195 protein-coding genes, 5 pseudogenes and 2 riboswitches (2 of these 202 running past the window's edge) are annotated in these 230686 nt (G+C 46.7%); of the genes and pseudogenes, 146 read left to right on the top strand and 54 right to left on the bottom strand.

Features of this window, described 5'->3' with window-relative positions:
• The 9 genes from QFZ81_RS33780 to QFZ81_RS33740 all read left to right on the top strand — a co-directional run.
• On the top strand, positions 1-1273 hold the 3' portion of the coding sequence (locus QFZ81_RS33780; protein WP_307606232.1) for an aspartate aminotransferase family protein. 14 nt of this gene lie to the left of the window's left edge; 1273 of the gene's 1287 nt are visible here — the last part of the coding sequence; its start codon lies beyond the left edge, outside the window; the stop codon is at positions 1271-1273.
• Between the two features lie 22 nt (positions 1274-1295).
• A complete protein-coding gene (locus tag QFZ81_RS33775; protein WP_307606230.1) occupies positions 1296-2729 on the top strand; it encodes an NAD-dependent succinate-semialdehyde dehydrogenase in 1434 nt (477 codons plus the stop codon).
• Between the two features lie 96 nt (positions 2730-2825).
• Entirely contained in the window at positions 2826-4175 is a 1350-nt protein-coding gene (locus tag QFZ81_RS33770) for an FAD-binding oxidoreductase (RefSeq protein ID WP_307607116.1), read from the top strand.
• 4 nt (positions 4176-4179) lie between these two features.
• Positions 4180-5454: a (Fe-S)-binding protein gene (locus QFZ81_RS33765; RefSeq protein ID WP_307606228.1), complete on the top strand. Its 1275-nt coding sequence runs from the start codon at positions 4180-4182 to the stop codon at positions 5452-5454.
• Positions 5455-5512: 58 nt separating this feature from the next.
• Positions 5513-6754 carry a Glu/Leu/Phe/Val family dehydrogenase gene (locus QFZ81_RS33760; RefSeq protein ID WP_373462724.1) on the top strand — a complete coding sequence of 414 codons (1242 nt, stop codon included), beginning with the start codon at positions 5513-5515 and terminating at the stop codon, positions 6752-6754.
• A gap of 19 nt (positions 6755-6773) precedes the next feature.
• On the top strand, positions 6774-8054 hold the full coding sequence (locus QFZ81_RS33755; RefSeq protein WP_307437089.1) for an NAD(P)-dependent malic enzyme: 1281 nt from the start codon (positions 6774-6776) through the stop codon (positions 8052-8054).
• A 211-nt stretch (positions 8055-8265) separates the two neighbouring features.
• Entirely contained in the window at positions 8266-9105 is an 840-nt protein-coding gene (locus tag QFZ81_RS33750; RefSeq protein ID WP_307437094.1) for a transporter substrate-binding domain-containing protein, read from the top strand.
• An 11-nt stretch (positions 9106-9116) separates the two neighbouring features.
• Positions 9117-9773: an amino acid ABC transporter permease gene (locus tag QFZ81_RS33745; protein WP_307437097.1), complete on the top strand. Its 657-nt coding sequence runs from the start codon at positions 9117-9119 to the stop codon at positions 9771-9773.
• 21 nt (positions 9774-9794) lie between these two features.
• Positions 9795-10517, top strand: a complete 723-nt coding sequence (locus QFZ81_RS33740) for an amino acid ABC transporter ATP-binding protein (protein WP_307449267.1) — start codon at positions 9795-9797, stop codon at positions 10515-10517.
• A 95-nt stretch (positions 10518-10612) separates the two neighbouring features.
• Here QFZ81_RS33740 and QFZ81_RS33735 read toward each other — a convergent pair whose 3' ends face one another.
• From QFZ81_RS33735 to QFZ81_RS33725, 3 genes and pseudogenes are all read right to left on the bottom strand, one after another.
• Positions 10613-11812 (bottom strand): MFS transporter, encoded by a 1200-nt coding sequence (locus QFZ81_RS33735; RefSeq protein ID WP_307606226.1) that lies wholly within the window; start codon positions 11810-11812, stop codon positions 10613-10615.
• Between the two features lie 247 nt (positions 11813-12059).
• Positions 12060-13088, bottom strand: coding sequence for an NADH:flavin oxidoreductase/NADH oxidase (locus tag QFZ81_RS33730; protein ID WP_307606225.1), 1029 nt, complete (start codon positions 13086-13088; stop codon positions 12060-12062).
• Positions 13089-13134: 46 nt separating this feature from the next.
• Positions 13135-13317 (bottom strand): annotated as a pseudogene (locus QFZ81_RS33725) (short chain dehydrogenase); the annotation flags it as partial.
• Between the two features lie 192 nt (positions 13318-13509).
• On the opposite strand from QFZ81_RS33725, the gene QFZ81_RS33720 reads away from it, so the two are divergent.
• Both QFZ81_RS33720 and QFZ81_RS33715 read left to right on the top strand, forming a co-directional pair.
• Positions 13510-14217: a DUF421 domain-containing protein gene (locus QFZ81_RS33720; protein ID WP_307437105.1), complete on the top strand. Its 708-nt coding sequence runs from the start codon at positions 13510-13512 to the stop codon at positions 14215-14217.
• A 116-nt stretch (positions 14218-14333) separates the two neighbouring features.
• On the top strand, positions 14334-15704 hold the full coding sequence (locus QFZ81_RS33715; RefSeq protein ID WP_307606223.1) for a sodium-dependent transporter: 1371 nt from the start codon (positions 14334-14336) through the stop codon (positions 15702-15704).
• 130 nt (positions 15705-15834) lie between these two features.
• On the opposite strand, the pseudogene QFZ81_RS33710 reads toward QFZ81_RS33715, so the two are convergent.
• A pseudogene (locus QFZ81_RS33710) lies at positions 15835-16008 on the bottom strand (small acid-soluble spore protein H); the annotation flags it as partial.
• Positions 16009-16115: 107 nt separating this feature from the next.
• Positions 16116-16535, bottom strand: a complete 420-nt coding sequence (locus QFZ81_RS33705) for a hypothetical protein (RefSeq protein WP_307437108.1) — start codon at positions 16533-16535, stop codon at positions 16116-16118.
• Positions 16536-16780: 245 nt separating this feature from the next.
• Here QFZ81_RS33705 and rlmN point away from each other — a divergent pair, with 245 nt between their 5' ends.
• From rlmN to QFZ81_RS33680, 5 genes are all read left to right on the top strand, one after another.
• Entirely contained in the window at positions 16781-17878 is a 1098-nt protein-coding gene (gene rlmN, locus QFZ81_RS33700; protein ID WP_307606221.1) for a dual-specificity RNA methyltransferase RlmN, read from the top strand.
• Positions 17879-17997: 119 nt separating this feature from the next.
• The gene (locus tag QFZ81_RS33695; RefSeq protein ID WP_307607139.1) at positions 17998-18219 is read left to right on the top strand and encodes a hypothetical protein; all 222 of its coding nucleotides are present in this window, start codon (positions 17998-18000) and stop codon (positions 18217-18219) included.
• The gene (locus QFZ81_RS33690; protein WP_307607114.1) at positions 18138-18572 is read left to right on the top strand and encodes a uracil-DNA glycosylase family protein; all 435 of its coding nucleotides are present in this window, start codon (positions 18138-18140) and stop codon (positions 18570-18572) included. Before QFZ81_RS33695 ends, QFZ81_RS33690 begins: the two co-directional genes overlap by 82 nt.
• Positions 18573-19175, top strand: a complete 603-nt coding sequence (locus tag QFZ81_RS33685; RefSeq protein ID WP_307437119.1) for a DNA-3-methyladenine glycosylase — start codon at positions 18573-18575, stop codon at positions 19173-19175.
• 136 nt (positions 19176-19311) lie between these two features.
• Positions 19312-20019 (top strand): dioxygenase family protein, encoded by a 708-nt coding sequence (locus tag QFZ81_RS33680; protein ID WP_307606219.1) that lies wholly within the window; start codon positions 19312-19314, stop codon positions 20017-20019.
• A gap of 177 nt (positions 20020-20196) precedes the next feature.
• On the opposite strand, the gene QFZ81_RS33675 is transcribed toward QFZ81_RS33680, so the two are convergent.
• Positions 20197-20703 (bottom strand): hypothetical protein, encoded by a 507-nt coding sequence (locus QFZ81_RS33675; RefSeq protein ID WP_307607112.1) that lies wholly within the window; start codon positions 20701-20703, stop codon positions 20197-20199.
• 124 nt (positions 20704-20827) lie between these two features.
• On the opposite strand from QFZ81_RS33675, the gene QFZ81_RS33670 reads away from it, so the two are divergent.
• Positions 20828-21154: a hypothetical protein gene (locus QFZ81_RS33670; protein ID WP_373463746.1), complete on the top strand. Its 327-nt coding sequence runs from the start codon at positions 20828-20830 to the stop codon at positions 21152-21154.
• A 43-nt stretch (positions 21155-21197) separates the two neighbouring features.
• Here the strand turns inward: QFZ81_RS33670 and thrC are convergent, their stop codons facing one another.
• Both thrC and QFZ81_RS33660 read right to left on the bottom strand, forming a co-directional pair.
• Positions 21198-22586 carry a threonine synthase gene (thrC, locus tag QFZ81_RS33665; RefSeq protein ID WP_307606217.1) on the bottom strand — a complete coding sequence of 463 codons (1389 nt, stop codon included), beginning with the start codon at positions 22584-22586 and terminating at the stop codon, positions 21198-21200.
• Positions 22587-22844: 258 nt separating this feature from the next.
• Positions 22845-24530 carry a hypothetical protein gene (locus QFZ81_RS33660; protein ID WP_307606215.1) on the bottom strand — a complete coding sequence of 562 codons (1686 nt, stop codon included), beginning with the start codon at positions 24528-24530 and terminating at the stop codon, positions 22845-22847.
• 291 nt (positions 24531-24821) lie between these two features.
• On the opposite strand from QFZ81_RS33660, the gene QFZ81_RS33655 reads away from it, so the two are divergent.
• From QFZ81_RS33655 to QFZ81_RS33620, 8 genes are all read left to right on the top strand, one after another.
• Entirely contained in the window at positions 24822-26552 is a 1731-nt protein-coding gene (locus QFZ81_RS33655) for an ABC transporter ATP-binding protein (RefSeq protein ID WP_307607110.1), read from the top strand.
• A gap of 26 nt (positions 26553-26578) precedes the next feature.
• Positions 26579-28327 (top strand): ABC transporter ATP-binding protein, encoded by a 1749-nt coding sequence (locus QFZ81_RS33650; RefSeq protein WP_307606213.1) that lies wholly within the window; start codon positions 26579-26581, stop codon positions 28325-28327.
• Positions 28328-28626: 299 nt separating this feature from the next.
• A complete protein-coding gene (locus QFZ81_RS33645) occupies positions 28627-29070 on the top strand; it encodes a MarR family winged helix-turn-helix transcriptional regulator (protein ID WP_307437131.1) in 444 nt (147 codons plus the stop codon).
• Between the two features lie 85 nt (positions 29071-29155).
• Positions 29156-29557, top strand: a complete 402-nt coding sequence (locus QFZ81_RS33640; protein ID WP_307437134.1) for a DoxX family protein — start codon at positions 29156-29158, stop codon at positions 29555-29557.
• Between the two features lie 64 nt (positions 29558-29621).
• Positions 29622-30575 carry a ring-cleaving dioxygenase gene (locus QFZ81_RS33635; RefSeq protein WP_307606211.1) on the top strand — a complete coding sequence of 318 codons (954 nt, stop codon included), beginning with the start codon at positions 29622-29624 and terminating at the stop codon, positions 30573-30575.
• A complete protein-coding gene (locus QFZ81_RS33630) occupies positions 30572-31180 on the top strand; it encodes an alpha/beta hydrolase (protein WP_307606208.1) in 609 nt (202 codons plus the stop codon). The genes QFZ81_RS33635 and QFZ81_RS33630 overlap by 4 nt, the downstream gene beginning before the upstream one ends.
• Before the next feature lie 31 nt (positions 31181-31211).
• Entirely contained in the window at positions 31212-31823 is a 612-nt protein-coding gene (locus QFZ81_RS33625) for a flavin reductase family protein (RefSeq protein WP_307437142.1), read from the top strand.
• A 183-nt stretch (positions 31824-32006) separates the two neighbouring features.
• Entirely contained in the window at positions 32007-33086 is a 1080-nt protein-coding gene (locus tag QFZ81_RS33620; protein ID WP_307606207.1) for an FtsW/RodA/SpoVE family cell cycle protein, read from the top strand.
• Positions 33087-33219: 133 nt separating this feature from the next.
• On the opposite strand, the pseudogene QFZ81_RS33615 reads toward QFZ81_RS33620, so the two are convergent.
• Together QFZ81_RS33615 and QFZ81_RS33610 are read right to left on the bottom strand one after the other, a co-directional pair.
• Positions 33220-33393, bottom strand: a pseudogene (locus tag QFZ81_RS33615) (MFS transporter); the annotation flags it as partial.
• A gap of 76 nt (positions 33394-33469) precedes the next feature.
• Positions 33470-34465, bottom strand: a complete 996-nt coding sequence (locus tag QFZ81_RS33610; RefSeq protein ID WP_307606206.1) for an LLM class flavin-dependent oxidoreductase — start codon at positions 34463-34465, stop codon at positions 33470-33472.
• A 497-nt stretch (positions 34466-34962) separates the two neighbouring features.
• Here QFZ81_RS33610 and desA point away from each other — a divergent pair, with 497 nt between their 5' ends.
• From desA to QFZ81_RS33510, 20 genes and pseudogenes are all read left to right on the top strand, one after another.
• Positions 34963-35997: a Delta(5) desaturase DesA gene (desA, locus tag QFZ81_RS33605; protein ID WP_307437152.1), complete on the top strand. Its 1035-nt coding sequence runs from the start codon at positions 34963-34965 to the stop codon at positions 35995-35997.
• A gap of 141 nt (positions 35998-36138) precedes the next feature.
• Entirely contained in the window at positions 36139-36765 is a 627-nt protein-coding gene (locus QFZ81_RS33600) for a TetR/AcrR family transcriptional regulator (RefSeq protein WP_307606205.1), read from the top strand.
• Between the two features lie 68 nt (positions 36766-36833).
• Positions 36834-39944, top strand: coding sequence for an MMPL family transporter (locus tag QFZ81_RS33595; protein WP_307606204.1), 3111 nt, complete (start codon positions 36834-36836; stop codon positions 39942-39944).
• 258 nt (positions 39945-40202) lie between these two features.
• Positions 40203-41165, top strand: coding sequence for an ABC transporter permease (locus QFZ81_RS33590; RefSeq protein ID WP_307606203.1), 963 nt, complete (start codon positions 40203-40205; stop codon positions 41163-41165).
• An 18-nt stretch (positions 41166-41183) separates the two neighbouring features.
• The gene (locus tag QFZ81_RS33585) at positions 41184-42065 is read left to right on the top strand and encodes a carbohydrate ABC transporter permease (RefSeq protein ID WP_307606202.1); all 882 of its coding nucleotides are present in this window, start codon (positions 41184-41186) and stop codon (positions 42063-42065) included.
• 153 nt (positions 42066-42218) lie between these two features.
• Positions 42219-43802 (top strand): extracellular solute-binding protein, encoded by a 1584-nt coding sequence (locus QFZ81_RS33580; RefSeq protein ID WP_307606200.1) that lies wholly within the window; start codon positions 42219-42221, stop codon positions 43800-43802.
• Positions 43803-43892: 90 nt separating this feature from the next.
• Positions 43893-44933: a response regulator transcription factor gene (locus tag QFZ81_RS33575; protein ID WP_307606198.1), complete on the top strand. Its 1041-nt coding sequence runs from the start codon at positions 43893-43895 to the stop codon at positions 44931-44933.
• Positions 44930-46774, top strand: a complete 1845-nt coding sequence (locus tag QFZ81_RS33570; protein WP_307437172.1) for a cache domain-containing sensor histidine kinase — start codon at positions 44930-44932, stop codon at positions 46772-46774. The genes QFZ81_RS33575 and QFZ81_RS33570 overlap by 4 nt, the downstream gene beginning before the upstream one ends.
• Positions 46775-47126: 352 nt before the next feature.
• Positions 47127-47894: an SDR family NAD(P)-dependent oxidoreductase gene (locus QFZ81_RS33565; RefSeq protein ID WP_307606196.1), complete on the top strand. Its 768-nt coding sequence runs from the start codon at positions 47127-47129 to the stop codon at positions 47892-47894.
• Positions 47891-50041 carry a heparinase II/III domain-containing protein gene (locus QFZ81_RS33560; RefSeq protein ID WP_307606194.1) on the top strand — a complete coding sequence of 717 codons (2151 nt, stop codon included), beginning with the start codon at positions 47891-47893 and terminating at the stop codon, positions 50039-50041. The genes QFZ81_RS33565 and QFZ81_RS33560 overlap by 4 nt, the downstream gene beginning before the upstream one ends.
• A gap of 40 nt (positions 50042-50081) precedes the next feature.
• A pseudogene (locus QFZ81_RS33555) lies at positions 50082-52387 on the top strand (DUF4962 domain-containing protein).
• A gap of 251 nt (positions 52388-52638) precedes the next feature.
• Positions 52639-53991 carry an extracellular solute-binding protein gene (locus tag QFZ81_RS33550; protein ID WP_307606192.1) on the top strand — a complete coding sequence of 451 codons (1353 nt, stop codon included), beginning with the start codon at positions 52639-52641 and terminating at the stop codon, positions 53989-53991.
• 94 nt (positions 53992-54085) lie between these two features.
• Positions 54086-54976, top strand: a complete 891-nt coding sequence (locus tag QFZ81_RS33545; protein WP_171687942.1) for a carbohydrate ABC transporter permease — start codon at positions 54086-54088, stop codon at positions 54974-54976.
• A gap of 17 nt (positions 54977-54993) precedes the next feature.
• Positions 54994-55875 (top strand): carbohydrate ABC transporter permease, encoded by an 882-nt coding sequence (locus QFZ81_RS33540; RefSeq protein ID WP_307606189.1) that lies wholly within the window; start codon positions 54994-54996, stop codon positions 55873-55875.
• A gap of 84 nt (positions 55876-55959) precedes the next feature.
• Complete coding sequence (locus tag QFZ81_RS33535) at positions 55960-57807, top strand: sensor histidine kinase (protein ID WP_373462565.1); 1848 nt, start codon at positions 55960-55962, stop codon at positions 57805-57807.
• 3 nt (positions 57808-57810) lie between these two features.
• Positions 57811-59007, top strand: a complete 1197-nt coding sequence (locus QFZ81_RS33530; RefSeq protein ID WP_307606187.1) for a response regulator — start codon at positions 57811-57813, stop codon at positions 59005-59007.
• A 158-nt stretch (positions 59008-59165) separates the two neighbouring features.
• Positions 59166-59714 (top strand): C40 family peptidase, encoded by a 549-nt coding sequence (locus QFZ81_RS33525; RefSeq protein ID WP_307606185.1) that lies wholly within the window; start codon positions 59166-59168, stop codon positions 59712-59714.
• A 339-nt stretch (positions 59715-60053) separates the two neighbouring features.
• Complete coding sequence (locus QFZ81_RS33520) at positions 60054-60455, top strand: pyrophosphohydrolase domain-containing protein (RefSeq protein WP_307437197.1); 402 nt, start codon at positions 60054-60056, stop codon at positions 60453-60455.
• 13 nt (positions 60456-60468) lie between these two features.
• Positions 60469-60681 (top strand): helix-turn-helix domain-containing protein, encoded by a 213-nt coding sequence (locus QFZ81_RS33515; RefSeq protein ID WP_029196808.1) that lies wholly within the window; start codon positions 60469-60471, stop codon positions 60679-60681.
• 175 nt (positions 60682-60856) lie between these two features.
• Positions 60857-61057 carry a cold-shock protein gene (locus QFZ81_RS33510; RefSeq protein WP_028555213.1) on the top strand — a complete coding sequence of 67 codons (201 nt, stop codon included), beginning with the start codon at positions 60857-60859 and terminating at the stop codon, positions 61055-61057.
• Between the two features lie 135 nt (positions 61058-61192).
• On the opposite strand, the gene QFZ81_RS33505 is transcribed toward QFZ81_RS33510, so the two are convergent.
• The 6 genes from QFZ81_RS33505 to QFZ81_RS33480 all read right to left on the bottom strand — a co-directional run bounded on the left by QFZ81_RS33505 (position 61193) and on the right by QFZ81_RS33480 (position 68898).
• On the bottom strand, positions 61193-62473 hold the full coding sequence (locus QFZ81_RS33505) for an ABC transporter substrate-binding protein (protein ID WP_307606183.1): 1281 nt from the start codon (positions 62471-62473) through the stop codon (positions 61193-61195).
• A gap of 171 nt (positions 62474-62644) precedes the next feature.
• On the bottom strand, positions 62645-64261 hold the full coding sequence (locus tag QFZ81_RS33500; protein ID WP_307437218.1) for a response regulator transcription factor: 1617 nt from the start codon (positions 64259-64261) through the stop codon (positions 62645-62647).
• On the bottom strand, positions 64239-65999 hold the full coding sequence (locus tag QFZ81_RS33495; protein ID WP_307606181.1) for a sensor histidine kinase: 1761 nt from the start codon (positions 65997-65999) through the stop codon (positions 64239-64241). Before QFZ81_RS33495 ends, QFZ81_RS33500 begins: the two co-directional genes overlap by 23 nt.
• Before the next feature lie 79 nt (positions 66000-66078).
• Positions 66079-66930: a carbohydrate ABC transporter permease gene (locus QFZ81_RS33490; protein WP_307606179.1), complete on the bottom strand. Its 852-nt coding sequence runs from the start codon at positions 66928-66930 to the stop codon at positions 66079-66081.
• A complete protein-coding gene (locus tag QFZ81_RS33485) occupies positions 66927-67889 on the bottom strand; it encodes a carbohydrate ABC transporter permease (RefSeq protein ID WP_307606177.1) in 963 nt (320 codons plus the stop codon). The genes QFZ81_RS33490 and QFZ81_RS33485 overlap by 4 nt, the downstream gene beginning before the upstream one ends.
• Positions 67890-68112: 223 nt before the next feature.
• Entirely contained in the window at positions 68113-68898 is a 786-nt protein-coding gene (locus tag QFZ81_RS33480) for a putative protein N(5)-glutamine methyltransferase (protein ID WP_307607108.1), read from the bottom strand.
• 276 nt (positions 68899-69174) lie between these two features.
• On the opposite strand from QFZ81_RS33480, the gene QFZ81_RS33475 reads away from it, so the two are divergent.
• The 9 genes from QFZ81_RS33475 to QFZ81_RS33435 all read left to right on the top strand — a co-directional run bounded on the left by QFZ81_RS33475 (position 69175) and on the right by QFZ81_RS33435 (position 78354).
• The gene (locus tag QFZ81_RS33475) at positions 69175-69552 is read left to right on the top strand and encodes a lysylphosphatidylglycerol synthase domain-containing protein (RefSeq protein ID WP_307606175.1); all 378 of its coding nucleotides are present in this window, start codon (positions 69175-69177) and stop codon (positions 69550-69552) included.
• Positions 69494-70141: a lysylphosphatidylglycerol synthase domain-containing protein gene (locus QFZ81_RS33470; RefSeq protein WP_307606173.1), complete on the top strand. Its 648-nt coding sequence runs from the start codon at positions 69494-69496 to the stop codon at positions 70139-70141. The genes QFZ81_RS33475 and QFZ81_RS33470 overlap by 59 nt, the downstream gene beginning before the upstream one ends.
• Positions 70142-70146: 5 nt before the next feature.
• Positions 70147-71607, top strand: a complete 1461-nt coding sequence (locus tag QFZ81_RS33465) for an alkaline phosphatase family protein (protein WP_307606171.1) — start codon at positions 70147-70149, stop codon at positions 71605-71607.
• Entirely contained in the window at positions 71600-72346 is a 747-nt protein-coding gene (locus tag QFZ81_RS33460) for a glycosyltransferase family 2 protein (protein WP_307606169.1), read from the top strand. Before QFZ81_RS33465 ends, QFZ81_RS33460 begins: the two co-directional genes overlap by 8 nt.
• Entirely contained in the window at positions 72343-73869 is a 1527-nt protein-coding gene (locus tag QFZ81_RS33455) for a nucleoporin-interacting protein (RefSeq protein ID WP_307437234.1), read from the top strand. The genes QFZ81_RS33460 and QFZ81_RS33455 overlap by 4 nt, the downstream gene beginning before the upstream one ends.
• A gap of 111 nt (positions 73870-73980) precedes the next feature.
• Positions 73981-74997: a hypothetical protein gene (locus tag QFZ81_RS33450; protein WP_307606167.1), complete on the top strand. Its 1017-nt coding sequence runs from the start codon at positions 73981-73983 to the stop codon at positions 74995-74997.
• Between the two features lie 43 nt (positions 74998-75040).
• The gene (locus QFZ81_RS33445; protein ID WP_307606165.1) at positions 75041-76522 is read left to right on the top strand and encodes a copper amine oxidase N-terminal domain-containing protein; all 1482 of its coding nucleotides are present in this window, start codon (positions 75041-75043) and stop codon (positions 76520-76522) included.
• 88 nt (positions 76523-76610) lie between these two features.
• On the top strand, positions 76611-77534 hold the full coding sequence (locus tag QFZ81_RS33440) for an FTR1 family iron permease (protein WP_307606163.1): 924 nt from the start codon (positions 76611-76613) through the stop codon (positions 77532-77534).
• A 49-nt stretch (positions 77535-77583) separates the two neighbouring features.
• On the top strand, positions 77584-78354 hold the full coding sequence (locus QFZ81_RS33435) for a Rossmann-fold NAD(P)-binding domain-containing protein (RefSeq protein ID WP_307606161.1): 771 nt from the start codon (positions 77584-77586) through the stop codon (positions 78352-78354).
• A 280-nt stretch (positions 78355-78634) separates the two neighbouring features.
• On the opposite strand, the gene QFZ81_RS33430 is transcribed toward QFZ81_RS33435, so the two are convergent.
• Positions 78635-79969 carry a 5'-deoxyadenosine deaminase gene (locus QFZ81_RS33430; RefSeq protein ID WP_307606159.1) on the bottom strand — a complete coding sequence of 445 codons (1335 nt, stop codon included), beginning with the start codon at positions 79967-79969 and terminating at the stop codon, positions 78635-78637.
• Positions 79970-80041: 72 nt separating this feature from the next.
• Positions 80042-80141: riboswitch (purine riboswitch) on the bottom strand.
• A gap of 100 nt (positions 80142-80241) precedes the next feature.
• A complete protein-coding gene (locus QFZ81_RS33425; protein ID WP_307606157.1) occupies positions 80242-82350 on the bottom strand; it encodes a multicopper oxidase family protein in 2109 nt (702 codons plus the stop codon).
• Between the two features lie 341 nt (positions 82351-82691).
• Between QFZ81_RS33425 and QFZ81_RS33420 the strand changes: the two genes are divergently transcribed.
• The 10 genes from QFZ81_RS33420 (at position 82692) to QFZ81_RS33375 (ending at position 96967) form a co-directional block, all read left to right on the top strand.
• Complete coding sequence (locus QFZ81_RS33420; RefSeq protein WP_029199448.1) at positions 82692-82892, top strand: cold-shock protein; 201 nt, start codon at positions 82692-82694, stop codon at positions 82890-82892.
• 149 nt (positions 82893-83041) lie between these two features.
• Positions 83042-83269 carry a cold-shock protein gene (locus QFZ81_RS33415; RefSeq protein WP_029199449.1) on the top strand — a complete coding sequence of 76 codons (228 nt, stop codon included), beginning with the start codon at positions 83042-83044 and terminating at the stop codon, positions 83267-83269.
• A 106-nt stretch (positions 83270-83375) separates the two neighbouring features.
• The gene (locus tag QFZ81_RS33410; protein WP_307606155.1) at positions 83376-84782 is read left to right on the top strand and encodes a M23 family metallopeptidase; all 1407 of its coding nucleotides are present in this window, start codon (positions 83376-83378) and stop codon (positions 84780-84782) included.
• 261 nt (positions 84783-85043) lie between these two features.
• The gene (locus tag QFZ81_RS33405) at positions 85044-87203 is read left to right on the top strand and encodes a heparinase II/III domain-containing protein (protein WP_307606152.1); all 2160 of its coding nucleotides are present in this window, start codon (positions 85044-85046) and stop codon (positions 87201-87203) included.
• A gap of 122 nt (positions 87204-87325) precedes the next feature.
• Complete coding sequence (locus QFZ81_RS33400; RefSeq protein ID WP_307606150.1) at positions 87326-90238, top strand: polysaccharide lyase family 8 super-sandwich domain-containing protein; 2913 nt, start codon at positions 87326-87328, stop codon at positions 90236-90238.
• A 105-nt stretch (positions 90239-90343) separates the two neighbouring features.
• Positions 90344-91741: an ABC transporter substrate-binding protein gene (locus QFZ81_RS33395; protein WP_307606148.1), complete on the top strand. Its 1398-nt coding sequence runs from the start codon at positions 90344-90346 to the stop codon at positions 91739-91741.
• A gap of 31 nt (positions 91742-91772) precedes the next feature.
• Entirely contained in the window at positions 91773-92669 is an 897-nt protein-coding gene (locus QFZ81_RS33390; RefSeq protein ID WP_307437275.1) for a carbohydrate ABC transporter permease, read from the top strand.
• A gap of 23 nt (positions 92670-92692) precedes the next feature.
• The gene (locus QFZ81_RS33385) at positions 92693-93523 is read left to right on the top strand and encodes a carbohydrate ABC transporter permease (protein ID WP_307437278.1); all 831 of its coding nucleotides are present in this window, start codon (positions 92693-92695) and stop codon (positions 93521-93523) included.
• 104 nt (positions 93524-93627) lie between these two features.
• Positions 93628-95322: a cache domain-containing sensor histidine kinase gene (locus tag QFZ81_RS33380; protein WP_307606146.1), complete on the top strand. Its 1695-nt coding sequence runs from the start codon at positions 93628-93630 to the stop codon at positions 95320-95322.
• Positions 95323-95341: 19 nt separating this feature from the next.
• Positions 95342-96967 (top strand): response regulator, encoded by a 1626-nt coding sequence (locus QFZ81_RS33375; RefSeq protein WP_307606144.1) that lies wholly within the window; start codon positions 95342-95344, stop codon positions 96965-96967.
• Between the two features lie 96 nt (positions 96968-97063).
• Here QFZ81_RS33375 and QFZ81_RS33370 read toward each other — a convergent pair whose 3' ends face one another.
• Complete coding sequence (locus tag QFZ81_RS33370) at positions 97064-98098, bottom strand: potassium channel family protein (RefSeq protein ID WP_307606142.1); 1035 nt, start codon at positions 98096-98098, stop codon at positions 97064-97066.
• Between the two features lie 146 nt (positions 98099-98244).
• Between QFZ81_RS33370 and QFZ81_RS33365 the strand changes: the two genes are divergently transcribed.
• Positions 98245-100602: an ATP-dependent DNA helicase gene (locus tag QFZ81_RS33365; RefSeq protein ID WP_307606140.1), complete on the top strand. Its 2358-nt coding sequence runs from the start codon at positions 98245-98247 to the stop codon at positions 100600-100602.
• Between the two features lie 341 nt (positions 100603-100943).
• Positions 100944-101318, top strand: a complete 375-nt coding sequence (locus QFZ81_RS33360; protein WP_307437293.1) for a VOC family protein — start codon at positions 100944-100946, stop codon at positions 101316-101318.
• Positions 101319-101333: 15 nt separating this feature from the next.
• Here QFZ81_RS33360 and QFZ81_RS33355 read toward each other — a convergent pair whose 3' ends face one another.
• From QFZ81_RS33355 to QFZ81_RS33340, 4 genes are all read right to left on the bottom strand, one after another.
• A complete protein-coding gene (locus QFZ81_RS33355; protein WP_307437296.1) occupies positions 101334-101696 on the bottom strand; it encodes a hypothetical protein in 363 nt (120 codons plus the stop codon).
• Positions 101680-101991 (bottom strand): hypothetical protein, encoded by a 312-nt coding sequence (locus QFZ81_RS33350; protein ID WP_307437301.1) that lies wholly within the window; start codon positions 101989-101991, stop codon positions 101680-101682. Before QFZ81_RS33350 ends, QFZ81_RS33355 begins: the two co-directional genes overlap by 17 nt.
• A gap of 97 nt (positions 101992-102088) precedes the next feature.
• The gene (locus QFZ81_RS33345) at positions 102089-102472 is read right to left on the bottom strand and encodes a VOC family protein (RefSeq protein WP_307437305.1); all 384 of its coding nucleotides are present in this window, start codon (positions 102470-102472) and stop codon (positions 102089-102091) included.
• Positions 102473-102606: 134 nt separating this feature from the next.
• Positions 102607-103770: an iron-containing alcohol dehydrogenase gene (locus QFZ81_RS33340; RefSeq protein WP_307437310.1), complete on the bottom strand. Its 1164-nt coding sequence runs from the start codon at positions 103768-103770 to the stop codon at positions 102607-102609.
• 383 nt (positions 103771-104153) lie between these two features.
• On the opposite strand from QFZ81_RS33340, the gene QFZ81_RS33335 reads away from it, so the two are divergent.
• The 5 genes from QFZ81_RS33335 to QFZ81_RS33315 all read left to right on the top strand — a co-directional run bounded on the left by QFZ81_RS33335 (position 104154) and on the right by QFZ81_RS33315 (position 108628).
• Positions 104154-104336 carry a diguanylate cyclase domain-containing protein gene (locus QFZ81_RS33335; RefSeq protein WP_307449278.1) on the top strand — a complete coding sequence of 61 codons (183 nt, stop codon included), beginning with the start codon at positions 104154-104156 and terminating at the stop codon, positions 104334-104336.
• A gap of 56 nt (positions 104337-104392) precedes the next feature.
• Positions 104393-104788: a VOC family protein gene (locus tag QFZ81_RS33330; RefSeq protein ID WP_307606138.1), complete on the top strand. Its 396-nt coding sequence runs from the start codon at positions 104393-104395 to the stop codon at positions 104786-104788.
• 7 nt (positions 104789-104795) lie between these two features.
• A complete protein-coding gene (locus tag QFZ81_RS33325; protein ID WP_307437315.1) occupies positions 104796-105665 on the top strand; it encodes a MerR family transcriptional regulator in 870 nt (289 codons plus the stop codon).
• 79 nt (positions 105666-105744) lie between these two features.
• The gene (locus QFZ81_RS33320; RefSeq protein WP_307606136.1) at positions 105745-106677 is read left to right on the top strand and encodes an NAD-dependent epimerase/dehydratase family protein; all 933 of its coding nucleotides are present in this window, start codon (positions 105745-105747) and stop codon (positions 106675-106677) included.
• Positions 106678-106810: 133 nt separating this feature from the next.
• A complete protein-coding gene (locus QFZ81_RS33315) occupies positions 106811-108628 on the top strand; it encodes an ABC transporter ATP-binding protein (RefSeq protein WP_307606134.1) in 1818 nt (605 codons plus the stop codon).
• 185 nt (positions 108629-108813) lie between these two features.
• Here the strand turns inward: QFZ81_RS33315 and QFZ81_RS33310 are convergent, their stop codons facing one another.
• Complete coding sequence (locus tag QFZ81_RS33310) at positions 108814-109404, bottom strand: FMN-binding negative transcriptional regulator (protein ID WP_307606132.1); 591 nt, start codon at positions 109402-109404, stop codon at positions 108814-108816.
• A 158-nt stretch (positions 109405-109562) separates the two neighbouring features.
• On the opposite strand from QFZ81_RS33310, the gene QFZ81_RS33305 reads away from it, so the two are divergent.
• The 16 genes from QFZ81_RS33305 (at position 109563) to QFZ81_RS33230 (ending at position 129548) form a co-directional block, all read left to right on the top strand.
• Positions 109563-110549, top strand: a complete 987-nt coding sequence (locus QFZ81_RS33305; protein ID WP_307437323.1) for a Gfo/Idh/MocA family protein — start codon at positions 109563-109565, stop codon at positions 110547-110549.
• Positions 110550-110748: 199 nt separating this feature from the next.
• Positions 110749-111804 carry an ABC transporter substrate-binding protein gene (locus QFZ81_RS33300; protein WP_373462566.1) on the top strand — a complete coding sequence of 352 codons (1056 nt, stop codon included), beginning with the start codon at positions 110749-110751 and terminating at the stop codon, positions 111802-111804.
• A 70-nt stretch (positions 111805-111874) separates the two neighbouring features.
• On the top strand, positions 111875-112789 hold the full coding sequence (locus QFZ81_RS33295) for an ABC transporter permease (protein WP_307437326.1): 915 nt from the start codon (positions 111875-111877) through the stop codon (positions 112787-112789).
• On the top strand, positions 112789-113583 hold the full coding sequence (locus QFZ81_RS33290) for an ABC transporter ATP-binding protein (RefSeq protein WP_307606130.1): 795 nt from the start codon (positions 112789-112791) through the stop codon (positions 113581-113583). The genes QFZ81_RS33295 and QFZ81_RS33290 overlap by 1 nt, the downstream gene beginning before the upstream one ends.
• An 807-nt stretch (positions 113584-114390) precedes the next feature.
• Entirely contained in the window at positions 114391-115515 is a 1125-nt protein-coding gene (locus QFZ81_RS33285) for a hypothetical protein (RefSeq protein WP_307606128.1), read from the top strand.
• Positions 115516-115532: 17 nt separating this feature from the next.
• Positions 115533-117020, top strand: coding sequence for a glycan biosynthesis hexose transferase WsfD (gene wsfD, locus QFZ81_RS33280; RefSeq protein ID WP_307606126.1), 1488 nt, complete (start codon positions 115533-115535; stop codon positions 117018-117020).
• Between the two features lie 12 nt (positions 117021-117032).
• Positions 117033-118595: a hypothetical protein gene (locus tag QFZ81_RS33275; protein WP_307606124.1), complete on the top strand. Its 1563-nt coding sequence runs from the start codon at positions 117033-117035 to the stop codon at positions 118593-118595.
• Complete coding sequence (locus QFZ81_RS33270; RefSeq protein ID WP_307606122.1) at positions 118592-119842, top strand: glycosyltransferase family 2 protein; 1251 nt, start codon at positions 118592-118594, stop codon at positions 119840-119842. The genes QFZ81_RS33275 and QFZ81_RS33270 overlap by 4 nt, the downstream gene beginning before the upstream one ends.
• A gap of 16 nt (positions 119843-119858) precedes the next feature.
• Positions 119859-121952: a cellulose biosynthesis cyclic di-GMP-binding regulatory protein BcsB gene (locus tag QFZ81_RS33265; RefSeq protein ID WP_307606120.1), complete on the top strand. Its 2094-nt coding sequence runs from the start codon at positions 119859-119861 to the stop codon at positions 121950-121952.
• Positions 121949-122803, top strand: coding sequence for a diguanylate cyclase domain-containing protein (locus QFZ81_RS33260; RefSeq protein ID WP_307606119.1), 855 nt, complete (start codon positions 121949-121951; stop codon positions 122801-122803). The genes QFZ81_RS33265 and QFZ81_RS33260 overlap by 4 nt, the downstream gene beginning before the upstream one ends.
• Before the next feature lie 481 nt (positions 122804-123284).
• Positions 123285-124289, top strand: a complete 1005-nt coding sequence (locus tag QFZ81_RS33255; RefSeq protein WP_307606118.1) for an asparaginase — start codon at positions 123285-123287, stop codon at positions 124287-124289.
• Positions 124290-124379: 90 nt separating this feature from the next.
• Entirely contained in the window at positions 124380-125729 is a 1350-nt protein-coding gene (locus QFZ81_RS33250) for an ABC transporter substrate-binding protein (RefSeq protein WP_307606117.1), read from the top strand.
• Positions 125730-125808: 79 nt separating this feature from the next.
• Positions 125809-126702, top strand: a complete 894-nt coding sequence (locus tag QFZ81_RS33245) for a carbohydrate ABC transporter permease (protein ID WP_307606115.1) — start codon at positions 125809-125811, stop codon at positions 126700-126702.
• Complete coding sequence (locus tag QFZ81_RS33240) at positions 126702-127541, top strand: carbohydrate ABC transporter permease (RefSeq protein ID WP_307606113.1); 840 nt, start codon at positions 126702-126704, stop codon at positions 127539-127541. Before QFZ81_RS33245 ends, QFZ81_RS33240 begins: the two co-directional genes overlap by 1 nt.
• Before the next feature lie 68 nt (positions 127542-127609).
• On the top strand, positions 127610-128311 hold the full coding sequence (locus QFZ81_RS33235) for a copper homeostasis protein CutC (protein WP_307606111.1): 702 nt from the start codon (positions 127610-127612) through the stop codon (positions 128309-128311).
• 70 nt (positions 128312-128381) lie between these two features.
• Positions 128382-129548: an ROK family transcriptional regulator gene (locus tag QFZ81_RS33230; protein WP_307606110.1), complete on the top strand. Its 1167-nt coding sequence runs from the start codon at positions 128382-128384 to the stop codon at positions 129546-129548.
• A gap of 83 nt (positions 129549-129631) precedes the next feature.
• Here the strand turns inward: QFZ81_RS33230 and QFZ81_RS33225 are convergent, their stop codons facing one another.
• Positions 129632-130075 (bottom strand): PepSY-associated TM helix domain-containing protein, encoded by a 444-nt coding sequence (locus tag QFZ81_RS33225; RefSeq protein ID WP_483874673.1) that lies wholly within the window; start codon positions 130073-130075, stop codon positions 129632-129634.
• 185 nt (positions 130076-130260) lie between these two features.
• Complete coding sequence (locus tag QFZ81_RS33220; RefSeq protein WP_307606108.1) at positions 130261-131745, bottom strand: DHA2 family efflux MFS transporter permease subunit; 1485 nt, start codon at positions 131743-131745, stop codon at positions 130261-130263.
• A gap of 118 nt (positions 131746-131863) precedes the next feature.
• Here QFZ81_RS33220 and QFZ81_RS33215 point away from each other — a divergent pair, with 118 nt between their 5' ends.
• Together QFZ81_RS33215 and QFZ81_RS33210 are read left to right on the top strand one after the other, a co-directional pair.
• On the top strand, positions 131864-132403 hold the full coding sequence (locus QFZ81_RS33215; RefSeq protein ID WP_307437373.1) for a PadR family transcriptional regulator: 540 nt from the start codon (positions 131864-131866) through the stop codon (positions 132401-132403).
• A gap of 100 nt (positions 132404-132503) precedes the next feature.
• Positions 132504-133142, top strand: coding sequence for a DUF2306 domain-containing protein (locus tag QFZ81_RS33210; RefSeq protein ID WP_307437376.1), 639 nt, complete (start codon positions 132504-132506; stop codon positions 133140-133142).
• On the opposite strand, the gene QFZ81_RS33205 is transcribed toward QFZ81_RS33210, so the two are convergent.
• From QFZ81_RS33205 to QFZ81_RS33195, 3 genes are read right to left on the bottom strand one after another with little or no spacing between them, the layout of a single operon-like run.
• The gene (locus QFZ81_RS33205; RefSeq protein WP_307606106.1) at positions 133096-133545 is read right to left on the bottom strand and encodes a dihydrofolate reductase; all 450 of its coding nucleotides are present in this window, start codon (positions 133543-133545) and stop codon (positions 133096-133098) included. The genes QFZ81_RS33210 and QFZ81_RS33205 overlap by 47 nt on opposite strands.
• Before the next feature lie 39 nt (positions 133546-133584).
• The gene (locus QFZ81_RS33200; RefSeq protein ID WP_307606103.1) at positions 133585-134112 is read right to left on the bottom strand and encodes a DEAD/DEAH box helicase family protein; all 528 of its coding nucleotides are present in this window, start codon (positions 134110-134112) and stop codon (positions 133585-133587) included.
• A 21-nt stretch (positions 134113-134133) separates the two neighbouring features.
• A complete protein-coding gene (locus QFZ81_RS33195) occupies positions 134134-134619 on the bottom strand; it encodes a hypothetical protein (protein WP_307606101.1) in 486 nt (161 codons plus the stop codon).
• Between the two features lie 163 nt (positions 134620-134782).
• On the opposite strand from QFZ81_RS33195, the gene QFZ81_RS33190 reads away from it, so the two are divergent.
• From QFZ81_RS33190 to QFZ81_RS33180, 3 genes are all read left to right on the top strand, one after another.
• On the top strand, positions 134783-136375 hold the full coding sequence (locus QFZ81_RS33190) for an MDR family MFS transporter (protein WP_307606099.1): 1593 nt from the start codon (positions 134783-134785) through the stop codon (positions 136373-136375).
• A 67-nt stretch (positions 136376-136442) separates the two neighbouring features.
• Positions 136443-137120, top strand: a complete 678-nt coding sequence (locus tag QFZ81_RS33185) for a response regulator transcription factor (RefSeq protein ID WP_307606097.1) — start codon at positions 136443-136445, stop codon at positions 137118-137120.
• Entirely contained in the window at positions 137117-138202 is a 1086-nt protein-coding gene (locus QFZ81_RS33180; protein WP_307606095.1) for a sensor histidine kinase, read from the top strand. Before QFZ81_RS33185 ends, QFZ81_RS33180 begins: the two co-directional genes overlap by 4 nt.
• Before the next feature lie 823 nt (positions 138203-139025).
• Here the strand turns inward: QFZ81_RS33180 and QFZ81_RS33175 are convergent.
• From QFZ81_RS33175 to QFZ81_RS33160, 4 genes are all read right to left on the bottom strand, one after another.
• The gene (locus QFZ81_RS33175; RefSeq protein ID WP_307606093.1) at positions 139026-139412 is read right to left on the bottom strand and encodes an MmcQ/YjbR family DNA-binding protein; all 387 of its coding nucleotides are present in this window, start codon (positions 139410-139412) and stop codon (positions 139026-139028) included.
• Between the two features lie 21 nt (positions 139413-139433).
• Positions 139434-139817: a DUF2500 domain-containing protein gene (locus QFZ81_RS33170; RefSeq protein ID WP_307437404.1), complete on the bottom strand. Its 384-nt coding sequence runs from the start codon at positions 139815-139817 to the stop codon at positions 139434-139436.
• 37 nt (positions 139818-139854) lie between these two features.
• Positions 139855-140292 (bottom strand): GNAT family N-acetyltransferase, encoded by a 438-nt coding sequence (locus QFZ81_RS33165; protein ID WP_307606091.1) that lies wholly within the window; start codon positions 140290-140292, stop codon positions 139855-139857.
• A gap of 193 nt (positions 140293-140485) precedes the next feature.
• Entirely contained in the window at positions 140486-141562 is a 1077-nt protein-coding gene (locus QFZ81_RS33160; protein ID WP_307606089.1) for a M42 family metallopeptidase, read from the bottom strand.
• Between the two features lie 157 nt (positions 141563-141719).
• Here QFZ81_RS33160 and QFZ81_RS33155 point away from each other — a divergent pair, with 157 nt between their 5' ends.
• Together QFZ81_RS33155 and QFZ81_RS33150 are read left to right on the top strand one after the other, a co-directional pair.
• A complete protein-coding gene (locus tag QFZ81_RS33155; protein WP_307606087.1) occupies positions 141720-142445 on the top strand; it encodes an MBL fold metallo-hydrolase in 726 nt (241 codons plus the stop codon).
• A gap of 21 nt (positions 142446-142466) precedes the next feature.
• On the top strand, positions 142467-143036 hold the full coding sequence (locus QFZ81_RS33150; protein WP_307606085.1) for a TetR/AcrR family transcriptional regulator: 570 nt from the start codon (positions 142467-142469) through the stop codon (positions 143034-143036).
• Positions 143037-143401: 365 nt separating this feature from the next.
• Here the strand turns inward: QFZ81_RS33150 and QFZ81_RS33145 are convergent, their stop codons facing one another.
• The gene (locus QFZ81_RS33145; RefSeq protein ID WP_307437418.1) at positions 143402-144121 is read right to left on the bottom strand and encodes a DNA-3-methyladenine glycosylase family protein; all 720 of its coding nucleotides are present in this window, start codon (positions 144119-144121) and stop codon (positions 143402-143404) included.
• A 166-nt stretch (positions 144122-144287) separates the two neighbouring features.
• Here QFZ81_RS33145 and QFZ81_RS33140 point away from each other — a divergent pair, with 166 nt between their 5' ends.
• From QFZ81_RS33140 to QFZ81_RS33120, 5 genes are all read left to right on the top strand, one after another.
• Positions 144288-146297, top strand: a complete 2010-nt coding sequence (locus tag QFZ81_RS33140; RefSeq protein WP_307606084.1) for a GTP-binding protein — start codon at positions 144288-144290, stop codon at positions 146295-146297.
• A 232-nt stretch (positions 146298-146529) separates the two neighbouring features.
• The gene (locus QFZ81_RS33135) at positions 146530-147087 is read left to right on the top strand and encodes a glycerol-3-phosphate responsive antiterminator (protein WP_307437424.1); all 558 of its coding nucleotides are present in this window, start codon (positions 146530-146532) and stop codon (positions 147085-147087) included.
• Between the two features lie 24 nt (positions 147088-147111).
• Positions 147112-148623 carry a glycerol kinase GlpK gene (gene glpK / locus QFZ81_RS33130; protein ID WP_307606082.1) on the top strand — a complete coding sequence of 504 codons (1512 nt, stop codon included), beginning with the start codon at positions 147112-147114 and terminating at the stop codon, positions 148621-148623.
• Positions 148624-148756: 133 nt separating this feature from the next.
• Positions 148757-150502, top strand: a complete 1746-nt coding sequence (locus QFZ81_RS33125; RefSeq protein ID WP_373463743.1) for a glycerol-3-phosphate dehydrogenase/oxidase — start codon at positions 148757-148759, stop codon at positions 150500-150502.
• Between the two features lie 696 nt (positions 150503-151198).
• Positions 151199-151786, top strand: a complete 588-nt coding sequence (locus QFZ81_RS33120; RefSeq protein WP_307606080.1) for a TVP38/TMEM64 family protein — start codon at positions 151199-151201, stop codon at positions 151784-151786.
• Here QFZ81_RS33120 and QFZ81_RS33115 read toward each other — a convergent pair whose 3' ends face one another.
• Positions 151787-152713, bottom strand: coding sequence for a LysR family transcriptional regulator (locus QFZ81_RS33115; protein ID WP_307606078.1), 927 nt, complete (start codon positions 152711-152713; stop codon positions 151787-151789).
• Between the two features lie 64 nt (positions 152714-152777).
• On the opposite strand from QFZ81_RS33115, the gene aroA reads away from it, so the two are divergent.
• A complete protein-coding gene (gene aroA / locus QFZ81_RS33110) occupies positions 152778-154133 on the top strand; it encodes a 3-phosphoshikimate 1-carboxyvinyltransferase (protein WP_307606076.1) in 1356 nt (451 codons plus the stop codon).
• Here aroA and QFZ81_RS33105 read toward each other — a convergent pair.
• From QFZ81_RS33105 to QFZ81_RS33090, 4 genes are all read right to left on the bottom strand, one after another.
• The gene (locus QFZ81_RS33105) at positions 154130-155182 is read right to left on the bottom strand and encodes an ATP-binding protein (protein ID WP_373463799.1); all 1053 of its coding nucleotides are present in this window, start codon (positions 155180-155182) and stop codon (positions 154130-154132) included. The genes aroA and QFZ81_RS33105 overlap by 4 nt on opposite strands.
• Before the next feature lie 347 nt (positions 155183-155529).
• Positions 155530-156264 (bottom strand): DUF421 domain-containing protein, encoded by a 735-nt coding sequence (locus QFZ81_RS33100; protein WP_307606072.1) that lies wholly within the window; start codon positions 156262-156264, stop codon positions 155530-155532.
• Positions 156265-156676: 412 nt separating this feature from the next.
• Positions 156677-157177, bottom strand: coding sequence for a DinB family protein (locus tag QFZ81_RS33095; protein ID WP_307606070.1), 501 nt, complete (start codon positions 157175-157177; stop codon positions 156677-156679).
• 112 nt (positions 157178-157289) lie between these two features.
• Entirely contained in the window at positions 157290-158234 is a 945-nt protein-coding gene (locus QFZ81_RS33090) for a helix-turn-helix transcriptional regulator (protein ID WP_307606068.1), read from the bottom strand.
• Positions 158235-158374: 140 nt separating this feature from the next.
• Here QFZ81_RS33090 and QFZ81_RS33085 point away from each other — a divergent pair, with 140 nt between their 5' ends.
• Positions 158375-159190: a hypothetical protein gene (locus QFZ81_RS33085; RefSeq protein WP_307606066.1), complete on the top strand. Its 816-nt coding sequence runs from the start codon at positions 158375-158377 to the stop codon at positions 159188-159190.
• Between the two features lie 72 nt (positions 159191-159262).
• Here QFZ81_RS33085 and QFZ81_RS33080 read toward each other — a convergent pair whose 3' ends face one another.
• Positions 159263-160492: an aminopeptidase gene (locus tag QFZ81_RS33080; protein ID WP_307606064.1), complete on the bottom strand. Its 1230-nt coding sequence runs from the start codon at positions 160490-160492 to the stop codon at positions 159263-159265.
• A gap of 84 nt (positions 160493-160576) precedes the next feature.
• On the opposite strand from QFZ81_RS33080, the gene QFZ81_RS33075 reads away from it, so the two are divergent.
• From QFZ81_RS33075 to QFZ81_RS33055, 5 genes are all read left to right on the top strand, one after another.
• Entirely contained in the window at positions 160577-162241 is a 1665-nt protein-coding gene (locus QFZ81_RS33075) for a glutamine--tRNA ligase/YqeY domain fusion protein (protein WP_307606062.1), read from the top strand.
• Positions 162242-162417: 176 nt separating this feature from the next.
• Positions 162418-163122 carry a response regulator transcription factor gene (locus QFZ81_RS33070; RefSeq protein ID WP_307606060.1) on the top strand — a complete coding sequence of 235 codons (705 nt, stop codon included), beginning with the start codon at positions 162418-162420 and terminating at the stop codon, positions 163120-163122.
• On the top strand, positions 163116-164516 hold the full coding sequence (locus tag QFZ81_RS33065) for a sensor histidine kinase (protein WP_307606058.1): 1401 nt from the start codon (positions 163116-163118) through the stop codon (positions 164514-164516). The genes QFZ81_RS33070 and QFZ81_RS33065 overlap by 7 nt, the downstream gene beginning before the upstream one ends.
• A gap of 79 nt (positions 164517-164595) precedes the next feature.
• Positions 164596-165339, top strand: a complete 744-nt coding sequence (locus QFZ81_RS33060) for a hypothetical protein (RefSeq protein WP_307606055.1) — start codon at positions 164596-164598, stop codon at positions 165337-165339.
• A 659-nt stretch (positions 165340-165998) separates the two neighbouring features.
• Complete coding sequence (locus tag QFZ81_RS33055; RefSeq protein ID WP_307606052.1) at positions 165999-166565, top strand: DM13 domain-containing protein; 567 nt, start codon at positions 165999-166001, stop codon at positions 166563-166565.
• 58 nt (positions 166566-166623) lie between these two features.
• Here QFZ81_RS33055 and QFZ81_RS33050 read toward each other — a convergent pair whose 3' ends face one another.
• A complete protein-coding gene (locus QFZ81_RS33050) occupies positions 166624-167802 on the bottom strand; it encodes a winged helix DNA-binding domain-containing protein (RefSeq protein ID WP_307606050.1) in 1179 nt (392 codons plus the stop codon).
• A 172-nt stretch (positions 167803-167974) separates the two neighbouring features.
• Here QFZ81_RS33050 and QFZ81_RS33045 point away from each other — a divergent pair, with 172 nt between their 5' ends.
• The 9 genes from QFZ81_RS33045 to QFZ81_RS33005 all read left to right on the top strand — a co-directional run bounded on the left by QFZ81_RS33045 (position 167975) and on the right by QFZ81_RS33005 (position 178176).
• Entirely contained in the window at positions 167975-168808 is an 834-nt protein-coding gene (locus tag QFZ81_RS33045; protein ID WP_307607104.1) for a DUF72 domain-containing protein, read from the top strand.
• Between the two features lie 619 nt (positions 168809-169427).
• Positions 169428-170438, top strand: coding sequence for an ABC transporter substrate-binding protein (locus QFZ81_RS33040; RefSeq protein ID WP_307606048.1), 1011 nt, complete (start codon positions 169428-169430; stop codon positions 170436-170438).
• 148 nt (positions 170439-170586) lie between these two features.
• A complete protein-coding gene (locus QFZ81_RS33035) occupies positions 170587-170946 on the top strand; it encodes a Na-translocating system protein MpsC family protein (protein WP_307437480.1) in 360 nt (119 codons plus the stop codon).
• Between the two features lie 411 nt (positions 170947-171357).
• Complete coding sequence (locus tag QFZ81_RS33030) at positions 171358-171498, top strand: hypothetical protein (RefSeq protein WP_307437482.1); 141 nt, start codon at positions 171358-171360, stop codon at positions 171496-171498.
• A gap of 163 nt (positions 171499-171661) precedes the next feature.
• Positions 171662-174016, top strand: coding sequence for an FdhF/YdeP family oxidoreductase (locus QFZ81_RS33025; RefSeq protein ID WP_307606045.1), 2355 nt, complete (start codon positions 171662-171664; stop codon positions 174014-174016).
• A gap of 5 nt (positions 174017-174021) precedes the next feature.
• Positions 174022-174870: a formate dehydrogenase accessory sulfurtransferase FdhD gene (fdhD, locus tag QFZ81_RS33020; protein ID WP_307606043.1), complete on the top strand. Its 849-nt coding sequence runs from the start codon at positions 174022-174024 to the stop codon at positions 174868-174870.
• 95 nt (positions 174871-174965) lie between these two features.
• Positions 174966-177476, top strand: a complete 2511-nt coding sequence (locus QFZ81_RS33015) for a trypsin-like peptidase domain-containing protein (protein ID WP_307606041.1) — start codon at positions 174966-174968, stop codon at positions 177474-177476.
• A 99-nt stretch (positions 177477-177575) separates the two neighbouring features.
• Complete coding sequence (locus QFZ81_RS33010) at positions 177576-177740, top strand: hypothetical protein (protein ID WP_307437493.1); 165 nt, start codon at positions 177576-177578, stop codon at positions 177738-177740.
• 181 nt (positions 177741-177921) lie between these two features.
• Positions 177922-178176: a hypothetical protein gene (locus QFZ81_RS33005; RefSeq protein ID WP_307437496.1), complete on the top strand. Its 255-nt coding sequence runs from the start codon at positions 177922-177924 to the stop codon at positions 178174-178176.
• Between the two features lie 63 nt (positions 178177-178239).
• On the opposite strand, the gene QFZ81_RS33000 is transcribed toward QFZ81_RS33005, so the two are convergent.
• Positions 178240-179010 carry a pirin family protein gene (locus QFZ81_RS33000; protein WP_307437499.1) on the bottom strand — a complete coding sequence of 257 codons (771 nt, stop codon included), beginning with the start codon at positions 179008-179010 and terminating at the stop codon, positions 178240-178242.
• 164 nt (positions 179011-179174) lie between these two features.
• Between QFZ81_RS33000 and QFZ81_RS32995 the strand changes: the two genes are divergently transcribed.
• The 3 genes from QFZ81_RS32995 (at position 179175) to QFZ81_RS32985 (ending at position 181091) form a co-directional block, all read left to right on the top strand.
• Positions 179175-179591, top strand: coding sequence for a BlaI/MecI/CopY family transcriptional regulator (locus tag QFZ81_RS32995; RefSeq protein WP_307606039.1), 417 nt, complete (start codon positions 179175-179177; stop codon positions 179589-179591).
• A gap of 2 nt (positions 179592-179593) precedes the next feature.
• Complete coding sequence (locus tag QFZ81_RS32990) at positions 179594-180433, top strand: M56 family metallopeptidase (protein WP_307606037.1); 840 nt, start codon at positions 179594-179596, stop codon at positions 180431-180433.
• A gap of 169 nt (positions 180434-180602) precedes the next feature.
• Entirely contained in the window at positions 180603-181091 is a 489-nt protein-coding gene (locus tag QFZ81_RS32985) for a DUF2231 domain-containing protein (protein ID WP_307606035.1), read from the top strand.
• Between the two features lie 66 nt (positions 181092-181157).
• On the opposite strand, the gene QFZ81_RS32980 is transcribed toward QFZ81_RS32985, so the two are convergent.
• Complete coding sequence (locus QFZ81_RS32980) at positions 181158-181334, bottom strand: hypothetical protein (RefSeq protein WP_307437509.1); 177 nt, start codon at positions 181332-181334, stop codon at positions 181158-181160.
• Between the two features lie 557 nt (positions 181335-181891).
• Here QFZ81_RS32980 and QFZ81_RS32975 point away from each other — a divergent pair.
• From QFZ81_RS32975 to QFZ81_RS32965, 3 genes are all read left to right on the top strand, one after another.
• Positions 181892-183637: an ABC transporter ATP-binding protein gene (locus QFZ81_RS32975; protein WP_307606032.1), complete on the top strand. Its 1746-nt coding sequence runs from the start codon at positions 181892-181894 to the stop codon at positions 183635-183637.
• 34 nt (positions 183638-183671) lie between these two features.
• Positions 183672-185726: an ABC transporter ATP-binding protein gene (locus tag QFZ81_RS32970; protein ID WP_307607102.1), complete on the top strand. Its 2055-nt coding sequence runs from the start codon at positions 183672-183674 to the stop codon at positions 185724-185726.
• Positions 185727-186022: 296 nt separating this feature from the next.
• Entirely contained in the window at positions 186023-186337 is a 315-nt protein-coding gene (locus QFZ81_RS32965) for a hypothetical protein (protein ID WP_307606030.1), read from the top strand.
• Positions 186338-186422: 85 nt separating this feature from the next.
• Here QFZ81_RS32965 and QFZ81_RS32960 read toward each other — a convergent pair whose 3' ends face one another.
• Together QFZ81_RS32960 and QFZ81_RS32955 are read right to left on the bottom strand one after the other, a co-directional pair.
• Complete coding sequence (locus QFZ81_RS32960; RefSeq protein ID WP_307606028.1) at positions 186423-188831, bottom strand: S-layer homology domain-containing protein; 2409 nt, start codon at positions 188829-188831, stop codon at positions 186423-186425.
• Positions 188832-189055: 224 nt separating this feature from the next.
• Positions 189056-189679, bottom strand: coding sequence for an NAD(P)-dependent oxidoreductase (locus tag QFZ81_RS32955; RefSeq protein ID WP_307437517.1), 624 nt, complete (start codon positions 189677-189679; stop codon positions 189056-189058).
• Between the two features lie 78 nt (positions 189680-189757).
• Between QFZ81_RS32955 and QFZ81_RS32950 the strand changes: the two genes are divergently transcribed.
• The 11 genes and pseudogenes from QFZ81_RS32950 (at position 189758) to QFZ81_RS32900 (ending at position 204379) form a co-directional block, all read left to right on the top strand.
• Positions 189758-190333 (top strand): chymotrypsin family serine protease, encoded by a 576-nt coding sequence (locus QFZ81_RS32950; RefSeq protein ID WP_307437520.1) that lies wholly within the window; start codon positions 189758-189760, stop codon positions 190331-190333.
• A gap of 170 nt (positions 190334-190503) precedes the next feature.
• Positions 190504-191218, top strand: a pseudogene (rluF, locus tag QFZ81_RS32945) (23S rRNA pseudouridine(2604) synthase RluF).
• Between the two features lie 263 nt (positions 191219-191481).
• Positions 191482-193842, top strand: a complete 2361-nt coding sequence (locus tag QFZ81_RS32940; RefSeq protein WP_307437528.1) for an S-layer homology domain-containing protein — start codon at positions 191482-191484, stop codon at positions 193840-193842.
• 324 nt (positions 193843-194166) lie between these two features.
• Positions 194167-195423 (top strand): threonine ammonia-lyase IlvA, encoded by a 1257-nt coding sequence (gene ilvA, locus QFZ81_RS32935; protein WP_307437531.1) that lies wholly within the window; start codon positions 194167-194169, stop codon positions 195421-195423.
• A gap of 61 nt (positions 195424-195484) precedes the next feature.
• Positions 195485-195572, top strand: a riboswitch (cyclic di-GMP riboswitch).
• 86 nt (positions 195573-195658) lie between these two features.
• Entirely contained in the window at positions 195659-197197 is a 1539-nt protein-coding gene (locus QFZ81_RS32930; RefSeq protein WP_307437533.1) for a putative bifunctional diguanylate cyclase/phosphodiesterase, read from the top strand.
• Positions 197198-197455: 258 nt separating this feature from the next.
• Positions 197456-198529: a BMP family lipoprotein gene (locus QFZ81_RS32925; protein WP_307437535.1), complete on the top strand. Its 1074-nt coding sequence runs from the start codon at positions 197456-197458 to the stop codon at positions 198527-198529.
• Positions 198530-198658: 129 nt separating this feature from the next.
• Entirely contained in the window at positions 198659-200200 is a 1542-nt protein-coding gene (locus tag QFZ81_RS32920; protein WP_307606025.1) for an ABC transporter ATP-binding protein, read from the top strand.
• Complete coding sequence (locus QFZ81_RS32915; RefSeq protein WP_307437540.1) at positions 200193-201272, top strand: ABC transporter permease; 1080 nt, start codon at positions 200193-200195, stop codon at positions 201270-201272. The genes QFZ81_RS32920 and QFZ81_RS32915 overlap by 8 nt, the downstream gene beginning before the upstream one ends.
• A 1-nt stretch (position 201273) precedes the next feature.
• Complete coding sequence (locus QFZ81_RS32910; RefSeq protein WP_171649599.1) at positions 201274-202257, top strand: ABC transporter permease; 984 nt, start codon at positions 201274-201276, stop codon at positions 202255-202257.
• Positions 202258-202544: 287 nt separating this feature from the next.
• A complete protein-coding gene (locus tag QFZ81_RS32905; RefSeq protein WP_307606023.1) occupies positions 202545-203708 on the top strand; it encodes a methyl-accepting chemotaxis protein in 1164 nt (387 codons plus the stop codon).
• 38 nt (positions 203709-203746) lie between these two features.
• Positions 203747-204379 (top strand): methyl-accepting chemotaxis protein, encoded by a 633-nt coding sequence (locus QFZ81_RS32900; RefSeq protein ID WP_307606021.1) that lies wholly within the window; start codon positions 203747-203749, stop codon positions 204377-204379.
• 55 nt (positions 204380-204434) lie between these two features.
• Here the strand turns inward: QFZ81_RS32900 and QFZ81_RS32895 are convergent, their stop codons facing one another.
• Entirely contained in the window at positions 204435-205199 is a 765-nt protein-coding gene (locus tag QFZ81_RS32895; protein WP_307437551.1) for an SDR family oxidoreductase, read from the bottom strand.
• A gap of 15 nt (positions 205200-205214) precedes the next feature.
• Between QFZ81_RS32895 and QFZ81_RS37555 the strand changes: the two genes are divergently transcribed.
• The gene (locus QFZ81_RS37555) at positions 205215-205460 is read left to right on the top strand and encodes a 2OG-Fe(II) oxygenase (protein ID WP_373463742.1); all 246 of its coding nucleotides are present in this window, start codon (positions 205215-205217) and stop codon (positions 205458-205460) included.
• Between the two features lie 2 nt (positions 205461-205462).
• On the opposite strand, the gene QFZ81_RS32890 is transcribed toward QFZ81_RS37555, so the two are convergent.
• Positions 205463-206320 (bottom strand): AraC family transcriptional regulator, encoded by an 858-nt coding sequence (locus QFZ81_RS32890; protein ID WP_307606019.1) that lies wholly within the window; start codon positions 206318-206320, stop codon positions 205463-205465.
• A 233-nt stretch (positions 206321-206553) separates the two neighbouring features.
• Here QFZ81_RS32890 and QFZ81_RS32885 point away from each other — a divergent pair, with 233 nt between their 5' ends.
• From QFZ81_RS32885 to QFZ81_RS32865, 5 genes are all read left to right on the top strand, one after another.
• Positions 206554-207735, top strand: a complete 1182-nt coding sequence (locus tag QFZ81_RS32885) for a galactokinase (RefSeq protein WP_307437556.1) — start codon at positions 206554-206556, stop codon at positions 207733-207735.
• A gap of 1 nt (position 207736) precedes the next feature.
• Positions 207737-208723 carry a UDP-glucose 4-epimerase GalE gene (gene galE, locus QFZ81_RS32880; RefSeq protein WP_060648625.1) on the top strand — a complete coding sequence of 329 codons (987 nt, stop codon included), beginning with the start codon at positions 207737-207739 and terminating at the stop codon, positions 208721-208723.
• Between the two features lie 65 nt (positions 208724-208788).
• Complete coding sequence (locus tag QFZ81_RS32875; protein WP_307606015.1) at positions 208789-210366, top strand: UDP-glucose--hexose-1-phosphate uridylyltransferase; 1578 nt, start codon at positions 208789-208791, stop codon at positions 210364-210366.
• A gap of 647 nt (positions 210367-211013) precedes the next feature.
• Complete coding sequence (locus QFZ81_RS32870) at positions 211014-212003, top strand: acrylyl-CoA reductase family protein (RefSeq protein WP_307437568.1); 990 nt, start codon at positions 211014-211016, stop codon at positions 212001-212003.
• Positions 212004-212026: 23 nt separating this feature from the next.
• Positions 212027-212266: a DUF6713 family protein gene (locus QFZ81_RS32865; protein ID WP_307437572.1), complete on the top strand. Its 240-nt coding sequence runs from the start codon at positions 212027-212029 to the stop codon at positions 212264-212266.
• Positions 212267-212316: 50 nt separating this feature from the next.
• On the opposite strand, the gene QFZ81_RS32860 is transcribed toward QFZ81_RS32865, so the two are convergent.
• On the bottom strand, positions 212317-212766 hold the full coding sequence (locus QFZ81_RS32860) for an SRPBCC domain-containing protein (RefSeq protein ID WP_171649611.1): 450 nt from the start codon (positions 212764-212766) through the stop codon (positions 212317-212319).
• Positions 212767-212855: 89 nt separating this feature from the next.
• On the opposite strand from QFZ81_RS32860, the gene QFZ81_RS32855 reads away from it, so the two are divergent.
• Together QFZ81_RS32855 and QFZ81_RS32850 are read left to right on the top strand one after the other, a co-directional pair.
• Positions 212856-213659, top strand: a complete 804-nt coding sequence (locus QFZ81_RS32855; RefSeq protein ID WP_307437576.1) for a helix-turn-helix domain-containing protein — start codon at positions 212856-212858, stop codon at positions 213657-213659.
• 211 nt (positions 213660-213870) lie between these two features.
• Positions 213871-214761, top strand: a complete 891-nt coding sequence (locus QFZ81_RS32850) for a GNAT family N-acetyltransferase (protein WP_307437579.1) — start codon at positions 213871-213873, stop codon at positions 214759-214761.
• An 85-nt stretch (positions 214762-214846) separates the two neighbouring features.
• Here QFZ81_RS32850 and pyrH read toward each other — a convergent pair whose 3' ends face one another.
• The 3 genes from pyrH to QFZ81_RS32835 all read right to left on the bottom strand — a co-directional run bounded on the left by pyrH (position 214847) and on the right by QFZ81_RS32835 (position 220143).
• Positions 214847-215581, bottom strand: a complete 735-nt coding sequence (pyrH, locus tag QFZ81_RS32845) for a UMP kinase (protein ID WP_307437582.1) — start codon at positions 215579-215581, stop codon at positions 214847-214849.
• Positions 215582-215758: 177 nt separating this feature from the next.
• A complete protein-coding gene (locus tag QFZ81_RS32840) occupies positions 215759-217084 on the bottom strand; it encodes an MFS transporter (protein ID WP_373463740.1) in 1326 nt (441 codons plus the stop codon).
• 176 nt (positions 217085-217260) lie between these two features.
• Positions 217261-220143: an ATP-binding protein gene (locus tag QFZ81_RS32835; protein WP_307606013.1), complete on the bottom strand. Its 2883-nt coding sequence runs from the start codon at positions 220141-220143 to the stop codon at positions 217261-217263.
• 205 nt (positions 220144-220348) lie between these two features.
• Here QFZ81_RS32835 and QFZ81_RS32830 point away from each other — a divergent pair, with 205 nt between their 5' ends.
• Positions 220349-221536, top strand: coding sequence for an EAL domain-containing protein (locus QFZ81_RS32830; protein WP_307437588.1), 1188 nt, complete (start codon positions 220349-220351; stop codon positions 221534-221536).
• A 357-nt stretch (positions 221537-221893) separates the two neighbouring features.
• Here the strand turns inward: QFZ81_RS32830 and QFZ81_RS32825 are convergent, their stop codons facing one another.
• A complete protein-coding gene (locus tag QFZ81_RS32825; protein ID WP_307437592.1) occupies positions 221894-224767 on the bottom strand; it encodes a DEAD/DEAH box helicase in 2874 nt (957 codons plus the stop codon).
• Complete coding sequence (locus QFZ81_RS32820) at positions 224755-226353, bottom strand: SWIM zinc finger family protein (RefSeq protein ID WP_307606011.1); 1599 nt, start codon at positions 226351-226353, stop codon at positions 224755-224757. Before QFZ81_RS32820 ends, QFZ81_RS32825 begins: the two co-directional genes overlap by 13 nt.
• A gap of 213 nt (positions 226354-226566) precedes the next feature.
• Here QFZ81_RS32820 and QFZ81_RS32815 point away from each other — a divergent pair, with 213 nt between their 5' ends.
• From QFZ81_RS32815 to QFZ81_RS32805, 3 genes are read left to right on the top strand one after another with little or no spacing between them, the layout of a single operon-like run.
• Positions 226567-226860, top strand: coding sequence for a hypothetical protein (locus QFZ81_RS32815; protein ID WP_307437597.1), 294 nt, complete (start codon positions 226567-226569; stop codon positions 226858-226860).
• Between the two features lie 39 nt (positions 226861-226899).
• Complete coding sequence (gene recQ / locus QFZ81_RS32810; protein WP_307437600.1) at positions 226900-228708, top strand: DNA helicase RecQ; 1809 nt, start codon at positions 226900-226902, stop codon at positions 228706-228708.
• A gap of 20 nt (positions 228709-228728) precedes the next feature.
• The gene (locus tag QFZ81_RS32805) at positions 228729-229040 is read left to right on the top strand and encodes a 4a-hydroxytetrahydrobiopterin dehydratase (protein WP_307437601.1); all 312 of its coding nucleotides are present in this window, start codon (positions 228729-228731) and stop codon (positions 229038-229040) included.
• Here QFZ81_RS32805 and QFZ81_RS32800 read toward each other — a convergent pair.
• On the bottom strand, positions 229029-229415 hold the full coding sequence (locus QFZ81_RS32800) for a GNAT family N-acetyltransferase (RefSeq protein ID WP_307606009.1): 387 nt from the start codon (positions 229413-229415) through the stop codon (positions 229029-229031). The genes QFZ81_RS32805 and QFZ81_RS32800 overlap by 12 nt on opposite strands.
• A 165-nt stretch (positions 229416-229580) precedes the next feature.
• On the opposite strand from QFZ81_RS32800, the gene QFZ81_RS32795 reads away from it, so the two are divergent.
• Together QFZ81_RS32795 and QFZ81_RS32790 are read left to right on the top strand one after the other, a co-directional pair.
• Positions 229581-230240, top strand: coding sequence for a hypothetical protein (locus QFZ81_RS32795; RefSeq protein WP_307437607.1), 660 nt, complete (start codon positions 229581-229583; stop codon positions 230238-230240).
• 81 nt (positions 230241-230321) lie between these two features.
• Positions 230322-230686, top strand: partial view of a GNAT family N-acetyltransferase gene (locus tag QFZ81_RS32790; protein WP_307437610.1) — the 5' portion only. 109 nt of this gene lie beyond the right edge of the window; 365 of the gene's 474 nt are visible here — the first part of the coding sequence; the start codon lies at positions 230322-230324; its stop codon lies off the right edge, out of view.

Here is a 230686-nt window from a genome sequence, read left to right as displayed (position 1 = left end):
TCAGAAAACGTTATTTGAACGAGCTGCAGAAGTATTGCCGCCAGCTGCGCTGCGCGCTACAAAATTAGGTGTGATTAAAGGGCAAGGTTCCTATGTGACAACCGAAGACGGCAAGCAATATTTGGACTTTGCAAGCGGTGTGGCTGTAACCAATGTAGGACATAACCACCCGTATGTAGTGGAAAAAGCGAAAGCCCAGATGGAGGAACTAATCCACGGCGGTCATAATGTGGTCTACTACCCAGCCTATGTCGAATTAGCGGAGAAATTGAATGAGTTAAATGGCGGAGGAAATAAAGTCTATTTCTCTAACAGCGGCGCGGAAGTCAATGAAGGAGCCATTAAGCTAGCGAAAAAGGTAACGAAAAGATCAAGCATTATTTCTTTTAAGCGCAGCTTCCATGGCCGTACGATTGCCACAACAACATTAACCGCATCGAACTCGCTTTACCGCAAGGATTATGAAGGTCTGCTGCCGAGCGTGTATTTTGCAGAATATCCTTACGCTTTCCGTACGGGATTGAAAGAGGAAGCTGAAACGAAGCGTTGTCTGGATCAATTGGATGAAGTTTTCCGTTTCTTGATTGCTCCGGATCAAGTAGCAGCCATCATTATGGAACCGATTCAAGGCGAAGGCGGGTACATCGTTCCTCCGAAAGCTTTCTTGAAATCGATTCGCGAAATTTGTGATCAACATGGCATCCTGCTTATCTATGATGAAATTCAAACCGCATTCGGACGTACAGGTAAAATGTTTGCATGGCAGAATTTTGATGTGAAACCGGATATTCTGACGCTGGCCAAAGGCATTGCTAATGGCTTTCCGCTAAGTGCTTTAGTGGCGCGAGCCGAATTGATGGATCAGTGGGCTCCTGGCACTCATGGCGGTACGTATGGCGGCAATCCGATTGCGTGTGCGGCCTCATTAGCCGTAATCGAACTGTTAGAAGGCGGCCTGCTTGATAACGCTGTAGCTATGGGCCAGTACTTTATGGACCAATTAAAGGGACTTACGTCAAGCTTTGCGGCAATTAAAGACATCCGTGGTTTGGGTGTCATGATTGGCATGGAGCTTATGACGAAGGACGGCCAGCCTGATGCTCAGTCTGTTACGATGCTGAAAGATAAGGCGCTCGAAAAAGGACTTATTCTCTTAACCTGCGGCACCGAAAGGAACGTCATTCGCTTTATGCCGTCGACGGCCGTTTCCAAAGCGGAAATCGATCAAGCCATGGCGATTATCAGAGAGGCTCTAACGGAAATATTCGGCTAATCTAGATCAAGGGGGATTTCATATGCTTTATATAAACGGACAATGGTGCGACGCACATTCGAATCAAACATTTGAGGTAAAAAATCCAGCGACCGGCGATATCGTAGCCTCCGTAGCCAAAGGGGACGCCGTTGATGCGGAAGCGGCGATAACAGCAGCACAAGCTGCGCTCCAATCATGGGGGAAGAAGACGGCGAAAGAGCGTTATGCCTATATGAAGAAGGCAGCGGATATTCTTCGCTCCCGAACCGATGAAATCGCGGAACTGGTCACACGTGAGATGGGTAAACCCGTAGCTGAAGCGAAGGGAGAGCTCGGGCTGGCCATTGATTATTTGGATTGGTACGCCGAAGAAGGCAAACGAATCTATGGAGATACGATTCCTGCGTCTGCAACTAATAAAAGAATTATCGTCATTCGACAGCCGATTGGTGTTGTTGGGGCCATTACACCTTGGAATTTCCCGCTGGCTATGATTACGCGTAAAGTTGCTCCTGCTATCGCAGCGGGCTGTACGATTGTGCTCAAAGCGGCATCCGCTACACCATTATCGGCGATTGAAATCTTCAAGGCATTTGATGAGGCTGGGTTGCCGCCCGGTGTTGTAAATCTTGTGAATGGTTCTGCTTCAGCGGTTGTGGGGGCGATGATGAAAAGCCCAGTCGTTCGCAAAATTACATTTACTGGTTCGACAGAAGTAGGCAAGGAGCTGGTCCGACAATCAGCGGATACGATGAAAAAGGTATCTATGGAGCTAGGCGGGAATGCACCGTTTCTGGTCTTCGAAGATGCCGATTTGGAGAAAGCCGCGGAGGGCGCGATCGCAAGTAAATTCCGCAATGCCGGCCAAACCTGTGTGTGTACGAACCGCATTTATGTTCAGAAATCGGTCGCAAAGAAATTCGCCGAGATTATCGCAGAGAAAATGAAATTGTTGGTCGTCGGCAATGGGTTAGATGCGGGAGTAAACATCGGTCCCCTTATCGATAACCAGGCCATTGAGAAAGTAGAAGATCAAATTGCCGATGCTATGAGCAAAGGAGCAACATTGATCAGTGGTGGAAGCAGGCTTATGGAAGGCGAACTTGCCAAAGGGACCTTTTTCCAACCGACGGTGCTTCTGCATACCACACAGGAAATGAAAATTTCCAGAGAAGAAACATTTGGACCTGTGGCTCCGATTTTCGAATTTGAGACAGAGGAAGAAGTGATCCAGAAAGCCAATGATACGGAATTCGGCTTAGCTTCCTACGTATTTACCCAAAACCTATCCCGTATGTTCCGTGTTGCGGAAGCTTTGGAATACGGCATTGTCGGGATCAATGATCCCCTGCCAACCGTTGCTCAAGCGCCATTCGGCGGTGTGAAAGAATCCGGGGTTGGCCGCGAAGGCGGGAAATACGGCATCGAAGATTATTTGGATTATAAGTTCCTCTCGATTCAGCTTGAAATCTAAGTGCAGCAAGGGGTGAATAAAGTGGGCTACAGAAAAGTGGATGCGGCAATCGTACTTGAAATCCGCGAGATCATCCCAGAGCCAAAACGTATCTTCATGGATAAACAAGACTTGGCCAGCTATTCCTTCGACGCTTCATTCGGTATTCATTTTCCCGAAATTGTGATTCAACCTGTATCTACAGATGAAGTGGCTCGCATTGTTAAACTGGCCTATCAACATACAATTCCTATTTGTCCGAGGGGCCAGGCTACTTCGTTATCTGGAGGACCGCTCGCTGTTGAAGGCGGAATTGTACTGGATATGACCAAAATGAATCAGGTGCTGGACATTATGCCTGATGATCTCATTGCCATTGTGTCTCCTGGTATCATCACGGGTGACATTCATCGCGCAGCAGATAAATACGGATTGATGTATCCCCCTGACCCAAGCAGCTCGGCGATTTCTACGATAGGTGGAAATTTGGCGGAAAATGCGGGCGGTCCAAGAGGGTTGAAATATGGAGTAACCAAAGATTATGTGCTCGGTTTGGAAGTGGTCACGCCTCAAGGAGAAGTGATTCGAACAGGCAGTCGAACCGTCAAGAATGTGACCGGCTATGATCTAACCAAGCTAATCGTTGGGGCGGAAGGAACCTTAGGCATCATCACACAGGCGATTCTGCAGCTGATTCCAAAACCGCGTGCTACCGGAACGTTAATGGCGATTTTTGATGATATTGTTACGTCGGGCAAAGCCATTTCACAAATATTAACGTCAGGTATTCTGCCTGCAAAAATGGAAATTATGGACCAAGCCTGCATTCAGGCTGTAGAGTCCTATCAACCCAACGGCTTGCCCATCGATGCGGAAGCGATTCTTCTCATCGAGATCGATGGTCATCCCCGCGCGGTTGAAGAAGAATTGGTTGAAGTTGCCGCCATTTTCGAGAAAATCGGTGCGCGGAAAGTCATTATAGCCAAGACGCAAGAGGAAAGCGACAGTCTGTGGAAAGCCCGGAAAATGGTATCCCCTGCGATCACAAGGGTGAAACCGACCAAAATATCCGAGGATGCAACCGTCCCCCGCAGTAAAATTCCGGATATGTTTGCAAGGCTGAAAGAGATTCGCGATAAGTACAACGTCAATCTTGTTGTGTTCGGGCATGCCGGAGACGGCAACCTTCACCCGAATATTATTGCAGATAAAAGGGACCAAGAGGAAATGAAGCGGGTGGAAATGGCGGTTGCGGAAATTTTCGAAACGGCTATTGCTTTAGGCGGTACACTTTCGGGTGAGCACGGCATTGGTACTATGAAATCGCCTTTCATGGAAATGGAACTAGGTGTAGTCGGACTAGACATGATGAAACGGATTAAAGAGAGCTGGGACCCCAAGAACATTATGAATCCAGGCAAAATATTTCCTAAACCAGGTCAAAAGCTCGTACTGACAGAGGGATGAAGAGATGACAAAACTTCCTTACGATGAAACCATTCAATGTGTGCAGTGCGGCTACTGCTTACCTGCTTGTCCAACCTATGTGTCGATGGGCAAAGAAACCCATTCCCCCCGCGGAAGAATTAATTTAGTAAAAATGGCGGCTGAAGGGCGCATCGCCGTCATGGATATGCAAGAATCGATCGACTTGTGTCTGGGCTGCCGGGCTTGTGAGACAGCATGTCCTTCGGGCGTTGAGTATGGCAAGATTCTAGAAGGAGCCAGAGAGGTTCTGCACGAGCAGAAAGCCCAAAGTGCACCTGTTAAATGGACACAAGATGCATTATTCAATAAATTAATGCCCAATTCTAAACGATTAAACCAAGTGTCGAATGTGCTGTGGTTATATCAATCCTCTGGCTTGCAAAAAATAGTCCGTAAGGGGAAGCTAAGCAGAATTTTGCCGGGCAATTTATCTGCGTTTGAAGAGATATTGCCTACAATCACATCACCGAAAGCCCGCCGTCAGCGGCCGGATGTGTTTAAGCCGAGTGAAGGGGTTCCAACCAAATGGAAGGTTGCCTTCTTCACCGGTTGTATCATGGATGCGATGTTTGAGAAAATTAATCGACTTTCAATGGAATTGTTAGCGGCAGCAGGCTGTGAGGTCTATGTGATTAAGGAGCAAACCTGCTGTGGCGCGCTGCATGCCCATACTGGAAGAATGGATGAGGCCCGTAATCTGGCGAAGCAGAATATTATGGCTTTTGAATCACTGGATGTAGACTTTATTGTTAACAATGCCGGCGGATGTGGTGCTGCGTTGGTGGAGTATGACCATCTCCTTAAGGGTGATCCGGAATGGGAGGAGCGGGCCGCCGCTTTTGCCAAGAAGAATCGGGATATTAGCCAGCTCTTGGCCCAATGCGAACTCCCTTTCAAACATCCCATCGAAGCGGTCATCACCTATCAGCGGTCATGCCATATGACCAATGTGCAGAAAGTTGTGTCTGAACCTCTAGCGTTGATCAAAAGCGTTCCTGGTGCTGCCTACAAGGAAATGGAAAATCCTCATATGTGCTGCGGCTCTGCAGGCATATACAATATGGTGAACTATGAGGAGTCAATGGAAATTCTAGATGCCAAAATGATCGACTCCAAGAAAACGCAGGCGACTATTATTGTTACGACAAATCCTGGATGCCTCCTGCAAATGCAATTAGGAATTAGGCGAGAAGGATTATCCGGCACCGTTCGGGCCGTTCATGTCGTAGAGCTTTTAGCAGAATCCATGGGGTTATGAGGAGAGATACAAGATGGGGTTAACGACGACTGAAGCCATTACAGAGAAACAGCCGCTCATGGAAAATACAAATGTCTTGGAAAGAACACAAGAGGTGATTCGTGTTGCACTCGAGAAAATGGGGTGCAGCGAAGCCTTTTATGAATTGTTAAAGGAGCCGCTTCGGTTGTTAACGGTTCGTATTCCAGTAAAAATGGATGATGGTTCTGTTCGAATTTTTACGGGTTATCGAGCGCAGCATAATGATGCTGTTGGACCTACCAAGGGAGGCATTCGATTTCATCCTAGTGTAACTGCCGAAGAAGTGAAAGCGCTTTCTATGTGGATGACGATCAAATGCGGCATTGCCGATCTCCCTTATGGCGGTGGGAAAGGCGGCATTCAATGCGACCCGCGTTCCTTGTCGTTCCCAGAACTGGAGCGTTTAAGCCGAGGGTATGTGCGGGCTATTAGCCAAATTGTAGGGCCAACTAAAGATATCCCAGCTCCTGATGTCTATACCAATGCGCAAATTATGGCGTGGATGATGGATGAGTACAGCCGCATTCGGGAGTTTGACGCCCCGGGCTTCATTACCGGCAAGCCAATCGTCTTGGGCGGATCTGCTGGAAGAGAATCGTCGACAGCCATGGGTGTTACGATTTTGATTAGAGAAGCGGCTCAAGTTGCAGGCATTCAGTTAGAGGGTGCGCGGGTCATTATTCAGGGATTTGGCAATGCTGGCAGCTTCCTTGCTCAATTTCTGCATGATGCCGGAGCCCGAATTGTCGGGATTTCCGATGCCAATGGCGCCTTATACGATGCGGATGGATTAGATGTCCAATACCTCATAGACAGGCGCGACTCCTTTGGATCTGTGACCAATTTATTTTCAAATACAATCACGAATCAAGAACTGCTGATCAAAGATTGCGATATCCTCGTGCCAGCGGCGATCGAAAATCAAATCACAGAGGAAAATGCGCCGCATATCAAGGCGAAGATTGTTGTGGAGGCAGCGAATGGGCCTACAACCATGAAAGCAACGGAAATATTAACGGAAAGAGGCATCCTGCTCGTTCCAGATGTGCTCGCCAGCTCAGGCGGCGTGATCGTCTCTTATTTTGAATGGGTGCAAAACAATCAGGGTTACTACTGGCCAGAAGCAGAAGTGAACGAAAAGTTGACACATATCATGATTAAATCCTTCCATAGCGTCTATCAAACTTCTGTCCAGAAAAAGATAGATATGAGATTAGCAGCGTACATTGTCGGACTAAAGCGAGTCGTGGAAGCAACCAAATGGCGAGGGTGGATTTGAATAAAAGGGGGATTTGCCTGTGTCCAATATAGGAGAAGCTCTGATTATGCATAAGAAGTACCAAGGCAAGCTGGAGATGATTTCTAAGGTTCCTATATCGACATCCAAAGATTTAAGTCTTGCTTACTCTCCTGGCGTTGCCGAACCCTGCATGGAAATCTTCAAGGATGCAGACAAAGTTTACGATTATACGATAAAAGGAAATCTAGTCGCCGTTGTTACGAATGGGACGGCAGTTTTAGGTTTAGGCAATATTGGACCTAGTGCGGCAATGCCGGTAATGGAAGGGAAAGCCATTCTGTTTAAATCATTCGCCGGGGTAGATGCCTTTCCGATTTGCTTGGACTCGCTAGATGTGGAACAGATCATTACAACCGTTAAGCTGCTGGCACCTACCTTTGGAGGCATTAATCTTGAAGATATTGCTGCGCCGCAGTGTTTCGAAATTGAAGAGCGACTTGTCAAAGAGTGCGACATTCCTGTCTTTCATGATGATCAACACGGTACAGCAATCGTTACGGCTGCTGGATTAATTAACGCCCTGAAATTGGTTCATAAATCGATGGACCAAATTCGTATCGTTGTGAGTGGAGCGGGAGCTGCTGGGATTGCGATCGTAAAGCTTTTAGACCAAATGGGTGCGAAAAATATGATTCTCTGCGATACCAAGGGAATTATTTATGAAGGACGACTTGAAGGGATGAATCCCATGAAAGAAGTCGTTGCACGGATCACTAACAAGGCGCTAGAAAGAGGTGATTTGGCTGCTGCATTAAGAGGGGCAGATGTATTTATTGGGGTATCAGCAGCTGGGACAGTTACTCAGGAGATGATTAAAACTATGAAAAGCGATCCAATTATCTTCGCCATGGCAAATCCAGACCCTGAAATTATGCCTGCGGATGCAAAAGCTGCTGGTGCTAAGGTCGTAGGGACAGGTCGCTCTGATTACCCCAATCAAATCAACAATGTGCTGGCTTTCCCGGGGATATTCCGTGGGGCTTTGGACGTTCGGGCGAGAGAAATTAATGACGCTATGAAATTGGCTGCGGTATACGCTATTGCGAATTTGATTCCGGAAAATAAGCTGCATGAGAACTATGTGGTCCCTCATCCATTTGATCCCAGGGTTACTCCCCATGTTGCCATGGCTGTCGCCAAAGCGGCGATCACAACAGGCAGCGCAAGAGTATTCATCGATCCGAAGAAAGTGAAAGAAAGAACCGAGAAGCTTACCCGTAAACAGCATGCCGTGGCCTCGTATTATTCTTGGTATTTGGATACGGTGCCCAATGAATAGGTTGTTGAAATATGATAACATCATGTGAGATATTATAACGATGAAGAGCTGGAGTATGACCTTTTATCTCGGTATGTCATTAAAGTTTACAATGGTTACGATTGGATTTTTTAATTAGTTGGGCTTTTAGATACATGTTATGCTGTAGTAAGTGAAGTGAGTGTAAGATATTCTTACACGATTAAGCATAAACAAGGGGAGTGGGCATTTTATGAAAAAGATGACTCTATCAATGATCGTATTAATCACCGCAATTTCTTTAACGGCATGTGGTAAATCAACAGCACCTACGAATGCAACGTCAACAACGGCTACAACAGTTGCAACAAGCAAACCAAGCGAAATTCCTTCAGTGAGCGATGAACTAGCCAAGATCAAGAAAGCGGGGGTCATCAATGTTGGTATTGAAGGAGCCTATCCGCCATTTAACAGTTACGATAATGATAAAAAACTCGTAGGATTTGACGTTGATTTGACCAATGAATTTGCTAAAAGACTTGGTGTAAAGGTGAACTTTGTTGTAACTCCTTGGGACAGCATCATCGCAGGACTGCTTGCTAAGAAATTCGATATCCTTTTGTCGAGTATGGGAATTACGGAAGAACGGAAACAGAAAGTGGATTTCTCTAACCCGTATTATACGACTTATTCTGCATTATTTGTGCCGACGAACTCCGCTATAACAGATCCTAAACAGATGACTGGTAAAAAGATCGGTGCATTACTGGGCTCCAAATTTGCAGACGATGCTAAAGAATTAGGCGGAATCGTAAGCACATATAAAAATGACACACTTGCCCATCAGGATATGTCCCTGGGTCGTCTAGACGGCGTAATCACAGATAAAATCGTGGGTGCGGTTACTGCCAAAGCAAACAATTATCCAGAGAAAAGAATCGACAAGCCTCTGACTACCTACAAAATTGGTATTGCCGTAAATAAAGGCGAGCCCGCTCTTTTGAATGAAATTAATACCGTCTTAAAATCGATCATGGATGATGGCACCTACACCAAAATCAGCACAAAGTGGTTTAACGAAGACATTCGATAAAAGGTGGTTGTATGCTTAATTTCTCAGCGGTAGAGCAAGTATTTCCTTTTTTGTTGAAAGCAACCTTGGTTACCTTAGAACTTTCTATACTTTCGATAATGATTGGGTTAATTCTAGGCTTATTCGCTGCTTTGATGAAAATTTCCAATTCCAAGACCCTTCAATGGATAGCATCTTTTTATATCTGGATCATCCGAGGGACTCCCTTGATTGCGCAGTTACTACTCATTTACTTTGGACTACCGCAGCTCGGCATTCAGATCGGAGCCTTTGAATCTGCCGTCCTTGGTTTAGGAATTAATGCTGGAGCCTTTATTGCTGAGATTTTTAGGGGTGGCATTCTTTCTATCCCAAAGGGGCAAACGGAGGCTGCTGCATCGTTAGGAATGAATTACTTTAAGACGCTTTGGCGAATCATATTGCCGCAAGCGTTCCGGGTGAGTGTTCCTGCATTAGGAAATCAAGCGATTTCGATGTTAAAAGACACTTCACTAGCCTCCGTCATTACGGTTTCTGAATTAATGATGACGTCGCAACAATTTGCGGCTGGTAATTTTGCCTTTATCGAATTTTACATTGCTGCTTCTGCCATTTATTTGGCTCTAACGACCCTTGTGTACGCCGTTTTAAGGAACGTAGAGCACAGGCTATCCGCAAGCGATCAATAAGAGGTGAATACATTGGAATCGATCATTCGCATTGATAATCTTTGTAAAAGTTTTGCTGAATTAAACGTGCTGAAAGGGATTAATCTAACCGTCAACAAAGGTGAAGTGGTCGCTTTAATCGGTTCAAGCGGATCCGGTAAAAGCACATTGCTGCGATGCCTCAATAAACTGGAGTCCAAAACTTCAGGGGAGATCGTCATTAATGGAACGATGTTAGATGATTCAGTTAAGCACATTCATCAAATTCGCAAGGAAGTTGGCATGGTGTTTCAGCAGTTTAACTTGTTTCCGCACATGACCGTTCTCGGTAATATTATGGAAGCACTCGTGCACGTACTTAAAAAAAGCAAAGAAGAGGCAAGGAAAACGGCGCTTGAGCTTTTGCAGAAAGTCGGTTTGTCTGATAAAAAAGATGTCTACCCGAAGAAGCTTTCGGGCGGTCAACAACAGCGTGTTGCTATTGCCCGAGCACTAGCGATGAATCCTAAGATTATGCTGTTCGATGAACCAACCTCAGCGCTTGATCCCGAATTAGTCGGTGAAGTTCTGCAAGTTATCAAACAGCTTGCCAGAGAAGGAATGACGATGCTTATTGTGACGCATGAAATGGCCTTTGCTCGTGAAGTAGCAGATCGTGTGATTTATATGCACAATGGAGTCATTGAGGAACAAGGAGATCCCAAAGTGATCTTCCATCAGCCTACTAGCGAACGATTGAAAGCATTCTTACGCATCGTGCATTAAAAAGAATTACATGAACAGAGTGAATAAAGACCCCAATTAGCTTGTACTCAGGCTGATTGGGTCTTTATGTTTTCCTAGCGATTTGTTTGCTGTGATTACACGTTAGCGGGCTTGCGTTCTGCTAGATAGCATGCAAATCCTAAGATCAGCGCCAGTCCTACGAGTACGGCTCCGACCCAAGGAAGGGCTGTTATGGCCAGATGGGTAATGACCCATCCTCCAATGAAAGCGCCAGCTGCATTTCCTAGATTACCGGCGGAATGGCTAGAGGTAGAGGCAAGTGCTGGCGCCGCCTGTGCTAGGCTCATAATTCGTACCTGCAGCCCAGGGAACACAGCGAAGGAAGCAGCTCCCCACAGAAATATAGTCAATACGGCAGCGGTTGGACTATAAATAGTAAAGGTGAAGAGGGTAAGAAGGACACATATCGAAAGGTAAAGTCCCAGAATGGAAGGCATCAGCTTCCAGTCCGCAAGCTTCCCGCCAACGATATTGCCGATGGTTACTCCACAGCCGAAGAGGACTAGAATCCAAGTTACACTATGTTCAGCAAAACCGGTGACTTGTACAAGCAGTGGCGTAATATAAGTAAATACGGCGAATAGGCCGGCGTTGCCTAGTGCTCCGATCAGCAGGTATAGAAGGAGCTTGGGCTTGGCGAGAGCGCTAATCTGCTTAACGATACTCGCTGGTTTGTCATGCCGAATTTGCGGTATGAAGATAAGAATGCCGATTAATGCAATGATTCCCATGATCGCAATCGCGCCAAATGAGGATCGCCACCCCATGTGTTGACCGATAAATGTCCCCAGAGGAACACCGATAATATTCGCAATGGTTAGACCGGCCATCATAATGGATACGGCCCCGGCACGCTTGTCCGGGCGTACAAGATTGGAGGCGATAACAGCTCCGACGCCAAAGAATGTCCCGTGTGTCAATGCGGTTATCATACGGGCTCCCATCAGAATGGCATAGCTTGGAGCGAAAAGTGAGATTCCGTTACCTAGAATAAATAAAACCATTAGCAGACATAACAGTTTCTTTTGCGGGATTCGGTGGGTGAGAACCGTCAGGATTGGCGCACCGATAGCTACCCCGAGGGCATACATCGTAATGAGTTGTCCTGCGGATGAGATGCTGACATGCAAATCATTAGCGACATTAGGAAGAAGACCCATGATGACAAATTCAGTCATTCCAATGGCAAAGGCGCCAACTGTAAGAGAAAGTATAGAGATGGGGAACGGTTCTTTGGTTACTTGTTCCTTGGTAATACGGTGAGATAACTCCATGATGTCAATGGCAACCTTTCTGTTGTGTGTACTCTGGCTCCAATTGTAAACAAGTCGTGCCGATCAATAAGACCATTTCATATTATTTAGTTTTCTAAGCTTATAATCAAGACATGTCTTTTAAAAAATAGGTAAAGAGGTGCGGTTTTTTGTAAGTGTCAAGGTTTAGTGGCAACCAGCTCAAGAATACCAGAAGCAAACGGAAATGATCCACCCTTAGATAACTAGGGAGGATCATTTTTCCATATTAGTAAGCTCGAATATATTGTTTTGGAATATTGTTTGTTTCATTGCGAAGCGTAATAGCTGCATGCGTAGCCCAATACGGATCACGCAGCATGCCCCGGGCAATCGCTACGAAGTCTGCGTCTTCACTGCCGATAACGGATTCAGCAAGCGCTGGATCTTCGAGCATACCTACTGCAATGACGGGTACACTCAGTGCCTGACGGATTTTACGTGCGAACGGAACCTGGTAGCCTGGGTAATTGCCGGGTTTTCTCTCTCCGGCTGGTCCTTCTCCGCCTGAACTCACATGAAAAGCATCTACACCTGCAGCTTGGTAGGCTTTGGACAGCTCGATGGCATGATCAATATCATATCCACCATCGGCATACTCCACTGCGGAGATACGGAAGATGAGCGGCATGTCAGCAGGCATTTCTTTTTTGACGGCTTGAATGACTTCTACGCCGAAACGGGCAAGGTCTTGACCATAAATATCATCTCGTTTATTGGTTAGAGGCGATTGGAACTGATGAATCAAATAGCCGTGGGCTCCGTGCAGCTCGATCGTATCCACACCAGCTTGTACAGCACGGCGGGCTGCATGACCGAATTTTTGAACCACGTCTTGAACCTCTTCGGTTGTAAGGGCGCGCGGCATTTTGTAAGCTGAACCAGGAAACTTAATCGCAGATGGGGCAATGGGGACTGCCGCGTCTTCTGCTTTGCGTCCAGCATGTGCGATCTGAATCCCGATTTTGCCATTATGCGCGTGTACACCGTCGATAATTTTGGCGAAGGCCGGAATGTGCTCGTCTGACCATATGCCTAGGTCCAAATCGGTAATGCGGCCATCGGGATCAACATCCGTCATTTCCATGATAATGAGGCCTGTACCGCCAATAGCGCGGCTAAGATAGTGAACGTAGTGCCATTCATTCGGCTTCCCGTCTTTGGCTGTAACCGAATATTGACACATTGGCGCCATGACGATGCGATTATTTATGTGCAAACCTTTCAAATCATACGAAGCAAACAATTTCTGAGTCATTCTAGTAACCTCCAATGATATATTTATACGCCTGTCTAATTGGTGATTATTGTGGGTTCGTTGTCCAAATTCCAGCGGTTTTCAAGAAAACGCGTGGTGGCAATTTCAGTGCAGCCAGGATGAGCTCCTCTTCATCTTCCGCTTGCATCATGCGATCCTCATCGCCTATGGGAAGACCAGCGTTCACAGCTAGCTCCGTATTCACGGTCGACGGTGTGAGCGCGGTCATCAACTGACAATTACTCCATTTATTATTAATGGTATTGCAACTAAAAGCAAGTACCTACTTTTAAGTACTATAGTATCAAAAAGTATACTAAGAGAGTCGTTTTAGCATGGGAAATGGTTCCATCGCGCAGAGGCTTTTTGGTTTTTTCTTTTCCGTTTAGGAGATAATGACAGGGGAGGAGGGGACATAAGTATGCATGCCTACATGGATATTCTAATTCGAACCGTTCTATCTATTTTAGTTCTTCTGTTGATAGCCAAAATGCTTGGTAAACAGACGATTTCCAATATGACGTTTCATGATTTTGTAACCGGTATAACATTAGGAGCTATTGCTGCTAACTTGGCATTCAATGAAACAATAAAGCTTTCGTATTTGATATTATCGCTCATTGTCATAACCGTAACGTCCTATTTGCTATCCGTCATTGCATTAAAGAGCCGCAAAATGAGAAATTGGATATCTGGTTCTCCAACCGTACTTATTGAAGGTGGGAAAATTCTTGAAGATAATATGAGAAAGGTAAGATATACATTGGATTCCTTGGACCAAGCCTTGAGGGAAAAAGGGGTTTTTGACATAGAGGAAGTGGACTATGCCGTTCTTGAAGATAACGGAGTGGTATCGGTATTAAAAAAAGACGAGTACAAATATGTAACTAAAAAGGATATGAAGCTTCTTCCAAACGCCCAAGTTTTTCCCATAGAATTAATTATGGATGGAAAAATGATGGAGAAAAACCTAGAGAATAACGGACTGACTAAGGAATGGTTGGAACTTGAGTTGAAACGCAAGGGGAAAAAGTTATCGGACGTGTTCTATGCGGCAAGAGGTACGAAACAACAGCTTGTCTTTGATTTTTATGAAGATGGTATCCATCAAACGATTGATAAAGAATAGAGGCACAACTCGCATTTCTGCAATTGGGAACTTTGTGAAATTTTACAAGGTGACGCGAGAAGGATTTTCCAGTAACATTATTTCATCTAAATAACGTTAGGAGATATTCATTCATCATGAGTAACGATCAGACATCAAGACAAACAGCAAGCAAGAAAACAGGAACGGTTGAACGATTTACGTCTACTGGTTTTATTTTGGCTGCGATCGGCAGCTCGGTAGGGCTCGGCAACATGTGGAAGTTTCCCTACATTACGGGTAAACATGGCGGTGCCGCCTTTTTCCTGTTGTTCATTATTTGTTTAATAATTGTAGGCTTACCTATTTTGCTTGCAGAGATGACGATTGGCCGCGGCGGCAGAGGGAATGCATCGGTATCCTTCTTTAATCTAACGGGCAAAAAATACTGGGGAGCATTCGGGTTATTATCAATTCTAACCGCTTTCATGATTATGTCCTACTACGCGGTAGTCGCGGGATGGACGCTCCATTATACGGTAGAATCGTTTACTGGCCTCTTGTTTCAAGAGGGCTCCGACTATAAAGAGAAGTTCCTATCATTCGCTTCGGGCTACTGGCCTATCTTCTGGCAGGCTGTTGTTATGTTGGTTACAGGGTGGGTTATTGCCAAGGGGGTTTCTGGTGGTATCGAGAAATTCAACAAAATTTTGATTCCTGGTTTTCTCATCATCCTACTCATTCTTATGTTCCGTTCGCTTACGCTTCCAGGGGCAGCAGCGGGGGTATCCTTCTTCTTGAAACCTGACTTCTCCAAGCTGGATGCGGAGTCTGCGCTAGTTGCTTTAGGACATGCGTTCTTTTCCTTATCGCTAGGGATGGGCTGTATGTTAACCTATGGGTCTTATGTGGAAAAAAGACAATCACTGGGTACGGCGACGCTCGCCATTGGTTTTGGTGATTTAGTATATGCTTTCATCGCGGGTCTAGTCATTTTCCCTACGGTGTTCTCTTACGGGCTTCAGCCTGGTGAAGGCGTAGGTTTGGCGTTCATGGCGCTGCCTGCAGCGTTCTCGCAAATGCCATTTGGTTTCTTCTTTGGTGGTCTATTCTTCTTGCTTCTAGCCATTGCGGCGTTGACTTCAGCAATTTCCATCTTAGAAGTTCCAGTCGCTTATGCCATGCACAAATGGCAGTGGAGCCGCAAAAAATCTGCAGTTATCTTATCCATACTTTGCTTCTTGGTAGGTGTTCCTTCAGGGCTTTCTGTTGGAGGCGTGCTAGGGGATTTCCATCCTGGGGGTAAAAGCATTTTTGATTGGATGGACTTCATTACTTCCTATGTACTGATGCCATTCGGTGGGTTAGTGGTTACCTTGTTTACTGGCTACGCGTGGAAAAAGGCTGGAGAAGAAGCGGGTTTGAAGGGTTTTTGGTATAAAGCTTGGATGTTCTTGCTGCGTGTGGTAGCTCCCATACTCATCGTTTGTGTATTCTTGCATTCGGTAGGTTTAATTAAATTTTCATAGACCTTTACAAATATCATTAGTAAAGAGGATACCACGTGGGTATCCTCTTTCTTTTTCCTACTTCTTTTCAATCATTCGGAGGCAGCGGGCATATCATTTTAACATCTTCCATCTCCAGCATTTGAGAACGCTCGACTAGACTGTTCAAAGGGACACTTTGCTCATTTTCCGGTTGATCCAAAGGATAAATTCTGGCGGTTTCATTCTTTTCGTCGACATTTTGAATGTAGATTGGCGTCCCATTATAAGTGACATCAACCATGACAGGTGAAACAGCAATCTCTTGAGCGCGTTGATTGTTCATTGTTTGTCCTCCTTCACGTACTAGTTACATTATTTGTATATGTGAAAGGATGTATTCATAAAAGGCACCCCCAGCTATTTGGAGGTGCCTTATATTTTATTTGATTCTCATACTAAGATGATAGCTCTAGCTACCCAGCTGAATTTATTCAGTTGAGCAGATGAGCCGTTACCAACGGTAATAAATGAACCGGTAAACGTGATCCCGCGGTTGATTGTAGACCTTTGAATATAGCCTTCATAAAGCTGGTTGTTTATTCCTGGGATGCTGCCACCCGGCACAAATCTTAGGAAAGTAATTTTACCAGAAGGAACGTCATACCACCCTCGAATGGTATTCCCGAATACCGTTCCTGTCACAAAGCCATTACGAGCGATAATAGTATTTAGCAGTCCTCTAAATCCATTTGCTTCGATAGACCATGTTGCTTGGATGATGGGGATCTGCTTAGGACGAATACGGCGTTTTTTAAGCAGGACCGCTTGTTTTTTAAAATAAACAGGGAGTTTCTGCGTTTTGGATGCCATGTTTTCTCACTTCCTTTTATCCTATTCTACGTAAAAGTGGTGGGAACTGTATGGATTAATAGATTAGGAGAATAGCGTATTTTTCGAAAAAGGATGGTAAAATAAGAGGTAGATAAAGGAACAGGTATGCCTTCTCACTCCCCTTGTGTTCATGAAGGATTTTTGGCACAATAATAAACAGATGGTACGCTTCGGCTGCTTAGTAGAATAGGACTGTATGTGAAAGTCTTGAAAAGAGGATAACGATGAATAAACAATCCATCTATGGATTAACGTTGGATCAATTGATTGCATGGCTTGAGGAAAATGGACACAAAAAATCGCGGGCATTACAAGTCTGGGATTGGCTATATCGGAAGCGGGTAACCGACTTCTCAGAGATGACGGATGTAAAGCAGGATTGTATTCAGAGTTTGGAAGAGCATTTCGTCATTCAGACATTGACTGAACATACGAGGCAAGAATCAGCGGACGGCACGATGAAGTTCCTTTTCAAGCTGCAGGATGGTAATTTGATCGAAACCGTGTTGATGAGACACAAATTTGGGTTATCCGTATGTGTAACAACGCAGGTCGGCTGTAACATTGGGTGCAGCTTCTGTGCGAGCGGGCTTTTGGCCAAAAGTCGTGATCTATCCAGCGCTGAAGTCGTGGAACAAATTATGAAGGTTCAGTTTCATTTGGACAAAGCGGCCAAAGGTGAACGTGTCAGCCACATTGTTGTGATGGGGATTGGCGAGCCATTTGATAATTTTGAAAATATGGTTGATTTCATCCGCGTTGTGAAAGATCAAAAAGGCCTAGACATTGCCGCTAGACATATTACAGTATCAACTAGTGGTCTTGCTAATAAAATTATCGAATTCGCGGACTCGGATCTGAAGGTAAATCTGGCGATTTCTCTGCATGCCCCGACGAATGAGCTTCGTACCCGGATCATGAAAATAAACAAAGCGATTCCGATTGAGAAATTAATGAAGGCGATCGAGTACTATTTGGAGAAAACGAACCGGAGAATTACATTGGAGTACATTCTACTGAAGGATGTTAACGACGGTAGAGAGCATGCGCTGCAATTAGCAGAGCTCATCCAGCATATTCGCCATCTTGCCAATGTGAACTTAATTCCTTACAATCCAGTGGATGAGCATAGTCAATATCAACGGAGCGAGCGGGAATCCGTACGGGCTTTCTATGATACGTTGAAAAAGCAGGGAATTAGCTGCAGTGTTCGTCTTGAGCATGGAACGGATATTGATGCCGCGTGTGGACAATTAAGAAGTAAACAGATCAAACAAACCACAGGGGATAACTTGGGTCAGGATAGTTTGGTTGTAGGATAATAAAGAAGTCGGGACCCCATCAGATACTGATCGGGTCTTTTTTTCGTAAAGAATAGCAGCTTTGATATAAAGGGAAAAATGACTTAAGACCCATCTGAGATAGGTATAGGAGGCGTAGAATGTCAGATTTCAAAGCCGTTATTTTAGAAGAGGAAACTGCACCTTCTCATGCCATCGCATGCCAGCAATGTGAGCTTTCCAAGCAGCGTCATCGTGTGATTTGGGGGGAAGTAATCCCGAAGCTCCGATTTTCATTATTATGGATAACCCGGGTGCCCGTGAAGACAAGGAGGGACAAGCTTTCGTATGCGGTACAAGGGAAACTTTACAGATGGGGATGAGGGAAGCGGGGCTGGATTTGGGTTTGGTTTATGTAAGTTATTTATTGAAGTGCCGCCCGATTCGAGCTTATAACAAGCCCGTAGCCAAAGAGGCATGCTCTTCCCATTTAAAGCTTCAACTTGAAGAGAAGAAACCCAGTTTGTTGTTTGGACTAGGAAATGTTGTTGTGGATTCTATGTTTCCGGATGTTGGTGCCGATGTAAAAAGCTATAGGGGTAGGTGGCACACATTCCAAGGGTTACCTATTGCTTTCTCTTATCATCCACTCGCTGTACGCCGGAGACCCGTCCTTATGAAATATTTCGTCCAGGATGTTGAGCTTATTACTCAAAGGATCAAGGGAATGACTTAAATGGAGATGAATGTTCTGTCTTCCCAACCCGTAGCTGCTGCGTTTTTTGGGCAACCCACACTGCTCTTGGCTCGTTCACTGCTCGGCAAACTGCTTGTGAAAGAAACCGAATTAGGCATAGCCGCAGGCTGGATTGTAGAAACAGAGGCCTATATAGGGCCGGGAGATCGCGCCGCACATAGCTTTGGCAATCGCAGGACACCAAGAACGGAAGTGATGTTTGGCCCTCCAGGCTATGTTTATACCTATGTGATGCATACCCATTGTCTGGTGAACATTGTTAGCGGGGAGCTCGGCCATCCAGAGGCTGTCTTAATTCGAGCTGTGGAGCCATGTACAGGAATTGATCTCATGTTTGATCGCCGCGGCCAAGATAAAAAGCTAAAGGAACTCACCAACGGTCCCGGCAAACTAACGAAAGCCCTTGGCATTGTAAAAGAGGATTATGGAAGGCCTTTCTTTGAGCGTCCTCTCTTCATTGCCGAAGGAAAAACAGTAGAATCCGTTGCGGCTGGACCGAGAATCGGCATCGACAATAGTGGGGAGGCCAGAGAATATCCGTGGCGATTCTGGGTCGAAGGGAATCCTTTTGTTTCAAAATAGCTACAGAACCGTATTTTCGCCTATTCGTCGCCTAATTTCAGTAAACTTTAAGCCAATTTTCGGCTAAATTTCAGGGAATTTCCCCCAGTTCCATGCTATTCTATTCGTACAAGAGATTGAAATGGGGGGACGACATATGGAAGAGAAGCAAAATGAGTCGAAATCTTCGAGTATGAAAATAACGCGTCGCCGGTTCTTGGTATCCAGTGCTCTAATGGTCACCAGTGCGGCGTTAGCTGCCTGCGGAATCAATTTGGGCGGCGGAGCAACGACTGGCGGAGCAACGATTCAGCCTGAGGGTAATCAAGCGAAGGAAACAGCGAGCGAATCACCGAAAGCTGCGAATCTGGAGCCAACACCTGCGTGTGGTTCACCAGAGGAGATGACGCCAGCTGTTACCGAAGGTCCGTATTTTACGCCTAACTCGCCGGAGAAAAGTTCTCTGCTAGAGCAAGGGATGAAAGGATCGAAGCTTACGCTTGTAGGCTACGTGATATCCACGACATGTAAGCCGGTTGCGCATGCATTATTGGACTTCTGGCAGGCAGATGCCGACGGTCAATATGATAACAAAGGCTTCACCCTTCGGGGGCATCAATATACGGACGATAAAGGCAAGTTTACGTTGGAAACGATTGTGCCGGGCTTGTACCCAGGGCGAACGCGCCATATTCATGTGAAGGTGCAGGCGCCGAATGGTCAGGTGCTGACGAGTCAGCTTTTCTTCCCGAATGAAGCGGGCAATGCGAAGGATGGCATCTACAACAAGGCACTGCTGATGGATATTAAAAACAACGCGGATGGCAGCCAGTCGGGCGCCTATCAATTTGTTGTAAAGGTATAAATAAAGAGGAGCCCATGAGAAATTCATGAGGCTCCTTTTCGTTTTAAACATGTAATTCTATTCCCCGCTTAAGTTGTACAACTTACAACAATTCCTTTAGTTTTTTCTCATTAAGCTGTAATTGTTGTATTTTCTGCAACAATCGCGGGGATAACGCGGATTTAGCCTGCGATAGAGTTACATTGATTTCCGATTACGCGTAATCATCATTAATCCGCCTGCTATGATGAGAACGATAGCAATGATCGGTTGGTTATGGAAAAATTTGCTGAAAATGGAGCCTATGGAGAAAATGGCGAAGAACAAAAGGGACATGACGGTTAGAATGTTAATCGGGATGAGCAACCATTTATTTCGTCCTCCGAACCAGTACAGTTCGAATAAACCAACAGCAACTGCCAACATAAATCCAGGCCACATAAGGTGCCAGATATCGAACAGCATGGAGATTTGGAAAATGACACCAGCCGTTAAAACAATCCCTCCTGGGACAAGCAAGCCAACACCCCGCCGCTGCAGGATGAAGAAGTATAACCAGTGGAAAAACACTCCCACGGGTATGACAAACAAAGTTGGCCAGAAATACTCGAAAATGGTACCGGTATTGAACGTACTATCACCTTTTAGAAACATAAAAATACCTAAGATAATCAATATAGGGCCCAGAAAGGCGCTGCGATTCATATTCAACATGCTCACTCCTAAACGTTATTATCAATTCGCAATTACTTTAAGGATATCATGACAAGGTGGAAGTGTCTTCCTACTAAGGGGGAGGATGGGTATCGGTCGGAGGACTGATTTTTTTATGAATGAAAATAGTCCAGCCAAAGGCGGTAATGCGCCTGATTTCGAGAAGTATAATAAGGAATGGTATCGTAATGCCGACGATATCGCCGCATTTCTCAGCAAGGCAAACCCGAATTGGCCCATGAAAACGCTGCAAGATCTGTTATATGGGCACTTGCAATTGCTCACAAACAATGTGTCAGCTAGGCTTAAAAAAGATTGGGATCCGATATTGCTGCATTCGATCAAGGCTAGGAGCATATTATTATGCTGGCCGATTTTCTTTCAGATGGGATCATTAAACAATTCCCTAAACAGTTTAAGTAACAGGGATAAACGAGTGTAAAAAAAACCTCGAAGACAGTCGTCTTCGAGGCTTCTTCACATCCTTAGAAAAACTTAACAAGTTGATCCTTAATCACGTCGTTCGTACCGCCAACAACCGTCTGGAACTGCGGCTTGTCGAACAATGCTTGAATTTGCTGCGGATAAGTCTGCTCAATGCTGCGCAAACGGATCGACTCATCGAATTTAGCCGGATGAGCTGTTGAAAGGGCAACCGTCACTTCGCCGTCTACAGCAAGCTTGTCAGCAGCAGCTACCCCGCAAGCTGTGTGCGGATCGAGCAGATACGCGTATTTCTTATAGTACTCGCTGATAGTATCCAGGCACTCTTCATTCTGAACGCCATATGCAGCGAAGTCAGCTTGCACAACCTGCAGCTTGTCGGCTGGAATAATAACGCGGCCATCAGCTTTGAATTGATCCATGATAGCCGAGACAGCTTGCGCGTCTTCGCCATAGAGGTAGAACAAGTAGCGTTCGAAGTTGCTAGCCACTTGAATATCCATGGAAGGACTGTGCGTTCCGCGGAACGCACCTGGTTGGTAAACGCCGTCCTGTACGAAACGCTCAAGAATATTGTTTTCGTTCGTTGCGAGAATGAGCTTATGGATAGGAAGGCCCATTTTCTGTGCCAAGTAGCCAGCGAAGATATCGCCGAAGTTACCTGTCGGCACGCTGAAGTTGACCTTCTCAGCCTGATTATTGTTTGCTAATTGGAAGTAAGCATAGAAGTAATATACCGTTTGTGCCAAAATGCGGGCAATGTTGATTGAGTTAATCGCGCGCAAATGGTAGCGGTGCTTGAACTCAACATCAGCGAACAATTCCTTGATAATGCGCTGGCAGTCGTCGAAAGTGCCTTCAACGGAAAGATTCAGCACGTTCGCGTCATCAACGGTGGTCATTTGCAGTTCTTGAACCTTGCTGACTTTCCCGTGGGGGTGAAGGATACAAATCCGGATGCCTTCTTTACCGCGCACACCTTCAATGGCCGAAGCCCCAGTATCCCCAGAAGTGGCTCCAAGAATATGGATAATCGAATTCGTTTTGCGAGAAACGTACGAGTAAAGATTGCCCAAGAATTGCAGAGCAATGTCTTTGAAAGCAAAAGTAGGTCCGTGGAACAACTCCAGCACATACGTACCGTCGTTCAGACGTTTGACAGGTGTCACAGCGTCATCCCGGAAGGTTGCATAGCTGTCGTCAACCAGCTGCTTCAGCTCATTGCGCGGGATTTCGTTATTCACATATAGCGAGAAGATTTCAAGAGCCAACTCCGAGTAGGAGAGCTTTTGCCACTTCTGTAACGTATCTGCTGATAATTGTGGGATATGCTTAGGAACAAGTAAACCGCCGTCGTCTGCCAATCCCATCAAGATGGCATCGATGAAGCCGATGGGTTCTACTTTTCCGCGAGTGCTAATGTATTCCATATGAGTCCCCTTACGATTGAATTTTCAGTTATTGTATCAAAAAACAGACCATTTGGACAGTGTGGATACTTTACAAATAAGCAAAAAAACCCTCCAACAGTGGAAGGTTTCTTAGATTTTTTAATAGTAATAACTTATTCTTGTTTATCGCCTACAACGATTTTCCATACATTACCGATAGGAGGAAGGCTTTTCGTCAATGCTGGTCCATAAATCCGATGACATTCGCGCCTTTAACAAGAGTGGCTTTCTCCACTCTTAATCGTTAATACTCAGCAGTTGACTGACACCTGATGCATAATCGGTTTTGAATGCGGCAGCGTCATTCTCGCTGACACTTCCAGCAGTCACAAAGGCATTCATATTCTCGTTCGCTTGAGCTAACAATTTATAGAGCAAGGAATCGGAATCGGTTTGTGCCGCTTGTGCCAAACTCTGACCTTGTGCTACACGCTTCGTCAGATCAGCAGCCTCGATATTCGAAACGGTAGCGACATCATTAATAATACGGTCCAAGCGTTCTACCAAGTAGCTTTTCGCATCAACCGGGACCTTGTAGCCTCGTGTACCGATGGCGTCATTCAGCAATGCATAAGCATCTTGTTTCGTCGCATTTTTATCATTGGCATTCAACCAGCCATTTTGAACGGCTTTGCTCAAATAGTTATCAACTCTGGATTGTAGAACCCCAAGAAGCTCGCCGTCTGCAAGGTTTGTTGCCTCTACCAGCGTTTTTCCTGAACCTAATGCGGCTTCCAGGTCACCTACAGGAGAACCGATGTACCCGGCGCTATCGCTGATGATGGAGCGTATACTTTCAGCAGCGATTCCTTTGTTGCTGCTGCCGACAATGCTCTGTCCGTATCCATTTTGTGTGATAGCGTCGCCTAGTTGTTTGGCAGCACTTTGCTCGAGCTGGCTCGCCAATTTAGCGGAGATATTACCAGCTTGCCATTCGGTTTCAAATCCTTGGTTTATGTTGCTCGTTAATTGGGAGAGCAAGTCGTCATAGGCCAGACCCGACGCTGAAACCAAATTTTGTCCTGAGCTCAAAGCGTCGATCACATCGCTATAATCTTTATTTGCGAAGATAGCTGTTGCTTGAATGGTCCAATCCATTTTATCGGCGAGAACAGATTGGCCGTATTTCTCCATCCAGCCCGTTGTTGCTATATCGTAGCCGTTCTCCCTGACAATCTGTCCCACAGCCGCAGCTCCGATTTGCTCGGCTTTATCGAGAAGGTCGGCTTGGAGCCCACCGGTTGTTACAGCCGCCTGCAAGTCACTATTCAGCAAGGCTGTCAAGGAATCCGTCAATGTACCAGCGTCAATCCCTGCAGCTTCGGCTAAGCTTTGTCCATTACGAAGGGCAGCCCTTAGCCCAGAGGAGTTAGTTTCTGTTGCAATTCCTGCTGTATCCGAGATGATGTTTTGCAGGCGATTATGTATAATAGCAGATCCATTGTTATGTATGGACGTCGTAAAGGCCGTTTTTTTCCAACTACCGGAAACGAGATCGTTAATTTGAGAAGTGGCAAGCTGTTGAAGTTGTGTTGATTCTTTCTGCGTGAGTTCGCCTGATTTAACCTGATAGGCAAGATCTTGTAAGAAGAAATCGGTGAGCCTTGCAACCAAATCTGATTGTCCCAGCCCGGAAGCGGCTACTAGGCTTTGATTATTTGCAATTGCGTTAAGCACATCACTACTATCTGTATCTGCAGCGGCGGCGGTATACTGGTCTAGCTTGCTCAGCCATCTGTTCAATACCAAGGTAGGATAATCTACAGGTATTGATGCAGCATCGTCTGAAGTTGCTGCCTCTTGAGTCTGACTGTCAGGCGTAAGAGCATCACTCGCGTACGCTGAATGTACCGGTAATACAAGGCCGCTAGTCGAGGTGGCTAATACAGCTACCCCCATTAATACAACGAAATGTTTTTTCATAAAAATACGCCATCCTTCCGATATGAATTTTCCAATTTTTTCTTCTGGTTTCTACAATTTGAAGTATAGAATTCCCACCTGAAACTGAAATGAAGGAACCCTGAAAACCAGCTTATTTTCCGCTGAAATATTTCTGAGTAAATGCTGAGGAATGGCTGAATGTGAAATCGACCCTAAACGAGCGGGAAATTTCATTTTAATTTATTTTGGCGTAGACTTGATCATGGGTAAACTATAGAATCAATATGTGCAGACTATAAATGGAAAGGGGTGGAATTCTTGTCTTTTGTAATGAAATTGCGGTGGTTTTTCAAAGAAAGATGGAAATACTACGTTCTTGCTATCAGCTTAATGATTTGTGTGAATTTATTGGCGACAATTCCGCCTAAAATGATAGGGAATACAATCGATCAGATTGGCAGCGGGAGTTTAACGGCATCTAGCCTAAGTCAGACGGTCCTTCTGCTTGTAGGCTTGTCTCTCCTATTATATGTAATTACTTATGTTTGGATCACGACCCTATTCGGCAATTCGGCACTCGTTGAGAAAGTGCTCAGAGGGCGTTTACTGGCTCATCTGACGAAAATGACACCGGCGTTCTTCCAACGCAACAGTACGGGTCAGTTAATGGCATTAGCCACTAATGACGTGCTCGCTATTGGCCAGACTGCTGGTTACGGCGTTATGACACTCGTTCACACGTTGGTCGGGGCCTCTGTCGTCATTATTACGATGATCTCTCTAATTAGCTTCAAATTAATGATTGCGGCGCTGATTCCTCTGCCTTTTCTAGCCTTAGTGATTAGTAAGCTGGGTCAAAAAGTGAGAGTTCGCTTCCTTGCTGCACAGGCCTCTTTTGGCCAAATGAATGACCACGCACTCGAGTCCATCTCTGGTATTCGTGTGATTCGTTCTTATGTTCAGGAAGATCATGATCTAGTCGCCTTCGATAAGGTTACGTCAGAAGTGATGAATAAAAATAGACGCGTGTCTATGTTGAATGCGCTTTTTCAGCCGCTTACATCGTTGATTGTCGGTCTAAGTTATTCGATAGGCATAGGATATGGCTCTTATATGGTCTTTCATAATGAGATCACGCTGGGTCAGTTGATTTCATTTAATATTTACCTAGGTATGCTGATCTGGCCGATGATTTCTTTCGGCGAGTTCATTAATGTCCTGCAGCGCGGAAGTGCCTCGGCTGACCGTCTGGATACAGCGCTGACGCAGAAAGCGGATATTGTGGATGTCGATGCACCGATTGCGGTGAGTGTGCCGGAACGTATCGAGATGAAGGAGCTAACCTTTACGTATCCGACTGCAAACCATCCAAGCCTCGTAAACGTTTCTTTTCAATTAGAAAGAGGTCAGACGCTAGGGATTGTAGGCCGGACGGGTAGTGGCAAAAGCACGCTGCTGAAGCAGCTGCTGCGGCAATTCCCGATCGAACCAGGTAAGCTGCTAATTGCAGGCGTACCGATTGAGAGAATCACCTTGGATCAGGTGAAACGTTGGGTTGCCTACGTTCCACAGGAGCATCTGCTGCTGTCGAAATCCATTCGCGACAATGTCGCGCTGGGTAAGCACGATGCTTCGCCGGAAGAGATTGCGCGGGCCATTGAGATGGCCTCTTTTACCCAAGATATCGAACAAATGCCGGAAGGCCTAGCGACAATTGTCGGCGAAAATGGCGTGATGCTGTCTGGTGGACAGAAGCAGCGTTTGGCAATTGCTAGAGCCCTTCTGATCGACTCGGAAATCCTGCTGCTCGATGACTCGTTATCCGCCGTCGATGCGCGGACGGAAAGCCGCATCCTCCAGCATATCCGCAAGGAACGAGCGGGCAGAACGACATTGATTAGCACGCACCGACTCTCGGCTGTAAGCCACGCGAATTGGATCCTCGTCCTGGATGAGGGGCGAATCGTCGAAGAAGGCACTCACGAAGAGTTAATGCTATTCGGCGGCTGGTACCGTGAGCAGTGGGAGCGACAACAAATGGAAGCGAGTTTGGAAGAATGACAAACATAAGAAGGGAGGAAGACAAGATGCAGAAACCGTCCACGGCGAGAAGGCTGATTTCGTATGCGCTCGTCTATAAGTTCAGGATAATCGGCGCGTTGCTCATTCTATGCTGCGCAGTAGCTGCCGAGCTGGGCGGACCTTATATAACCAAAACCATTATCGATCAGCATTTGTCTACAGATACACGTACGATGGCGCCTGTACTTAAGCTGCTTGGTCTATACATGGGTTTGCTACTCATAGCAAGCGTTTGTAATTTCTCGCAAGCCTATTTGCTCCAATCTACGGCTCTGCAGATTATTAAAAACATGCGGATGGACTTAATGCAGCACATTCAGCGCATTTCGCTGCGCTATTTCGATAACACGCCGATCGGGCAGGTTGTATCTCGAGTTGCAAACGATACGGAAGCGGTCCGCGACTTATTTATGAGCTTTATGGCAACGTTCGTCGTAAGCATGATGCAGCTAACGGGCATCTTCGTAGCTTTATTCATTCTGGATTGGCATCTCGCTCTTTTTTGCTTAGTGCTGCCGCCTATCTTTGCGTTAATTATGGTCGTTCACTTAAAATATTCTAAAATTTTCATCACCATTATGCGTGCCCGGCTAAGTGATATGAACGCGATGATTAATGAATCGATCGTGGTTATGCCAATTATTCAAGCTTTTCGCCGGGAGAAAGTGACGCTTGAGGAATTCGAAGTACTGAACAAGGATCGCTATGTGAATCAACTTAAGCAGTTCCGCATTTTTTCATTATCCTCTCGTAATATTGTGGGGACCATCGGCAGCTTGGTGACGGCTATGGTCATTTGGTATTTTGGCCGGGAATCGCTGACAACTGCCATTTCTTTCGGGGTGTTTTATGCTTTCATCGATTATCTAGGGCGGATCTTTCAACCGATTATCGGGATCTTCGATCAGCTGACGAATGCGCAAAGAGCCTTTGTATCCGCGGATAAGGTGTTCACCATCCTAGACATGGAAGGTCAAGAGGTGGAGAAGACGGATAAGGTCAGCCGCCCGGAAGGCGTCGTAAAGTTCGAGGACGTGACCTTTGCGTATAAAGCAGGGGAAAACGTACTGAAGCATATTTCGTTCGAAGCTCGCAAAGGGGAAACCGTAGCCTTGGTCGGACATACAGGCTCCGGGAAAAGCTCCATCATGAACCTGCTGCTCGGTTTCTATGAACCGGATGAGGGCAGCATCACGATTGATGGACGGGACATCCGGAAGATCTCCAAGCAAGCGCTGCGCAAGCATATGGGCATTGTTTTGCAGGATCCGTTCTTGTTCGCCGGAGATATCAAATTCAATGTGAGCCTCTATAATGAGGAGATTTCGCTTGAACGCGTGAAAAATGCGCTAAGTGATGTAGGCGCGGCCTCCTTCATCGAGCAGCTGCCTAACGGTTATGATGAGCAGGTCGTGGAGCGGGGAAGCACCTTGTCCTCCGGCCAAAGACAACTCATTTCGTTCGCGCGAGCGTTGGCCTTCGACCCGTCGATTCTCATCTTGGATGAAGCGACAGCCAGCATCGACAGTGAGACGGAAGGGCTGATCCAGCGAGCGTTGAAGGTGGTTAGCGAAGGGCGCACAACCTTGGTCATCGCGCACAGGCTGTCGACGATCCGTGATGCGGATCAGATTCTCGTGCTGCACCGCGGCGAGATTGCTGAGCGTGGGAACCATGAGACGCTGATGGCGCTGGGCGGCCGATACGCGAAGATGTATCAGCTGCAGAAGGGCGAGTCGGCTGTTGTGGGCTGACCTAAACGTACAAAGCTTGCCTATAACTGAAGCTTAGGGCGTGTTTCAAAAGGATAAGTCTTTCCCGATAGGGAATGGCTTATCCTTTTGCCATTTTGCCGAGATCAGGTCATATTGTTTAAGATGATGCAATTTAGCGTATTATAAGCAGCATGATAAAGGGGGAAACATTATTTTAAAAATAGTCATTGACATCTATCTCAAATTGAGGTATCTTTAAATCAAGATATTACAAATTAAGATTTTGCAGCGCACCACAGATCACCACAGCAAAAAGATAAAAGAAATGAGGTGAACCAATGAGTGAACAGAGAAATGATTCATTAGACCTCTATATTGCACTCTCCAGAGCAAGCGAATGGGTCAACGCCCATGGGGACCGCGATATTCGTAATCATGGATTGAATCGAACGGAATTCGGTGTTCTCGAGCTGCTTTATCATAAAGGCGCGCAGCCGATTCAACAGATTGGCGGAAAGGTGCTTATGAGCAGCGGGAACATCACCTATGTTGTAGATAAGCTGGAGAAGAAAGAGTTCGTAAAGCGAAAGACATCAACCGAAGACCGCAGGCTCATTTTTGCGGAAATTACGGAAAAAGGGAAGCAATTTATTGAAGAGGTATTTCCCAAGCATACCAAGGTCATTGAGAAAGCGGTGGCTGGACTTACAGCGGAAGAGAAGAAGATAGCTAGTCAATTGTTGAAGAAGCTCGGTAAGTTTGCTCAGGATGGTTTCAAGTAGTTTGCCCTCCCATAAGAGGTGTTAACTACTTAACCTTTTAACTAATATCTTAAAATAGAGATTCTTAAATTGGAGGAGAATGAATATGAGTATCGCATTAGGATTATTAATCATTCGTTTGGTTGTTGGATTAAGCTTTATGGCGCATGGGGCACAGAAGTTATTTGGTTGGTTCGGCGGCTATGGTCCGAAAGGAACGGGCGGCTGGATGGAATCCATCGGTATAAAACCCGGTGTTGCTATGGCGGTTATGGCAGGACTCATGGAGTTCGTAGGTGGTGCGTTATTTGCCGCTGGATTAGGTACAGTCATTGCTTCATTGCTCATCGTCATGACAATGGTCGTTGCGATTGTCAAAGTACACGCTAAGAGCGGCTATTGGGCTACTGCAGGCGGCTATGAATACAACTTGCTGCTGATTGCTATTGCGGTAGGTGTGGCATTAACTGGTGCAGGAGCTTACTCCGTTGACGCTTTATTCAATTAATAATCTTGGATACTTTTAAATCAGGTCTGGACATAATTAAACTAAACTAAAGGAGTTGGATTCAATGACACAACAACAAACAGCAGGTATTCACCATATAACAGCTTTCGTACAAAATGCACAGGAAACGGTAGATTTTTATGCAGGGGTTCTAGGCCTTCGGATGATCAAAAAGACGATTAACTTTGACGCACCTGAAGTGTATCATCTGTACTTTGGTAATGAAATGGGAAGTCCGGGGACAATCATCACTTTCTTCCCATGGGCGCACTCTCGCAAAGGACGTATCGGTGGCGGTCAAGTTGGTATCACAACGTATGCTGTGCCTACAGGCAGTCTGCTATTCTGGGAAGAGCGTCTAGCCCAATTTGATATTTCTTTTGAAAAAACACAAAGATTTACAGAGACATACCTTCAATTCGAGGATCGGGATGGTCTGAAACTTGAAATCGTAGAGCGCGAGCAAGGAGCCCTTAGTCAGTGGTCATTTGGCGGCATTCCAACGGATAAAGCGATCAAAGGCTTCGGCGGCGCTGTTCTCTACAGCACGGCACCTGACAAAACTTCGCAGTTACTAGAACAGGTGATGGGGCTGCAGAAAGTAGGGCAAGAGGGAGCCTACGCTCGGTTCAAATCCTTCGGAGATTTGGGGAACATCGTCGATATTAATGTAACCCCGATGGCCTATGGAGCTGGTGGAGCGGGTACCGTCCATCATATTGCATGGCGTGCCAAAGATGATGCAGAGCATGCGCTATGGAGAAGCCGTGTTCAAACGAATGGGTTCCAACCTACACCGGTCGTGGATCGTCAATATTTTAACGCGATCTACTTCCGTGAAGAAGGCGGCATACTCTTTGAGATTGCAACAGATCCTCCGGGCTTTGCACGTGATGAACAGCCTGAGGCGCTAGGTGAGAAACTGATGCTGCCAGAATGGTTCGAGGAGAGCCGTGAACAAATCGAGCGTAATCTTCCGCCGATTCAAGTACGTGTATTGGAGGCGAAAAAACAATGAAGCATATCTATCAAAAGGGAACGGATGTAACGGCTCCGGTACTCGTGCTCTTTCATGGCACGGGAGGCACCGAACGTGATTTGCTGCCGCTAGCTCAGGCGATTTCACCGACATCGTCGGTGCTAAGCGTTAGAGGTAATGTGCTTGAGAATGGTATGCCGCGGTTTTTTAGACGGCTGGCTGAGGGAATCTTCGATGAGGAGGATCTCATCTTCCGTACTAAGGAATTGTACGATTTCCTCGATCAAGCTGCCGTGGAACACGGCTTTGATCGTCAGAATCTCGTAGCCATCGGCTACTCCAACGGCGCAAACATCGCCGGAAGCCTTTTATTCCACTATCCAGATGCACTGCGAGGAGCGATCCTCCATCATCCGATGGTGCCGCTGCGAGGCATTCAACTGCCGGATCTCTCGGGTATTCCTGTCTTTATTGGAGCGGGTCAGAACGATCCGATCTGCTCGCCGCAGGAGACAGAGGAATTACAGAAGCTGTTAAATGAAGCTGGATCAACTGTCGCTGTTCACTGGGAACAGGCAGGGCATCAACTGACTCGTTCGGAGGTAGAAGCGGCAGCGACTTGGTTCAAGACGAATTTAGCATGAGGCCGAGTCTAGTAAAGGTGGGAGATGCTTAGTGAGATCCATTGATCCCTCAAGTCAAAGTGAGCGGGAAAACTATAAGCTATTGATAGGCAGCATCATTCCTAGGCCGATCGCATTTGTTACATCCCTATCTTCAGAGGGTGTGCTCAACGCAGCACCGTATAGTTACTTTACAATTGTGACGGCGAATCCTCCAATGGTCGCTATCTCCGTGCAGAGGAAGCAGGGTGTTCGCAAAGATACTTCGCGAAACGCCATCGATACTGGAGCATTCGTCGTTCATATCTCTGACGAATCGTACATCGACCAGATTAATCAAACCGCTGCTGCGTTAGCGCCGGATGAAAGCGAAGTTGCTTTAGCCGGACTTACACCCGTCGCGAGTGACAAGATTGCTGTACCAGGTATTGCTGAAGCGAGCATACGTATGGAATGTGTTCTGGAGCAAGTTATAACGCTTGGTGGAACAGAAGATGCTCCTTCAGCTGATTTATTAATCGGGAGAGTCGTACAGTTTCATATCGCTGAATCCTTATATGAGAACGGTCATATTGACCCGAATGGACTTAAGCCAGTTAGTCGGCTGGCCGGCAACTCGTATGCGAAATTGGGAGAACAATTTGCGATGGATCGTCCCGTTTGAATCAATAAATAGGAAAGCCCTTGTGTCCAATAATGGATGACGGGGGCTTTTTCTATTTTTCTATCTACAAAGATGGAACTATTTGTAAAACCATTGCGTCTACTCTATGTATCTTTCGTTACCTCATATAGAAATAGGTGATTTGTTATTGAAAGTATTTTCAAGGGAACGCAAATAGCCTTCATGTTGAAGCGGATAATTAAAGGTCTGGATGCCATTATTTTGTTGCTGCTGCTCATTTTTATGATTATCAGCATTTTCTGCATCTACAGCGCGACACGAACAGTTCCAGACTTTTCGCAATCGTATATTAAAATGATGTATTTTTACGGGTTGGGGTTTGTAGTCTTATTTACGATGCTGTTTGTTAACTATAAACTCTTATTGCGGTTTTCGCCGCTGTACTATTTCATTGGGCTGGTACTGCTAGTCTTATTATTTTTTAAAGGAGATACACTCAACAATGCTCAGGGATGGTTCACTCTTCCTGGTGGGATCAGCTTTCAGCCGGCAGAGCTTTGTAAGCTCATTTTAATCCTGTTTTTATCGTATTTCCTGTCCAAAAAAGAAGTTGAGACCCTTAGCTTGTTCAAGGAAATACTGCCGATGGGCGTTATTACATTAGTTCCTTTTCTCTTGGTTCTTATGCAGCCGGATCTCGGTAATTCTATCGGATATCTTGTCATTTTCATTGTCGTCTGTTGGTTCGGCCATATTAACTACAAGCATGCTTTGATCGGCCTAGTCATTATCATAATCGTAAGCGGAAGCTCCCTTTACAGCTATGTAAAATATCATGAAGAAGTAAAGCAATTCATGGCGTCTAAACATAAAGCGTATTGGTTGGATAGGGTTGACGCCGTCCTTTTGCCAGACCAAGCATCTGAGAAAGCAACCTATCACATGAAACAATCGGTCAAAGCAATCGGATCAGGATCCTTAGAAGGAGATGGCTACCTCCATGGAACCTCAGTTCAAAGCGGTCAAGTCCCGTATACCTATTCAGATTCCATATTCGTTGTAGTGGGAGAAGAATTTGGATTTATAGGATCTTCTGCGTTACTCATACTTTACTTTCTTCTTATTTATCGAATGATCACTATCGCGCTGAACATCCGCAGCCAAACAGGCATATACATCATTGGCGGTATTACGGCTATGTTTCTGTTTCAAGTTTTCGAAAATATTGGGATGCTGATCGGTATCATGCCGATTACGGGGATCACCTTTCCTTTATCAGCTATGGAGGCACCTCTTTATTGATCAACATGATATCTATTGGTTTTGTTCTAAGTATAAAAATCTATGATGATATAGATGTAGAAGATATGAGCATTCATTGATAAGCCATATCAAATAAGGCGAGTCATAATAAAGAGGACACTCCCACGCAGAAGGTGACCCCAAAACCGAACAAGACAAGAATCCATGCCACTTTATGCTCTGAGAAGCCAGTCACTTCTTCCAAGAGAGGAGTTATGTAAGTAAAAACGGTGAACAAGCTTCCGCTTCCCAGAGCGCCCATTAGCAGCATCAGCAGAAGCCTCGGCTGGGTCAACGCACGGAACTGATCGGGAACCGCCCTTTGGTGGCATGGCCCCCAATCGTTGCTTGCTGCTGACTCATAATAATGAATTCCAACCTCTCTAGATCTCTTTGACAACCTCAGCCACAATTTCATAGGACCTCAAGCGAGCCTTGTGATCATAAATTTGGCCGGCGATGATCCATTCATCAGCTGCAGTTTGCTCCTGGAGTTTAGCAAGCTTCTCGCGGACGGTGTCTTTACTTCCTACGATGGAGAAGCTTAAGGCCTTATGAACGTAAGCTTTCTCTTGAGGACTCCATAGGGACTCCATGCTGTCCACGGGTGGGCTCAGCATGCCAGGACGGCCGCGCACGATGTTCAGAAATTGCTGGTGCTGCGAAGTCGCCAAATGCTGAGCTTCCTCATCGGTTTCGGCAGCAATAATGTTAACGCCGACCATCGCGTACGGCTTCTCAAGCGCGCCCGACGGGCGGAACTGACGGCGATACAGATCAAGAGCCGCCAGCAAATAATCCGGAGCGAAGTGGCTGGCGAAAGCGAAAGGAAGCCCCAGCTGACCAGCCAACTGGGCGCTGAAGTCACTCGATCCGAGCAGCCAGATCGGGATGTCTAGCCCTTCGCCCGGCACGGCGCGCACGCCCGGTACACCAGTACCCAGCGCCGGGTCGAGATAGCCGCGGAGCTCACTCAGCTGCTCCGGGAAGTCTTGACCGTCGCTGCCTAAGCCGCGGCGGAGCGCTCTTGCCGCAGCCTGATCGGAGCCAGGCGCGCGCCCTAAACCAAGATCGATGCGCCCCGGGAACATCGATTCCAGCGTTCCAAACTGCTCGGCGATGACGAGCGGTGCGTGGTTAGGCAGCATAATGCCGCCGGAGCCTACGCGAATCTTCTCCGTAGCCATAGCGACATACCCGATGACGAGTGATGTGGCGGAGCTGGCAATACCCGGCATGTTATGATGTTCGGCGAGCCAATATCTATGATAGCCCCACTTTTCAACGTGTCTGGCTAGATCAACGGAACGGTGAAATGAATCTCTTGGCGTACCGCCAGCAATAACGGGAGCCAAGTCTAAAACGGATATAGGTATCATTGAATAGTCCTCCATTTTTTATATATACTACTATACCAGTATTAAGTAAGGCGCGCATAAATGGGTCAAGCTAGTAGTAGATACCTCCTGCGACCAGAAATCAATGTTCATTATTTGTTCACTTAGACTTACCTATTTGTCTACAGAAATTTCCTTATAAAATAATCATAATTATTACATATATGGAAACAATTATTTAAGAAATATTTGCAGAAAAAGGCATATGAAAATCCGTATGAGATACCTCTTTTTATGGGAAAATAAGGGTTAGGTTGCCATTCGCAGGATGATTTTTGGGCTGTGTAGAATAGTAAAAATATAGCCTAATGCACATATGACTTATATTGCATTTTACAAAAAGCGTTCTGGAACTTATGATGAGAGGGCATTGTAACATTTCTTCTCTTATAATGGAAACTTAATTGAATTCCCAACGTACTACATCAGGTGGCATAAATCAGTCCGGTATGAAACGGAGAGAAGGAGCTTTAATTAGAATGAGTCAACAAAACAAAGGTGGGTGGCGGTCTGACATCGCGCCTTACGAAAGACCACATATCAAGCACAGTGTGTGGCAAATCATCAATACATTAGGACCCTTTTTTATGCTTTGGTATTTCGCCTTCCTAAGTCTTTCGGTTTCTATCTGGCTTACGTTCGTGTTAGACATTATTGCAGCAGGATTCCTGATTCGAATCTTTATTATTTTCCATGATTGCTGCCACAAATCTTTTTTCAAAAATAAATTCGCGAATGAAATTGTTGGTACATTAACAGGCATTTTGACGTTTGTCCCTTATCATCAGTGGCGTCATACCCACTCCGTCCATCATGCATCCAGCGGTAATTTGGATCGTAGAGGTGTCGGCGATATATGGACACTAACGGTTGACGAATATATGGCATCTTCTCCGCTTAGAAGACTCTATTATCGGGTTTACAGAAATCCGATTGTGATGTTTATTGTCGGACCCATTTTCATCTTTTTGATTGATTACCGTTTTAACCGTAAACGCGCAGGAATGAAAGAACGCATCAATACGTACATCACGAACTTGGGTATTATTGGAAGTATTGTACTGCTTTGCTGGGGTATGGGTTGGCAATCATTCCTCCTAGTCCAAGGTCCGATGTTTTTAATTTCAGGTATGGCTGGGATATGGCTTTTCTACGTTCAACACAATTATGAAGACTCGTACTATGAGAATGACGGAGAATGGGATTATATGAAGGCGGCTATGCATGGAAGCTCTTTCTACAAATTGCCTAGAATTCTGCACTGGATCACAGGTAATATCGGCTTTCACCATATTCATCATCTGAGCCCGCGAGTTCCTAATTACTATTTGGAAAAGGTTCATAACAAGAACGCTGAGCTTCGCAAAGTGCAGACGATTACACTGAAGACAAGCTTGGAATCCCTTAAGTTCCGTATTTGGAACGAGGAAACGAAGAAATTCATACAGTTCAAAGATCTCAAGCCTTTCAAGTCGAAAAGAATAATCGAGACGCTCAAAACGAAGGCGGAGTAACGCTTAAATAAGAGCCGATGGCCTCAAGTAGCATGCTGCTTAGGTTGTCGGCTTTTTCTCTTCGATTTTATACTTGCAAAAAAGGAAGTACGCACGTTATAATCATTCCATTACGACAAAAAGTGAACGGGTGTTTATTATATGCAGGTTTTAAAAGATGACGTAAAAAAGAGTATCCGCCAAGCGGCATTGTCCGAATTCAAGAAACATGGTTATATGAAAGCTTCTATACGGCATATTGCAGATGCTGCGGGTATTACACCAGGCAACATTTATCGATATTTTAAAAACAAAGAAGACCTATTCTATGAGCTGATTCAACCCGTCTATGAGCAGCTTGCTGCTTACACCCTTGAGATCAAGAATGAGGTTGATTTCAAATTGTGCAAGGAAACTGCTGATCATCTCGTTATTTTGCGTAAAATTGATGCGACGATTTTGCAGCTTTTCAAGCAATCAAGTGTTGAGCTGACCATCCTCCTAAATCTGAGTGAAGGCTCACGCTACGAAACTGTGAAAGAGGAACTCATTAATTTGGTGTACCAAATTTTGGAGAACGTGTTCGCCACCACGAAAGAAACGCCGGCCCCGCTCGAAGTAAATGAGCAGCAATCTGCACGGATGCTAGCTGTTACGCTTATTGAAGGAATGAGCCTTATTCTGCGCGATTATGAGGATGGCGATACGATTAAAGTGCTGGTTGATGAGCTGTTGTACCTGTATTCTGCGGGTATTTCAGAAAAAATAAAGCTTCAAGGTCTGTGCTAAAATTTTTTTGACTCAAAAATGAACGATTGTTTACTAACGTTTTGTAAATCGGAGGAGGAATTAGAGAGATGAAACAAATTATTAAATGGCGCTGGACGATTGTCGCCTTGTGGCTGGTAGCCACCGTAGTTCTCACGGTTTTTCAACCCGATGTGAATGCTATTTTAGGACTCAGGGGCCAAGATCCGCTGCCAAAGGACAGTCCGTCCAAGGTCGCTACATCCATTTTGAATAAAATGAATGGGTTTGAGGGAACTAGCGATATCATCGTGTTCCACAACCCGAATAAACTGTCTGATGCTGACATGAAGCAGATCGAGTCAGGTATTGCGAGTATGAAGAACCATCAAGCGGAGCTTGGGTTTGATCAATTGCTTGATCCGTTCTCACTGCCTGACGCGAAGTCTTCGCTTATTTCGGAGGATCAGACTACGTTAATGGCGAATTTTAGTTTGGATAAAAGAGGACGTCATGTCGATGAGATTCAGCAGGAGTTTGAGGCTGTTTTGAAAGAAGTGAACGTGGATTACTACCTCTCAGGTGAGGACTTCATTCAGAACGATTACATCAAAGCATCCGAATCGGGTGTGGCAAAAAGTGCGGCGTTAACGGTTATCTTCATCCTAGCGGTGCTAGTCATTATGTTCCGTTCCGTTGTTATTCCGATTGTCTCGCTGCTTGCTGTGGGTATTTCCTACTTGTGCTCCATGGGGATTGCCGCGCAGCTTATTGATAAGTTTGAGTTTCCAGTGACAAGTGTCACGGAGATGCTGTTAATTTTGATTCTTTTCGGCATTGGAACTGACTATAACATCCTACTGTTCAATCGGTTTAAAGAAGAGTTATCCCACGGTCTGTCCGTGGATGAAGCGATTATTGTGACGTATAAAACGGCTGGGAAAACGATTTTTTATAGTATTTTGACTGTGTTTATTGCTTTCGCGAGCTTGACCTTCTCGGATTTTGGTATTTATAAATCAGGCAATGTGGTGGCTATTGGTACCGCGGTGCTCTTGCTTGAAATTATGACGGTGACTCCTTTCCTCATGAAAGTACTAGGAAATAAGCTGTATTGGCCTTCCAAGGGTGCAACTGGGCATAAGGAAAGTAAATTTTGGGCGAGCTTGACGGCTATTGCGGTGAAAAGACCAGTGATCACAACGCTGCTTATACTGATTTTGATGATTCCGATTGCCCTTTCCAACCATCAGAAATTGTCTTTTGACCAGTTGAAAGAGTTAGGGAATGATCATGAATCCACCAAAGGATTCAGCCTTGTAGCGGATCATTTTAGCCGAGGCCAAGCGCTCCCGACCATGGTCGTGATAGAGAATGAGAAAGCACTTGGTAATAATGACGGATTAGCCGCAATTGATAAGCTAACGGACAAATTGAAGAGTGTTCCGGGCGTGGATAAGGTATCCAGTGTTACACAGCCGCAGTCGAAGCCGATTGATAACTTCTATATTTCGACCCAAACGTCGACCGTCGCAGAAGGAATTACCGCTTCGCAGAAAGGCGTAAATCAAATACAAGATGGTTTGCAATTGATGCAGAGCAAATTGGTCAGTCCAGATTTATCCGGCACTGATCAGTTAGTGGCCGGAACGGGCAAAGTCCAGGATGGCTACAGCCAGATTACTGTTGCGCTGGGGCAAGTATCGAAGGGGATTGCGCAGGGTGCTGACGGCGCTGGGGAGCTAACTGCGGGCATTGCGAGTCTAAAGGATGGCATGATGCAAGTCGATGCTAATACGTCGAAGTTTAGCAGTGGACTTACGCAGCTGCAGCAGGGTTACAGTGCTTTATCTGACGGTTATCGTCAGATTGAAGGGAAGCTTCCTGGCATTCAGCAGGGGCTGACTGGGATGAATGGGCTTATTGGTGGGCTAGGCGAAAAGTACAGCCAGTTGAAGGCAGATGCCGATTACACGAAGCTGAAGCAAACGGGTGAGGGCTTGGAAACAGGACTCGCCCAGCTGAACGGCGGGCTGAAGGAGCTTGGCGTGAATGCCGCCAAGTTGAATGGCTCTTTCGCTGAGGCTGCTGCGGGACTTACGCAGATTAACGGTGCGCAGGTGCAGCTTGCTGCGGGATTGGCTTCTCTGCAGAGCGGCTCGGAGGCGCTCGCGAAAGGGCTGAAGCAAGGCAGCGCGGGCAGTCAAGAGATTGCCACGAACATGGCGAAGCTGAATGACGCGCTGGGCAGCGTCAAGGACGGGCAGCAGAAGCTGAACGAGGGCTTGTCGGGCTTGGCTGGCGGCATGAGCCAGCTGAAGGAAGGCCTCGGTCAAAGCGGTAACGGACTGGGCGATGTGTCCGAAGGGCTCGGCAAAACGAGCCAGTTCCTGACGCAGCTGAACAGTTCGAAGACGTTCTTTATACCGAAAGAAGCACTAACGAGCGCGGATTTCGGCAAATCGCTGGACAGCTTCATGTCCAAAGATCGCAAGAGTACGAAACTCATCGTCATTCTGAAGGATGACCCATACTCGTCAGCGGCTATGGACACCATTGAGGGGATTAACGCCGAGTTAGCGTCTAGTTTGAAAGGCACGGTGCTGGAGAAAGCGAAAGTCGGCGCCGCGGGACCAAGTTCCACGACCTATGACACGAACAAAGCACAGCTGAAATCGTTCAACAGCACAGCGATCATCGTGATTATTGGTGTATTTATTGTCCTGTTGTTCGTAATTCGCTCCTTCTGGCCAGCAGTCTATATCATCGTCTCCTTAGTGATCTCGTACTATGTAGCCATGACCGCTACCAATATCGTTACAGATAAAATCATCGGTGCAGACGGTGTTTCATCTTTCGTACCGTTCTTCTCCTTCATCATCATCATCGCAGTCGGTGTCGACTACAGCATCTTCTTGATGATGCGATATAAAGAACTAGGCGAGTTATCGCCGTCTAAGGCGATTGTTCAAGCCGCTAAGCACATCGGCGGCGTGGTGATCTCCGCTATGGTGATCCTCGGCGGTACCTTCGCGACGTTGGTTCCATCAGGTCTAGTTTTGCTGATTGAGCTAGCCGTTGCCGTGATCGTTGGGCTCGTCGTGCTTTGCTTTATTTTGCTGCCGATGCTGCTGCCGGCTTTGCTCGCTATACCTGAGGCACTGCGGATGAAGCCCAAGTCAGAAGCTAGGCAAGTGTCCACTGAGAGTAGAACCGCTTGAGGATGAAGTGAATGGATTGATTGGGCGCCTCCCACATTTGTGGGTGGCGCTTTTTGTTGTGTTGTGAATGTGATGATATTGAGCAGCAGCCCGACGGTAACGATGAAAACACACTTACGAGCAGGAAAATTCACATCGCCGCACTTCCCCCACCTAAAAAAAACACAAGTGAGTGAAAAGACAATCCATTGTTGCAAGCGCTTTAGCAGGGTACGATGTAGGTATAACATCAGCGAAGAATAGTGAGGGGGGCCAAGAATGGCGGTCAACGCACAAACGGTAAAAAAGATGAATCAGCGCTCGCAGGTACGTAAAGGTAGATCCTTTCTGCGAACGTTCTGGAAGTATAAGGCGCTATATTTGATATCGCTGCCGGGGATTTTGTATTTTATTGTTTTCAAGTATGTGCCCTTGTTAGGTTCAGTCATTGCTTTTCAAGATTACAACATTTTTGATGGCTTCACGGGGAGTGAATGGGTTGGGTTTGAACACTTCACTCGGATGTTTGCCCATTATGACTTCCTCAAGATTTTGAAGAATACGATTCTGATCGGCGTTTACGATTTGGTACTGGCTTTTCCAGCGCCAATCATACTCGCCTTACTGCTTAATGAGCTGCGCGTTGTCGTGTACAAGCGGTTACTTCAAACCGTTGTTTACATGCCTCACTTCTTGTCGTGGGTTATTGTGAGCGGGATTGCGATTGGTATTCTTTCTCCTTCAACGGGGGCTTTGAACCATTTCATCACTTGGCTAGGTTTCGAGCCGATTTATTTCATGGGTGAAGAGTCATGGATTCGTACAGTGCTCATTTCTTCGGGTATTTGGCGGGATTCCGGCTACGGCACGATCATTTATTTGGCCGCATTGGCAGGAATTAACCCGGATCTGTATGAAGCTTCTGAGGTGGACGGCGCGAACCGCTGGAGACAAACCATTTCAATTACGCTCCCGTCACTTCTACCAACCATTATGATTTTGTTCCTCCTTCATATCGGTAAATTCTTGGACTTTGGCTTCGAACGTGTTTATGTGTTCCTGAACCCGCTTAATAAAGAAAATGGCGAAATTCTAGACACGTATATCTACACTGCGGGGTTGTTAGGTCAGCAATTTAGCTACACGACCGCGATAGGACTTTTCAAAGCACTAGTTGGCGTGATTTTTATAGTTACTGGCAATATTTTAAGCAAAAAAACAACGGGTGAAGGCTTGTACTAAGACGGAGGTGAACGCTTTATGAATCGCAAGCCGACAGCCGGCTGGCAAGTTTTTAACATCTTTAATGTGCTATTTCTGACTCTTCTATCGCTGGCGATGCTCCTGCCGTTCTTAAACGTGCTGGCCCAATCGTTCAGTTCTTCGGAAGCCATTGTGAATGGGAAGGTATTATTTCTGCCTGTTCAATTTACTTCGATCAACTATCAATATGTGTTTAGCGATGCGGCGATCTGGCGTTCCTTCGGAGTGACTGTGTATATTACAGTAGTGGGTACCCTGATCAATCTGATCGCCACGGCATCACTAGCGTATCCGGTGTCTCGACCAGAGTATACTGGCCGTAACGTTGTCGTTATTATGGTTCTCATTACAATGGTTTTCACAGCTCCTCTGATTCCTAACTTTATTTTGATGAAAAATTTACATCTGACGAATTCGCTCTGGGCCTTAATGCTTCCAGGTGCTATCAGCGCCTTCAACTTTTTCGTCATGCGGTCGTTCTTTTTGCAAATTCCGAGTGAGCTGATTGATTCCGGACGTATCGACGGCTGCTCCGAGCTCAGAATGATCTGGAATATCGTGCTTCCTTTGTCCAAGCCGGTGATGGCCTCTCTGGGGATCTTCTATGCAGTGGGTCACTGGAATACGTACCAAAGCGCACTGTACTATATTAACAAGCCTTCCTTATGGCCGCTTCAGGTAAAGCTTCGTCAGTTGATTGTATCTGAGGATATCAGTATTGATCCGAACGCTTCCCAATTCAGCGGACTTGCTCATATGGATCCAGAAGGCATCAAGATGGCGACCATTATTATTGCGACAATCCCAATTATTCTTATTTATCCGTTCTTGCAGCGTCATTTCGTCAAAGGAATGATGGTGGGTTCTGTAAAATCTTAAGGAAATAGTGCTGCATGAAATCAACAATTTCTACAGCATTCTAAAAAAAAGACAAATCGAACTAAAGACATTCCATATCGGTAATTTGTAAACGCTTTTACAATGAAGGTGTGAAAGCGTTCATATCTTAGTGAAATGAAAAGAGGGGTAGAAATGAAAAAATGGATTCCCATCACAATGGCAGCCGTAATGATGGCCAGTTTGCTGGTTGCTTGCTCTTCTAAAACCGCTGAACAACCGGCGTCTAGCGCGGCGGCTGGCACGTCAAGCACAAAGCCTGCTGAAAAAACGAAGTTCTCCATCTCCTTGCGTACACTCGCATTCGGACATGTAGAGAAGTCGCCTGATATTAATCAAGACAAATGGGTGAAAAAGTTAGAAGAGATGACGAACTCCGATATGAATATCGTACTTGTTCCTCACAAAGAATATGAGCAAAAAATGATTCAGATGTTTGCAACCAATGACATTCCTGACGTTGTACAGGGCAGTGGTGGTGTGAACGGTAAAGAAATGGCAGGTTCCGTGAAGGCTGGCGTGTTCACACCGCTTGATGAATTGCTGAAGAAGTATGGACCGAATCTGCTCAAAAAAGTGCCGAAAGACGCTTGGGATAACGTAACTTACCAAGGTAAAATTTTCGCCATTCCGGAATACTTGTCCAACCCGTCCCGTCGCTCTACCTTCGTTCGTAAAGATTTGCTTGATAAAGCAGGCCTAGGGGTTCCTAAAACAGTTGACGAGTACATGGCCGTACTTCGCAAGTTCAAAGAGATGGGCGTTGAGAACCCGTACATGGGTCGTGAAAACTTCAAGTATTCAGACTCCTTCTTCGGAGCATACGATGTGTTCCCTTACCTATCCATGTTCGAGAAGCAAGGCGATCAAGTTCTGCCTAAGTTCTTCGATACAGAGAATATGACGAAAGCGCTGCAAACATACAAAACGATGTTTGATGAAGGCTTAATCAACAAAGAGTTCGCAACGATCAACGCTACAGTGTTCAAAAACACCATTCTTGCGGGTAAAGCAGGGATGTGGTCCATGAACGCGAATGAATTGCTGCAATGGGAAACACAGCTGAAAACAACTGTGCCAACGGGCGATATCGAGATCATCGCATCCCCGGCAGGACCAGATGGCAAAGGCGGCCACTACTTGTATGGACCTGCGCCGCGTGCTTACTTCATTAATAAAAATGCTAAAAATGCTGCGCAAATTATCCAGTTCTTCGATTGGATGATGTCGGATGAGGCAGAGAAATACTTTACTTTCGGTATTGAAGGTGACACATACAAAACGGTGGATGGCAAAATCGACTACAAAGCCCCAACGGATACAGCGGGTGTAGACGAGGAGCGTTACCGTCAATCCTTCTTGTGGCTTGTCCAAGATACGACTTATAATAAAGGGACACTTAGCTTGACCGAAGAAGGTAAGAAATTAATGAATGTCTATGATACAACGTTAAAAAATGAAGGACGCGACGGTATCAGCTTCGAGCCACGTCTTGAATCTTTAATGAAAAATCCTGACATTTCACCGCTTTCCGACCAAGCACCTCCAGTCATTCTCCAGCACATGGTGAAAATGGTGTACGGCAAAGAGCCGATCTCCGATTGGCCGAAAGTATTGGAAGAGTGGAAATCCAAAGGCGGTAACGAAGTAATCAAGGAAGCAACAGAGAAATTCAATAGTAAAGATTCCGGTACGACAGTGTCGATGCCGCGTAAATAAAGCTCATCTGCTGAGCATGCCCGCCTCCTCACGTGCCCACCAGCCCGTGGGGAGCGTGCATTTCATAAGGGTTTGAAAGGAGCATTCCTCATGTACCGCATACTCATTGTCGATGACGAACCGATGATACGTAAAGGATTACAGAAACTCGTTGAACAATCGGAGCTCCCCATCGAAAGCCTGCGAACGGCTGAGAATGGCGTTGTCGCGCTGCAGCGGATTCAAGAGGAACGACCTGACTTCCTGTTCACCGATATACGGATGCCTAAGATGGATGGGCTGGAGCTATGTGCTCGTGTTGCAGAAATGGATGCGGACATACAAGTTGTGGTCATATCCGGCTATGGTGATTTCGAATATGCGCAGAAATGCGTGTCTTATGGGGTGAAAGAGTACTTACTGAAGCCCGTTAATATTAAGGGATTTCAGCATGTTTTAGATAAGCTAATTCGTAATCAAAGTAAAGTAAGCTCCGAATCCTTCGTTGCTGTAACGAAGTTGGAACAGTGGGCAGGCCATATGGAGCAAGCCGTGTGGATGCTGCAGCAGACGGAATTAAACGGCGTCTTAGAGGAAATTCAGGCGGAGCTGAAGGCCAATAAGCTCAAGCTCAACCGGGTTAGCGATATTTTGCAAGAGATCCACACCCTTCTGCACCAAAGATTAAATGTAAGGGATGTATATTTCATGCAGGGTGAGCTCGATTTAACCGGCGCTGTAAGCGAGGAGGAAGCGTGGCTTCGTTTCACGACTGCGATCAGTGGGTATCTGGAAGAGCTTCGAATCAAACGCAAAGGCAAGCTTAAGGACCCTGTTGAGGAAGCCAAGAACTATATAGAGACGCATCTTGCTGAGGAAGTATCCTTAGAAGAGGTGGCTGACTTTATCGGGCTTAATCCTTCTTATTTCAGTCAACTGTTTAAGCAAAGTACGGCGGAAACGTTCGTGCAGTACCGCACACGCAGACGCATGGAAAAGGCGAAGAAGCTGCTTCAACAGCCGCAGTGGCGAATTACCGATATCTCGGGTGAGGTCGGTTACGCCGATCATCCCCATTTTACAAAAACATTTAAGAAATACGAAGGCTGCCTTCCTTCTGAATATCGGCAACAAATGGGTATCCGTTCATGAAAAGAAAGACGCTGTCAGGTCAAATTTATACGTACTTTCTCATTGTGATCGTGCTGTCCCTTTTGTCCGTAGGCGCTGTATCCTATTGGCAATCATCGCGGGCTTTAGACGACCAAGTGAAGCAGTATATGGAGCAAATGGTCGATAGTGCGAACTATCAGACGGATAGTTATTTGCAGGCTTACGAGCTGCTTAGTAATGCCTTTTCGTCCAACTCTGATGTCAGGAATTTTATGGAAATTAAGCCTGATGACGCGTATGAATATTATGTGTATTCGGATAAAATTAAGAAATTTTCGGAATCTTCCGTTCAAACCGTTGTCACCTTGTACAAACAGTTGAACATGATTTATGTCGTCGGTAAGCATGGGCGTTCCTTCATTTATGAGAATCAGAATCTACTGAACCTCGATCCCGTGCTCGTACAAGAACAATTCGATAATCTGATGAAAATTGCGGGTGACGGCAAAATTGCGCTGCTAAATATGAGCATACGTCCTGTTGATCAAGGCTCTGTCGTGACAATGGCTCGTAAAGTAAGAGGACCTTCCTATGGTGATGAGAATCGCGGGGTTGTCGCTATTGAGATCAAGCTAGATGAATTGGCAAAAACTTGGGATCGTGTGAGTTTGGGGAAAAAGGGCTTTTTCTTCATTGTGGACGATGCCGGTAATTACATTTATCCTCGTTCGATGAGCGAGCGGAAGCCTCAAGATGAACTGTCATCACTCGTTTTGGCGAGTGGCAATCAGACATTCCTTCATAAATACAACGGAGAAGAACGTATGTTTGTATCAAGGAAATCCGGATACTCAGATTGGAACCTTGTCGCATCGATGCCAGTTGAGGAGCTGCGCCGACCAGCCAATACGATTCGAACGACGACCATCATCGTTGGTTTGGTTACACTGGCTATTGCGTTATGGTTGGCTTATCGTTTTGGTCGCTCGATTATTGCCCCCATTCGAGGGCTGAAAGACAGCATGCGGGAAACCGAAAAAGGAAACTGGCAATACATCGACGAGATTGGCCGAACAGACGAGATCGGTGGACTTATTCATAGCTACAATTTGATGGTAACGCGTCTTTCCGATATGATCGAACGGGTGTATGAGGCCGAGCTGGAGCAGCAGAAGAACCAGCTTGAGCTAGGTGAGACGAAGCTTGAAAGGCAGCGGGCAGAATTTCAGTCTTTGCAGCTGCAGATCAATCCGCATTTTTTATATAACACGTTGGAAACGATCAATTGTTATGCAATAGTTCAGGATTCCGGTGAAATTACAGAGATGGTAGAAGCGATGGCTTTCATGCTCCGATACTCGGTGCAGACAAATTTAGAAGAAATTACAGTAGCGAATGAACTGAATCATGTACGCAACTATATGATTGTTTTGCAGCACCGGACGGGAAAAGAGTTTGAAATTGATGTCGCGATCCCGCCGGGATTGCTATTGGAAAAGATGGTTCGGTTGACTTTGCAGCCGCTCATCGAAAATATTTTTCAGCATGCATTCCCGGATGGTGTGGAACCGCATCATTTCATACGCATCGATGCCCGCAAAGAAGGCGGATTGTTCCAAGTGTCCACCCTGGACAATGGCACAGGCATCAAGCCGGAGAGGCTCGCCGAGCTGCGCACGAAGCTGGAGGAAAACCGCTTGGCAGAGCCGGAAGAGACAGGCGAATCACAAGGTGGCGGCATTGGACTAATGAACGTCCATAGACGGATTCAGATGGTGTTCGGCGAGGCCTACGGGCTGTCCATAGACAGTGAGTGGGGACGAGGGACCTGTTTGACGATGACAATGCCGGAGACGGTGAGGCCTCGGTTGCGTGGGTGAGCTCGAGCGGAACTCAGGGACAGCCATTGGACTCCAGTGTCAAGTGGAGAATAGCAGTCTCTAAAGGCTCTTATCTGAGCAATATTAGCTGAAGAGTGGAAAATAGAAGCTGCTAGAGACTCTTATCTCTCTGTAATTTCGTGAAATTACTTGTTAACGAACGAATAGCAGTCTCTAAAGACTCTTATCTGAGCAATAGTGGCTGAAGAGTGGAGAATAGAAGCCGCTAGAGACCCTTATTCCTCTTTAGATTCGCTAAATTGCCTAATTCACAGTAAGTTTTGCAAAGATAGCTAGTTTTAATTAGGAACATGGAGAAACGGTAAACCACACATACATGGGAGGAATTTATATGAACATCGATTTGACGGGGAAAATTGCACTGGTGACAGGATCTAATGCGGGAATTGGACGCGCAATTGCACTAGCTTTGGCTAGCAATGGGGCGAAGGTTGGTGTGAACTGCTTGAATAACGTTGCACAAGGTCAGGAAGTTGTAGCAGCCATTCAAGCGGCAGGCGGCGAGGCCGTATTGATACAGGCGGATGTTACGAATTTGGAGCAAATCGACAGACTCGTGAGTGTTGTTGAGCAAGCTTTGGGTGGGACGATTGATATTCTCGTGAACAATGCAGGCCATCTCGTTCAACGTGTGGCGAATTCTGAAATGTTTGAAGAGATGTACAACCGTATTATGGATGTAAATTTAAAGAGTGCCGTATTCATGTCCAAAAGAGTGCTTGCCGGCATGAAAGCGAAGGGCTACGGCCGTATCGTGAATATGACATCGGTTGCTGCGCATAACGGCGGCGGACCTGGTTCCAGCATATATGCAGCTAGTAAAGCAGCTCTACAAACGTTCTCCAAGGGATTAGCCAAGGAAGTGGCGGCAAGTGGAATTACCGTCAACAACGTCTCTCCTGGCTTTATCGGCAATACGATGTTCCACGCGACATTTACGACGGACACAGCACGCCAAGCAACTGTGAATGGCATTCCGCTGCAGCGTGAAGGAACACCGGATGATGTAGCAGGCGCCGTGCTTTACCTTGTTTCCGAACTAGCTGCCTACGTAACGGGTGAAACAATCGAAATCAACGGCGGGATGATGATGCGATGAGTACCGCGCTAAGGCTAGGCGAAAAGCTGGGAAAACTGACTTGGGCAGGCCGTACAGCACACATATTAAAAGAGGAAATTGATAGGCTGCAGCAAGCGGGCAGCCTTTCCATTCCTAAGGAACCTGGGGGTTGGTGGCACCAGTATGTCTGTCCACACCATCATACCGAACTGACGTTCGATGCGATGCAGGTGGATGCGTCCGAATTTCTATGCCCGCACGGCTGCAAAATCGAGGGAGAAGCTTACCGAGGCGCTTGGCTCGTGTTCAAGCACCAGTCCCTTGCGCGGGTGGCTTTGCAGTCAGCGGCCGTTTATGCAGCGCTGGGCGAAAAGTCGTACGCGCAGATTAGTAAAAGGCTGCTCGTAGAGTATGCAGAGCAGTTCCCGCTTTACCCCGTGCATCCGGAAGCTCAGAGCTGGATGCTGAAGGGGCGTGCTTTTCACCAGGCGCTCACCGAGGCGATCTGGTCCACGACCTTGATTCGCGCTTACTTGTTATTGCGCGATGAAGGGGTTGTTTTCGAGGCGAAGGAGCAGGCGGCGATTGACGCCTTCCTGGGTTTACTCGCGGGGAGTATGGAAGAATACCGGCACATCCTGATTCATGAGCGGAACAATGCGGAGAACAATTACACCGCTTGGCTGAACGCGTCATTATCTTGTGTATACGCCGCTCGCGGAGAACAAGCGGCGCTGGAAGCGCTCATTGAAGGCCAAGGTGGCTTCAAGCATCACTTATCGATCGGCGTGAAGGCCGATCAGCTGGAGTTCGAGGGAAGCACGTACTATCACGTATTCGTGCTTCGGGCGTACTTAATCTCTGCAGAGATGGCGCAGCGATTCGGTATTGATCTCTACGCCACGATAGGCGCAGAAGGCCAATCGATGCGAGGCATGCTCGAGGCGCTGGCCGATTTGGCCGATGACCAGGGCGCTCTGCCCGCCCTGCATGACGGGCCGCTGGCGCGGGACCCTTACGCCCGCGAGATCGCCGAGATCGCTGAGCAGGGGCTCGCGATCTACGGCATCGCCGGGCTCGCGCCGGTCCTGCGCGAAGCGTACCGGCAGCTAGGTGCTGCCGGCGGCGAGCAGCTTGAGGCGCTGCTCTATGGCGCTGGCGAGGCCGTTGACCGCGCGCCTGACCTAGAGCCGCGTGGGTCGAGGCTCTGGCCGGACGCCGGCTTCGTCATTGGCCGCGCAGCCGGGAACCCGCTGTCGTTCCTCGCCGATTTCGGCGAGCACGGCGGGTCCCACGGCCATTATGACAAGCTGCATCTGACGTTGATGCACACGGACCAAACCCTGACACCTGATTTCGGGATGGTGCCTTACGGCTCGCCCATGCGGAAATCGTGGTTTGCCGAAACCGCCAGCCACAACACCGTGTCGCTGGATGGCCGATCCCAAGCGCCGCATGAAGGGCGCTGTGTCCGCTATGAGGCCAACGAATCGACCGTGTACGCTTGGCTTCAGTCAACAGAAGCCTACGAAGGTTGCACGTTGAATCGCCATTTGCTGCTTACTGGCGAGTGGCTGCTCGATTGGTTTCAAGTCGAGCTCGCAGGCGAAGAGCCGAAAAGCATCGAGTGGTGGATGCATCCTGCTGCTCAAACGCATTCGGAGCAGTCGCACAGCTGCGATGAAGTTTACAAACTTCTCATTGAACAGAAGGATGCTGCTTCCGATGCCGCCACTGCCTCTGTGCAAGATCTGCCGATCATCGGTCAGTTCTTGCCTGGCGATTCCGTCGACGCAAGCGGTTCAGCTCAATTACACGTATCCTATGCCCTAGGCTCTGATCCTAAACAGCACGTTTCTAACGCCCTGGCCTCTGATCCAAAGTTGCACGCTTCTAACGCTTGCTGCTCCGCCGCGACCGTGTTCCACACGGCGCTTGTTCAGCCGGGCGATGAGATCCTCGCTGTACGGACACCGGGCGATTCCGTTGATCCGAGTCAGTCGCTTACAGCGATGCTTCACCGTCGCAATGATCGTAAGGCTGACTTTATTCATGTGTATCGTGCTGGCAGCCGTGCTAAACTCACTCGCATTTCCGCACAGGAAATTGCCATTTCAGTCCCGGGACAAACGAACAGCTCAAAACACATTCAATTAACAGCTGATAAAGGCTTGCTTTTAATATAAGACTATTTTCAATAGAGAACCCACCGGGAGGAGAATGGATATGACTTCATTGTCGCCATTATACGAACCGCAGAGCGGCGTTTTAACTGTACAATACGAACCGAATGAGCAGACCGTACTGCTGGAAAACCCACCTCGTTTCACGTGGATTCCCGCACAATTGGAGCATGATCGCTATGTACTGCAAATCTCGCATTCTGAGGCCTTCTCTCAGGCTGACACACAAACGATTAAGCCGATTCCGTATAACTTATATACACCGGATGATGCGCTAACCCCAGGTACCTATTTCTGGCGGTACGCACTTCTCCAGGTAGATGGTTCCCAAACCGTCTGGAGCCTCGTTCGACGCTTCGAGGTGCCAGCCGATTTACCGGAGACGCCACTGCCTAGCAGAGAACGCCGATATGCGGAAGCGTCTTCCCAGCACCCTAGATTGTGGCTGCAATCTTCTGAGCTTGATGACTTCCGCAGTAGGCTATAGCAACAGATCCGGCTTATTGCGGGTTTGATATCTTTTACGAGAAATCCGTTAAACCTTGGATCGAGCGTGAGCTGATTGCAGAGCCGCTGCCATATCCGGGCAATAAGCGCGTAGCTAAGCTATGGCGACAAATGTACATGGATACCCAAGAAGCGCTCTATGCGGTTCGTCATCTCGTGATGGCGGGTACGATTCTGAATGACGAAACGCTGCTTGATCGCGCGAAAACGTGGCTGCTCCATCTGTGCAGCTGGGACGTGAACGGTACAACAAGCCGTGACTATAACGACGAAGCCTCCTTCCGTATGGCTGGAGCTATCGCCTGGGGCTATGACTGGCTTTATGCTCGGTTAACAGAGGATGAGCGGAAGCAGGTGCGGCAAGTTCTGCTCGCCCGTACACGTCAAATCGCCCAGCATGTTATTGAGCATTCCAAGATCCATCATGTGCCGTTCGACAGTCATGCGGTGCGCTCGCTATCCAGTGTATTGGTCCCGTGCTGCATCGCGCTCCTGAATGAGGAGCCGGAAGTTCGCGAATGGCTCGATTATACCCTCGAATACTATGCGTGCTTATATTCGCCTTGGGGCGGACCGGATGGAGGTTGGGCGGAAGGTCCGATGTATTGGACGACCGGGATGTCTTTTGTTACGGAAGCGATGAATTTGCTTAAGAAATATACAGGCATTAACTTTTATAAAAGGCCATTTTTCACGAAAACAGGCGATTTCCCGCTATACGCATTCAGTCCGGATACCCTTCGCGCAAGCTTCGGCGACCAATCGACCCTTGGTGATCAAGTTAGCTTGAAAACTGGCTTTAACATCCGTCAGTTCGCCGGTGTGACCGGTAATGGTCTGTACCAGTGGTATTTTGAGCGGGTACGTGAGACGGATACCGATTCAGAAATGAAATTTTACAACTATGGTTGGTGGGATTTCCGTTTCGACGAAATGGTCTACCGTCATGATTATCCGCAAGTGGAAGCTATCGCTCCAACCGACGCGAATATCGAGCCGGTCAAATGGTTCCGCGATATCGGCTGGGTGGCATTTCACTCGCAAATGGCCGATCCTGAGCGCCATATCATGCTGCTGACGAAGAGCAGCAAATACGGCTCTGTCAGTCATAGTCATGGCGACCAGAATGGCTTCCTGCTGCATGCTTACGGGGAACCGCTTGCCATTGAAAGCGGTTATTACGTAGCATTCAGCAGTACAATGCACATGAACTGGCGCAGACAGACGCGTTCGACGAACAATATTTTGATTGACGGTTTGGGTCAATATGCCGAGAAGAACAAAGTGCTGAACATGGCAGCTAATGGGTTCGTTGAAGTTGCCGAGCAGCGCAAAGGCTACGGGTATTCCCGTAGTAACGCAACCGCAGCATATAAAGAGTACGTTCCTTATTTGGAGCGCTACGTTCGCGAGATCTACTTCTTTGGCACGTACGTTGTTGTCGTCGATCACATCGACTTGTCGCAGGCAGGCTCTGTTGACTGGCTGTTCCAAACGCTGTATGAAATGAAGCTGAACGGGCAGACTTTCAAAGTCCAAGGCCGCAAGGCAGATATGGATGGGCGTTTCGTCTATTGTTCATCCGGTGAGCTGGAGCTGACGCAGCATCAAGGCTTTACGGATGTGGATCCAGCTGAAATCGAGGGATTGCCGCTGCACTGGCATCTGAAGGCAACGACCAAGCCGTCGCGCAGTCACCGCATTGCAACACTCCTTGTGCCGATCAAGCACGGCGAGCCGAAATATGTGTCCTATTTCATGGATGATCAAGGCTTCGACACGCATATTTATTTCACAGAAGACGGTGTAACACAAAGAGTTGAGGTTCCGAAGGCTTACTAGTTTTTAATAGCTGCACTCATATTAATATTTAAAGATCGATCTCTTATTCGCTGAAATAGCGAGAGAGGTTGATCTTTTTTGCCGTATAGGAAGCTATTTTTTTATATAGAAAACTGATTGTTATTGCATCCATTCCCAACATAAACCTATAAAAATCAAACATCATACCTATAGTTCCCACATTGTAAGGGTTACCATTTTCGAGCGATAATAAGGACATCAAGAACAACAACAAACGAGGGGGATTCACATTGGTAACTAAATATAAAGCACTAAGCGTCGTTGCAGCTAGCTTTCTAGCTATCAGCTTAACAGCTTGCGGTGCAGGTGGAAGCACGAACGGCAGCACAACAGATACGAAAACAAGCGAGGCACCGACTGCGACAGCACAAGCTAAAAAGCAGGAGAACATTACGATCACGTTCCAAAATATATATCCGGATCCAACAGATCCAAAGAACGGCATGTTGAAGAAAATCGTTAACGATTACCAAACGAAAAATCCGAACATCAAGATCGAGCTTGACTCCCTGAACACAGATCAACAAAAGCTGAAGCTTAAAACACAAGCCGCTTCCAAAGAGGTTCCCGACATCACGATCGTGAATCCGGCAGCGCAAATGAAACCTTTCGTCGATGCTGGCCTGTTCGCGCCACTGAACGACATGGTTGACCAAAACGGATTAAAAGGGACGTTCCAAGAAGGTATTCTGAACTGGTACACGTTCAATAACAACATCTACGCACTGCCTGACGGTAATAACATTGCAGTCGTTTATTACAATAAAGATCTATTCAAGCAAGCAGGCGTTGAAGTACCGAAGACTTTCGAAGAGATGGTTGCAGCGGTAAAAACACTCAAAGGCAAAGGCATTCAGCCAATGGCGATCGGTGAAAAAGATTCCTGGACAGGTTCCTTCTTGTTCATGAACGTACTGCTTCGCACAAATGGCGGTCCTGGCTTCCTACAATCTGTCATTGATGGCAAAAAGACGTTCGCTGATCCAGCATTCACAGAAGCAGTAAGCAGCTTCCAAGACCTAGTTCAAGCTGGCGCATTCCAAGAGGGCGCAACATCTTTTGACTACAACGCAGGTGAAAACTTGTTCAAAACCGGCAAAGCCGCTATGTACTTCATGGGCAGCTGGGCAACGGGCGGAATCGAAACATCTTCCGTTAATGGTAAAGTTGGCGTGTTCAAATTCCCAACGGTTAAAGGTAAAGGGAACCCAGACGAGTTCATGCTTGCTCCAGGAAGCGCGTTCGCCGTATCTGCAAACAGCAAACATTTGAAAGAAACCAAAGATTTCTTGAACTACTTCATGCTGAACTTCCCTAAAGAAGCTTTCGCAGTAAAAGGTGCTGTAGGTATCGCACAAAAAGTAGATGGCGACTTTAAAGCCGCTGGTTACTCCGATATGGCAATGGAAGTGCTTGGCTTGTTCAAACAAGTAAAAGGCGGCGATCTTGCGTTCGATAATACGATGAACCCAGGAACAGCGCAAGGACACTTAACAAGCATCCAAAACCTTTTTGTACAGAAGAAAGATCCTGCTGAAGTGGGCAAAGAACACCAAACCGCTTACGAAACGAATAAAAAATAAGATGAATTAGCAGCCGAATCGGAATTTATCTTGAGCGCCGCAATGGGCTGAAGGTAAATTCCGATTGGTATATGCCAGGAAGGAGGCGAGCCAAGTGAATGTGTTAAGAGTCTCCAAGTGGACAATTGCCATGTTTGTATTACCGTGTTTGCTGATCTATGTTAGTCTCGTTTTCGTCCCGATTCTCGTGTCTCTTTACAGTGGACTGCTGGATTGGAACGGAATTGGCGAGTCGACATTCGTTGGTCTCAAAAATTTTCAAACCCTGCTATTCGCAGACCCTGTTTTCTGGCCGTCTGTTCGCCGTACATTGATGTTTGCTGTATTTTCCATGGCCGAAATTCCAGTCGCTTTAGGTGTAGCTATTCTCCTGAACCGATTTATCAAAAAACCGAATTTTCTCGTTTCGAGTTACTTTTTACCTGTTATTTTATCCGTCGTCATCATCGGTCAATTGTGGAAAACTATTTATAACCCCGCCGCGATGGGGGGCATGCTCAATCAAGTGCTCGATATGTTGAATTTACATGGTTGGACGAGATCGTGGCTGACAGATCCTAAAATTGCGATGTATTCTCTCTATTTTGTAGCCCTATGGCAATACTTGGGTTACCATACGCTGATCCAGTTTACCGGTATTCAGAACATCCCTGCTGATATTTATGAGGCAGCCAGGATTGACGGAGCCGAGGGGCTTAAAGCCGACTGGCACATTACTTTCCCTATGAATATTCCGATTTTTAAAATATCGATCGTCCTCGCCTTTATCGGCTCGCTGCAAGCGTTCGACATGGTCATGGTCATGACCGCAGGGGGACCGGCACACGCGACAGACGTGATCTCCACGCATATGTACAACATGTCTTTCCTTTCCATGAAATATGGGTACGGAAGCGCGATTGCGGCTTTCTTGGTCGGCATGTGTTTGATCGCAACGGTTATCATTAATGCGGTTTTCAACCGACTAGAGAGAAGATTTTCGTGAAGGAGGGGAGTGTTACCATGCAGACCGCACGGGAAATAGCTTCGGCTAAGCCTGCAACCATTCGGAGACGCAAACGCCTCTCTATCGTCAAAATCATCGTGATCGCTTTTCTTTCCCTACTCGTGGTTACACAAGTATATCCGCTGCTTTGGCTGGCGATTTACTCATTAAAAAGCAATGAAGAAATCCTGTCGGGTCAATTTTTCGCTCTCCCTCATACGCTGCAATGGAAGAATTTCACGGATGCGATTAAAGCGGGACACTATTTTCAATATCTGAAAAACAGCCTATTCGTCACTTCGGTTACGATGGTGAGCGTCCTGCTGCTCAGTTCCCTTACCTCGTTCGCAATCGCCCGATTCCGTTGGAAATACGGTCAGGTCGTGATGGTCATCTTCCTTATCGGAATGATGGTACCGCTGCAGGCAACGTTATTGCCGCTCATGATTATTTTCAAAAATTTACACGCACTGAACACGCATATTTCGATCATTCTTCCTTATATAGCGTTTCAGACGCCGATTACAGTCTTTATCCTTAGTGGATTTATGAAATCCATTCCGAGTGAGATTGAGGAATCCGCAGTTATGGATGGCGCAGGGGTTTTCCGGATTTTCCGCAGTATTATTTTACCGATTTCCATTCCTCCAATGATGACAGTCTGTATTTTAACTTTTATTAGCATTTGGAACGAATACATTCTCGCGGCGACTTTCATCTCGTCCGAGCGGCTGAAGACGCTGCCTTTTGGGGTGAACAGCTTCGTCAGTCAATATTCGGTTAATTACGGAGCAATCGGTGCCTTCTTAGTACTGGGCGCATTGCCGGTCATTCTCATCTATTTCTTGTTAGCAGATAAAATTACAAAAGGTATGGTAGCGGGAGCGGTGAAGGGTTAATTTCACCCCTCTCTTTTTGCTGTTTCTTGGGATGCCTATGATAAAATAGGAAGTAGCTTATAACGAAAGGGGACCGACAACGAAGTGACACGAGGCCTACACTCCATTCATAACCGGCTATTTCTGCTATTTATCTCCTGTATGTTAGTTCTCGTTCTCCTGGGAAGCGTGCTCTATTATAAAAAAACAACGCAAATTATCCATAGTAAAATTAGTGATTTGGCGGAGAAAAATATTTCTCAAACGGTAGGTTTATTTGATTTGCTGCTGCAAGGTTATGATAGTATCACGAAATCACTGAACAGCAATTTTGAGATGCTGAGATTAATCCAAGATCGCGACACCAATAAGGATGAAGCTGTTAGCATTATTAATGAGCGCACGATTACCAATATCTTAGGGGCTATCTATTACTCGCGCGATGATATTGTCGGAATTCATGTGATTACGAATGCCGGCAAAAACTATAACTACGAACGAGGATTCCATAGTGTTATGGACACGAACTATCCATCCTCGGAGTGGTACCGGAAGCTGCAGGATTCATCGGGAGAAATGGTATGGCTTGGGCTTTTCCAAGGCTCTGTCATCAATCAGTTTCAGAAGGATCCGTTATTCATATTCGGGCGCAAACTGTACGATTTAACCGACCACCGGGTGATAGGCGTTATGCTCATAGAAACGAATCCGCAGCCGATTCTTGCCGCTCTTTCGAACGTCACCATCAGCCCGAACAGCCAGGTGTACATTGTTGACCGGGAAGATCGAATGATTGCTTCTACCGCGGAAGAGAAAGTCATTCCGCCTTCTTTCAGCGGGCTTCCGCGTCCTCAAACGAATGAGATCATCGTTGATGATCGAACGGATCATCTCCTCGTCGCCGCGAAAGCGAAGATGTCCGATTGGACCGTGCTTGGTTTGACTCCAAAAGAGGATATCAACGCCGAGGTTGTGAGGACTAGAGAGTATTTATACCTCGTTATTATTGCACTGGTCATTCTATCGACGGTCCTGGCAAGCATTATTTCCCGCAACATCGCTTCACCGCTCAAGCTGCTGATTCGCGAGATGAAGCAAGTAGAGATGGGGAATTTTAAAGGCTCGGTGACGGTAAAGTCATTTGAGGAAATTAATTCGTTGGTTTCATCATTTAACCGAATGGTGAACCGGATGGATGAGCTTATCGAGCGCATTACACTCTCTTCCATGAGTGAGAAGAATGCGGAGCTGCAGGCGCTTCAATCGCAGGTTAACCCTCATTTCCTTTATAACACCTTGGATATGATTTATTGGATGCTGGATGAACGGGAGAACGATCGATTGGGCAAGGTTATCTTAGCCCTGTCCCATATGTTCCGCTACAGCAGCGACTGGCAGGAAGCGTCTAAGACGACGCTGCGGCAGGAGCTGGATCAAATGCGGCATTACATCACGATTATTGAAAGCCGTTTGGAAGGTAGAGTTAGTACAGACATACAAATTGATCCAGATGTTCTGGATGTCATCCTACCGAAAATGACTTTACAGCCGATCATCGAGAACGCCGTTAAATATGGGCTGGAACCTCTCCGTGAGCCGGGAATTCTCCGTGTATTTACGGAAGTCCATGATCAAGAGCTTCATATCATTATTAAGGATAATGGAGTAGGTATCCAGGAGAGCATCCTAGAGGAGATGCAGGAGCTGCTGCGTTCGGATACAACGGATGCAGGTGGCGTGGTGGCTTCGATGAAAATGGAGCAGCACATAGCGCCAAGCTCCATCCAAGCGGCAAGTATTTCTGCGAAAACAAGGCGGGGCATTGGACTCACCAATGTTCACCGCCGCATAACGTTAATGTTCGGAGATGCCTACGGGCTCCGTATTCATAGTAAACAAGGGGAAGGAACAACGGTCATCATCGTGATGCCGCTTCCTCGGAAAGGAGTGTAAAACATGGACATTCTCATCGTAGATGATGAAACAGTCATACGCGAGGGCATTCAGCGGACGTTGCAGAACCGTTTCCCCGAGCATCGGATTCATCTGGCTGCGAATGCTGAGCAAGCCGTCACGCTGCTGCGGAGCCATCCGATTCACATCGTTCTCACGGACATTCTGATGCCGGGCATGAACGGCCTAGAGCTTATGAATATGTCTCGTAGCCGGCACCCCCATGTGAAATGGGTTGTCATTTCGGCTTATTCGGAGTTTGCCTACGCGCAGGAGGCAGTGCGGCTAGGGGCTAAGGACTATTTGCTAAAGCCGATCGGCAAAGAGGTTTTGATTGAAATGATCAGCAAGCTAAGCGAAGAAATTACGCGTGAAACGGAGCTGATCGAAGAGGCTGAGCTGCTGAAGGCCAACCGCAAATACTTGCAGGAAGCCGTCTTCCAGCGCTGGGTGCAGGGTTTGGACACGGGTCGCATCGACATGGGACCCTTCATGGAGCAGCACCCTTATTTTCATCTCATCATGGTTAAAATGGAGACCGATAAGCCAGTCTTCCTCGAAAATTTCATTATCGAGAACGTCCTGCTCGAGCTTATCGAGCGCTACGGCAAGGGCTTCGTGACGGTGCATGACAGCAAAAGCCTGCTAGGACTAGTCACGCTGCCGGAAGGTGGCAGCCTGACCCTGCTGATTGATGAGCTGCGCAGTCATCTTGTGAAGTACCTGAAGGTGCCCTTCCAGATGATGAGCTCCGAGCTGATCGACTGCTTCCAGGCGGTGCCGGCAGAGGTACAGCGTATGAGGCAAGCGTCTACGACGCAGGTCTACGAGCACCATGCCAGCGGCAGCGATCGCTCCATAGAAGTTGCCCTGCAATATATCCGCACACACTACCATGCCGATCTATCGCTAGAGAAGGTCGCTTCGATCGTTTATCTAAACTCTGTCTACTTCAGTCAGCTTTTTAAGCAGAAGACGGGTCAAGGCTTCAAGGAGTACGTTATTCACCTGCGTTTGGAGCAGGCGAAGCAGCTGCTGTTGAATCCCAAGCTCAAGCTCGCTGACGTTGCCGAACGTATTGGCTACCACGACATGCGCCACTTCTCGCAAGTTTTCCGCAAAAAGTACGGCGTAACCCCGTCGGAATATCGCCAGGAAAACGCAGGTGATAAACCGGATAAGTATGTGTCAAGGGAATAATTCTTATTAAATTCTCATGGAATTCTAAGAAATAGCAATAAAGCTAGACGGTTAGCGGCTTTCTCTTTTTTGTGGTAAATATTAGGCGGATAATCTTGTGCTATGGTTGTAGCACAGGTCATACCTAATATTCACGATCAAGAAGGAGGAAATCAATCATGATTTTCATAGATAAGAACCGCCTTAGTAAATCGTTAGTAGGGATAAGCCTTAGTCTTTCCTTGTTGACCGCGGGAGGCGTACTTTGGAGCCCGCAAGCTGCCCATGCTGCTATTGAAACAAGCAGCTCTATAGATGCGCTTGACGCTACAAGCACAGCGATAAGTGCGACGCGAGCAGATAGCATTGTCCGTACAGCCAAGTCCTATGTCGGCAAAGTGAGATATCGTTTCGGTGTCCGCGATATCCAACATTTAAAATTAGACTGTTCCGCGTTCACACAGCTCGTTTTCAAAAAAAATGGCATCACGATCCCTTGGGGATCGAGCGCACAAGCAAAAGTAGGAACTCCCGTTAAGTATAAATCGCAATTAAGAAAAGGCGATCTCGTTCTATTTAGCGTGAGCAAACCAGGCCGAATAAATCACGTTGGCATTTATTTAGGGAATGGTAAATTCATTAGCAACACGACAAGCTCCGGTGTAGTTATAAGTGATTTAAACAAGGGATATTGGAAAGATAGATTCATAAAAGGTCGTCGTTTATAAAAATGGACAAGCTGCTATAGCGCGAAAACAGCGCTTACTTGAGCGCTCCCGCAGGAATCTGCGCTTAAGCCACGCTTAAAGCGGCAAAACTAGCCGCCCACCCCCGCGTCGCAGTCCAATAAGCTCTAAAATCGAGCTTATTGGAACACTCCCGTGGAGATAAGTCGCGAAATCCGCGCTTAAGCCTCAATCCACCCCTCAAGCCCTCACTCGATCTCCTTTCATGGTGAAGCACTTATCACCATCGAGAGGGAATCGAGTTAGGGCTTTTTGTTGACCGAGGGCACTTTTAAATGGTATATAAAAGAAAACCGTTTGCAAGGGAGCAGAAGAAACGAAATGACCTTAAAAAAAGCATTTGAAGATGTTAAAAAGTTTCATGAAACGTTTGAGCATCCAGTAGGCACATCCCCACAGCGCCTTTCCGAAAGCCGCAAAGCGGCTCGTCTAGCTTGGATGGAAGAGGAACTCCAGGAGTTTAAAGAAGCAGCCACACTGGAAGACGAAGTGGATGCGATGATTGATGAGTTATATTTTGTCCTTGGTACATTGGTTGAAATGGGCGTGGAGCCTGGACCGATCTTTGACATTGTTCAGCATGCAAATATGTCTAAGGTATGGCCTGATGGTCAAGTTCATAAAAATGAGACCGGCAAGACCATCAAGCCCCCCCATTGGCAGGACCCATTCGACAAAATTAAAGCTGAAATTCACAGACAGCAAGGCAACCAAAATGGCTGAGGAGGGCGCAACAGTGGCATTTCACACGAAATTAAAAGAGCTCAGACAGCAGCAGAATCTAACTCTCCGTAAGCTCGGAGAGAAGGCAGGAATCAGCTATTCCATCCTTAATTCTATCGAAAATGGTCGAATCGAGCCGTCGAAAGATGTCGCATTAGCACTAGCCATTGCCTTGAAAATAGAGGACAGGGAAGAGTTCTTATCTTTAGCAAGAAATCCCTTCTAGGGACAATTGCATTACACGATATTGTGTGGTAAAGTAATGTTAAGTCTTAAAGATTCACCCTGAATTGCGTATTGCAAAGGGTTATCATTAAGTTAATGAAACCTTTTCCAATGTGTAATTTTTTTGTTCGAAACAAGAAAAAAGACATGTTAATAAAACTTTGGAGGTATTACCCATGGCAGTAGGAACAGTAAAATGGTTTAACGCAGAAAAAGGATTTGGCTTTATCGAAGTTGAAGGCGGCAACGATGTATTCGTACATTTCTCCGCAATCACTGGCGAAGGTTTCAAATCTTTGGACGAAGGCCAACGCGTTGAGTTCAACGTAGTTCAAGGCAACCGCGGACCACAAGCTGAGAACGTTGTAAAACTGTAAGCTTAGCTTGCACAAATAGCATTCTCGAAGAACGGCCTCTTAACATTACGTTGAGGGTCGTTCTTTTTTGCGTCCAGTTCTAAAGGCAGCCACACAAAAATAAAGAGCCTCTTGGAGGCTCCTCATTCATGTAAATTATTGATAATCTTTTGCCTTTTTCACAAGCTCGTCATAAGCAGCTTCCGGCGTTATTTTGCCGAACATCACTTTTTCACCGATACTCTTATAATCTTTAGCTGTATAATTACTCCAGCCTTTAGCTCCAGCATTGAAAGGCTGAGCGTCAGGAGCAACAGTTTTAATGAGTTCAATTTGTAATTTATCTGCGGCAGTTAACTTAGGTGTTAAGTAATCGAGCATTTTTTTGGAAACAGGAACACCTCTTGTTGTCGTTAGAACGTCCGCGGCTTCGCTATCATTCACAAACCAGTCGATGAATTTCTTGGATTCTTCGGCATACTTGGAATCAGCACTTATGGACCAGAACATGGAAGGCTTCAGAAATCCGCTGGATTGTGTCCCTTTAGGCTGAGCAATGAGTGAGTAAGCACCAGGCTTAACACCCTCATAACCAGGGAATAGAGCGGCGAAAGTGCGTTTCATCAATACGCTGTCATTGTTCATTAAATCAAGCTTTGCGTCAGATTCTTTGTCTGTGCTGGCGATTTCTGCAGGAGGAATAACCCCTGCTGTTCGCAGCTCAGCATATTTCTTAACAAAGGTTAGCCACGTATCTTTATCGAAGTTGAATTTGCCGTCCTCGGTTATCGGGTAGCCTTTGCCTTGGCTAATTTGATAAGAAGAATACATGGTATAATCGGATGTCGCATCCATCAACACATATTTGTCTTTATCAAGCTTAGCTTTCGCATCTTTACCAAATTGGAAGTATTCATCCCATGTCCAACCGTTTTTGGGAGGTGTAATCCCTAGTTTATCAACGGCATTCTTATTGTAGATCATACCAGTTGCATTATTGCCTAGCGCGATGGCATAAAGCTTATCTTTAAATTTCCCTGAATCCACGAGCGATTTGTCGATATCTTCGGTACGAATGCCTTTGGATAAGTCAGCCAGCTGGTTTCTGCCTGCATACTCGGCTAGCCATGCCGGATCCATTTGGATAATGTCAGGGGCATTTTTGGCTGCAGCTTGAGTAGCCAGCTTATCCGCGTAGCCATCAAACCCAGAAAATTCTGGCTCAAAGGTCACGTTCGGACGTTTCTTTGTATACGCATCTAGTGCTTTTAATGTAGCGTCGTGCCTTGCCTGTGAACCCCACCATACAATACGAAGCTTAACGGGCTGGGAGGTTGTAGCCGCGGGTGCTGCCGTTGCAGCAGGGCTGCTACCTGTAGTACTTGGTGTATTTCCGGAACCACATGCACTTAGGGACAGCGCTATCATGGCAGTCATCGAGAGCATGCTCCATTTTCTCATCTGCACGTTCATTGAAAATCCCCTTTCACTACCTCATTATCTTTACAAGTTAATTATAGGACAACTGAAAAGAAGAAAAAGGAGAGTAATGAACACACTTCTTTCACTATTGATCACAATATGGCGATGAATAGGTATCATTCCCGATTATAACCCGCTTTTACTTACTTCACTCGGGCTAATACCATTATATTTTTTGAAAATAGAGCTAAAATAAGGGACGTTTTTATAGCCAACTTTTTCGGATATCTCATATATCAAATATTTGCCTTCGGCCAGAAGGGCTTGTGCCTTCTTCATCCGTACTTGTATGACGTAGTTCGTGAAGGTTTCACCGGTCGCTTTCTTGAATATTTGATTCAAATAATTGCGAGACAAGTAAAGCTGCTTCGACATATCTTCCAAGTTGATCTCTTCGGAATAGTGATCGTGTGCATACTGAATCATGAAATCAACCGCTTCTTTATGTTTGGAATTCTCGTTCCAATGGCGGCTGGTTGCAATGATATGAATTTTACCCTGCAGCCATTGCTGCAATTGCTCTGGTGTTTGGATTTGAATAATTTCCGGCTGCAGCTTCATTTCTGGAAACAGTTCATCAAGCACAATACCTACGCTGTATAAGGAATAAGCAAATATGGTCCAAAGCTCTGTACATAAATACTGCAAGTAAGCCGGGGTTATGGTTGACATGGTTTGCAGCCGGTTGATGTAAGCTTCCACAATCTGTGCAGCCGTTTCTTCTTTGGAATACACAATCGCTTCCGCAAGCTCTTGATAAAACTTAATAGGACGAATAGCAAGTTCTTTCTCTGATGGAATCGTAGATGGATGTTCTCGTGCAAGCGGCGGGATAATGGTCATCTGCAATAAATCTAGAAAAGCTTCCTCGGTGGAATCCGATATTTCCTGCCATGATTCCTTCATCTGGCCTAACCCTATACGGATCGTTAGCCGCAGGTACGTAAGGACACAGTCCGTAATTCGCTCACCAATCAATTGAATCCTACGCATCGCGTCATCTGACACACTCGAACGCTCAACATGAAACATAATCGCGGCATGATGGCTGTGAAGCTCAATGAAGTCGGACTCAGGCCAATCTTCGGCCAAAATTTCTCTAATAATATTAGCTAATGCAAAACGAAACAAATTCCAATCGATTAGCGATAGGTTAGCCGTACGAACAGTGCTCATCAGCTCTATACCCATCACGAGGTGGTTTCTGTGCAGCCAGTAGGCTTGTTCAGATAGCTGAATGCTTTCCGCGGCAATCGTTTCATTAAAGGTGCCGGTAATGACCGACTTCAACCATTCTTGCTGCACAAAGGGCTCATACATCATCAGCCTTCTTTTGACTTCTTCTTGCTCTATTTTTTTCAGTTCTTTCGTTTCCAGTTCTTTAACGACTTTGGCTAGCACAGCCCCCAGCTCTTCAATGGTTACGGGCTTGGACAAATAGTCACTCACCTGCAGCCGCAAAGCCTGCCGTGCATACTGGAAATCGGCATAACCGCTAAGGATAATCAGTTCACCGGGAAAGTTAGTTTCTCGGAGCTTTTCAATCATTTCCAGGCCGTTCATCACAGGCATGTAAATATCGGTAATCACGATATCAGGCTGAGTTTGTCGAACCATCTCTAGACCTTCGGCGCCATCACTGGCTTCACCCACTAATTCTGCGTCAATGGACTCCCAGGGAATCGCCTTCTTCATACCTTCCAACACTTGAAAGTCGTCATCAATAATGAGTATTTTCCACATGATACTTCTCCTCGACTTCTTCTTTATTTTGGATTTGCGGCAATAGAATGGTGACTTCGGTGCCCGTGCCTTCCGTACTTGTAATATGGACCCCATAAGGAGGCCCAAAATAAGCCTCAATTCGTTCTTTCACATTTCGCAATCCGTAACCGCCTGTTTTCCTTGCCTTAGGTTGATCCCAATCGGCTCGCAGCCCAACACCATCATCCCAAACTTGAAATTGGATATCTTGTTGAAGCAGCTGCACACTTACTCGGATTTCTCCTTTTTTTCGCCCGTGAAACCCGTGGATGATCGCATTTTCGATAAAAGGCTGCAAGGTTAGCCTTGGTACATAGAGTTCTTTGGCTGTTTCATCGACAGAGATGGTGAATGCCAAGCGATCGCCCCAACGAATTTGCTGAATTTGCAAATAACATTCGACATGGGTCATCTCGTCCGCGATCGGAATCAATGTCTCACCATTGGATAGGCCGATGCGAAACATTTTACCCATTAAGGAAAGGATCTTACTGATTTTAGTTTGACCGGAATCAATAGCTAACCAGTTTAATTGATCCAATGTGTTGTACAGAAAATGGGGATTAATCATGGCTTGCAGCGCCTTAATTTCAGCTTCGCGTTGGCGCTTGTGCTGAGCTTTCAATGAGGTTAAAAGTTCCTCAATTCGTTCCATTTGTTTACGATAGCCGTTAAATAAATTTCCAAACTCATTGGTGTAGTCCGTAGGCAAGTCCGAAACAAAACCTCGATCGGGAAGCTTACTCATAAAAGCAACCAAAAGTCGAATTGGATTGGTGAATTGTCTGGATATAAAGAAAGTGAAAAAGGAAGCGATAAAAATGGCGGATAAGCCAACGGTTAAGAGAATTAGTGCTAATCGAATACTGCCATGGACAATGCTCTTCCACGGTGTCACCTCAACCAATGTCCAATTCGAAGGGGATTTACTCCAAACGAGTAAGGATTCATTTTGTTGTTTGGCTGTTAAATGAACACTTCCGGACTTCTCCTGGATCAACCTAATCTTCTCCAGCTCACTCTCTTGTATGTTGGGATCGCCAATGGCAGCAATCGTTCTGCCGCCAGCATCAACTAATAGTCTGCTTCTTCCCTCCGTTTCACCTCGAATCAAATTCTGGATCTCAGATGATTTCACATTGAGCAAAAGCAAGCCATAATAGATACCAGAGTTATTGTAAAGCTTTCTTGCAAAGCTAGTAACAGATAACGAGCCTTTATTCGTCTGAATGGTTCGTTCTTTTATCCAGGCAAAATCATTATTTTGGATGTCCGAGTACCATTCCTCGTCCTTCACCCTTTTTAAGTCATAAACGCGAACTGGCCCCTGAGCATCTGTCACAAACGGGCGCTCGATATATAATGAAATGGATTGCACCATTGTCGTGCTGTACGTAATGCTGGCAAGAAGCTTACCCAAATCTTCTTTACGTTTGTTTCGTTCAAATAAGTCACTCTCCAACGGATCATACCCAATGATATCGATATTTCTATAGGCTGCGAGAGACATTTGCTCAATAGAGTTCAACTGAGTGACCAAGCGCTTATTCAACTCATTTAACAGATCCTGCTGATAATTAGCCGTATTGTCAGCTAACTCGCGTGAAGTTAGACTGTAGCTGATCCAGGAGGAAATGAGCAGCAGCACGGCAATGAATGCGGCGAAGCTTCCAAAGAACAGGCGACCGATTCGAACGCGCTTGAATAAGTTAAACACAGCAGCTCCTCCTCATTTACGTCCAAAAAAGTGGAAAAAAGGCTGCAGGTAGCGCAACCTTTTTCATTATTATATTATTCTATCCTTTCACTGCACCTGAAGCAATGCCATCGACGAAATGGCGCTGCGCCATAAAAAAGAGAATCAGTGAAGGAATAATAGAAACGAGCGACATGGCAAGTAATTGTCCCCACGGAAGCGCAGATTGGCTGTCAACGAACAGCTTCAAGGCTAGACCGACTGTGTATTTGCTCACAGAATTGATATACAGCAAGTGTCCGAAGAAATCATCCCAATTCCAAAGAAAACAATAAATGGCGACCGTTACGAGTGCGGGTTTCGTTAAGGGCAGCACAATTCGTAAGTAAATGCCGAACCAGCTGCAGCCGTCCATTTTGGCCGATTCATCCAGCTCCCGCGGAATTCCGCGAATAAACTGCACCAACAGGAAGATAAAGAAGGGTCCTCCGATACCGCCAGCTAGGGCATGTGGAACATAGAAAGGCAGATACGTATTGACCCAACCCCAAGTATTAAACATGATGTACTGGGGAACCAGTGTCACTTGACTTGGCAGCATCAGGGTGACCATCAGAATGGAAAACCAGAAATTTTTCAGCGGAAAATCCAATCGAGCGAAACCAAAAGCCACCAAGCTGCAGGAAATGATAGATGTTATAAGTACTCCAGCAATCAGTTCAAATGTATTCAGATAAAAATGTGTAAAGGTAAACTTAGGAATGGCTACCCACCCTTGGCTGAAGTTACTCCATAACCACTCTGTAGGAAAGAAGCTGGGCGAGCTCATCTCCGCGTTCGATTTAAAGGCTGCTCCAACCCACCATAACATGGGATATATCATGACTAGACTAAACAGTGCTAATAAGAAATGCGTTCGGAAAGTCCGTGCTCCAATCAGATGGTTTCTCATTTTCTTCTCCCTCCTTCGGTTTCATAGAATACCCAGTAACGGGATGAGGCGAAAATTAAAGCCGTTACGATCGCAATCACCACAAGGAGTATCCATGCCAGAGCGGAAGCATAACCCATCTCATATCTAGAAAAAGCGCGATCATACAGGTATAAAGCGTACATATACGTGGAGTTAATAGGTCCGCCTTTCGTAATAATGAAGGCTTGGGTAAACATTTGAAAGGAACCGATTGTCTGCAGAACGAGATTAAACAATAGTACAGGCGATAGCATAGGTAGAGTAATACTAACAAACTGTCTGACTTTAGATGCACCATCTACGGAAGAGGCCTCGTATAACTCGGCAGGTATTTGTTTTAATCCGGCTAGGAAAATAACCATCGAAGAACCAAACTGCCAAGCAACCAGAATAATTAAGGTACCTAATGCCGTATTGGGATTGCTAATCCAACTGATTCCCTCAATACCGAAATAACTTAAAAATCGATTGATAAAACCGTTAATACCGAAAATATTTTGCCAGAGAATAGCTACAGCAATGCTGCTCCCTATTAGTGAAGGCAAATAGATGAATGTTCGATAAACAGAAATCCCTTTTATTTTCTTGTTGAGTACCATAGCAACCATTAAGGCGCTGAAGAGTTTGATTGGCACGGATAAAACGACGAAAAGAATCGTTATTTTCAATGATTGACGAAACATCTCATCGTCTGCAAAAATACGCTCATAGTTTCTCAGACCAATCCACTCTGGCGCATCTAACAACGTATATTTAGTAAATGAGTAATACATCGATTGAACCATCGGCCATAAGGTTAACAGGAGAAATCCAAGTAACCACGGGGAAATAAATAGATACCCAGCTATGGGTGATTCCCAGCGCCCTTTCAGGGTGAATGCTGTTGTCTTTTTGCGAGAGGAAAGCTTTTGGTGAGCAATGCTAGCTTCAGGCTTCATCCGGATAAACCGCCTTTCATTTCAATAACACCTTTATGTTTAGTATAAAAGGTATTGCTCACCCGAAAAATGAGAGTAATGAACACAATTCATTCACAATCGAACAAATTGTTCTGAGAAAATAAAATTGTAGATTGACGGTGTTGATTTTTTAGACAATATGTTTCTAATAAACAAAAACCCAGTCAAAACACTAAAATAAAGTGTTTGACTGGGTTCACCTCTAGTTTGCGGACAGGCCGGGCCTGGCTCCTATTACGACTGTGGCGTCAAGTTCGTCTAATCTGGCAACCTGCGGGATCAGCCCGTTGCTAGCGAAAATTTTGGCTGTCTGCGTCGCCTGCCGCTGGCTAGTCTCGACCAGAAGATGGCCACCCGGTGCCAGCCAGATTGGCGCCGCAGCCGCCACCCGGCGCTGGACGTCAAGCCCATCTGCACCCCCGTCGAGCGCCACCAGCGATTCGTGAATCCGGGCCTCAGGAGGCAGCAGCCTGATCGCCTCGGTGGGGACGTAAGGTGCGTTAGCGACCAAGATGTCGACGCGGCCTCGCAGTATTGCGGGCAGAGGTTCGTAGAGGTCGCCTTCATATACGTGACCACAGGCGGTAGTGACGTTGCGGCGGGCACACCGAACTGCGGCAGGGTCGATGTCGGTGGCGTACAACTCGATCCGTTCTAAGGCGGCAGCCAGTGCTGTGCCTACCGCGCCCGAGCCGCAGCACAGGTCGACCACTACGGCTCCTGACTGTGCGAGAGCTGCGGCCTGGCGAACGAGAAATTCTGTGCGGTGGCGAGGTACGAAGACTCCTGGATCCACTGCTATCTTTAGACCGCAAAATTCTGCCCATCCGATTACATGTTCGAGAGGCAAACCGGCGACTCGACGATCCACCATGGTGATGAGATCGTCCGACGTCCGAGCTGCTGAGATGAGTAACCGGGCCTCATCTTCGGCGAAAACACAACCAGCGGCTCGAAGCCTGCTGACATAGATTGTTTCATTTATAATTTATCTTCACTCTCTTTCGAATAAATCCATCATGTCTCATAATGAACATGATAACAAAACATATAAGGACAATGCGGATAAAGAATCGCTATAGTCATTCTGTCCGGTAGTTAGTAGTCTTGCTGTTGGCAATTCTTTGCATCCCCTACTGGAAATGGTTGGGGTTAATTCAATTAGGTTGACGTAGCCCCCTAAACCGCCTATACTGACCATGATTCTCATTCTCACATTAATTTAGTTTGAGGTACCCTTAACTAAAAGAAGGTCACAACAAATATGCCAACAAAGAAACAAATTGTTCGTTTCATGGCGATGCTTCTGATCGTTTGTTCTATTTTTTTAACATGGCAATGGTTTGATTCGAAGGAATGGCTCAGTGACGTAGAGCTTCTTTTCCATCAACCCCAATGGTTGGTCTTCATGTTCGTCGTATACCTGCTCTCCTTCCTTCTAAAGGCCGCGGCTTGGCGAATTTATACAGGATCTGAGGTTCGATTCAGCATTTATTTTCATGCCATTAGCTATAGCTTGCTCGTCAATCATCTACTTCCGGTAAAAGCGGGAGATGGCGTTCGTGCTGGCTTATATATGAAGCATGGGGGAAAATCGTGGGAAGAAGCGTTCCCATTCCGTTGCGGTCATGCGATTGCTTGATATGCTCGTGCTTGCCGGAATCGGGGGAATTGGCATCATTCGGTTAGGTTTGCCCTCTTCATGGATCTGGGTGACGGTGTTGGCTGGGGGAACGGTGATTCTCGCAACAGCGCATTACCTGCCTGTGATTCGCAAAATTCCGTTCATAGCGAAGCATTCGGCTTATTTTCATCTTAAAATGCTCTCTAGAAAAGGGGCCATCATTATAGGCTTGATTGCGATAAGTTGGATTCTAGAAGCTGGTGTTATCTTTGCTGTAGCTCGCATGATCGGCTTGCAGCTAGGGACAATCTCACTCGTTTGGGCGAATAGTATGACGATTGCTGGACAAATTTTTCATATTACCCCAGGTGGGATAGGTACTTATGAGAGTACAATGAGCGGGTCCCTTGTCTTGCTGGGTGTGAATGGTAAGGATGCTTATAGAGCGGCGCTTGTGTCGCATACATTTAAATTTCTATTTGCTTATACGCTTAGGGGTGTATTCACTTGTGCGAATACCCTTACGTTGGCGCGAGATGAAAACCTGGATTGGGCGGCTTACGAGTCACAAAAAACCATCATTGAATGGCAACGCACGGAAGGATGATTAATATGAAAAAAGCTTCATCGTTTGAAATAGTCGCAGCTCGCTGCTGGAATTTGCTCAATGAAGGGAAACCGTTTACCCCGATTTTCGTTGTGGGTGTTTTTCTGCTCTATCATATCGGCGTATGGTCCGATCCTAACTTTTGGAGTGCCGCTGGTTTGGGGCTGCTCGTGACCCTCCCTCTTTTTGTGCTTTATTATTGCTTTGATTTTCCGCTTTTTTTGCGAAATTATTTATGGATGCCGTTAATTGCTGCGCTGCTGATTTGGGAACGGTCTGATTTCTCGCTGTATTTGCTAGCGCTCGGGTTGTTCTACTTCTTTACGGTGTATTTCTGGGGCACTTTTTACTATCATCTACGAATTGGGACGACTTGGTGGAATTTCACACGGTTCTGGAAGCTTGTTCTGAAAAATAGTGACTCAACTAGTGGCAATGCGCAGGAGCAGATGCCTAAGTTCTTGCTGCTGCTTTTCGTATGGAATCATTATTACCGTCAGTTTGAGGCAGGCGTTTCCGCTGATGTGGGTATAGGGCTTCTATTTGCGGGCGGGTTGCTGATATACAGCTTCATTCTCCACCGTTATTTGTTTGACTGGAAACCAGCCGAAATCCCTACGTACACACGCGATTCAAGCGATGTACAAGCGGGCGGACAAGCGCTGAACAAGAAGGTCATTGTGATTGTCGTGGACGGGATGCGCAAAGAGCGCTTTGAAGAAGCCGACGCGCCATTTATGAAGAAACTGAGAGCAGAAGGCACGGAGTATGCTCAAATGGAAACCGTGTATCCTGCGCGTACCGTGGTATGTTTCTCTTCGATGTTCACGGGTACTTACCCGCGCGAGCACGGTATTCGCTCCAATATGGTTTGGAGGTTGGGTATTCGGGTTGAAAGTATTTTTGATTCGCTCCGTAAGGTTGGGAAAAAAGGACGTCTGCTTGGCATAGCGCACTTAATCGACTCCATGGGAGACGATGTTGAGAGTGTGACCGCTGTGATGCATAACGATGTCGCAGATCGTAATATTATCGAACGGGCGAAGAAGATCATGGCCGAACAAAACCCTGATTTACTCGTTGCTCAATTGATTGGTGTTGACCAAACGGGTCACAGCCGAGGCGTTTTATATGACGATTATACGCAAAAAATCGCAGAAGCCGATAAATTAATTGAAGAATTCGTTGGCTGGCTTGAAGAGCGCGGCATGATGGAGAATACGACACTCATCATTTGTGCCGATCACGGACAAGCTGATGGTATTGGCGGGCATGGCCATTTGGACGAAGGTGAGCGCTATGTTCCTTTCTTCCTGCATGGACCAACCATTGAGGCTGGCCATCGCATTGATGAAAAACATTCCCTCGTATCCATGGCTCCGACCTTAGCTTATCTACTAGGAGCTCCATTCCCGAGCCATAGTCGCGGACCCGTCCTAACGGAGGCTATCAAGCATCATGACTAAGAAGAAAATCATCGTTTTTATGCCTGCGCATAACGAAGAAGAGAATATTAGCGGGGTTATTGCCCGCGTTCCGAGAGATTTCCACCCTCATTATGAGGTGGAGGTGCTGGTGATTGACGACGGGTCCAAGGACCGCACGGTCGCCGTCTCTGAGGAAGCGGGAGCCGACCATATTGTGTCGTTCCCGCACAATAAAGGACTCGGTGCTGCCGTTCGTGAAGGGCTGAAGCAATGCTGCCAGCTAGGTGCCGACATTGGCATCATGATTGATGCGGATAATGAGTATCCGCCGGAGCAAATTCCCGATGTCCTTGCGCCCATCATCGCCGGACGCGCGGATTACACCTTTGGCTCACGCTTCAAAGGGCAAATTCAAGGCATGAAGCTGCATCGCCGTTTAGGCAACTATACCTTCACACTGCTGCAGGCGATTCTGCTGCGCAGATGGATTTATGACGGCCAATCCGGGATGCGCGGATTTTCTCGCGGCGCAATGGAGAATGCCGTTATTGTCCACGATTATAACTATGCCCAGGTGCTCACGTTGAATCTGGTTCGCCAAGGATATCGCTTGGAGGAGATTCCGATCACCTATCAAGTGCGTACGAAGGGTCAATCCTTCATTAAATTCAGACAATATGTAACCTCCGTTCTTCCGGCGATCTATAAAGAAATGAGACGCCCTGTCTCCAAGCGCAATGTGAATCCACAGACGAATCGAGATGATGCGGGCGTATGAGACTTAATGCAATATGGTTGGCGCTGTTCGCAGCTGCGGTTATTGCTGGAGTAACGTGCCTGAGTATTGTCTACGCCAGCCCCTTTGCGCGAACGTGGGACGAGGTCGATTTCACTTTGGCTCTACATAGGTATGATCTACTCGCTATGCAGCCTCATTTTCCGGGTTATCCTTATTTTATTCTAGGTGGATGGTTTATTAACCAGTGGATGAATAACCCCGTCAAAGCTTTATCTGTCTTCAATACCCTAGCAGCTCTAAGCTCCGCGCTTCCGATGTTTTTACTGGCAAACCGTCTGACGGGCAGCGGCATGAAAAGTCTTTTACTGCCTGCGCTCGTACTAAGCAGCCCCTACATTTGGCTCATGTCCTCACGTCCCATGTCGGAGTGTGCGGGTATGGCCTTATTGTGGTGGTTTCTTTGGAGTATCCGCTTTGCGATGGATCGTCCTGGTTCACTGCTTCGCCATGGTCTGGTGCTGCTGATGTTCGGCTTTCTTATGGGTACACGCCTATCCTTCTTTCCATACGGTCTAGCGCTAGTGCCGCTCTGGCACGGAATTTGGCAGTACGGTGCGAGAGGTTGGCGGAGATGGTTGAGACTGGGGTGCTCGGCCTTAACTGCGCTGTGGTTTCAACTGCTTTGGATAGCTGGGTTGGTGCTTTCCGAAGGAACCCTAGCTGGCTTCTGGAAGCTGTCTGTTGCTTTCGTTGAAGGACACTTCTCCGAATGGGGCGGCGGTGTTATCTCTACCCCGATACCGCTTGGTGAACGAATTTACCAGCTCATTGGACACAATTTACTAGGATCAGCCCTATTGGGCGGTTCCGTTTTCATTGGCTTATGGCTTGTCATTATTGTCGTTGCAGCGTTTATTGGTCGGAGATTTGTGTCTGTTAGTGTGCAAGGCAATGAGAATCGACGATATATCTTCTGGCTCGTTGGCTGTGCCGTTTTGTACACCCTATGGGCTCTTTTTGGTCAAAATATTGAGAAACCGCGTCATATCGCTCCTGTCGTTGCTCCGATTTTGCTTCTTATGTTTGCTTTTATCATTCGAACGGCAGAGGGATTAAGGACATCCACGCATAGGACGCGTCTATTGAGAATAGCGCCAACGAGCCTGTACGCTCTCCTCATTAGCCTCATAACCATTCAAGTCGTCTACGGGGCTCAGCTTCAGAAACGGCAGGCCGTGGAAGAGCCAGCGGTTTATCAGCTTCATGACTATGTAAGCAGCCTGCAGGGGCCTCTCCTGCTGTTTACATGGGAAGAAACGAGAGTCTTGCAGTACTTGCAGGCCGACTACGATCATCAGCGCATCTATACGTACGAGTACTTTCAAGCGGTGGCTGGGGCGAATTCCGAGCGGCGAGTGCTCCTCACCGATCATGTCGTTCAAGGCTTTGCGCAGCAAGGCAAATCGGTGAAGGAGCATGTTAAGCAGCTTGCTGAGTTTAAGTCGGACGCTCTATTTGATCCGGCATATGCTCACGTCATTTTATATGAGTGGGTGCGTTAAGATGGGGTCCCTCTTTTCAGCTGAGTAAAAAAATGGTTGACACATATATGGACAATGATTATCATTATCAATGACAACGAGGTTCCAAACAATCATAACAGGGGTGAAGATATGAAACGATGGCTACTAGCCGGTATGACTTTTGTTCTAGCGGCATTGATTATCCTGCCGTCCTCCGCGCTGGCCTATTCGTATGGTGACGCCAATACAGAAGATGTCGCTGAAACATTTAAACTGGTGCAATCCAGTATTGGAGATGGGGCGAACGATTGGAACGCTGCGGAAGGCGCCTATAAGGAGAGAAGAGCAGAACTCGTATCGCACTTCGGCGAAGGAATAGGTGCCACGCTTGATGCTAATTTCCAGGCCAAAGATAGTAAATTAGTCATTGCTAATTTCAAAGCTGTCCTCGTAATGAACTTGGATCGTCGATTCACCTATGCTACTAAAGGCATTGATGATTATGCAGAGTCTAAACTCTTGCTAGCCAAAGCTAAGGCGACTTTTGACACATTAGAGCCTTATGTGGGAGCGGGTACGAGTGAAATTAATAAAGCTTTCCAAGCCGCGCTTGAAGCGCTAGGGAATCCTGGATTGTTCGGTGTAGGGAAGAAGGATGTACAGCCAGAGGTATTTAAGGAAAAGGTCAACTTTATCTACGGTAAAGTGAAACCGTTGTTCCCTTATACGGCTTACGTGAAACCTGCTGCTCCAAGTGAGTCTACCCCCGTTCCCAAGCCGCAGGCAACAACTGCGCCGGTTAAGAACGAGGCAGTGGTCAAGACAGAACAACCAGTATCACCGGTTAAAGATGCTAAACCGACAGAATCAAAGGCACCGGATGCCGCTGCTGCAGTGGAGACGAAGTCGTCTGAGCCTTCTGCGACGGCTAGTGCTAGTCCAGCGCCAACCACGGATGCGGCTCAGCCTACAGCGACTGTAGAAGCGCCCGTTAAAGCAGCGGGTTCAGATGTTAAACAAGCTGATTCGGCAAAAGAAGCGTCCGCACATGCACCTATGGAGCGTTCCGATAAAACGAATCCTTTCATCAGCATAGCTGTTATCGGAGGGGTCATTGTTCTACTGGGTGGGGGCGTATGGTTCGCGCGTAAAAGAAAGTGGATTTAATAGTTAATATAAAAATATAAGATGAATAGAGGAGAAACTTATTATGCGTAAATTTTTAGCTGTTGCTTTAAGTGTTTCACTAGCTTTATCCAGCGTGGTTACGGTTACTTCCGTTGCTTTTGCAGAAAGTAAATTCCAAATCACAGAAGATCAAACGATCGCATCAAAACTTCAATCTTTTACGGATATTAAAGCACTTTTTACAGACAAAACGGTACTTGCTGATGTTCAGAAATTATATGTAGATAAATTCCAAACGGATGTAAAACGTCTTGATGTGAACATCAAAGCAGATGATCCTAAAATCGATGCGAACATCACTCTTGTGTTGGACAGCGCGATTAAAGGCGATTTGCAAGTTGGCCAAGCGAAACAAGCTATAGACAAAGGCTTGCAATGGTATTTCTTCTTCGCACTTCGCGATCTGATGAGCAACCAAGTACGTCCAGCTATGACCAAAGGTGATGTTGCCGGAGCAAAAGCTGCCTTCGATAAAGCGGTTCAAATCTATGAAGGCGCGCTGCAACCAAACGTAGTGAAACGCGATGCCAAATATAGCTTGAATATGGAATCATTGTTGAAAACAACGATTGAACTTATCCAAAAAGATATTAAAGAGAATAACTTGAATGAATTCAATGTTCACCGTCAATTCTTAGACAAAACGTTGATCAAAAACTACACACTCGCTACTTTTACATACGCAGAAAGCATTGCTACTAAGGCTCCTGCTGATCAACCTGCAGCGATTACAGAAGGTTACTTCCTCTACATGCCGGTATACACATACCTCAGAGGCGGCAGTATCGCAGATGCTAACTTCGTGAGAGATGCGTTCGCATCCGGCGATGCAAGCAAAATCAAAAAAGATGAAATCCAAAATGCGTTACACCGCACAATGATCGGTAAAGTATCCGAATATGTGAAGCAAGCATTTACGAAGCTTGAAGCTGGGGACCTGCAAGGTGCTCGCGGATATGCGGCAGAAGGCAACATGTTCCTTGCTAGCCAAGAAGTTTTCTTAGGTAAAGAGAAGTATGCGGCTGCTCTTGAAGTGGCAACGAAATTCTCCTCTGCTGTAGATGCATCTGATCTTGCAAATGCACAAGAGTATGGTTTCCAAGTTCTAGAGTTCCTGGTTGGCAAAGATGGTTCCAGTTTGAAAATTGGCAGCAAGGATTATCAAGTGGATGGAGCTGCTTTCACAGCTGAGAATGCCCCTTTCATTAACGTAGAAAGCAATCGCACATTGGTGCCGGTTCGTGTTATTGCACAAGCGATTCAAGCTCAAGTTGAATGGGTAGATGCAACGAAAACAGTTGTCATTACAAAAGATGGTAAGAAAACAGAAATTACATTAGGATCCGATCAAGTGGTAGAGAATGGTAAAGTGAATGACAAAGTCAAATTGGATCAACCCGTTATTATCGAAAACGGAAGCTCATTCATTCCATTGCGTGCTGTAGCTGAGTTATTCGGTAAACGTGTATTCTACCAAAATGGTGAAATTATCATTCTTCGTTAATCATTTCGTTCATAGCGAAGACACTTGTGCCCATAGGTGCAAGTGTCTTTCAGTATGGAGGAGCAAGGAAGAGAACAGGAGGCAGATTATGGATTTGCAGGCATTTCTCATTACGTTTCGTGAGGCGCTTGAGGCCATTCTCATTGTTGGTGTAATCGTTACGTATTTAACTCGTATTGATGCCGTACACTGGCATAAATGGGTATGGGTTGGTGTTTTTTTGGCTTTGATCGTTAGTTACGGCTTGGCTCTGGCTTTCCAGGTTTTATTGACCGGATTTGCCAGTATGGGCAGTCAAAACTACATGAAAATCGGTATCATGCTCGTCTCTTCCGGGCTGCTGACACATATGATCATGTTTATGGGCAAACAAAATAGCGAATTGCAAGGGAGGGTTCAAAGCAAGGTTGCACATATTCTAACCATTGGCGGCGCCATTAATATGGTCGTCCACTCGTTCTTAGTCGTTGTGCGCGAAGGCGTGGAGACGGTTTTCTTCTTTGCCGCAATTACGGGAGGAAACATACAGAAAGCACTCGAAAGCTGGGGAGCATTGGGTGGACTCATTCTGGCTGTTGTAATTGGCCTGCTTTTTTTCAAAGGGACGAAGAAAATTCGGTTAGGTACGTTTTTCCGCATTACAAGCGTATTTCTCATGATGATTTCTGCGGGTCTGTTCGTGCAAGCAATTGGAATCATGCAGGATTTGGGTATTATTGGAAGTTTATATCGGACAGCGGGACACCAAATCGGTGAAATATATAATATAACGGGATTTATGCCGGAGCATCCAATTGATGGTGTGCAATATCTTCGTGACATGGGTAAAGAGCCGCTTATTAACGGCCAAGTCGGCATTTTCTTTAAAGCTTTTCTAGGCTATACGCAGAATCCTTCACTGGAGGAATTCGTCGGTTACTGGGGATACTACTTCTTGGTATTCATCTTGCTTGCCGTTCAGAAGAAGCGTCATGAACAGGAGCAGGTAGAAGAAGAGAAAGTGGCTGCGTGATAGCTGCAGTAGGAATTTCGAACGGCTAAGCATAAGGAGTGAGGACTGAATGACGATGAACATAGGAATTGTTGGATACGGTCATGTTGGGAAGGCAATACACGCTTTGTTTCCAAACGCTGCGGTTTATGATGCACCTATGCAGGTGGGCAGTCAAGCGGAGGTAAACAAAAGCGATGTCGTCTTCGTCTGTGTCCCGACTCCCTCACTCCCGAGCGGCAAATGTGATACGTCTATTGTTGAAGAAGTGATTACGTGGCTGACAGCTAAAGTCATTGTGATTCGCTCGACTGTTCCCGTAGGGTTCACCGACGCTATGAAGGAACGAACGGGGAAAAGAATCGTGTTCCAGCCGGAATACTATGGAGAAACCGTGGATCACCCCTTTTCGGATTTGAGTCATCGGACTTGGCTTACATTTGGGGGCGAATCTGAGGATGTTAGCCTTGTGATCCGCGCCTATCAGCAAGTGTACAACGCAGAAGTGAGAATCCGACGGACGGATGCCCGCACAGCCGAAATGGCGAAGTATATGGAGAATTGCTTCCTTGCGCTTAAAGTGTCGTTTTGCAATGAGTTTTATGATATTGCCGGAGCACACGGGATTGATTACAATGAACTTCGGGAAGTTTGGCTCGAGGACCCGAGAATCGGCCGCAGCCATACCTTCGTGTATGAGGATAGTCGCGGGTACGGCGGGAAATGCTTGCCGAAGGATGTTCATGCGTTGATTAGCATGGCGGATGAGAAAGAAGTTAATGCCGATTTAATGAAGTCTGTTCAACGGAAAAATAGCGACCTTCGCGCTTCATTCGAGTGATCCTATAGTAAAGCCTCCATGTCCACGGATCGCTCGTGGGTTTGGAGGCTTTTTGGTCATATGCCGTCTTGAACCACTGTAATGGTGCTCGTATTTCCGGCATAGATGCGGTTCGCTTCCTTCGGAAACCCCGACGAAAAAGTGGTTCGTGAGAGGATTGACGATCTCTCCCCCCACTAGTTGGAATTAGCTGATTATGCTGCAAAAGGCGAAGCAAAATAGCCCGCAGCCCAGCTAGCATTATGCTAGTTGGATTGCAGGCTTGTATGATAGCCGCCGCTTAGCGCAGGTTGGCGCGCTTGAGCAGCCGCTGGATGGAGCGGTTCGCTTCGGGCAGGACGATGTCCTTGTCGATCGTCCGCATGATACGGTTTTCCATGACGATACGACCGTTAATGATCGTCGTTTCTACGTCAGCTCGCGTCGCTGAGTAAACGATGCGAGAGATCGGATCCACGTCGAAGGACGGATACGTGTGGAAATTGTTGAGATCGAGAATGGCGAGGTCGGCCTTCTTGCCGACCTCGAGGCTGCCGATCTCCTTCTCCATGCCGACAGCGCGGGCTCCCCCGATGGTCGCCATGCGGAAGACCGTCTGCGCATTCATGGCCGTCGGCCCGTGTATCGGCTTCTGGATAAGCGCAGCCAAACGCATCTCGTTAAACATATCGAGATTATTATTGCACGGCGCGCCATCTGCTCCTAGGCTGACGGAGATATCGAGCTTCAGCATGTCGGGCGTCTCGGCAATGCCTGAAGCAAGCTTCAGGTTAGAGCCGGGACAATGGCTCACATGCACGCCCCGCTCATGGATGATGCGCTTCTCTTCCTCATCAAGCCAAATGCAGTGCGCCAGAATAAGCCGCTCATTCGCCAAACCGAGATGATCGAGATAGACGACATTGCGCATGCCAGTCTCGGCCTGCACAATTTCGATCTCGCCGAGATTCTCAGATGCGTGCGTGTGCACTTTCACTTGGTACTGCTCCGATAGGCTGCGGACCTCACGCAGCAGTTCTTCTGTACACGATATGACGAATCGTGGAGAGAACGCGTACTGGATGCGGCCATCGTCGTGTCCGTTCCATTTCTCCAATAAATCGACACTTTGCTGGAGCGATTCGGAGGTCTTCTCTTGCAAAGCAAAAGGAACCTCGTCCCCTTTGTCCATCATCACCTTGCCGGATAAAGCGCGCATGCCGCTCTCTGCAATAGCTTGAAAAGCAAAGTCGGTGTGATGCACCGTCTCCATATCGACGATCGTCGTTGTACCGCTTTGAATCAGTTCGCCGATCCCAAGCATGGCGGAATAATAGATCGATTCCTCGTCATGCGAGGCTTCAAGCGGCCATATCCGCTTTTTCAACCAATCCATTAATTCCAGATCGTCTCCCTTACCGCGGAATAGGGTTTGGCATAAATGAATATGGGTTTGAATGAAACCTGGAATGATCGTACGGTGCTTGGCGTCAATCACCTTATCTACTTGTGCGGGATTCAAATCCGGTCCAATTGCTGTAATTCGGTCATTTTCAATGAAAATATCCCCTGTAATCATATCTCCATTGCGGTTCATAGTCACAATTTGCGCATCTTTAATTAGAATGGTTGTCATCGTTAAAAACCTCCTAGTCCTAGTATTGTATGAAGCAATGGACACAAAAAAACTAGCCATGAAAAATATGCCAAACATGCGCACATTTTTCGTAGCTAGAAATTTACGGTTTCTAAGTAGAGACCCTTAATCCAATTATTAAGGTTATACGAAATGGATAGTATTCAGTTCTCGCTTGCTTTCCTCTAGCGTAAACCGATACAGGTCATTTTGTCAACAGTCTATGTTACCTATCCTAACATCCCCTCCCTCTTTTATGAAAACGGAGTCAATCATTCTGGATGATTAATCGTACTGCTTCCTACCGAGAATGGCGTCGTTACGCCTTCATACATAAGATGCATCGTCATTCCTGCTGCGGCATGTACGAGGTTATGGCAATGATCCATCCATAGTCCAGGATTATTTGCAACGAAAGCCACTTCATAAGTTTCTCCTGGCAGTACAGCCAGCGTATCGGACCACCAAGGGCTGCCCGTGGAAGGCTTGCCATTACGAGATAGCACCAGCACATGATGACCGTGTAAGTGCATCGGGTGGTCGACGTTTCCGCGGTTAACGATAGTTGTTTTGACCAGATCGCCTTCTTTCACCATTAGCATTGGTGTATTCGGGAATACTTCGCCATTCAATGTATAAAGGAAATCTAGATTACGATTATAGAACCCGAGTTTATTATCCAAGATCAAGGTGAAATTTCTGTCAAAACGGCTATTTGCATCAAAGGGTGTCGCAGTCGGGTCCCCATATTGAAGAGGATCGAAAGCGACCGTTTGAGGAAGCTCTGGAATTTCTCCCTTCCCATCCGGCGACATCAAGATGCCGCTGCTGCGGTTACCGCCAACATTCAGGTACACAGGACGCTCTGGCATGATGAACGTGATGTCATTCCGACCACCTGTAGCCACAACCAAATGCGTATTGGTCAATACACCTGGCTTATTCAGTTCCGTTCCATCAATCGCGGCCACCTCAAAATGAGTGCCGACAAGGGTATATTTTTGCTGCACCCAATCGTCCGTGTTAATAAGTCTCATGCGGACAGGCGTCCCTGGAGCAATTGTCATGCGTTCTAACTGATCTGACGCGCCAATGGCGAATGTATTGCCTTTCCAACGATGTGTCATGACCGTGATGTCCTTCACTTGCTGCAGGGTTTCCACCTTCGGTTCAACGATTAACGCTCCGAAAAGCCCCATGCTAACTGCTTCTTGTGAATCTTGATGGGAGTGATACCAGAAAGTGCCCACTTGCTCCGCACGGAAGCGATATGTGTAGGTTTCGCCCGCCATAACGGCATTTTGCGTGGCTCCAGCAACGCCATCCTCGGCATTTGGTACATCCAAACCATGCCAATGAGCAGTAACACCATGTTCGATATCCTCATTGATCAAAGTGACCTCGATTAGCTCTCCCTTTTTCATACGCAGTTCCGGTCCTGGAATTTGCCCATTGTACGTCCAAGCATCCACGGTTTTGCCAGAGCTAAGTGTGACCGTCTTTTTTTGAGCTGTAAGTGTAAAATGGCGATCCGGCGTCCCTTCGCGCGGACCTGTAAGGTCAGCAACAGACACCATTTTGGCAGAGGAGCCGTTCATTCCCTCAATCCCGTGATTATGCGGACTCCTATTCGCCGTTACTGCCTGACCGCCATAATCGTGTGTTCCGCTCGCCATATCGATTTCCGCTGGTAATTGACTGTTGTTCATCGCCAACGTAAACAGATAATAGACAGATCCAGCCACAACAGCCATAACACCTACCAACGTTAAGGCGCGTTTCCAAAAGGTAGGAATGGCGTAAATTTCCATTTTACTTACCTGTTTGAAGCGAATCTGATGTCTCCACCAAAGTCCAACCGTTGCGAGTACAAAGGCAGCCAGAGGTATGGAAATTTCCAACCACCGAAATGGAACCGGAGGCACGAGTGAGAAATATAAAGCGGTTAACGCGCCTAGAGCCGTCATTTGAAAAGGAATAATGAGACCAGGGCTAGCAGCTCTATGGTAAATAGTTGGCTCTATTGCTGCACCAGGCTCGGCTAAGCTTTGCTTCGTTAAGGAACGCAATTTGATCAGTTTAGGAACTGATACGAACCATATGGTCAAAATAGGCAGAACTACCAGGGGCGCTTGAATAAACACGCGGTCTTGCCAGAAGACCGGAACCATGGATTGCTGCATCCAGACAATAGCTCCAATGATAGCAGCAGCAGGAATAGCCGGAAACCATGACCAGAAAAGCAGCTTGCTTGCTTTGCGGTGCATCCGTTCCAGACTCTGGTTATATAGTAATCGGGATGCTTTGACACTCCCTATCCAGGTGAAAATGACGAATAATAAACAAACAAACAGTATGATTTGAACACTTATGCTGTACACAATGAAAACCCTCCTAAGAATCGATAACTTCAGTATAGTTCCCTTGCTTAAAACGGCACACGGTCCAGAGGCTAAGTGAATACCTAGACTTAAGTAGGGGTTAAAAATACATCCGCTGCCATCCGCCCATTTTATGAGGAAAGCGGTTACTTTGTAATAAATTAACTGGAAATAGTTTGCGTTTTCAAGATAGGTATGGTATGATAAATCCAATCGACAAAAAGAACCTGAATTCACATATTGTAAAGGGTTTTCATTTTTGTTAGTGAACCTTTTGCAATGTGTGAATTTTTTCTCTTTGAAGAATAAAAACATGTTAATAATTTTTGGAGGTATTTCTCATGGCTACTGGTACAGTAAAATGGTTTAACGCAGAAAAAGGTTTCGGTTTCATCGAAGTTGAAGGCGGCAACGATGTATTCGTTCACTTCTCCGCAATCCAAGGCGACGGTTTCAAAACTTTGGACGAAGGCCAACACGTTGAGTTCAGCGTTGTTCAAGGCAACCGCGGACCACAAGCAGAAAACGTTGTAAAACTGTAATATAATTAAAAAGACTGCCTTTACTTGTGTAATGGCAGTCTTTTTCAATTTAGCTTATGAGGGCGAAGAACGTTTTGCAAATAGCAAAACGCTACGTCAATGCTTACCAAGCTAGTTTTACTAACGTAAAACTCTAAGGAGGTTTATCCATGTATTCCAGAAAAAAGTCGCTTGAAGAGATGCCTCTAGAAAATGTGACGGTATGGTCTTGTGAAAAAGAAGGCTGTAAAGGCTGGATGCGAGATAATTTTGCATTCGATCACGTGCCGACTTGTCATTTATGTCAGTCCACTATGGTTCGAAGTGTCAAGTTACTTCCTTTAGTTAATAACACGAATACGGATCAGAAAGCGCTCAAAAAGGGCGTGCAAATTTAATATAACGAAACCCGGAGGCATGGATGTCTTCGGGTTTTTTGTGTTCCCATGTAAGAAGTAAGCATAGAAGAAATAACTCACTTGTAAGCAGGGGAGGAAAATGTCAATGAAATCAAGAAAACGTCGTCAATGGCCGCTCTTGGCCGGCGCCTGCCTACTTGCCGCATGTGTGGTGATTTTAGTTGATAAATCGCCATTCGGCGCACCATTCTCTTGGAAAGACAATACGCCTGCTGTTGTAGTAGCAACACCGCTGCCAACGCCACCACCGCGAGAGGCTGTGGACTTCCGCATGCTTGACTTTGATCGCGGCTGGGTGAAATATGCAGATGGAATCGCGAGAACAGAGGATGGTGGGGCGCAGTGGCGAGAAACGTCAGGAACAGACATCATCGCCGAGGAAGCCGGTGGCGCTTTGCTAACAGGCGGACCGTTAACGGAACTGCTTAGCCTAGAAGCAAGTTCAGGCTCGGCCGGTCAGGACAGCCCAAAGCCGCTTACGGTCACAGTGGGCAATGCCTCTTTACAAGTGAAGCAATCGCAGTTCCTGACACCTCGCATCGGATGGGTGCTTCTCGCCAGTACGAAGGATAGTAAGAACCCACTGCTCATCACGGCGGATGGTGGACAGACCTGGGTGGACGGTATGACGGCAGAGGTCAAAGAGGCCATTCAGAAAGAGAAAAATCATTTGCAGCAATTGAAGATGGAATCGGCGCTCTACGGAACCAAGGATGATGCCAAAGCGGTCATCGGTTCGAAATGGAAGCTCGTTCCGGATAGCGCAGCTCCAGGGGATGTGGTGCTGGTGCGTCATAATGAACCTGGGAGTATCACTTGGTTAAATAAAACGTATACCCTTCAGCCTTTTGGAACGGGATATTTTACATATTTGCCGATTACGATGAGTGCAAAGCCGGGGAAATATCCGATCGGTGATCAGACACTAACCATTCAACCGAAGAAGTTCGAAACGCAGTATCTGAAGGTAACGGCTCAGATGGAAAGCATGAAGCAGGACACGGGGCGCATTGCAGCCGACCAGAAGAAGATCGACCTAACGCGAAGTAAATCCGAGCCGGAGTTTCTGTTCAGCGGGCCGTTCGTGCAGCCCGTCGAGGGGATTTTGACGACACCGTATGGGTACACCCGTTATGTGAACGGGAAATACGACAGCTCTCATCTAGCCATTGATCTGGCCGCGAAGGAAGGCACCCCGATCAAAGCTACGAACGACGGGGTAGTCGCGCTGGCGGAAACCCTGTATTTGACTGGCAATGCCATCTATATCGATCATGGGATGGGGCTTTTCTCGCAGTATGCCCATCTCTCGGAGCTGCGCGTGAAAACGGGTGATCGGGTCAAACAGGGCGATATCATTGGGCTTGTCGGCACGACCGGTTTCTCTACCGGGCCGCATTTGCACTTTACCTTTTGGGCGCACAATGTGCAGGTCAATCCGAACTTATTTTTTAATACGACACCGTTTCGCTGGGTTCAGCCGAAGGGGTAAATAGAAATAGGACACCGACTCTTAATATTAATAGAGAGTGTGGTGTCTTTTTTTGAAAGCTTAATCCAGCCCGTTGACAAGCTGCCTGATTAAGTTTATTTGTTGTGTTTACAAAATAGTTTATCCCTTACATATTTTATAATCAAATAGCCGCCCTTAATCGTTGTTATGACGCATTGCAGCTTTTTAATTGTTCAACTATTGTTAATTAAATGTGGAGTAGAAAATGATGAAACCGATCGTTTTATTAAGGGGGAACACATGAATACTACAAGAATGGACAGAGGCAAGCGTAACGCCAAACAACCTCAATTTCAGGCAGCTATGGCTAAAATGAGAAGGGACGCTGAAGAAGCGCTCTCTATCAGCTATAACATTACCGCGAATGAATGCGGTGACTGGGGTCATTACTACCATTGTCATCACGATGGAACGAGGCTTCAATTCGACTGGAAACTACCAAAGCAGCATCGTTGTCCTATTTGTGGGACAGTCTGGACAGGGGAACCATTTGATGCTGCATGGCAATCACATGTGCATGTACAGATCGGTCATGGTATCTATAGCCTTGGAATAATGTACGGAATAGACCCGCAAATAAGGTATGCCGAGAAAGCCAAATCGTTTTTGCTTGCTTATGCCGACCATTATTGTGGATACAAGCCACATGGTGACATCCCCTATAACGGACCAGGGAAGCTTTTCGCACAGACATTAGATGAGTCGCATTGGATTCTTGATCTAGTCGTCGGGTACGGCCTGCTGAGAGTGGTAATGGATCCTGAAGAAGATGAGCGTATTCGGGAAGGGCTGCTTCGGCCATGCGCGAACTTTCTAATCACCCACAAAGAGCAGCAAATCCACAATCATGCCTCTCTGATAACATCGGCTATTTGTTCGTTGGGGGTGATGCTGCAAGATGAGGATTTGCTGCGAAGCGGACTGGATGGCGAGTATGGGCTTATAGATCAAATCAATCGCGGCGCGCTGGGCGACGGTCTCTGGTATGAAGGGAATTTCAATTATCACTTCTATGCTTTTGAGTCGATATTGACGTACTGCTTCCTTGCTGAGGGTACGCAGTGGGATTTACGAAACCATCCAACATTAGTGAAAATGTTCGACTTCCCGCTCGCTTTCATTTTACCGAATGGCTCATTTCCGATGATGAACGATGCCTCTTCGCAGGGCACTATTAAGAGCTACGCGCGTTTTTATGAAATTGCACTAGATTGGCAAGATAAGCCCGAGTACCGAGCCTTACTGAAGACAGCCTACGGAATGACAGAAGCCGCATCCGTGCAAGTAATCGACTTTGAGCCGGGACTGCGAGATTCGGTCTATGCGATTTTGTATGGTCAAGATTTGACGGAACCGTCATCCTTTTTTGATTTTGTATCCATGCTTAGACAAAGCAGCTCTGCACCAGACAGCGGTCTGACGAAGCTGGTAAGAAAAGACGGCTTGCATGCGGTTGTCAAACACAGCAAGTTCGGCGGGGAACACGATCACATGGACCGTTTGGGCATATCGCTGGCTTACGGGAGTATTCCGCTCATGATCGACCCAGGTACGGTCGCTTACGGGGTTCCGGCTCACTATGCCTGGTTTAAGCATACGTATTCTCATAATACGGTGTGCATCGACGGTAAAGACCAGCCCCCGCAAGACGCGCGCATCATCCGATTTGAGGAGACAGCATGGGGAGTATGGGTGGAAACGGCTGTTGATTGGAAAGAGGACAGCTACACGATGAAAGACAAGATCATCCTCCCGCTAGAAATGTGCCCATGGGACGAAGAAGCCTACAGAGGTGCAGAGATTCGGCGTATCAACGTACTTACGGAACAGTATTTGCTCGATATTGTGAGGGTGACCGTACCTTCCGAACGTGAACTGGAACTGTTAGGTCACATCAGCGGGGAGATGCTTCATAACGATTCGCATTACTGGCAGCCGACTGATGAGCGTTTTAGCATACTCTCGCAAGATTTGTTCAAGGATAAGCAACACACAGTGATGCAATCGCCGCAATCATTTCGCTACAAGATGCGAAAGGGGGAACTTGAGCATTGGTGCTGGTGTTCACACCAAGTAGACCTATATACGGCCCGGACACCGGACAATCCGCCCCATCAACAGCGTCAATCCGTTATCCAAAAAGTGCGTACCGAGGGAACGGCTTTATTCGTACAAGCATTTATGTACAAGCAGGAAACGGTTGGCTCACGAGTTGCTTTAATAGAAGAAACAAGAGCGCTGGAGGTCATCGTGGACCAAAGTATTCAACATACCGACCCTGACCAGTCTGGTGCTAACCTTCATATTAAATTGGAATTTAACGGGAAAATTGATACGTATTTGCTCAGATGGTTACAATCTGGGGCCATATTGGATAAAGCTGGGGAAGAAATTCCCTGATAGTTGAATTCCCTCACCTTCAAAATCGTTTTCCCCCCTATTTTATTCATGAGAAACTGTATACGTTATTTGTGAGAAGCGGTTATTTGACCGCTATCCTACTCATGAATGGGGGAAAATGAATGAAACGCATGATCACGTCAGGTTTTCGCATGTTTCTCATCGCCTTATTGTTGTTTGGATTCACTTCATCATTATTTGCAGGACGGGTAGCGGCTGCTGACGAATACGACGTGTTGAGGCTCAAATGGAAGTCATATCTGCTCGGAGGTGACTATATTGCTTCCGATCCCGATATTTCCGTTATCTTGCAAACCCTTACATCGACTGCACAAGGATACTGGGACACAATGGACAAATCGGCTTCTCGCACTTATTTATGGAGTGACTTGAGCGATAGCATCGCTGGAACGGATTTGAATAAATCGAGTTTTATGGCAATTACTTATTCCCGTTTAGACGCCATGGCCAAAGCTTACTCGATGAACGGATCTTCCCTTTATCAGGAGACCACTCTTTTATCGGACATTATCGGCGGTCTCGACTGGATGTATGCCAATACATACAATGAGAACAAAACAAAATACGGGAACTGGTTTGATTGGGAAATCAATGTTCCCCTCACGCTTAATAATAGTACGATTCTGCTGTACGATAGCTTAACCTCCACGCAAAAAAACAATTACATGAACGCGATCAATAAATTCGCTCCTTCTGCGACGATAACGAACGGTACTACAGCAACAGGCGCGAACCGAGTGTGGAAAGCAACTGCCGTAGGCATTCGTGGCATCATCGTCAAAGATAGTGCAAGTATCGCTTCATCTCGCGACGCTTTGACCAACGTATTTGCAAATGTAACAAGCGGTGACGGATTCTACGATGACGGCTCGTTCATTCAACATACTTCCCATCCGTACACGGGAGGGTACGGCAAATCGCTGCTGCAGACGATTGTGCCTTTTGTTTATCTACTTAGCGGCTCATCTTGGGCTATCACAACACCAGACTCCCAAAACTTGTATAAATGGGTCTATGATTCCTTTGAGCCGCTCATGTATAAAGGGGCAATGATGGATATGTCCCGCAGCAGGGAGGCATCCCGGCGTACAGCACAGGATCATATGGTTGGCATGGAAGTCATGAAACCGATCATTCAGCTTGCTCAGTTTGCCCCGCTTTCTGATGCGAATAAACTTAAAAGTATGGTTAAGTACTGGATCCAATCGGATACTTATTATAACTTCTTTGCCAACGCTTCTATCTACCATGTAACACTTGCCAAACAGATCGTTAATGATTCGAGCGTTACAGCTCGGGGCGAACTTGTCATGAATAAACCCTTCCCCAGCATGGATCGCGCTGTTCATCTGCGTCCTGGGTTCGGTTTCGCGCTTAGTATGTCGTCAAGCCGAATTTACAATTACGAGTCGATCAATAATGAAAATCTCAAAGGCTGGTACACAAGCGACGGTATGACTTATCTCTACAATAATGATTTGGGTCATTATAGTGATGAATATTGGGCGCTAGTCAATAAATATCGTCTACCGGGTACAACGGTCGATACACAAACCAGAGCAAATTCATCCGGACAAAGCTACAAGAGCAGCAAAAATTGGGTCGGAGGCACACAAGTGGCTAATAAGTATGGTGTTGCCGGCATGGAGTTGGATGCTTGGAGCAGCACGTTGAACGGCAAAAAGTCGTGGTTTATGTTTGACGATGAGATTGTCGCATTAGGTGCCGGTATTACGAGTACTGACAACAGGATGATTGAAACAACCATTGAGAATCGAAAAATAAATACAGCAGGCGACAATATGCTGACGGTCAACGGCGTGGCGAAACCTGCATTCTCCGGTTGGTCCGAAACGCTGAACGGCGTAAACTGGCTGCATATGGCCGGTAACGTGCCTGAATCCGATATCGGTTATTATTTCCCGACAGCATCAACGATCAAGGGGTTGCGCGAAGCGAGAACGGGCGCATGGAGCGATGTGAATATGTATGCCAAAACGATTGATTCCACCGTATTGACCAGGAATTTTCTGACTCTGTGGCAGGAACATGGGACGAATCCATCGAATGCGAGCTATGCGTACGTCATGCTCCCAAACAAAACAAGCGCCCAAGTCAGCGGCTATGCGGCGAATCCCGGCATCGCGATTCTGGAGAATTCTCCAGACGCGCAAGCGGTCAAAGATACGACAAGCCAAGCAGTTGGCGCCAACTTCTGGACGGACACGCTTAAGACGATTCAAGTTAACGGGTCACCGTTCTTGACAAGCAATAAGAAGGCTTCTGTAATGACGCTTGAAACGGCGAGCGATATCGAGGTTGGCGTTTCCGATCCGACACAAGCCAATACAGATACGATTCAACTGGAAATCAATCGAAGCGCCTCTGGCGAATTGATAGCTGATTCTGGTGTTACGGTGACACAGCTTAGCCCGACGATTAAGCTGACCGTCAATACAAATGGTTCCAAGGGAAGAACCTTTAAAGTCAAATTCAGTCTGGGAGCCGTCACTCAAACGCTCCTCTCACCAAATGCTGACGCTTATGTTAGGGATGGAAGCTATGCAGACACGAATTATGGAACAGTGCAGTCTTTGGTAACGAAGAAAAGTACTGCCGGCTATAACAGATACAGCTATCTTCGTTTTGATCTGTCATCTGTTTCAGGGGCGGTGAGCAGCGCCAAAATAAGGCTGATCCCCGTTGGAGTCGGCTCCGCGAGTACGACAAATCAGGCTGAGCTTGTCAGCGACGACACATGGATCGAGTCGTCTATCACATGGAACAACAAGCCGATTGGCAGCACATTGATTCGTTCGTGGTCTTCCATGGTTGTCGACACACCGGTCGACATCGATGTGACGGCACAGGTTCAAAGCGCCCTCGCTGGCTCTAAAATGATTTCCATTCGGGTAAATTCACCTACGGATGTTGGCAGTACTGGCGATATAACCTATGGTGCTCGGGAGAATGCAACAGAAACCAAACGTCCTGTTCTCGTCATTACACAATAGTTGAAATACACCACCGAACAAGTTGCTTTCCCTCGCTCTCACCTGGCGAAATGTACGATATGATAGACGCAGCAGACAAGTTAAATAGAGGGGATGAATGAAACGATGAACAAAGCAATAAAAAAACCGTTAACTGTTTTAGCAGGGATTACGTTAGCCATCAGCATCGCAGGATGCGGTACTGCGGATAGCGGCCAATCGGCCTCAAGATCAACTCCTTCCGGGAGCGCTGCGCCGCAAGCCAAGAAAGAAAAGACAAAGCTGACTTACTGGACCTTCCAACGACATGACGCCGATTACATCAAGCAGAAAATCCAGGCGTTCAACGAGACGAATAAGGACAACATTGAAGTGGAAATGACGATGATGGCGGAGAATTATCCGCAATCGCTGGATCTGGCCTTTACAAGCGATCAGGCTCCTGATGTATTCGCAACGCCGGGTAAACAGATAGAGCTCTATGCCAAAGGTTACTTTGAACCGTTTAACAAATACCTAACAGACGATATGAAGAAAAAATTCGGAAGCTACGTGTTCGAGGGCAACAACCAATTCGATAACAACATCATTTCACTTCCTAACGTAGGCACCACGATTCGACTCATTTATAACGTCGATATGTTTGACAAAGCGGGCCTCAAGCCACCAAAGTCGCTCGATGAAATGGTTGTCGCAGCAAAGAAAATTACTGAAGTGGGCAAGGCTGACGGTATTTATGGCTGGTCGCTTCCTTATAAGAGCCCGGCAAGCGCTTTGGACCGTTCTGTAGCGAAAATGGCTGAAATGAACGGATTCCACAGAACTGGATTTGACTTCAAAGCAGGTAAATATGATTTCGCAGGCTGGAAGCCTATTATCGAATCGTTACGTCAAATGAAAGCAAATGGCAGTGTCCTGCCGGGTTCCGAGGCGCTGGACATGGATCCGATGCGCGCGCAGTTTGCGGAAGGCAAGATTGGGATGTATATCTCTTACTCGGTTGAACCGGGAGTATATAAAAATCAGTTCCCGCCCAAAATTCGCTGGGACGCCGCTTTAGTGCCAACGATTGACGGTGGGGAGCCTAAAGGCGCGATTGATCCTGGTGCAGGTACTTGGCTGTCCCTGAGCAGTAAGTCAAAGCACAAAGAAGAGGCATGGAAGTTCATTTCCTACATGTATCAGGATGAGATTCTTCGCGGGTACCACGAGCAAGGTTTTGGTTTAACGGTGCTTCCTCATGTATTGCAAGGAGCCAAAGAGCCTAGCATTCCAGGCATCAAAAATTTCCTTTTGACTAAAAATGATGCTGCTTGGCCTGTAGCACCGCAAGGCGTTACACCTGAAGGGAAAACATGGCACGAAGAGTTTACGAAGTACATTTTGAGTGGCGGCGATTTGGATAAGACGATCAAAGACGTAACAGCTCGTTATAATGCCGCTTTAGATAAAGCGGTGAGCAGCGGCAGCGTGAAAGTGAAGGCTGATCCGAATTTTGATCCAAAGGCGCTGCAGAAAAAATAAGGCTTGAATAAATACGCTTCTGGAGGCTGCCATGATTCGAAAATGGAAGAACCACGCGGAAGCCTATCTGTTCGTCTCTCCGAGTGTAATCTTAACGATTACACTCGGTATTTATCCGATCTTATGGGCTTTGCGCTACATGTTTTATGATTATAAAGGCTACGGTGTTGCGAAGTTCGTAGGTTTTTATAACTTCAAGCGGATTTTTCGTGACGACGTTCTATGGGATGCAATTTGGAATACGTTCACTTTTGCCGCCGGCAAAATGATCATTACGATACCCGTCGCTTTGATATTGGCCGTCATCTTGAACGGTAAGCTTAAGGGGCGCAACTTGCTGCGTGGCATTTACTTCATGCCCACCATTTTTAGCACAGCAGTGATGGCGGTTGTATTTTATATTATCTTCAACACCTACAACGGTTTATTAAATCAAATATTGAAAATGATTGGGTTACCGACTGTGGAGTGGTTGGGCACGGAGTACGCTTTACTAACCTGCATCCTGATTGCAGCGTGGGGCGGTATCGGTAACTATATGTTATTATTTTTGGCTGGACTGCAAGGCATACCCAAGGATGTTTACGAAAGTGCTGAGATGGATGGAGCTGGGGGTATAAGGCGTTTCTGGTCGATCACCATTCCGATGCTGGGTCCCGTACTGAATATCATCATGATGCTCGCTATTATGAGTGCGCTCGACAGCTATGAGGCGATCATGGTATTGACCGGCGGAGGACCGGCGGGGACTACGGAAGTCATGCACTTATATTTGTACAAATTATTATTCCCTGTTTCTACAGGTGAAACGATGTCTCAAGATATCGGTTACGGAGCGGCGGTGGCCATGTTCCTGGCTTTGATTGTAGGCGTCATAACAGGAATCTACTTATACTTATCAAGAAAACTTAATGATGTTCATTCCTGAGGAATGCGAAAGGAGGGTAATTTATGCCGCGCATATCGGGCAGAATCATCACATGGATATTTCTACTTGCGGTTGCTGCGCTTCTGCTGCTTCCCATTGTGCTCGCCATGCTCGGTTCCTTTAAGACGAATCAGGAGCTAAATGCTGGCACGTCCATACTGCCAAGTATTTGGCAGTTTGAGAACTACATGTACACATGGAAAGAAGCCAAATTCTCCAGATACGTGTGGAACAGCTTGATTTATAGCATTAGTGCGACGATTACGACAATCATCGTTTGTGCCTTGGCCTCCTACGCCGTCGCTCGTAAAGACTTTCCCGGCAAAAAGCTGCTTCTGGGGGTATATTCCGCCATGATGTTTATTCACATGGGCGTAATTACCTTAAAGCCTGCTTATCAAATCATGGTCATGCTCGGTTTGCATAAATCAATTTTTGGATTAATTATTATGATGACCGGAGCGGGTGGAACAACCTTCTTTATTCTATATGCGTTTATTAAAGGGATATCCAAAGATTTGGACGAGGCAGCCATGATCGATGGCGCTGGATCATTCTATATCTTTTCACGAATCATTTTACCGCTTTGCACGCCAGCGATAGGTGTCGTTGCTCTATTCGCGTTCAGGGGAGCGTGGAACAATTACATCATGCCCCTCGTCTTCACTATGTCGCAGCCGAATCTGCAGCCCATTACGGTCGGTCTGGCTAACATTCGCTATGGCTATGGAGGGGCTGTGCAAAGTCACCTCATGCTAACGGGAGCTTGCATTTCCATGGTTCCAATGCTGCTGATCTACTTGCTTGCGAACAAGTCCTTCGTGCAGATGAATGTCGGAGCACTAAAGGGTTGAGGGGTGAGTCTTTGACGTGTTAAGATCAGGGGTATGAACCTAAAGTGAGGCTGGGGATTGACGTGGACTTGATGTACAGATTGTCCTTTCGCCAGAGGATTTGGATGGCGTTCATACTTGTTGTATCCTTGGCGATCTTAGCTACAGGGTTGCTTGCTTATCGGATCGCCGCAGGTGTAGCTGAACAAAATGCATACCGTCTTAGTCAGGATACACTTAACAAGACTTCGCAAGCATTGGATGAAAAGCTGAACAAAATCAAGACGTCCATTTTCTCTATGATGATGAACACGGATTACAGAAGAGCTGTCGGACTGGAACCCACTTCGGATTTTCAAAATTATTATACGCACCTATCCGCTTTGCAATCGGTGTTCATTCAGCTGAAATTGATTGAACCTTTAATTAATTCCATTCTCATTGCAACGCCAGATGGCCAATACTATGAAACTTCGAAAATCGGACTTCCGCGGCAATCCTTTTATTCTACGACACTTTATACCAAGGCCAAATCTGCATCAGACAGGCATCTTGAGTTCTGGATAGCGGGACATGTAGATCTGTTCTATAACGAGAAAAATGATATGGTCTCCTTTTTGACGGAAGGGGCTATGAATGAAGCTTCAAGTGGCAAGTATGTGCTTGCGAATGTGAAAGTAGAGGAACTTAAAAAATACATTAACCAATATTTAGACTGGAACGAAGGGCGTTTCATGCTGCTTTCCCGCGAGGGAGAGATGATTTTCCCTTCGGACATCGGTCTATTTCCAGATTTCAACCAGAATAGTGCTGTTCAGCATGCCCTGCAAAACGATGAAGGCTACTTCGATTATCAGGCCGATGGAAAAGACTATTTCGTCAACTATAGGAGGCTGGGGTCGGCCAAAGAATGGGTCATGTTCAGTGTACTCCCCAAATCGAGTCTGTTGCAGCAGATGGGTAATATCAAGTGGGCAATGATTGCGATTATTCTCATCTGTCTCCTGGTCTCCATCCTGTTTGCGCGACTGTTAACCCGATTGCTGCTTCTGCCGCTGAATCGTCTCCAAACCGTAATGAAAAAAGTGGAGCTTAACCAATTGAATGTCCGATTCGAAAGCGTATTTCAAGATGAAATCACGCAGGTGGGGTATCGCTTTAACCGAATGTTAGATGAAATCAACCGTTTATTCCATGAGGTCAAGGAGGCGGAAACGGAGAAGCGGAAGGCAGAACTGAAAGCGATGCAAGCGCAGATCGATCCGCATTTTCTGTACAATACCTTGAACACGATTTATTGGAAAAGTCAGCTTCAAGAGCATGAACATGTGCAAAATATGGTGCTTTCACTCTCTCGTTTGTTTCAACTCGGCCTGAATAAAGGTCGTGAACTCACTACCCTTGAGAACGAAATTGTCCATGTGACGCAGTATTTGAACATTCAAAAGCAATGCTACACATCCTTGTTTGACTTTCAGGTTGATGTGCAGAGGGATGTGGATATCAAACAACATATTTTGAAAATTTTGCTGCAACCGCTTGTAGAGAACTCGATCCTGCACGGATTTAAAAATAAACAAAAAGGTGGATTCATTCACATACGTATCGTACAGAATGGGAAGCTGCTTGTTCTGGAGGTCGAGGATAATGGGGAAGGATTCTCCACCATAGAGGAACCCGGGAAGGAACTGAATGGATACGCGCTGTACAATGTTCAGAAGCGTCTAAATCTCGAGTATGGCAATGATGCCGAATTGCATCTAGCAAGCGAACCTGGTTTATTTACCAAAGCGACCATAACGATTCCATCTTATCCATGAAGAAAAGGGTGGGAAGAGTATGAAGAATAACGACTGGAAAATGTGTGTTATCGACGACATTGTGGCTGTGATTGAGGGGATTTCCAAGAGTGTGCGGTGGAGTGAGCATGGCATTCATGTGGTCGGTACAGCGACGAACGGTGAAGATGGGCTTCGATTGATCGAAGAGATGTCGCCAGATATCATCATTACCGATATTCGAATGCCAAGAATTGACGGCATGGCCTTAACGGAGCGAGTCAAGGCGAAATATCCAAGCTGCAAAATCATCTTCATAACGGGATTCACAGATTTTGAATACGCCCAGCAGGCACTTAAACTGGGGGCATTCGATTTTATAGCAAAACCGTTCTCGCTGGCTGAGATCGTGGAGGCTGTTCTTAAGGCGAAGCTAGTACTCGAAGAAGAGCGAAGTGAAGCTCGTAAACGCTGGCAGCTGGAGCAGAGGGTTAAGACAAGCATACCGATGTTGCAGCAAGAGTTTTTGCAACTGCTGCTGCACCATCGCGGTGAGGAAGAGAATATACTTAAGCGCTGGGAGTTTCTGGAAATACCGCTTGCCAAAGAGAACTTGACTGTCATGGTCCTGGAAATTGATAACTTTGAGGAGCAATGCCTTCACATTCCGGTTCAAGAAGCGGAATTACTGCGATTTGCTTTGCAAAATATCGTTGAAGAAACAGTATCTGCCTATACGTCTTGTATCGTTTTCAGAGAGACGATGGAGCGGTTTGTCGCTGTATTTAATGAAAAAGAGGGAAATAGCAGCATGGTGATCGCGGAAAAATGCTGCCAGCACATTGCGATGTATACGCGATTTACGGTATCCATCGGTCTCGGCTTAGCTATTCCGCGCATCAACGAGCTCGCTAGTTCGTACGATCAAGCTGTTGCCGCTTTATCGTACCATTTTTACACCGGAGGCAATGGTGTGTTTGGTTATCAGGAAGTGACAACGACTGATATCAGACGTATTTATTACTCCGTTGATATGGAGAAAGAGCTTCAATATAGCATACGCAGCAGCAATTCGGAGAAAGCTGCCGCGATCATAACGCATATTTTCGCTGAATTTATGAGTACGGAAGAAATGCCCGAACCTGAATATGTCATTAGTATGTATTATGAGCTCGCCTACATGATGATCCGTGTTTTGTTGGAAATCGTTTCACAAGAAGATGCAATAAGTATTCTACAGAGTGTTCGTGACCGGAGTATGCTGGGGTCAGTCTCTATGGGTAAATTGAAAGGGAAGCTGCAGCAGCTATGTCAGCTGTGCTGCGAGTTGATTGAACGGTCGCGGGCCAGTGAAGCCTCATCCATCATCGAGGAGTCTGTACACTATATCCGCAGCCATCTTCATGAGGATCTATCGGTGCAAAGCAGCGCGAGGCTTGTTCATCTCAGCGGAAGCTATTTTGCCAACCTGTTCAAAAAAACGATAGGTATGCCCTTTATGCAGTTTGTCACGCAAGAGCGGATGGAACTGGCGAAAAACAGGCTGCTTGCCGGTCATCAAGTTCAGGAAATCGCCTATGCAACTGGTTATGGGGATAGGCGTTATTTCAGCGAGGTGTTCAAGAAGCATATCGGCATGACACCTTCAGAATTTAGGACGAAGTATATGTCTGGGGATTCGATATGATAAATTTCAAATAACACAACCTAATATGTCCCCACCTCTACAAGTGGGAATAATTAACTTCGGACAAAGGAGGGCAGTAGCCCTCCTTTGTCCGTTTTATGTGTTTGAAGAGATACGCTGATATGTATCGATATCACAGATGACGAACAGCCGCGCATCTCCAGGAATGAGCTGATCCAGCTTGCGGTTGATGTTCAATTGATCGCCGTCGGAGATTAGTGTCGCACCTTCTTGGAGCAGCTGCTCGAAAGCGTCACGGTAGGTGCTCCACGATTTTCTTTTGCCAAGAACATGAAGATTATCACCCGATTGTCTGGTTAAAAGCTGTGAAACAATACGGGAAGAGCCTGGTGAAAAGGCAGAGCGAACGGCAAGCTGTGAGATCGTCTCGGATCCAAGAATGAACTCGTTCACGTTGACGTGCAGGAAGTTTTGCATGTTTTCGCTGTTTTTGATTTCCACAATGGAGTGCACGTTGCGGTAATTCCGCTCAATGGTCGTGGCAACGAGCAGTGTTTTGCCGTCGACAAAGGAGGGATCGCGAAGCATCGCTTGATCTTCCGTTGTTTCATTGGCAAAGATGAACACAGAACGCGCTTTTTTCATATTAGCTTTTTCCAACGTTTCAACGAGGGTAGGACTTCCTTGGATATAATGAACGCGGTCATGAACGATAGGTGTTTTCTCCAGTGTATCAATGAGGACGATCTCCGTTTCCGAGTCCGTGTTCAGAATTTCTTGAATCGCCAACTCGGCGTTTTTGCTCCAGTCTACGATCACAAAATGCTGTTCGCCTTGATATCTCAATTTGCCCTCTTCCTTTCGCTGTCTGTATACGAATAATGAGTCGATAACTTTACCGATGGTGACGGAGATTAGACCTATTCCGAAGATGTAGAGAAACATGCCGAGGAATTTGCCGGCCACGGTTTTCGGAAAATAATCCCCATAGCCGGTTGTCGTAACGGTCGTCATGACCCACCATAAGCCATTGAAGAGGCTGCCAAATGTTTCTTTTTCCAATAGGTAAGCACTCACGGAAGATAGGATGATAAACGTGATGGCTACGACGAAAATAAACTTGTTATTCATCCGCAGAAGTTTGAGAAAGAACTTACTGAAATAGTACATGTAGCGCCCTTTCTTGAGTCTAAATGGTAAAATAATTGATTTAAATTGATTGTAACATACTTCCATTTATAGTGAGAAAAGTAGCTATTTAGTACTGGTGCATGCTACAATAAAGAACAAATGTTCTAGGACGGAGAAAAATAGAGATGACCCCTAACGTCAACATTTCCGTGCGCTCCCTTGTGGAATATATGTATCGCAGCGGCAGTATTGAGTCAGGTTTTAGGACGAGCCGTGCGCTGACGGAAGGGACCAAGGCGCATCAAAAACTACAGAAGCAATACGGCGAGTCGGACCAGCATGAGGTTTATGTTTCGGCTGAGATCTCCTATGAGGATCTTTTATTTGTCATTGATGGGCGCTGTGACGGGCTTCTGATGGATGCGGATGGCGAGATGGTTACCGTGGACGAAATCAAATCAACCTCCTCCGATATTGGGCAGATCGAGGAGGATTCCTATCCGGTTCACTGGGCACAAGCGAAATGCTATGCCTATATGGTGGCCAAGGATCGAGGGCTAAGCCGTATGCGAATTCAACTCACGTATGTGCAGGTTGATACGGAAGAGACTCGGCGATTTGTTGTGGAAGTGTCATCGGACGAGCTTGAGCAGTTCATGTTTGACGTAGTGGAGCGGTATTATCCATATGCACAGGCGAGAAATGCGCATGAACAGCGCAGGAATCAGAGCATCAAGGAGCTGTCTTTTCCGTTCCCGAATTATCGTGAAGGACAGCGTAAGCTGGCCGGTGCGGTGTACAAAACGATAAACGAAGGGCGCAAGCTGTTCGCCAAGGCACCAACAGGTATCGGTAAGACCATGTCGACCCTATTTCCATCGGTCAAAGCGATTGGTGAGGGACTGCTGCAGCGGATCTTTTATTTGACGGCGAGAACAACTACCCGTACCGCAGCGGAAGAAGCTTATTCGCTTCTGCAGGCTGGGGGACTTCAATTGCAAGTAGTCACGATTACGGCGAAGGAGAAAGTGTGTTTTAAGGAGGAAGTGCGGTGCTCGAAGGAGCATTGTGAGTTCGCCGACGGCTATTATGACCGGATTAATGAAGCCGTACTCGATCTCTTGAAACAAGAGACCATTATGACGCGTTCAGTTATAGAATCGTATGCGCGCAAGCATCGGGTGTGTCCTTTTGAATTTTCACTCGATGTCGCCTATGCAGCAGATGCTGTCATTTGTGATTATAATTATATTTTCGACCCTCGTGTGAATCTGAAAAGGCTCTTCGAGGAACAGAAGCGGCAAACCTCGCTCCTTGTAGATGAGGCTCATAATTTAGTGGATCGTGCGCGCGAGATGTATTCCAGCGTTTTAAATAAATCGGATTTCCTTACGCTGCAGCGCGAGTTCAAGGGCGTTCGAGCTGAGCTGCATGATGCGGCCAAGGCTATTAATCAGTACTTTATTGCGATGCGAAAGCAGATCGGGGATCGCCAGATGCAGGTGGAGCCGGAGCTGCCGGAGCTGTTAATCGGGCTGCTGGACGTGTTTATTGCAGCAGCGGAAAAAGAGTTGGCCGGGGCAGGCGCCACAACGCCCACACCCCCTACAGCCCCGCTGCTGCTGGAGGCTTACTTCGGCGCACAAAATTTTGTGCGCATTGCGAAGCTGTACGATGAACGGTATGTGACGTTCATGGCATGTGACAGAAACGAGGTCAGCGTGAAGCTATTCTGCCTCGATCCCTCCCACTTGCTTCGACAGATGGGCAAGGGGTATCGGTCGCATGTGTACTTCTCGGCGACCCTTTCGCCGCTGTCCTACTTCATGGACATACTAGGGGCTGGGGAGGACGACTATTCCGTGACGGTGCCGTCCCCTTTTTCCAAAGAGAAGCTGGATGTCTTCGTTCAGCCTCTATCAACTCGCTACCAGGATCGCGAGCGCAGTCGTGAGCCGATTGCCCGCTCGCTGTATGAACGGATGGCGAAGCGTTCGGGTAATTATTTGGTGTTTTTCCCTTCGTATGCCTATATGAGCAGCGTATATGAGGCTTTCACTGACCTCGTAGGTGAGCAGGAGGTCCTGCATTCAGAGCAACCGGAAAGGAAGCTCCGAGTTCTCGTACAACAGACGAAAATGTCGGAGGAGGAGCGGGAGAACTTTCTGGCGGAGTTTCAAGCGGGAACGGAGAAGACACTTATAGGCTTTGCTGTGATGGGCGGTATTTTCTCGGAGGGCATTGATCTAGTAGGAGACCGACTAACAGGCGTGGCTGTCGTCGGAGTCGGTTTGCCGCAGCTAGGACCGGAACGAAATCTTATCAAGACGTACATGGACAGTACCGGCAAAAACGGCTACGAGTATGCCTATGTGTTCCCAGGCATGAACAAAGTGCAGCAGGCCGGCGGGCGCTTGATCCGCTCTGAAACGGATCGCGGCGTTCTACTGTTGATCGACGACCGCTATCTGCAGCCGCTATATCAACGTCTACTGCCAGAAGAGTGGCGCGATTACACAGTGCTGCAGGCTCAGCGTCAGTAGTGTATGTCATGTTTAGCACTGTAACTTTTAAAGCGAGGCACCAAAAAAAGGCGAAGAACCCTAGAGGGATTTTCGCCTTTCGTTGCAACAGGAAGTAAATCACTGAAATTGGAAAATCAATGCCCTTCCATTGGATAATTCCAATGAAATTACAATTTCCACAGCATGAATAGAAAATCTATTGGATATTTCCAATGAAAATGAGATATCTGACATAACTATAAACTTTTACACTCATTCATGCACAAATAAACGGTGGAATTTATAGGTAGTTATTGATAAAATTAAAGTTAAAATGAAACCACGTTTCACCACGTGGAATTTATCTTGGAGGGTTATGTATGAACTTTTCATTTTATGGGATTGACCATATTCAATTAGCGGCTCCTGAAGGCCGTGAAGATGAGGCGAGAAATTTTTTCGCAAAATTACTAGGCTGGACAGAAATCCCGAAACCTGAAAACTTAAGAAAACGCGGCGGTGTTTGGTTTCAATGCGGTATTCATCAGGTTCACATCGGGGTTCAAAAGGATTTTGTTCCTGCTACAAAAGCTCATCCAGCATTTCAGGTAAGCCAATTAGACGAGTTGCAGAGATATTTGGTGAATCTTAACATACAAACCATTCCAGATGATGCAAGAGACGACGAGGGAGTAAAACGATTCTATTTGAATGACCCATTCGGCAATCGCCTTGAATTTATTGAATGGCTTTAACAAGAATACGCAGCTTTAATGCTCATATTCCTGTTTCCATTTTTGGATAGCTAAAATGAATTCATTTCGATGGTTGCCTGGAAAATGGTCTAAGGCCGTATAATTTGGGGCCTCGGATGTCATTATTTTAGAAGCAGGGACCACACGCAGAATTTCTACGACATCGTTAGTTATCCTAAAAACTATTCGGATACCAGCTTCTTTTAGGGTAATTTCTTTGCAACATGCGCATTTAGGATCGGAATAATGGCTGAGCTCTTCGCCAACTTCATTCGCTCGGTAACTCAATTCATCGATTGCTTGATTGACTTCATCTAATACGGAAATATCCAACTGCCAATACTCCTGAGCTGCTCCTGCATCAAAACGAATAGCCAATCGCTCCTTCGTGTGGTTCTTTGCGGATTTCTTTCCAAATCAAAATAGAGGCTGGGTCTTGCGTGATTCGATCTATTCGTTCATTCAGTATTCGCTCTTCCTCTTGTTGTTCTAGCTGAGTCAGTCGTTCAAACATTTGCTCAAAGTAAGGGTATCCAACCAATACGGTGTCGACGATACCGTTATCTGTTATGAATTGTGGTAGATCCTTCGCCTTCTTACGCAGCTCGCCAAATTTCTTGGAAGCCGTGGTGGAACTGACCAATTGATCGGCTGTAAAAGTAAGTTTTGTCATGGATATAGTATGATCCTCGTCGCTTTAAGTATTCAGAAGCTGATGGAGGCGAAAATAAAGAAGAAGTGCAGCACAATGTACGACACTTCCTCAACTGTTATTTACAAACCATAAGCAGGTTACCGTCCGGATCCCGAAAAGCGAACCATTGTTCATTTTGGATTTCCGTAACAAGCTCCACCTCGTTATTTTTCATAAATTCATAAGAAGCTTGAATATTCTCGGTTTGAAACATAAAAGCAGGTGTTTGATAAGTTGGAGGGCCGCCAGGCTCGTTGCCGCCCCACATGGGCATTTGATCAAGCACAAGGGAAGTTCCATCCATAGGAAGAGCGTAGAGGTGTCCGAACAAGATATCCCCGTCAGGAGCTACACCAAGTAACTTACAGTACCAATCACGTGCATTCTCAATATTCCGAACGGGAATAAAGACGTTGCTAATTCGATTCTTAATCGGACTTGACGCACGAACTTCGCTCATATCAACTCAACCTCCATTAAAGGGATATTTTCCCTTTAAGTATTTCATAAGAAATCCTGTCTGTAAATAATTTGCAGCTTTTATCCTAGAAAGAAAAAAAGTGAACTGACAATAATGTCAGCTCACTCCTATTTTCATAATGACATCCGATAAATGTTCACAACATCTTCGCGAGTCAGCTTCTTAAAGTTGCCAAAATCCCCGTAAACCATGGCTTTATCGGCCATGAGCTCAATTGTCGAGTCGTCGATGTCGTAATCGGATAGTCGGCTTGGCGCGCCAATGGAGGCGAAGAATTCACGAAGAGCCGCGATGCCTTCCTCCGCAACTTGGCGATCCGATTTGTCAATCGCATCAATATCAAAGACGTTCTGTGCGAACTGTTTGAACCGTGCCACGTTTGCATCGAGTGTGTAGGTCATCCAGTTCGGAAAGAGGATTGCTAGGCCGCCTCCGTGCGGAATATCGTGAACGGCTGAAACGGCATGCTCGAGATTATGGGTCGCCCAATCGCCGCGAACGCCCATGCTTAGGACTCCGTTAAGCGCCATTGTACCGCTATATAGAATCGTTGCACGTTCTTCCAGATCATCAAGATCTCGCAGCAAGCGGGGAGCCGTATCGATCACTGTGCGAAGGATTGTTTCACAGAAGCCATCCTGCAATGGTGTGTTAGACGTATGATGGAAGTACTGTTCAAACACGTGAGACATGATATCAACCATGCCATATACGGTCTGATTTTCAGGCAAGGAAGTCGAGTGGGCTGGATCTAGAATCGAAAATTTAGGGAATGAGAACGGACTGCCCCAACCGAGTTTCTCTTTCGTCTCCCAGTTCGTAATAACAGAACCAGAGTTCATTTCTGAGCCCGTTGCTGCGATTGTGAGGACAGTTCCCAAGGGCAGCGCACCCGTTGCAGAAGCCTTCCGTGTAACGATATCCCAGAAGTCACCCGTGTACTTCGCTCCTACAGCAATAGCTTTGGCGCAGTCGATGACGCTGCCACCGCCGACAGCAAGAATGAGATCAATGTTCTGGTTGCGGCACATTTCCACACCCCGATGAACAGTTGTTAGTCTCGGGTTAGGCTCTACACCGCTCAGTTCGAAGATATTTGCATCCAAGCCTTTCAGCAGATGAACAACGTTCGTATAAATGCCATTCTGCTTAATGCTCCCGCCGCCATAGACGAGCAGCACGTTCTTGCCATATTTAGGTACCTCAGCTGTTAATTTCTCCAGTTGTCCCTGACCGAAATGCAGTGTGGTTGGATTATGAAATGTAAAATTATTCATCGAATTACCTCCTCAGTGAGTCTGTCTGTAGGTAGAATGTTCTTACCCTTTCATTGTATAGAAGAAACAGTGAAAAACAAAATTTGGCCTCTGCTAAGGAATGACGACAGCCCCGGCCTTGGTTTCCTGGCGCGTGAAAGGCCGATCTCCCAACCAGTAGATAGTCCCATCCTGCGTAACAAAATGATGAAAAAAGTAAGCTCTTCCTTCAATCGGGAAATGATAATAAGATGAGTAATAGACGGCGCTCAGCAAGAAAAGTTGTATATTAATTGAACGAGGCAGGACTTCCCATTATTTCCATATAATTTAAATGTGAACAAACCCATATCAGGGAAGTGATGCAGCGTGCTTGTGACTAGAATTATCAATTCTGAGAAAAGCTGCGCGCGCTTGAGTTCGGTACTGACGAGGATAAGTTCCATATTACCATGAGCTTCGGAGCAACGGTTCGTGACAAGGAGCAAAAGGTGACAGAGCTAGTGGCTGCAGCAGATGCGCTTTTGTATGAAGCGAAGGAGCAAGGTAGAGACCGCTTAGTGTGGGGATCTTATTCACTTCCCTAGGCAAGAGATGGTATGATCGGTCTGTATCAACTATTACTAATTAGGAGGGAAGCAGCATGGCAACGTTAACTCCATACATTTACAGCAGTGATGCAAGAAAACAAGCTGACTTTTACGTGAGGGCACTAGGCGGGGAATTGGTTAGCCTGCGTACTTTCGCGGATATGCCGGATGCGGATGAATCAATTAAAAATCGCGTTATGCATCTAGAGCTGCAGGCCCTTGGCCTTCGCTTTTTCATGGCTGATTCAGGTAAAGATACGGTGGATAGAGGCCAAGGACTGGATTTGACGCTGGAATTTAAGAGCGAAGAAGAAGCGCGCCATATATTTGATGGACTATCCGAGGGTGGCGTTGTGAAAATGCCTTTCGAACGCATGTTCTGGGGGACGATGTTCGGTCGTCTGGAGGATCCTTTCGGTGTGATCTGGCAGATAGCAACTGAATCGTAATCATCTTATGAAAACTATGCCAAATAGGCAGGGATATACCGTTGGACAAACGGCGAAAATATGCCAGACCTCGATCCAGACCCTCCATTTCTATGACAAAATTGGGCTTGTAAAGCCGCATCGTGTGGATGGGCAGAATGGTTATCGGTACTACGCCAGTCAAGATATTCTAGCGATTAAAATCGTTCAGGATCTGCAGGGTATGCAGTTCACATTAGAGCAGATCGGTCAGATTCTCAAAAGCAAAAACATAGACGGTATCCCAGAACTGATGCGTGGGAAAAAGGCGGAAGCGGAAGAAACGATCCGCACACTGGAGACTGTCGTCGGCACGATTGACCAAAGGCTGCGGCATTTGGACGCCCAGCGGCAGCTTCGCAACGAATTCGAGCATACGCAAGTCGTGGTAGAATTGAAGACATATCCGGATCGCTTCGTCGCTTTCGAACGCAAACGTGACGAGTGCGGAATGGAGGCTTCAGTTATGCGTTTCATGGCGCTGATGGACCGGATCAAAGAGAACGGATTGACGATGGATGGACACATTATGACCATCTACCATGAAGATCTACTGACGTTTGACAGGGGAGACTCCGATATTGAGATCTGTGTGCCTCTGCTGCCAAGTAAGCCCGAACCTGCCTTTACCCGGTGGCTGCCAGGCGGGGATTACATATCCGCGGTATACGCTGGTTTTCCTAATGAAGATACGTGCAAATCGCTGTTCCAGCGTTTAAGGGATTGGATGAGCTTGAACGGCTATGTAGAAAATGGTCCTGTGCTGGAGCGGTATTTGATTGATTTTACCCATATGATGAATACAGATGACTTTATTGTTGATCTTCAAATTCCTGTGAAAAGCGTATTGACCCTATAGCTGCTATAGGGTTTATTGTTATTTTCATAAGAAGAAGCCAGCCAGTCAATCTGGCGAAAACCATTTGGGAGGATGCAGCATGGAAGTCATATTGGGAGCGGGTCCGCTGGGCAGGGCCGTCATGAAAGAGCTTTTGAGAAGAGGGAAGAAAGTCAGAATGGTTAACTCCTCGGGCAAGGCAAATGTGCCTGATGGTGTTGAGGTAATGCAAGCAGATCTGATGAGTGAAAGCGGTGCTCTAACTGCGTTAAAAGGGGCAAAGAACGTATTTCAATGCGCTCAGCCGCCTTATCATAAGTGGGATGGGTTGTTTCAGAAACTGATGAGCAATATTACGAAAGCAGCTGCCCATCATAAGGCGAACCTAATCATGGGGGATAACCTCTATATGTACGGTGAAGTTATAGGGTCGATCGATGAAGGGCTAGCCTATAAGGCTTCCACGCGTAAAGGCAAAGTAAGGGCTGAAGTTGCTCGCGATCTGTTGGATTTACACCAAAAAGGGACAGTGAGAGTTACTATCGGCAGAGGGGCTGATTTCTTTGGGCCTCAGGTAGGAAACTCGTACGTTGGCGCGCGTTTTTTCACACCAGTGGCGGCTGGGAAGTCGATTTCATTGCTTGGGAATCCAGATGCGCCGCATACATTTACGTATATAGACGACTTCGGTCGAGCCCTCGTGACCTTAAGTGAGCATGAGGATGCCTTCGGTCAGGTATGGCACGTCCCCAATGCAGAGACCGTAAGCGCTCGGCGATTCGCGGAACTAGCCTATGAGGTTGCAGGGCACTCTCCGCGCATTGGCACAATGGGCCGTGGGATGCTCCGTCTGGGAGGTCTATTCATACCGGCGGCCAAGGAGGTTATCGAGATGCTGTATCAATTTGAGCAGCCTTTCGTCGTGGATAGCAGGAAGTTTGTACAGCGTTTTGGCGGAGAGGCGGGACCTACGCCACTGCGGACTGCGCTTACCGAGACAGTGGCGTACTATCGCGAGAGTTTAAAGAAATAGGAGGCTGCTTCTCCGCCTGAGGGCCGATGGGATCTTGTTTACATTCCGTTTAAAATAGAAGTGTATGATACCTAAGTAAGGGATCATACCAGAGAAACGGATGAACATCCAATCGGTAAAGGAGTAGAGATAGATGGCAGCTACAAGGAAAGAAGAGCCTAAGGTTAAGAGCAACTGGCGCGGATTCGCTCGTTTGCTCGCACAAGCTAACCCGCCAAAGCTCGTATTAAGCATAGCATTAGGGTTAAGTATTATTTCAACATTGGTGGGATTGGTGATCCCGCTGTTTACGAAGAATGTCGTTGATAGCTTCTCGATTAGTTCCCTGAATTGGGCACAGATTGGCGGTATGGCAATCGCTTTTGTTGCATCGGCAGTAGCTTCCGGGATTTCGGTGTACTTACTGAACTTTGCGGGACAGCGCGTTGTGGCAGGCATTCGGGATCGTTTGTGGAAGAAGCTGCTCGTGCTGCCGGTTAGATACTATGATAACCATCAGACGGGAGATACGATTTCTCGAATGACAAATGATACAGCTGTCATTAAGGGACTCATTGCCGAGCATATGGCGGGTTTCGTCACGGGGATCATCTCGATCATTGGATCTATTGTGGTGCTCCTGTTTATGGATTGGAAAATGACGCTCATCATGTTCAGTGTATTCCCGATAGCCTTCGTCATTCTTTTTCCGCTGGGGCGGCAAATGTTTAAAATATCCAAGGGCATGCAAGCCGAGACTGCTGGCTTCACCTCCGTGCTGAATCGAGTGCTATCGGAAATGCGCTTAGTGAAGGCAGCCAATGCCGAGCCTGTTGAGTATAAAGAAGGGGCTGCAGGGATTCAAAGGCTTTTCAAATTCGGGCTTAAAGAGGGTCGGATTCAAGCATTAATGGCGCCGCTGGTCACCTTTGTCATGCTAATGCTGTTTGTCGTGCTTTTCGGGTATGGCGGCATGCAGGTTGCCTCTGGAGCTATTTCGGCTGGTCAGCTCGTTGCATTCATGCTGTATTTGTTCCAAATTGTTGCGCCGATTACGCAAATTACGCAGTTTTTCAATCAGGTACAGAAGGCGATGGGGGCGACCGATACGATCCTCAAGGTACTCGATTACGAAGAAGAGAATCCGCATGCCGGAGTACCTGTCACGAATGCCTCGCAGTCGATTCACTTCGATCAGGTATCTTTCAGCTATAAAGAAGGGGACTCTGTTCTGAAAAATGTCAGCTTCACTATGGAAGCGGGCAAGGTAACGGCGATTGTAGGACCGAGCGGCAGCGGGAAGACGACGATGTTCTCTCTTTTGGAAAGATTTTATACGCCGCAAAAAGGTTCAGTCGCGTTGGGGGCTGACCGAATTGATCAATTCTCGCTCATCTCATGGAGGAGTCAGATTGGCTATGTATCGCAGGAGAGTCCGCTGATTGCAGGTACGATTCGAGACAATATCTGTTACGGCCTGCAGCATGAAGTGACGCTGGAGGAGCTGAAGCGGGCTTCACGGATGGCGTATGCCGATGACTTTATCGAGGAACTGCCGCAGAAGTACGAGACCGAGGTCGGTGAACGTGGCATCAAGCTGTCAGGTGGACAACGGCAGCGGATCGCCATTGCGCGAGCCCTGCTGCGGGATCCGAAGATACTGATGCTGGACGAAGCGACATCGAGTCTGGACAGTAAATCGGAGGTCGTTGTGCAGCAAGCGCTGCAAAATTTGATGCAGGGACGTACAACACTAGTGATTGCGCATCGCTTATCGACGGTGGTAGATGCCGACCAAATTATCTTTCTGGACAAAGGCGTCGTGACGGGCAGTGGTACACACCAACAATTGCTGGAGTCCCATGAGATGTACCGCGAGTTTGCTACGCAGCAGCTGCAGCTGCAGCTGCAAGAGCAGACGTCTTCAGATCATACGCAGTTGGAAACAGTGTCTACTGAGGTTCATTCCTAGGATGGGATGACTCATAGTAAGTGAAAAGCGTTTCAAACCCTGAACTTGGGGGTTTGAAACGTTTTTTTTAATGCTTGAATAGTTGAGGAGACAGTACTTATGTACGCTTTTTGCCACTTGGAGCTGTTGGGTGAAGTTGTTGAGTTGTTGAGTTGCAGGATCACGACACGTTGTTGGGTTGGGCTCTATTTATGTGACTGCGATTTACTGGTTCGCGAAAGGGCAGCCATTGCAGCTTTGTGAGTGTAGATGAGCCACAGCCTTGCTAATGTTGTATAGGCAATTTTACGTTCATCTTCACCAGTCATTGTTTCTAACCGTTTTATAACAAGCTCTTGCCGTTCCGCTGGATGGTTTTGACTCAATTTTGCCTTACCTTCGATGCGAGTAATTTTGATTCTAAATCCTTGGATACCTTTACTCAAACCTGCAATGTAATTAGCGTCTACTTGATCTAATTGATAGGAACTGCCCGGTTCTTCATACTTCAAAACCAAATCAGTTAACGAGTTCATCACTTTTTGTACATCGTCTACAAGCTCAACCTGGCCATAAACATGAACAGCCACATAATTCCAAGTGAGAACTGTAGTGGGTGTCTCATACCAAGAGGGAGAGATATAGCAATGCGGACCCTGAAAAATCGCTAAGACTTCCTGCTTTTCGATATCCTTCCATTGCGGATTAGGGCGTGCAAAATGTCCAATTAAGTATTCTCGATTCTTATCCAATGATAAGGGAAGGTGAGTTGCGAATGGACCGCCAATTATAGCCATTCAGGTGACATAGAAGAAGTGCCAGTTCATAATAAATGGATTAGATCAATGATGTTGTCTGCTGCATTTATAAGAAAAGGTCAAAGGAGGAGACGAACTCGTGTCGAATATGTATGATAAAATCTTGTGTTACTGTGACCTGTTGGGAGGTTTGATAAATGGATAAGGTACGATGGGGGATTATTGGTTGTGGGGATGTGACTGAGGTCAAGAGCGGGCCTGCCTTACAGAAGGCGGAGGGTTCAGAGCTTGTCGCTGTGATGCGAAGAAATGGAGCGCTAGCTGAAGATTATGCCAAAAGGCACGGAGTTGCTGCATGGTACGATGATGCTAAAGCGCTGGTCAATGATCCGAATGTCAATGCGATCTATGTTGCGACACCTCCAGGTTTTCATCGGGAATATGCCCTGCTAGCCGCACAGGCGGGGAAGCCTGTCTATGTGGAAAAGCCGATGGCGAGGAATCATGCGGAATGTTTGGAAATGATAGCTGCTTGCGAAGAAGCAAAGGTACCTTTATTCGTGGCCTACTATCGCAGAGGCTTGCCGAAATTTGTTGAGATCAAAAGATTGCTTGACAGCGGTATCATTGGTGAGGTCCGATTTGTGCAGACGACTTTTCTCCAAACCATGAGGGAAGATGATGGACAGGAGCAGCCGTGGCGGATACGGCCGGAGCTTTCCGGAGGCGGTTTGTTCGTTGATTTGGCGAGTCATACGCTGGATGTTCTTGATTATTTACTTGGCCCAATCGGTGAAGTGAAAGGTTTTGCCAGAAATCAGTTGGGGCAGTATCAAGTTGAAGATATCGTAACAACGACCTATGCATTTGAGTCAGGTGTTATGGGTGCTGGGATTTGGAGTTTCAATGCATTCAAGCGCAGCGACGTAACTGAAATTACTGGGAGTCTTGGTAAAATTGCCTTTTCAACGTTTAGTGATGATATTCGCTTGGAGATGGCAGATGGTCAGGTCGAGGAGTATGCCATTCCGTATCCGGCTCATGTGCAACAGCCTCTTATTCAATCCGTGGTTGACGAGCTGCGGGGTATTGGTAAAAGCCCTAGTACTGGTCGGACTGCGGCGCGAACAAATCGGGTGATGGATGAATTGCTTCGTGACTTTTATCTTCAACAGCAGTCCTGAGCAATCTTCTCCAAATGTTTACAGAAACATATAAATGCGGATAAAACAATTGACGGAAACCCAAGAGCCCTTTAAACTATGGTTAATTAATATGGAGTCTTGGGTATTTCATATCCTCAAACTTTGTCCCGCAAAAGCGTTAAAGTGGTGAGTGAGCAATGAGTCCAAGCGATAAATGGGAACTTAGAGAGGGGTAATTATGTTGAAAAAGAAAGCACTCGTATCATTTGCATTAACAGCAGCTCTTATGGTCGTAGCAGGTTGTGGGCAGAAGGCAGCTCCGGCTCCAGCAGCAAGTGCTGCGGCTTCAGCAACTCCGGCAGCAACGGCAGCCGCGCAAAAGTCTTATAAAGTAGCGATTTCACAAATTGTAGAACATCCTTCTCTGGATGCAACACGTCAAGGTTTCCTAGCGGCACTTAAAGAGGGTGGTATCGTAGAAGGTACCAACTTGAAAGTCGATTTCAACAATGCGCAAGGCGATCAACCGAATAACTTATCCATTGCTCAAAAAATTGCTTCCGCTGACTACGATTTGGTGCTTGGTATCGCAACACCATCCGCACAAGCTCTTGTACAGCAAGTGAAGAAATCGCCAATTCTTTTCGCAGCTGTTACAGACCCGCTTGCAGCCAAAATTGTTAGCAATGTGGACAAGCCGGGCGGTAATGTTTCCGGAGCTTCGGACACGAACCCAATGGCTGTTGCACAATTAATGGATTTCGTAGCTGCGAACATGCCTAAAGTGAAAACAGTTGGTCTTGTTATTAACGAAGGGGAGCCTAACGCTGTTATCATGGCCAAAAATGCAGAGCAATCCTTAACGAAACATGGTATTAAGCTCATTAAAGCGCCTGTTACCAATACGTCTGAGGTAAAACAAGCTGCGCAATCCCTTGTTGGCCGCGCGGATGCTTTCTTGATTACCCTTGATAACACGGTTGTTAGCGGCGTGGATGGTATCATTCAAATCGCGAATGACAAACACATTCCGTTCTTCTCCAGTGACCGCGATACTGTGGAAAAAGGTGCTTTTGCAACAGTTGGCTTCAAATATTATGATCATGGCTACCAAGTTGGCCAAATGGCTGTCGACATTCTCAAGAATGGTAAAAAACCAGCAGACATGAAAGTAACTGTTCCTGAAAAAATGGATCTGATCTTAAACCTGAAGGCAGCAAAAGCTCAAGGCATTGATGTAACAGACGCTATGAAAAATGCAGTAAAAGATAAAGAGAAAAACATCATTCAGTAAGGTTTAAGACACAAAAGGGGTGAACGTCGCTTTCGTTCACCCCTTTTTTTCAAAGTAGGAGGTTATTCACATGATGGATTCAATGAATGGTGCCGTCGAGCTAGGTCTTCTCTATGCGCTGATGGCGCTTGGTGTTTATATCACGTTTCGCATTCTCGATTTCCCCGATCTAACGGTGGACGGGAGCTTTACAACAGGCGGTGCTGTTGCAGCAATCATGATTGCTCATGGCTATTCGCCGCTGCTAGCTTGTTTGGCTGCTTTTGCCGGCGGGCTTGTGGCTGGAGCTTGTACAGGACTGCTCCATACGAAGGGTAAAATTAATGGGCTTTTATCAGGAATTCTCATGATGATTGCCTTGTACTCTATCAATATGCGCATTATGGGCAAACCTAACATCTCGCTTCTTGGGGTGGATACGTTGTTCACCTCGATGTCGCCGATTGCCGTTGTGCTCATTATTGTCATCGTGTTCAAATTACTGCTGGATGCGTTCCTGCATACCGATTTGGGACTTGCTCTGCGAGCAACGGGTGACAATGCGCGAATGATCCGCAGCTTCGGCGCAAACACGGACAATACCACGATTCTAGGCGTTAGCTTATCAAACGGATTGGTAGCACTATCCGGAGCTCTCATCGCGCAGCAGTCGGGCTTTGCCGACATCTCGATGGGGATCGGGATGATCGTCATTGGACTGGCTTCCGTTATTATTGGGGAAGCGATTTTTGGCGCTCGGACGGTTTTTCAAGCGACACTGGCTGCTGTACTCGGTTCCATCGTGTACCGTATTGTTGTCGCATTGGCACTGCGAGTCGAATGGCTAAAAGCATCAGACTTGAAGTTAATTACCGCGATTATTGTTATTATCGCGCTCGTTCTTCCTTCCGTTCAGCGAGCCATTAAGCAAAAAGCAACAGCGAAACGGCGATCGGCTGAACTCATTGCCCTTGCTGTGAAAATGAACAAGGGAGGTGATCGTTAATGCTTCAGCTCTCGAATGTTTCTAAGCTATTTAACCCCGGTTCAGCGGATGAGAAAATCGCGCTAATCGGTATTAACTTGAACCTGAAGCCCGGTGACTTCGTCACGGTCATTGGCAGTAACGGCGCCGGTAAATCGACGCTGATGAACATCATCTCCGGCGTCATGACGCCGGATGCCGGCGAAGTGCGCATAGGTGGCGAGGTGATCCACCACCTGCCGGAATACGAGCGCAGCCGCTGGATCGGCCGCGTCTTTCAAGACCCCATGGCGGGGACCGCTCCTCGAATGACCATCGAGGAGAATCTCGCCATGGCGTATGCCCGCGGCAAGAAGCGCGGGCTGAGCTTCGGCGTCACCGCGCGCAAGCGCGCGCTGTTCCTGGAACAGCTGCAGCGCCTCGGCATCGGCCTGGAGGGCCGTCTGCGCGCGAAGGTGGGCCTGCTCTCCGGCGGAGAGCGCCAAGCCCTCAGCTTGCTGATGGCGACGTTCACCAAGCCGCAGATTCTGCTGCTTGATGAGCACACCGCCGCGCTGGATCCTTCGCGCGCGGAGCTCATCACACGATTGACCGAGGACATCGTGCGCGAAATGAAGCTGACCACTTTGATGGTCACGCACAACATGGAGCAGGCGATTCGTCTCGGCAACCGCCTGATCATGATGGACAAGGGCCGCATCATCCTTGATGTGAGCGAGGAACGGAAGAAGGACCTCACCGTGGAGCAGCTGCTCGGTGAGTTCGAGCACATCAGCGGCAACAAGCTGTCGGATGACCGCGTGGTGCTGGGTTAAAGAGAGAAAGCCTTCGGCGAAAGGGATGGATTCCCTGGGCCGAAGGCTTTTTTTGTTATATAGGAAATTATAATTTTTATATTTTTGCCTGCGCGTGAACCTCTGAGAAAGACTTCGAAACCAAGCCCCGCCAAGTATTTCACGTAGAGAGTTATTGGGCATCGTTATATGGTATGACGTGGGAATATTACTACTCAAGGAAGAGGGGCAGGGGAAAACATATCAGATGCGTACCTATTGCTACCAAGAGTTGAATAAATAACACCACAAGGCTGCCGAGGAACTGATCGGCAGCCTTGTAATGTAATTTGGAGGATAATGCGAAAACAAAGGTGAATAATTGAGCTTAAGGACTCGATAAGATACAGAATAAAGTGGAACGGACACCAGAGTCCTTATTTACTGCTTTCCTTCTGTTTCTCGTTCCTTTCGGACACAGCGGACCTTATTTCATAATTTTCCATGCTTTTGGACTCCGTTCCAGGCTAATAAGGGATTCTGGGTCGGATAGAAATTCATTCGACCCTAAAATTCACATATAACGACTTCTGTGTCCGTTCGGGTGAAGCTTTCCTGGGATGAATGTTGAATCATATGCTTGTGCCTTCCAGCAGCTAACATTAATTGCCTTCGGATTGAAGGAGCAGTCTGTGATAAACTACAACTAAATGTCTAGCCTTTGAACAAGGTTCCCAATTAACTTCAACATTCGATTCCCCTGTAAAAATATTATATAATATTGAAAAACACTTCATTCGACACTATTCGACTTTTCTGCTGTTTACTGTTTGGTAAGGGAGCTTAAGTATGATTAAAAGACGTAACTTACTATGTAGCAGTGTTGCATTGTTCTTTGTTCTCACAGCTTGTCAAGCGGACGGTTCGACCGCAAAGGAACAGGACACTCAGAACGTCAAGCACTCCTATGGCGAGCAGCTTCAAGTTAAGGAAAATCGAGATATTTTGTATCAATTTATAACTAGAAAGCTATCAGGCAGCTATGGGATATATACGAATTTGCAAGAAACGGATCAGACAGGTGAAGGAGCTTCAGGTCACGAAGTGTTGAGTGAGTCTGCAGGTCTCATGATGAGGTATTATGCATTAACCGGGCAGAAAGAACAATTTGATGAACAGTGGCTGCGTGTGAAGCAGAACTTGGATATGACAACAGGATTTAGTTATCGCTATAGTCCAAAGTTGCAGAAAAAATTTACGCTAAATGCTTCTGTGGATGATCTGCGAATCATTCGGGCTCTGGCTGAAGCTTCAGATGCCTTCCATACGGATGCATATATACCGGAGCTGAAATCCTACAGTAATCGTTTATACCAGTATAATATCGCAGATAATCATTTGTATGATTTCTACGATGAAACTTACAAAATGAGGAATACGTTCATTACCTTATGCTACATAGATACTACATCTTTAAAGCTCCTTTCGATATCGGAAAAAAAGAAAGATTCCCTAGTAACGGCTATGCTTCAGATCGCACAAGGGGGGTACCTTTCTGACGAATTTCCTTTTTACCAAACGCGATATGATTACAAAGCGCAGCTCTATCAATCCGATAACATAAATACAGTGGAGTCTTTATTGACGATTTTGAATTTGGCTGAGGTTAGGCAGCATCAGAACGCTAGTATTCGTTATATAAAGGAACAGGTCAAAGCAGGCACTTTGTTCGGTCAATATACGATGGAAGGAAAGCCATTAAACGATGTGAGGTCTACGGCGATCTATGCTATCGCGGCCATAATTGGTTACGTGATTGGAGACCAAGAGTTATACGAAGACAGTATCCGCAAGATGAATGAGTTTCAGATTCTGGATAAACAAAGCCCATTACATGGTGGATTCGGAGATATTAAAGCTCGGCAAGCTTACTCGTTCGATAATCTGATGGCTTTGCTGGCGTTTATTAATTAACTAGGAAGGGGTATGTGATGATCAGTAACGTTTTGCGAATGATACTGCGTTATGTGTCACCTGCCGCTTTCGCCGCTGCTGGAGTGTTACTGATTACCGTTGCCGCTCTTTTTGTACCTCCATATATAGGTATGGCCGATAACGGCGATTTTTTTAGAATTCTCTACAGCAACGGCCTTTATTTCAACGATCCGAATTATAACAGTCAATATCTTGGTTATTTCGTGAAAAATTACGGAATCTATCAATATTTTAACGAGAATGGCGCAACTTTATTCTCCTCCCAGTCTTTGTTTATTAAAGCCTCCATGTTCATAAATCTAATATTTCATGATTCTCAGTTATTTGATATACGATATCAAGCCTGGTTATACCTAGTATTGTATACAATCGCTGTTTATTTACTAGTTGAGGCCCTCACTTGGAAAATGTCGAAAAAGCCAGGTTACATTGTTGCGACCATTGCTATTTTTATTTTAGGTGATACCGGTTATACAGCTTACTTCAATTCTTTTTATAGTGAAAGCATCGTACTAATTATGATGGTATTCATGATCGCCTCCGGTCTGTTACTGTATCGGAAAAGATACAGCAATGATTACCTTATGTTGTCTGCATTTATTCTAAGTTCTATCTTCTTAACGACTAGCAAGCAGCAAAATGCGCCGGTAGGGATCATAACCGCAGTTTTAGGCTTTTTTCTCATCTATATCCGTAATAAAAGAACCTATCGGATAGTCACCTTTATTTCTTTAATTGGAATGCTTGGCGTGGGTATCGGCACTTACGTGCTTATTCCGAAAGAGTTTGTCAATATTAACAAATACCATGCGATGACACGAGGCGTACTCATGAATTCGGTGAATCCGGAGAAGTCTCTGGAAGCCTTCGGTATTGAAAAGCAGTACGCGGTTCTGAATGGTAGTTTGTATTACAATCCATACGCTTCTTTAGATGTTGATTCAAAGCTCCTGCAAGACAATTTTTATAGTAAGTACGGATTTGGCTCCATATTGACTTATTATATTTCCCATCCCGATCAAGCGGGCAAAATGCTCAATCTGGCCGCTCGTGACGGATTCACCATACGGCCTAAAGCCTTGGGGAATTACGAAAAATCGACGGGAAAACCCTTTGGTGCCCAGACGGTCTTTTTTTCAGGGTACAGTTTGCTGAAAGATGCCCTAACGCCAAAAACATTTGGATTCGTCATTCTTTGGATTTTGATTATCGTGGGGTTATACATGCCATCCTTTGTTTCGGCTATACGGGCTAGGCAATGGAGGTCGTCCTTAAGACTGCCGTTGATCGTGATGATGATCCTATTGGGGCTAACGGCTATTTTCGTTTCCATCATCGGCGCAGGTGATGCGGATCTTTCCAAGCATAAATTTTTATTTACATTGAGTTTTGATTTGGTGTCGTTGTTGACTATTGGTGATCTATTGGCAAAACGGCTGTGGACAAATGAATCAGTTGGAGAACATGCGACAGATGAAAAATAAGGAGGGGATGGGATGCTGAATCAGCGAAACATTCTGATAGGGCTCCTACTAATCTATATGCTTGCAGTGCTGCCTTTTCCGCATGTAACTAAGGCCAGCACTACGGAGTCTGCCGCGGTGCTTCTCATTTACGACAGCGCAGCGCTCGGCACCCCAAAAGAAGGAAATATAGAAGCTCTTCAGCGAATTCTGGCTTCCTTGGGAGCTCATGTAACGCTTATGACCTATGACCGATATGAAACGGGTATGTTGAGTCATTTCAGAAAGGTCATTTCTGTTCGCAACGCAGATGATTTGTTTCAACTCCCCGATAGCTACGATAGGGATTTGGCTAGATACGATGGGGATTATTTGCATATTGGGAACCAGATACCTGAGAACGTTTGGAAGGTTTTGAAGTTGGAGGAGAAGAGAGTTGATCAAGATACCGTAAGCCAGGCGATCGGACAACTATCTCAAAGTTCCATTACGGTAAGCGGCATCTCATATATAACAAAATTCAACGGTAAACCGTATGGCAGTTTGACGTCAGAGAAAATGAAGGCAAGATTACCATATGGCGTTTCTAACGGGAAGTTTGCTTACATCCCTTATATGGCAAAAGGGAATTTGAACGAACTGGCCGCTGCTTATTTGCTGAAAGACTGGTTATCAGTGAAAAAGAATAGTCATTATTATTTATTGTTGGACAAGATCTATCCATTCTCGGATTTAGAGCTGCTGAATGAGATGGCTGATCGTTTATATGACGCAGGCATCCCCTTTATTGCTAGTGTACAGCCAGTGCTCAGCAATCTTGAATATCCCGCCGTGCAGCGTTACCTGGAGACGTTAAAGCATGTGCAATCACGAAATGGAAGCATTATTGTGCAGACTCCTGTTGTCACTTCTACGATAAGTCAGGACATCAGGGTTTTGAAGACGGAAATGAGTTCATTTATCGATGCTTTGGCTGGATATGGGATTGTTCCACTCGGAGTCGGGGCTGAAATGTATTGGACTTATGATCAGCATTATGCAACCAATGGCATGACTTATTTTGATTCAAGCGTCATTTTCCCGAACGAACAGGTTATGTACCGTTCACAGACCGATACGTCAAGACCGTTCGTGTCGTCGCTTTATACCATCAAAGAGGAGGAATTGAATCAATATGTTGCACCTGGACAAGTCCTGGAGCCACTCCCGATGGATACTGCACTAGTGTATTCGTTCCCAGAAGACAGCAAGAAGTTGGAAGCTGTGCTAAGCGCTGTGATAGCCGACTGGAAGACGTACTCCGATTATAAGAATGAGTTGCATACAGTTCGGACAGAAGTGAATGAAATGGGGTCGCGTGCCGGTCATCTTCAAATTAATGGGCAAACGATTTTGTTAAACAATAACATGCAGGATATTAGTTCAGAGCACGCTTATATGCAAGAAAGCAAGAAAAGTTTAACAGCCTTATTTTCAGTACAAAATAATGTATTCATTATTCTTATCTTATCTACGCTTCTCATCTTTATGGCCTTCTTGATAATTGGGTACCGTCTGTACAAGCGAAAATACACACATTCGGGGAGACAATTATGACAATTGCAGATATGCTCATGTTGATCTCGGTCATTTGTATCTGGTCTCTTCTCCTTATAAACGTCGCTTTAATCGTGGCCGGATACTTGTACTACATTCAGATCGAGAACAAGCCAATTCCATCCCTGAAGGGCGAGACTCCTTTCGTCACGATCATCGTACCAGCTCACAATGAAGGGAAAGTGATAACCCAGACCGTCGAAGCCTTGCTCGCTTTGGAGTATCCGCATGATCGATATGAAATTATTGTCATCAACGACAATTCATCAGACAACAGCAGCAGGTTGCTGGGTAAACTTCAACAGAAGCACCCGGGAAGAAATTTGACGATCATCAATACGGACGCAGTGACGGGAGGAAAAGGGAAGTCGAATGCTTTGAACTTAGGTTTTGATAAGAGCCGTGGGGAACTTATAGCGATATATGACGCGGATAACACGCCGGAGAAGAAAGCACTGCTCTACTTGGTTTCGGAGATTACGAATGATTCTAAGCTCGGTGCGGTGGTTGGGAAATTTCGTACGCGTAATCGGGATACCAACCTGCTGACTCGATTTATCAATGTTGAAACGTTATCCTTTCAATGGATGGCACAGGCTGGCCGATGGAAGTTGTTTAAGCTTTGTACGATTCCCGGTACGAATTTTATCATGCGGCGTGAGATCATCGAGCGCATCGGGGGCTGGGATGTGAAGGCGATAGCGGAGGATACCGAAATCAGCTTTCGCATTTATATGATGGGGTACCAAATTAAGTTCCAGCCGAAGGCCGTAACATGGGAGCAGGAGCCCCAGACCGTCAAGGTATGGTTCAAGCAGCGGACGAGGTGGGCAAAGGGAAATATTTATGTTATTGTCAAAAATATTCCGTTGTTGTTTGATCGTTCGGCGCGAATTATTCGTTTCGATATTTTATACTTTCTCTCCATTTACTTTTTGCTGCTGACCTCACTACTCATGTCCGATTTACTTCTTGTTCTTCATGCTCTGGGATATGTGACAACGACAATCGCCGGATTCAGTTCTTTTTTATGGGTACTGGCCATTACTTTGTTCGTGGTGGGGACTTTCATTACCCTAGTCACGGAAAAAGGAGAAATGAGGCTATCTAATATATGGATTATTCTGCTTATGTATGTGTCCTATTGTCAAATGTGGATGGTTGTCGCTGCTTACGGCATGTACACATACTTGAAGGATTTGGTTTTTAAGAGAGAAGCAAAATGGTACAAAACCGAAAGGTTCTAGAGCAGGAGTGATCACCATGAAGAAAAGAAAGCTATGGTTGCCAGCTATGTTTATGATGGTCATGCTGCAAGTATTTTCCCCTACTTCAGCTTTGGCAGAAGATGCTATAACGGCTGTGACAAAGCAATATCAAACGAATTTCACGGATACTTCGTTGTCAGGCGGCAATACATATATGCAGCAGTTTTTTCAAGTTGAAAGCTATTGGAATGTTACGAGCATTGACGTTCATCTCGACTATAAAGTCTCGCAGCTCACCCAAAATGAGCGCTCCAGCGTGACGCTGATGATGAATGGAACACCATTTCATTCCTTTCGTCCATTAGCTCAGGAGCCGGGGGGGCAGCAGATGACTGCTCATGTTCCCGCCGAACTGATTGTGAAGGGCGTAAATACATTAAATGTTCAAGGCCACTTGGAAACGACTACTCCTGTCGTGGATAATGCGTGTCTACCAACAGACACAAGGGACAATTGGCTGCAAATTGCCAAAACCTCGCGAATCTCTGTTAATTATATAAATAAACCGATCCAAAGTAGCATCCGTGATTTTAATCAACACTTTATCGGCCTGGGTACGGTAAAAGATGGACAAAATGCGATAGCGATTCCAAAGGAAAACAATTCCGCCGTACTGGAGGCAGCGACCTACGCCTTGTCTGGGTTTGCCAAGGCAAATCCTGTCTCGGACAAGCCTATACCCTTAGTAGAGTATAGTGCTGATAATCTGAAGGATAAACAGGCGGTTGTATTGATTTCTCTGCTCGAGGATCTTCCTGAAGAAATTAAGCCTCTTGTGCAGGTGAACAATCTTGAGAATAAAGCGTTGATTCAGTTGATCAATCTAGCGGATCGCCTGACATTGGTCATTACTTCCAAGGATGCTGGATTATTGGTCAAAGCGGGACGTTTAGCAGCGAATCAGGCGTTATTAAGCCAAATCGACGCTGTTCGTAAAGAAGTAGACAGCACCACTGAAGTGGAAACGCCACCGATGAACGTGAGCCGCAATATGACTTTAACGGAAACGGGCGATAAGCTTGTAGGGGACCGACACCGGGAAAAAGCTTATTTTATCTCTCTTCCAGGTAACCGTTCAATCTCGGATGCCAGCAAGCTGAGCATTAAATACCGTTATGCGAGAAATCTAGATTTTGACCGGTCCATGGTTACAGTATCGATCAATGATACACCGATCGGCAGCAAAAAGCTTTCTACCGAGTTGGCCGATAGCGATCAAATCGATTTGACCATTCCCAAAACGCTAAACGTCAGCGGCAACTTTACAGTTAAAGTTGCATTCGATTTGGAGCTCAAAAATGCGGGATGTATTGAAAATCAAGAGCAAATGCCCTGGGCATTCATCGAGAAAGACTCGAAGTTGCAGCTCAATACCAAAGACAGAGCAGATCTACTGTTTAACAATTATCCATATCCATTCCTGCGGGACGGAAGCTACAATAAAGTGGCTGTTGTTCTCCCCAAAGAAAAAGACCCTTACATTTATCAAACCCTGACAAACTTGTTTAATTTATTAGGACGTTACGCACAGACGAATACAGGCGAGGTTCTTTTTTATCAAGACAATGTTAGTGCACAGAAATTGAAAGGGCGGGAAATTATCGCGATCGGCAGCTATCAAGACAATCAGGTGATTCGAGACAATAATGACAAGTTGTATTTTCGTTATGATAAGAGCGGCCGTGGCTTTGTATCCAATGAGAAAATGAGCATTGATACGAACTATGGCACACGTATCGGTACCCTGCAATTAATCGATTCGCCCTATGAAAACGGATTAGGTCTCTTAGCCGTAACTGGCAGCGGATCAAAGTATGCGTATCTTGCTTCCAAACTGATCGGTTCAGAAGGGACATTATGGAAAGTTTTTGGAGACGGAACCGTAACAGATATAGACGGAAACATCCGAGCCTTCCGTTTCAAAAAAGAAACGACATCCGAGCCGTCCAATGTACTGACCGATGTTCTTGAGCGCAAAGATGTTCTTGGTTTTATGGCCGCTGCGCTGCTTGTCGGATTATTGGTTCTCCTGTCTCTCATACTGATGATTCGTAAATACAGCAGCAAGAAACGGAGGAACCGTCGATGAATCACTTTCGGAGCAGTATGATATCGGACGGCGCATTCCTGCTGCTGATCCTTGCCTGTTTCATTAGCATCGTATTCACGGCTGGCAATCCGAACCTGTATATTCAGAACATTATCTTTTTGAATGTCGCATTTTTGATTGCTGTGATTACGTACTTTACTACTGTGACTACAGGGCTGATTTTGAATGTTTTATTCATATTCGGCTATGGAACGTTTACACTGTATCAAACCGTTGTGGTGGGTGGACTTATTGGAACACAGAACTATTTTTGGCTCATCATGACCCCGTTGTTTACCTTGGCGACTTGGCTGCTAACGCTGGGAAACAAGCAGTTGCAACAGGAGAATGAGAAGTTGCTAAAGGCTAACGAATCACTGGCGACTGTCGATGCCAGGACTAGCTTAAAGAACACATTGTCCTTTCAAAGCGATGCTGCAGTTTTCATGGCTTTATCGGTTCGGTACAAGATTCCCTTAACACTATTGGTAATCAATGTGAAGTATTGGGATGAAATCCGCCGCATGATCGGGGAGGAGCAGTTAATGGAAGCCATCCATGATCTGTCCAAAATGAATCAAATCAGCATTCGTACGAATGACTCGCTCTATCTGCTCAACAAAGAAAATCCGATGTGGGGTATGCTTTTGTTCACAGATCTCCCTGGCGCGATGATTGTAATGGAACGTTTAAGGAATCAGGTGGATGAACGAAATCGGAACGAATTCGCTGGGAAATATCGGGTTGAGTTAATCCTGAAAATGGGTGTCTGCGAGTATAATTCGGAGCTGATCGCGAATCCTCTGGAATTCATCGCACAGGCAAAGAAGCAGCTTGAGTTTGATGTGTAGTCCTATGTGGTTGTCGCATGGGACCGAATTTATGCACCGGAAGGAAACGAAGTCGACGGATTACCCGTCGGCGTTTTTTTTTTTTTTTTTTTTTTTTTTTTTTTTTTTTTTTTCGAAACACGCACAAAAACGTATAGATTTAGCTAGGTCCAACGCTAGTCTAACAACGGAGTTAACTTAGTTAACATGAGTTGATTTTATAATTGTCTCTTATTCTGTTAAACTTCACTACGAAAGCGCTACCTGTTAGTTTACTTAACAAAAAAGCAAAAAGTGTTTGACAACAGATAGGTGAGTTGTTAATATTTAATTATTAACATCACTGGAATAAATAAAAGATAAATCCCCTATTATAAGTCGATATTATCTGTAAATATTATTATTCCATTGTTTTATTTCGACATTTAATAACATCTGTGGAATAACTAGCCTCGCAATAACATTAGACCATGAAATTAAACGCAAAAGAGGGGAAGACGAAATGGATAAAACATTAGTTGAAGAGTATCGTGGAGGTGTGTTGGAATGCGTGCATAGCGGGCATATTTGTGGAGTCTCTATCTCGGGTGCTGTTAAGTACGCAGTTGGGGATGTAGATTCATTAACATATTTAAGGTCATCCGGAAAACCATTTCAAGCTATTCCTGTCATTAGGCATGGCGCGGATAGAAAGTTTGGGCTTTCTGATAAAGAAACGGCTATTATGATCGGGTCCCATCGTGCGGAGACCTTCCATGTTGAAGCATTGGAATCCATGCTTACCAAAATTGGGGTGGGAGAGGAAGCGCTTGTATGTCACCCCACTTACCCCTTGAGCGTACCTGCTTCAGAAGCCATGCTTAGAGCGCAGAAGCCTAAACGTTCAATTTATCATAATTGTTCTGGAAAGCATCTTGGCATTCTTGCTTTGTGCAAAATCATGGGATATCCGACCGAAGGCTACTTTGAACCAGATCATCCTGCTCAAATCGAGATCGTAGACACGCTCGCTTACTTATCTGAATGTCCTAGAGAACAAATCCACATAGGTACAGATGGTTGCGGTTTTCCGGTGTTCGCTATTCCACTTAAGCATTTAGCGACTGCCTTCATGAAGCTGGCCTGTCCAGAGATGATTGAAGATCTTGAGATTCGATCCGCTGTCATCCGAATAACCACTCTTATGAACGAGCATTATGAGATGATTGCCGGTTCAGATCGAATTTGCTCAAGCCTACTTATGGATCCCAATATTGTCGCTAAGGGCGGAGCTAAAGGCGTGTACTGCTTTGGATTGAAAAAAGAAAAGCTAGGTTTCGCGCTTAAAGTAATGGATGGTTCTGAGGATGAATGGCCCATCATTACAGCGTCCATCCTTGAACAGATTGGTTATAGTAACCAAGAGACAATCGATCGTATGTATCAACTCACGCCGACTGACATTACTAACGATAATCAGAAAATTATAGGAACGAACAAAGCGGTTTTTACCTTAGAAATCATATAGAAACCCAGGCTTAGTTACTAAATTATGTTGAGGAAACTAACTTCAGCAAGATTTTATAACATAGATCAAATTACAGGAGGGGTTATAAAAATGAAGAAAAAAGCTACGATTCTAGCCTTATGTACCAGTCTTGTACTTACTTTTGCATTAGCAGGCTGCTCAACGAATGGCGGGCAGAATGAAGCGGCAAAAGCCACCGGAGCCGCAGGAGCCAAAGAAGCCACAGGCAAGAAAGCGAAGATCTCGTATCTCGATCCGCTTCCAAGCCCTGAAAGAACAGCGCTTATGCAGGGGCTTTTGAAGCAATTTCAAGAGAAAAACCCGAATATCGAAGTTGAATATACGTCTGTTCCTTGGGATGATGCGAATAAGAAATGGATGACCATGGGTGCAGCTGGCATTCTTCCCGACGTATTGAGTATTGATGATACTTCCTTAGTAGCCATGGCTTCAGCTGGTTATATCGAGAACCTGCAGCCCTTTTATGACAAATGGGATCAATTAAATAATTTGACGGAAGCAACCAAACAAGCGAGAAACAAATTCAAAGGGAATGTCTATGCGATTCCAGATGGATTCCTGCTGCAGGGCTTATTTATCAGAAGCGATTGGTTTAAAGAACTGAATATGCCCGAGACGATCGCGACATGGGATGATTACTTTAATCTAGCGCAAAAATTCACGGATTCTGCGAAAAACAGATACGGGATTTCCTTTAGGGGAGGAGCTAACGGCGTTATTCGAGCCATGGAATATGTGATGGCCGCGGTCCACTCTGATAGTTGGTTTGATAAGGATGGCAAATCAATTTTGTATAAACCTGAAGGCGCTGCGGCCTTTAAGAAATTTTATGATGTTTACTTAAACGGGAATGCTCCTAAAGAGTCTGTCAATTGGGGCTTCAACGAAATGGTTCAAGGATTCTTAAACGGTCAAACTGCTATTTTAAATCAAACGCCTGAAGTCATTATTACAGCTCAGAAAAATATGAAAGAAGGCACATGGAATGTAGTTCCAATGCCAAAAGCAGATGACGGAAAACGGTATATTTTCTGGGGTTACACAGCCGCTTACGCCATGTCTTCCAAATCACAAAATAAAGAGGCTTCTTGGAAGTTGATCGAATTCTTAAGCTCTCCTGAGAATAACTTAGCGTACAGCATTAAAAATTCTACGATTCCAATTTACAAAGAAAACCTGAAAGATCCGTTCTTTAGCAAAGGCGCTATTGCTGGGTATGCGGGTTCCATGGCGGATTCCAACATTGTGTTTGCAGGCCCTCCGAGCCATTTAACGAAGCTTGGTCAATTCACGGGAACGTTCGCAGTAGAAGAGACGCAAAAGTATTTGACAAAAGCGCAATCGCTCGAGGATACTGTTAAGCATCTTGCAGATTTTCTAACAAAAGAACAACAAGCTTATATGAAGGAAAATCCATAAAAAAGAAGGCAGATAACCGGGGACACGGATGAATCCCCGGTTATCTATTCTGAAGTATTGAAAAGGCGGGGAGAGAAGTATGCTAAAAGCAATTCGATGGAAATCATTCGAGCCCTATTTATTAATCGCTCCTGCTGTTCTAATTATTCTAGCTTTTTTTGCTTATCCTTTACTATCAGGACTTAAGCTTGCTTTTATGCATTATGTCTTATTTGAACCGGGGGATATCCACTTTTCAGGTTTTGAAAATTTTAGATCTTTGCTGGCCGATAAGAATCTCCCTCAAATATTAGGTAATTCTGTACTTTGGGTCATCTTAACGGTAGGTTTGCAATTCGTACTTGGATTTATTTTGGCACTAGCGCTAAATAAACAGTTTAAAGGAAAAAACATCTACCAATCTATAGTTTTTCTACCTTGGGCCGTGTCTGCTTTTTTAATCGGGATGATTTTTAAATGGTTGTTTAATGAACAGAATGGGCTTATTAATTACTTATTGGTGAAACTCGGAATTCTGGAAAAAGGCATCCCCTTTTTGGCTATTCCACATGTCTCTATTTTCCCAGTCATCGCTGCTATGGTTTGGTATGGAGTGCCTTTTTTCGGGATTATGATTCTTGCTGCTCTACAAAACGTACCTAAAGACATCTATGAATCAGCTGATATGGATGGGGCAGGCCGAATGACCAAACTGTTTCGGGTTACGATTCCTTATATCAAACCGACGATTATTATTACATTGCTGCTTCGCGTGATTTGGGTATTCAATTCAGCTGATTTGATCTACATCATGACCAACGGGGGTCCAGCTAATACTTCTCATAATTTGCCTTCCTATATATTTAATAAAATCTTTTATACGACAGACTATGGGCAAGCCTCCGCATTGGGAATTATGATGCTAGCAATACTTATTCTTTATACGTTAATTTTCTTGAAAACGACTAAATATGATGATGCAGGTGATTTCTAATGGTCTCCTATGTTCGGAATGTAGCCCCGACAGTTTCTCGAGTCATTACGTTAACATTGTTCCTAATCGGTGCTTTGTTTCCATTTTATTGGATGTTAGTCACTTCTCTAAAGGATAGACAGGAAATTTATAGCGGAAAGCTAACTCTTTGGCCCCAAAATTTAACTTTTTCGAACTATATAGATACTTTCCAGAATTCTAGCTTTCCGCTTTATTTTATGAATAGCTTTATTGTGAGCATGAGTAGTTCAATCCTGGTGTTGTTTGTATCCATTCTAGGTGGCTATAGTATGGCCAGATATTCATTTCGAGGCAAGAAGTTATTTCTAATTTCCTTTTTGGCTACCCAGATGATTCCTGTGATGGTCATTTTAGTTCCACTCTTCATTACATTCAGCCAGTTACACTTGCTAAATAAGCTGCCTTCGTTGATCATTACCTATACGGCCATGAACATTCCTTTTTGCTTACTGACGATGTCCAGTTTCTTTCAGAGAATTCCCGTATCTCTCGAGGAAGCGGCTCTTATTGATGGGTGTAATAAATTTCAAACGATGACCAAAATTATTCTGCCTATTATGCGGCCGGGAATTGTTGCTACCCTTGTATTCGCATTTACAGGCGCGTGGAATGATTTGTTTTTCGGGGTTATGTTTACAAATAGCGAAAGCACCAAAACAGTCCCTGTAGGACTAAGTAGTTTTGTGCAAAAATTTGATATTAACTGGGGACAAATGAGCGCAGCGGGTATTTTATCTTTGATTCCGGTTGTGATTATGTTCGCTTTTGCCCAAAAATACATTGTATCAGGTCTTACAGAGGGTGCAGTCAAAGGATAACGACTTCAATAGGTGAAGCGGAGAGACTTTGAGCTACGCTCAAAGATCCCTATATTAGGAGGAGAATCATGCTGCTGGAAGTTATTGCAACTACAGTGAAAGATGCTTTATTGGCCGAACAGAGCGGTGCGGATCGTATCGAACTCATAACTGGGATTCTAGAGGGTGGGTTAACGCCTAGCTACGGCTTAATTGATGAGGTTGTGCATAGCACGAAAATCCCTGTTCAAGTGATGATTCGCCCGCATAGTCAATCTTTTTGCTATGACCAGAGAGATCTGGGCGTGATGATGAAAGATATACAGACTGTGAAACGGATTGGCGCTCATGGCATTGTGCTTGGGGCGCTTACCTCAGACCGTAGGATTGATCACGAGACGCTGCGCCGATTGTTAGATGAAGCGGAAGGGTTATCCGTGACTTTTCATCGTGCATTTGACGAAGTAAGCAATCTGGAGAAGGCTTTAGATGAACTTCTAGCTTATAACCAAATTGACCGGGTGCTTACATCTGGAGGAAAGCCAAACGTGCTTGATGCGCAAGAAGAAATAAGACAGCTTGTTAAGAAAGCGGAACATTCTCACCTGCAAATTTTAGCCGGAAGTGGATTGACGGTAGGTGCAATTCCCTCCTTCCTTCAATCGACAGGTGTTACAGAGATTCATTTCGGAAGAGGGGTACGGGTGGATCATAATCCGTTAAATGAGATCGATACAGAAAAAATTAAAGATATAAAAAATATAGGTAGGGATCATGTTGCTAATGGTTGACTGCGGTGTATAGGATGGTTAACATTAGGTTTATTAACATGGGTGGAATAAAGAAGAGGAATCCAAGTAAATGAAAAAAATTGAAAAGCATGACCAAGATGTTATCAGACTACACAATAAGCAGATGATTTTGGAAATCATTAAAAAGAGTCGGCCCATCTCCCGTGCGGAAATCACCAAAATCACCAAGTTGAGTCCTACATCTGTTGGGCGTATCGTAGGCGAGTTATGTGAACAAGGATTGGTGAGAGAAACCGCGTTAACCTCGGTAGGCGTTGGACGTAAGGCGATTATGTTAGATATCGATCCCCAGGCGGTTTTTACAATCGGGGTAGACATCGGTAAAAAGGTGATTAAGTTCGGCGTCATGGAGTTCAGCGGCGAACTTCTCCATGAGGAGCGAGTTGAACATATCGCTCTGCAAACAACCCCTGAAGCTACGGCGGCCATCATCTCCGAAACGATTAACTTGATAATTGCGCATAAAAATCTCGACAAGTCTAAAATCATTGGCATCGGCATAGGTGTGCCCGGCGTGATCGACCATGAACGGGGAATCGTCCAATATTCATCGACATTGGGTTGGAGAAATATCCCTTTCGCCCAGTTCATCCAGGACAAGCTGCATATTCTTACGGTCATTGATAATGACTTGAAAGTGAAAATCCTTGCTGAGTATTTACTAGGCTCCGCCCGCGGATCGAGAAAGACAGCATTGATTGAGTTGGGCACCGGAGTTGGCTCCTCTTTGATCATTGATGGTGACATTTTTCGTGGGGGTTCAAACAGTGCCGGGGAGTTAGGACATACCACGCTGGATCCGAATGGCAACATGTGCGAATGTGGCAAAAGAGGATGTCTGCAAACGTATATCGACGAGTCGGCTATTCTGCATGAAGCAAACCGAATCAAGGAGACCGCCGATATCCAGCAGCTGTTCGCTGCGGCACAGAACGAAGAGAACTGGGCCCAAGATATTATATCCAGAACTTCGCTTTACATTGGCATAACCATAAACAATATCGTCTGTATGTACAATCCCGATGCCGTCATTTTGTGTGGTGATTTGGTGGAAAACTACAGTGAGATTGTGCCTTTAATCGAAGAACAGTGCGGTCAGGTGGTATGGGAGCCTTTTCGTGATACGTTCAAAATCCTGACTTCCGGATTGAAGAGCAAATCGATCGTTGTAGGCGCAGCCATGTTAGTGATGAATAACTACGTTGATAAATCTTAAAATAAAAGCGTTACGGACGTTTGAGGCGGCAGCCCACGTCCGTAACGCTTTTTTTATCGAAATGTACAAAATGATACGATATCTTAGGCTTCTAAAGGTCGGCGTTTTTTCCTTTGAATTCCTTGTGCACGAAGCGTCTTGATCGATAAAATAATGCCCGTAATCGTCAGGAAAATCATACTAATCGCCGCTAAATCGACAAGCCATTTCACATTCGAATTCCCGATTCTCCCCTCATGAAGTCCCTTGATGATACCTGTCAGACTGTTTGCTCCTTCCTGACCGGGGCCAGGGCCGTTAAATGCAGGTCTATTTCCCTGCATAGCTCCGGCTGTTCCTTGATCGCCCGCGGCAGAAGGAGTCATCGAAGTAGAGGATTGAGACATAGCCCCAGGAGGTCGCATCTCTGCTCCACCTGAGCCTGTCAGCCACTTCTCGGATAAGAGAAGTCCCGTAATCGATTGGATCAAAATAAAAACCGAGCAAATCAGGCCAATCCATAAATGTAGTTGACGTGTTCTTTTCATGTGAAACCCACCTTTTCCAAATTTGTTGGTATAGGTGTAGTATAGAGGCTTATCCTGAAAAGAATCTGAGACCTAGCTGAGGGATTGCTGAGTGTAATAAACGCAAAAAAACCTACTGATGCATGTTGCATACAGTAGGTTTTTTCAATATGTTACTAGGCTGCCTATGTCGGCCGCTGCCCTTCTTATTCAGCTGGTTTGGGTTGAACAACGGCGGGAGTCGGAGCAGCAGTAGATTTCTCCGCAGGCGCAGTCTGCTTGCCAATAAACAAGCTGAGCGGCAGCGCGGCTAGCACGATGAATGTGGCTAGCAAGTAGACATCATTCACACTCATTGTGAAGGACTGCATCCCGATCTGTACCTTATCCTTCAAACCGCTGCTGGCCAATTCCTTGGCATGCGTGGCTGTTTGGGTTGAAAGGACAGAAGTAAACAAGGCAATAGCAAAGGAGCCGAACACATTGCGTACCCAGTTGCTAATTGAAGTCGCATGACCGGACAACGTTCTCGGAATTTGCTCCATCCCAGCATTACTCGATGGCATGGTGGCAAAGGCGATCCCAAGGTTCCGAACGATCATCCAGAACACGATATAACCGCGAGATACATCGACACTTAGCCAGCTGAGCGTTAATGTTCCTATAGCGATTAAGGAAATACCGATGAATATGAGAATACGCGGACCTACAATACTATATAGTTTGCCCACAATTGGCATGCTTAATGCCATCACAAGTGAGGCAGGGAGCAGGATTAAGCCCGTATCAAGCGGTGTCACGTGCTGAATATTTTGCAGAAAAATAGGAGTCAAAAAAGTGCCTGAGTATAAACTAATCGTAACAATACTAGAAATAATTAGTGTTAGTGTATAACGTGAATTAGATAATACGCGAATATTCAGCAGCGGTGTTTCTACGCGGAGCTCTCTCCAGATGAAGAGCAGAAGCACAAGAATACCGAGCGCGAACAAGCCAATAACTTTACCTGACGTCCATCCCCAAGCATGACCTTGAGAGAATGCAACGAGTAAGGAAAGACTGCTTACGATGACCGTTAATAAGCCAAGTAAATCAAACTTTTTCGGTACAGAGAGACGATAGTAAGGAATCAATTTAAATACGAGAAGAATGGCAATGATACCGACAGGCACGTTCATGAGGAACAACCAGTGCCAGCTCCAATTTTGCAATAGCCAACCGGCCAAGGTAGGCCCAATAGCAGGAGCCATCATGGCAGACAAGGACCAAAGGGAAATCGCAATCGGCTGTTTATCCCGCGGTATCACTTGGTACACAATGGTCATGGTCGCCGGCATGATGAGTCCGCTGAAGGCGCCTTGCGCAATGCGGAAGGCAATGAGAGAAGGAGCGTCCCAAGCGACTGCACATAAAAAGGAAAACACCGTAAAGCCAGCGAGTGCCGTAGCATATAGAAGTTTATAGCTGAACCGCTCACCCAAATAGCCTGTAATTGGGGCGATCGTACCGCTAGCGAGCATGAAGCCTGTAATCGTCCATTGGATTTTGCTTAAATCGCTCTGGAAATGTTCACTTAAAATCGGTATCGCAATATTAATTGTACTCATACTCAGGATCGCAACGAACGACCCGAAGAAAATGGCTATCATGATCGGCCAAAAACGAACCTGCTTTAACTCATCTTTACTCAAAGTAATGCCTCCACTCTATCCATTGATCTTATCCGTAGTATTCTCTATAATTTGAATGAAAATTATCATACTACCAAATGAATGTATATGTCAATAATGACATAACAAAGGAGTGGCTATGAATACCCTTTCATATGGCTTACTAAGCCTTTTAACCAGAAATTCCCGAACTGGCTATGAACTTATGCAGCATATTCAACCTTTTTGGCAAGCTAAGCATAGCCAAATATACCCACTCCTTGCTCAATTAGAGCAGAAGGGGTACGTTGAATTTGTGCATGTTCCACAATCGGATAAACCGGATAAAAAAGTGTATTCCCTAACGGATAATGGCAGGGAAGCGCTCCGACAATGGATTGCGCAGCCTACAGATGAGCCCATAGTAAGGGATGAGTTGGCACTGAAGGTATTCTGCATTGGCCTTGTAGACAAGAAACAAGCACGGAAAATGCTTCATGAGCGTGAGGTATACTACCAGAAGAAGAAAGAGCGGTTTACACAATCTTATGAACGAGTTAAACAGGATAGTGCTAAACCGCTCGAGGAACTGGAGATCCATGATCCGTTATTCGGGCTCTATGTGCTGATCCAGAAAGCAACGATGAAAGTAGACGCAGACTTGGTCTGGTGCGAATGGATGAAGTCGAAGCTGAAATAAATGTAACGAGTTTATATTTATTTAAGGATTAATTTAGAAGGGTTTTAGACCGGGGAGGTAAGATAGCAGAAGAAGTGATGAACATAAACGGGGGCTGTATATGAGTAAAAAGCTAGGGATTTTCTTTGTAATCATCATCGTAGGCGTGGCGATTGCCGCGATATTTCCCTACGTCACCTTGAATCCGGCCGACAGCCGAGTAAAGCTGAATACGGCATTTTCCCTACACTATACCGTACTTGTTCTACATATTGGATTCGCGTTCGTTGCGCTCGTTAGCGGTTTATTTCAATTTCATAAGCGCTTCCGCACCAACTATCCGGCATGGCATAGAGCTTTGGGGCGCGTGTATGTCATCAGCGTTATGCTAGGCGGTCTCTTGGGACTCGTTATGACCTTGTATATCGAAAGCTTTACGAAGGCCATGGCATTTCTAGCACTGAGTCTACTTTGGCTACTTACAACATGGAAAGGCTTCCGATACGCTTTAAAAAGGCAATTTGATGAGCACCGTGTATGGATGATTCGCAGCTACGCCATTACGCTCGTCGCCACATCGGCAAGGCTGATTGTACCGATCTGTATTTTGCTGTATATCGCAAAGATGGGGTTCCATCTTCCCGCAGGCGGTCGTGAGCAAGTGGTCGCTGACATTTTAGAAATAAACATCTGGATCGGTTTACTTATCAATCTCATTGTTGTGGAATGGTTCCTATTAAAACCTCAGAAAGGTAAGTAGATGCATCCTTTTCGAATTCAGGGAAATAAATATTACCTTCGATTTCTTGCTCAACAACCGTAAGATACAATTTGTCGGCTGAGGGCAGCGCTTCTTTATAAATTTCTCCACCGCCAGCGATGAAAATCTCTTCTTCATCTTTTAACAGCTGATACGCTTCATCTAATGATGTAACAGTTATACAATTCGTATCCGTAATTTGCTGAGTTCTCGAAATGATAACGGTCTTCCTTTGAGGTAAAGGCTTGCCAATGGACTCATACGTTTTTCTCCCCATAATAATGGATTTTCCGAGAGTCAGCTCCTTGAAACGCTTTTGCTCACCTGGTATGTGCCATGGAATAACCTCATCCATCCCTATCACGCCGTTGATTGATGCTGCTGCTATTAATGAAACGACCACTGAGATAACCCCCATTTTTGAGTTCGCGTAGGTAAGATGTTATTTGGATATTTTCTTTAAAATAAGGCGAATGATATCTCCCGTTTCCAATTCATCCGTCATAATATGATCCTCAAAAACAGGGTCCTTTAAGGCGGCTACACACTTGTCCACTTGCTGAAATTGCCATCCCCCCGGCTCATCACCACGTTTGGTTAAACGTCTATGTAGTGTTTCCGCGGAAGCGCTGAGGCAGAAATGAAAGACATCCTTGTCTATATCCTTGAATCCATCATAAATATAGTCGAAATTTTGGCGTTTATAAATCGTCATCGGCACGATGAGAAGCTTGTTGTACGTCGATTTCAACTCAGCAGCAGTCTTGACCGTGAGAACCCTCCACAGCTCCATATCTTGAAAATCATCCGTTCGCTCATGAACGAGTCGATCATCTACATTAACTAGTTTTCTAAGCATATAACCGATTTCTTCCGGGTCAAAAATCATGCTGTTTGGGACGAAGGGAAGAAGCCCATTGGCGGCTGACGTCTTACCTGCTCCGAAAGCTCCATTAATCATGATAATCATGGTATCCCTCCTAATTTTAGATCAACCGCCAACCTCTTGAATGACCGTTTGGATCTTTTGGAGCCGGATATACTCGGACTTTTCCAGCTGAGGCCGGAAGTAGGCGTACAGATAGGCGGCGTCATGGAATTCCAGACCGGGGTAGCAAACAACCTCTTGTACCGCTTGAGGGTTGTCCATAATAACCTGCCACTCGCCTTTGCGGTCTGTTGGAGATATGGTAGATAAGACATGTTTTTTCGCTGCTAAAGTAGCTTTGAGTTCAGGCCAAATGCATTCCCACGAGGGGCTGAAGATAACCGGCTCAGGGAACAGGCTGCTTGCTTTGGCGATGGTCCTCTCAATGCCTTCGATGTCAGCATCCCCAGCTGTTTTGATCGCCTCCGTCATGCCATCTAGCAGTCGGCGAAACCCGGAGTATCCCTCGGAGAGGATTTCATTTTGAAACGCTTTTTCTGCTTCGTTGGTGGAAAGCGTTTTGAAATCTGCATATGAATGATTGGTCATATAGGTACGTACCCCCAAACAGTTCCTTTTCCCAAAATGTATCACAAAAATTTTTCCAATAAAAGCCTTTACATAATAAATTGCCCACTCTGGTTTAAATTCAGTTTATAAATGTCCCTTATGCTAATTTCATTCGAAGAAAATGGCAAAGGAGCGATTAGCAATGAGTAGTGAACCAAAGAAAGTAGCGTGGATTATAGTAGGACTAATGCTCGGAATGTTGTTGGGAGCCCTGGATCAGACGATCATCTCGACGGCGATGCCAACTGTCATTCGAGATCTGGGCGGGATTGCGATGTACAGCTGGGTGTTCTCCATCTACATGTTAACCTCGACGACGAGTATGCCCATCTTTGGGAAATTGGCGGATCTGTATGGTAGGAAGCGTATTTATCTCGTAGGGATTGGTATTTTCGTAATAGGCTCTGCGCTATGCGGGCTTGCGACGAACATGACGGAGCTAATCATCTACCGCGGTCTGCAGGGCATTGGCGCCGGTGCATTAATGCCGATAGCAATGACGATTATTGGCGATATTATGCCAGTAGAGAAACGTGGAAAAATGCAAGGTTTGTTCGGCGGTGTAATGGCTTTATCTAGCATTATCGGGCCAGCAATCGGCGGCTTTATCGTGGAACATTTGAACTGGAGCTGGATTTTCTATGTGAATCTTCCGTTTGGTATCGCAGCGATGGTGATTATCGGTTCAGCACTTAAAGAAAGCCGTACCACTGAGAAGCGTTCCATAGATTGGTTGGGTGCACTCACATTAAGCGGAGCTATTGTTTCAGGTTTGCTCGGTCTGGTTCTAGGGGGCGATCCCGAGGCAGTTGGAAGTCTCCATTATGCGTGGGGCTCTCCACAAATTATCGGTCTTTTCTCAGCGTGTGCCATTCTTCTGGGGCTGTTCCTCTGGGTTGAAACCAAAGCCAAAGAGCCAATGATCCCCCTGCATTTGTTCAAAAATAAAGTCATTTCCGTCACCAGCATGATTGCCGTTTTGATGAGCGTAGGCATGTTCGGTGCAATTACCTACATTCCTTTATTCGTGCAAGGCGTCATTGGCGTCAGCCCTTCGATTGCGGGATATATCCTGACGCCTCTTATGTTATCCGTTGTGGCAACAGCCATTATTGGCGGGAGGCTGTCGAGCAAAGTCTCCTATCGTACCTTAATAGGTACGGGGATGATCCTCATAGGTATCGGTTTCACCTTCATGTCGACCATGGATGCAGGTACTTCCAAGCTCTTCATTATCCTCTATATGATCGTGGCTGGGCTTGGTATGGGTCTTATTATGCCAACACTAAACATTGCAGTTCAAGGTGAAGTTGGAGCAACTAGTCGCGGTATCGTAACATCGCTCGTTCAGTTTTTCCGTTCCATCGGCGCAACAGTGGGGGTGAGCATCATGGGGGTCATGATGACGAATCGAATGGCAGATGGCCTTTCCGGTATGGGCGAAAAGTTCCGCCAAATCCCTGCGGAGCAGCTCAAACAATTCGCCAATCCACAGCTGCTGCTGGATGCGAATGCGCGAGCGAAGCTGCCTGCCGACATTTTGACAGAGCTGCAGCATGTGTTTGTTCATGGTTTGAGCGGCATATTCTTGGCAGGGAGTCTCATTGTTTTTGCCGGAGTCATTATCACCTTCTTCTTAGGTAAGGCAAGAATGCTGCCGCAAGAGACAAAGCCTACCGATAACGATGTAAGACCGAATAAAGACTCGATGCTGCAGCAATCTGAATTCGTCTAAACCCGTTTGCTGTTGTATGCTAGAAAGAATAGAGAAGAAGATTTCACCAAAGTGAGGCTAGATGCAAATGGCACCTATTATGATCGTAGATGATGATCCTTATATACGCGAGTTGGTCCGCGTCTTCATGCTCAAAGAAGGCTTCGATGTCATCGAAGCCTCTGACGGCGCAGATGCGCTCAAACAACTCGAAAGCGTCCAAGTCGACATGGTGATCATGGATATCATGATGCCGAATATGGACGGGTGGGAGCTGTGCAAAGAGCTGAGAGAGCATTACGATATCCCTCTGCTCATGCTAACCGCCAAAGGCGAAACCTCGCAGAAGGTCAAAGGCTTCGAGCTGGGCACCGACGATTACCTCGTTAAGCCATTCGAGCCTGTGGAACTGGCGATGCGAGTGAGGGCGCTGCTGAAGCGTTACAAAATTGCTTCTTCCCAAACGGTTCAGGTCGGAGACCTGAGCATGAACCGCAAAACCTACGAAGTAGCAGTAGGCTCTGAGAGCGTCACCTTACCGCTCAAAGAATTCGAGCTGCTCTATAAGTTGGCGAGCTACCCAGGCAAAACCTTCTCGCGTGACCAGTTGATCGAGCAGATTTGGGGCTTCGATTACGAAGGTAACGAACGCACCGTGGATGTGCACATTAATCGGCTTCGCGAGCGGTTTCCCGAGGAGCGGCACGCTTTTCGGATCGCAACAATCCGCGGATTAGGTTATCGGATGGAGGTGCTGCGAACATGAGGATGAAGAAACGAAAGAGGTTAGTGAAGAGCAAAATGACAAAAGCTCAGCGGGTACGTGGCTTTTTGTTTACTGTAAGCATTTTTGTGCTTATTATTCTTTATTGGTTGGCAGTCTTTTACGGGACAGAATGGCTATTTACGTCTATCAACAAGCGCCCTTCAGCTGTCGTTGTCCAATTGATTAATTCACTCGGCGGCATGTTTCTTTGGGGAATAACCATGGCCTTCCTGGGCAGGTTTTTCCGCAGTAAGCAAATGCTCTTCTTTCAAACGATGGTTCAGGCGATTCAAAGTATGTCTAGAGGGGATTTCAATGTGTCCGTCGATAATAATCCACATGGTGGTCCTTTCGTGGAGCTGGTGGATTCGATCAACAACATGGCCGTTGAATTAGGGCAGATAGAGAAAATGAGGCAGGAATTCATCTCCAACGTATCCCACGAAATACAGTCGCCTCTGACCTCGATTAGCGGCTTCTCCCGCGCTCTACAGAATGACCAGATTACGGCTGCGGAACGTAAACATTATCTAGAAATCATTGAAGCTGAGAGTACACGGCTATCTAAGCTTAGCGATAACTTACTGAAGCTATCATCGTTAGAATCGCAGCACCACCCATTTGAGCCGAAAAGTTACCGGCTGGATAAGCAAATACGCAATCATATTCTGACCTGCGAACCGCAGTGGGTAGATAAAGACATAGAGATGGATGTTGAACTAGAAGAGATTACGCTAATTGCTGACGAGGACCTGCTGAGCCAGGTATGGACCAATCTGATTCATAACGCAATCAAATTCACGCCAAATGGCGGAACGATCGGCGTTCATCTCATAAGCAGCAGGGACGAAGCGGTTATCCGAATTTCGAATAATGGGGCGGGCATTTCGGAGGAGGATCGAGCGCATATTTTTGAACGTTTTTATAAAGCAGATAAATCCAGAAATCGAATGTCTGGCGGCAATGGACTTGGCCTGTCTATCGTGAAGAAAATTACCGAAATGCATCAGGGAACTATTGCCGTAGTCAGTGCGCCGGAAGAGAAGACCACATTTACAGTTCGACTCCCGCTGCCAAAGTAAGGAGTGAACGCAAATAGAGACCCCCGCTTATCTATGATAACCGGAGGTCCCTAAGGATCACTAATGGTATTCAATTGTACCTACACAACTCCAATCAATCAACTAACGTTGCAAATTACGACTTTACTTACGAACGGATCCTTTCCTCGAATAAACGCTATTCACATTTACCGTGTTGGATTCCCACATGCCCGATGAACGTAGACCGTTCCCGCACCTTTTCTTCCGTCGTTTGAAGTAAAAGTGGGCATGTTTCGCTAACGTGGTCCATTGGACTATCCCCTTCCCTAAGTTGAGAATATCCTGGCTCCTATCGGGGTGCCGTACCGTCTGTGCGGCTTGTCCTTCAAGTGGGCCTGCTCTTACTATAGCCCATTATTAAAATATTGTAAATATTCAGATTATTCGATAAAATCCAATTTTTGCCGACAAATTTAGGTTATTCATGGAATTCCTTCCGTATACTTTGTTTTTAAGCGAAATCCTTATTTCTTGTTTATGACCGCTAAGTGAACCGGTAAATCCAGGGCGGAACTAACTTTGTGAGCGTGGATGTCGTGATGGGACTGCTCGAACACCATTTGATGTAAAACATGCAGTTAATTTCGCTGGTTTTCACGCTCTACCAAGCTGTCTTTCATAACCTTTTCTTCCAACCGCAGCACGATCCAACTGACGCCATTCCTATCGACTCGGCTCTCTAATGTGAACTCTCCTGCTTGTAAGCGTGTTCTTCATCGTTAAAGTAGAGATGCAGCTCAATATCATTACTTTAACGATGAAAAACATCGTTATACTGGCGAAAAACCGCCCAAACATGCAGCTATTTCCGAGTTGCTTGCAGCTGGTTGAGGAGCTTTTTCGGAGCTGTCCGGGCATATCCTTCCATTATCAGGTCTTCGATTTCCGTCCAAGGAACCTTGTCTGTATCTAGAATTGATACCCAGCCATGCTGTCCAATGTAGGCCGTTTTGTGGTAGGGTGTATCCTCTTGTTGAAGGAGGAACTCTTGTGTTGTCAGGTTCGTTTTAATGGCAGTAGATGGTTGACCATCCGTCTCGCCCATCATCACGAAGGGTTTATCTTTCACACGGAAGGTGATATGACCAAAGCCATCCACCTTTTCTTCAGCTTCCGGCAGTTCCATGCAGAAAGCCCTAACTTTGGCAACCAATTCTAAGCCCTTAATGCTCACAAACTGATGTGTCATATGAAGTACTCCTTCTGAATTTTATAATAGAGGACGAAAGAATTCCTTGAACCTTGTGCCCTGATACGTTAGTGTTCCCTGGTCACCCTCTACGATATAACCAAACTGTTCCCGTCCCACCCATAACTCAAGCCTGCTACGGTCTTCAAATTCAAAGGTGGCATAATAACTAGTACTTGTACTTGAATCTCCAGAGCCACCGCTGACATGCATTCTTTTGGCTACGACCTTACTGTTCCGGCTTTGGATGGGAGAGGCATTATTGGATGACCATGTCCTAAGTGATTTGATAATCAAAATGATAAAAGTGCCAATGACGAGAACGAATACACTCGTAAAGATAATTAGAAAAAGATTTCCGCCACTTCCACCAGGAAAAGGCCCCATGTTAAACCCAGATGACATGTTTTTCACTCCTTAGCGCAAGCATATTCCCGATTTTCTAGAGAAATCGTTTAACGAATCGGTAACCCGTTTCATGAAAGCTTAATGGCTCCTTGGCGGCCCGTGACTCGTCGTTCTTCTCTGAGCCGGTAATCCACCACATACCGGAGCAAGCGTGTTTGCTGGTTAGCTGCTCGGCATAGCTTTTTAATTTATCTGCGGCTGCTTGTCGGCTCATCGTTTCATCCACAGAAATAACGGAGATTTCACTGAATTTCAAAATCATATCGGCACCATGGCGAATGCGAAAGCCTAATGTACCGAGAATTTGATTCTTCTCCTCATATACATAGAGTGATTCGTCCGGGTTCTCACGTATAAAATGCAGCCTATTTTCAATGTGTAAAGGTGAAATGGCCTTGCCGGTACGCTCTGAAACAAAGCTGCTAATTTGTTTGGTATCTTGGGATGTAGCCTCACGAATGGTATACGTCATAGTCGTCCTTCTTTCTATAATCCAATGATTCTGCTAATTATACCATATATTGGAACATGGGTTCTATATTTGTCTCCCATCTACAGAAGAAAGTAGCGATGAATCAAAACAAAAAAGCAGTTGAGCAAGAAATACATTCTGCTCAACTGCTTTTTCTGCTAAATCTTATTGGAAAGCTTTAAAAAGAATGCGATTACGCTTGAGCGTGGATCGTATTCAATGTTGTGCGATCGCTCGCTTGCACGAGCTTGATCAGAAGTTCCTTCGCGGCGGCATAGTCATCTACGTGAAGAATGGACGCAGATGTATGAATGTAGCGCGCGCAGACTCCGATGACGGCAGAGGGAATGCCGCTGCCTTGCACGTGCACCTGTCCGGCGTCTGTCCCGCCCGCCGAGATGAAGTACTGATACGGAATCTTATGCGTCTCCGCCGTATCGAGAATGAACTCGACCATCCCACGGTGGGTAATCATCGTGGGATCAAAAATACGCAGCAGCGCACCGCGCCCTAGCTGCCCAAAAGCATTGTGGTCGCCGGTCATATCCCCGGCGGCGCTGGCATCCAGCGCGTAGAACAAGTCCGGCTGAATGAGGTTCGCAGCCGTGCGTCCGCCGCGCACGCCAACCTCTTCCTGTACGGTTGCACCGGCGTACAGGATATTCGGGAGCTTCGGCCCGCCGTGAAGCTCCTTCATCAGTTCAATCGCCAGGCCGACGCCGTAGCGATTGTCCCAAGCCTTGGCCATAATCCGCTTCGGATTGGCCAGGGGTGTGAATGGGCAGATGGGAACAATCTGCTGCCCGAGACGAACGCCGATGCGCTGCGCATCGGCTTTATCTTCAGCGCCGATGTCTACATACATCGTCTTGATGTCTGCAGGCTTGCTGCGTGCCGCTTCGTCCAGCAAATGCACGGGCACCGAGCCGATCACGCCGATGATCGGCCCTTGATCCGTCATAATCTGCACGCGCTGCGCGGGCAGTACTTGACTGAACCAGCCGCCTAGCGGCTGGAACTTGATCGTGCCATGCTCCGTGATGCCGCTCACAATGAAGCCGACCTCATCGAAATGGCCGGCCACCATGATCTTAGGGCCTGTTTCGTCTCCGCGCAGAATACCGAACAAGCTGCCGAGTCCATCCTGAACGAACTCGTCTGTATATTTCTCCAATTCACCGCGAACATACTTGCGGATTTCACGTTCAAAACCGGGCGCTGCTTGCATTTCCGTCAGCGTCCGAAAAAGCTCTAACGTTTCTGTATTCATGTGGGGTTCCTCACTTTATCGAAATAGGCTTTGGTGCAAATATGAGATCTATTTTACCATAATGGAGAAAAAAATGGATTTAAGGTAATTTCCCTCTTTACAAAACTAATGTCATTAGTTATTATACTAATATAAATAGTAAACGGGAGGCGTTATTATGAAAATGACACGTATTGGTTCTTTGTATCAACTGGCTTTTATGCCGAGATTTTTTCCGGTGAATTGTTATTTGGTGGAGGAAGAGAATGAATTAACGCTTATTGATGCGGCGCTGCCGTTCAGTGTCAAAGGCATTCTTCAAGCAGCAGAACAAATTGGAAAGCCGATCACTCGCATCGTCCTTACACATGCACATGGAGACCATATTGGGGCACTTGACGGTTTGAAAAAGGCGCTGCCGAATGTTAAGGTCTATATCTCAAGAAGAGATGCCAAGCTGCTGACGGGCAGTAAAGAATTAGAAGTTGGCGAACCAAATTCGCCGATTAAGGGAGATGTTCCTAAGTCTGTACAAACGAAGCCGGATGTACTGCTGGAGGATGGCGACCTTGTAGGATCGCTGCAAGTTGTATCAGCTCCTGGGCATACTCCAGGGATGATGGCTTTCCTAGATGTGCGCAGTCGAGCATTGATTGCTGGGGATTCTTTTCAAGTTCGTGGCGGTGCAGCGGTCTCGGGTGTTATGAAATTCTGGTTTCCGTTCCCAGCGATGGCGACGTGGAATAAAGAAGTGTCGTTGGAGAGCGCACGCAAGCTGAGACAGCTAGAGCCAAGCCTTCTAGCCGTCGGACACGGACGGATGATTGAGCAGCCGATCCCGACCATGGATCGCATTTTGGAAGAAGCGGCTAAAAAGTTTCATACAGATGCAGCAGCAATTTAGAGACAGAGAAGAGGAACTATCGTGGCATACAGACAGGGGTTAGACGCAGAGACTGTGCTCCAAGCAGCTATTGAAATGGCTGATTTACAAGGTGTTGAGCAGCTGACACTAGCCGCATTAGCTGCTAAATTGAACGTAAAAACACCGTCACTATATAATCATATTAAAGGCTTGCCAGACCTCAGAAAGCAGCTTTCCCGTCGCGGCCTCGTACTCATTAAAGAGGCGATGGTCGAGGCTGTTATTGGCAAAGCTGAAGATGACGCGCTGCTGGCGGCAGGCTTCGCTTACGTCATATTCGCTAGGAAACAGCCGGGATTATACGAGGCGATCTCCTCATTGCCTGACTACGAGGATCCTGAGTTGAAAGAGGCAGGCAGCCAAGTTGTGCTTTTCTTGCTGCGCATTTTAGAGCCATATGGACTCAGTGAAGAAGATGCGCTGCACGTGGTACGCGGATTTCGGAGCATGGTGCATGGCTTTGCCTCCCTCGAGCATAGAAACGGCTTCCGGATGGAGCTGGAAAGAGACGAGAGCCTGCGGCGTTTGCTTAAAACGTATTTAAGAGGATTACGAATAGCAGTTAATTGAGAAAAAGCGCGAGGAGCCGTTGTGGCTTCTTGCGCTTTTCTGATTGTATGTTTTGGAATGGGGGATAAGCGAGGCTTCCCTCATTCACATTACTCATTCAATCGGCAACCTCAAATAAGCATATCTGACGATGGATTCCGACTTAAGACAATTAATCTAGAACAAGATTGGAGGAATGAATCGACGGTCATGGGACTAGCATATCTATGTTGTAAAACGTTCAACTGAACTTGATTCAACGATAGGGAGATTACCGACGGTACCCGCCGCTTTCTTCTTCAACAACCTACTGCCTTGACTAAAGGATCGAGAATATTAGTGGTGGCGAAATAAACGCGCTAGTCCAAAAGGACGACCTCAGTCGGTTATCCCTGCTCCAAGTTGGGTTTCGTACAAGCTTCCACCTGCAGGCCTGAATCCACAAACCCCATATCAATCGCTCGCCATAAGTATAACGAGGCAAAGCTGCGATAAGGCGCCCAGTTCGGAGCGATTTCACCTAAGTAGTTACCGTCCTTCCGATCGGCAAGGGTATGCAGCCATTTGGCCGCACGTTGGAGGCCGGCATCGCCAATAGACATGACATCGGGTCTGCCTAATGTGAAAATGAGGAACATTTCCGCTGTCCAGGCGCCGATACCTTTGACACTTGTGAGCTGTTTGAGCAGCTCTGTGTTATCTAAATCTTGCAGATTATCGAGTGTCACCTCGCCGGATACCACCTTTGTGCTAAGGTCCCGGATGTAGCGGATTTTGGGATAGGAGACCCCGCATTGTCTGATGGCTTCCTCTTCCACAGCGAGCACAAGCTCAGGCGTGACGTCCGGTATAACGAGCTTCACTCTGGCTTTAATCGTTGCAGCCGCTTTTGCAGAGAGTTGTTGGGAAATAATCGACATCACGAGCGACTCAAAGGGCTTGTAGCTGGGTGTGAGTGTAAGATCACCGATCAGTTCAATGAGACTTGCTAGCTTGCTGTCTGCTTGGGACAAGGCCGTTATCGCAGGATGCATTTTATTCAATAGTATTGTAGTTACCTCAGGTTGGATAGACTGGCTTGACTCCTCAAATTCCGTAGTTTTCATGGCGAAAAAACCTCCTTAGGCTCAGTATTTCCATCATAATGGTTAACAGGCTATGAGGCCTAGTAAAATTTGTAAAAAGTTTATTGGTGACAGGGATGCTTATCCAATCGTACGCACTTTAGTATAATGAAAGTATGTATAGTGATAGAAAGGAATTCGAGCTCTGATGAGGGATGATAATCAAGCAATATCCAGAAGAAATGTGGGCATTTTTGCGCACGTGGATGCGGGTAAGACGACGACGACAGAGCATATTCTTTATCATAGCGGGCGAATTCGTGCGCTGGGTAGTGTAGATAACGGGACTGCGCAGACGGATTCTATGGATGTGGAAAGAGAGCGGGGGATTTCGGTTCGCAGCGCGACGACCTCTTTTTCATGGAAGGATACGTTGATTAACCTTGTAGATACGCCAGGTCACGTCGATTTCTTGTCGGAAGTGGAGCGTTCACTTCGGGTAATGGACGGGGCAATTCTTATTGTTTCTGCGGTAGAAGGCGTGCAGTCACAGACGGAAATGATCTGGCACACGCTGCAATCCCTCAAGATACCAACTTTGCTGTATATGAATAAAATGGACCGCGTCGGCGCGGATCCCGAGCGCGTGCTGCGCGACATTCACAAGCAGCTCACGGAGATGGCGGTGCCGATCTATGCACCGCTTGGTCGAGAGGACACGTTCCGCGGTGCGGTGAACGTGTTGGTGGATGATGCGGCGGATGCGGTCGCCGCGGATGAGGTGCGCGGATTCGACTTGGCATCCGCGGTGGAGAAGCTATCGGAGCTCGACGAGCGGATGCTCACGAGCTACATCGAAGGCGCGCCCGTCGAGGCGCGCGAGGTGAAGGCAACCCTGCAGCGGTATGCGCGGCAGGGGGCGGCTTTTCCTTTGCTGGTGGGCGCCTCCAGCAAGGGGCTCGGTATCAAGGAACTGATGGAAGCGATCCTTGATTATTTGCCTGGGCCGAGTGGCTCTGCGGAGCAGCCGCTTTCGGCCGTGGTGTTCAAGGTCGAACGGGACAAGACCATGGGGAGAATGGCGTACGTCCGCCTCTACGAGGGGGCGATCCGCAACCGGGACACCGTCGTCAATGTCACGCAGAGCGTGGAGGAGAAGGTGACACAGATTCGCAAAATCGACGGCCGTAAAGCCGAAGACATCGGGTTTGTTACGGCCGGCGACATTGCGGCCGTCTGCGGCTTGACGCAGGTACGGATCGGCGATGTGCTGGGCCGGGCAGATAGCGTGCCTCCTGCGCCGCAGATGGCGGTTCCGCTCTTGACTGTGCAGGTTCACGCCGAGGGTGAGGCGCAGTATCCGGCGCTCGTCGCAGCGCTGCAGGAGCTGACCGACGAGGATCCGCTGCTCGATCTGCAGTGGCTGCAGGAGGAGCGAGAGCTGCATGTGAAAGTCATGGGCGCGATCCAGCTCGAGATTCTCACGAGTCTCTTGAGCTCGCGCTTTGGTCTCCAAGTAAGGTTCGACCAACCTTCCGTGATTTACAAAGAAACGCCTTCGCAAGTGGGCGAAGGCTTCATTGCCTATACGATGCCCAAGCCGTGCTGGGCGATCTTACGCTTTCGCATCGAGCCTGGGGCGCCGGGCAGCGGGCTCGTGTATGAGTCGCTGGTACGGGGCGAGCATCTGCTCGTACAGTACCAGAACGAGGTGGCGCGCCGCGTGCCGGAGGCGCTCCAGCAAGGGCTGCTCGGTTGGGAAGTCACCGACTTGAGGGTGACGCTTATAGAGGGCGAGCACCACGTGTGGCACACTCACCCGCTCGACTTCGCTGTCGCTGCGCCGATGGGCATCATGCAAGGCCTTGCGCAGACGGGCACGACGCTGCTCGAACCGATGCTGCAGGTTCGCATCACCGTGCCTGAAGAGTTCGGAGGCAAGGTACTTAGTGACCTTGTGCAGATGAGAGCGGTTTTTGATCCGCCGCAAATTACAGGAGGCAGATTCGTAGTCGAAGGTCGTCTGCCTGTCGCTACGTCACTGGAATATCCAGTGAAGCTGAGTGCAATGTCAGGTGGACGAGGTGTAATAACATCCTCTTTTGCAGGCTATCAGCCAAGTCCTCCGGACGTTCATGCGGAGCGTAAGCGGCGTGGAGTCAATCCGCTCGATCAGTCGAAGTATATTTTAGCTGTGCGTAAGGCATTGTCGACCTAAGTTAGCTGGATGATCATTGTCATTGACATGATGTACTCGCCTCAGTACAATGAAGGTAAGTTAATAACATGTGACGGAGAACAGGAGACTCACTTGGATTGCCCATTGAATATCATTGGCAATACTTGGTGAGTTTTTTTGCTGTCATTTCCGCTCATTCTGGACTTGTTGCTTGCAGGCAAACTGTGTCCAAGGCACAGATGTTCATTTTAAAGAAACGGGGGCGATGGTAATGTCTTTGCAAGAGCAGTGCATTTTACCAGCCATTCGCAAAATGAGAGACCTAGAAAAGCTATTTAAGTCTAATTATACGTATATTGTTCTGTTGGATTGTCATATTGGGCAGTTGAAAAGCATCGTGGATCTGGGCAAAGCAAACGGAAAGAAGCTGCTGCTGCACGCTGATTTAATAGAAGGGCTCAAAAACGACGATTATGCGGCGGAATTTCTGTGTCAAAGTATTCGTCCTGCCGGTATCATTTCGACGCGGGGGAATGTGATTATGAAGACGAAACAGAATGGCTTGATCGCCATTCAGCGGCTTTTTCTCCTGGACAGCAGTGCCTTGGATAAAAGCTACACGCTTTTGGAGAGGACCAAACCCGATTTCATTGAGGTGCTTCCCGGTATTATTCCGCATATTATCACGGAAGTGAAGGAGCGTTCGGGCATTCCTATTTTTGCAGGAGGACTCATTCGTACAGTGGAGGATGTGGAGCTTGCGCTAGGAGCTGGAGCAACGGCAGTGACTACGTCGAATACGGAGCTGTGGCAGCACTATCATCAATGATCCTGAACATTTGGAGGCAAGGCAATGGCAATCACGGGGACAAAACCTTCTTATATCCTTTCCCTCGATCAGGGAACAACAAGCTCTAGAGCTATTTTATTTAATCAAAAAGGGAGTATTGTGCATGTAGCCCAGAAGGAATTTAAGCAGTATTTTCCGAAGCCGGGTTGGGTGGAGCATGATGCGAACGAAATTTGGCTGTCGATTCAGGGAGTCATGTCGGCGGTTTTATCGGAATCTGGGGTGCAGCCTGCAGAAATCGCGGGAATTGGCATCACCAACCAACGGGAAACAGCGGTTGTCTGGGATCGGCACACAGGGATGCCTGTGTATCATGCGATTGTGTGGCAGTCGCGGCAGACGGCAGATATTTGTGAAGAGCTGAAGACGCAGGGGCTTAGCGACCTGTTTCGGAAGCGTACGGGACTGCTGATTGATGCGTATTTTTCAGGAACCAAAATCAAGTGGATTCTCGACCACGTTGACGGTGCCAGAGAGAAAGCGGAACGTGGGGATTTGCTTTTTGGCACGATGGATACGTGGCTGATCTGGAAGCTGACAGGCGGGAAAGTGCATGTGACGGACTATTCGAACGCTTCGCGTACGCTTATCTATAACATTCACGAGCTGAAGTGGGATGAGGAGCTTCTGGGGCATTTGGACATACCAGCTTCCATGCTGCCGGAAGTTCGCTCCTCTTCTGAGGTGTATGGATATACGCAGGAAAGCTTCTTTTTCGGTTCGGCGATTCCAATTGCGGGTGCTGCAGGGGATCAGCAGGCGGCTTTGTTCGGGCAAGCTTGTTTTGAAAAAGGGATGGCCAAAAATACGTATGGCACAGGCTGTTTTATGCTGATGAATACGGGCAATCACGCGATTCCATCGCGCAGCGGACTTTTGACCACCATTGCTTGGGGATTGAACGGGAAAGGGGTGGAGTACGCGTTGGAAGGCAGTATTTTCGTGGCAGGATCGGCGATTCAGTGGCTGCGGGACGGGCTGCGGATGATTAAATCTGCGAAGGATAGTGAAGAGTACGCGAAGCGCGTTGCTTCAACAGAGGGTGTGTATGTCGTACCAGCGTTTGTCGGACTAGGTACACCTTATTGGGACAGCGACGTTCGGGGCGCGGTATTCGGGCTTACTAGGGGGACGTCGAAGGAGCATTTCATTCGGGCAACGCTCGAATCACTCGCGTATCAGACCAAGGATGTGCTGCAAGCGATGGAGGATGATTCCGGCATTCAGCTCACGAAGCTGCGAGTGGATGGTGGTGCTGTGAAGAACGACTTTCTGATGCAGTTCCAGAGCGACATGCTGGGAGTTACGGTGGAACGTCCGATGATTAGTGAGACGACAGCGCTTGGTGCGGCTTTTCTGGCGGGTCTGGCTGTAGGTTTTTGGAAGGATCAAGCGGAGATTGCGGCGCAGTGGCAGGTGGATAAGGCTTTTGAGCGGGGAATGGAAGCTGAGCTTCAAGAGAAATTGTATGGCGGTTGGAAAAAAGCGGTAAATGCCGCAATGGCTTTTAAATAAGCGTGTGCAGTGATATACTAATAACAAGTTAATATTCGGTTGGAGACTAGGAGAAGCCACAGCGGCCTATACGTGTATACGTATTAGGTATGTTGTGGTTTTTTTATTTTATATCTGCGAAGGAGAGATTGGGATGACGAAGGAACTTAAGCAAACTAATGATAAAGGGCAACAACAGGGGTTTAATGCGCTGAAAAGAACAGAAATGCTGCAGGCCATGTCTGAGCAAACGCTTGATCTGATTGTAATTGGAGGGGGGATTACGGGAGCGGGCATTGCGCTGGATGCACAAAGCAGAGGGCTTCGCACCGCGTTGATTGATATGCAGGATTTCGCTGCGGGAACGTCGAGCCGTTCGACTAAGCTGGTTCATGGCGGGCTGCGCTATCTCAAACAGCTGGAGGTGAAGGTTGTTGCTGAGGTCGGTAAAGAGCGTGCAATTGTGTATGAAAATGGCCCGCATGTGACGACGCCGGAGTGGATGCTGCTGCCTTTCTATAAGGGGGGCACGTTCGGGAAGCTGTCCACCTCGCTGGGTCTGCGGGTTTATGATTTCTTGGCTGGTGTCAAAAGATCGGAGCGCCGCAAGATGTTTCGCCCAGAGGAAACCCTTGCTCATGAGCCTCTTTTGAAGAAGAAGGATCTTAAAGGCGGCGGTTACTATGTGGAATACCGCACAGATGATGCGCGTTTAACCATTGAAGTCATGAAAAAAGCTGTCGAGCTGGGGGCTCTGGCGGTGAATTACGCTAAGGTTGAAGAGCTGCTGGTGGAGAATGGCAAGCTGGTTGGTGTGCGTGTGGTGGACCAGATTGCTGGCGGTGGGGCTGGTGAGACATCTGGAAAGACGTCTGGAAAGACGGCATACTCGCTGTACGCAAGTAAGATTGTTAATGCGGCTGGGCCCTGGGTCGATACGCTGCGCGAGATGGACCGATCCAAGCACGGCAAAACGCTGCACCTGACCAAGGGGGTGCATCTGGTGTTCGATCAGAGCAAGTTCCCGCTGCGGCAGGCGATTTATTTTGATACGCCGGATGGGCGGATGGTGTTTGCCATTCCGCGGGACGGCAAAACCTACATCGGGACGACGGACACGAATTACAAAGGGGATATTGCCAATCCCCGTATTACCGAAGCGGATCGCGCCTATGTGCTGCGTGCCGCGAACGAGATGTTTCCGTCCCTCGGGTTGACGGAGGCTGACGTCGAATCGAGCTGGACCGGGCTGCGCCCTCTGATCCATCAAGAGGGCAAAGACCCTTCTGAGATTTCGCGACGCGACGAAATCTTCGTCTCGGACTCCGGCCTCATCTCGATGGCCGGGGGCAAGCTGACCGGCTACCGCAAAATGGCGGAGTCGGTCGTGGACAAGATCGCCGCGATGCTGCTGGCGGAGGGCAAGGTCTCGGCGGCGCTGCCGCCGAGCCGCACCCGGACGCTGCCGATCTCCGGCGGCGATGTGGGCGGCTCCGCGAAGCTGGCGCCGTTCTTGCGGGGCAAGGTCAGCCAAGGCCTGCGGCTGGGGCTGACCGAGGCAGAGGCTGCGCTGCTCGCGCACAGGTACGGCTCCAACGTGGACGCCGTATTCGAGCTGCTGGAGCAGCACCGGGCTGAGGCGGCGCAGCGGGGCATGCCCGCCGCCGTGCTCGCTGCGCTCGTGTACGCGATCGAGCGCGAGATGGTCGTGAAGCCGGCGGATTTCTTCATCCGCCGCACGGGCGCCCTCTTCTTCGACATCGCGTGGGCAAAGCAGTGGAAGGCGCCTGCGATCGCCTTCATGGCTGAGCGCTTCGGCTGGGACGAAGCGCAAACAGCAGCCTACACCGCTGAGCTGGAGCAGCTGCTCCATGAAGCGGTGAACCCGCTGGAGGCGTAAAGCTCCAGCGGCGCCAGCTATTTCAGCTGTTCAGCATTTCCAGCTATTGCTCCACAGCTACTTTTCACGCAAATAGCTCACTGGTTGCTCCATGAGAAGGTCCATGCCCACCAATGGGCATGGACGAGTAATGCTGCATTTCGTACAACAATTTGGAGAAATTCTGGCCAATTAGGTGAATTGTTGCAAAAAATTAAAACAATTTGGCCACTTTCCGGCATAACGTCCGAGAAGGACCTCTCAGTTGCTGAGTGAAAGCAAGTTATCGGGGTTTGCAGCCTGAGAAGGCAGAAAAGGCTGTCTCGGAGGCTCGAATGTAGCGAAAGAGGCGCGAGACGTCAGAAAAAGACCTCTCCGGAATACAACTTTGTAGGCTAAGATAGAGCGGACGAGGATGTATTATTATATAGAACGACGGTTAGTCAGTGAATGTCAGCAAACATACATCATACTTTGCTTAAAATAAGCATCCGCAGGCGAAATCATTCATGTGTCAATTTCGTGTTTTTCACTTAAAAATAAGCAGCCAGAACCTCCATGTGCTATTATGCCTATGGAGGTTCTTTTTTTCAGTTGATTCGAATTTATAAGTTTGTACATTCGCTTGTTTCGCATCAGCTTTGGCCTTATCCTTCGTTAATTCGTAAGTTTATCCTAGTCTTCAACTAATTGTTAAGCGAGTAGGTGTGCATACATATGGGAATAACAGAACTCTTGTCCTACCTCACGGAAGAAAATTTGGCAATGATCTTGGACAAGTATCGATCACTCGGCCCATTACCAGGTCTTCTTCTACCTTTCATGAAATCGTTCGTTCCGCCGCTCCCTACACTTGTCATTATTAGTGTAAATGCAGCGGTATATGGGCTATGGCTCGGTTTTCTTTACTCTTGGATAGGTATTGTGTGCGGGTGCTTGGTGACTTTTGCGATCGTCAAAAAAGTAGCCGGCCATCCTTATCTAGAGCGCTGGGCACAAAAGCCCAAAGTCCAAAAAAGTCTCCTCTGGGCGCGTCGTCAGGCCTTCAACTATGTGTTTATACTCAGTCTTTTTCCGATAGGACCCTTCGTTGTGATTAATATGGCTGCCGGGCTGGTCGGCATGAAGTTTCGTTCTTTTTTGGTTGCGGTTGCGGCGGGAAAAGCGGTCATGGTGCTGTCGGTTAGCTTCATTGGCCACGATCCTAAGCGATTCATTGAGAATCCGTATGAGTTGATCTATGTGGCTTTATTTATTGTGATCTCACTTATGATTAGCAAAAAAGTCGAGAAGCGGTTTATGTAATTAAGACGAAAGCATCTCAAGAAATTTAGCCGCTGCAACAGACGATGTCATATCTCGGCGGGTCGTGATTCCGATGCTGCGGGCGGGAATGGCTTTGGCAGGCTTTAGCTCATGCAGCGTACCTTCAGCCAATTCTTTGACGGCATAAGACCGAGGAACGAAAGCAACGCCGAAGCCGAGTTTTGCGAATTCGATAAGCAGATCAATGCTGCCGAGCTCAGTGTCGGCTTCGATGGTGACATCTTGGGCAGCAAACCATTGCTCAATGAAGCGCCTAGTGCTGCTTCCGGGAGATAGGAGCAGTAAGGGGAATTGGCTGATATCCTGCGCGGAAAGTAAGTGGTCTGCTTGATCACGGTAGGCTTCACCGCCCACAAAGCAGTCTTGGAGGGTCATAACCGTTTGGACATCGAGATGAGGATCATCGGCAGTTGGCAAATGAATAAGCCCAAAATCGATGCTGCCCTCTTTGACACGAGCTGTAATCTCGGATGTTTTGCCGTGAGAAAGCCTGATGCGGACATCGGGATATTGTTTATGATAGGTATCCAGATAAGGGAATAAGAAGTGCTTGAATAACGAATCACTCGCTCCGACACGAAGTTCGCCTCCTGTGAGGTGCTTGAGTGCGGACATTTTTTTCTCCCCAGCCTCCAAAAGCGCAAAGGATTGCTCCACATAAAGCATTAATTGCTTCCCCTCAGTTGTTAATTCCACACCCTTGGATTGCCGATGAAAAAGCTTCATGGATAACGCCTGTTCCATTTGTTTAATCGCATAGCTGACGGATGGTTGGGTAATATAAAGCTCCCCGGCTGCTTTGGTTAAATTGCCCGCTTTGGCGGCATGTAGGAATATTCGGTACCATTCTAAATGGATTATGATATAGAGCTCCTTTATGGGAAGGTGCTTATTTGGTGATTTCATCTATGCCTGCTCCTCCCATTATAATTGGCTTATAAGATACGCACAATTGGAGAGGGTGGATAAAATGCAGGATTGGGCGAAGCACGAGCCAGATCGGAGAGCTAGATCACCATGGTCACAACATCTGGAAGGACAGGAGGTACGGTTGTCGCCGCTTCATGGAGCAGTAGATGCGACTATCACGATACCGGGCAGCAAAAGCTTCACGAACCGCGCACTTCTTATTGCGGCTCTAGCGAAGGGGACCACCCGGCTGCAGGGTGTTTTACAAAGCGATGATTCCTATTGGTGTATGAACGCTCTCAGAGAGCTGGGAACTGAAATTGAGATGGATGGGGATACAGTTACAATCCATGGAAACGAAGGACATTGGTCAATCGCGAAAGCAGATTTATACGTGGGAGCTGCTGGTACGGTTGCACGCTTTTTACCCGGGGCACTTGTCGTTGGTCATGGGGAGTGGACACTTGATGGCAGTAAGCGTATGACAGAAAGACCTCTTGCACCTTTATTGGATGCGTTATCCAGTTTGGGAGCGGATATCCGATATAAGGGTAATCCTGGATGTGTACCGCTGACGCTTCATGCGGACGGTCTTAATGGAGGAGAAGTAACGGTTTCTGGAGCGGTTTCCAGTCAGTTTATTAGCGGCTTGCTGCTCGCAGCTCCTTATGCCAAAGAAACTCTAACCATTCAGATCGCTGATCAAATTGTGCAGCGGGACTACGTCGAGATGACATTGGATATGATGTGGGCGTTTGGTGTGAGACCAGAGGTTCATGAGGATGGGCAAGCGATTACGATTCAGCCGAGTGTTTATGAAGCACGTACATTCATGCTGGAGCCCGATGTATCAACTTGCGGTTACTTCTGGGCTCTCGCTGCCCTGACGAATGGACGTGTACGTATTGAGGGTATTTCCGCGCAGACGCGACAACCGGATATAGAGCTATTGTCTGTTTTGGAGAAAATGGGCTGTTCGGTGACGCGTGGTGAACATTACATTGAAGTTCGGGGTACAAAACGTCTTAAAGGCGACTTCACAGTGAGCATGCAGCGTTGGTCGGACCAGACGCTGACACTAGCTGCACTGGCCCCCTTCGCGGATGGTCCAATTACACTGACGGATGCTGCGCATATCAGGCATCATGAGTGTGACCGCATTGCGGCGATGTGTGAGGAACTTGGGAAGCTTGGCATTCAGGTGGAGGAACATGCAGATGGGTTAACGGTGCACCCAGGGGAGCCGCAACCCGCGCTTCTCGACCCCCACGACGACCATCGAATGGCGATGGCGCTTTCGCTGATCGGCGCAAGGGTAGATGGCGTCAGGATTGCGGATCCGGGCTGTGTTTCGAAGACATGCCCAGACTTTTTTGATCGATGGCGGGAGCTGGGTGTCGGGGTGGAGGTTATTTAAGCAAGATCACTCCACACCTGAATATTCAGCTTCGGATATAAAACGGCAAAATCCCCAGCTTGTTTCTCAAGCATGCTTAGCTCAAATGATTTGCTAAAAATATCGCGATCTGGCAGGAAGGTAACACTCGTTCCGGTTTCCTTAGTCACGCCTACTGTTTGGAGCTCGCTTTGCGGAATCCCATGCTTATAGTGTTGTTGGAACACTCGACCGTCGCGCTTGATCTCAACGGAAAGCTTGAGTGATAGCGCGTTGACGACGGGCATGCTGATGCCTTTTTCACTGCCGGGTGCTAAGAATGTAGCACTTGAGCTTAGTCGGCTCATGTCTGTAAGAACAGTCTGAACACGTGGGTGTTCACTACCAGGAAGTGCTTGAACGGGGATACCACGTCCATTATCTGCAACTGTGATGCTGCCATCCGCATGCAAAAAGAGGCTAACCTCACTACAGGTGCCGTGCAGGTACTCCAGAATGCTGTTCTCGACAACAGCCCACAGCAGTAAGTGTGGATCATATATTTCTTGTGCTCCGCCCAAATAAGCATGCGCATTCGTTCTTGCTTCTGTCATAGCTAAATAGTCACTAGTGTCCATGAGGTCGGAAGCCGCCGCCAGCAGTAATAAAAGTGGAAGTGCACGGGGGCCAGGAATGGTATACTTGCCGCCTCGCTCTTCTTGAACGAGAAGGTCCGCTCCTACTAATGCCTTGATGTGATGGTAGAGTTGTCCCGTTGTCCCCATGTTCAGACGTTCCACCAGATCGGGTCCGGTAAGCGGCTCTTGCAAGACGGATCTTAAAATATCAAGTCGTTGTTTATGTGCAAGAGCCCCTATGATTTTAGCTGCTTTATCGCCATCCAATTCGATTAACTGACGGACGTGCTTTTCTTGAGGCTCCCACCGGAAACTAGCCTGATCTCCCCGATACTGCCCGGAGTAAAACACACTCCCGAGACTAGCGTCTGAATTCTTTTTCTCAATAAACATTTTATTATTCTCATCTTGGTTAGGAATCAATTGTCTGACAAGTTGCTGAAGATCATTCATCTGTGCCTGCAGCGCATCTAGCTCGGTGCTATAATCCCGTGTTGTGGTCAAAAGGATCACCTCATCTAAATTATTAATTACGAATTTACGTAATTAAATAATAACATAAATTGTGGTGATCGTACAGTTTTAATATTCCAAATTAAGGAATAATTAGGAATGCTGATTAGCCCTAACTCGGTGCAATCTAAGTATAAATGACGTAAAGTCCGATATGGTACAGCAACAAATGGAAACCGTGAAAGAAGCTTCGGGGAATGCCGCTGCGTTAAACCAAGTTTCGAACGAACTGCGAGTACAGATCCAACGCTTTCTCATCTAAAAAGCCAAAAGACGAACAGACGCTATCAGGACAGCGTTTGCTCGTCTTTTTCATTGGAGTCTAAATCAGTATATACACGTATTTGGTCTTGATCATCTATGGTAGCTAGTTCAACACCCTTCATATCGAGATGTGCAGCGTGAATCTGAGCTTCCAGCCATGCGTGGTCTTTTCCCAGCTGAGCAAGCACCTTATCATCACTGGACCCTTCAACAATAATCGGCTTCACGAGAGAGAACGACGATGTAGGTATGTACATATCTTTCGCGGTAATAGGGTGATACTGAGGCTCGAGGAACACAGAAATGATTCCTCCTGGCTCCCACAGAGCAAGTGCGACTTTGGCTATATCCTCAATCTGCTGCTTACGCAGCTCAGAGAAGAGGTGATCTACAGAAATTTTGGCTTTGCGCAAACTTTTCATTTGAATCTGTCCATTTTTAATTAACCTAAGCGGCGGCGGGTCTAAATAATGCTTAAGGAAATTCCATTTTAAACTTAGCCAGGAGGTTGTCAGATATAGGACTACGATTACAATCGTGGTGATCATGGATCCGGTTAAACCTAAATGCTCGTCCGAAAGCGGGTGGGCAATAATATTTCCTAAGATTAGAGCAATAATGAAATCCAGAAAACGCAGTTGTGAGATGGATCGCTGCCCCAAAGCTTTGGCCGTAATTAATAAGAAGAGATAGGCTGCAACAGCGCGCAAAATCCATTGGATCGTGGTTAGAGATTCTTGGCTATGAAAGAAGTCCAATTCACGTCACACTCCGAAAATGGGGTAAATGCTCGTATAATGTTTCCTCGTTTTCCCGTTTTTATCCATGATGGGTGGTTGGAGTGAAGGGATTCTAGGGGGCTACCAACGTCTACTCTGTGGCTGGTGTTAATCCTACTTCGCGTTCACTCCAAATCCAAAACTGACGAGCTAGCTCCTCGTTTTGGGCTCTAGCTGAGACAGGCGCGATCTTCCGCCTGTAGTAGTACTCGCCGCTGACCGTCCGTACGTCCGGGCTCGCAGCCATTGTCCTAAAAGTAGGTAAATCTACTTGAGGACAGCCCTTTAAGGTCTTTTGTCCTTATGGAACATTCGAATCAGTATTCAGCATGAAATTAATACTTCCATTGGAGTTTTCCAATGGAATCGACTCAAATGCTCCAAATTTAAATCACACCAACGGCTGCATGCCGCGCTCCAGCCAATCCTCGCGAGTCGGACCGTAAATGTCCGGGACTCGCAGTCCGGCTTGACGCATCAAGACAATCATTTCACCACGATGGTGAATTTCATGCGAAATGAGGATGCGCAGTGTTATGCCATTGAGCCACTGCTCGCCATACATGTCAGTGCTTTCAGTGAGCTTAGCATCTGTCCACTGGGCCTGGATTGCTTCGGCTAGCCCGGCTGAGGAAGAGCGGTAGGTGTCAGCAATTGTCTTGGCGGACGCTGGCGCGTGTTCTTCGCCTTCGGGAGCATTGAACGTAAGACCAGTACGTGAGGTCATCTCGTGAATAGTAGTCGCGATATGCCAACCCAATTGTCCTAGCGAGCGGAAGTCGGGCGCGATTTGCTGTTTAAGTGAAGCATCTGTCAAAGTGTCCAGCACGCGCTGGGTAGCTTTTGCTTCATTGTTCCATTCATTTACAAAATCTTCGATTGTTCTAAACATGGGTGAGCCTCCTTAGAGTTTTCGCCAGAAAAACTGGCATCGTAAGCAGTCATCAATTGGTTTCGCCTACTTCATAACCTCATTATAGACAACCACCACTGACAACGTCCTGTCAGTGTTCATTTGCATAGAGTTGAACAATTTTTTCAGCTTTATCTTTGATGTTGGCAGCAATATGGGCGGGCTCGAGAATGCGCAGGTTGGGACCATAGCTAAGAAGCATGCCATGAAGCCACGATTCATCCGGTTGAGTGGCGGTAATCATCAAAGTGCCATCAGCTTGAACGATAATTTGCTCAGGACGGAAATAATCCTCTACTTGAGCGCGAACGTTCGGCTGCGCATGCAGCACGAGTTTGATGAGCGTGGAGGGATCTCTTTTGCCCCAGTTATGATCAAGCTGTTCTAAGGTTCCTTCTTTGCGTTCAAATGTTCTCTGAAGCACTTCAATATCTTTCATACGAGATAATCGGAAGACACGAAAATCTTGACGCAGCAGGCAGTAGCCGTACAAGTACCAGCCAAAGCCTTTAACTACAATGCCCATAGGCTCTACTGTTCGCACAGACTGCTCACTTTGAGAAGTAATATATTGAAAGGAAATCAGTTTGGATTCCTTAATTGAAGTGCGCAGGATACTTAGCTTCTCTTTGTCCTGATTGCTGCCACGCCAAGGATTCATATCAATAATAAGTTGATTGTTTAGGTTAGCGACGGTGTTCTGTTCCGATTTCGCCACGAGAGCGCCTACTTTATCAAGAAGGTTGCTGATCTCTTGGTCGCCGACGGTAGAGCGGATTCCTTTGAGGCCGACAATAATAGATTGCAGCTCATCGAGGGACAGAAATTGGCGATCCAACCGATATTGGTCCATAATTTCGTAACCACCGCTCATCCCTGCATAAGAAACGACAGGAACGCCAGCTTGGTTAATGGCCTCAACGTCTCGGTAAACCGTACGTAAAGACACTTCAAATCGCTCCGAAAGCTCTTTAGCACTGATTCTTCTTCGGTTTAGAAGCAGCATAGTTATGGCAAGCAGACGATCAATTTTCAAGAAAAGCACCTCATCGATTCATATATGTAACTTTAACATTCGATTCCAGAGAAGGAATTCCTTTGTGGAGTTCCGCATACCCTATGGAAAATTTTGAAATAATAAGCCGAATTCAAATCTATGATTAGGAGTCGGATTACATGTTTAGAAAATGCGTTAAAATCGCCGTACACACAGCAGTAATTAGTTTACTATTGAGCAGCTCATTCTTATGGAGAGGTGGATTCGTATCCGCTGAAGAGTTACCGCCACCGCAGCCACCACAAACTGCACAGCAAGGCGAGCTTATACAAACGCGTGAGATTGATGTCACTGGCGACGGCAAGCCAGATACGGTATCCCTGATAGGGATGAAGTCGGATAATAGCAGTCCGTACTATGATAAGCTATTCATTACCGTCGTAGGACCGGTTCAGACCCAAGTTGTCATCCCGCTTGAGGGTGGATATAACCCACAGATGGACTTTTGTGACTTTATTCAGGACAAGCTTCCTCAAATCTATGTATCCGCAGAAACAGGGGGCAGTGGGGGGCTATCCTATTACTATATTTACTCACTGAAAAATAATGTTCCGACTGCTATCCCGCTGCCTAGTCCCCTTCATGTAAAGGCATCCTTTAAGAAAAATTATGTGGTAAAGATGAAACTTGAAGAGACAGGGAAGTCTTTCAAAATTGATATCAAAGACCGCAAGGACGATTACGAGAAATTCGGTGTGTACAAAAATGGTATGGTAGTGAAGCCCATTATTGTGAGTGTCAACGATTATGGCGCTCTGAAGCCTTTGGATGTAGATCGGGATGGGTACTGTGAGCTGAGGGGTGTTCAGCGAATCACCGGTATTGCGAATGCAGATACACTTGGATACGCCATCTCTGTTTGGAAATGGAAAAAAGGGAAATGGATTTTAAAAGACTCCTCAATTGTCAAAACGCTGTCTAGCAAGTTACGTTAAAAAAAGACCGCCATCTCACGGTGCGTTGTACCATGAGATGGCGGTCTTTCTATGAAGTCCTGCTTACCGTTCCTATGCCCAGTTACCTTTGCGGAATAAAGGTTCGCGGCTTCCATCTGCCAGAATGCCATCGATCTCCATGTCAGCTGCGCCGATCATGAAGTCAACGTGGATTAGGCTTTTATTGTAGCCATTCTGAACTAGCTCCTCGGGGCTCATCGTCGTTCCGCCTTCAATTGTGAACGGATAAGAATTGCCTAGCGCTACGTGACAGGAAGCATTTTCGTCGAATAATGTGTTGTAATAAATGAGTCCTGACTGTGAAATGGGGGAGTCATAAGGCACAAGTGCCACTTCACCCAAGTAACGAGCACCCTCATCCATGTCCAGCATCTTATTCAGCACTTCTTGCCCCACCTCAGCGGTTGCTTCGACAACTCGGCCATTCTCGAATTTCAGGCTGAAGCCATTGATTAGGGAGCCTTGATAACTCAGCGGCAAAGTGCTGCGAACGGTTCCGTTCGTGCCATTTCGTGCAGGCATCGTAAAGACTTCTTCCGTTGGGATGTTCGGCACGAAGAAGATGCCTCGCTCCGACTCGCTCCCTGCGGCAACCCATTGATGCTTAGTGGCTAGCTCTATGTATAAATCTGTACCAGGAGCTCTGAAATGTAGCTGCTTGTACTTTTTGTTGTTCAGCAGGTTCTGCTTGTCTGTCAGCGTCTCGATATGCTGTTTCCATGCTGCAACCGGATCTTCTTTATCCACACGAGTAAGTTTAAAAATCTGCTCCCACAGCTTCTTGATGCGCTCGGCTTCGCTCAAATCCGGGAATACCTTAGCTGACCATTCCGCTGTCGGGAAGGAGACCATCAGCCAATTCACCTGATTGCTGCGCAGATATTTCAGGAACCCTTCACGCGCAGTAGCCGTTGTTTTGCTAGAGATGGCGATCCGCTCAGGGTCTACATCTTTGAGCAAATCGGAGTTAGGTGCGTAGATTTGGAGGAAGGCTGCACCGTCCTTTGCCATCTCTTCCAGGCCGCTTGCTCGCCACATGGGGTACTCGCGCAGCGTGGACTCCGGAGCGTGCTTGAGGCGCAGCGCTTTCACTTCGTCGTCGTCCCAGTCGATGACGACATCTTTGGCGCCAGCGTCGTAAGCCTTTTTCGTTAGCTTGCGCACGAAGTCAGCGCAGGCGATCGGCGTCATAATGACGACAGTCTGATCCTTTTGTACATTTAATCCGACACGTATGGCAAGCTCTGCATATTTATCTAAGTAATGTTCGAATGTCTCCATCTCGCTGGCTCCTTTATATTTGAGTAACTTTTAGTGTATGATAGAAAATAAAACTTTAACCCGTGGGAGAAAGGCTGGGAACATATGGAAACGAAGAGCGCAGTAGTAAGCACGCCATCTAATTTCATTAAGAACATTGTAAACGAAGATCTGAAATCAGGCAAAGTCAGTCAGGTAGTTACCCGATTTCCCCCGGAGCCGAACGGTTACCTTCATATAGGACATGCGAAGTCGATTTGTCTTAATTTTGAGCTTGCGGATGAATTCAAGGGGTTAACGAACCTTCGCTTTGACGATACGAATCCGGTGAAGGAAGATACGGAATATGTGGAATCCATTAAAGCTGATGTCGCTTGGCTCGGTTTTCAATGGGACGGTTTGTTTTTTGCTTCCGATTATTTCGAGGAAATGTACAAACGTGCGGTGGTTTTGATCAACAAAGGTTTAGCTTTTGTGGATAACCAAACAGCGGATGAAATCCGTGAAACCCGCGGGACGCTTACACAGCCGGGTACGAACAGTCCTTACCGCGAACGCAGTATCGAAGAGAATCTCGCCTTGTTTGAGCGTATGCGTGCCGGTGAATTCAAAGATGGAGAGCGTGTTCTTCGTGCTAAGATCGATATGTCTTCGCCGAACATCAATCTGCGCGATCCAATCATTTACCGCGTTGTCCATGCTCATCACCATAATACGGGAGATGCTTGGTGTATCTACCCGATGTACGCTTTCGCGCATCCATTGGAAGATGCTATCGAAGGTGTTACGCATTCCATCTGTACGCTCGAGTTCGAAGACCAACGCCCGTTCTACGATTGGGTTATTCGTGAGTGTGAGATGCCGAATGTGCCTAGACAATATGAATTTGCACGCCTCAACCTGACGAATACGGTGATGAGTAAAAGAAAGCTGAAACAGCTTGTCGACGAGAAAGCCGTAGACGGTTGGGACGATCCGCGGATGCCCACCATCTCTGGTCTGCGCCGCAGAGGCTTTACGGCTGAATCAATTCGTAATTTCGCTCGCGAAATCGGCGTAGCTCGCAGCTACAGCGTCGTCGATGCGAAGATGCTGGATCATTTTATCCGTGAGGATTTGAAGTTGAAGGCGATGCGTACGATGGGTGTTCTGAATCCGCTCAAAGTCGTGATCACGAACTATCCTGAGGAACAAGTCGAAATGCTAGATATGGAGAACAACGCAGAGAATCCGGAAATGGGCAATCGCCAAATTCCGTTCTCCCGCGAGATCTACATCGAGCAAGACGATTTCATGGAAAATCCGCCGAATAAATATTTCCGGTTATTTCCCGGCAACGAAGTGCGGTTGAAAAACGCCTACTTCATTAAATGCAATGATTTCATCAAAGATGAGAACGGCAAAGTGATTGAGCTGCACTGCACTTATGACGTGGAAACGAAAAGCGGCAGCGGCTTTACTGGTCGTAAAGTCAAAGGAACGATCCACTGGGTGGATGCAAAGAGTGCAGTACCTGCGGAGTTCCGCCTGTATGAGCCGCTGATTCTCGATAACCAAGAGGACGAGGATGCTTCGTTCTTGGAGAATTTGAATCCAAACTCGCTGCAAATTGTGCAAGGTTTCGTGGAAGACAATATGAAGCAAGCGCAGCCGCATGATAAGTTCCAATTTTTCCGACACGGCTATTTCAACGTAGATCCGAAACATACAACAAGCGACAAACTGGTGTTTAACCTGATTGTCTCGCTGAAGAGCTCGTTTGAAATATAAGATAGGGCTCATTTGAGTTCATATAAAGATTAGACAGGAGATCCTAGTGAAAGCTAGGATTTTTTGTTGTGCAGGAAGCCTGTCGCGGTAAAAAACGATTTTGAAAAAATAAATTTTTTGTTCACAAATATCCAGTAATATAAATGATGAATCCTATTTCTTAAGGAGAGTGCCGCGTGACAACCGTATTGGTGGTAGATGATGATCTTAATATTTGCCGGATTACGAAGTTATATTTGGAGAAAAATGGCTATGCGGTGGTAACGGCAAATGACGGTGAGCAGGCGCTAACCCAGTTCGATGAGCTGCGTCCAGACTTCATTGTACTCGATATTATGATGCCCAAACGCGATGGCTGGGAGGTCTGCCAGAAAATTCGTGCGAAGAGTGATGTTCCTATTCTCATGCTGACGGCAAGAGGTCACGTGGATGAGCGAATTGAAGGTTTGCAGATGGGCGCTGATGATTATCTAGTGAAGCCCTTTGATCCGAATGAGCTGGTTGCTCGTGTGACCACAATTCTTCGCAGGACGCTGCTCCGCACAGAAGCTGCTGTGCCTGCTCATCTATATGAAGTAGGCAGCTTGCGAGTGGATAGCCTGTCCCATGATGTGACTGTAGAAGGGCAGTTCGTTGCTTTACCCAAGAAAGAGTATGAGCTGCTGCTGTTTTTCGTGCGAAATCCGAATCAAGTTTTTACCCGGGAGGACCTGATCGCCAAGATATGGGGTTGGGATTTCGAGGGTGAAGACCGCGTCGTGGATTTATATATTAAACGTTTGAGACAAAAGCTTTCTGCTTTGACGGAGAGGAAAGAGGACTGGAGCATTCGTACCGTTTGGGGCGTCGGGTATAAGTTTGAGGGGCCTGGTGTATGCTGAACTCCTTTTATCGCAAGCTATTATTTATTTATATTTCGATTACCGTTGTGTCCATTCTTGCCATTTCAGGAACCATTGGCTATACGATGAAACAGAAAACCTATGAGCGCAGCGAGAAGCTCCTACTCGAGAAGGTAGAGCAAGTCGATGAACTGGCCAAGGATTTGTTCGATAACTCGACACTTCTAAAGGATTTTCGTAAGCAGATTAGCGCCATTGAGAAATCCTCGAACGTTCGCGTTGCCGTTATCAAGCATCCCAGAGCAAATCTGGATAAGATTCAGTCGGTGGGCGAGGCCCCAGCACGTAAAGAATGGGTGGATAAAGTGCTGTCGGGTAATCAAGTGACGGTGCAAAGCAATTTTGCTCAAAATAGTACGGTGAAAATGCTCATTGTCGGGCGACCTGTCATGCAGGAGAACCGGGTCATTGGCGGGATATTCTTATACACTCCAATAGTGAATATTCAAGGCACTATCAATGGCATTAATCGGGCGATATTCCTATCTGCACTAACGGTTGCGTTACTTGCGATTGCAGTCCTGTACTTTGTTTCCAGACATTTTATGAAGCCGATTCAGCTTATGAGTAAAACCGCAGAGGCTTTGGCTTTGGGGGATTTCAGCGGAAGGGTGCCCGTTAGAGGCAAGGACGAAATCGCCTCGCTGTCAGGATCTCTGAATCGCATGGCCGGTAAACTGCAGAAGGTAGAAGAGGGGCGCAAGCGATTTCTATCCGAAATTTCTCATGAGCTGCGGACGCCCTTGACGACAATTCGAGCCTCTCTGCAAGGGATAACGGATGGCGTTGTTGAGCCTGAGGATGCGAAGGAATTCATCCAAGTTTCTCTTCAGGAGACCCTTCGACTGAGCCATTTAGTTGATGATTTGATGGAGCTGTCGTCTTTTGAGGAGAAGCAGGTCAAATTAAACCTCCAGGATATCGATGTACCTGACTTAATAGGGCTGGTGGTTACCCAACTCAAGATGAAAGCTAAAGCAAAGCAGATCGAATTGAGCTCAGAGGCGGAGGGGCCTTACTTGGTTTATGCGGATGCAGATCGGTTGAGGCAGGTGTTAATCAATTTGCTGGACAACGCCATTAACCATATTCCTGAGGGGTCATCGGCGGGTATCCGAGTAAAAGTAGTCAAGAACGAACGCTGGATCGAAGTGTGGGATAACGGTCTAGGTATCGCACCAGAGCAGCTGCTGCATCTATTCGATCGTTTCTATAAAACGGACGAAAGCCGCAACCGTTCCGGCGCAGGCCTCGGTTTGACGATCTGCAAACATATCATAGAAGCTCATGGCGGTTCGATTCGAGTGGAATCTCAACTTCAAATGGGTACGGTTTTTAAAATATTTTTGCAGTCACCTATGATCGCCGCATGACAAACTTATGACATAACTATTCGGTAAGATAGGGTTCGTAAGGTAAACATAACCATAAACGAATCGAGGAGCGATACTTATGTTGAAAAAATTAACAGGACTTGCGTTGGTTGGAGCAATTGTATTAACAGTTCCGATTGCGGCTTTTGCCGAGAATGAACAGGGGGCTGCTGCTGCAGCGCCAACAAGCAAGTCCACTAAACCAGTTAAGCAGCTGCTTCAGGATAAAGCGCAAATTTTTGGAATATCAACAGATGGCAAAACAAGTGAGCAGATCAAAGCTGAGCTTAAAGCTTTAAATGCGGCCAAACACACAGAGCAATTGAACAAAGCGGCAGCGAAGCTGGGTATTAGCACAGACGGCAAAACAGCGGAACAGCTGAAAACTGATATTCAAGCTGCTGTTCAAGTGAAGCTGAGAGAGAAGGCGACCAAGCTTGGTGTTAGCGCGGATGGGAAAACGAATAAAGAGCTGAGAGCAGCTCTTAAAGCAGCTGTTTTACCGAAACTGCAGGAAAAAGCGACTAAGCTCGGTGTTACCACCGATGGAAAAACAAATAAAGAAGTTAGAACTGAGCTACAAGCGGCTGCTTTGACGAAACTGCAAGATAAAGCAACAAAAGCGGGTGTTGCAACGGAAGGCAAGACAGCCAAAGAAATACGCGCTGCTTTAAAGGCGAGTAAAGAAAGTAAAAGGGCAGAAGCAGTGAATAAAAAAACTGCTAAATTAGGTATCTCCACGGAAGGTAAGACATCCGAGCAGGTATTTGCTGAAATAGAAAGTGCGCTGAAAGCGAAATGGGAGAAGCAAGCGCAGAAATAGGGTGGAGAAGAGCGGAAGCAGTACAGAAGAAGTGCAAAAGAAGTGATGAAGAAGTATAGAAGAAGTAAAGAACAAGTAAAGAAAAACTACAGAAAAGTATAGATAAAGTGAGAAGAATTATAGGGAAAGTACGGAAAAGGGTAAGGATAGGAGCAAACCTCGAGGGCGGCCTTGGGGTTTGTTTTTGTGTGTACATATAAGTTGGTCTTGGAGTAGGCAAAAACTTATGGCTTATTTAAGATTGGTTAGCTATGGGTTTTACCGATTGAGATATTGGATAAGTGAATTTCACTTGGGGAGTTTTATTTTGTTTCTGCGTATTAGTCTCTTCCAGGCTAATGGGCCAAGTTGTAAAGAGTACAACAATTTCGTTGATTTCTGCTCATTCAGCTGTCGAAGTTGTATTTTTTACAACATTCAGGATCGAACATTGATAAGTGCTATCATCCCAAAAGGACGGCATAATCCGTATATCATAGATAGCAATACAAGGTGGCGGAAGCACATAGTTGGCAAGTTATATTAGTTAGGGCCTTGAGGCAGGCGGCTAGGACGGGAAGGCCAAATTGAATTTGTATTAATTTCGTAAGACTTTCTTAAGAAAATTGCGTTATGGTGATAGTAGAGCTTAAACGTATGTAGGTGATGGAGGTGTTGGCATGAGCAAGCTGCAAACGACTTTGAAAATTGCGGCAGTTGGTTTCGGTGTCGTTCTGCTGGTTGTAGGATGGTGGCTTCTGAAGCCTTTGTTTATTGATAAGGAAATAAATGAAGCTTTGCCCATGGCATCTCAGATCGAGCAAGGCATCGAACAGACTGCTGGTAAGGGCAAAGAAGCCGGCGAAATGGAGAACAAAACTCCTGCTATGCAAGTTGCGGATAAGGAGACAGTCAAGCAGATTGCTGCCATGTTTGAGGGAGCCTTTATCGATGGGGAGCCAGGTCACCATGCGAAGGGCAGGGCCGTTACGCTCATGGATGGAGACAAGACGATTCTTCGGCTCGAAGATCTGGATGCGACGAATGGACCGGATTTACATTTATTTTTGGCGAAACCTGGAAGTAAAACAGGTGAAGGCATTGACCTGGGTAAACTGAAAGGCAACATTGGAAATCAGAATTATGAGCTTCCACAGAATACAGACCTCAGCATCTATAGTAAGGTTGTTATCTATTGCAAGCAATTTAGCGTGGACTTTGGCTATTCAGACCTTAAGAAAAGCTAGTAGTCTATAAAACCATAGTTCCCCATAAAATAGGAAATCTCGAGGGCAGCCTCGGGGTTTATTTTTTTTGATTAATAAAGAGAATATCTCGCGAATCTGTACCAGGTGCGTTGAAATCAAATAACCGTACCGCTTCCTCAGAAACCTCTGCGTGATCAGCCTGGGATAATGGCTCGAATAAGTTGATTGTCAAAATAGCAGATTTGCGTTTCTGAGTGATGGACCAAATGCCGCGAACAAAACCATCAACAATCAGTGTAGCCCGGATGATGCCATTGTCCGTGAACACCAGATGCTTATCTTCATCGCGCATGATGCGGGTGCGATCGTCGTAGGACAGGAGCATATTGTCAAACTCCGATAGGAAACGCGGCGGAGCTGGGGCTGCAGGGTCCGGCCGAGGAGCATCCGGCAGGTCGAACAGTTCGTTTCCTTGCTCGTCGCGAAAGGAGAGCAGGCTTGGGCGCAGCCGCTCGATCACCTCGCGCAGCCGAGTAAGCCCGGACCAGACCTGCATATCCTTGACAGATGCAGGTCCGAAGGCCGCCAGGTAGCGCAGCAGCATGGCTTCGGGGTCTTGCCCTTGTCCCAGCGGGCGGCCGAGCCAAGCCTCCGCTGTGGTGTGGGCGGCCTGCCCGCTGGCGCCCCAGATGCCGCGGGGCGGCACCTGGATAAGCGGTAGGCTGCAGCGCACCGCTTGAGAGAGAGCAGTGGCATCGCACTGCGGCCACTGGGCTTGGAGGCGCTTGCCGAGCTCACTAAAGGTGAGCGGCTGCGCCTCCAGGAGCGTTCGCCCGGCGGCAGCGAGCGCGTCTAGATCCAGTTCGGCAAGCTTCTTGCCGAACGTGCCCTTTAAGGCGCGGTCCTGCACGGACTGCAGGACGGGGCGCAGCGTCAGGCAGTCTTCGGCCGTGACGAGGTGGATCGTCGAGCGCATGAGGGCGATGCGCACGATGCTTCTGTCCATGATGAGCTGAGAGAGCTCCTCATGACGAAAGTTCTGCAGTCTAGTCCACAAAGCCACGTAGGGTGGGTTAGGAGCTTGCGCCTGCAGGCCGACGAGGTGCTGGACAGCCTGGAGGACGGGCATGTCCGAGCGCTCGAGTAGCAATTGCCGAGCTAATAGTGCTCGGTTTAAGGCACGCTGACTGAGGACGGGGCTGGCACAACCGATCATGTCGGTTTTAGAAATGTCCATTTTAGCGCTGCCCTCGTCTGAAGAATTGATTAACGACATGTGGATATGCCTCCTACGATTTGAACGATCATTTGCTATATAAATTCCATTATATAACAAGTTACTGACAACGTAATGTCAGGGAGGAAGCATGTTTTATGACCAGACAAGTTGTTTCTGTGGGTATCAGCACGATACAATGGAATTAACGAATATCCGAGAGGTGAAAGGCATGATCAACATCGGTCTAGCCGGCTGGGGCGACCATGAGTTAGGCGGCAGCAAAGGGAAGCTGCGAGAGTATGGAGCACACTTTCCGATTGTGGAAGTGGATACTTCTTTTTACGCGATCCAACCGGGGCGTAATTATATAAAATGGAACCAAGAGACGCCAGAACGCTTTGGTTTCATTATTAAGGCATACCAAGGAATGACGGGTCATCTGCGGGGAGAGAATCCTTTTGCCGGTGGGATGGAGCAAATGTTTGAGGTTTTCTTACAGTCGATCCGACCTGTTCAAGAAGCGGGGAAGCTTAAAGCTGTTCTGTTTCAATACCCGCCATGGTTTGATTGCAACAAGACGAATGTGGATGTGCTGCGTGATGCTAAAGAAAAGATGGGTAATGTACCCGTAGCGCTGGAATTCCGCCATCAGAGTTGGTTTACGGAGGAAATGCGCGAAAAGACGCTCACTTTTATGCGGCGAGAGGGTTGGATGCATAGCATCTGTGATGAGCCGCAGGCAGGGGTTGGTTCGGTGCCAACAGTGCTGGAGGCTACACACCCCGAGATGACGATGGTTCGATTCCACGGCCGCAATGTTGGCGGTTGGGTGCAAAACAACGAGGTGAACTGGCGCGACGTACGGTACTTATACCATTACAATCAGCAGGAGTTGCTGGAGTGGAAAGCGTGGCTGCTAGAGCTGCAGCAGCAAACACAAGAGGTATGCGTGATCTTCAATAACAATTCAGGCGGACATGCCGCTGGGAATGCCAAGGAATTGATGGGGCTGCTCGGTTTAGAATATGAAGGGCTGGGACCACGGCAGTTGGATTTGTTTTAGCAATTGAAAAGGGCTTGTTTGTTTGCGTGTTTAAAGATTTTTGAGCTATAGTAAGGGTAATAATTAATTGGGGCTGAGTATAAGCAAAAGAGGAGAGTTAGACAATGGTTGGTGCCATCATCTTAGGTATTATTGCCCTTTTGATCATAGTAGGTTTGACATTCTGGGTAACGAAGAAAGCGTACTCCCGTAAATGGGATGAAGAGGATAACGATTAGACACTGATTTACTAAATGGAATGCTAAAGCGCCAGCCTTCAAATGAAGGTTGGTCTTTTTTTACCACATAAGAAAGTATAAGTTTTTTCTAAAAGAAAACCTGACTTTCTTATTGGCGATAAAACCTAATATAGGGATCTTTGGTCGTAGAGCAAAGTCTCTCCGCATATAGGGATCTTTGGTCGTAGAGCAAAGTCTCTCCGCATATAGGGATCTTTGGTCGTAGAGCAAAGTCTCTCCTCGTTAAACGCGGTCGCTCATCTTCGAATGGCCTCGATAGAGGTTTTCTCATCAAAAGGGGCATTAGCCTGTAGAGATATTGACATGTGTTAGTAAAGGAATTAGGATATTATAGATAATGATAATCATTCTCATAATATTCGAAGGAGAGATAACTATTTATGCATACCCATTTTTCTGCTACAAATCGTACATATGGAATTAAGCTGCTTGTTCTTGTTACGATGATCATGCTGATCTTAGCTGGCTGCGGACAACAAACGGATACTTCGAAGTCAGATGCTGCAGCTACCACGAATACAAAGAAAGAAAGTCAACCCGTTCAATCCGGAGAATATACCGTTAAGCATGCCATGGGCGAAACAAAGATAAAAGGCACTCCCCAAAAGGTTGTCGTGTTAACGAATGAAGGTACGGAAGCCGTTCTCTCGATGGGGATTAAGCCTATTGGTGCGGTGAAGTCTTTCACATTAGGTGATTGGTATGATCATATCAAAGAGGATATGGAAGGCGTGAAAATAGTTGGGGACGAAAACCAACCGAATTTAGAAATGATAGCTTCCCTAAAGCCTGATTTAATCATCGGAAATAAGGTGCGTCAGGAAAAAGTATATGAGCAGTTGTCTGCAATTGCTCCTACCGTATTTTCGGAGAGATTATCAGGGGATTGGCAGATCAACTTCAAGCTGTATGCAGAAGCTTTGAACAAAAAAGCTGAGGGTGACAAAATCATTGCAGATTTTGAGAAACGTATCACAGATTTCAAAGCAAAAGCAGGCGATCAGTTAAAGACGAAGGTTTCGATTGTTCGTTTTATGCCGGGTAAGGTTCGTATCTATATGAAGGATACATTCTCTGGGGTTATTCTCAATAAACTGGGCTTCCAGCGTCCTGCTTCACAGAATCAAGATAAATTCGCAGATGAACTGACGAAAGAACGGATTCCCGATATGAATGGGGACATTCTATTCTACTTCACATGGGACAACGAAAAGGGAGAAGCGAACAAAATCGAGCAAGAATGGACGAATGATCCACTTTGGAAAAATCTCGAAGTCGTGAAACAAGGTAAGGTGCACAAAGTAAGTGATGCGGTTTGGAATACGGCAGGCGGAATTAAAGCTGCTAATCTATTGCTGGATGACTTGGAGAAATATTTTCTGAAAAAATAATTCGCTTAAAGCAGAATTACCTATAGTAGGAAGTGAGAGAGTGGACAAAGTTGTCCGCTCTTTTTTATTAAATGAGTCTAGCGGTTCGGTTGTCAGGTATACGCTTTCTTGCTATGATTGAAGCAGTAAATATAAAGGTGGCTGGCCGATGAACCGAATAGAGGCCGAATTTAGTAACCTAGTGAAGGCTTACCGCAAAAAGCATATGGGCAAGGGGCCAGAGCGCGTGATGACGACCTTTTGTAAATGCTGGGCGATATGCGAAATGGCAGGAAACCTCTCTCCCGTTGAAAAGTTTATGGCGAAAACTGGCGATGGCAGACAAATGCTCCGCACGGCTCGCACGGAAATGGTGAAAGAGATTTATAAGGACCACCCCCCTGTCGAGATGGAGGAGCTGCTTGGCGCGAAGTTCGTTAAGCTGTTCGTCGATATCGATATTGAGCTGGATGAGGGGATGTCGGTGTTCGTTTTTGATCAGGATCTAGAAAAGAAGTTTAGTAAGTAAAGATGTTGGCGTCATTGACGTGGACATCTTGACCTTGTGAGGCAACTTGAGTTGCTTGGTAGTGTAGCAACCTGATAACCCGCCTACTTGATAACTGGTAACTGGTAACTAGGCAACCCGACAAGTCAACTACCTGGCTTCCGGCTTGAGTTGATGTAAAAAGTGTATCTATTTTCGGGAAAGTAGCTGCATCAAATTCATTGAATCTAGGAATTTAAGCCCGATTTGCTGCACTTTATGCAGTTTTCGGCTCAGATGAAGGTAATTAAGTAAGAAAAATTCTGTAAATAACAGCTCGATTAGCAGCATATAAATAGGTAAAGGTGCTTGGCACTTGGTAGCGAACCTGCTGGAGACTAACCACTGTGAGACATGACTTGAGGCTTCCTCTGATGAGAGGAGGTCTAGGGATTGTTTTGCGGTGGTTTTTTGCTTGCTGGGGTGATGTTAGGGCAGCTATTGGGTGACGGAGTATGGAGAAACGATAGTGATAGGATGCTGCGCGAGATGGAAGTGGGGGAAGCGACTCCGGAATCTGAGCCAATGGGATAGTGGCTAGAGTAGGGTGTGAGCAAGTGTTATAGAGAGTTGATCGCAGGCATGAGGATGCAAAATTACATAGAGTAAGAGTAAGAGTAAGAGTAAGAGCAGGAGTAAGAGCAAGAGCAAATGGGTGGAAGAGATAAAAAAATAGAATTAAAGGAGCGTTCTTAAGATGGGGAAAACGAAGCATACTGGGCCAATCAAGCTGCCAGCTAAACCAGATCCGAAGCTGTGGGTCAGCAAGGTGCCGTTTGGACTTGGGAAAATAAAGCCGCAGCATATTCGCGAAACGGCAAAAATTGCTTGGCAAAATCGCGATAATCTGCCCTATGCGTACCGCATTCTGACACAAGGCGTGTGCGATGGCTGCGCGCTAGGCGTGTCAGGGCTCTACGACCAAACGCTGGCGGGGCCGCATCTATGTACAACGCGGCTTAATGTGCTGCGTTTGAACACGATGCCGGCGATTCGCGAGGAGCTGCTGCATGCGGACATTGACGAGCTGAGCCGTATGAGCAGCACTGAGCTCAGACAGCTCGGGCGTATCCCTTATCCGCTTATCCGCCGCCATGGGGAGCGGAAATTCAGTCGAGCCACATGGGATGAGGCGATGGACTCGATTGCAGGAAAGATGCGGACGATTGATCCGAAGCAGATGGCTTTTTACTTGACGGCTCGGGGAATTACGAATGAGTCGTACTATGTGGCAGCGAAGGTGGCTAGGTTGCTCGGTACGAACAACATCGACAACGCCTCGCGTATCTGCCACTCCCCGTCGAAGACGGCACTTAAGCGCTCCGTTGGCGTGGGCGCTTCGACGTGCAACTACAAGGACTGGATCGGCACGGACGTCCTTGTGTTCTGGGGCAGCGTGGCCGCGAATAATCAGCCGGTCTCGACGAAGTATATGTACGCGGCCAAGCGCAAAGGGACGAAGATCATTGTCATTAACCCGTACTACGAGCCGTCGATGGAGCAGTACTGGATTCCTTCGATTCCCGAATCGGCGTTATTCGGGACGAAGCTGGCCGACGATGTGTATCAAGTGAACATCGGCGGGGATATCGGCTTCATGAACGGCGTCATGAAGGTGTGGTTCGAGATGGAGGAGCACCAGCCGGGCTCCGCGATTGACCATGCGTTCGTGCAGGCGCACACGAACGGGCTAGAACAGCTGCGCGCCCACGTGGCGCAGCAGGACTGGACGACGCTTACGCAGTCGTCCGGCCTCACCCGCGAACGCATACGCGAGTTCGCGGAGCTGCTGGCGCGTGCCAAGAGTGCGGTTTTCGTGTGGAGCATGGGGCTCACACAGCACCGCTTCGGTACGGACAACATCTCGCAGGTGGCGAATCTCGCCCTCCTGCGGGGCTTCCTCGGCCGCGAGCACTGTGGGCTGATGCCCATCCGCGGCCACAGCGGTGTGCAGGGATCCGGCGAAATGGGCGCCGATCCCTTCAGTCTGCCGGGCGGCGAAACCGCCAGCGCCGCCGACCGCGCAAGAATCGAGCAGCTCTGGGGGTTCGAGCTGCCGAAATGGCAGGGTGACATTGTCGGTGTCACCCTAGAGAACGCGCTCCTGCCTGAGGAGCAGGAGCGGAAGCTCCGGATGTTTTACACATCCGGCGGCAACTTCCTTGAGACGATGCCGGATCCGGCATTCGTCCGCGAAGCCCTTACAAGCATTGATGTCCGTGTTCACCAGGACATCATCTTGAACACCTCCACGCTGCTTGACGCGCGGGAGGCTGTGGTGGTGCTGCCCGCGATGACTCGCTACGAGCAGCCCGGAGGGGGCACGTCCACCTCCACGGAGCGGATGGTGTACTTCTCACCCGAGATCGCCGGCCCCCGCATCAGCGAAGCCCGCGCGGAATGGGCGATCTACGTGGATCTCGCCCGCCGCGTGAAACCGGATGCCGCCGAGCAGCTGGGCTGCGGCAGTGCAGAAGCCATCCGCGCGGAAATTGCTCTGGCCGCGCCGAGTTACAACGGCATCCAACACCTGCGTGAGCGCGGTGATGTCTTTCAGTACGGCGGCGCGTGGCTGTGCGAGGACGGTGTCTGTCCGACGCCGGATGGCCGCGGCGCGCTGCTGCCGATTGAGCTTCCGGAGCTGCGGAAGCCGGAAGGGCATTTCGCGGTGACGACGCGCCGCGGCAAGCAGTTCAATTCGATGATCTACAGCGACATCGATCCATTCAATGAAGCAGATCGCTACGATGTGCTTATTCATAACGACGACGCTAGGGCTCTCTCTTTGAATGAAGGAGAGGCAGTCGTCATCTACAACAGCTACGGCAGCATGCACGGAAGGGTAAAATGTGCCGATGTCAAACCAGGCAACATCGAGGTGCATTGGCCCGAAGGCAACTCCTTGATTCCCAAAGGTGTGTATGAGAAGTATGCAGGCATCCCTGAGTATAATACAGCAGTCATTGTAGAGAAGGCAGAAACCTACCACGCTCACAAGGATACACGCTACGCCCAGCGGCGCATTCAAGAGCTGGAGACAGAAGTGGAGTGAAGACGATGAACGACGAACAGGATAACTCTCACGCTCCTAATGGGGGCACAGTACCTCATTCTCCACTTCAATCAACAACTTCATGGGCGATATACCGCTTTAATGGGACAGAGGTACTCTCTCAAGAGGATACCATCGCGACAGAGGCACCGCTCACCATCAAAATTGATGGCGAGGAATTCGCAACACTCGTCTATACACCGACCGATACCATCGATCTAGTCACAGGCTTTTTAGCCTCCGAGGGCCTGATTCGATTCGTAGATCAGATCGAGTCGCTCACGCTGGAAGAGGAGCGGGGCTTCGTTCATGTTAAGATGCGTCATCTCCATCAATTAAGTCAAAAGATGGTGTCCAAGCGCTTCATCGGTTCCTGCTGCGGGAAAAGCCGCCAGTTCTATTTTCACAACGACGCTCGCACCGCCAAAACCGTTAGAACGAACCTCCAACTATCGATTCACCAGTGCTTTTACCTTATGAATCAACTGCAGGAGCAATCGGCTGATTTTCAAGCGACGGGAGGTCTGCATAATGCAGCTCTTTGTACGGCGAACGAACTGCTTCTCAGCAGGGCGGACATCGGCAGACATAACGCACTAGATAAAATTTATGGACACCTTTTAAGGCAGCGAATTCCTGTTCGTGATAAAGTCATAGCCTTCAGCGGAAGAGTCTCTTCCGAGGTCGCTCTCAAGGCCGCCAAAATCGGCGTCGGTATCCTTTTGTCGAAATCTGCCCCGACAGATCTGGCACTTCGCTTGGCTCAGGATCTAGGGATTACGGTGGTTGGCTTCATCCGCAGGGATCAATTATCGGTATATACGCACCCGGAACGCATAACAGAATGTCGATAAAGCCCTCTTTTTGTGGAAATATTTGTATTGTTTCTCTATCTTAATTATGCTAGATTCTAGCTATTGCCATCTTTTGTTAAGAGAGGAACACAACAATGGGGAATTGGAATACTTTTACGAAAAAAGGGATCACCGTGCTGCTTGCAGCCATCTTACTTATTTCTCTGCAGGGTCCTGCGCCATCTTATGCAGCCGAAGTGAATGCTGAGGTTCCGAAGGTTATTGAGAAGACATCACCTTCTGTTGTAGCCATTATTGGAAAGCCTTCATCGGATTCGGATAAATCCCTAGACAAGAACCGCTTTAATCTGGCGCATGGCACGGGTGTTATTGTGGAATCGAACGGTGTCATCGTGACGAATGCGCATGTGGTCAAAGATATGAAGAATATCGTCGTCGTTACGTCGAACGGTATAACTTATAATGGACGTGCAACGAATATCGACGAAGAGAGCGATTTAGCCTTAGTCAAAATCGAAGCCACAGGCTTATCGCCTGCGAAATTCGCCTCTTCCTCAGATATCAAAGTGGGTGAAACCGTAGCTGCAATCGGGACTCCGATTTCTTTTGCCCTAAGAAACTCCGTCACCGTTGGAATTGTCAGCGGGCTTGACCGCTCCGTGAACTCGCAATATCAGCTTATTCAAACGGATGCGGCCATTAACCCTGGTAACAGCGGTGGTGCTTTGATCAACATGAATGGTGAAGTCATTGGTATTAATACGATGAAATATGCGGATATCGGCGTCGAAAATCTCGGGTTCGCGATTCCGGTAGATACCGTCAAATATGTTTTAAAGCATTTCCAGCTTTATGGCAAAGTAAAGCGCCCTTATCTCGGTCTGGAGCTGGAAGAGAGCTGGGAAGCGGTTGTTGGTTTACCGAGTTCTATTGGTTTAAGAGTTGCTTATGTAGATCCGGATTCACCAGCGGCTGGGGCTGGCATTCAGCAAGATGACCTATTCGTATCGATCGGCACAAGTAAAATGAAGACGCTGGTGGATTACAATGAGGCGATTAAGAAATATTTGCCGGGTGAAACGATCGAAATAACCATACAATCTGGTAATTCTACCAAATCGAAGTCGGTTACACTCGGAGAAGCGCAGCAGCAGGAAACGAAACATACGCAGGACGCTGAGGGTTCTTACTTGGATGCGGACCGCGGCAAAACAAAAATCGGCGACAGCCACTACGGATGGTCCATGAAATACCCCGCGGGCTTAGTGAAAGGTCATCAGTCCGATGATGGCGACTCCGTCAGTTTCGTGGATGCGAAGGGGGACTTCTCCCTAACGATTAAAGTAGAAAGCAATCAAAGCGACGAACTGTCTCCTTCAGCGCTGCTGAACAGATTGGCCAGTGATGATGAGGACGAATATTCCGGTGCGGTTGGTAGCCTTTTGGAGCGTCAGTATGTGAAGCGCGAAGGAAATCCCTATGCCAAAATTGTTGGTCGATCAGGGGATGAAGGCTATATCCAGACCCGAGGATACCTTCACCAAGGAAGCTTATACACGGTGCAATTATTTGTATCGAAAGAGCATTACAATAACAATTTTAAGCAAAATAGCTACAACGATCTGCTGGATAGCTTCAAGCTTTCCTTTAATGATAAGGATGAGTCGCTTAAAGATATATCAGTCTACTCTGGCGGCAACACAACCTACTCGAACGAGTATGGCTTATCCTTTGAGCTGCCCTCCGATTGGCAGCAAGACGGTTATACGGACGGCTCCTCCTTCTTTAATGATGACTATTCCCAAATGCTTCATGTCAGCGTAACATCAGCTTCTTCCGGTGATACGCTGGGAGCGTGGGTGGATCGTCAGCGTAAGCAGTTTGAAGACTCATATGCCCCCAAATACCGCAGTATGGAAGAACCCGAAGATCTAACCTTAGCCGGAGTCCCTGCTCTGAAAGTAACCTATGCGAGTACGTTAGGCGATAAGTGGAATGCAGGCTATTCCCTCTTTTTTATTAAGGATAAGTATAAATATGAGGTGGATGTGAACTATCCGCAAGAGGAAGAGGGGGCAACGCGAGAGGATCTCCTGAAAACACTAACTGCTACGATCAACGTGGATAAAGACAGCATGGATCAAGAGCTTGGCTTCATTCAGGATCTGGATGAACTCATGGATCCCAATCGTACGGTTGCTTACAAAAATGAGAAATTCAAATACGCGATGCAAATTCCTGAGATCTGGACCAGCAGCAAGTCGTACGATAACAAAGATCAAGTGAATAAGACGTTCCTCTTCACAGGCGGGTACTTGAGCGTTGGTGCAGAAACGAAAACGACTTACGAAGAAATGGTTAAAGAGGAAGACGCCGCTCAGAAGAAGAGTCAAGATAACGATAATGACTATACGTTTACAGATACGGAAATCTCGCTTTTTGGTGATGTGAAAGCCAAGAAGTATGAGATTAGTTATGCCAGCGCCAAGATTCCTTACAAGGAAATGATTTACATTTTCAGTCAAAATAATATTTCTTACACAGCTACGCTTCGTATGGATGATGCTGTCCGCACCGATGCCAATCAGGCTCGGCTGAATAAGGCTTTTGAGTCGTTTAAATTTTTGGACGGTGTGAAAAAATAGCTCTGCACTAATTGAGAAACCTCTCATCGGTTTAAACTGAAGAGAGGTTTCTTTGTTAACCTTAGATGGATTCTCTAAAGGGGATAGGGGATATTAACCATGAATATCAAGCTCGCTCGGCCGCTCATCTGGCTGCTTTTCATAGGCTACACGAGCTGTTTGCTGTATTGGATGTTTCTAGGCTTCGGGCGGAATATGCACACTTCAGGTCAACTTGCTTATAATATCGTCCCTTTTCGAACTATTGGTATGTATGTGCTGTAGGCAGCTTCGATGTCGATGATGTGATATTGAATGTGCTTGGCGCCAGTATATCCTTTGTTCTTTTCGCGGCTGTTAAACGAAGCTTGGAAGAGAGAGAATCAAAAAGAAGGTATAAAATGTGACCAAATGCCTCACCATAGCGGGTGTAACGAATTAACCCCAAAGGAGGAATTTAATCACCATGACACAGCCAGATTCAAGTCTACAATCACAAAATCCGATATCCTCAGCGCAAAACTCGGTAGAAAATGTCCATGCAGCCGTTTCTCGTGCGATGTCTCATCCAACATCTCAGACGAAGGAAGAAGCTCAAAATTCAATCACTCATGCGGAAAGAGCGCTGGAGCAGGCATCGAATCATTCCGATTCGCCAGCTTTGCAGCAAGCCGTTCAATCATTGAACGATGAGAAAGCTAGGCTCCAGAATATCCAATAATACAAACAGCCCCGATTCCTACCAGGATCGGGGCTGTTACGTTTTTGCTGCCTAATCTGCTTATTATTTATGATATAACGTATAGCCGGGATCTTCCGGAACTTCAATGGCAATGATACGCATGCCTTGATCGCTGTCAGCTTTAAGGTGAAGAGTTTCACTTTCCGTGGTAGCTTGGACTATCGCGAAGTCCTTGTGTGACCATGCTTGAAGCTCCTCCGCGGCGATTTCGCTTGTACCTTGCCCTCGAATAACGAGGAAGGCTAGCGAGCGGCTTGGCACAAGTGTGTAGCTGAACTCGGAACCAGGCTCAAGGCTCCAATCGTACATGTTAACGTCCGTATCCAGCTTAATGGGAGAATCCCCGCCGATTACGGTTTTCATCGTTGCTCCGCCGTTATGGCGGACTGAGAATTTCTCATGCTCATATTGATGGTAAGCGGCAGGCTTTTTCACAGTCTCACTAAGGTGCGGCTCGAACCAGATTTGCATCGCTTCGCTGCCTGCTCTGCGAAACGCCTCCGCATGATAAACACCGGAGCCGGCTTGAATAACTTGAGCGCCACCATTTGTCACTGTTTCCAAGGAACCAAGGGAATCTTTATGTTCTACAAGACCATCAATGACATAAGTGACAATTTCGAACGCTTTATGAGGATGCATACCGATCTCCGAAACCTCGGAAGCCTTACCCCAAGCCCAGTAGAATAAGGGACCGACGCGGTCAACAGCCGTTTTCTCACCCGGAAAGCTGATGGCTCGTTGTTCCAGGAATTTGCCTCCGTCAAAAGCGCCAACGCCCTGTTGCTCAGCTGAAAATACTTGAATTTTCATAGTAACAACCCCTTTGCTATAAAATATTTAATTACTTACTATATGTAAGTATTATAAATCTTTTCTATCTGTCTGTCAAAGCCCTACTGCAGGTCAAACTTGGGTAGATCTTGACTTCGCATCTATCCCGAACTACAATTTCTTATGTAAGGAGTGTGCCTATAATGAAAATGCAAAATTTTAAATATGAAGGAAGCGGACTTAACCGCTTTTTCGGCCCCTTAGAAGCAAAAATTATGGAAATTCTCTGGACCAACTCCCTTGAAATGACGATTAAAGATGTCCAACAGAAGTTGGATCAAGCCAAAATCATTAATTTCAATACCGTTATGACCGTTATGAATCGCTTGGTAGCCAAAGGAATTCTGCAAAAGAAATCCGTTGTAAGATCGTTTAAGTATAAACCCGTCGTTACGAGAGAAGAGTTCATGGAAGCCCAATCCAAAGAGCTTACTTTTGACCTAATCGAAGAATTCGGTTCTTTGGCAGTCACCCATATGGTGGATGCGCTTGATAAAGTAGACCCCGATCTGCTTGACAAGCTGGAGCAAAAAATTAAAGAAATCAAAAAGGATCGATAAGGATGATGGAAACGCGTTTTAAATGGTTGTATGCAGCGTCACTCGCCTTATCGGGGGCTATTCTAGGACAAATGTTACTCTTTGCTCTTCAATTTATCTATAAATGGAAATCGTTATATAATATATTTGATTTGTGTGTTATTTTATTTAAATATCTTCATGTACCTGCACCTATTGCTTGGAATGTAGTGAACGCTCTTATCCTCTACTCGTTTAGTGCAATCCTTTGGATATCAGCTCGGCATGCCCTCGGCTCCATCAAAGCGATGAAGCTCGTTGAGAAGTATCAAGACCCTCTGTTATCAGAGCAATACCCCGAAAAAATTCAGTTGGGTGAAGGTCAGTTCCAGATTATTTCTTACAAAGCTCCCATCGCGATGACGATAGGGCTGTGGAAGCCGCGGATGATCTTATCATCCGGACTTATGGACATGCTGGAACCTAATGAGCTGCGCGCCGTCATCGAGCATGAGAAGTGCCATATGATGCACAGAGATCCGCTCGCGATCTTCCTGCTTTCGATGATATCCAAGTCGATGTGGTACATTCCAATATTCGGTTGGATGGCAGAGAAATACCCCATTATGATTGAACTTCGGGCAGACAAATATGCCATTACACAAATGAAACAGTCCGCACATTTAGGCAGTGCTCTCCTCAAACTACTCAAACAAGCACCAACACCGCATGTATCCTTATCTCACGCCTCATTCGCCGAAACATCAATGAATGTTCGCATCATGCATATTCTCGATCCACAGATGAAAATCTCATTCAAATGGCCCCTTGTAAGGCTACTCATTTCGCTCTTAACAATTATTTTACTTGTGGGACTTATCTAAGATAGGATACCCTGATAACAATGGTTCACATTTAGCAGTCGAAGCCCATGTTAGAGAAGTTGACGGGCTTCGACAAAAACTGCAGAAAAGGCTTGACTTTTCGGATTTCCAAAACTACACTTTGTAGTGTGAAAAATTACACGGCTTTTACTATGGGGGAGAGAGATTAATGGATTATATCTTGAAAAATTTACACTACATCGTAACACATGTACCAATTGCACTTCTTGTTTTTAGTTTTATTTTTGATTTAATCGCAATTATCGCGAAAAAACGTGAATGGCACTCCGCTGGTATGCTTTGCCTTGTTGTGGGCGCACTCGGAGCTATCGCAAGTGTCCTAACAGGCCCATCCCCATGGCGTAATCCTCTAGTGGTCCCGCATGAGTTTTATGCGAAATTAACGATGTTTTTGGCTATCGTGCTAGCGATTGTACGTGTTGGCTTACTGATCTGGAAAAAGAAAGAATTGGGTCATAACCCAATCTACTTGGTTGGTTCGCTCGCGGCAGTTATCCTTGTTGGTTATACAGGGCACATTGGTGGTCAAATGGTACATAAACCGGTTCCAGCGAAGACGGCTGTTCCAGTTGCATCACCAGGAGCGTCTCCAGCAGCATCCACTGCACCGTCGCCTACAGTAGCACCAGCGAAATAATGAAAAGGGTTATCCAAAGGCTTGATGCCTTGTGGATAGCCCTTTTTTTGTTTTGATTGGTCATAGCTACTTGTCCCGAACCAACTCCAGCTCCTCCAGTGTATAACGATGCTCCCACAAAAATGTCATATCGTACTCTGTCGAATCACTTTCGACAAAGCGGGCGATGCCTGCGATGACTCCTCCAATAACAACTCCAAAAACGACAATCCAACCCATCAGAGCAAACACTTGATCGACCATGCACATCCACTCCCTTATGCGCTATGAACCTGTATACTATGGATATGCCGCCATTTTATGAAACATGTGTGACAATTCTGATGGGGCAAAAGAGCGAGTAAATTCATCCGAAATGTCGAGGTAAGATAGTTCGGTTATAGTCTTTCTCTCCGATTGACACAGACTCGCCAAGGATGGTAAGATCACCTCTGTAAGCACGAATATACAACTTTTGGAAAAGAAGCTAAGTACGATGCAAGTTTTCTTACAACAACACTAAAGGAGGGTTTCAAAAATGATTGATATGGTTATGGATCCTATTGCTCATCGCAGATTTACAGATAAAAACCATACAATTTCATATTTTGTAACCCGATTGTTAGCCGGAAGCGCATGATTTGTGCTTGTTCGGCTGCTGCCGCCCCTTCACATACGCTAATTAAAGCGCGGGTTACGAAGAAGTTCGTAACGAGCGCTTTTCTGTTTCATAGAAGGCATATCGCTGCGTGCGGTGTGCCTTTTTTGTGTGGATTTTGGTTATTTTGGACTGCACCATTTGAGAGGAGTGACATGATTACATGTTTACGGTATTAAAAAAGTTAGCTTGGTTTTTCCGAATGAATTGGATACGTTACACGATCGCCATTGGACTGCTTATTATTGTTGGAATCATTGATGTAATTCCACCGAAATTGATTGGCTACGCGATTGATGGTATACACATGGGAACTTTAACAGGCAGTAAATTGATCCAATTGCTCGCTTTTTGGGGGGCGTTAATTGTAGCTGGGTATGGGTTATCCTACGTCTGGCTGTATCAGCTATTTGGCGGCGCTTTCGTGCTGGAACGCATTCTTCGATCCCGGTTAATGAGACAGCTGCTGCGGATGACGCCTACCTTCTATGAGCGCAACCGCACGGGTGACCTGATGGCGAGAGCAACGAATGACCTGCAAGCGGTGTCGACGACAGCGGGCTTTGGGATTTTGACCTTTGTAGACTCGACGCTATTCATGCTTACCATCCTAGGTATGATGGGCTTCTTCATTAGCTGGAAGCTGACGATCGCTTCGATTCTCCCGCTGCCGATTATGGCAGTTGCGATTACGATCTATGGGGGACGCATACATGAAAGGTTTTTACTTGCTCAGAATGCCTTCGGACAGATGAATGATCGGGTGTTGGAGACGATAGCCGGTGTTCGCGTTATCCGTGCTTTTGTACAAGAGAAAGCCAGTGAACAAAGCTTCAAAACAATGACAGACGATGTCTATCGCAAAAATATTGCGGTTGCCGTGATCGACGCCCTTTTTGAACCAACGGTCAAAATCCTAGTGGGCATTTCCTATTTAATCGGATTATGTTACGGCGGATATTTGGTGTTTCACAGTGAACTGACGCTCGGAGAGCTCGTGTCTTTCAATACTTTTCTTGGGATGCTGATCTGGCCGATGTTCGCAATTGGCGAGCTAATGAACATTATGCAGCGCGGGAATGCCTCCCTCGATCGGGTGAATGAAACACTTGGTTACAAGCCGGATGTAAAAGAAGACCCAAAAGCGACGACCCTGCTGCTGCCGAATTCGATTAGTTTTAAAGAAGTAACGTTCCGCTATCCTTCTTCTTCTATTGATAACTTGGTGAATATTTCATTCCACCTGCAGCGTGGGCAGACGCTCGGTATTGTAGGGCGTACTGGAAGCGGAAAAACAACGCTGCTTAAACAGCTGCTGAGAGAGTATCCATTAGGTAAAGGTGCGATTGCTATTTCGGAAACGCCGATCGAGAAGTTAACCATCGACACTCTTCATGGCTGGATTGGTTACGTGCCGCAAGAGCCGATTCTTTTCTCCAAAACGGTGAAAGAGAACATCATGTTCGGGCGCAGCCAAGGAACGGAAGAAGAGCTGTTGCAGGCGCTTGAGCTGGCCGCGTTCCGTAAGGACGTGGAGTTCTTACCAGAAGGCCTTCAAACGTTGGTAGGTGAAAAAGGCGTCGCCTTATCCGGTGGTCAGAAGCAGCGCGTTTCCATTGCACGGGCGCTTTATGTAGACCCTGAAATCCTTATGCTGGATGATGCGCTTTCTGCGGTGGACGCCAAAACAGAGGCTGAAATCATTCGTGGCATTCGGTCGGAACGAGCCGGCAAAACGACACTCATCACGACGCACCGACTCTCTGCTGTTCAACATGCGGATTGGATTCTTGTGCTGGATGAGGGGTATATCGTGGAAGAAGGTACGCATGAGCAGCTTGTCGCGCTCGGCGGCTGGTATAAAGAGCAGTATGACCGTCAGCAGTTAGAAGAGCAGACGAAGGTTTAGTAAATAGATATCCGATGAAAAGAAGGTGAGAACCCTGAAACAGACAGGTAAGCGATTATTTCAATACGCGGCGTTATTCAAAAAGCCCCTGCTCATTGCGCTTTTATTCTTATCGATCGCGGTGGCAACGGAGCTGGCAGGACCTTTTATCGCGAGACAGATGATTGATACACACATTCTCGGTATCGAGAAGCCGTGGTACGAGACTACATCTGCGACGCAGACTGGCAAGGCTGTCCCTGCGAATGGGATTTTTTATAAGCGAAGCGATAACTTTGCAGAAGGCGAGCCGAAGGGGAAGGAAGTTCGCATTTTGCAGGTGGGCAGCCAGTTCGTATGGGTTGATCAGCCGATTGCATTTGATGGCGTACGCAAGCTAGCAGACGATGGTAAGCTAACAATTACACAAGGGACCGAAAAAGCTGAGTATGTGGTTAAGAAGCTGGGTATTCAAGAGCTCTATACGTTCTATAAACCAGAATTTATCAGTCTAATGAAACTGGCAGGCTTGTATTTGTTGTTAATCATTATTGGTGCAGGCTTTACCTATGGACAAAAGTATTTACTTCAATCGGCGGCGAATCGGATTATTCAGCGCATGAGAAGTGATGTTTTTGCACAAATTCAGCGACTGCCTATCAACTATTTTGATAATCAGCCTGCGGGTAAAATTGTATCGAGGATTACAAATGATACGGAGTCTGTCAGGGATCTGTATGTACAGGTGCTTGCAAACTTTTTTACAGGTACGATCTATATCGTGGGCATCATCGCGGCTTTATTCGTTCTAGATTACAGATTGGCTTTATTCACACTCCCGGTTATTCCGCTGCTTTATGTATGGATCATTGTTTACCGTAAATATGCCTCCTTCTATAATCATGAAATACGGGAACGGATCGGCTCGATCAATGGGATGATCAATGAGGCGATTCAAGGCATGACGATCATTCAAGCTTTTCGCCGGCAAAAGGAAACGATCCAAGAATTCGAACAATTGAACGATGAATATACGAGATATCAGAATAAATTGCTTAGCTTGAACTCGCTGACCTCTCATAACCTGATGAATGTGGTTCGAAATTTGTTCTTCTTCGGTCTGATCTGGTATGTCGGGGGTAGTTCAATCAACACATTGATCACCGTCGGTGTGCTGTACGCTTTCGTCGATTATCTGAATCGGATGTTTCATCCGATGGTCGGGATTGTGAACCAGCTGCCGAATTTGGAGCGTGCCCTTGTATCCGCTGACCGTGTATTCGAGCTGCTGGATGAACAGGGCATCGACGTGGCTGCGGAGAAAGCGGATCGCTATCTGGGCAATGTGAAATTCGAGCACGTTAGCTTCGCCTACAAAGAAGGGGAGGATGTGCTCAAAGACATCACCTTCGAGGCTAAACAGGGGCAGACGGTGGCGCTTGTTGGCCATACCGGATCGGGCAAAAGCTCGATCTTGAATCTGCTCTTCCGCTTCTACGATGTGAATGAAGGCCGGATCACGGTGGACGGCCGCGATGTGCGGGAGATGCCCAAACAGCAGCTGCGTCAGCATATGGGCATCGTGCTGCAAGATCCGTTCCTGTTCACAGGGACGATCGCGTCCAATGTCAGCCTGGACGATCCGTCCATTACCCGGGAACGGGTGGAGGCTGCGCTGCGCGAGGTTGGCGCAGATGAGATGTTCAAGAGCTTGCCGCACGGCATCGATGAGCCCGTGATCGAGAAGGGCAGCACGCTGTCTGCTGGGCAGCGGCAGCTGATTTCTTTTGCCCGGGCGCTAGCGTTCGACCCGGCGATTTTGATCCTCGATGAGGCGACGGCCTCCATCGATACGGAGACCGAGGCCATCATTCAGGCCGCGCTCGAAGTACTTTCGAAGGGGCGGACCACCTTCATCATTGCCCACCGCCTGTCGACGATTAAGAGCGCCGACCAGATTCTTGTGCTCGACCACGGCGAGATCGTCGAGCGTGGTAATCATGAGGAGCTGATGGAGCTCCTCGGTCGGTACTATCAGATGTACCAGCTGCAGCAGGGACATCCGGAAACAGCCTCGGCCGCTGAGAGCGAAGTGCGCAGCGGCCGGTAGGGCTGGCGAGTCCCAACAAGGGATAAGGGAAAGGGGACGTCGGACGTGAGACGTCCCTTTCCCTTTGTCATCTTCGTCTTGACGCCGGGTTTGACTGAACCAGAATTGATGTAAAAAGTGCAGCTATTCGTCCTTTTTACCGCCAATTCTCTGAAGCCAATTACCTGTACAGACTGCAGCATCATGACGCGCACACCCTCCATTCTGCGGACAAAGCTCATTAACAAGGCTAAAGACTATCTGTCGGCGCTATGCTACAATAAGTAATATTTCCCTATTTGAAATGGAGGAGCATCATGCGTCCAGAAACGATTCGATTGTTAAACTTGCTTCAGCTGCTGTCCGAAATTGCAATTGCTGTCGGATACTTGCTTGGTCTTATTCCGTTTGTATATTTATGGTCGTACTCGTGGGTGATTCCGCTCGTGTTCGTCAACCTGGTCTTTGCCATACTTACAAGCAATGGGACCACGACAAAGACGGTCATCAATATTGTTATGGCTTTTTTGAGTTTTATTCCAGTAGCGGGGTACCTTTTCCGTGTGATTGGGATTGTTGTTTCATGGATCAACATCCAGGCATTGGCGAAAGGAAGAAGCAGAGGTTACTAGTTGTTCGTACTAAAAAAGACGGGTGGAGGCCGGTTTAACTGGCTTCCATCCGTCTTTTTTCAATTGCTTTTTTAATTAGTCTTTTTTATGGAGCGGCATTAATTGTTATTGGGAAAGAATTGCTGCCATATATCATAACTTGATAGTTACCTGGTTCAAGACCAATTGTGGGAATATCAACATCTACATTGGCTTTGTCCGTATCGATAACAACTTTGATTGCTCGCTTAGCAACGACTTCATTTTCTAAATCAAATCTAGTATTGTAATAAAAATTAGAACGAATTAGATATACTGTTTCTGCTTGATTCACTCGTACAGTAACTGTTTGTCCAGCTTGGAATGTAGATGCATTTGACATTTTTTTAACAAGTGGTACTGCTCGAATAGGCTTCGAAATTAGTTCTTGATCAAATACATGGTTAAAATTATCTTTAATGGACCCAGCATTCAATTTTAGTTTATTGTTAGTTCCTGTGTAATACACGTCGAAAGTTACAGATATTGTATTACCTTCAAAAACAACCTCATCCTTATTACTCAAAGGTTGAAAACTAACGGAATCATTAGAGAAAGAGATAGCTGCTTTTAAAGCATTCATGTCGGCAAGATTGTTTAATATATCCTTATTAAAATACATTCCGAATTTTTTATTTGTGTAATCACCTGTAAAGTAAATAGTATCTCCGTACTGTAAGGGATCCGATGGGCCAGCGTATAATTTAATATGGCTAGGATCTGATATCTTTCCCTCAGAACTAACAGCAACAACAACAAAATGAACTTTCGTTTTGCTCAATCCAGTTGTATTTATGTAGGAGCCTATGTTAGCTTTTGTTTTAATTTTTACACCTTTGCCACCTTTAACTGCTTCATCAAGAATGATAGAATTTCGCGTAGTTCCATTCTCAACAATATAAATCCAACCATCCAGGTCACTCACCGCATAAACGTTCTCACCAACAGTATTTTGATAAGTTACCTTAGATAAAATTGGAGTAGGACCCGACGGTATAGGGGTAATAATTGGACCGCCTCCTGTTCCAGGAGTTGTATCATTGCCTGGTGTTCCATTTCCATTGGAGTTGTCCCCGCCTCCTGAAGGTGCAGTACCCGATGCTGGTTGCTCGGCTTTTACTTCATTCCCGCCAACCTTAAGTTTAACATCGCTCGGGACATCGGCACCTCTTGTCGTTTTCTCGGGTGCTTTTTCCATCGATACGCCTTCAGAGTTTACGGTTGCGTTTGAAATCTTGCCTTGGCCGCTAATATTTGTTGCAGCATTAAGGATTAAAGAGAGTATAGCGGCTTCATTTCCGATATCGATTTTAGTATCAGAAGCAGCTTTTCCAACGTTAAAGTCTTTCACCGATCCCTTTGGAAGCTCAATGACAATGCTTTGGGCAACAACGTTGACGGTTTCAAATGAACCTACTAACTGAATGCGTGAGTCTTTAGGTAAAGCTTCAGATAGTGTTACACTATTGATCTTTGAACCTGTCTCAGCCTCAATTTTTGCATTTGATTGCACTGTAACGTTGCCCACTTGTGTTGCTCCGTTAGCAACAATACGTACCTTGCCAGTAGCTTTATCTACAACAATGGTGACCATAATTGAGTCTTCAAAATGAATACTGTTCTCGCCACCGCCACGCACTGTCGTAGTTCCATGGACGTTAACATTTTTGAGAGTGACATCTCCTTCACCAATACCTTTACCTAGAAGAAGATCACCTTCAATCTCTACATTTCTCAAAGTGACATTGGCGGCATCTATAATGACATTCTGCTTGATCTTTTCTACGCCTGTTTCTGGACCATAGACGCCTGCTGTTTTATAAGTTATTGATTTAGCAGCTAAGGCTTTCTCCAATACTGTCAATGCCTCGGCCCTAGTTAAGTTTGATGTTGGTCTAAAAACATTGCTCTCATAGCCATTCATAATCTTGGCGTCAATAACAGAGCCAATCGCACTTTTACTCCATTCAGGGCTATTGTTTGTATCTGTAAAGGAATTGGCAGACGAAGACCTTTTTAAAGAAAGTATATTGGTAATGAGAACCGCTGTTTCTTCTCTTGTAATCTGGTTGTCTGCTCTGAAAGTATTATCGGCATAGCCTGAAATATATTTAGCGTTTTGTGCTGTTGCAACATCTTTAAAGAACCAATCGTTCATTGTTACATCTGAAAATGAAAGCTCGGATGAGGCTTGTTGAAAACCAAAAAGTTTGTTGATAATTGTAACGAGTTCAGCTCTAGTGATAGAACTATCAGGTTTAAAGGTGCCGTCCGGATAGCCTTGAACTACATTGTTGTAAACATAACCTGTAATTGTTTGTTCTGCCCAGTGTCCCTTAACGTCGGATAGTGAAGATGATAAGCTTGTCTTTGATTGCATGTTTGTAGAGTCGTTCGCATAACCGCCTGTTGGAATGCCTACTCCAATGGCTAACAATAGGGCTAGAGTAAAATAAATGAATTTCAATTTCTTCATGCTGGTTCCTCCCACGGATTGAATAATCTGTAATATTTAAATGACATGAAATGACAATTTACAACATTTTCCTTGTAAATTCAAATTAATTATATACATAAATAGAAATATATAGAATAAATAACGGAATTTATTGATAGTAAAATGTTTAACATGAAAAAACACCTTATTTTATCGTAAGTGCTACGACAAATAAGGTGTTTTTTTCATTTCTTTACTCCACGCTAGTAAGCAATCCCCACACGACACCCCACATACTCGCCCTCGAGAGCGGCTCGGTAGGTGAAAGCCGCGGTGTCGCCCACGGAGACAGACATCCCGCCTTCGGGCAAATAGTCCCGCTCGATGCGGTACTGCCCCTGTGGCTCGCCGTCGGGTAAATAAGTTGGACAGACGACTGTCCAACTTAAGCCCGAGGCAGCGAGCTGCTCCCATGCTTTGCGATGCTCCTCGGCGGCGCGTGTTGAGGAGCGCCGGGAGTCCGGCGTTTCATAGCGCAGCAAGCCGGGATGCTCTCTGCTTTGCAGAATGCCGGCTGTACCGACAGTGACTATTCGGCTTACGCCGTGTGTCTTCATAGCCTCTATGAGCAGAGGCGTAAACTCGGTCAGCACCGTGCCGCCATCGGTGCCGAGGCAGCTTATGACCAGCTCCGCCCCGCGGAGGGCAGCATGTAGATCTTCTCCGTTACGAGCGTCCCCTTGAAGCATGGTTAAGCCTTCAGAGTGAATTCCCGGCAGTTTCTCAATGCTTCGAACGAGTGCAGTGACTTCGTGTCCGTTCGCTAGTGCTTTTTCAAAAATTCTTCTTCCTACTCTTCCTGTGGCTCCTAATATGAGAATATGCATGATGGGGCCTCCCTGTTTCTTTAATGGTTATCATTATTATACGCTTATCACACTCGGGGGTGGGAATTTCCCCGAGATATGCTCGCATTGTCTTGTCTTGTCATAACGGATTCATCGGTCCTGAACCCTTTGTTCAGACGGTGCAAGAATCTATTTATTTTTTACTTGGTCAGCTCAACGGGCCAATTGATTGTTCCACAAGGTCATTTACTAAGTTACAGTGTCGGTGACCGTTTTTTTAAATCAGGGCGTACAACCGGACTTGTTATTGGTACTGTCGAAAGTATTGGTATGCAATTTAATGTTGGACCTTACCGTGAGCTTGGCAATGCCACCTTACAGTTCCGCAATCAGACTTTGCTTACAGCACCGAATAACATATCATTGCCTGGTGATTCAGGCTCTGTCTGGATGAGAGGTAGGTTTGCGGCTGCTTTGAACTTTGCGGGCAGTGGCACTCGTTCTGTTAGTACCCCGATTGCAAGCGTTCTGAATACGTTTGGTTTGCGGGTAGCCATTCCTGCAGGAACTGGAGGTTTCAAGGCAGGTAGAGTTACAGGGGCTGCTCCAAAGGGGAATTATGCCTATGTTCGACCTTTATCGGCAGAGATGCTAAAGCAACTACGTGTCGTTCGCGCCACATCGTCGAAATAGATCCACCAAAGATCGCCCCGTGCACATCTGGTATGATCAGTGTGAGGGGCGATCTTTTTTTTGGCAATATGTTCCCTACATAGATCCCTTTGAATGCTACTTGAACCGAGTGAGCGAATCCAGCATAATAGTAGGTACTTGATTACGGCATAGAAGGGAATTTCCCAAGCATGAGAATTAACAAATATTATTAGCGAAACCGGTGTTTGCTCCAGACGGGAAGCGGACAAGTGGGTAGAGGCGCAGCGCGTTACGATTAATGGTGAGGTTGCCGGACTGGGGAGCGTCGTTGGCCCTGGGGATGAGGTTCGGATCGATGGTCGACCAATTGGCGAGAAGAAGGAACATGTTTATATTGCACTCAACAAGCCTGTAGGGATCACAAGTACAACCGAAGCGCATATCAGAGGCAACATTGTTGATTTCGTGGGGCATTCTGAGCGTATTTTTCCGATCGGCAGACTGGATAAAGATTCTGAGGGGCTCATCCTTTTGACCAACAACGGAGATATCGTGAACCAGATTCTGAGGGCGGAGAATAACCATGATAAAGAATACATCGTGACGGTCAATCGACCGATTACACCGATGTTTTTGCAAGGAATGGCTAGCGGGGTCCGAATTCTTGGCACGATGACGAAGCCTTGTGAGATTTACCAAGTTGGTGACCGCGTTTTCCGAATTATTCTCACACAAGGGCTTAACAGGCAAATTCGTCGGATGTGCGAAGCGTTTGGTTATCGGGTGGTGCGTCTGCAGAGGGTTCGGATCATGCATATCCATCTGGGTAATTTGAAGGTTGGCAAATGGCGGAATTTGACGCAAGGTGAAATGCAGGATTTAATGCATACACTTAGCAAAGAGAACACCCAATCAAACCGATAGTTTCAGTATAAGAATCGCACATGTATGAACACCCGACAATGGAGTGCTCAGACATGTGCTTTTTTGCTCAAAATTATTATTTTTTGAACATAAACCGTTTCGAACCAATGACATTTCGTGTAATTAAAAATATATAGCAGTAATCGAGTTTCTAAAGCAACTTTTTTCCAGTTTTAAACGTCAAGGATTATTATGGAATCTCTATGTTTCTAAAGCTTTAAAGCTGTATTTTGGAACGTAAAACGTTGAGGAGGAAGATGACTTTGAAATTAATCAAACAAGCAGGAACGTTGGTACTCGCTTCGACACTGCTGCTCACTGCTGCACCTGGGGTTTGGGCGGCTGAAGCTGCTGTAGGAAGCACGTCCATTGCACCCCCTGTATCTCCCGGTAAAGATGATAAGCAGCTGGATGCCAAAATTACCAAAGAACAAGCCATTGAACGAGCTAAGACCTACATAACGCTGCCGGAAGGTTATACGTTTCAATCCATCAGTTTGAATGCTTATTACAACATGAATGGCCGGAATTTCCCGACGTGGAACATTAATTACTCCAAAATGGTAAAAGATCGGAATTACGGCTCTTTAAACATATCGATTAACGGCTTGGACGGAACGCTGACTTCCTATTCCATGAATGACAATGACCCTGACCATAAACCTAGCTATCCACCGAAGGTGGATTTCAAAGCTGCCAAGGAAGTCGCTTCTGCCTTTGTTGGCAAAATGAACCCAGAGAAGCAGAAGGAACTTGTATACAATGATTCAGAGGAGAATGCATTTCGTACGCCGCTGAATGGTAATTACCAGTACAATATTCGGTTCGATCGATCTGTTGGCGGTGTGCCTTTTGCTCTAAATGGTATCAATGTGGTCGTCAATGGGGACGGACAGGTTACGAATTATAACTACAATTGGGATGATAATGTCACGTTTCAGCAGAATGTAACGCCGATTGCTAAGGAGAAAGCTGCCCAAATGTTCCGCGATAAGGCGAATCTTTCTTTACTTTACCAGATTCCATACGGTGCCAAAGGTAAGAAATTGCCGATTATTTCTTACATGCTTGGCGGCTTCTCCCTGAATGCAGAAACCGGTGAGATCTGGAGCCCAGTCAAAGGGCTGGAGGATGTTGAGGGGAATAAGCCGTTAACCGACAAGCCACTGGCTGCTAAGCCAGAAGCTACCTTGGACCTGACTAAGGAAGAGGCTGTTAAGAAGGTGACAACGGTTTTCAACCTATCCTCCGACTACAAAATCCAAGAAGCATCTTATAATGAATTCACCAACCCTGAAACAGGGGAAACCAATTCAAATTGGAATTTAAGTTGGAATGAGACGTCTGAGAAGGATTCTAAAGTTAAAATTGTCGGCAAAGGTGCATGGGCTAGCGTGAATAGCAAGACCGGAGAGATTACGAATTTCAGCAGCTACACCCCTTATGGTCCTGATGCCGATAAAGATATAGAGGGTAAAATTGCCCTGGAAGATGCGATAACAACAGGTGTTGATTTTGTGAAAAAGCAGCTTACTGCTTATACCGATCAGTTGTTGCTTCGTGTACAAACGGCTAAAAATTATTCGGAAGATCAACTGAAGCATATGCGCAATTGGGATATTAGTTTTAAGCGCGTGATTGATGGCGTAAATGCCGGGAATGAAGAAGTGACGGTAAGCATCGATCGTGTAACCGGCCAAATTGTTGGTTATCACTTCTCTATCAGCAATCTGCCATATCCACAGCAGAAGCCGCAGGTGCTGGCCATTGATAAAGCCAAGGATCTTTGGCTCGCGCAGTTCGACATCAAGTTAAATTATGTGGTTGAAGGCACCGGGTTCATCGGTGGGATTCCACTGGAGAAATACAGAGTCATGGTGGCTGCTGGGGATGTCCCGCAATCCATGGATCTGAAAACAGACGGGAAACTAGATGCAAAGCTTGTCTATTCACTCGTTCCTAAATTTAACCGTGAACCTTTCCTCTTGGATGCGCAAACTAGTCAATGGCGGAATAGTGAAACGGGTGAAGTGATTTCCTTGGATAAAGTGACAGTAAGCGACATTGACAATCACTGGGCTAAAAATGAGCTTCAGCTTATGCTTGATTATCAAGCGCTGGATGTGAAGGATGGCAAAGTGAATCCGAATCAAACCATTCAACGTGGTGAGTTGGTCAAAATGCTCGTTATTGCCATGAATGGCGGTAACGGTGGTATTTATTACGGGGCAGAACGGAAGGCATCCTTCGCCGATGTGAGTAAATCTTCTCCTTATTTTGCCTATGTCGAAAATGCGGTTGATCGCGGTTTGTTAGATGTAGGTGCTGATTTCAATCCAGAAGCTGCGATGAATCGGGAGGAAATGGCACAGCTGATCGTGAAGGCGCTTGGCTACAAGAGCCTGACGAAGTTCGATGGCATCTTCAATGGCAATTTCGCAGATGCTGCTAAACTTAAGCATGTTGGCGACGCAGCCATTGTGGTGGGGCTGAATATTATGTCTCTGGACGATGGACAATTCGTACCTCAGCAAGAAGTGACCAAAGCACAGGCGGCCAGCGCCTTCTATCGCTTTTTGCAAAGACGGTCTGAGCTTCAGGAGCAGCCTCGTTACTATTACTAACTAAGTGGTTGAGGGGAGTTAGCTAACTCCTCTAATATCACTAAAAGAAGCCTCAAATCCACTAACAAGTGGGTTTTGAGGCTTCTTGTGGTTGACCGAGCTCCAGATCGTGCCCTCTTTGATGAGGTTACAACACAACTTAAGTCCTAGCTTTAGAACATTGGGAACACATATCGAACTAGGAAATACAGAACGCCGAAAATGATGACGATGTAAGCAGCATATTTGCTATACCAATATTATTTTCGTACAGGCGGGTAGAGTTGTGTTACAATAATCTTTAAAACTTTAATAGCACAATGTGGAGAAAGGGAGTAAGAGAAAATGGTTGTTTCCAGTAAAGTAGGTTTGGAAGATATTATTAGGGCCAATCATGTGCTCAGCAGGGTGATCGAACCATCGCCATTGCAACGCAATGAGCTGCTCTCTAACTTGTATGAATGCAACGTTTATCTTAAACGTGAAGATATGCAAATTGTTCGTTCTTTCAAAATTCGTGGAGCGTATAATGTGATTCAAAGTTTAACGCCAGAGGAACGCGAAGCGGGTGTCGTGTGTGCGAGCGCCGGCAATCATGCGCAGGGTGTGGCTTATTCCTGTAAACAGCTCGGTATTGAAGGCAAAATCTTCATGCCGACGACAACGCCTAGACAAAAGATTTCCCAAGTTAAGCTATTTGGCGGATCGTTTGTTGAAGTTATTCTCACAGGTGATTCATTCGATGATTCCTCTAACCATGCCAAAGCCTACTGTGCTCAAGAGAATAAGGTGTTTATACACCCCTTCGATGATGTCCGTACGATTGCCGGGCAAGGCACGGTTGGCCTTGAGATCATGAATCAGATGCCCGAATCTCCTGACTTTATCTTCGCAACGATTGGCGGAGGTGGACTTGTAGCGGGAGTTGCGACCTATGTGGATAGTGTTTCTCCACGAACGCGCATCATCGGTGTAGAGCCAGAAGGCGCGGCAAGCATGACGGAAGCGCTCAAGCAGGGGAAGGTCGTGACCTTATCCACGATCGAGAAGTTTGTAGACGGTGCAGCCGTGAAGCGGGTCGGCGAGCTTACCTTTGACATTTGCAAAGAAAAGTTGGAGGATATTGTAATTGTCCCTTCCGGCAAGGAATGTACAACCATTCTTGAGCTTTACAACAATAACGCGATTGTCATTGAGCCCGCTGGCGCACTCCCCGTTTCAGCACTCGATACCTATCGGGAGCAGATTCGCGGTAAGAATGTGGTCTGTATCATCAGCGGCGGCAACAATGACATCGACCGTATGCAGCAGATTAAAGAAAGATCGCTCGTGTATGAAGGCTTGAAGCACTACTTTATTCTTAATTTCCCGCAGCGTGCTGGGGCCTTGCGCGAATTTCTGGAAGAAGTCTTAGGACCCACAGACGATATTACCCGATTTGAGTATACGAAAAAAAATAACCGCGACGATGCTCCGGCGTTGGTCGGCATAGAGCTCAAAAATAAAGATGATTATGAGGGGCTTATTGAGCGCCTATCCCAGAAAGATTATGGCTATATAGAAATAAATAAAGACCCCAAGCTCTTTAACTTGCTTATTTAAGGAAAAATAGCCAAATGTGGAATGACTATGATATAGTTAATTAGTCCCGCTTATTTCCTTAATATCGTAAAGGCAAACTTATCGAAAGGTAAGGACGCAAAGCTGCAGATCTAAGGTTGCCCTCGCAACAATGATGGCTGGCTGCCGACAGGTTGCAGTTTACCTAGACAGGTACACCTACGGCTATTCCGATTCGGAATAGCCTTTTTTAAATATCAGATAAGGAGGTTCATGAATGAGAGGCATATTTTCTAAGTGGATACAGCATATGAAAGCGCAAACGTTGGTCTATCTAGGCGTGCTGGGCTTCTTTTTGTTGACCGTTAATCTACTTGCTGCTTCTTCTTTCTCCTTTTCGCCTTACGTTTTCATTAGTATGCTTTTTCAAGCGCTAATCTGTCTGTTTATTGCGAAGAGTGTCCGACAACTGCTTCTTACTAGTAAGAAGCAGGAAGAAAAGAGCAAACAACTTGCCTTCTTGGCCTATCATGATACATTAACGGGATTACCTAATCGCCGATTGTTTAATGACCGATTGGAGCGGGCGCTCCTGCATGCGCAGCGTAGTGAACAGATGGCGGCTGTTATGTTCTTGGACATGGACAGATTCAAGGATGTCAACGATTCATTAGGTCATGCTTATGGGGATCGTTTAATTCGCCTTGCAGCAGAACGTTTACTGGGCTGCCTGCGGGGATCGGATACGGTGTACCGCCAAGGTGGCGACGAGTTTACTATATTACTAGAATCTTTTACAAAGCCTGAAGATGCAAGAGTTGTAGCTTCCCGAATTCAAATGGCTCTGGAAGAGCCTTTTATCCTAGATGGCATGCCAGTAACCATAACAGCTAGTATAGGGATAGCTCTGTATCCGTTAGATGGCAAGCTGCCTGAGCAGCTGATGGCGTATGCAGATGAAGCGATGTATGAGGCCAAAAACCGAGGACATAACCAGTTTCAATTCTATGCCTCTGACATCGATGCTATGGTCAAGAGCAAAGCTCACATGGAGAAAGAGCTGCGATTGGCCTTAGACAACAATCAATTTGAAATCCTATATCAGCCTCAATATGAAATAACAAATCGGAAATTAATCGGAATGGAAGCGATCATATATTGGAGCAAGGGAGACAACCTCCTCACACCTAGCATGGATTGGAAGAAAGCGGCCGAGGAAATGGGTTTCATGATACCCATCGGGAAATGGGCTGTACGAACGGCGTGCAGACAGATGAGAATCTGGCAGGACGATGGCTACACACCGCTGAGAATAACCCTACCAGTAACGGCTTCGCAGTTTAAAGATGAGCATTTTATTGAAGAAATTGCTGTTGTTTTGAAAGAAACAGGGTTGGATCCGATGTTGGTGGAGCTGGACCTTACGGAAAGCATCACATCTTCCAATGTACAAGAGGCTAGTGAAAAATTGATTATGCTGAAGAAATTTGGTGTGCGTATCGTTATGGATGACTTGTGTACAGGCCTATTTACACGAAGCGGGCTCGAAGGAATGCCGCTCGATAGCGTTAAATTGGATAGTACATTGATCCGGGATTTGGTCGACGACGATGAGAATCAGCTGCTGGCTGCTGCCATTATTCGCATGGCTCACCGTCTAGGTCTGAATTTAATTGCAAAGGGTGTTGAAACCGAAGAACAACTGGAGCATTTGAGACTTTTGCAGTGTACGGAAGTGCAAGGAATGCTGTTCAGCAGCCCGTTAGGACCCGAACAATTCCTGAGGCTTATGAACGATAAAATTAACAAAGGGTAATCTAGATTTTATTAACCAGTGGTAGTATAATAAATAATTGGGGCTTGGAACCTATATTGTAGGGGCTTACAAAAAGACCATGTCAACTTGTATGACATAACGAATTATGTTGTTTAGCTCGTGTATCGCTTTTCTGTTGGGTTTCAAAATGATACACTCAAGCTTATAGCCAGTCTTACATAATTTAACTAATTTTGGTCAACCTACGATGTGAGATTTCATGGTTTTTAATTAAATGATCCTATGGGGGTAATTAAGATGAAGAAAATGCTTTCAACAGCTCTTATGGCTGTAACGGTTTCTGCATTAGCTCTTTCCGGCTGTGCCAAAAAAGAAGAAACGAAACCGGCGGCTTCAGGGGCTCCAGCTACTACTGCAGCAGCAACAGCTTCAGCGGCACCAAGCAACAACAGCGGTAAAGATTTCAAAATCGGAATGGTTACCGATATTGGTGGCGTCAACGATAAATCTTTTAACCAAAGTGCATGGGAAGGTTTGAAGGCGCTTGAGAAACAAACAGGCGTTAAAGTGAAAAACCTTGAAAGTAAAGGCGATGCAGATTACACACCTAACTTAAACCAATTCGTTAAAGACGGCTACAACCTGACTTGGGGTATCGGCTTCTTGATGGGCGATGCACTAAAAACAGTAGCAACACAAAACCCAAATGCTAAATTAGCGATCATTGATAATGTCGTAGAAGCTCCAAACGTAGAATCCGTAACATTCTCTGAGCAAGAAGGTTCTTACCTTGTTGGGGTAGTTGCAGGTCTAACAACCAAATCAAACAAAATCGGTTTCGTTGGCGGTATCGACATCCCGGTTATCAAACGTTTTGAAGCTGGTTTCGTAGCTGGCGTTAAAGCGGTTAATCCAAATGCTAAAGTTCAAATTAACTATACAGGCGCTTTTGACAAGCCAGACCTTGGTAAAGCAGCAGCAGCTACGATCTACAACGATGGCGCTGATGTTATTTTCCACGCAGCTGGTTCCACAGGTAATGGTGTATTCAACGAAGCGAAAGACCGCGCGAAAAACGGTAAAAAGGTTTGGGTTATCGGCGTAGATAAAGACCAATCCCTTGAGTTCGGCGATGAAGTAACACTGACTTCCATGTTGAAACGTGTTGACACAGCAGTTATTCGTGTTTCCAAAGACATTATCGACAACAAATTCCAAGGTGGTAAAGTGGTTACACTTGGTTTGAAAGACGATGGCGTAGGCCTTCCTGAAACTTCCAAGAAGAACGTATCCGCGGAAATCTTGAAAAAAGTGGATGAGTTCAAAGCAAAAATTATTAGCGGCGAAATCAAAGTTCCTGAAAAACCTTAATTTAGGTATAAAAGGCATTGCGGTTACGAACGATAGGTTTGCTTCTGTTCAAACAAGGCTGGTTATAATAACTAGCCTTGTTCTTTAGTTTTAGAGGTAATTAAAAAAATTGATCCTTAGGGTGATCTGATGAGTGAAGTAGTCCCTGTTGTTGAACTTAGCAACATTACGAAGCGGTTTCCAGGAATAGTGGCGAATGATGCCATTAGCTTAAAGCTGATGAAGGGTGAAATTCACGCCTTGCTTGGCGAAAATGGTGCGGGTAAATCAACACTAATGAACATTGTATTCGGTCTTTATCAACCGGATGAAGGTAATATTAAAGTGCAAGGCAAGGAAGTATTTATTGATAGCCCGAATCGTGCTATCGAGCTTGGCATTGGTATGGTGCATCAACATTTCAAGCTGGTTCAGCCATTTACCGTGACAGAAAACATCATTTTGGGCATGGAGCCCAAAAAAGGGTCGAAAATCGATTACAAAACAGCGCAAGACAAAGTACGCAAGTTATCGGAGCAATATGGTTTGCGTGTGGATCCAAAAGCGAGAATTGAAGATATCTCTGTCGGCATGCAGCAGCGTGTGGAAATATTGAAAACGCTGTATCGCGGCGCCGATATTCTTATTTTTGATGAACCTACAGCTGTACTAACGCCGCAAGAGATTAGTGAATTGATGGTCATTATGCGCAATCTTGTCAAAGAGGGCAAATCCATCATTCTCATTACACATAAGCTGAAAGAAATTATGGAGATTGCCGATACCGTGACAATCATTCGTCGGGGCAAAGTGATTGATTCGTTGGAAATTTCGAAGACGAATCCGCAGATTCTGGCAGAGAAGATGGTTGGGCGCGACGTCTCCTTCAAAGTGAACAAGCAGGATGTGAAGCTCGGAGAACCCGTTCTCCAGGTGCAAGAACTAGTCGCGCGTAACCAGCAGGGTTTGCCTGCTCTAAAGGGGCTTAACTTTGAGGTGAAAGCCGGAGAGATTCTGGGTATCGCCGGTGTCGATGGCAACGGACAGAGTGAGTTAATCGAGGCATTAACTGGGCTGCGTTCCATTGATAGCGGTCGTGTGCTGCTGATGGGAAGCGATATTACCAACCATACGCCGAGAGAAATCTCCGAGGCTGGATTGTCCCATATTCCTGAGGACCGGCACAAGCACGGACTCGTGCTCGATTTTACAATGAGCGAGAACATGGTGCTGGAAACGTATTTTCATCCTGCGTATAACAAAGCTGGTTTCTTGAATTATGAAGCTATCGACCGCCATGCGGAAGCGTTGATCAAGCAGTTCGACGTTAGAACTCCAAGTATCTACAATAAAGCGCGATCGTTGTCGGGTGGTAATCAGCAAAAGGCGATTATTGCCAGGGAAATATTCAAAAATCCCAATCTTCTCATTGCCGCGCAACCGACGCGAGGATTGGATGTCGGTGCAATCGAGTTCGTGCATCGTCAATTGATCGAGCAGCGGAACAAAGGCAAAGCAGTTTTGTTGATTTCTTTTGAGTTGGATGAAATTATGAATGTGTCGGATCGCATTGCCGTCATCTATGAAGGACAGATTGTGGGAGAAGTGCTGCCGCAGGAGACGAACGATCAAGAGATTGGTTTGCTTATGGCTGGCAGTAAGCGCACAGAGAAAGGAGCTGCTCATGAATAAGGTTGCTCGCATTTTTACAAGTGAATCAGCGGTGAATCCGATCGTTGCGATTATACTTGGGCTGTTATTCGGAGCACTCGTGATGCTGGCAGGCGGATATAACCCAATTGCCGCCTATGGGGCGCTATTTTCTCGCATTTTCGGTAATTCGTATGATATAGGTGAATCCATTCGGGCGATTACCCCTCTTATTTTGACAGGATTATCCGTCGCATTCGCTTTTCGTACAGGCTTGTTTAATATCGGTGCCGAAGGGCAATTCGTTATGGGTATGACGGGAGCCACATTTATCGGTGTCAAAGTGACAGGTCTTCCATGGATTATTCATGCTCCGTTAGCTGTTATCGTCGGTGCACTTATTGGTGGACTATGGGGAGCTATTGCGGGCTATTTGAAAGCAAAGCGTGGAGTTAATGAAGTCATTACAACGATTATGTTGAACTGGATCGCTTTGTTCCTGTCGAATTATATCATTAATCAATTTCTTCTAGAGCCGAAGCAGCAGCGCTCCTACATGATCCAAGAGTCGGCATCTCTGAGTATCACATGGCTATCGACAATGCTAGATAACGCGAGGATGCATTGGGGTACACTGATTGCGATACTCGCAGCGATTGTATTCTATGTCATCTTATGGAAAACCAAACAAGGCTATGAGCTGCGTGCAGTTGGCCATAACATCGATGCCGCGAAATATGCCGGTATGAATGTGAAGAAGAACATTATTAAAGCGATGTTTATCTCAGGCGTTTTTGCCGGTCTTGCGGGCGTGTTTGAAGTTCTTGGTGTATTCCACTATCAAGTTGTTTCAGCAGGCTTCCCAGGTTACGGGTTTGATGGGATCGCGGTATCCTTGCTGGGTGCTAACAATCCAATAGGGATTGTGCTCGGGGCCGCACTGTTTGGCGGATTGTCTTACGGTTCAGCAGGCATGAGTTTCGGTGCTGATGTGCCGCCGGAGATTATCCGTATTGTCATCGGTTCGGTCATCTTCTTCGTTGCAACCCAAGGTATCGTTAAATGGGTGCTCATCCCGTTCTATAGTAAACGCAAGAAAGAGAGGGCTACGTAACATGGACCTGCTCACCATGCTTAACGCGTTTTTCACGAAATTTAGTGAACTTATCAACACGACGCTCGTCTATTCGACGGCGCTCATCTTTGGAGCTTTGGGTGGGATTTACTCGGAGCGCTCCGGAGTAGTCAATATCGGGATTGAGGGCCTCATGGTTTCCGGGGCATTCGCCTCGGCTGTTGGTGCTTATTATGCAGAAGAGGCGAATATGGGTATCTGGTCCCCGTGGATCGGTTTATTGACTGCCATGGTATTTGCGCTCATTTTCGCTCTGATTCATGCGGTAGCAACGATTTCGTTCAAAGCCAATCAAGTCATCAGCGGTGTTGTGATTAACTTCTTGGCAGCAGGCGTAACGTTATATTTAGTCAAAGTGCTGTTCAATGGTGCTGGTCAAACAGAAACGTTAAATGATGTGTTTTCCAAATGGGAAATTCCGATTTTGTCCAAAATACCGTATATCGGATATGCTCTCTTCAATGCCTATCCAACAACGTACATTGCTTTAATTCTCGTCGCGGTTACTTACTATGTGCTGTTCAAGACACCATTCGGTTTACGTCTTCGTTCCGTTGGGGAGCACCCGAGTGCCGCGGATACCGTAGGGATTAAAGTGAAGCGTATTCGTTACATCGCCGTGTTGATTAGCGGTCTGTTAGGGGGACTTGGCGGGGCGACCATTACGCTTACGACAACAAGTGCCTTCTCACATAACACGATCTCAGGTCAAGGGTTTATTGCGATGGCCGCAATGATTTTCGGTAAATGGCATCCAGTAGGCGCACTGGGCGCAGCAGTCTTCTTCGGAATGGCGCAGGCGCTCAACAACTTCATGCGTTTGTTCGAATTCTCGAAAAATATTCCGCAGGAATTCCTCTACATGCTGCCTTATGTACTGACCATCTTAGTACTGGCAGGCGCAGTAGGTCGGGCTAAAGCACCATCAGCTCTTGGTGAACCTTACGATCCAGGTAAACGATAGAAATAAAACATGCATAGCTAGGGAATATTCCCGCGGCGGTGCATGTTTTTTTGTCTGATCATTGTAAACAATCACCAGTCAATTTGTGTCGGAAAATAAAGGAAAAATGTCGAAGCGTGGCGAATTTCCAGTCCACTCGATATTTTTCATAATCTATTACATATGACCGCGGAAGGAAGAATGCCACAAATGTCTTTTTTACGAACCTTGTTAGGAGCCAAGTCGCTGAAGGTGAAAATGACGCTGCTGCTTCTTCTGTTGTTGAGTCTGATACCAAAGATCAGCAAATGCATATTGCGGAGCTTAGTACAAGCGAGATCAATGCCTGGCTGAATGGCAAAATTGCTTCTATTCAATCCGTTGTTAAAGCCCATCCAGAGTTTATGAATGCTAAAGCAAACACGATCTTACCCGTGCTGAAAGTTATGGCGGAGAGCGATCCGGAAGTGTATCGTTTTGCCTATATTGACCCGCTGGGCATGTCCGTTGACACAGCTGGCGATAAGTTGGACGCAAGCAAATTTGATAATTTTAAGAAAGCTATCGTTGATAAGAAAGTATCGGTATCCGAAATCATCAAGGAGGAAAGCAGCGGTAAAAACATTATCATCATCGATGTTCCGCTTGTGGACGGCAATGGCGATTTCCGCGGCATCGTGCAATCTTTCCTCTTTCCTGAACAAATGCTATCCATCATCAATCGCATCAAATTCGGCGAAACGGGTTATGGCTACCTACTCTCACCAAACGGTACATATCTCGTGCACCCGCAGAAGATTGGTGAAAAACTGGAGAAATCATCCACGGCAGAGAAGATGGCTCTTTACAAAAATACGGTATTCAAGGATAAAAGCGGGTATATCCTATACAAAGAGCCAGATGGCACACTGAAGTCAGCTGCTCATCAAACCATTGAAGCCACGGGTTGGAAGCTTATTTTGACCGGTGAGCAATCGGAAGTATTCCAGAAAGTAAATCTCCTAAAGAAAAATGCAGCCATCATGCTAGCTGTTTCTGCGCTGCTTGTCATTGTACTAGCTATGATCGTCTCACGGATGATGATTCGCCCAATCACGACGATTTCATCCCTCATGCAGCGAGTAGGGCAAGGTGATTTATCCGGCCGATTAAACAACCATGGTGATGATGAGATCGCCTCGATGCGCAAGAACATCAATGCGATGCTTGATTCTTTTTCCGAGATGATTTGCAAAATATCAGAAGCAGTTTCGCACACCGCAGCATCTTCCGAGCAGCTCACTGCAATTGCGAGTGAATCGACGAAGGCTTCTGAACATATTACTGTAGCGGTGGGGCAGGTTGTGCGGGGTTCCGAAGCGAACTACCAGGCATCCGAACAAATTTCGACCGCGATGGGTGAAATGTCATCGGGCGTGCAAAAAATTGCCGAATCATCCACGAATGTCTCGGAAACAGCACTCAAGAAGTAGGACGTGGAAACGGGGAGATTCAACAAGCAATTACCCAAATGCGACAGGTCAGTCATGCTGTAGAACATACGGCCGAACTCGTGCACGGCTTAGAGGAGAAATCCGAACAAATTCGCCAGATTGTTAGCTTTATTTCCGAAATTGCCTCACAAACTAACCTGCTTGCCTTGAACGCTTCCATTGAAGCGGCAAGGGCTGGCGAACATGGCAGAGGCTTCGCCGTCGTCGCTAGCGAGGTTAAGAAGTTGGCGGAGCAAACAAGCAGTGCGACCGTGAACATTACCTCCATTATCGGTGAAACGATCAACGCTACGAAAGAAGCATCAAGCTCGATGCAGGGCGGACTGTCAGAGGTTGAAAAAGGCTCAGCTCTCGTTCAAACGGCTGGGCAAGTATTCCAATCGATTCTGGCCTCGATTGGGCATGTAAACGACCAAATCCAAGAAGTATCGGCCGCATCAGAGGAAATATCAGCGGGAACCGAAGAGGTGGCTGCCTCTTCTCAGGAGACAGTCAGTATCGTGAGGCAGGCTATGGATGAGCTGCAGGCCATTGCCAAGTCGGCAAGTGGTCAGCTGCAATCGATGGAAGAGATCAGCTCCTCCTCCGAATCGCTTAGCGTGTTGGCGGTCGATCTACAGGATCAAATCAACCGCTTCAAGTTGAAATAAAATACGGAGCAAAGCACCTCATCCGACTATCGGTGAGGTGCTTTGTTTATTTATTTTACAGATGAGATCCGCCGCTTGCATCAATCAATTGCCCTGTAATCCAGCGGCTGTCCGAAGAAGCAAGAAAGGCGGCGATATCGGCCACATCTTCCGGCTGCCCCCATCTGTTAAAAGGGGAGAGACCGGTAGCAAATTTCTGCCCATTTGGATCCTGCAGTGTTGCAGCATTCATATCGGTATCGATGATACCGGGCAAGATGGCGTTCACCGTAATGCTGCGATTCCCAAGATGCTGAGCTAAGACGAAGGTGAGTGTGTTGAGCGCACCTTTCGAAATGCTGTAGCCCAGAAGATTAGGGAAAGCCAAACGTGTGACAGCCGAAGAAATATTGATGATACGGCCCTCGTCTCTCAGACGTGGCAAAGCGTGTTGGATAAGAAATAGCGGTGCTTTGACATGGATGCCCATGACTTCGTCAAAAGATTGTTCCGTCGTCTCCTCGATGGTTCCACCTTGCCCGATTCCGGCGTTATTAACAAGAATATCAAACTGATTACCGCCAGTGTGCTTCTCGAGGGCTTCGTCCAAGTCCACATATAAATCACGAACGCCGTTTACGGCATTCAAGTCCGCACCTAATGTAAAGGCGGAGCCGCCTTTATGCAGAATCTCACGAACCACTCCCTCCGCGGCGTTATGATTCTTTCCGTAATGTACGGCGACTATGGCGCCATCCTGTGCGAGACGCAGTGCAATCCCTCGTCCAATCCCCCGACTTGCACCCGTTACTAAAGCGATTTTACCTTTCAGCATGCTCATATCCTCATCTCCTAAATGTTTTCATGTTTAGTTTTATCACAGGGTGACATTCGAAATGTTGCTCTCTCATTAGCGAATGCGAAAAAAAGAGCCATTCGGAGGTATACTTTTACGATCGATGTGGGAACATTTAGGTTTGGGAGTGGGGAGTACAGATATGATCAGTACCCCCTTATGAACATGCTTCAGGAACTGCGTGAAGGATTTTATCCGATGCTTGTGGAGGTGGCGAATCGGTGCCTTGAGACACTGCGACCTTAAAATCAAAGCGATTTGATTTGATTCCGGTACTCGCTTGGCGAGACGCCGTACCAACGTCGGAATTGCTTAGAGAAGTACAGCGGATCGTAGAAACCGACGGATGATGCAATCTGTTCGATGGTGAGTTCCAGCCGTTCTCGAAGCAGCAGACGAGCTTTATCCACACGCAGTTTCAGAAGAAACGTGACGGGTGTTACTTTAGTATGACGCTTGAACATGCGCGATAAATATGCGCGGTTGTAGCCCAAACTCTCCGCCATCAGCTCAATGGTAATAGGCTCGGCGTATTGGGTGGACAGGTAGTGAATCGCTTGCTGCACGATGCGATCACTCTCGGCTTCTGTGACCGCGCTGGCTAATGTGGATGCTGATAATATTTCACAGTATTCACCGAGTAACAAATGTAGGTATCCGATGGATTTCAGCTGTGCGTTCGCTTGTTTGGATCTTAGAGCTTGCTGAATATGGCGAAAAAGGACGGGGATGTGGCGGTTGCGCTTGGTATTAATAATGGGCTGCAAAGGATTCACTCCTGTTGATGCAACCAACGCCGCGGCCTGCGTACCTGTAAAAGCGATCCAGCAATAATGCCACGGATCTGTCTCATCGGAGACGTAGCTAATGAGCTGTTCAGGCTCGATGACGAAGCTGTCTCCGGCGCCAAGCTCATACTCTTCACCTTGAGAAGAGAATACCCCTTTACCCGATATCACATAATGGATCAGATAGTAGTCGTATACCTTGGGGCCTAGCCGATGCTCAGGCTTGGTCTGGCTCTCACCCGCAAACAGCACGGTTAAGTCACTCTCCTGGGAGGGCAGTGGATTCGAAACAACGTAATAGCTCTCTGACTTTGGCATACCTACTCATCATCTCCGATCGAAGCATCTTCATATACCATCACTTTATCATAAATCTAATAAAAAGTAGTGAGCTTGAGATCACATTTTTCCATGTGGAAATAACATGCCTCCATAGCCAATCACGCGTTCTTCTCGTATACTGAAGTTACAAAGATACCAAGCATAAACGACTCCATCATCCTCAGATGACGAGCAAAATCACTTCTAAAACCACTAAAGGCGGTGCCAGAATGGCAGACTTGCAAGCTCTAAAAAACACGTTTATTGAAATTTACGGGAATTCTACAACGGCAATTTCAGCTTTTCATGCTCCAGGTCGGGTCAATTTGATCGGTGAGCATACGGATTACAATGGCGGTTATGTTTTCCCGGCAGCGTTAACGTTCGGAACGACTTTGATCATTCGTCCAAGACAAGATCGTGTAATTGGATTTGCATCGACAAACCTGGTGCTTCGCAAACAAATTTCCATAGATGACTTGTCCTATCAAGAAGAGGACGACTGGATCAATTATCCGAAAGGGATCTTCGTTCACTTGGCGAAAGAAGGTTTCCCTGTTACGCGGGGCTATGACCTTTTGTTCCACGGTGAAATCCCGAATGGTGCCGGACTTTCGTCCTCGGCTTCCATTGAAGTCGTTACAGCTTTTGGCTTATTAACACTTGAAAAGTATCCGATTGATACCGTGAAAATCGCACTGCTCGCTCAAAAAACAGAGAACCAATTCGTTGGCGTCAACAGTGGTATCATGGATCAATTCGCGGTAGCCAATGGCAAAAAAGATCATGCCATTCTGCTCATGTGCGACACGCTTGAGTATCGCCATGTGCCTTTTCAAAGCGGCAGCTACAAGCTGGTTATTGGGAATACGAACAAACGCAGAGGTCTGATAGACTCCGCTTACAATGAGAGAAGAAGCCAATGTGAGCAGGCTGTGACCTATTTGCAAAAGCAGTTTCCTTCGATCACTTTGCTTGGTCAACTGAACCTTGCGCAATTTAACGAATTCAAACATCTAATTCCAGACGAAACCATCCGCCAACGAGCGCAGCATGTTATTGAAGAAATTGACCGTGTTCTCAAATCCATTGAGGTGCTGGAAGCGAACGACCTTGAATCTTTCGGTAAGCTGATGATCGGGTCCCATGACTCGCTTCGTGATCTTTATGAAGTAACAGGGGTAGAGTTGGATACAATGGTTGCGGCAGCACTGAAGGTTCCGGGTGTACTTGGGGCACGTATGACAGGCGCAGGTTTCGGCGGATGCACGGTTTCTTTAGTTCATGAGGACAGTGTACAGACGTTTATCGATCAAGTGGGTAAAGAATATACGGAAAAAACAGGCCTGACACCAAGCTTCTACGTTTGTGATATCGGCAATGGTGTCGAGCAACTCGGGGAGGCTTTGTAAAATGGCTATTCTAGTAACGGGTGGAGCTGGCTATATCGGATCTCATGCGGTAGCGGAGCTGGTTGCCAAAGGGGAAGAAGTCGTTATCGTTGATAATTTGCAACAAGGGCACAGAAACGCTGTGCTTGGGGGCAAGCTGTATGTAGGTGATTTGCGAGACGGTGAGTTTCTGGATACGGTTTTCACTGAGAACAGTATAGATGCTATCATCCATTTTGCAGCGAATTCGTTAGTTGGCGAGAGCATGACCAATCCTGCGAAATATTATCACAATAACGTGTACGGAACGCTTTGCTTACTTGAGAAAATGACGCAATACGGCGTGAAGAAAATTGTCTTCTCCTCTACGGCTGCCACGTATGGTGAGCCTGAAAATATTCCTATTCTAGAAAGCGATCGCACCCTGCCGACAAATACGTATGGCGAAACGAAGCTTGCTATGGAAAAAATGATGAAATGGTTCGACATTGCTCATGGCATCAAATATGTATCACTTCGCTATTTTAATGCAGCTGGGGCTCATGCCGGTGGCAAAATCGGGGAGGATCATAGCCCAGAGACGCATCTGATTCCTATCATTCTTCAAGTAGCTCTTGGTCAAAGGCCGCATATTTCCATTTTCGGAGAAGACTATGCAACAGAAGATGGTTCGTGTGTACGCGACTACATTCATGTTAGCGATTTGGCAAGCGCCCATGTTCTTGCGGTTGAGAAGCTGCGCGGCGGAGCAGAAAGCAATATTTACAACCTAGGCAATGGTACGGGTTTCTCGGTCAAAGAAGTCATCGAAATCGCCCGTAAAGTAACCGGTCATGCGATTCCTGCCGTCATCGAACCGCGTAGAGCCGGTGATCCAGCAACGCTAATTGCCTCCTCGGAGCGTGCAAGAGCTGAGCTTGGTTGGAAACCAACACGTGATTCCTTGGAATCCATTATCGAGAGCGCGTGGAACTGGCACCAGAATCATCCGAACGGGTACGAAGAGTAGAGTAAGGCAGAACAGTGCAGAACGGAGCTGAACAGAGGCTTGTTTTGTAGAAAGGAACGTGGCACATGGAACGGAAAGTTAAAGCATCGCAGCATGCAGCGTTGACCATAGAAAGGCTCCTTCAGTTCGCTATGCAAAATGGGCTGATTGAGCAACTTGATGTATATACTTCTCGCAATGCTTTACTTGATTTATTCGGTCTTGCTGAACCTTATCAAGGGGAAATTCCGATAGAGAAATTAAGCAGTCCGGTTGCACTGCTGGAAGAGCTGCTCGATGCAGCTTTCGAGGCAGGCCTCTTGGAAGAGAACACGACAACGTACCGTGATTTGCTGGACGCACGGATTATGGGGCTGCTCATGCCCCGTCCTTCCGAGGTCGTGCATCAATTCTGGAACACTGCCAAAACAACGAGCGTTGAGGCGGCGACGGATTACTTCTACAAGCAATCCATCGATTCCAACTATATTCGGATGGATCGCATTCAGAAAAATGCCTACTGGTTGTCCGAAACGACGTATGGCGATCTCGAAATCACGATCAACCTTTCCAAACCGGAGAAAGATCCGAAGGAAATTGCCCTGCTCAAAACACTGCCGCAAAGCAGTTATCCCTTATGTCTGTTATGCGCAGACAACTTAGGCTACGCAGGTCGTGTGAATCACCCGGCGAGGCAAAATCTGCGTGTTATTCCGCTGGAATTGGATGGTGAGAAGTGGTACTTCCAGTATTCACCGTACGTGTATTACAACGAGCACAGCATCATCTTCCATGAGAAACACATCCCGATGAAAACAACGGCGCACACGTTCTACCGTTTGCTGGACTTCATCGATCAGTTCCCTCATTATTTCATCGGATCGAACGCGGATCTGCCGATCGTAGGTGGTTCTATTCTGAACCACGATCATTTCCAAGGCGGGCGCCATAAATTCCCGATGGAAAAAGCACCAAGTGAGAAGGCATTTTCACATACTGAGTTTGCCGGTGTGAAGGCCGCTATCGTCAAGTGGCCTATGTCAGTGCTTCGCTTGAGCGGGCACAACAAGCAGCAGATTTTTAATCTTGCGAGCAAGCTGCTCGAAGACTGGCGCGCCTACAGTGATGCGGAAGCGGACGTCCTCGCCTTCAGCGAGAAGGACGGACAGCGGGTCCCGCATAACACGATCACCCCGATCGCCCGCAACAATGCACGGGGCGAGTACGAGCTTGATCTGGTGCTGCGCAACAACCGCACCAGTGAAGAGCATCCGGATGGGATTTTCCATCCGCACCAGCACTTGCACCACATCAAGAAGGAGAACATCGGCTTGATTGAGGTTATGGGGCTGGCGGTGCTGCCAGGCCGCCTGCAGGAGGAATTGGCGGATATCGCCAAGCTCCTCACCGGCGAAGCCGCATTCGGCCGCGAGATCCGCGAAGAGGCTAGCCATCCGCTGCATAAGCATGCGGAATGGATCGAAGCGATGCTCGCGAAGCACGGCGCTGCGCTGCCGCAGGACGGGGCGAATGCGGTGCTGCAGGCCGAAGTCGGCAGCAAGTTCATGGACGTGCTGCTGGACGCAGGCGTGTTCAAGCGTGATGAAGCCGGACAAGCGGCTTTTGGACGGTTTTTGGCGGCTGCGGGCTTTGCGCAGCAGTAAATGTAGTTGGAACTCCCCGGTCACTTTGATCGGGGAGTTTTTTTGTTAATATATAAGAATTTATATTTTGGGGGTTAGGGTAAGGTGATGAACCTTACCTTATTTAGGATAGTTAGCTACAGATTTTTGCTAGGCTAAGTGAGATTATGGATAGGCATAATCATCGGCAAGTAACTATGTTTTTTTAACGTTTTGCTTCTGGTTTTTTGGAAAATTGGAGAATTAGAAAAGCAAGTTGTACTGCGTACAACAATTTCCTTGATTTCTTCTTGAAAAGCTCAGGATGTTGTATGCTATACAACAGTTTTGCCCTTTTATAGGCTGTAGAGCTATTTTAGACTAAAAGTGTTGTATTTTTTGCAACATTCGGTTGGAAAACGCGGATTAGCTTGCCTAAAGTTGTATAAAGTACAACTTTACACGGATAAGTATGCGAATGTTTCCGTATTACGTCACTTGGGCGTAGATTGCTTTGCATCAACCTTTATAAACACTCTCAACCAGACGGCGCATGCCGGTTTTTTTATTTACGTGGAATGAGGAGCGGTATTAGCTTTTGAATCCAGAGCTTGATAGTAGTAAACTGAATAGTAAGTAGTTGGAAATTAGTTGATGTGATCCTTTTGGATCGAGGAGGCGAAAACCGGATGGAAAACTTTGGGGCGTTAATGGTGGAGCGAACGGAAGAGCGTTTTGAAGCCAATGTAAGAGAGTTGTCGATGGTGGACTTGCCATCAGGCGAAGTGACGATCCGAGTGTTATACTCCGGCATTAATTATAAAGATGCGTTAGCTTGCAGCTCGACTGGACGCGTTGTGCGTGCCTATCCGATGGTACCTGGGATTGATTTGGCCGGAACCGTTGTAGCTTCGTCAGATCGTCGGTTTCGCGAAGGCGATGAGGTGCTTGTGACGAGTTACGAGCTTGGTACAGGGCATTACGGCGGATTCAGCGCTTATGCGCGTGTCCCGGCTGACTGGGTCGTGCCGCTCCCGCAGGGACTAACCCATCGCGAGGCGATGATACTGGGTACGGCGGGATTTACCGCTGCACTCTCCATACAGCGGATGGAGGAGAATGGGCTAAGCAAAGAGCAGGGACCCGTGCTTGTTCGCGGTGCAACTGGCGGAGTGGGCAGCAGCAGCGTGTCCATGCTGGCAGCGCTCGGTTATGAGGTGGAGGCAAGCACTGGGAAGTCTGCGGATCATCAGTACCTGCTCGACTTAGGGGCTAAGCGGGTACTAACGCGAGAGGAGCTTGCTCCCTCTGGTAGCAAGCCGCTCAATAAGGAATATTGGGCGGGCTCTGTTGATCCTGTAGGGGGCGACTCCCTTGCCCATGTGCTGAGCAGGATGAAGTACGGAGGTTCTGTTGCCCTGAGTGGTTTGACAGGTGGCGGTGAGTTCGCAGCGTCGGTGTTTCCTTTTATCCTGCGAGGTGTAAATGTGTTAGGGATTGATTCGGTTGCTTGCCAGATGGAGGTTAGAAAGCCCCTGTGGGAGCGTATTGCGAAGGAACTGAAGCCGAAGGACCTGGAACAGACAGTCTATCAAGAGGTTACGCTGGATGGAGTTGCGGAGGCTGCTAAGCAGGTTCTGGAAGGGAAGGTCAGAGGAAGAGTGCTTGTCCGATTATAAAAGGGGAGGCAGGTACTTCTTTCATGTATAAATTCTTCACATTTATTCACCTTCCTCTTTATACAATCATACTCTCTTTGCTTTTCAGCCAATATCAGACTATTACTTTTTGGATCCTAGATTTATTATTAATCATCCATGCAATCCTGCACTTATTTTTTGAAAAGCACCCCCGTAATGGATTTAAGAATACGTTCTCTAGAACAATTATTTATCCAATGGGAATCCTTACGGCAATTCATTTCGTTTTACTACAGTATTAAAAATAAAGGAGTTAAGCATATATAAGCAGCTTAACTCCTTTTTCATTTCCCTACCAACCAAAATCCAATGTCTTTCCAGTCTCCGCCAGTGTCTTGATATTGCTCAGAATCATCCACCAACTTGCTTTCGTAGTCTCGAAGCTTGGGTGGTTGGGTGTCCAATTATCATTGACCAACGTTAGTTTTGTACAGCTCCCAACAGTCTCAAGTGACAACGTCATTCTAGATTCAAAGTCCGCATGATTCGGGTTGTAAGATGGACCAGCATGTTCGGTACAACTAATGAGCTTTTCCGGCTCGTAAGCTAAAATCTTACCGTATACATGAACGGTTTCCTCACCGTCATTACCAGGCCCCACATAAGCATAATCGGATCCTATTTCAAAAGTAGACTGAAGCACACTGCCAAAGAGAATCTTACGAGTACCCTCCGGAGTCACTAGAATATCCCACACTTCTTTAAGTCCTGCCCCAATGTAAAATTCGTATTTGAGTTCCATATACTTCCGCTCCTTTGGTATGTGATATGATTAAGTATAGATGATTGTACAACCTATGTATTGTAAAAACGCGACAAGGAGTGTGCGAAGTGATTCCCAAAGCCTCCAAGCCCAGCCTAGGCATTATGAATCTGCAGCAAGGCGAGCAGAAATTTCAGCTTTCGCGACATACCCCCTCCGAAGATCTGGCCTTTTTCATCCGGCATTACTGGATAGTTAGGTGGGATTTAACCGACCAGGAGCCTTATTTGCAGCATGTTATCCCGAATCCCTGCGTTAATCTCCTCGTTGAACCAGGTCGAACGGCCATCTACGGTCCAGGGAAAGAGAAGTATGGGCATTATCTGCATGGCCAAGGATGCGTATTTGGCGTCAAATTCAAGCCTGGCGGATTTTACCCTTTTTTGAAACAGCCGATCTCCGGTTTGCTGAACAATCCAATGAGTGTCCAGAGCGTTTTTGACATAGATCCACGTCGACTTGAGACGAATATTTTTGCTAAAAAAGAAGAACATCTTATGGTTTCACATATCGAGCAGATAATCCGTCCCAAGCTTCCCGAAAAGGATGAACAGGTCGGTTTTATCAATAAGATCATCGATCATATCAATCAGAAGCCCGATCTCACCAAAGTTGATACCCTCTGCGATTACTTCAATGTGAATAAAAGAACGCTGCAGCGGCTGTTCGACCACTATGTCGGAGTTAGCCCCAAGTGGGTGATCAAGCTGGCCCGAATCCAGAATGCAGCTGAGACGACGGATCTAAGCCAGAGGCATAACTGGTCCAAGCTCTCCATGGATCTCGGTTATCATGACCAGTCGCATTTCATCAAAGAATTCAAGTCCATAATTGGCCAGACTCCTGATGAATATGCTCGGCTGACGGTATGAGAAAGAAGGACAGGCATCTTGCTGCCAGTCCTTCTTTTTTTTGATAGATAATTCTTCCAAGTGAATGAACATCCCCTCTGCCTGAATTCATAGATACATCGTTCAATGTTCACGAAAATTTATGTAAAATTATTTATTAGCTTACCACGCCATTGTGCAGACATGTATAATGACATCAGGTAAGAACATTAGAATGATGGAGGACAACATTTTGAAACAAGGCATATTACCAAGAGCAGGACTGTCACCGCAGGAGCTGGAGGAAGTTCGGAAGCTTTGGGAGGTTTGTAATAGCCATGACCATATCGAGATTAAACTAAATTGGAGCACACTATCGGACCGTCCGTCTGGCGTGACGAATGACTTTTTATTTTACCAAAATGACCGTATTGTCGGATTTTTGGCCATATATTGCTTTATGTCCACGGAAGTAGAGATTAGTGGAATGGTGCATCCAGAGGCGCGGCGCCAAGGTATTTTTGGCCAAATGGTTCAAAATGCAATAGCCGAATGTCGGCGCAGGGAAGTTCCAAAACTTATTTTTATTAATGAGCGTGGGTCGGAGAGCGGCAAAGCTTTCCTGACGAATCTTGGCGCAGCATATAGTTTTTCTGAATATGTCATGGAGCTTCAAGAGCAAGAGGCAGAGACTCCGCAAGCTTTAGATTTAAATGATAATATTGTCATTCGTTTGGCGGATGTGCAGGATACGGAGCTGTTGGTTAAGCTCAATATGTCAGGGTTCGACATGTCGGAGAGCGACACGAGAGAGTATGTCACCCAAACCATTACTGGTGCGAAAGAGCGGACGTGGATCGCGGAGCTTGGCGAGAAGAGAGAGCCCATTGGTAAAGTCGGAGCCATGGTCGAAGCAGAAGAGAATGGATTCATCTATGGTTTTTGTGTAGTGCCGGCGTATCGTGGCAAAGGCTATGGGCGGCGTATTTTGAGCCAAACAATAACAGAATTAAAGCAACAGGATCATGCTAGCTACATTAAGCTGGAAGTATCTGTTGAAAACGAGAAGGCGTTAGGCTTATACGAATCATGTGGCTTTAAAACGAAAAATGCGAATGACTATTATGTGCTTCTACTCAGCTAAAACGTTTCCAAAAAAGAAAGGGATAGATCGACAGGCAATCCCTGCGTTCTATCCTTTTCTTTATATTTTACAAAGAATGACTTTTCTAATGAAAAATGAGTTCGGATGAACCGCTGATGATCGTGCCTGTATTCTGACCTTCACAAATCTCTTTCATGGAGCCAGGCTTATCGAAGTTGAAAACATGCATGGGGATATGATAATCTCGCGCCAAAATGAAGGCGGACTGATCCATGACCTTGAGGTTATTGTGGATAACGTCGTTATAGTGGAGTGATTTGTACTGAAGAGCTTCCTTATGGTGCTTCGGGTCTTTATCGAAAACACCGTCAACCCCCTGCTTCGCGACGAGAATCGCCTCACAGTTGACTTCAATGGCTCTTTGGACCGATGGATAATCGGTGGTGACGAAAGGCTGTCCATTGCCGCCTGCGAAAATAACGATGTACCCTTTTTCCAAGTGATGAATGGCCCTCAGTCGGATGAAAGGCTCCGCCACAGAAGCGATCGGAATCGCTGTCATGACGCGCACTTCAGCTTCGCTCTTCGCTTTAAGAACACCGCGCAGCATCAAGCTGTTGATGACGGTAGCAAGCGTACCGATATTATCAGCCTCTGCCTTCTCAATTCCCCAACTCTCGCCCATATTCCCGCGAAAAATATTACCTCCGCCTATCACGATGCACACTTCGACACCTAGATTGACAACGGTCATAATCTCATTGGCAATGTGATCTAGCTGCGTAGGATCAAAGCCAAACTCACTATCTCCAGCTACAGCCCCGCCACTAAGTTTAATTAGGACCCTTTTGTACCGCATATCCATCTCTCCTCCCAGATGAGAAAATCTGTATCATTGACATAAAAAAACACTAAAGCAACGAATGCTTTAGTGTTCCATGAATGAGAAATAGGAAAAGACCGCGTTTCTAATATCAACAGGACTCTTCATACGCCTCACACCTTCCGTCTATGATTAAAAGTTATTGTACACGAATTAAGAGGAGGAATGCAATTTCTGCGGCACACGCATATGAACGAACAGACCAATCACGACTAGGATCAAGAGAGAGCCTAAGGCTACGCGGCTAGCCAGGTTGCCAGATGATGCCAGCGCCCAGGTAATCGTACCATAGAGAGCAGGACCAACGATCGAGGACACTTTACCTGAGAAGGCGAATAATCCAAAGAATTGACCGCGTTTCTCTTCCGGCGTTAGCTCAACAATCAGTGTGCGGGATGTGACCCACATGGCGCCCATAGATACCCCATACAAGCTGCCGGCAATCCAGAATACGCTCTGACTTGTTGCAAATGCCGCTAAGGAAATCGCGATAATAAGGATGAAGGCTACGATGGTCACCGCTCTTTTGGGACCGATATTTCTGGCCACATATCCGAAAAGGAACGAACCGATAATGCTCGATACCGTCGAAACGAGGTAGAGCAGAATGAATTGCCCCGTGGTGAAGCCCATAACGGTATTCGCATAAATGGCCATGACGGCAATCGCCGTGGCAATCGCATCGTTAAAGAAGAAGTAAGCGATCATGAACAAGAAGGCAGCTCGGTATTTTCTTGCTTCTTTGAACGTAGCCCAGATCTCACGGTAACCGCTGAGGAGCGATTTTTTCCCGCTGACGGGCTTCTGGGTCTTCTCTTTGTAAAGAAACATAATAGGCAAAGAGAAGATCAGAAACATAAGCGCACTAGGGATGAACGTATTTTCAAAATGATTGCCATTGATCAATGGAAACACGACAAGTCCAACTAATGTACCGACATAACCAACCGCTACGCCAACACCGGAAATGATGGGGATTTCACGTGCATTACCCAGATCTGAAATCATTGAATCGTAGAAGATTAAGCTGGAATTGTAAAAGAATTTGGCGACCATAAAGAAGAAAATCACGCCTAGTATGGAGGTGTTGAGTCCCATCCACTGCTGGTCTGAGTGCCAAAGGGCTGAAGCGCCCATAAGCAGAGTTGCCGCGATAGCAATAAGCGTGAAGGGGACGAGGTAAGCCTTCTTTTTACCTGTCCGGTCAATCCATACCCCAAATAAGGGTGACAACAACACGAGGAAAAAGCTGGATAAAGCATTGGAGTAAGTGATGAAAGTACTTGCAATCTGATTCAATTCTTCGCTTTTGCCTAACGTTTCTTTTAAATAAAATGGATAAAATACAGTCACGATATTGGAGGAAAAAATCGTATTCGCGAAATCGTACATCGCCCAAGCGAATATCGGCAAGGAGAAGAACAGGGTCCAGACTTTACGTGCTTGCATCGGGTTGGAAGCGGATTCAAGCTTTGCCACTAGGGTCACACCTTTCCTTCTCATCAATTGGTATTTCTCTAGTATATTGGCTATAAGGCCGGGAAATCCCTCTGTCTTTACAATGAAAAAACTCTCCCTCTAATCAAATTGGAAGGAGAGAGAGGGGATAACACAATAGTTGCATGGAATGCCTACCGAAAGCTCTCTTTGATGCGTTAAGCATCCGATTGCGGCTTTTTGATTTCGACCTCGATCACATCTATGCTCTCTTTCATTTCAAGCACATCGATGCCGTTCCGCTGTAGAGTGGTCGAGAGCTTCTCTTTATTTTGGGCAGGGAAAACGTACGCATTACTTTGCTTATTATCGAGGAGACGTTTCGCCACCTGGACGAGACGTTCCATTGTGAACGGCTTTTTGAGATATTTCTCAATCTCTTTCTCGTGATAATCATGAGGTGGATCGAGCGCTGTTGAAACGATAACAGGAGTCTGATAGTGCACCGGATGACGGTATAAATCAGCGATGAAATCCCAACCTGTCTTAGCGCCTTCTAGATGAATATCGACGATGAACAGAATCGGTCCCTCGCCTTTACAGCGATTAAGCGCGATAATGCCCTCCTCAGCAGAACGAAGCTGCATGGAAGGGAGCCCCAATTTGTTCAGTGCAACTTGAATTAATTTGGCCAGATTATCGTCATCTTCGAAAATAACAATTTGACCATCCATGGCAGAAATCTCATATTGGTCGAACTCAATGCGGAATGTCGTACCTTGCCCCATCTCAGAAGTATAGGAGATATGTCCGTTATGTCCTTCAACAATCTCTTTTACAATTGCGAGACCTAAGCCGGTACCGCCAATTTGGCGACGGTCCGAGTTGTCGACACGGAAGAACTTGGAGAACATTTGATTACGGGCTTCCTCTGGTATGCCGAGTCCGTAGTCTTGTATCGCTATGGTAATTTTACCTTGGTCGACAGTTATATGAATATCAATGTGATCTGCTCCTGGCGAGTACTTAATCGCATTGCTGATCAGGTTGTCGAATACTTGACGAATACGATCAGCATCGGCTCGTACCCATAGTTCTGCTTCTTGCTGATGAATGAGAATACGATGGCTATGTTTATCCTGCCACTGCTCAGCGATTTCTTGTACAGTAGGCAGCAGATTGACAGGGGAGAAATGATACAGTTGTCGACCTGACTCCATTCGCTGCAAATCAAGAAAATCGTTGATTAAATTCGATAAGCGATGTGCTTCTTTGTAAATGGTTTCCATGTATTTCTTTTGTTTCTCTTGTGAAAGATCCCGATGCAGCAATATCTCGATAAAACCAAGCACACTGGCAAGGGGAGTTCGCAGCTCATGGGATACAATGCTAATGAACTCATTCTTCATTTCATCAATACGCTCTTCTTCGGTGCGATCACGAAATACGAATAAGTAGCCTTGCTGTTCGGTATCTTCACTTACTACGGTCGCATATAGCTCCGCATGTTGGACCTGACCTTCGAGCTCGAAACTAAAACGTTGTGTGAGATTTGACAGTGAGCCATCGATCAACGCTTCAATGGATGAAGCGACGCCAATAAAGCTCGGAGAATCGGCAGCTATTTCGTGACTGCTATCGACCAGGTTCTCACTTATTCGTTCGTTTAAACTGAAATACTGATTCATTCGATGATTGGAGAACAGGATTGTACCTTGTGAATCACACATCATCATACCCTCATGTGCGGATTCCAAAATATTTTGAATCAGATCGCGCTGCGCTTCGATGAACTGCTTCTCCGTTGTTAATTGATCATTCAGCTCTGCTAAGCTGGCTGCTTGCCCCAGCCTCTCGTCGTTCATAACCTGCGCGTAGAAGGCGAGTCCGAACTGACGAACTAAACCTTTGGTCAATCGTTGGTTATTTTCTTGAAAGAGGGAACTTTGATAGCTCGTTAGCAGCAAGAAACCAATAACCTTCTGTTTATCATCCAAGAGTGGGACATATTGATCGATAGCCCGTGTCATTCCCCCATGGACACCTTGTTCATGACCGGATACATCTCGCGTATGAATAATAGGTGTCCCTTCATCGAAAACACGCCTAGCCGGCCCAAAAAGCTCTCTCTGATTCAAATTAATATGTTCTTTCGGATAACCAATGGAATGAATGACTTCATAAGAGGAAGAGTCCTCTGCGTGACGTTCCATGACGACCAGAGCCGCATCCTGCGATAATGAATTGAGCAGGGCTGGCAGCGTATGCTTTAAGAAATCTTTCAACTTCACGTAACCTGTAAGCTTTTCCTGATAGGACGAGATGAGTTCCAAATCCTTTTCTCGTTCGGATAGCTTCGCGAGTGTGATCTGCTGCTCCTCCTGCTGGGCCATAATCTCCTCATTCTGCGTCTCCAAGCTCTCAGCCATATAGCGATACGTTTCCTCGCTTCTACGAATCTCTTCTTCAGCATGATAGGCTCGATAGGAAATGAAAATGGACAGACCACCTGCAATTAAGGCAATAATACTTCCAACCATTGTAATCGTACGAGAGGTTTTACCGGCTTTAAGGGAAGCTGTGTAGGCATCTGACGTGATTTGCTCTATGGCCTTTTCGATGCTTACATGAACAACTCGGTAGCGATCCATCATCGTTTTGCCGGACGCTACGCGAGCTTTCGCCTCTTCTGTTTTACCAGTTCTCACCAATTCGTATTGTGTGTCAAAATACTTTTGTAAATTATTAATGGCTGGTATGGCTTGCGTGTCCATGATAAGCTGCAAGGTTGGGTACTTTTTATCGTATTGGTTGATCGTGTTCAGATCAACTTCCAGCTGCTTTTTACCAGACGTATAGGGCTCCAGGTATTGCTCATTACCTGATAATTCAAATCCACGGATACCCGTTTCTTGGTTAATTAAATCTTTAAGCAGGCTGTTCGTTGTGATTGAAATCGGAATGGAATCGTGCACGATCGCATCGCTTTCCCTTTCCATATTGCGAGAAGCAATAAAGTTGGAGACACTCACAAAGGCTAATAAAATAACGATTAAAATAACGTATAGCATGGAGATCCGAGATCTCGTGAATGACTTCATAGCAATCGGTCACCTAGATTCTAATAGGATGAAAGGATGTACTAAAAATTCGACATGAGTCAACAAATTCCTTTTAAAAACGATCATGTTATGTTTTCTTCCATCAATAGATTGCAAGATATAGAAATGTCGTTTAAAATATGATTCATTACACGATTGATGTTAAGTTTTAAGATCGTCGAAGTTTGCTTGAGGAGGGCGCACAGTGCAGGTAAAAGACAGCAGGATTCCGCCACTACACGAAGTACGTCCATTCTTCCAACCGATACTTTCATTTCAGAGCCAAGAAATCATCGGTTACGAAACACTGGGAAGACGAATTCGGGAAGGTAGTGTCGAAAGTTTGGGGCCTTTTTTCAAAAATCCTGACATTCCCGAAGACATGCAGCTTCATATTGATCGGCAATTGAGGGAGCGGGCGATTGAACAGCTAGCTTCGGCTCAAGATGAGAGTTCCTTATTCATTAACTTAAAACCTTCATGGATCTATCAAACCTATAAGCGCACAGGCGTGCTGCCAACTATCGAGCTATTAAGGAAATATCAAATAGATCCAGCGCGTATCGTGATCGAAATTACCGAAGAGGAATTCACAGGGAAGCTTCATGAGCTGACGCAAATTGTAGAATTATATCGAGAATTCGGCTGTACGATTGCCATTGACGATGTGGGCAGCGGGTTTAGCAATTTCGACCGAATCGCCAGTCTACAACCGAAGATATTGAAGATCGATCTTAATATTTTGAAAAAAAGCGCGGTCCATGCCGGCTACAAAGCGCTGATGCAATCCTTTTCCATTCTAGCGGCTCAAATGGGGGCTTCCCTGCTTGTCGAAGGGGTAGAAACGAAGCAAGAACTTCGCAGTGCTCTTCAAATCGGAGCAAGGTATGTACAGGGCTATCTCTTCTCCAAAGCTGAACCGCAGTTGCAGCGCCGGGATGCCTTCAAGTCTATGCTCAAAGAGGAAATGAAACTCTTTGGTAACGATGAACTTGGGCGCTATAGCCGCCTTTTGACCATTCATCAAAGTCTAGATTTGCTTATCCATTCTTCTGCCTGTATATCAACAGCTGAAGATGCAGATCGCGTCATCGAAAATATCATTAGCAACGTGTCGGAAAACTGTATACGTATGTACATATGTCGGGAGGACGGCTACCAAATCTCGTCCAACTACAGCCGCAAAGACGAAGCATGGAGCAAAGATGAGAGCTATCGCGGGGCAAACTGGACGTGGAGGCCCTATTTCATCTCCAACATTATGATGATGAACCTGCAAAAACAAGGGATTCTATCCCAAGCTTACACGGACCTGGATACCTCGCATGAGATCCAGACTTATTCCTGTGCGTTAGGAGAGGGCTTTTATTTGTTTGGAGATTTGATGATTTGATTTGAGAGATTTATAAGAGAATGAGAGAGAGTGTTTGAGAGAGTACGTGGCAGAGAGTGGGAATAAGATAGTACGTCAAAATGAGTGTCTTGTGAGAGGTTACCCCAGGTGGCCTTTTTTTGTGTTGGAGCAAAACATTAACCGACCAGATCTCCGAGCCCAGACTCGGACCCAGAGATATAGCTATTCCTACTAATCTAAAAACTCAACGAACGAGCTAACATTGGCTGATTGGGTGGCAAGATGCTTGGATGATTAGTGGTTACATTCAGGCAAAAAGAAATCCTGCACAAAACTATGCAGGATTCTGACAAACGTATATGAGGCGTTGTGGCTAAACCCCGAACCCCCAGACTCCTAAGCTTCGACCCACTCGCGGCGCAGCGAGAACAAATCGCGCAGCTCGTCGGTCGACAGCTCGGTGATCCAGTTCTCGCCGGAGCCGACGATTTGCTGGCTGAGGCCTAGCTTGCGCTCGATCATCTCATCGATGCGCTCCTCAAGCGTGCCCAGCGTCACGAATTTGTGCACTTGCACATGGCGCGTCTGGCCGATACGGAAGGCGCGATCCGTCGCTTGATTCTCGACGGCGGGGTTCCACCAGCGATCGTAGTGGAACACATGATTCGCCGCCGTCAGGTTGAGCCCGATGCCGCCGGCCTTCAGCGAAAGAATGAACACATTCCGCTGCTCGTCGACAGGCTGGCTGACGTCTTGGAAGTGCGCGATCATCTCATCGCGCCCATTCTTCGGTGTTCCGCCGTGAAGGAACAGCACTTTCTCGCCAAGCTCCTGCTGCAGCACATGCTGGAGCAGGTTGCCCGTCTCCACAAATTGCGTGAATATCAAGCATTTGTCGCCCTCTTGGCGCAGCTCCTGCACCATCTCGAGCAGGCGCTCCAGCTTGTTAGAGCGTCCGCTCCATGGCGCGTGGATGCCTTCTTTGAGCAGCAAAGCAGGGTGATTACACACCTGCTTCAGCTTCGTCAGAGCGGCGAGAATGAGACCTCGCCGCTCCATAGCGGAGAGCTTATCCAGACGATCGAACATGTCTTGGATGTAGTTCTCATACAGCGAGCCCTGCTCGGCGGTAAGTGAAATGAACGTCTTCGACTCGTTCTTCTCCGGCAGATCGAGCTGAATTGCAGGGTCTTTCTTCTCGCGGCGCAGCAGGAAAGGGCGGATCAGCTTCTGTACCTTGCCGATCGTCTCGCTATCGCGCGTCTTCTCGATGGCATTCACATAGCGGTGCGTGAACTCGCGAACTGTGCCCAGATAGCCCGGGTTCGCAAAATCAAAGATCGACCACAGCTCCGTGAGCCGATTCTCAATCGGTGTTCCCGTTAACGCTATGCGATGGTAACCATCGAGTCGGCGAATAGCGGAAGCTTGCTTCGTATAAGCATTTTTTATATTTTGGGCTTCGTCCAAACAGATGGAGTTCCAGGCAATAGAGCCTAGCTCAACCTCATCCAGATGGGAAAGCGTATAGGATGTTAAAACTAAGTCAACCTTGCCAACGACTTCTTCATTAAAAGCAGGTCCCTTTAATCGTTGAGGGCCATAGTGAAGATGAACCTTCAGCGACGGCGCAAAACGCTTAAGCTCCATCTGCCAGTTCCCCAGCACGGACGTCGGACATACCAAAAGGGAAGGTGTATCAGGCTTCTCGTTCTCTTTCACCGTAAGTAAATACGTAATCCATTGGATCGTCTTCCCGAGACCCATGTCATCGGCCAAACAGCCGCCTAGGCCGAAACGGCGCAGGAACAACAGCCAAGAGATACCGTCCACTTGATAGTGGCGCAGCGATCCTTGAAAGCTGGGCGGCGGCTGTATCGTCGGAATTGACTCCGCCTGTGTGAGCTGATCGACCATGTGGCGCAGCTGTTCGTTCAGCTCTACCTCCATCTCGATGTAGCGCATCGCTTCGGGGTCATCCTCAGACGGCAGCAGCCCGCCGGCATCGCCCGCGAAGTGAAGTTCCAGCACATCGCGGAAGGAGAGGCCCTGCTTCTTCTGCACCTGCTTCATAATCTGCTCGACCTGTGCCATGAACAGCGGGTCGAGCTGAATCCAGTTGCCGCGAATCTGGATCAGCTTGCGCTTTTCCTCCAGAAGCTGCCGGAATTCCTCTTCTGTCAGCTCCAAATCCCCCACAGCCAGCTTCCAGTCAAACTGCATCAGCTGGGTCAGCCCGAACATCGTCTCCCGTCCAGAACCGACGGAAGACTTGATCTTCGCGCGCAGCTTCGGCTTCATCTTGCGGATGCGCTCCCACCAGGCCGGCAGGAACACGCTCGTTCCGGCCTCAACAAGCCGCACGCTTCCCTCTGCGAGGAAGCGCCAAGCCTCTTCCTCCGTCAACGTCTGACGGAGTCCGCCTTCCTCCGCATCCAGCCACGGCAGGATGCGTACCCACTTCGCCGCGTCACGTTCTACGCGGCCAAGCTCCGGCTGCCACGCCTCCGGCAGCGGCAGCTCACCAACGACCGGCTCGCCGCTGGGCGTCACCGTGCGCAGCACCTCCGGCGCAAGCCGGTCCTGCAGCAGCACGCGCAGCTGCCAGCCTGCGCCGTGCGCCAGGTCCGGCTCCACGAGCTGCAGACAGGTCCGCATGGGCGACCGGTCTTGGCGCCAACCAATGGCGACGAGCCAATCCTCCTCGTCGAGCCATAGATCAGCGCCGATCTCACCGCGGCGCATTAGAGGATGCGCTGCTTCGAGCTTGCGCAGATTATCTTTCATGAGGCCGTCTGCGTCCACCCACTCAGGAATCAGCGCATGAATCCAGCGCGATACGGCTGGTGATTCTAATGCCTGCAGTTCCTCAGGAAGCTGCAGCTTCCAGCCGATTTCGCCGGCTTTCCACTTTTCATAGTCCGGCATGAAACTACCGGACGCCAACGCTTCTCGAACAGCCGGAGCAAGGCGCATCAAATCCGCACAGTCCTGATGCCAGCTAAGCTGTAGATGCTGCACAGGCTGTGGATCGCTGAAATAATCGAGCGCATCGAGCGGTTGCAGCTCGATGCCTTCCCGATTTTGCCACTCGCTGGGCTCCATGAACGTGCCGAAAAAAGAGGCGCGATGCCAGGCGAACAACATATTTTTCAAATCAAGAGCATCCCAAATGCCGCCGTTCTCGCGGGTACCCCATAGAAATAAAGAACCATTAGGTATGGAGCTAACGTGAACTGTCAGCGCGCTGGTTTCGATCATCGAATCCATTTTCCTTTCTTGAGCTCTTCTTGGAAAGCACGCAAGCGTGAGAACTTATCCGCTAATCGATATACGTAGTGCTCCCAGCGGTCGTCCTGGCCTAATTGTTTATAAATGCCGTGCAGTTTCTTAAGCAGTCGAACAGCTGTCTTATAGGAAGCCCTATTTTTCTCCAGAACAGCCCGTTCGGCCGCTTGGTGATAGAGGGGGAGGAGTAAAGCCGAATCATGCTCTTCAATCGCTTTAAGCTCCGTGCCATATAAGCTCAGCGGTGATATTCGGTTTGCCAATTGCAAGTCCACCCACTGCCGATACCGTTTCGTTTGCAATAAATATGCCGTGTAATAGTAATAGGAACGAGGCAGTAGGGACTCCATCACCTGCACCCATTCGCTATCAGATTCTAGATGCTTGGTCGTATCGAGCCAGTATTGGCAGAAGGTCCGGAAATCATCGTGATTTGCATTCCTAATCGACGTGAACAGCCAACGGAGCCAAACAAGCATGTTGTTCCACTGTTTATCGTTGGAATAATAATTCAGGTAAAGGAAGTAATCCTTCGCATTGGGATGAGTGAGCTGACCAAGACGCTCGAAAGCGCGATCCATGTCCCCCTGCATAATATCAAAATGCGCTCTTGCCGCCAGAAGTGTATCCTTCTTTCGAGCTAAGAGGTCCTTCTTCGTGAGAAGTGCCTCGAGACGCTGGATTTCCTCTTTCTGAGCCGCAGAATGATTCGTCAGTTTCCACCAAATGAAGCGATACACAAACAGCCAATCAATCGGACTATCCTTGCCCTGCAGAGCGAATTCTCCAAGCATTTTCATGGTGGATAGCCAATGTTTGGGTTCCGCCTCGAAAGAGATATTCACATCTGTTCGTTCCACGAATTCAACCATCTTATCCTCACAATTTTTTGCGGCAATTTTGCAGCCGTTCTCGTGATAGTAAGACAGGTAGGAGCTTTTCGTTTCTTGATAAAATTGTTCAATTTTCCGCATCATGAACAGCACGATATGGAACATATAGAGCTCGCGGGTTGAACTTCTCCAATTTGCCGCATAGCCGGGCAGGGACTCCAGTGCTGAATCGTAGAAGGTTTCGATCGAGTGCTGATGAGAAATGGAGAATCCATGGAATTTCCCTTCAAAAAAGCGATGCCAATCTACTGGCATAGCCTCTTCAAGAGGCACGTTGGCCTGTGCAGCTGCAGCGGCTTTGCGTTCCTGTATCAAAGCTGCCCCGCGTGCGGGCTTTTTCCGTGTGTGTATTTGTTGTTTTAACTGTTGAAGCAGTAGTTCCGGACGTCCATAAGGTGCATACAAGCTGAAGAAAGTGGCACCGATATGTTTACAAAAGCCATCATAGGAGCAGCTGCACTCGCTAGTGGCGAAATTTTCTAAATTAAGCATCGTGTTCAGTATTTTTTTGCCTGCGACGGTCGCCTGAACGTTCATGCCTTTCAGATCGACTTCGGTCACACGACCTTTATGGTAATACTCCCAGCCCTGCTCCAGAACGACGGCGTCGAAATGAAGGGGGATTTGCTTGATTAGGTAGTTCATTCGATTTTTGGGAATCTGCAGTTTCAGCATGTGTGCTTTCCTACCCTCCGAGCGGTACAATCCTTCTTCCATAGTAACAGATTTTTCCCGAAATTGCCCATTTCCACAGTTTATGCCAAAGGGTTTTTTTTTACACATCAGAAAATAAGTTTTCATCGGGGTAAAAGGGGTTAACCCTGCATTCCTGCCTATAATATGATAAAGTGAAGCTATACGAAATGCTTTTGAAGGGAGACTGCGAGGGTGGGCATAAAATTTGGCAGGGAATATAAGGACATTGTCACTGATTTCGTGCGTGGCATTGAGTTGGTTGATGGATTTTATGAGCTGTTGGAAATGAATGCAGACGACTGGCTGGAGCTTGATAAGGACGAACAAGAAGAATGCCTGCGAACGCTGGCTGACGATATTTTTTACGGATTAGGAAACGCACCTGTGATGCAGATCGGAGCGGGATCCGTTCGCCATGATCCGAATAATCACGTGCTGAAGGTTCATGACGGGGAGAAGTTGGTTTCCGTCATCTATTTGGTCTAAATAAGGCAGAAGTGTGATATAGAAAGGTGTATGGAAGTTATGCTGGATGGAGCAAGGAAGGTTTTACAACAAGTTTATGGATACCCGGAATTTCGCGAGGGCCAGAAGAATATCATTACGAATCTGCTTGAAGGTCGAGATACGCTAGGCATTATGCCGACGGGCGGAGGTAAATCGATCTGTTATCAAGTGCCTGCCATGCTTATGGAGGGAGTGACGCTGGTTATTTCACCGCTCATCTCCTTGATGAAGGACCAAGTGGATGCGTTAAGTGTGCTAGGTGTTCCGGCAACTTTCATTAACAGTACGCTGGAAGCTAAAGAAGTAGAACAGCGGATGCAAGGCGCCATGCAGGGCAAATATAAACTGCTGTATATCGCGCCAGAGCGCTTAGAGTCGGAACGATTTCGTGCTCGAATGTCAGCGCTGAATCTTCCGCTAGTGGCCATTGATGAAGCGCACTGCGTTTCGCAATGGGGGCATGATTTTCGCCCGAGCTATGTGTCGATTGCTCCGTTCATTCGTGAGCTGCCTAATCGCCCGATTGTCGCAGCCTTCACAGCTACAGCTACTGCCGAGGTAACAGCCGATATTGCGAGACTGCTTGATTTGGATCAAGCGGGCATATTCGTCAATGGTTTTTCACGTGATAATCTGGAATTGACGATTCTGCGAGGTGAGAATAAGCGGGATTACATTCAGAATTATGTGAAAGAACATACGCATCAGCCTGGTATTATTTATGCCGCTACGCGTAAGGATGTTGAAGAGCTATATGAAACGTTACGCAAAAAAGGCTTCGCCGCAGGGAAGTACCATGCCGGTCTAACCGATGAGGAACGCTCCTACATGCAGGAGGCGTTTCTATACGATGATATTCGCGTGATGATCGCGACGAACGCTTTTGGGATGGGCATCGATAAGTCCAACGTCCGGTATGTCATTCACTACAATATGCCGAAAAATATGGAGGCTTATTACCAAGAAGCCGGTCGCGCTGGTCGTGATGGAGAGCCGAGTGAGTGTATCCTGCTGTTTAGCGCGCAGGATATTATGACGCAGAAGTTTTTGATCGAGCAGAATCAGCTCTCGCCGGAGCGTAAAGCGAATGAGTACAAGAAGCTGCAGACGATGATCGACTTTTGCTATTCGCCACGATGCTTGCGCAACGTCATTCTGCACTATTTTGATGAAACCAATATTAAAGATACTTGCGGCAATTGCAGCTCCTGCAAAGATGATCGCGATACGGTGGATATCACCGTCGAAGCGCAGAAGATTTTCTCCTGCATCCGCAGGATGGGGGAACGCTTCGGCATCTCGATGGTCGCCTCCGTGCTCAAAGGCTCGAAAGCGAAGAAGATTGTCGACTATCGCTTCGATCGTCTGCCGACCCATGGCATTATGCGAGATTTGCCGGAGAAGGAAATTTCTGATCTCATCAACGTGCTGATTTCAGAAGGGTTTTTGCAGTTATCGGATGGTCAATATCCAGTTGTGAAGCTGATGCAGCCCGCAGCCGAAGTGCTTCAAGGGAAGCTGCAGGTCAACCAGAAGGTGCGTAAGCAGCAGGTTAAGGCTGCCGCTATCGATAACACCTTGTTCGAGCAGCTTCGCCTGCTTCGTCGGGAAATTGCTGCACGTGAGAAGGTGCCGCCGTATATTATTTTCTCGGACAGCACGCTGCGTGAAATGAGTGAGATTTGTCCGACATCGGAATCCGCCATGCTGCGAATCAAAGGTGTCGGCGAGGTGAAATACCGAAACTACGGGAAGCCGTTCCTGGACCTCCTTCGCACGTATGCGGGAGAGGGAGAATTGGGTGCGGTCGCCTATGATTTTGATTGAAATCAGAGGAGTGGTCATGGGTGAAGCTTGGGAACACTGACATTGATCAGAAGCTTGCGGAGGTGACTGGCTGGACGACAGACGATCACAAATGGATTGTGCGTAAATATCGATTTACTTCTTTTATGCAGGGCATAGACTTCGTGAATGAGGTTGCCAGCATAGCAGAAGCCGATAATCATCACCCTATGATCGCCATCGATTATAAGATGGTCACGCTGCGACTTACCTCCTGGCATGCAGGCGGCTTAACTGATTTGGATTTCGAATCCGCAGCTAAATTTGATCAGGCTTTTGCTGACATTACTACTGGCAGTGGATCACCAGATTAAGCTCGGTCCGTTATATACCATGCAGTGAAAGTCAGCCATTCCGGTCGGAGTCCACTTATTATATGTGTCTGTAATCGTAAAACCAGCTCTCTCATACGTCTGGATCGCACGTTCGTTCCAGACGAGAACTTCTAGATCAATCTCCTGCTGGGGCGTCCGGCGCTGGGCCTCTTGAACAAGAAGATGGACGAATTGGGTACCGATTCCGCTCGCTTTCCCGCAAAGAGTCGGTCGAAGTCCTAGTCCTAAACGTGTCACCCCAACAATGGGGAAGAATTGAACGAACCCAGACAATATTCCGTTTTCATCCACGACAGCTCGATATTGCTCTGCTCGAATTTGCGGGTCGGCGAATTCAGCTTGTTCACGAAGCATAGTCTCCCATGGAGACCAATTGTATAAATCGTATGGAGGCGAATACTTCCAAGTGCAAAGTTCATGGCAATTCGCTTCAGTAAGGGGAACGACGCGCCATGGTAGGCTTTCATGCATCATATTGTTCGTAGTTATCATCCTTTCATCTATTGGTTGGAGGTTCAAATGGATTGGTATAGTCAACTTCCAATTGGCACAATAACTCTATTTTCTATGCTGGTATTGGGACTGACCCTATTCCGGATCTCGGTGAAAAAAAAATGGCCGCTTGTGCTGCTTGTTTCCTTCGTTATTTGTTGCTTATTTAGATTATTTTTATCCCAGCCGTGGGCGGAGAGCTTGCAACCTATGCTCATTATTGTAACGGAAGCGGTTTTTATTCACTATATATTTCGCGTGCGAAAGCTGCATGCGCTCATGGTAGCGTTTCTCGGCTCGCTTGGCTATACGATTTATTTGGCCATTGTTCTATTTATCATGCCGCTCATTACGCATATTTCTCTGGTTACTTATTTTGAGGGGCTGGATACCTCTTATCGTGCTTTGAAAATGGTGGCCGCATCGCTTACATTCCTCACAGCTTTGGTTCTGGTTAAGAAACGCTTAGGTTTTACCGTTCGAATCGAGTTAAGCTCCAAAAGTGCTTGGCTTCCACAGAAAAATGTCCTGTTACATGTGTTTCTCTTTGCATTTGTGCTGTTCTCATTGACTTATTATGGGGTTACGTTGAAAATAACGTCCATATTCTATTTCGCAGCAGGCTTATCCCTACTATTAGGATGGATCATTTATCTCCTGTATCGGAAGGAAATGGAAGACATTTAACCGAGGATACCTTTCATCATAAAGGCAAGATTTGGGGTACAATGAAAATATAGACTTAATAGGAATAGGAGGTCACCCTAAATGACCCAAGTTACGATTCGCGAAGCGGTAATACAAGATATCCCGCAGTTGAAAACGTTAATGCTCGCTTATATTGTGGACTTCTATCAGTATCGACAACCTGAGGATGAGAAGTTGAACGGATTGATTCACCAACTGCTTGAGCAGAAGGAAGGTATTCAATTCGTAGCGGAGACGGAAGAGGGGACGCTGGTCGGCTTTGCGACCTTATATTTTACCTTCAGCACTTTGCGTGCGTCCAAAATAGCAATTATGAACGACTTATTCGTCATAGAGGCTGAACGTGGTCAGGGAGCGGCAGCGAAACTATTTGCTGCTTGCAAAGGATACGCCGCGAGAAATGGATATGCCAATTTAACGTGGAC

Source organism: Paenibacillus sp. V4I9 (genome assembly GCF_030817295.1).
Classification (GTDB): Bacteria; Bacillota; Bacilli; order Paenibacillales; family NBRC-103111; genus Paenibacillus_E.
Note: the sequence above shows the minus strand (reverse complement) of the source record. Positions and strands in the feature narration are given on the sequence as shown.

Excerpts from the sequence above, each read along its gene's own strand:
- QFZ81_RS33775 (WP_307606230.1), top strand. The coding sequence starts at position 1,296 with ATGCTTTATATAAACGGACAATGGTGCGACGCACATTCGAATCAAACA.
- QFZ81_RS33770 (WP_307607116.1), top strand. The coding sequence starts at position 2,826 with ATGGATAAACAAGACTTGGCCAGCTATTCCTTCGACGCTTCATTCGGT.
- QFZ81_RS33765 (WP_307606228.1), top strand. The coding sequence starts at position 4,180 with ATGACAAAACTTCCTTACGATGAAACCATTCAATGTGTGCAGTGCGGC.
- QFZ81_RS33760 (WP_373462724.1), top strand. The coding sequence starts at position 5,513 with ATGGAAAATACAAATGTCTTGGAAAGAACACAAGAGGTGATTCGTGTT.
- QFZ81_RS33750 (WP_307437094.1), top strand. The coding sequence starts at position 8,266 with ATGAAAAAGATGACTCTATCAATGATCGTATTAATCACCGCAATTTCT.
- QFZ81_RS33745 (WP_307437097.1), top strand. The coding sequence starts at position 9,117 with ATGCTTAATTTCTCAGCGGTAGAGCAAGTATTTCCTTTTTTGTTGAAA.
- QFZ81_RS33735 (WP_307606226.1), bottom strand. The coding sequence starts at position 11,812 with ATGGAGTTATCTCACCGTATTACCAAGGAACAAGTAACCAAAGAACCG.
- QFZ81_RS33730 (WP_307606225.1), bottom strand. The coding sequence starts at position 13,088 with ATGACTCAGAAATTGTTTGCTTCGTATGATTTGAAAGGTTTGCACATA.
- QFZ81_RS33720 (WP_307437105.1), top strand. The coding sequence starts at position 13,510 with ATGCATGCCTACATGGATATTCTAATTCGAACCGTTCTATCTATTTTA.
- QFZ81_RS33715 (WP_307606223.1), top strand. The coding sequence starts at position 14,334 with ATGAGTAACGATCAGACATCAAGACAAACAGCAAGCAAGAAAACAGGA.
- QFZ81_RS33705 (WP_307437108.1), bottom strand. The coding sequence starts at position 16,535 with ATGGCATCCAAAACGCAGAAACTCCCTGTTTATTTTAAAAAACAAGCG.
- rlmN (WP_307606221.1), top strand. The coding sequence starts at position 16,781 with ATGAATAAACAATCCATCTATGGATTAACGTTGGATCAATTGATTGCA.
- QFZ81_RS33695 (WP_307607139.1), top strand. The coding sequence starts at position 17,998 with ATGTCAGATTTCAAAGCCGTTATTTTAGAAGAGGAAACTGCACCTTCT.
- QFZ81_RS33690 (WP_307607114.1), top strand. The coding sequence starts at position 18,138 with ATGGATAACCCGGGTGCCCGTGAAGACAAGGAGGGACAAGCTTTCGTA.
- QFZ81_RS33685 (WP_307437119.1), top strand. The coding sequence starts at position 18,573 with ATGGAGATGAATGTTCTGTCTTCCCAACCCGTAGCTGCTGCGTTTTTT.
- QFZ81_RS33680 (WP_307606219.1), top strand. The coding sequence starts at position 19,312 with ATGGAAGAGAAGCAAAATGAGTCGAAATCTTCGAGTATGAAAATAACG.
- QFZ81_RS33675 (WP_307607112.1), bottom strand. The coding sequence starts at position 20,703 with ATGAATCGCAGCGCCTTTCTGGGCCCTATATTGATTATCTTAGGTATT.
- QFZ81_RS33670 (WP_373463746.1), top strand. The coding sequence starts at position 20,828 with ATGAATGAAAATAGTCCAGCCAAAGGCGGTAATGCGCCTGATTTCGAG.
- thrC (WP_307606217.1), bottom strand. The coding sequence starts at position 22,586 with ATGGAATACATTAGCACTCGCGGAAAAGTAGAACCCATCGGCTTCATC.
- QFZ81_RS33660 (WP_307606215.1), bottom strand. The coding sequence starts at position 24,530 with ATGAAAAAACATTTCGTTGTATTAATGGGGGTAGCTGTATTAGCCACC.
- QFZ81_RS33655 (WP_307607110.1), top strand. The coding sequence starts at position 24,822 with ATGAAATTGCGGTGGTTTTTCAAAGAAAGATGGAAATACTACGTTCTT.
- QFZ81_RS33650 (WP_307606213.1), top strand. The coding sequence starts at position 26,579 with ATGCAGAAACCGTCCACGGCGAGAAGGCTGATTTCGTATGCGCTCGTC.
- QFZ81_RS33645 (WP_307437131.1), top strand. The coding sequence starts at position 28,627 with ATGAGTGAACAGAGAAATGATTCATTAGACCTCTATATTGCACTCTCC.
- QFZ81_RS33640 (WP_307437134.1), top strand. The coding sequence starts at position 29,156 with ATGAGTATCGCATTAGGATTATTAATCATTCGTTTGGTTGTTGGATTA.
- QFZ81_RS33635 (WP_307606211.1), top strand. The coding sequence starts at position 29,622 with ATGACACAACAACAAACAGCAGGTATTCACCATATAACAGCTTTCGTA.
- QFZ81_RS33630 (WP_307606208.1), top strand. The coding sequence starts at position 30,572 with ATGAAGCATATCTATCAAAAGGGAACGGATGTAACGGCTCCGGTACTC.
- QFZ81_RS33620 (WP_307606207.1), top strand. The coding sequence starts at position 32,007 with ATGTTGAAGCGGATAATTAAAGGTCTGGATGCCATTATTTTGTTGCTG.
- QFZ81_RS33610 (WP_307606206.1), bottom strand. The coding sequence starts at position 34,465 with ATGATACCTATATCCGTTTTAGACTTGGCTCCCGTTATTGCTGGCGGT.
- desA (WP_307437152.1), top strand. The coding sequence starts at position 34,963 with ATGAGTCAACAAAACAAAGGTGGGTGGCGGTCTGACATCGCGCCTTAC.
- QFZ81_RS33600 (WP_307606205.1), top strand. The coding sequence starts at position 36,139 with ATGCAGGTTTTAAAAGATGACGTAAAAAAGAGTATCCGCCAAGCGGCA.
- QFZ81_RS33595 (WP_307606204.1), top strand. The coding sequence starts at position 36,834 with ATGAAACAAATTATTAAATGGCGCTGGACGATTGTCGCCTTGTGGCTG.
- QFZ81_RS33590 (WP_307606203.1), top strand. The coding sequence starts at position 40,203 with ATGGCGGTCAACGCACAAACGGTAAAAAAGATGAATCAGCGCTCGCAG.
- QFZ81_RS33585 (WP_307606202.1), top strand. The coding sequence starts at position 41,184 with ATGAATCGCAAGCCGACAGCCGGCTGGCAAGTTTTTAACATCTTTAAT.
- QFZ81_RS33580 (WP_307606200.1), top strand. The coding sequence starts at position 42,219 with ATGAAAAAATGGATTCCCATCACAATGGCAGCCGTAATGATGGCCAGT.
- QFZ81_RS33575 (WP_307606198.1), top strand. The coding sequence starts at position 43,893 with ATGTACCGCATACTCATTGTCGATGACGAACCGATGATACGTAAAGGA.
- QFZ81_RS33570 (WP_307437172.1), top strand. The coding sequence starts at position 44,930 with ATGAAAAGAAAGACGCTGTCAGGTCAAATTTATACGTACTTTCTCATT.
- QFZ81_RS33565 (WP_307606196.1), top strand. The coding sequence starts at position 47,127 with ATGAACATCGATTTGACGGGGAAAATTGCACTGGTGACAGGATCTAAT.
- QFZ81_RS33560 (WP_307606194.1), top strand. The coding sequence starts at position 47,891 with ATGAGTACCGCGCTAAGGCTAGGCGAAAAGCTGGGAAAACTGACTTGG.
- QFZ81_RS33540 (WP_307606189.1), top strand. The coding sequence starts at position 54,994 with ATGCAGACCGCACGGGAAATAGCTTCGGCTAAGCCTGCAACCATTCGG.
- QFZ81_RS33530 (WP_307606187.1), top strand. The coding sequence starts at position 57,811 with ATGGACATTCTCATCGTAGATGATGAAACAGTCATACGCGAGGGCATT.
- QFZ81_RS33525 (WP_307606185.1), top strand. The coding sequence starts at position 59,166 with ATGATTTTCATAGATAAGAACCGCCTTAGTAAATCGTTAGTAGGGATA.
- QFZ81_RS33520 (WP_307437197.1), top strand. The coding sequence starts at position 60,054 with ATGACCTTAAAAAAAGCATTTGAAGATGTTAAAAAGTTTCATGAAACG.
- QFZ81_RS33510 (WP_028555213.1), top strand. The coding sequence starts at position 60,857 with ATGGCAGTAGGAACAGTAAAATGGTTTAACGCAGAAAAAGGATTTGGC.
- QFZ81_RS33505 (WP_307606183.1), bottom strand. The coding sequence starts at position 62,473 with ATGACTGCCATGATAGCGCTGTCCCTAAGTGCATGTGGTTCCGGAAAT.
- QFZ81_RS33500 (WP_307437218.1), bottom strand. The coding sequence starts at position 64,261 with ATGTGGAAAATACTCATTATTGATGACGACTTTCAAGTGTTGGAAGGT.
- QFZ81_RS33490 (WP_307606179.1), bottom strand. The coding sequence starts at position 66,930 with ATGAGAAACCATCTGATTGGAGCACGGACTTTCCGAACGCATTTCTTA.
- QFZ81_RS33485 (WP_307606177.1), bottom strand. The coding sequence starts at position 67,889 with ATGAAGCCTGAAGCTAGCATTGCTCACCAAAAGCTTTCCTCTCGCAAA.
- QFZ81_RS33475 (WP_307606175.1), top strand. The coding sequence starts at position 69,175 with ATGCCAACAAAGAAACAAATTGTTCGTTTCATGGCGATGCTTCTGATC.
- QFZ81_RS33470 (WP_307606173.1), top strand. The coding sequence starts at position 69,494 with ATGGGGGAAAATCGTGGGAAGAAGCGTTCCCATTCCGTTGCGGTCATG.
- QFZ81_RS33465 (WP_307606171.1), top strand. The coding sequence starts at position 70,147 with ATGAAAAAAGCTTCATCGTTTGAAATAGTCGCAGCTCGCTGCTGGAAT.
- QFZ81_RS33460 (WP_307606169.1), top strand. The coding sequence starts at position 71,600 with ATGACTAAGAAGAAAATCATCGTTTTTATGCCTGCGCATAACGAAGAA.
- QFZ81_RS33455 (WP_307437234.1), top strand. The coding sequence starts at position 72,343 with ATGAGACTTAATGCAATATGGTTGGCGCTGTTCGCAGCTGCGGTTATT.
- QFZ81_RS33450 (WP_307606167.1), top strand. The coding sequence starts at position 73,981 with ATGAAACGATGGCTACTAGCCGGTATGACTTTTGTTCTAGCGGCATTG.
- QFZ81_RS33445 (WP_307606165.1), top strand. The coding sequence starts at position 75,041 with ATGCGTAAATTTTTAGCTGTTGCTTTAAGTGTTTCACTAGCTTTATCC.
- QFZ81_RS33440 (WP_307606163.1), top strand. The coding sequence starts at position 76,611 with ATGGATTTGCAGGCATTTCTCATTACGTTTCGTGAGGCGCTTGAGGCC.
- QFZ81_RS33435 (WP_307606161.1), top strand. The coding sequence starts at position 77,584 with ATGACGATGAACATAGGAATTGTTGGATACGGTCATGTTGGGAAGGCA.
- QFZ81_RS33430 (WP_307606159.1), bottom strand. The coding sequence starts at position 79,969 with ATGACAACCATTCTAATTAAAGATGCGCAAATTGTGACTATGAACCGC.
- QFZ81_RS33420 (WP_029199448.1), top strand. The coding sequence starts at position 82,692 with ATGGCTACTGGTACAGTAAAATGGTTTAACGCAGAAAAAGGTTTCGGT.
- QFZ81_RS33415 (WP_029199449.1), top strand. The coding sequence starts at position 83,042 with ATGTATTCCAGAAAAAAGTCGCTTGAAGAGATGCCTCTAGAAAATGTG.
- QFZ81_RS33410 (WP_307606155.1), top strand. The coding sequence starts at position 83,376 with ATGAAATCAAGAAAACGTCGTCAATGGCCGCTCTTGGCCGGCGCCTGC.
- QFZ81_RS33405 (WP_307606152.1), top strand. The coding sequence starts at position 85,044 with ATGAATACTACAAGAATGGACAGAGGCAAGCGTAACGCCAAACAACCT.
- QFZ81_RS33400 (WP_307606150.1), top strand. The coding sequence starts at position 87,326 with ATGAAACGCATGATCACGTCAGGTTTTCGCATGTTTCTCATCGCCTTA.
- QFZ81_RS33395 (WP_307606148.1), top strand. The coding sequence starts at position 90,344 with ATGAACAAAGCAATAAAAAAACCGTTAACTGTTTTAGCAGGGATTACG.
- QFZ81_RS33390 (WP_307437275.1), top strand. The coding sequence starts at position 91,773 with ATGATTCGAAAATGGAAGAACCACGCGGAAGCCTATCTGTTCGTCTCT.
- QFZ81_RS33385 (WP_307437278.1), top strand. The coding sequence starts at position 92,693 with ATGCCGCGCATATCGGGCAGAATCATCACATGGATATTTCTACTTGCG.
- QFZ81_RS33380 (WP_307606146.1), top strand. The coding sequence starts at position 93,628 with ATGGCGTTCATACTTGTTGTATCCTTGGCGATCTTAGCTACAGGGTTG.
- QFZ81_RS33375 (WP_307606144.1), top strand. The coding sequence starts at position 95,342 with ATGAAGAATAACGACTGGAAAATGTGTGTTATCGACGACATTGTGGCT.
- QFZ81_RS33370 (WP_307606142.1), bottom strand. The coding sequence starts at position 98,098 with ATGTACTATTTCAGTAAGTTCTTTCTCAAACTTCTGCGGATGAATAAC.
- QFZ81_RS33365 (WP_307606140.1), top strand. The coding sequence starts at position 98,245 with ATGACCCCTAACGTCAACATTTCCGTGCGCTCCCTTGTGGAATATATG.
- QFZ81_RS33360 (WP_307437293.1), top strand. The coding sequence starts at position 100,944 with ATGAACTTTTCATTTTATGGGATTGACCATATTCAATTAGCGGCTCCT.
- QFZ81_RS33350 (WP_307437301.1), bottom strand. The coding sequence starts at position 101,991 with ATGACAAAACTTACTTTTACAGCCGATCAATTGGTCAGTTCCACCACG.
- QFZ81_RS33345 (WP_307437305.1), bottom strand. The coding sequence starts at position 102,472 with ATGAGCGAAGTTCGTGCGTCAAGTCCGATTAAGAATCGAATTAGCAAC.
- QFZ81_RS33340 (WP_307437310.1), bottom strand. The coding sequence starts at position 103,770 with ATGAATAATTTTACATTTCATAATCCAACCACACTGCATTTCGGTCAG.
- QFZ81_RS33330 (WP_307606138.1), top strand. The coding sequence starts at position 104,393 with ATGGCAACGTTAACTCCATACATTTACAGCAGTGATGCAAGAAAACAA.
- QFZ81_RS33325 (WP_307437315.1), top strand. The coding sequence starts at position 104,796 with ATGAAAACTATGCCAAATAGGCAGGGATATACCGTTGGACAAACGGCG.
- QFZ81_RS33320 (WP_307606136.1), top strand. The coding sequence starts at position 105,745 with ATGGAAGTCATATTGGGAGCGGGTCCGCTGGGCAGGGCCGTCATGAAA.
- QFZ81_RS33315 (WP_307606134.1), top strand. The coding sequence starts at position 106,811 with ATGGCAGCTACAAGGAAAGAAGAGCCTAAGGTTAAGAGCAACTGGCGC.
- QFZ81_RS33310 (WP_307606132.1), bottom strand. The coding sequence starts at position 109,404 with ATGGCTATAATTGGCGGTCCATTCGCAACTCACCTTCCCTTATCATTG.
- QFZ81_RS33305 (WP_307437323.1), top strand. The coding sequence starts at position 109,563 with ATGGATAAGGTACGATGGGGGATTATTGGTTGTGGGGATGTGACTGAG.
- QFZ81_RS33300 (WP_373462566.1), top strand. The coding sequence starts at position 110,749 with ATGTTGAAAAAGAAAGCACTCGTATCATTTGCATTAACAGCAGCTCTT.
- QFZ81_RS33295 (WP_307437326.1), top strand. The coding sequence starts at position 111,875 with ATGATGGATTCAATGAATGGTGCCGTCGAGCTAGGTCTTCTCTATGCG.
- QFZ81_RS33290 (WP_307606130.1), top strand. The coding sequence starts at position 112,789 with ATGCTTCAGCTCTCGAATGTTTCTAAGCTATTTAACCCCGGTTCAGCG.
- QFZ81_RS33285 (WP_307606128.1), top strand. The coding sequence starts at position 114,391 with ATGATTAAAAGACGTAACTTACTATGTAGCAGTGTTGCATTGTTCTTT.
- wsfD (WP_307606126.1), top strand. The coding sequence starts at position 115,533 with ATGATCAGTAACGTTTTGCGAATGATACTGCGTTATGTGTCACCTGCC.
- QFZ81_RS33275 (WP_307606124.1), top strand. The coding sequence starts at position 117,033 with ATGCTGAATCAGCGAAACATTCTGATAGGGCTCCTACTAATCTATATG.
- QFZ81_RS33270 (WP_307606122.1), top strand. The coding sequence starts at position 118,592 with ATGACAATTGCAGATATGCTCATGTTGATCTCGGTCATTTGTATCTGG.
- QFZ81_RS33265 (WP_307606120.1), top strand. The coding sequence starts at position 119,859 with ATGAAGAAAAGAAAGCTATGGTTGCCAGCTATGTTTATGATGGTCATG.
- QFZ81_RS33260 (WP_307606119.1), top strand. The coding sequence starts at position 121,949 with ATGAATCACTTTCGGAGCAGTATGATATCGGACGGCGCATTCCTGCTG.
- QFZ81_RS33255 (WP_307606118.1), top strand. The coding sequence starts at position 123,285 with ATGGATAAAACATTAGTTGAAGAGTATCGTGGAGGTGTGTTGGAATGC.
- QFZ81_RS33250 (WP_307606117.1), top strand. The coding sequence starts at position 124,380 with ATGAAGAAAAAAGCTACGATTCTAGCCTTATGTACCAGTCTTGTACTT.
- QFZ81_RS33245 (WP_307606115.1), top strand. The coding sequence starts at position 125,809 with ATGCTAAAAGCAATTCGATGGAAATCATTCGAGCCCTATTTATTAATC.
- QFZ81_RS33240 (WP_307606113.1), top strand. The coding sequence starts at position 126,702 with ATGGTCTCCTATGTTCGGAATGTAGCCCCGACAGTTTCTCGAGTCATT.
- QFZ81_RS33235 (WP_307606111.1), top strand. The coding sequence starts at position 127,610 with ATGCTGCTGGAAGTTATTGCAACTACAGTGAAAGATGCTTTATTGGCC.
- QFZ81_RS33230 (WP_307606110.1), top strand. The coding sequence starts at position 128,382 with ATGAAAAAAATTGAAAAGCATGACCAAGATGTTATCAGACTACACAAT.
- QFZ81_RS33225 (WP_483874673.1), bottom strand. The coding sequence starts at position 130,075 with ATGAAAAGAACACGTCAACTACATTTATGGATTGGCCTGATTTGCTCG.
- QFZ81_RS33215 (WP_307437373.1), top strand. The coding sequence starts at position 131,864 with ATGAATACCCTTTCATATGGCTTACTAAGCCTTTTAACCAGAAATTCC.
- QFZ81_RS33210 (WP_307437376.1), top strand. The coding sequence starts at position 132,504 with ATGAGTAAAAAGCTAGGGATTTTCTTTGTAATCATCATCGTAGGCGTG.
- QFZ81_RS33200 (WP_307606103.1), bottom strand. The coding sequence starts at position 134,112 with ATGATTATCATGATTAATGGAGCTTTCGGAGCAGGTAAGACGTCAGCC.
- QFZ81_RS33195 (WP_307606101.1), bottom strand. The coding sequence starts at position 134,619 with ATGACCAATCATTCATATGCAGATTTCAAAACGCTTTCCACCAACGAA.
- QFZ81_RS33190 (WP_307606099.1), top strand. The coding sequence starts at position 134,783 with ATGAGTAGTGAACCAAAGAAAGTAGCGTGGATTATAGTAGGACTAATG.
- QFZ81_RS33185 (WP_307606097.1), top strand. The coding sequence starts at position 136,443 with ATGGCACCTATTATGATCGTAGATGATGATCCTTATATACGCGAGTTG.
- QFZ81_RS33180 (WP_307606095.1), top strand. The coding sequence starts at position 137,117 with ATGAGGATGAAGAAACGAAAGAGGTTAGTGAAGAGCAAAATGACAAAA.
- QFZ81_RS33175 (WP_307606093.1), bottom strand. The coding sequence starts at position 139,412 with ATGACACATCAGTTTGTGAGCATTAAGGGCTTAGAATTGGTTGCCAAA.
- QFZ81_RS33170 (WP_307437404.1), bottom strand. The coding sequence starts at position 139,817 with ATGTCATCTGGGTTTAACATGGGGCCTTTTCCTGGTGGAAGTGGCGGA.
- QFZ81_RS33165 (WP_307606091.1), bottom strand. The coding sequence starts at position 140,292 with ATGACGTATACCATTCGTGAGGCTACATCCCAAGATACCAAACAAATT.
- QFZ81_RS33160 (WP_307606089.1), bottom strand. The coding sequence starts at position 141,562 with ATGAATACAGAAACGTTAGAGCTTTTTCGGACGCTGACGGAAATGCAA.
- QFZ81_RS33155 (WP_307606087.1), top strand. The coding sequence starts at position 141,720 with ATGAAAATGACACGTATTGGTTCTTTGTATCAACTGGCTTTTATGCCG.
- QFZ81_RS33145 (WP_307437418.1), bottom strand. The coding sequence starts at position 144,121 with ATGAAAACTACGGAATTTGAGGAGTCAAGCCAGTCTATCCAACCTGAG.
- QFZ81_RS33140 (WP_307606084.1), top strand. The coding sequence starts at position 144,288 with ATGAGGGATGATAATCAAGCAATATCCAGAAGAAATGTGGGCATTTTT.
- QFZ81_RS33135 (WP_307437424.1), top strand. The coding sequence starts at position 146,530 with ATGTCTTTGCAAGAGCAGTGCATTTTACCAGCCATTCGCAAAATGAGA.
- glpK (WP_307606082.1), top strand. The coding sequence starts at position 147,112 with ATGGCAATCACGGGGACAAAACCTTCTTATATCCTTTCCCTCGATCAG.
- QFZ81_RS33125 (WP_373463743.1), top strand. The coding sequence starts at position 148,757 with ATGACGAAGGAACTTAAGCAAACTAATGATAAAGGGCAACAACAGGGG.
- QFZ81_RS33120 (WP_307606080.1), top strand. The coding sequence starts at position 151,199 with ATGGGAATAACAGAACTCTTGTCCTACCTCACGGAAGAAAATTTGGCA.
- QFZ81_RS33115 (WP_307606078.1), bottom strand. The coding sequence starts at position 152,713 with ATGAAATCACCAAATAAGCACCTTCCCATAAAGGAGCTCTATATCATA.
- aroA (WP_307606076.1), top strand. The coding sequence starts at position 152,778 with ATGCAGGATTGGGCGAAGCACGAGCCAGATCGGAGAGCTAGATCACCA.
- QFZ81_RS33105 (WP_373463799.1), bottom strand. The coding sequence starts at position 155,182 with ATGAATGATCTTCAGCAACTTGTCAGACAATTGATTCCTAACCAAGAT.
- QFZ81_RS33095 (WP_307606070.1), bottom strand. The coding sequence starts at position 157,177 with ATGTTTAGAACAATCGAAGATTTTGTAAATGAATGGAACAATGAAGCA.
- QFZ81_RS33085 (WP_307606066.1), top strand. The coding sequence starts at position 158,375 with ATGTTTAGAAAATGCGTTAAAATCGCCGTACACACAGCAGTAATTAGT.
- QFZ81_RS33080 (WP_307606064.1), bottom strand. The coding sequence starts at position 160,492 with ATGGAGACATTCGAACATTACTTAGATAAATATGCAGAGCTTGCCATA.
- QFZ81_RS33075 (WP_307606062.1), top strand. The coding sequence starts at position 160,577 with ATGGAAACGAAGAGCGCAGTAGTAAGCACGCCATCTAATTTCATTAAG.
- QFZ81_RS33065 (WP_307606058.1), top strand. The coding sequence starts at position 163,116 with ATGCTGAACTCCTTTTATCGCAAGCTATTATTTATTTATATTTCGATT.
- QFZ81_RS33060 (WP_307606055.1), top strand. The coding sequence starts at position 164,596 with ATGTTGAAAAAATTAACAGGACTTGCGTTGGTTGGAGCAATTGTATTA.
- QFZ81_RS33055 (WP_307606052.1), top strand. The coding sequence starts at position 165,999 with ATGAGCAAGCTGCAAACGACTTTGAAAATTGCGGCAGTTGGTTTCGGT.
- QFZ81_RS33050 (WP_307606050.1), bottom strand. The coding sequence starts at position 167,802 with ATGTCGTTAATCAATTCTTCAGACGAGGGCAGCGCTAAAATGGACATT.
- QFZ81_RS33045 (WP_307607104.1), top strand. The coding sequence starts at position 167,975 with ATGATCAACATCGGTCTAGCCGGCTGGGGCGACCATGAGTTAGGCGGC.
- QFZ81_RS33040 (WP_307606048.1), top strand. The coding sequence starts at position 169,428 with ATGCATACCCATTTTTCTGCTACAAATCGTACATATGGAATTAAGCTG.
- QFZ81_RS33035 (WP_307437480.1), top strand. The coding sequence starts at position 170,587 with ATGAACCGAATAGAGGCCGAATTTAGTAACCTAGTGAAGGCTTACCGC.
- QFZ81_RS33025 (WP_307606045.1), top strand. The coding sequence starts at position 171,662 with ATGGGGAAAACGAAGCATACTGGGCCAATCAAGCTGCCAGCTAAACCA.
- fdhD (WP_307606043.1), top strand. The coding sequence starts at position 174,022 with ATGAACGACGAACAGGATAACTCTCACGCTCCTAATGGGGGCACAGTA.
- QFZ81_RS33015 (WP_307606041.1), top strand. The coding sequence starts at position 174,966 with ATGGGGAATTGGAATACTTTTACGAAAAAAGGGATCACCGTGCTGCTT.
- QFZ81_RS33010 (WP_307437493.1), top strand. The coding sequence starts at position 177,576 with ATGAATATCAAGCTCGCTCGGCCGCTCATCTGGCTGCTTTTCATAGGC.
- QFZ81_RS33005 (WP_307437496.1), top strand. The coding sequence starts at position 177,922 with ATGACACAGCCAGATTCAAGTCTACAATCACAAAATCCGATATCCTCA.
- QFZ81_RS33000 (WP_307437499.1), bottom strand. The coding sequence starts at position 179,010 with ATGAAAATTCAAGTATTTTCAGCTGAGCAACAGGGCGTTGGCGCTTTT.
- QFZ81_RS32995 (WP_307606039.1), top strand. The coding sequence starts at position 179,175 with ATGAAAATGCAAAATTTTAAATATGAAGGAAGCGGACTTAACCGCTTT.
- QFZ81_RS32990 (WP_307606037.1), top strand. The coding sequence starts at position 179,594 with ATGATGGAAACGCGTTTTAAATGGTTGTATGCAGCGTCACTCGCCTTA.
- QFZ81_RS32985 (WP_307606035.1), top strand. The coding sequence starts at position 180,603 with ATGGATTATATCTTGAAAAATTTACACTACATCGTAACACATGTACCA.
- QFZ81_RS32980 (WP_307437509.1), bottom strand. The coding sequence starts at position 181,334 with ATGGTCGATCAAGTGTTTGCTCTGATGGGTTGGATTGTCGTTTTTGGA.
- QFZ81_RS32975 (WP_307606032.1), top strand. The coding sequence starts at position 181,892 with ATGTTTACGGTATTAAAAAAGTTAGCTTGGTTTTTCCGAATGAATTGG.
- QFZ81_RS32965 (WP_307606030.1), top strand. The coding sequence starts at position 186,023 with ATGCGTCCAGAAACGATTCGATTGTTAAACTTGCTTCAGCTGCTGTCC.
- QFZ81_RS32960 (WP_307606028.1), bottom strand. The coding sequence starts at position 188,831 with ATGAAGAAATTGAAATTCATTTATTTTACTCTAGCCCTATTGTTAGCC.
- QFZ81_RS32955 (WP_307437517.1), bottom strand. The coding sequence starts at position 189,679 with ATGCATATTCTCATATTAGGAGCCACAGGAAGAGTAGGAAGAAGAATT.
- QFZ81_RS32950 (WP_307437520.1), top strand. The coding sequence starts at position 189,758 with ATGCTCGCATTGTCTTGTCTTGTCATAACGGATTCATCGGTCCTGAAC.
- ilvA (WP_307437531.1), top strand. The coding sequence starts at position 194,167 with ATGGTTGTTTCCAGTAAAGTAGGTTTGGAAGATATTATTAGGGCCAAT.
- QFZ81_RS32930 (WP_307437533.1), top strand. The coding sequence starts at position 195,659 with ATGAGAGGCATATTTTCTAAGTGGATACAGCATATGAAAGCGCAAACG.
- QFZ81_RS32925 (WP_307437535.1), top strand. The coding sequence starts at position 197,456 with ATGAAGAAAATGCTTTCAACAGCTCTTATGGCTGTAACGGTTTCTGCA.
- QFZ81_RS32920 (WP_307606025.1), top strand. The coding sequence starts at position 198,659 with ATGAGTGAAGTAGTCCCTGTTGTTGAACTTAGCAACATTACGAAGCGG.
- QFZ81_RS32915 (WP_307437540.1), top strand. The coding sequence starts at position 200,193 with ATGAATAAGGTTGCTCGCATTTTTACAAGTGAATCAGCGGTGAATCCG.
- QFZ81_RS32910 (WP_171649599.1), top strand. The coding sequence starts at position 201,274 with ATGGACCTGCTCACCATGCTTAACGCGTTTTTCACGAAATTTAGTGAA.
- QFZ81_RS32905 (WP_307606023.1), top strand. The coding sequence starts at position 202,545 with ATGCATATTGCGGAGCTTAGTACAAGCGAGATCAATGCCTGGCTGAAT.
- QFZ81_RS32900 (WP_307606021.1), top strand. The coding sequence starts at position 203,747 with ATGCGACAGGTCAGTCATGCTGTAGAACATACGGCCGAACTCGTGCAC.
- QFZ81_RS32895 (WP_307437551.1), bottom strand. The coding sequence starts at position 205,199 with ATGAGCATGCTGAAAGGTAAAATCGCTTTAGTAACGGGTGCAAGTCGG.
- QFZ81_RS37555 (WP_373463742.1), top strand. The coding sequence starts at position 205,215 with ATGTTTTCATGTTTAGTTTTATCACAGGGTGACATTCGAAATGTTGCT.
- QFZ81_RS32890 (WP_307606019.1), bottom strand. The coding sequence starts at position 206,320 with ATGCCAAAGTCAGAGAGCTATTACGTTGTTTCGAATCCACTGCCCTCC.
- QFZ81_RS32885 (WP_307437556.1), top strand. The coding sequence starts at position 206,554 with ATGGCAGACTTGCAAGCTCTAAAAAACACGTTTATTGAAATTTACGGG.
- galE (WP_060648625.1), top strand. The coding sequence starts at position 207,737 with ATGGCTATTCTAGTAACGGGTGGAGCTGGCTATATCGGATCTCATGCG.
- QFZ81_RS32875 (WP_307606015.1), top strand. The coding sequence starts at position 208,789 with ATGGAACGGAAAGTTAAAGCATCGCAGCATGCAGCGTTGACCATAGAA.
- QFZ81_RS32870 (WP_307437568.1), top strand. The coding sequence starts at position 211,014 with ATGGAAAACTTTGGGGCGTTAATGGTGGAGCGAACGGAAGAGCGTTTT.
- QFZ81_RS32865 (WP_307437572.1), top strand. The coding sequence starts at position 212,027 with ATGTATAAATTCTTCACATTTATTCACCTTCCTCTTTATACAATCATA.
- QFZ81_RS32860 (WP_171649611.1), bottom strand. The coding sequence starts at position 212,766 with ATGGAACTCAAATACGAATTTTACATTGGGGCAGGACTTAAAGAAGTG.
- pyrH (WP_307437582.1), bottom strand. The coding sequence starts at position 215,581 with ATGCGGTACAAAAGGGTCCTAATTAAACTTAGTGGCGGGGCTGTAGCT.
- QFZ81_RS32835 (WP_307606013.1), bottom strand. The coding sequence starts at position 220,143 with ATGAAGTCATTCACGAGATCTCGGATCTCCATGCTATACGTTATTTTA.
- QFZ81_RS32825 (WP_307437592.1), bottom strand. The coding sequence starts at position 224,767 with ATGGATTCGATGATCGAAACCAGCGCGCTGACAGTTCACGTTAGCTCC.
- QFZ81_RS32820 (WP_307606011.1), bottom strand. The coding sequence starts at position 226,353 with ATGCTGAAACTGCAGATTCCCAAAAATCGAATGAACTACCTAATCAAG.
- recQ (WP_307437600.1), top strand. The coding sequence starts at position 226,900 with ATGCTGGATGGAGCAAGGAAGGTTTTACAACAAGTTTATGGATACCCG.
- QFZ81_RS32800 (WP_307606009.1), bottom strand. The coding sequence starts at position 229,415 with ATGCTTCGTGAACAAGCTGAATTCGCCGACCCGCAAATTCGAGCAGAG.
- QFZ81_RS32795 (WP_307437607.1), top strand. The coding sequence starts at position 229,581 with ATGGATTGGTATAGTCAACTTCCAATTGGCACAATAACTCTATTTTCT.